General features: G+C 64.3%; 224 protein-coding genes and 1 pseudogene (2 of these 225 only partly in view). 138 read left to right on the top strand and 87 right to left on the bottom strand.

Annotated elements, in window-relative coordinates:
• Positions 1-1,177 carry the 5' portion of an NAD(P)/FAD-dependent oxidoreductase gene (locus FJ490_RS15800; protein WP_140728376.1) on the bottom strand. The gene continues 293 nt to the left of window position 1, outside the view, so only the first 1,177 of its 1,470 coding nucleotides appear in the window; it begins with the start codon at positions 1,175-1,177; its stop codon lies off the left edge, out of view.
• Entirely contained in the window at positions 1,174-2,145 is a 972-nt protein-coding gene (locus FJ490_RS15795) for a LysR family transcriptional regulator (protein WP_140499328.1), read from the bottom strand. Before FJ490_RS15795 ends, FJ490_RS15800 begins: the two co-directional genes overlap by 4 nt.
• Before the next feature lie 242 nt (positions 2,146-2,387).
• On the opposite strand from FJ490_RS15795, the gene FJ490_RS15790 reads away from it, so the two are divergent.
• From FJ490_RS15790 to FJ490_RS15780, 3 genes are all read left to right on the top strand, one after another.
• Positions 2,388-3,458, top strand: a complete 1,071-nt coding sequence (locus FJ490_RS15790) for an NAD/NADP-dependent octopine/nopaline dehydrogenase family protein (RefSeq protein WP_140499326.1) — start codon at positions 2,388-2,390, stop codon at positions 3,456-3,458.
• A 219-nt stretch (positions 3,459-3,677) separates the two neighbouring features.
• Positions 3,678-3,959, top strand: a complete 282-nt coding sequence (locus FJ490_RS15785) for a metal-sensing transcriptional repressor (protein WP_140499324.1) — start codon at positions 3,678-3,680, stop codon at positions 3,957-3,959.
• Positions 3,960-3,969: 10 nt separating this feature from the next.
• Positions 3,970-5,298: a cation diffusion facilitator family transporter gene (locus tag FJ490_RS15780; protein WP_140565593.1), complete on the top strand. Its 1,329-nt coding sequence runs from the start codon at positions 3,970-3,972 to the stop codon at positions 5,296-5,298.
• A 226-nt stretch (positions 5,299-5,524) separates the two neighbouring features.
• Here the strand turns inward: FJ490_RS15780 and FJ490_RS15775 are convergent, their stop codons facing one another.
• Entirely contained in the window at positions 5,525-5,962 is a 438-nt protein-coding gene (locus tag FJ490_RS15775; protein WP_140499320.1) for an Lrp/AsnC family transcriptional regulator, read from the bottom strand.
• 126 nt (positions 5,963-6,088) lie between these two features.
• Here FJ490_RS15775 and rocF point away from each other — a divergent pair, with 126 nt between their 5' ends.
• Positions 6,089-7,009, top strand: coding sequence for an arginase (rocF, locus tag FJ490_RS15770; protein ID WP_140559896.1), 921 nt, complete (start codon positions 6,089-6,091; stop codon positions 7,007-7,009).
• A 3-nt stretch (positions 7,010-7,012) separates the two neighbouring features.
• Positions 7,013-8,080: an ornithine cyclodeaminase gene (locus FJ490_RS15765; protein WP_140559895.1), complete on the top strand. Its 1,068-nt coding sequence runs from the start codon at positions 7,013-7,015 to the stop codon at positions 8,078-8,080.
• A gap of 131 nt (positions 8,081-8,211) precedes the next feature.
• Here FJ490_RS15765 and FJ490_RS15760 read toward each other — a convergent pair whose 3' ends face one another.
• From FJ490_RS15760 to FJ490_RS15750, 3 genes are read right to left on the bottom strand one after another with little or no spacing between them, the layout of a single operon-like run.
• A complete protein-coding gene (locus tag FJ490_RS15760; protein ID WP_140622775.1) occupies positions 8,212-9,027 on the bottom strand; it encodes an alpha/beta hydrolase in 816 nt (271 codons plus the stop codon).
• 11 nt (positions 9,028-9,038) lie between these two features.
• Entirely contained in the window at positions 9,039-10,526 is a 1,488-nt protein-coding gene (locus FJ490_RS15755; RefSeq protein ID WP_140622777.1) for an NAD-dependent succinate-semialdehyde dehydrogenase, read from the bottom strand.
• Between the two features lie 14 nt (positions 10,527-10,540).
• Positions 10,541-11,764: an iron-containing alcohol dehydrogenase gene (locus FJ490_RS15750; protein ID WP_140499298.1), complete on the bottom strand. Its 1,224-nt coding sequence runs from the start codon at positions 11,762-11,764 to the stop codon at positions 10,541-10,543.
• Positions 11,765-11,973: 209 nt separating this feature from the next.
• On the opposite strand from FJ490_RS15750, the gene FJ490_RS15745 reads away from it, so the two are divergent.
• The 5 genes from FJ490_RS15745 (at position 11,974) to FJ490_RS15725 (ending at position 16,914) form a co-directional block, all read left to right on the top strand.
• Positions 11,974-12,672, top strand: coding sequence for a GntR family transcriptional regulator (locus FJ490_RS15745; protein ID WP_140517369.1), 699 nt, complete (start codon positions 11,974-11,976; stop codon positions 12,670-12,672).
• 6 nt (positions 12,673-12,678) lie between these two features.
• Positions 12,679-14,256 carry a sugar ABC transporter ATP-binding protein gene (locus FJ490_RS15740; protein ID WP_140728377.1) on the top strand — a complete coding sequence of 526 codons (1,578 nt, stop codon included), beginning with the start codon at positions 12,679-12,681 and terminating at the stop codon, positions 14,254-14,256.
• A gap of 17 nt (positions 14,257-14,273) precedes the next feature.
• Complete coding sequence (locus FJ490_RS15735; RefSeq protein WP_140728499.1) at positions 14,274-15,245, top strand: ABC transporter permease; 972 nt, start codon at positions 14,274-14,276, stop codon at positions 15,243-15,245.
• A 57-nt stretch (positions 15,246-15,302) separates the two neighbouring features.
• Entirely contained in the window at positions 15,303-16,253 is a 951-nt protein-coding gene (locus FJ490_RS15730) for a substrate-binding domain-containing protein (protein WP_140630426.1), read from the top strand.
• Between the two features lie 67 nt (positions 16,254-16,320).
• Complete coding sequence (locus FJ490_RS15725) at positions 16,321-16,914, top strand: DJ-1/PfpI family protein (protein WP_140499290.1); 594 nt, start codon at positions 16,321-16,323, stop codon at positions 16,912-16,914.
• Positions 16,915-17,130: 216 nt separating this feature from the next.
• Here the strand turns inward: FJ490_RS15725 and FJ490_RS15720 are convergent, their stop codons facing one another.
• Genes FJ490_RS15720 through FJ490_RS15700 form a run of 5 tightly spaced genes read right to left on the bottom strand, consistent with a single transcriptional unit; the run spans position 17,131 to position 23,268 of the window.
• The gene (locus tag FJ490_RS15720; protein ID WP_224655845.1) at positions 17,131-17,637 is read right to left on the bottom strand and encodes a sarcosine oxidase subunit gamma family protein; all 507 of its coding nucleotides are present in this window, start codon (positions 17,635-17,637) and stop codon (positions 17,131-17,133) included.
• Entirely contained in the window at positions 17,630-20,578 is a 2,949-nt protein-coding gene (locus FJ490_RS15715; protein ID WP_348640078.1) for a sarcosine oxidase subunit alpha family protein, read from the bottom strand. Before FJ490_RS15715 ends, FJ490_RS15720 begins: the two co-directional genes overlap by 8 nt.
• The gene (locus tag FJ490_RS15710) at positions 20,575-20,841 is read right to left on the bottom strand and encodes a sarcosine oxidase subunit delta (RefSeq protein WP_140499288.1); all 267 of its coding nucleotides are present in this window, start codon (positions 20,839-20,841) and stop codon (positions 20,575-20,577) included. The genes FJ490_RS15715 and FJ490_RS15710 overlap by 4 nt, the downstream gene beginning before the upstream one ends.
• Before the next feature lie 12 nt (positions 20,842-20,853).
• Positions 20,854-22,110, bottom strand: a complete 1,257-nt coding sequence (locus FJ490_RS15705; RefSeq protein WP_140499286.1) for a sarcosine oxidase subunit beta family protein — start codon at positions 22,108-22,110, stop codon at positions 20,854-20,856.
• Positions 22,111-22,119: 9 nt separating this feature from the next.
• Positions 22,120-23,268 (bottom strand): Xaa-Pro peptidase family protein, encoded by a 1,149-nt coding sequence (locus FJ490_RS15700; RefSeq protein ID WP_140728378.1) that lies wholly within the window; start codon positions 23,266-23,268, stop codon positions 22,120-22,122.
• Positions 23,269-23,722: 454 nt separating this feature from the next.
• On the opposite strand from FJ490_RS15700, the gene ehuB (FJ490_RS15695) reads away from it, so the two are divergent.
• Genes ehuB (FJ490_RS15695) through FJ490_RS15675 form a run of 5 tightly spaced genes read left to right on the top strand, consistent with a single transcriptional unit; the run spans position 23,723 to position 27,532 of the window.
• Entirely contained in the window at positions 23,723-24,592 is an 870-nt protein-coding gene (gene ehuB / locus FJ490_RS15695; RefSeq protein WP_140499283.1) for an ectoine/hydroxyectoine ABC transporter substrate-binding protein EhuB, read from the top strand.
• 57 nt (positions 24,593-24,649) lie between these two features.
• Positions 24,650-25,378 carry an ectoine/hydroxyectoine ABC transporter permease subunit EhuC gene (gene ehuC / locus FJ490_RS15690; protein ID WP_140499282.1) on the top strand — a complete coding sequence of 243 codons (729 nt, stop codon included), beginning with the start codon at positions 24,650-24,652 and terminating at the stop codon, positions 25,376-25,378.
• On the top strand, positions 25,375-26,034 hold the full coding sequence (gene ehuD, locus FJ490_RS15685) for an ectoine/hydroxyectoine ABC transporter permease subunit EhuD (protein WP_140499281.1): 660 nt from the start codon (positions 25,375-25,377) through the stop codon (positions 26,032-26,034). The genes ehuC (FJ490_RS15690) and ehuD (FJ490_RS15685) overlap by 4 nt, the downstream gene beginning before the upstream one ends.
• Positions 26,031-26,810, top strand: a complete 780-nt coding sequence (ehuA, locus tag FJ490_RS15680) for an ectoine/hydroxyectoine ABC transporter ATP-binding protein EhuA (protein ID WP_140499280.1) — start codon at positions 26,031-26,033, stop codon at positions 26,808-26,810. The genes ehuD (FJ490_RS15685) and ehuA (FJ490_RS15680) overlap by 4 nt, the downstream gene beginning before the upstream one ends.
• Positions 26,807-27,532 carry a GntR family transcriptional regulator gene (locus tag FJ490_RS15675; protein WP_140499279.1) on the top strand — a complete coding sequence of 242 codons (726 nt, stop codon included), beginning with the start codon at positions 26,807-26,809 and terminating at the stop codon, positions 27,530-27,532. Before ehuA (FJ490_RS15680) ends, FJ490_RS15675 begins: the two co-directional genes overlap by 4 nt.
• Before the next feature lie 62 nt (positions 27,533-27,594).
• On the opposite strand, the gene FJ490_RS15670 is transcribed toward FJ490_RS15675, so the two are convergent.
• The 4 genes from FJ490_RS15670 to FJ490_RS15655 all read right to left on the bottom strand — a co-directional run bounded on the left by FJ490_RS15670 (position 27,595) and on the right by FJ490_RS15655 (position 32,411).
• Positions 27,595-28,701, bottom strand: a complete 1,107-nt coding sequence (locus FJ490_RS15670; protein ID WP_224655844.1) for an alcohol dehydrogenase family protein — start codon at positions 28,699-28,701, stop codon at positions 27,595-27,597.
• A 113-nt stretch (positions 28,702-28,814) separates the two neighbouring features.
• Positions 28,815-30,194: an aspartate aminotransferase family protein gene (locus tag FJ490_RS15665; protein WP_140499277.1), complete on the bottom strand. Its 1,380-nt coding sequence runs from the start codon at positions 30,192-30,194 to the stop codon at positions 28,815-28,817.
• 32 nt (positions 30,195-30,226) lie between these two features.
• Positions 30,227-31,720, bottom strand: a complete 1,494-nt coding sequence (locus FJ490_RS15660) for an NAD-dependent succinate-semialdehyde dehydrogenase (protein ID WP_140521583.1) — start codon at positions 31,718-31,720, stop codon at positions 30,227-30,229.
• Between the two features lie 199 nt (positions 31,721-31,919).
• Positions 31,920-32,411, bottom strand: a complete 492-nt coding sequence (locus tag FJ490_RS15655) for an Lrp/AsnC family transcriptional regulator (protein ID WP_140517347.1) — start codon at positions 32,409-32,411, stop codon at positions 31,920-31,922.
• Positions 32,412-32,495: 84 nt separating this feature from the next.
• Between FJ490_RS15655 and FJ490_RS15650 the strand changes: the two genes are divergently transcribed.
• From FJ490_RS15650 to FJ490_RS15580, 15 genes are all read left to right on the top strand, one after another.
• On the top strand, positions 32,496-33,881 hold the full coding sequence (locus FJ490_RS15650) for a PLP-dependent aminotransferase family protein (protein ID WP_140499275.1): 1,386 nt from the start codon (positions 32,496-32,498) through the stop codon (positions 33,879-33,881).
• Between the two features lie 221 nt (positions 33,882-34,102).
• Positions 34,103-34,894 (top strand): ectoine/hydroxyectoine ABC transporter ATP-binding protein EhuA, encoded by a 792-nt coding sequence (gene ehuA / locus FJ490_RS15645; RefSeq protein WP_140499274.1) that lies wholly within the window; start codon positions 34,103-34,105, stop codon positions 34,892-34,894.
• 93 nt (positions 34,895-34,987) lie between these two features.
• Entirely contained in the window at positions 34,988-35,839 is an 852-nt protein-coding gene (gene ehuB, locus FJ490_RS15640) for an ectoine/hydroxyectoine ABC transporter substrate-binding protein EhuB (RefSeq protein WP_140499273.1), read from the top strand.
• 208 nt (positions 35,840-36,047) lie between these two features.
• Complete coding sequence (gene ehuC / locus FJ490_RS15635; protein WP_140499272.1) at positions 36,048-36,707, top strand: ectoine/hydroxyectoine ABC transporter permease subunit EhuC; 660 nt, start codon at positions 36,048-36,050, stop codon at positions 36,705-36,707.
• 16 nt (positions 36,708-36,723) lie between these two features.
• The gene (gene ehuD / locus FJ490_RS15630; RefSeq protein ID WP_140521357.1) at positions 36,724-37,383 is read left to right on the top strand and encodes an ectoine/hydroxyectoine ABC transporter permease subunit EhuD; all 660 of its coding nucleotides are present in this window, start codon (positions 36,724-36,726) and stop codon (positions 37,381-37,383) included.
• A 5-nt stretch (positions 37,384-37,388) separates the two neighbouring features.
• Positions 37,389-38,165, top strand: coding sequence for an ectoine utilization protein EutA (gene eutA, locus FJ490_RS15625; RefSeq protein ID WP_140521358.1), 777 nt, complete (start codon positions 37,389-37,391; stop codon positions 38,163-38,165).
• Between the two features lie 28 nt (positions 38,166-38,193).
• Complete coding sequence (gene eutB, locus FJ490_RS15620; protein WP_140521359.1) at positions 38,194-39,180, top strand: hydroxyectoine utilization dehydratase EutB; 987 nt, start codon at positions 38,194-38,196, stop codon at positions 39,178-39,180.
• A complete protein-coding gene (gene eutC, locus FJ490_RS15615; RefSeq protein WP_140728379.1) occupies positions 39,180-40,172 on the top strand; it encodes an ectoine utilization protein EutC in 993 nt (330 codons plus the stop codon). The genes eutB and eutC overlap by 1 nt, the downstream gene beginning before the upstream one ends.
• Positions 40,173-40,308: 136 nt before the next feature.
• Positions 40,309-41,487, top strand: a complete 1,179-nt coding sequence (gene doeA / locus FJ490_RS15610; protein WP_140556274.1) for an ectoine hydrolase DoeA — start codon at positions 40,309-40,311, stop codon at positions 41,485-41,487.
• A gap of 5 nt (positions 41,488-41,492) precedes the next feature.
• The gene (doeB, locus tag FJ490_RS15605; RefSeq protein WP_140499259.1) at positions 41,493-42,494 is read left to right on the top strand and encodes a N(2)-acetyl-L-2,4-diaminobutanoate deacetylase DoeB; all 1,002 of its coding nucleotides are present in this window, start codon (positions 41,493-41,495) and stop codon (positions 42,492-42,494) included.
• 263 nt (positions 42,495-42,757) lie between these two features.
• Positions 42,758-46,567: a hydantoinase B/oxoprolinase family protein gene (locus FJ490_RS15600; protein WP_140728380.1), complete on the top strand. Its 3,810-nt coding sequence runs from the start codon at positions 42,758-42,760 to the stop codon at positions 46,565-46,567.
• Positions 46,568-46,639: 72 nt separating this feature from the next.
• Positions 46,640-47,635, top strand: coding sequence for a sugar kinase (locus FJ490_RS15595; protein WP_140728381.1), 996 nt, complete (start codon positions 46,640-46,642; stop codon positions 47,633-47,635).
• Positions 47,632-48,894: a D-tagatose-bisphosphate aldolase, class II, non-catalytic subunit gene (locus tag FJ490_RS15590; protein WP_140517327.1), complete on the top strand. Its 1,263-nt coding sequence runs from the start codon at positions 47,632-47,634 to the stop codon at positions 48,892-48,894. Before FJ490_RS15595 ends, FJ490_RS15590 begins: the two co-directional genes overlap by 4 nt.
• Before the next feature lie 113 nt (positions 48,895-49,007).
• On the top strand, positions 49,008-50,504 hold the full coding sequence (locus FJ490_RS15585; protein ID WP_140521364.1) for an aldehyde dehydrogenase family protein: 1,497 nt from the start codon (positions 49,008-49,010) through the stop codon (positions 50,502-50,504).
• Positions 50,505-50,668: 164 nt separating this feature from the next.
• Positions 50,669-50,944, top strand: coding sequence for a hypothetical protein (locus FJ490_RS15580; RefSeq protein WP_140728382.1), 276 nt, complete (start codon positions 50,669-50,671; stop codon positions 50,942-50,944).
• A 25-nt stretch (positions 50,945-50,969) separates the two neighbouring features.
• Here the strand turns inward: FJ490_RS15580 and FJ490_RS15575 are convergent, their stop codons facing one another.
• Together FJ490_RS15575 and FJ490_RS15570 are read right to left on the bottom strand one after the other, a co-directional pair.
• Complete coding sequence (locus tag FJ490_RS15575) at positions 50,970-52,196, bottom strand: FAD-dependent oxidoreductase (protein WP_140630459.1); 1,227 nt, start codon at positions 52,194-52,196, stop codon at positions 50,970-50,972.
• Between the two features lie 163 nt (positions 52,197-52,359).
• On the bottom strand, positions 52,360-53,457 hold the full coding sequence (locus tag FJ490_RS15570; protein ID WP_140728383.1) for a CaiB/BaiF CoA-transferase family protein: 1,098 nt from the start codon (positions 53,455-53,457) through the stop codon (positions 52,360-52,362).
• A 122-nt stretch (positions 53,458-53,579) separates the two neighbouring features.
• On the opposite strand from FJ490_RS15570, the gene FJ490_RS15565 reads away from it, so the two are divergent.
• The gene (locus FJ490_RS15565; protein ID WP_140728384.1) at positions 53,580-54,602 is read left to right on the top strand and encodes an LLM class flavin-dependent oxidoreductase; all 1,023 of its coding nucleotides are present in this window, start codon (positions 53,580-53,582) and stop codon (positions 54,600-54,602) included.
• 52 nt (positions 54,603-54,654) lie between these two features.
• On the top strand, positions 54,655-55,302 hold the full coding sequence (locus tag FJ490_RS15560) for a ThuA domain-containing protein (RefSeq protein ID WP_140728385.1): 648 nt from the start codon (positions 54,655-54,657) through the stop codon (positions 55,300-55,302).
• A 23-nt stretch (positions 55,303-55,325) separates the two neighbouring features.
• Here the strand turns inward: FJ490_RS15560 and FJ490_RS15555 are convergent, their stop codons facing one another.
• On the bottom strand, positions 55,326-55,745 hold the full coding sequence (locus tag FJ490_RS15555) for a VOC family protein (RefSeq protein ID WP_140728386.1): 420 nt from the start codon (positions 55,743-55,745) through the stop codon (positions 55,326-55,328).
• Positions 55,746-55,812: 67 nt separating this feature from the next.
• On the bottom strand, positions 55,813-57,840 hold the full coding sequence (locus FJ490_RS15550; protein WP_140728387.1) for an amidase: 2,028 nt from the start codon (positions 57,838-57,840) through the stop codon (positions 55,813-55,815).
• 375 nt (positions 57,841-58,215) lie between these two features.
• Between FJ490_RS15550 and FJ490_RS15545 the strand changes: the two genes are divergently transcribed.
• Positions 58,216-58,416, top strand: a complete 201-nt coding sequence (locus tag FJ490_RS15545) for a hypothetical protein (protein ID WP_140728388.1) — start codon at positions 58,216-58,218, stop codon at positions 58,414-58,416.
• A gap of 65 nt (positions 58,417-58,481) precedes the next feature.
• On the opposite strand, the gene FJ490_RS15540 is transcribed toward FJ490_RS15545, so the two are convergent.
• Together FJ490_RS15540 and FJ490_RS15535 are read right to left on the bottom strand one after the other, a co-directional pair.
• Positions 58,482-59,630, bottom strand: coding sequence for an amidohydrolase (locus tag FJ490_RS15540; RefSeq protein ID WP_140728389.1), 1,149 nt, complete (start codon positions 59,628-59,630; stop codon positions 58,482-58,484).
• Between the two features lie 98 nt (positions 59,631-59,728).
• Positions 59,729-60,172, bottom strand: coding sequence for an SRPBCC family protein (locus FJ490_RS15535; RefSeq protein ID WP_140499234.1), 444 nt, complete (start codon positions 60,170-60,172; stop codon positions 59,729-59,731).
• Positions 60,173-60,420: 248 nt separating this feature from the next.
• On the opposite strand from FJ490_RS15535, the gene FJ490_RS15530 reads away from it, so the two are divergent.
• The 6 genes from FJ490_RS15530 (at position 60,421) to FJ490_RS15505 (ending at position 68,537) form a co-directional block, all read left to right on the top strand.
• Entirely contained in the window at positions 60,421-61,281 is an 861-nt protein-coding gene (locus FJ490_RS15530; RefSeq protein ID WP_140499232.1) for a xanthine dehydrogenase family protein subunit M, read from the top strand.
• Positions 61,281-61,757, top strand: a complete 477-nt coding sequence (locus FJ490_RS15525; RefSeq protein WP_140556297.1) for a (2Fe-2S)-binding protein — start codon at positions 61,281-61,283, stop codon at positions 61,755-61,757. The genes FJ490_RS15530 and FJ490_RS15525 overlap by 1 nt, the downstream gene beginning before the upstream one ends.
• Before the next feature lie 2 nt (positions 61,758-61,759).
• Positions 61,760-64,024, top strand: a complete 2,265-nt coding sequence (locus FJ490_RS15520; RefSeq protein WP_140728390.1) for a xanthine dehydrogenase family protein molybdopterin-binding subunit — start codon at positions 61,760-61,762, stop codon at positions 64,022-64,024.
• A complete protein-coding gene (locus FJ490_RS15515; RefSeq protein ID WP_140728391.1) occupies positions 64,024-64,269 on the top strand; it encodes a MoaD/ThiS family protein in 246 nt (81 codons plus the stop codon). The genes FJ490_RS15520 and FJ490_RS15515 overlap by 1 nt, the downstream gene beginning before the upstream one ends.
• A 349-nt stretch (positions 64,270-64,618) precedes the next feature.
• On the top strand, positions 64,619-65,431 hold the full coding sequence (locus tag FJ490_RS15510) for a Hachiman antiphage defense system protein HamA (RefSeq protein ID WP_140728392.1): 813 nt from the start codon (positions 64,619-64,621) through the stop codon (positions 65,429-65,431).
• Between the two features lie 16 nt (positions 65,432-65,447).
• A complete protein-coding gene (locus FJ490_RS15505) occupies positions 65,448-68,537 on the top strand; it encodes a DEAD/DEAH box helicase (protein WP_181165258.1) in 3,090 nt (1,029 codons plus the stop codon).
• A gap of 270 nt (positions 68,538-68,807) precedes the next feature.
• Here the strand turns inward: FJ490_RS15505 and FJ490_RS15500 are convergent, their stop codons facing one another.
• Positions 68,808-69,068, bottom strand: coding sequence for a hypothetical protein (locus FJ490_RS15500; RefSeq protein ID WP_140728394.1), 261 nt, complete (start codon positions 69,066-69,068; stop codon positions 68,808-68,810).
• 85 nt (positions 69,069-69,153) lie between these two features.
• Here FJ490_RS15500 and FJ490_RS15495 point away from each other — a divergent pair, with 85 nt between their 5' ends.
• On the top strand, positions 69,154-69,987 hold the full coding sequence (locus FJ490_RS15495) for a class I SAM-dependent methyltransferase (protein WP_246672652.1): 834 nt from the start codon (positions 69,154-69,156) through the stop codon (positions 69,985-69,987).
• Positions 69,988-70,188: 201 nt separating this feature from the next.
• On the top strand, positions 70,189-70,332 hold the full coding sequence (locus tag FJ490_RS32695; RefSeq protein WP_181165259.1) for a hypothetical protein: 144 nt from the start codon (positions 70,189-70,191) through the stop codon (positions 70,330-70,332).
• Positions 70,333-70,341: 9 nt separating this feature from the next.
• On the opposite strand, the gene FJ490_RS15490 is transcribed toward FJ490_RS32695, so the two are convergent.
• From FJ490_RS15490 to FJ490_RS15480, 3 genes are all read right to left on the bottom strand, one after another.
• The gene (locus tag FJ490_RS15490; RefSeq protein ID WP_140728501.1) at positions 70,342-72,549 is read right to left on the bottom strand and encodes a cation:proton antiporter; all 2,208 of its coding nucleotides are present in this window, start codon (positions 72,547-72,549) and stop codon (positions 70,342-70,344) included.
• Positions 72,550-73,017: 468 nt separating this feature from the next.
• Positions 73,018-74,292, bottom strand: a complete 1,275-nt coding sequence (locus tag FJ490_RS15485; RefSeq protein ID WP_140728395.1) for a DUF763 domain-containing protein — start codon at positions 74,290-74,292, stop codon at positions 73,018-73,020.
• Positions 74,293-74,454: 162 nt separating this feature from the next.
• Positions 74,455-75,147 (bottom strand): DUF2270 domain-containing protein, encoded by a 693-nt coding sequence (locus FJ490_RS15480; RefSeq protein WP_140499219.1) that lies wholly within the window; start codon positions 75,145-75,147, stop codon positions 74,455-74,457.
• A gap of 228 nt (positions 75,148-75,375) precedes the next feature.
• On the opposite strand from FJ490_RS15480, the gene FJ490_RS15475 reads away from it, so the two are divergent.
• The 7 genes from FJ490_RS15475 (at position 75,376) to FJ490_RS15445 (ending at position 78,676) form a co-directional block, all read left to right on the top strand.
• Positions 75,376-76,107, top strand: a complete 732-nt coding sequence (locus tag FJ490_RS15475; protein WP_140516273.1) for a gamma-glutamylcyclotransferase — start codon at positions 75,376-75,378, stop codon at positions 76,105-76,107.
• A 130-nt stretch (positions 76,108-76,237) separates the two neighbouring features.
• Positions 76,238-76,561: a metalloregulator ArsR/SmtB family transcription factor gene (locus FJ490_RS15470; protein ID WP_140499215.1), complete on the top strand. Its 324-nt coding sequence runs from the start codon at positions 76,238-76,240 to the stop codon at positions 76,559-76,561.
• Positions 76,558-76,989, top strand: a complete 432-nt coding sequence (locus FJ490_RS15465; protein ID WP_140728396.1) for an SRPBCC domain-containing protein — start codon at positions 76,558-76,560, stop codon at positions 76,987-76,989. Before FJ490_RS15470 ends, FJ490_RS15465 begins: the two co-directional genes overlap by 4 nt.
• A gap of 72 nt (positions 76,990-77,061) precedes the next feature.
• Positions 77,062-77,454: a VOC family protein gene (locus tag FJ490_RS15460; RefSeq protein ID WP_140622832.1), complete on the top strand. Its 393-nt coding sequence runs from the start codon at positions 77,062-77,064 to the stop codon at positions 77,452-77,454.
• Positions 77,455-77,488: 34 nt separating this feature from the next.
• Positions 77,489-77,713, top strand: coding sequence for a hypothetical protein (locus FJ490_RS15455; RefSeq protein ID WP_140516265.1), 225 nt, complete (start codon positions 77,489-77,491; stop codon positions 77,711-77,713).
• Positions 77,714-77,724: 11 nt separating this feature from the next.
• Positions 77,725-78,180, top strand: a complete 456-nt coding sequence (locus tag FJ490_RS15450; protein WP_140516263.1) for a DUF1801 domain-containing protein — start codon at positions 77,725-77,727, stop codon at positions 78,178-78,180.
• A 97-nt stretch (positions 78,181-78,277) separates the two neighbouring features.
• Positions 78,278-78,676 carry a DUF1801 domain-containing protein gene (locus FJ490_RS15445; protein ID WP_140516262.1) on the top strand — a complete coding sequence of 133 codons (399 nt, stop codon included), beginning with the start codon at positions 78,278-78,280 and terminating at the stop codon, positions 78,674-78,676.
• A gap of 73 nt (positions 78,677-78,749) precedes the next feature.
• Here the strand turns inward: FJ490_RS15445 and FJ490_RS15440 are convergent, their stop codons facing one another.
• The 5 genes from FJ490_RS15440 to FJ490_RS15420 all read right to left on the bottom strand — a co-directional run bounded on the left by FJ490_RS15440 (position 78,750) and on the right by FJ490_RS15420 (position 85,272).
• Complete coding sequence (locus tag FJ490_RS15440; protein ID WP_140516260.1) at positions 78,750-80,732, bottom strand: glycoside hydrolase family 127 protein; 1,983 nt, start codon at positions 80,730-80,732, stop codon at positions 78,750-78,752.
• Between the two features lie 21 nt (positions 80,733-80,753).
• Positions 80,754-81,611, bottom strand: a complete 858-nt coding sequence (locus FJ490_RS15435) for a carbohydrate ABC transporter permease (protein WP_140556322.1) — start codon at positions 81,609-81,611, stop codon at positions 80,754-80,756.
• On the bottom strand, positions 81,611-82,537 hold the full coding sequence (locus FJ490_RS15430) for a sugar ABC transporter permease (protein ID WP_140622837.1): 927 nt from the start codon (positions 82,535-82,537) through the stop codon (positions 81,611-81,613). The genes FJ490_RS15435 and FJ490_RS15430 overlap by 1 nt, the downstream gene beginning before the upstream one ends.
• A 374-nt stretch (positions 82,538-82,911) precedes the next feature.
• Positions 82,912-84,159: a sugar ABC transporter substrate-binding protein gene (locus tag FJ490_RS15425; RefSeq protein ID WP_140516254.1), complete on the bottom strand. Its 1,248-nt coding sequence runs from the start codon at positions 84,157-84,159 to the stop codon at positions 82,912-82,914.
• Positions 84,160-84,222: 63 nt separating this feature from the next.
• The gene (locus FJ490_RS15420) at positions 84,223-85,272 is read right to left on the bottom strand and encodes a LacI family DNA-binding transcriptional regulator (RefSeq protein ID WP_140556327.1); all 1,050 of its coding nucleotides are present in this window, start codon (positions 85,270-85,272) and stop codon (positions 84,223-84,225) included.
• 718 nt (positions 85,273-85,990) lie between these two features.
• Between FJ490_RS15420 and FJ490_RS15415 the strand changes: the two genes are divergently transcribed.
• Together FJ490_RS15415 and FJ490_RS15410 are read left to right on the top strand one after the other, a co-directional pair.
• Positions 85,991-86,197, top strand: a complete 207-nt coding sequence (locus tag FJ490_RS15415; protein ID WP_140521390.1) for a hypothetical protein — start codon at positions 85,991-85,993, stop codon at positions 86,195-86,197.
• A gap of 5 nt (positions 86,198-86,202) precedes the next feature.
• Positions 86,203-86,394 (top strand): hypothetical protein, encoded by a 192-nt coding sequence (locus FJ490_RS15410; RefSeq protein ID WP_140521391.1) that lies wholly within the window; start codon positions 86,203-86,205, stop codon positions 86,392-86,394.
• 23 nt (positions 86,395-86,417) lie between these two features.
• On the opposite strand, the gene FJ490_RS15405 is transcribed toward FJ490_RS15410, so the two are convergent.
• On the bottom strand, positions 86,418-86,684 hold the full coding sequence (locus tag FJ490_RS15405) for a DUF1488 domain-containing protein (RefSeq protein WP_140499190.1): 267 nt from the start codon (positions 86,682-86,684) through the stop codon (positions 86,418-86,420).
• Complete coding sequence (locus FJ490_RS15400) at positions 86,681-86,929, bottom strand: hypothetical protein (RefSeq protein ID WP_140499188.1); 249 nt, start codon at positions 86,927-86,929, stop codon at positions 86,681-86,683. Before FJ490_RS15400 ends, FJ490_RS15405 begins: the two co-directional genes overlap by 4 nt.
• A gap of 245 nt (positions 86,930-87,174) precedes the next feature.
• On the opposite strand from FJ490_RS15400, the gene FJ490_RS15395 reads away from it, so the two are divergent.
• The 3 genes from FJ490_RS15395 to FJ490_RS32690 all read left to right on the top strand — a co-directional run bounded on the left by FJ490_RS15395 (position 87,175) and on the right by FJ490_RS32690 (position 89,486).
• Positions 87,175-87,489: a co-chaperone GroES gene (locus tag FJ490_RS15395; protein ID WP_140516246.1), complete on the top strand. Its 315-nt coding sequence runs from the start codon at positions 87,175-87,177 to the stop codon at positions 87,487-87,489.
• A gap of 60 nt (positions 87,490-87,549) precedes the next feature.
• Positions 87,550-89,178, top strand: coding sequence for a chaperonin GroEL (gene groL / locus FJ490_RS15390; protein ID WP_140728397.1), 1,629 nt, complete (start codon positions 87,550-87,552; stop codon positions 89,176-89,178).
• Positions 89,179-89,327: 149 nt separating this feature from the next.
• Positions 89,328-89,486 carry a hypothetical protein gene (locus FJ490_RS32690; RefSeq protein WP_181165260.1) on the top strand — a complete coding sequence of 53 codons (159 nt, stop codon included), beginning with the start codon at positions 89,328-89,330 and terminating at the stop codon, positions 89,484-89,486.
• Positions 89,487-89,503: 17 nt separating this feature from the next.
• Here FJ490_RS32690 and FJ490_RS15385 read toward each other — a convergent pair whose 3' ends face one another.
• Positions 89,504-89,908: an NUDIX domain-containing protein gene (locus tag FJ490_RS15385; protein ID WP_246671052.1), complete on the bottom strand. Its 405-nt coding sequence runs from the start codon at positions 89,906-89,908 to the stop codon at positions 89,504-89,506.
• A 76-nt stretch (positions 89,909-89,984) separates the two neighbouring features.
• On the opposite strand from FJ490_RS15385, the gene FJ490_RS15380 reads away from it, so the two are divergent.
• Positions 89,985-90,482, top strand: a complete 498-nt coding sequence (locus FJ490_RS15380) for a GAF domain-containing protein (protein WP_140499180.1) — start codon at positions 89,985-89,987, stop codon at positions 90,480-90,482.
• A 51-nt stretch (positions 90,483-90,533) separates the two neighbouring features.
• On the opposite strand, the gene FJ490_RS15375 is transcribed toward FJ490_RS15380, so the two are convergent.
• Complete coding sequence (locus tag FJ490_RS15375; protein WP_140556332.1) at positions 90,534-91,598, bottom strand: YeiH family protein; 1,065 nt, start codon at positions 91,596-91,598, stop codon at positions 90,534-90,536.
• 105 nt (positions 91,599-91,703) lie between these two features.
• Entirely contained in the window at positions 91,704-92,024 is a 321-nt protein-coding gene (locus FJ490_RS15370; protein ID WP_140565471.1) for a hypothetical protein, read from the bottom strand.
• Here FJ490_RS15370 and FJ490_RS15365 point away from each other — a divergent pair.
• From FJ490_RS15365 to FJ490_RS15345, 5 genes are all read left to right on the top strand, one after another.
• Positions 92,017-92,484 carry a GNAT family N-acetyltransferase gene (locus FJ490_RS15365; protein ID WP_140499176.1) on the top strand — a complete coding sequence of 156 codons (468 nt, stop codon included), beginning with the start codon at positions 92,017-92,019 and terminating at the stop codon, positions 92,482-92,484. The two genes, FJ490_RS15370 and FJ490_RS15365, sit on opposite strands and share 8 nt — an antisense overlap.
• 20 nt (positions 92,485-92,504) lie before the next feature.
• On the top strand, positions 92,505-92,888 hold the full coding sequence (locus FJ490_RS15360; protein WP_140499174.1) for an ACT domain-containing protein: 384 nt from the start codon (positions 92,505-92,507) through the stop codon (positions 92,886-92,888).
• A 153-nt stretch (positions 92,889-93,041) separates the two neighbouring features.
• Positions 93,042-94,475 (top strand): aldehyde dehydrogenase family protein, encoded by a 1,434-nt coding sequence (locus FJ490_RS15355; protein ID WP_140499172.1) that lies wholly within the window; start codon positions 93,042-93,044, stop codon positions 94,473-94,475.
• A gap of 297 nt (positions 94,476-94,772) precedes the next feature.
• Entirely contained in the window at positions 94,773-95,183 is a 411-nt protein-coding gene (locus FJ490_RS15350; RefSeq protein WP_140499170.1) for an MbcA/ParS/Xre antitoxin family protein, read from the top strand.
• Entirely contained in the window at positions 95,177-95,875 is a 699-nt protein-coding gene (locus FJ490_RS15345; RefSeq protein WP_140516231.1) for an RES family NAD+ phosphorylase, read from the top strand. Before FJ490_RS15350 ends, FJ490_RS15345 begins: the two co-directional genes overlap by 7 nt.
• A gap of 15 nt (positions 95,876-95,890) precedes the next feature.
• Here FJ490_RS15345 and FJ490_RS15340 read toward each other — a convergent pair whose 3' ends face one another.
• From FJ490_RS15340 to FJ490_RS15315, 7 genes are all read right to left on the bottom strand, one after another.
• On the bottom strand, positions 95,891-96,634 hold the full coding sequence (locus FJ490_RS15340; RefSeq protein ID WP_140499166.1) for an amino acid ABC transporter ATP-binding protein: 744 nt from the start codon (positions 96,632-96,634) through the stop codon (positions 95,891-95,893).
• 25 nt (positions 96,635-96,659) lie between these two features.
• Positions 96,660-97,334: an amino acid ABC transporter permease gene (locus tag FJ490_RS15335; RefSeq protein ID WP_140499164.1), complete on the bottom strand. Its 675-nt coding sequence runs from the start codon at positions 97,332-97,334 to the stop codon at positions 96,660-96,662.
• Positions 97,331-98,002: an amino acid ABC transporter permease gene (locus FJ490_RS15330; RefSeq protein WP_140499162.1), complete on the bottom strand. Its 672-nt coding sequence runs from the start codon at positions 98,000-98,002 to the stop codon at positions 97,331-97,333. The genes FJ490_RS15335 and FJ490_RS15330 overlap by 4 nt, the downstream gene beginning before the upstream one ends.
• Before the next feature lie 121 nt (positions 98,003-98,123).
• Positions 98,124-98,912 (bottom strand): ABC transporter substrate-binding protein, encoded by a 789-nt coding sequence (locus tag FJ490_RS15325; protein WP_140516312.1) that lies wholly within the window; start codon positions 98,910-98,912, stop codon positions 98,124-98,126.
• 110 nt (positions 98,913-99,022) lie between these two features.
• Positions 99,023-99,148 (bottom strand): hypothetical protein, encoded by a 126-nt coding sequence (locus tag FJ490_RS33550; RefSeq protein WP_263486469.1) that lies wholly within the window; start codon positions 99,146-99,148, stop codon positions 99,023-99,025.
• Entirely contained in the window at positions 99,145-99,651 is a 507-nt protein-coding gene (locus FJ490_RS15320; protein WP_140499160.1) for an Lrp/AsnC family transcriptional regulator, read from the bottom strand. The genes FJ490_RS33550 and FJ490_RS15320 overlap by 4 nt, the downstream gene beginning before the upstream one ends.
• 126 nt (positions 99,652-99,777) lie before the next feature.
• Complete coding sequence (locus tag FJ490_RS15315) at positions 99,778-100,650, bottom strand: LysR substrate-binding domain-containing protein (protein ID WP_140728398.1); 873 nt, start codon at positions 100,648-100,650, stop codon at positions 99,778-99,780.
• A gap of 171 nt (positions 100,651-100,821) precedes the next feature.
• Between FJ490_RS15315 and FJ490_RS15310 the strand changes: the two genes are divergently transcribed.
• Together FJ490_RS15310 and FJ490_RS15305 are read left to right on the top strand one after the other, a co-directional pair.
• Positions 100,822-101,031, top strand: coding sequence for a hypothetical protein (locus FJ490_RS15310; protein WP_140499156.1), 210 nt, complete (start codon positions 100,822-100,824; stop codon positions 101,029-101,031).
• Positions 101,024-101,782 (top strand): sulfite exporter TauE/SafE family protein, encoded by a 759-nt coding sequence (locus FJ490_RS15305; RefSeq protein ID WP_140728399.1) that lies wholly within the window; start codon positions 101,024-101,026, stop codon positions 101,780-101,782. The genes FJ490_RS15310 and FJ490_RS15305 overlap by 8 nt, the downstream gene beginning before the upstream one ends.
• 36 nt (positions 101,783-101,818) lie before the next feature.
• Here FJ490_RS15305 and FJ490_RS15300 read toward each other — a convergent pair whose 3' ends face one another.
• On the bottom strand, positions 101,819-102,268 hold the full coding sequence (locus tag FJ490_RS15300; RefSeq protein ID WP_140622858.1) for a universal stress protein: 450 nt from the start codon (positions 102,266-102,268) through the stop codon (positions 101,819-101,821).
• Positions 102,269-102,487: 219 nt separating this feature from the next.
• Here FJ490_RS15300 and FJ490_RS15295 point away from each other — a divergent pair, with 219 nt between their 5' ends.
• Positions 102,488-103,069: a histidine phosphatase family protein gene (locus FJ490_RS15295; protein WP_140674367.1), complete on the top strand. Its 582-nt coding sequence runs from the start codon at positions 102,488-102,490 to the stop codon at positions 103,067-103,069.
• Positions 103,070-103,075: 6 nt separating this feature from the next.
• On the opposite strand, the gene FJ490_RS15290 is transcribed toward FJ490_RS15295, so the two are convergent.
• The 3 genes from FJ490_RS15290 to FJ490_RS15280 all read right to left on the bottom strand — a co-directional run bounded on the left by FJ490_RS15290 (position 103,076) and on the right by FJ490_RS15280 (position 105,362).
• The gene (locus FJ490_RS15290) at positions 103,076-103,477 is read right to left on the bottom strand and encodes a VOC family protein (RefSeq protein WP_140674365.1); all 402 of its coding nucleotides are present in this window, start codon (positions 103,475-103,477) and stop codon (positions 103,076-103,078) included.
• Positions 103,478-103,620: 143 nt separating this feature from the next.
• Positions 103,621-104,352: a pseudouridine synthase gene (locus tag FJ490_RS15285; RefSeq protein WP_140516215.1), complete on the bottom strand. Its 732-nt coding sequence runs from the start codon at positions 104,350-104,352 to the stop codon at positions 103,621-103,623.
• A 125-nt stretch (positions 104,353-104,477) separates the two neighbouring features.
• Entirely contained in the window at positions 104,478-105,362 is an 885-nt protein-coding gene (locus FJ490_RS15280; RefSeq protein ID WP_140728400.1) for an aldo/keto reductase family oxidoreductase, read from the bottom strand.
• A gap of 94 nt (positions 105,363-105,456) precedes the next feature.
• On the opposite strand from FJ490_RS15280, the gene FJ490_RS15275 reads away from it, so the two are divergent.
• Positions 105,457-106,356: a LysR family transcriptional regulator gene (locus FJ490_RS15275; protein ID WP_140516211.1), complete on the top strand. Its 900-nt coding sequence runs from the start codon at positions 105,457-105,459 to the stop codon at positions 106,354-106,356.
• Positions 106,357-106,440: 84 nt separating this feature from the next.
• Here FJ490_RS15275 and FJ490_RS15270 read toward each other — a convergent pair whose 3' ends face one another.
• Positions 106,441-107,286 (bottom strand): helix-turn-helix transcriptional regulator, encoded by an 846-nt coding sequence (locus tag FJ490_RS15270; RefSeq protein ID WP_181165261.1) that lies wholly within the window; start codon positions 107,284-107,286, stop codon positions 106,441-106,443.
• Between the two features lie 89 nt (positions 107,287-107,375).
• Here FJ490_RS15270 and FJ490_RS15265 point away from each other — a divergent pair, with 89 nt between their 5' ends.
• Complete coding sequence (locus tag FJ490_RS15265; RefSeq protein ID WP_140728401.1) at positions 107,376-108,266, top strand: SDR family oxidoreductase; 891 nt, start codon at positions 107,376-107,378, stop codon at positions 108,264-108,266.
• Positions 108,267-108,284: 18 nt separating this feature from the next.
• Here FJ490_RS15265 and FJ490_RS15260 read toward each other — a convergent pair whose 3' ends face one another.
• Positions 108,285-108,977, bottom strand: a complete 693-nt coding sequence (locus FJ490_RS15260) for a RibD family protein (RefSeq protein WP_140728402.1) — start codon at positions 108,975-108,977, stop codon at positions 108,285-108,287.
• 318 nt (positions 108,978-109,295) lie between these two features.
• Between FJ490_RS15260 and FJ490_RS15255 the strand changes: the two genes are divergently transcribed.
• From FJ490_RS15255 to FJ490_RS15230, 5 genes are all read left to right on the top strand, one after another.
• Entirely contained in the window at positions 109,296-110,243 is a 948-nt protein-coding gene (locus tag FJ490_RS15255) for a substrate-binding domain-containing protein (RefSeq protein WP_140499137.1), read from the top strand.
• Positions 110,244-110,475: 232 nt separating this feature from the next.
• Positions 110,476-112,041, top strand: a complete 1,566-nt coding sequence (locus tag FJ490_RS15245) for a sugar ABC transporter ATP-binding protein (protein WP_140556349.1) — start codon at positions 110,476-110,478, stop codon at positions 112,039-112,041.
• Positions 112,038-113,054 carry an ABC transporter permease gene (locus FJ490_RS15240; protein ID WP_140516199.1) on the top strand — a complete coding sequence of 339 codons (1,017 nt, stop codon included), beginning with the start codon at positions 112,038-112,040 and terminating at the stop codon, positions 113,052-113,054. The genes FJ490_RS15245 and FJ490_RS15240 overlap by 4 nt, the downstream gene beginning before the upstream one ends.
• A gap of 126 nt (positions 113,055-113,180) precedes the next feature.
• Complete coding sequence (locus FJ490_RS15235; protein ID WP_140728403.1) at positions 113,181-114,464, top strand: hypothetical protein; 1,284 nt, start codon at positions 113,181-113,183, stop codon at positions 114,462-114,464.
• A gap of 127 nt (positions 114,465-114,591) precedes the next feature.
• A complete protein-coding gene (locus tag FJ490_RS15230) occupies positions 114,592-115,710 on the top strand; it encodes an ionic transporter (protein WP_140499130.1) in 1,119 nt (372 codons plus the stop codon).
• Positions 115,711-115,732: 22 nt separating this feature from the next.
• Here FJ490_RS15230 and FJ490_RS15225 read toward each other — a convergent pair whose 3' ends face one another.
• From FJ490_RS15225 to FJ490_RS15210, 4 genes are all read right to left on the bottom strand, one after another.
• Complete coding sequence (locus FJ490_RS15225; protein ID WP_140516193.1) at positions 115,733-116,308, bottom strand: hypothetical protein; 576 nt, start codon at positions 116,306-116,308, stop codon at positions 115,733-115,735.
• Complete coding sequence (locus FJ490_RS15220) at positions 116,305-116,919, bottom strand: hypothetical protein (protein ID WP_246676710.1); 615 nt, start codon at positions 116,917-116,919, stop codon at positions 116,305-116,307. The genes FJ490_RS15225 and FJ490_RS15220 overlap by 4 nt, the downstream gene beginning before the upstream one ends.
• A 2-nt stretch (positions 116,920-116,921) precedes the next feature.
• Positions 116,922-117,482, bottom strand: coding sequence for a hypothetical protein (locus tag FJ490_RS15215; protein WP_246672655.1), 561 nt, complete (start codon positions 117,480-117,482; stop codon positions 116,922-116,924).
• A gap of 191 nt (positions 117,483-117,673) precedes the next feature.
• Positions 117,674-118,042, bottom strand: a complete 369-nt coding sequence (locus FJ490_RS15210; RefSeq protein WP_140516189.1) for a hypothetical protein — start codon at positions 118,040-118,042, stop codon at positions 117,674-117,676.
• Between the two features lie 173 nt (positions 118,043-118,215).
• Between FJ490_RS15210 and FJ490_RS15205 the strand changes: the two genes are divergently transcribed.
• Positions 118,216-118,518: a hypothetical protein gene (locus tag FJ490_RS15205; RefSeq protein WP_140516187.1), complete on the top strand. Its 303-nt coding sequence runs from the start codon at positions 118,216-118,218 to the stop codon at positions 118,516-118,518.
• 63 nt (positions 118,519-118,581) lie between these two features.
• On the opposite strand, the gene FJ490_RS15200 is transcribed toward FJ490_RS15205, so the two are convergent.
• Positions 118,582-119,286, bottom strand: coding sequence for a helix-turn-helix transcriptional regulator (locus tag FJ490_RS15200; RefSeq protein WP_140582698.1), 705 nt, complete (start codon positions 119,284-119,286; stop codon positions 118,582-118,584).
• Positions 119,287-119,585: 299 nt separating this feature from the next.
• On the opposite strand from FJ490_RS15200, the gene FJ490_RS33090 reads away from it, so the two are divergent.
• Both FJ490_RS33090 and FJ490_RS15190 read left to right on the top strand, forming a co-directional pair.
• Positions 119,586-119,732 (top strand): hypothetical protein, encoded by a 147-nt coding sequence (locus tag FJ490_RS33090; RefSeq protein WP_246671744.1) that lies wholly within the window; start codon positions 119,586-119,588, stop codon positions 119,730-119,732.
• Between the two features lie 42 nt (positions 119,733-119,774).
• The gene (locus FJ490_RS15190) at positions 119,775-120,440 is read left to right on the top strand and encodes a GcrA cell cycle regulator (RefSeq protein ID WP_348640079.1); all 666 of its coding nucleotides are present in this window, start codon (positions 119,775-119,777) and stop codon (positions 120,438-120,440) included.
• A 240-nt stretch (positions 120,441-120,680) separates the two neighbouring features.
• Here the strand turns inward: FJ490_RS15190 and FJ490_RS15185 are convergent, their stop codons facing one another.
• A complete protein-coding gene (locus FJ490_RS15185) occupies positions 120,681-120,983 on the bottom strand; it encodes a DUF982 domain-containing protein (protein ID WP_181165274.1) in 303 nt (100 codons plus the stop codon).
• Between the two features lie 98 nt (positions 120,984-121,081).
• Positions 121,082-121,363, bottom strand: coding sequence for a DUF982 domain-containing protein (locus FJ490_RS15180; RefSeq protein ID WP_140499114.1), 282 nt, complete (start codon positions 121,361-121,363; stop codon positions 121,082-121,084).
• A gap of 134 nt (positions 121,364-121,497) precedes the next feature.
• On the opposite strand from FJ490_RS15180, the gene FJ490_RS15175 reads away from it, so the two are divergent.
• Positions 121,498-122,094 (top strand): DUF6456 domain-containing protein, encoded by a 597-nt coding sequence (locus FJ490_RS15175; RefSeq protein ID WP_140728404.1) that lies wholly within the window; start codon positions 121,498-121,500, stop codon positions 122,092-122,094.
• A gap of 104 nt (positions 122,095-122,198) precedes the next feature.
• On the opposite strand, the gene FJ490_RS15170 is transcribed toward FJ490_RS15175, so the two are convergent.
• Both FJ490_RS15170 and FJ490_RS15165 read right to left on the bottom strand, forming a co-directional pair.
• Positions 122,199-122,504: a hypothetical protein gene (locus FJ490_RS15170; RefSeq protein ID WP_140728405.1), complete on the bottom strand. Its 306-nt coding sequence runs from the start codon at positions 122,502-122,504 to the stop codon at positions 122,199-122,201.
• Positions 122,505-122,654: 150 nt separating this feature from the next.
• The gene (locus tag FJ490_RS15165) at positions 122,655-124,616 is read right to left on the bottom strand and encodes an acyltransferase family protein (protein ID WP_140728406.1); all 1,962 of its coding nucleotides are present in this window, start codon (positions 124,614-124,616) and stop codon (positions 122,655-122,657) included.
• A gap of 260 nt (positions 124,617-124,876) precedes the next feature.
• Here FJ490_RS15165 and FJ490_RS15160 point away from each other — a divergent pair, with 260 nt between their 5' ends.
• From FJ490_RS15160 to ugpC, 6 genes are all read left to right on the top strand, one after another.
• Positions 124,877-125,761 carry a dihydrodipicolinate synthase family protein gene (locus FJ490_RS15160; RefSeq protein WP_140728407.1) on the top strand — a complete coding sequence of 295 codons (885 nt, stop codon included), beginning with the start codon at positions 124,877-124,879 and terminating at the stop codon, positions 125,759-125,761.
• A gap of 19 nt (positions 125,762-125,780) precedes the next feature.
• Positions 125,781-126,440 carry a GntR family transcriptional regulator gene (locus FJ490_RS15155; protein WP_140499104.1) on the top strand — a complete coding sequence of 220 codons (660 nt, stop codon included), beginning with the start codon at positions 125,781-125,783 and terminating at the stop codon, positions 126,438-126,440.
• A 63-nt stretch (positions 126,441-126,503) separates the two neighbouring features.
• Positions 126,504-127,841 carry a sugar ABC transporter substrate-binding protein gene (locus FJ490_RS15150; RefSeq protein ID WP_140728408.1) on the top strand — a complete coding sequence of 446 codons (1,338 nt, stop codon included), beginning with the start codon at positions 126,504-126,506 and terminating at the stop codon, positions 127,839-127,841.
• The gene (locus FJ490_RS15145) at positions 127,841-128,842 is read left to right on the top strand and encodes a sugar ABC transporter permease (RefSeq protein WP_246672657.1); all 1,002 of its coding nucleotides are present in this window, start codon (positions 127,841-127,843) and stop codon (positions 128,840-128,842) included. Before FJ490_RS15150 ends, FJ490_RS15145 begins: the two co-directional genes overlap by 1 nt.
• The gene (locus tag FJ490_RS15140; protein WP_140521426.1) at positions 128,843-129,664 is read left to right on the top strand and encodes a carbohydrate ABC transporter permease; all 822 of its coding nucleotides are present in this window, start codon (positions 128,843-128,845) and stop codon (positions 129,662-129,664) included.
• Between the two features lie 34 nt (positions 129,665-129,698).
• Complete coding sequence (gene ugpC / locus FJ490_RS15135) at positions 129,699-130,763, top strand: sn-glycerol-3-phosphate ABC transporter ATP-binding protein UgpC (protein ID WP_140516175.1); 1,065 nt, start codon at positions 129,699-129,701, stop codon at positions 130,761-130,763.
• A 64-nt stretch (positions 130,764-130,827) separates the two neighbouring features.
• Here the strand turns inward: ugpC and FJ490_RS15130 are convergent, their stop codons facing one another.
• On the bottom strand, positions 130,828-131,133 hold the full coding sequence (locus FJ490_RS15130; RefSeq protein ID WP_140499097.1) for a hypothetical protein: 306 nt from the start codon (positions 131,131-131,133) through the stop codon (positions 130,828-130,830).
• 220 nt (positions 131,134-131,353) lie between these two features.
• Positions 131,354-131,923 (bottom strand): TetR/AcrR family transcriptional regulator, encoded by a 570-nt coding sequence (locus tag FJ490_RS15125; protein WP_140559838.1) that lies wholly within the window; start codon positions 131,921-131,923, stop codon positions 131,354-131,356.
• Positions 131,924-132,027: 104 nt separating this feature from the next.
• On the opposite strand from FJ490_RS15125, the gene FJ490_RS15120 reads away from it, so the two are divergent.
• Entirely contained in the window at positions 132,028-132,843 is an 816-nt protein-coding gene (locus tag FJ490_RS15120) for an oxidoreductase (RefSeq protein ID WP_140516171.1), read from the top strand.
• A gap of 96 nt (positions 132,844-132,939) precedes the next feature.
• Complete coding sequence (locus FJ490_RS15115) at positions 132,940-133,941, top strand: NADP-dependent oxidoreductase (RefSeq protein ID WP_140728503.1); 1,002 nt, start codon at positions 132,940-132,942, stop codon at positions 133,939-133,941.
• 57 nt (positions 133,942-133,998) lie between these two features.
• Here FJ490_RS15115 and FJ490_RS15110 read toward each other — a convergent pair whose 3' ends face one another.
• The 3 genes from FJ490_RS15110 to FJ490_RS15100 all read right to left on the bottom strand — a co-directional run bounded on the left by FJ490_RS15110 (position 133,999) and on the right by FJ490_RS15100 (position 137,728).
• On the bottom strand, positions 133,999-134,655 hold the full coding sequence (locus FJ490_RS15110; protein ID WP_140499090.1) for a GntR family transcriptional regulator: 657 nt from the start codon (positions 134,653-134,655) through the stop codon (positions 133,999-134,001).
• 215 nt (positions 134,656-134,870) lie between these two features.
• Positions 134,871-135,902: a hydroxyacid dehydrogenase gene (locus FJ490_RS15105; RefSeq protein ID WP_140499087.1), complete on the bottom strand. Its 1,032-nt coding sequence runs from the start codon at positions 135,900-135,902 to the stop codon at positions 134,871-134,873.
• A 320-nt stretch (positions 135,903-136,222) separates the two neighbouring features.
• Positions 136,223-137,728 carry a formyl transferase gene (locus tag FJ490_RS15100; protein ID WP_140671045.1) on the bottom strand — a complete coding sequence of 502 codons (1,506 nt, stop codon included), beginning with the start codon at positions 137,726-137,728 and terminating at the stop codon, positions 136,223-136,225.
• Positions 137,729-137,987: 259 nt separating this feature from the next.
• On the opposite strand from FJ490_RS15100, the gene FJ490_RS15095 reads away from it, so the two are divergent.
• Both FJ490_RS15095 and FJ490_RS15090 read left to right on the top strand, forming a co-directional pair.
• Positions 137,988-140,120, top strand: a complete 2,133-nt coding sequence (locus tag FJ490_RS15095; RefSeq protein WP_140728409.1) for an exopolysaccharide transport family protein — start codon at positions 137,988-137,990, stop codon at positions 140,118-140,120.
• A 1-nt stretch (position 140,121) separates the two neighbouring features.
• On the top strand, positions 140,122-141,492 hold the full coding sequence (locus FJ490_RS15090; RefSeq protein ID WP_210239461.1) for a VpsF family polysaccharide biosynthesis protein: 1,371 nt from the start codon (positions 140,122-140,124) through the stop codon (positions 141,490-141,492).
• Positions 141,493-141,603: 111 nt separating this feature from the next.
• Here FJ490_RS15090 and FJ490_RS15085 read toward each other — a convergent pair whose 3' ends face one another.
• A complete protein-coding gene (locus FJ490_RS15085) occupies positions 141,604-142,494 on the bottom strand; it encodes a LysR family transcriptional regulator (RefSeq protein ID WP_140630565.1) in 891 nt (296 codons plus the stop codon).
• A gap of 103 nt (positions 142,495-142,597) precedes the next feature.
• Here FJ490_RS15085 and FJ490_RS15080 point away from each other — a divergent pair, with 103 nt between their 5' ends.
• Complete coding sequence (locus tag FJ490_RS15080; RefSeq protein ID WP_140499077.1) at positions 142,598-143,467, top strand: NmrA/HSCARG family protein; 870 nt, start codon at positions 142,598-142,600, stop codon at positions 143,465-143,467.
• A 33-nt stretch (positions 143,468-143,500) separates the two neighbouring features.
• Here the strand turns inward: FJ490_RS15080 and FJ490_RS15075 are convergent, their stop codons facing one another.
• Both FJ490_RS15075 and FJ490_RS15070 read right to left on the bottom strand, forming a co-directional pair.
• Positions 143,501-144,760, bottom strand: a complete 1,260-nt coding sequence (locus tag FJ490_RS15075) for a cellulase family glycosylhydrolase (protein WP_140728410.1) — start codon at positions 144,758-144,760, stop codon at positions 143,501-143,503.
• Complete coding sequence (locus FJ490_RS15070) at positions 144,757-145,917, bottom strand: DUF1972 domain-containing protein (protein ID WP_140728411.1); 1,161 nt, start codon at positions 145,915-145,917, stop codon at positions 144,757-144,759. Before FJ490_RS15070 ends, FJ490_RS15075 begins: the two co-directional genes overlap by 4 nt.
• Before the next feature lie 294 nt (positions 145,918-146,211).
• Between FJ490_RS15070 and FJ490_RS15065 the strand changes: the two genes are divergently transcribed.
• From FJ490_RS15065 to FJ490_RS15050, 4 genes are all read left to right on the top strand, one after another.
• Positions 146,212-147,381 carry a glycosyltransferase gene (locus tag FJ490_RS15065; RefSeq protein WP_140728412.1) on the top strand — a complete coding sequence of 390 codons (1,170 nt, stop codon included), beginning with the start codon at positions 146,212-146,214 and terminating at the stop codon, positions 147,379-147,381.
• Positions 147,378-148,679, top strand: coding sequence for a hypothetical protein (locus FJ490_RS15060; RefSeq protein WP_181165262.1), 1,302 nt, complete (start codon positions 147,378-147,380; stop codon positions 148,677-148,679). The genes FJ490_RS15065 and FJ490_RS15060 overlap by 4 nt, the downstream gene beginning before the upstream one ends.
• 480 nt (positions 148,680-149,159) lie before the next feature.
• The gene (locus FJ490_RS15055; RefSeq protein ID WP_140728413.1) at positions 149,160-150,371 is read left to right on the top strand and encodes a GNAT family N-acetyltransferase; all 1,212 of its coding nucleotides are present in this window, start codon (positions 149,160-149,162) and stop codon (positions 150,369-150,371) included.
• Between the two features lie 22 nt (positions 150,372-150,393).
• A complete protein-coding gene (locus tag FJ490_RS15050; protein WP_140728414.1) occupies positions 150,394-151,212 on the top strand; it encodes a class I SAM-dependent methyltransferase in 819 nt (272 codons plus the stop codon).
• A 12-nt stretch (positions 151,213-151,224) separates the two neighbouring features.
• Here the strand turns inward: FJ490_RS15050 and FJ490_RS15045 are convergent, their stop codons facing one another.
• Positions 151,225-152,412, bottom strand: coding sequence for an ATP-grasp domain-containing protein (locus FJ490_RS15045; RefSeq protein ID WP_140728415.1), 1,188 nt, complete (start codon positions 152,410-152,412; stop codon positions 151,225-151,227).
• A 107-nt stretch (positions 152,413-152,519) separates the two neighbouring features.
• Positions 152,520-153,785 (bottom strand): NAD(P)/FAD-dependent oxidoreductase, encoded by a 1,266-nt coding sequence (locus FJ490_RS15040; RefSeq protein WP_140728416.1) that lies wholly within the window; start codon positions 153,783-153,785, stop codon positions 152,520-152,522.
• A gap of 342 nt (positions 153,786-154,127) precedes the next feature.
• On the opposite strand from FJ490_RS15040, the gene FJ490_RS15035 reads away from it, so the two are divergent.
• From FJ490_RS15035 to FJ490_RS14985, 10 genes are all read left to right on the top strand, one after another.
• Positions 154,128-154,352 (top strand): hypothetical protein, encoded by a 225-nt coding sequence (locus FJ490_RS15035; protein ID WP_140499061.1) that lies wholly within the window; start codon positions 154,128-154,130, stop codon positions 154,350-154,352.
• A 120-nt stretch (positions 154,353-154,472) separates the two neighbouring features.
• Complete coding sequence (gene ligD, locus FJ490_RS15030; RefSeq protein ID WP_140728417.1) at positions 154,473-156,959, top strand: DNA ligase D; 2,487 nt, start codon at positions 154,473-154,475, stop codon at positions 156,957-156,959.
• A gap of 222 nt (positions 156,960-157,181) precedes the next feature.
• Entirely contained in the window at positions 157,182-158,090 is a 909-nt protein-coding gene (locus FJ490_RS15025) for a Ku protein (protein ID WP_140499057.1), read from the top strand.
• The gene (locus tag FJ490_RS15020; protein WP_140728418.1) at positions 158,087-159,208 is read left to right on the top strand and encodes a tetratricopeptide repeat protein; all 1,122 of its coding nucleotides are present in this window, start codon (positions 158,087-158,089) and stop codon (positions 159,206-159,208) included. The genes FJ490_RS15025 and FJ490_RS15020 overlap by 4 nt, the downstream gene beginning before the upstream one ends.
• Before the next feature lie 222 nt (positions 159,209-159,430).
• Positions 159,431-160,075, top strand: a complete 645-nt coding sequence (locus FJ490_RS15015; protein WP_140728419.1) for an alpha/beta family hydrolase — start codon at positions 159,431-159,433, stop codon at positions 160,073-160,075.
• Between the two features lie 7 nt (positions 160,076-160,082).
• Positions 160,083-160,853, top strand: a complete 771-nt coding sequence (locus tag FJ490_RS15010) for an exodeoxyribonuclease III (protein WP_140565350.1) — start codon at positions 160,083-160,085, stop codon at positions 160,851-160,853.
• A gap of 354 nt (positions 160,854-161,207) precedes the next feature.
• A complete protein-coding gene (locus FJ490_RS32685) occupies positions 161,208-162,518 on the top strand; it encodes a hypothetical protein (RefSeq protein ID WP_140728420.1) in 1,311 nt (436 codons plus the stop codon).
• Positions 162,515-163,336: a hypothetical protein gene (locus FJ490_RS14995; protein WP_140499048.1), complete on the top strand. Its 822-nt coding sequence runs from the start codon at positions 162,515-162,517 to the stop codon at positions 163,334-163,336. The genes FJ490_RS32685 and FJ490_RS14995 overlap by 4 nt, the downstream gene beginning before the upstream one ends.
• Positions 163,333-164,364 carry a hypothetical protein gene (locus FJ490_RS14990; protein WP_140565344.1) on the top strand — a complete coding sequence of 344 codons (1,032 nt, stop codon included), beginning with the start codon at positions 163,333-163,335 and terminating at the stop codon, positions 164,362-164,364. The genes FJ490_RS14995 and FJ490_RS14990 overlap by 4 nt, the downstream gene beginning before the upstream one ends.
• A gap of 33 nt (positions 164,365-164,397) precedes the next feature.
• Complete coding sequence (locus tag FJ490_RS14985) at positions 164,398-165,360, top strand: OmpA family protein (RefSeq protein ID WP_181165263.1); 963 nt, start codon at positions 164,398-164,400, stop codon at positions 165,358-165,360.
• A gap of 153 nt (positions 165,361-165,513) precedes the next feature.
• Here FJ490_RS14985 and FJ490_RS14980 read toward each other — a convergent pair whose 3' ends face one another.
• Both FJ490_RS14980 and yghU read right to left on the bottom strand, forming a co-directional pair.
• Positions 165,514-166,254, bottom strand: coding sequence for a sulfotransferase family protein (locus FJ490_RS14980; protein ID WP_140499042.1), 741 nt, complete (start codon positions 166,252-166,254; stop codon positions 165,514-165,516).
• A 355-nt stretch (positions 166,255-166,609) separates the two neighbouring features.
• The gene (gene yghU / locus FJ490_RS14975; protein ID WP_140728421.1) at positions 166,610-167,476 is read right to left on the bottom strand and encodes a glutathione-dependent disulfide-bond oxidoreductase; all 867 of its coding nucleotides are present in this window, start codon (positions 167,474-167,476) and stop codon (positions 166,610-166,612) included.
• 235 nt (positions 167,477-167,711) lie between these two features.
• On the opposite strand from yghU, the gene FJ490_RS14970 reads away from it, so the two are divergent.
• Entirely contained in the window at positions 167,712-168,617 is a 906-nt protein-coding gene (locus tag FJ490_RS14970; RefSeq protein WP_140728422.1) for a S1C family serine protease, read from the top strand.
• A gap of 164 nt (positions 168,618-168,781) precedes the next feature.
• Here the strand turns inward: FJ490_RS14970 and FJ490_RS14965 are convergent, their stop codons facing one another.
• Both FJ490_RS14965 and FJ490_RS14960 read right to left on the bottom strand, forming a co-directional pair.
• Complete coding sequence (locus FJ490_RS14965; protein WP_140728423.1) at positions 168,782-169,051, bottom strand: hypothetical protein; 270 nt, start codon at positions 169,049-169,051, stop codon at positions 168,782-168,784.
• Positions 169,052-169,087: 36 nt separating this feature from the next.
• Positions 169,088-169,399 (bottom strand): hypothetical protein, encoded by a 312-nt coding sequence (locus FJ490_RS14960; protein ID WP_246672659.1) that lies wholly within the window; start codon positions 169,397-169,399, stop codon positions 169,088-169,090.
• A 267-nt stretch (positions 169,400-169,666) separates the two neighbouring features.
• On the opposite strand from FJ490_RS14960, the gene FJ490_RS14955 reads away from it, so the two are divergent.
• Positions 169,667-171,289: an ABC-F family ATP-binding cassette domain-containing protein gene (locus tag FJ490_RS14955; protein ID WP_140499032.1), complete on the top strand. Its 1,623-nt coding sequence runs from the start codon at positions 169,667-169,669 to the stop codon at positions 171,287-171,289.
• A gap of 36 nt (positions 171,290-171,325) precedes the next feature.
• Here the strand turns inward: FJ490_RS14955 and gcvA are convergent, their stop codons facing one another.
• Positions 171,326-172,210: a transcriptional regulator GcvA gene (gcvA, locus tag FJ490_RS14950; RefSeq protein WP_140499030.1), complete on the bottom strand. Its 885-nt coding sequence runs from the start codon at positions 172,208-172,210 to the stop codon at positions 171,326-171,328.
• Positions 172,211-172,321: 111 nt separating this feature from the next.
• Between gcvA and FJ490_RS14945 the strand changes: the two genes are divergently transcribed.
• Together FJ490_RS14945 and FJ490_RS14940 are read left to right on the top strand one after the other, a co-directional pair.
• Complete coding sequence (locus FJ490_RS14945) at positions 172,322-172,807, top strand: VOC family protein (RefSeq protein ID WP_140728424.1); 486 nt, start codon at positions 172,322-172,324, stop codon at positions 172,805-172,807.
• A gap of 32 nt (positions 172,808-172,839) precedes the next feature.
• The gene (locus FJ490_RS14940; protein ID WP_140728425.1) at positions 172,840-173,571 is read left to right on the top strand and encodes an SDR family oxidoreductase; all 732 of its coding nucleotides are present in this window, start codon (positions 172,840-172,842) and stop codon (positions 173,569-173,571) included.
• Positions 173,572-173,595: 24 nt separating this feature from the next.
• On the opposite strand, the gene FJ490_RS14935 is transcribed toward FJ490_RS14940, so the two are convergent.
• The gene (locus FJ490_RS14935; protein WP_140565323.1) at positions 173,596-174,126 is read right to left on the bottom strand and encodes a DUF1629 domain-containing protein; all 531 of its coding nucleotides are present in this window, start codon (positions 174,124-174,126) and stop codon (positions 173,596-173,598) included.
• Between the two features lie 87 nt (positions 174,127-174,213).
• Positions 174,214-174,567 (bottom strand): hypothetical protein, encoded by a 354-nt coding sequence (locus FJ490_RS14930; protein WP_140556406.1) that lies wholly within the window; start codon positions 174,565-174,567, stop codon positions 174,214-174,216.
• A gap of 126 nt (positions 174,568-174,693) precedes the next feature.
• Between FJ490_RS14930 and FJ490_RS14925 the strand changes: the two genes are divergently transcribed.
• The 14 genes and pseudogenes from FJ490_RS14925 to FJ490_RS14855 all read left to right on the top strand — a co-directional run bounded on the left by FJ490_RS14925 (position 174,694) and on the right by FJ490_RS14855 (position 185,892).
• Positions 174,694-175,821 carry a KamA family radical SAM protein gene (locus tag FJ490_RS14925; protein ID WP_140728426.1) on the top strand — a complete coding sequence of 376 codons (1,128 nt, stop codon included), beginning with the start codon at positions 174,694-174,696 and terminating at the stop codon, positions 175,819-175,821.
• A 124-nt stretch (positions 175,822-175,945) separates the two neighbouring features.
• Positions 175,946-176,983: a helix-turn-helix domain-containing protein gene (locus tag FJ490_RS14920; protein WP_181165264.1), complete on the top strand. Its 1,038-nt coding sequence runs from the start codon at positions 175,946-175,948 to the stop codon at positions 176,981-176,983.
• Positions 176,984-177,310: 327 nt separating this feature from the next.
• Positions 177,311-178,273, top strand: a complete 963-nt coding sequence (locus FJ490_RS14915; protein WP_140499017.1) for an AraC family transcriptional regulator — start codon at positions 177,311-177,313, stop codon at positions 178,271-178,273.
• Positions 178,274-178,472: 199 nt separating this feature from the next.
• Complete coding sequence (locus FJ490_RS14910; RefSeq protein ID WP_140499015.1) at positions 178,473-178,778, top strand: hypothetical protein; 306 nt, start codon at positions 178,473-178,475, stop codon at positions 178,776-178,778.
• A 283-nt stretch (positions 178,779-179,061) separates the two neighbouring features.
• Positions 179,062-179,307, top strand: a complete 246-nt coding sequence (locus FJ490_RS14905) for a DUF680 domain-containing protein (protein ID WP_140499012.1) — start codon at positions 179,062-179,064, stop codon at positions 179,305-179,307.
• Positions 179,308-179,414: 107 nt separating this feature from the next.
• Positions 179,415-180,386: an MBL fold metallo-hydrolase gene (locus tag FJ490_RS14900; protein ID WP_140674323.1), complete on the top strand. Its 972-nt coding sequence runs from the start codon at positions 179,415-179,417 to the stop codon at positions 180,384-180,386.
• 31 nt (positions 180,387-180,417) lie between these two features.
• Positions 180,418-180,915, top strand: a complete 498-nt coding sequence (locus tag FJ490_RS14895) for a tetratricopeptide repeat protein (protein WP_140582480.1) — start codon at positions 180,418-180,420, stop codon at positions 180,913-180,915.
• Between the two features lie 198 nt (positions 180,916-181,113).
• Positions 181,114-181,635, top strand: a complete 522-nt coding sequence (locus FJ490_RS14890) for a DoxX family protein (protein ID WP_140728428.1) — start codon at positions 181,114-181,116, stop codon at positions 181,633-181,635.
• A gap of 112 nt (positions 181,636-181,747) precedes the next feature.
• Positions 181,748-182,344 (top strand): BA14K family protein, encoded by a 597-nt coding sequence (locus tag FJ490_RS14885; protein ID WP_140728429.1) that lies wholly within the window; start codon positions 181,748-181,750, stop codon positions 182,342-182,344.
• A 277-nt stretch (positions 182,345-182,621) separates the two neighbouring features.
• A complete protein-coding gene (locus FJ490_RS14880; RefSeq protein WP_140499001.1) occupies positions 182,622-182,873 on the top strand; it encodes a hypothetical protein in 252 nt (83 codons plus the stop codon).
• Between the two features lie 199 nt (positions 182,874-183,072).
• Positions 183,073-183,405 carry a DUF2934 domain-containing protein gene (locus FJ490_RS14875; protein WP_140498999.1) on the top strand — a complete coding sequence of 111 codons (333 nt, stop codon included), beginning with the start codon at positions 183,073-183,075 and terminating at the stop codon, positions 183,403-183,405.
• A 511-nt stretch (positions 183,406-183,916) separates the two neighbouring features.
• The gene (locus tag FJ490_RS14865) at positions 183,917-185,074 is read left to right on the top strand and encodes a sulfite oxidase (RefSeq protein ID WP_140728430.1); all 1,158 of its coding nucleotides are present in this window, start codon (positions 183,917-183,919) and stop codon (positions 185,072-185,074) included.
• Between the two features lie 210 nt (positions 185,075-185,284).
• Positions 185,285-185,388: pseudogene (locus tag FJ490_RS33085) on the top strand (PRC-barrel domain containing protein); the annotation flags it as partial.
• 156 nt (positions 185,389-185,544) lie between these two features.
• Positions 185,545-185,892 (top strand): hypothetical protein, encoded by a 348-nt coding sequence (locus tag FJ490_RS14855; protein ID WP_140500147.1) that lies wholly within the window; start codon positions 185,545-185,547, stop codon positions 185,890-185,892.
• 189 nt (positions 185,893-186,081) lie between these two features.
• On the opposite strand, the gene FJ490_RS14850 is transcribed toward FJ490_RS14855, so the two are convergent.
• Both FJ490_RS14850 and FJ490_RS14845 read right to left on the bottom strand, forming a co-directional pair.
• Positions 186,082-188,139: a TRAP transporter permease gene (locus FJ490_RS14850; RefSeq protein WP_140728431.1), complete on the bottom strand. Its 2,058-nt coding sequence runs from the start codon at positions 188,137-188,139 to the stop codon at positions 186,082-186,084.
• Positions 188,140-188,224: 85 nt separating this feature from the next.
• Positions 188,225-189,214, bottom strand: coding sequence for a TAXI family TRAP transporter solute-binding subunit (locus FJ490_RS14845; protein WP_140728432.1), 990 nt, complete (start codon positions 189,212-189,214; stop codon positions 188,225-188,227).
• A gap of 337 nt (positions 189,215-189,551) precedes the next feature.
• Between FJ490_RS14845 and minC the strand changes: the two genes are divergently transcribed.
• The 4 genes from minC (at position 189,552) to FJ490_RS14825 (ending at position 193,461) form a co-directional block, all read left to right on the top strand.
• The gene (minC, locus tag FJ490_RS14840) at positions 189,552-190,406 is read left to right on the top strand and encodes a septum site-determining protein MinC (RefSeq protein ID WP_140728433.1); all 855 of its coding nucleotides are present in this window, start codon (positions 189,552-189,554) and stop codon (positions 190,404-190,406) included.
• 173 nt (positions 190,407-190,579) lie between these two features.
• Positions 190,580-191,395: a septum site-determining protein MinD gene (gene minD / locus FJ490_RS14835; protein WP_140500139.1), complete on the top strand. Its 816-nt coding sequence runs from the start codon at positions 190,580-190,582 to the stop codon at positions 191,393-191,395.
• Entirely contained in the window at positions 191,392-191,664 is a 273-nt protein-coding gene (minE, locus tag FJ490_RS14830; RefSeq protein WP_140500137.1) for a cell division topological specificity factor MinE, read from the top strand. The genes minD and minE overlap by 4 nt, the downstream gene beginning before the upstream one ends.
• A 339-nt stretch (positions 191,665-192,003) precedes the next feature.
• Positions 192,004-193,461, top strand: coding sequence for a hypothetical protein (locus tag FJ490_RS14825; RefSeq protein ID WP_140500135.1), 1,458 nt, complete (start codon positions 192,004-192,006; stop codon positions 193,459-193,461).
• A 162-nt stretch (positions 193,462-193,623) separates the two neighbouring features.
• On the opposite strand, the gene FJ490_RS14820 is transcribed toward FJ490_RS14825, so the two are convergent.
• Positions 193,624-194,160 carry a DUF6428 family protein gene (locus FJ490_RS14820; protein ID WP_140565315.1) on the bottom strand — a complete coding sequence of 179 codons (537 nt, stop codon included), beginning with the start codon at positions 194,158-194,160 and terminating at the stop codon, positions 193,624-193,626.
• A gap of 42 nt (positions 194,161-194,202) precedes the next feature.
• On the opposite strand from FJ490_RS14820, the gene FJ490_RS14815 reads away from it, so the two are divergent.
• The 4 genes from FJ490_RS14815 (at position 194,203) to FJ490_RS14800 (ending at position 197,285) form a co-directional block, all read left to right on the top strand.
• Positions 194,203-194,556: a metalloregulator ArsR/SmtB family transcription factor gene (locus FJ490_RS14815; RefSeq protein ID WP_140500133.1), complete on the top strand. Its 354-nt coding sequence runs from the start codon at positions 194,203-194,205 to the stop codon at positions 194,554-194,556.
• A gap of 85 nt (positions 194,557-194,641) precedes the next feature.
• The gene (arsC, locus tag FJ490_RS14810; protein WP_140500131.1) at positions 194,642-195,055 is read left to right on the top strand and encodes an arsenate reductase (glutaredoxin); all 414 of its coding nucleotides are present in this window, start codon (positions 194,642-194,644) and stop codon (positions 195,053-195,055) included.
• Positions 195,036-196,274, top strand: a complete 1,239-nt coding sequence (gene arsK / locus FJ490_RS14805) for an arsenite efflux MFS transporter ArsK (RefSeq protein WP_140565312.1) — start codon at positions 195,036-195,038, stop codon at positions 196,272-196,274. The genes arsC and arsK overlap by 20 nt, the downstream gene beginning before the upstream one ends.
• Before the next feature lie 129 nt (positions 196,275-196,403).
• Positions 196,404-197,285 carry a DMT family transporter gene (locus FJ490_RS14800; protein WP_140500127.1) on the top strand — a complete coding sequence of 294 codons (882 nt, stop codon included), beginning with the start codon at positions 196,404-196,406 and terminating at the stop codon, positions 197,283-197,285.
• A gap of 51 nt (positions 197,286-197,336) precedes the next feature.
• Here FJ490_RS14800 and FJ490_RS14795 read toward each other — a convergent pair whose 3' ends face one another.
• Together FJ490_RS14795 and FJ490_RS14790 are read right to left on the bottom strand one after the other, a co-directional pair.
• Positions 197,337-201,425, bottom strand: a complete 4,089-nt coding sequence (locus FJ490_RS14795; RefSeq protein WP_281405939.1) for an autotransporter domain-containing protein — start codon at positions 201,423-201,425, stop codon at positions 197,337-197,339.
• A gap of 225 nt (positions 201,426-201,650) precedes the next feature.
• Positions 201,651-202,610: an AraC family transcriptional regulator gene (locus tag FJ490_RS14790; protein ID WP_140728434.1), complete on the bottom strand. Its 960-nt coding sequence runs from the start codon at positions 202,608-202,610 to the stop codon at positions 201,651-201,653.
• A gap of 199 nt (positions 202,611-202,809) precedes the next feature.
• Between FJ490_RS14790 and FJ490_RS14785 the strand changes: the two genes are divergently transcribed.
• Complete coding sequence (locus FJ490_RS14785) at positions 202,810-203,946, top strand: helix-turn-helix transcriptional regulator (RefSeq protein WP_140500122.1); 1,137 nt, start codon at positions 202,810-202,812, stop codon at positions 203,944-203,946.
• Positions 203,947-204,099: 153 nt separating this feature from the next.
• On the opposite strand, the gene FJ490_RS14780 is transcribed toward FJ490_RS14785, so the two are convergent.
• From FJ490_RS14780 to FJ490_RS14770, 3 genes are read right to left on the bottom strand one after another with little or no spacing between them, the layout of a single operon-like run.
• Positions 204,100-206,397 (bottom strand): xanthine dehydrogenase family protein molybdopterin-binding subunit, encoded by a 2,298-nt coding sequence (locus FJ490_RS14780; protein ID WP_140728435.1) that lies wholly within the window; start codon positions 206,395-206,397, stop codon positions 204,100-204,102.
• Complete coding sequence (locus tag FJ490_RS14775; protein WP_140728436.1) at positions 206,394-207,377, bottom strand: xanthine dehydrogenase family protein subunit M; 984 nt, start codon at positions 207,375-207,377, stop codon at positions 206,394-206,396. Before FJ490_RS14775 ends, FJ490_RS14780 begins: the two co-directional genes overlap by 4 nt.
• Positions 207,374-207,853: a (2Fe-2S)-binding protein gene (locus FJ490_RS14770; protein ID WP_140728437.1), complete on the bottom strand. Its 480-nt coding sequence runs from the start codon at positions 207,851-207,853 to the stop codon at positions 207,374-207,376. The genes FJ490_RS14775 and FJ490_RS14770 overlap by 4 nt, the downstream gene beginning before the upstream one ends.
• Before the next feature lie 302 nt (positions 207,854-208,155).
• On the opposite strand from FJ490_RS14770, the gene FJ490_RS14765 reads away from it, so the two are divergent.
• Complete coding sequence (locus tag FJ490_RS14765) at positions 208,156-208,770, top strand: TetR/AcrR family transcriptional regulator (RefSeq protein ID WP_140500115.1); 615 nt, start codon at positions 208,156-208,158, stop codon at positions 208,768-208,770.
• 57 nt (positions 208,771-208,827) lie between these two features.
• The gene (locus FJ490_RS14760) at positions 208,828-209,826 is read left to right on the top strand and encodes a bestrophin family ion channel (protein WP_140500113.1); all 999 of its coding nucleotides are present in this window, start codon (positions 208,828-208,830) and stop codon (positions 209,824-209,826) included.
• Between the two features lie 93 nt (positions 209,827-209,919).
• On the opposite strand, the gene FJ490_RS33545 is transcribed toward FJ490_RS14760, so the two are convergent.
• The 3 genes from FJ490_RS33545 to FJ490_RS14750 all read right to left on the bottom strand — a co-directional run bounded on the left by FJ490_RS33545 (position 209,920) and on the right by FJ490_RS14750 (position 211,274).
• Positions 209,920-210,048: a hypothetical protein gene (locus FJ490_RS33545; RefSeq protein ID WP_263483591.1), complete on the bottom strand. Its 129-nt coding sequence runs from the start codon at positions 210,046-210,048 to the stop codon at positions 209,920-209,922.
• Between the two features lie 32 nt (positions 210,049-210,080).
• Positions 210,081-210,401, bottom strand: a complete 321-nt coding sequence (locus tag FJ490_RS14755) for a hypothetical protein (RefSeq protein ID WP_140728438.1) — start codon at positions 210,399-210,401, stop codon at positions 210,081-210,083.
• 120 nt (positions 210,402-210,521) lie between these two features.
• A complete protein-coding gene (locus tag FJ490_RS14750) occupies positions 210,522-211,274 on the bottom strand; it encodes a DUF899 domain-containing protein (RefSeq protein ID WP_140671010.1) in 753 nt (250 codons plus the stop codon).
• A gap of 107 nt (positions 211,275-211,381) precedes the next feature.
• Here FJ490_RS14750 and FJ490_RS14745 point away from each other — a divergent pair, with 107 nt between their 5' ends.
• The 3 genes from FJ490_RS14745 to FJ490_RS14735 all read left to right on the top strand — a co-directional run bounded on the left by FJ490_RS14745 (position 211,382) and on the right by FJ490_RS14735 (position 214,262).
• Positions 211,382-212,602: a helix-turn-helix domain-containing protein gene (locus FJ490_RS14745; RefSeq protein ID WP_140728439.1), complete on the top strand. Its 1,221-nt coding sequence runs from the start codon at positions 211,382-211,384 to the stop codon at positions 212,600-212,602.
• A 36-nt stretch (positions 212,603-212,638) separates the two neighbouring features.
• Positions 212,639-213,271 carry a glutamine cyclotransferase gene (locus tag FJ490_RS14740; protein WP_140521471.1) on the top strand — a complete coding sequence of 211 codons (633 nt, stop codon included), beginning with the start codon at positions 212,639-212,641 and terminating at the stop codon, positions 213,269-213,271.
• A gap of 160 nt (positions 213,272-213,431) precedes the next feature.
• Positions 213,432-214,262 (top strand): aldo/keto reductase, encoded by an 831-nt coding sequence (locus FJ490_RS14735; RefSeq protein ID WP_140657670.1) that lies wholly within the window; start codon positions 213,432-213,434, stop codon positions 214,260-214,262.
• 200 nt (positions 214,263-214,462) lie between these two features.
• Here the strand turns inward: FJ490_RS14735 and FJ490_RS14725 are convergent, their stop codons facing one another.
• Positions 214,463-214,834, bottom strand: coding sequence for an endonuclease domain-containing protein (locus tag FJ490_RS14725; protein WP_140521473.1), 372 nt, complete (start codon positions 214,832-214,834; stop codon positions 214,463-214,465).
• A 248-nt stretch (positions 214,835-215,082) separates the two neighbouring features.
• Positions 215,083-215,388, bottom strand: coding sequence for a hypothetical protein (locus FJ490_RS14720; protein ID WP_140500102.1), 306 nt, complete (start codon positions 215,386-215,388; stop codon positions 215,083-215,085).
• 220 nt (positions 215,389-215,608) lie between these two features.
• On the opposite strand from FJ490_RS14720, the gene FJ490_RS14715 reads away from it, so the two are divergent.
• The 8 genes from FJ490_RS14715 to FJ490_RS14680 all read left to right on the top strand — a co-directional run.
• Positions 215,609-216,250 (top strand): glutathione S-transferase family protein, encoded by a 642-nt coding sequence (locus FJ490_RS14715; RefSeq protein WP_140500178.1) that lies wholly within the window; start codon positions 215,609-215,611, stop codon positions 216,248-216,250.
• A 253-nt stretch (positions 216,251-216,503) separates the two neighbouring features.
• Complete coding sequence (locus FJ490_RS14710) at positions 216,504-218,048, top strand: ATP-binding protein (protein WP_246672663.1); 1,545 nt, start codon at positions 216,504-216,506, stop codon at positions 218,046-218,048.
• 131 nt (positions 218,049-218,179) lie between these two features.
• Positions 218,180-219,952: an N-6 DNA methylase gene (locus FJ490_RS14705; protein WP_246672664.1), complete on the top strand. Its 1,773-nt coding sequence runs from the start codon at positions 218,180-218,182 to the stop codon at positions 219,950-219,952.
• On the top strand, positions 219,949-221,040 hold the full coding sequence (locus FJ490_RS14700) for a BsuBI/PstI family type II restriction endonuclease (protein WP_140622960.1): 1,092 nt from the start codon (positions 219,949-219,951) through the stop codon (positions 221,038-221,040). The genes FJ490_RS14705 and FJ490_RS14700 overlap by 4 nt, the downstream gene beginning before the upstream one ends.
• Before the next feature lie 187 nt (positions 221,041-221,227).
• Positions 221,228-221,428 carry a hypothetical protein gene (locus FJ490_RS14695; RefSeq protein ID WP_140500096.1) on the top strand — a complete coding sequence of 67 codons (201 nt, stop codon included), beginning with the start codon at positions 221,228-221,230 and terminating at the stop codon, positions 221,426-221,428.
• A 107-nt stretch (positions 221,429-221,535) separates the two neighbouring features.
• Complete coding sequence (locus FJ490_RS14690; RefSeq protein ID WP_224655996.1) at positions 221,536-222,726, top strand: AraC family transcriptional regulator; 1,191 nt, start codon at positions 221,536-221,538, stop codon at positions 222,724-222,726.
• Positions 222,727-222,900: 174 nt separating this feature from the next.
• Positions 222,901-223,419, top strand: a complete 519-nt coding sequence (locus FJ490_RS14685) for an AraC family transcriptional regulator (protein ID WP_140500094.1) — start codon at positions 222,901-222,903, stop codon at positions 223,417-223,419.
• Between the two features lie 196 nt (positions 223,420-223,615).
• A protein-coding gene (locus tag FJ490_RS14680) for a YadA-like family protein (protein WP_140728441.1) crosses the window boundary here: on the top strand, positions 223,616-224,213 show its 5' portion. The gene runs 3,806 nt beyond the window's last position; only the first 598 of its 4,404 coding nucleotides appear in the window; its start codon is at positions 223,616-223,618; the stop codon falls past the right edge of the window.

Here is a 224,213-nt window from a genome sequence, read left to right as displayed (position 1 = left end):
GTGCCTCCAACATGCCTGCGCGCGGCGGCCCCATGTCCGGCGTATATCGACCATCCGACCAGGTGCGAATGTGTGGGGCGAGGGCAGCGAATTCCGGGCGACCACTGAAGTCATTTGAAAAGCCGGTCGCAGCGATCATGAAATCGTAGCGCATCGGTCCTTGCGTGGTTTCGACCAGAAGGCCTCCGGCATCTTCCTTTACCGCGACCACGCCGCAGTCGAGAAAGAAGCGGGCATTCGCATGACGAGACACGCGAAGCGTCGATGAACGCGGCGGCGGCGTCTGGGTCGAGGCGGTGTAGTCGAAGAATCTCCACTTCCAGGCGTCAGGCAAATGATACATGCCGAGGATGACACCCTGGCTGCCGATCCCGGTCAGCTTGTTGATGCGCGGCATTTCCTTGCGCCGGATCAACATGTCGACTGAACCGGCGCCCGCCTCGAGCGCCGTCGCGGCATTGTCCATCGAAGAGGCACCGGCGCCGATAACCGCCACACGCTTGCCCTTCAGTGCATCGAAATCGATATCGTCGGCAGAATGGGCCCAATAGGAGCGATCGATGCCCCTGAGGAAATCGGGCACGGCAAAACCGCCGAGACCGGACCGACCGGTGGCTAGAACGAGACGACGGGTGAGAACCCGGCCGGTTTCCGCGCCCTCGACATCGATCGCAATCAGATCGCCAACGGCTGCAACGCCTGTCATGCGCACGCTGTTGCGCACTGGCAGACCAAGCACGTTCCGGTACCAGACCAGGTAGTCCATCCACTGGCCCTTGGGGATTTTGTCCAGCGACCGCCATGCCTCGACGCCCCATTGTGCCGTGAACCAGGCGCGGAATGTCAGTTGCGGCAGACCGAGCGACGGACCGTGCAGCGTTTTCGGCGACCGGAGCGTTTGCATGCGGGCAAACGTTATCCATGGCCCTTCGAAGCCGGCCGGAGCCGCGTCATAGGCGACGACATTGGTTATCCCCGTCAGCACCAGCTTTGCGGTGGCAGCAAGTCCGCACATGCCGGCGCCGATCACCACGACGTCACGGACCGGCACCCCATCGCGCGAGCGCGCGGGGACCCATGGCTTGGCGGGTAGTTCGAGGACATCGAGATCCTGAGCAAGTTGTGCTTCGAGCGCGGCAAGACCTCTCGGGGGGAGCGAACTGGGGGTGTGCTTCATATTCCCGTTCCGTGATTTGTGCCGGAGGCGGGGTCGGCCACCAATTGCCCGGCCAGGGTCGGATCGAGTTTCTTGAAGCCGACGATCGACCGTTCAGCCACCGCCTCGACCGCATCCACCAACGCCTGCGCGACTGGACGAAGGGGGCGTTTTTCGCCAGCCACAACACCCCAATAAAAGAGGACGGTTACATCGATCGGGCGAATGACGACCCCAGGCAAGCCCACGCCATAGGCGGTGAGGGGATCGATGACAGCCGCAACACCGGTCCGGCGTACGATCTGCAACGCGCCATAGGCGGTATTCGTGCGGATTACTGGCCCGGTGTCGATGCCCCTGGCCGCCAGTGCCTTGGAGACATGCAACTGGAAACGCAGCGGGTTGAGCAACGTGGCGACGCGGCGGCCGGCAAAAGCGGAAAGCGGTATGACATCTAGTTCGGCCAGCGGATCATCCTCCCGCACGGCAGCAACATCAGGCGCCGAATAGAGCCGCAGGACATCCAGACCGGGCGTATCGAGCGGCAGGCTTGAAAACCCGACCTCGGCACGTCCGCTGCGCACTTCCTGAGCGACGGTCGAGGGAAGGAACTGCCCGAGATGCGTCTCGTGCGGAAGCTCGGCACCTTGGAGTTCAGCCAAGGCCGTGGGGATCAAGCCGGTGCCGATCGCGGAGGTGGTGACGATCTGCAGGATTCGCCCTCTGCCGGCGGCGATCATCTTGGCCCGCGCTGCGAGTTCGGTGAAGGACATCAGCAGGCGTCGTGCTTCCTCCTCGAACGCGACTCCTTCTTCAGACAACTGCACCCGTCGACCGATCCGATGCAGCAATTCGAAGCCAAGTTCGGCCTCGAGCTCCTGAATGGTGCGCGTCACCGCAGGCTGGGAACGCCCGAGCATGTCAGCCGCCCTGGTGATACTGCCGCTGGCAGCAACCGCAAGGAAGGTCTGAAGGTCCCGGGTTTCCATGTTTCTCCTACATGCGTAATCCGTATGATTGACATCGTCTCATTCGTTTTTGATATATGTCAAGTGGAAACGAATGTTCGTTACGGGCTTTGTGCATATGCCGGCCTCAGCGCCAGAATCCGGGTCGGAGGCGGACAGGGACGTCAGACGCGGCTCCAGCTTGCGAAGCCTCCTGAAGAAAAGAATTCAGGTGACGGCGGCAAGGATTCTCGAACCACAAAGCCTGCGACAGGAGGAATATTATGCGCGTGAGTATTCTGGGCGCCGGAGCAATTGCTTATGGCCTTGCCGCCTATTTGGCAGGATCGGGGCATTCGCCAATGCTTTGGTCACCGTCGGGGCAGCGCACCAAGGGGTTGGCTACCGGCGAATTGTTGAAAGCGACGGGGGACATCGCGGCGACGGTACCGGTGCGCATCGCCAAGGATTGCAAGGATGCCATCGCCAACGCGGACGTGGTGGTGATTGCACTTCCGGCTTACGGCCACAGGATGGTGATGGATGCTGCCGCCCCCCATCTGATCGATGGAATCCCGGTCATCATCAGTTCGCATTGTTCGTTCGGGGCACTGTATCTCTCCAGGCGGTTGGCGGAGCGCAAGGTCAGCTTGCCGATCGTCCTGTGGGGCACAACACTGTTGACCGGGCGGCAACTCGGGCCAACCGAGGTCCATGTCACCACCATTCGCCAGAAGCTTGATGTCGCGACGCTGCCTTTCAAAGCTCAGGATGAAGGATACGGATTTTGCACGAGCCTATTTGGTGATCGTTTTGTCAAGCGCGACGGCATGCTTGCGATCGCGCTCAGCAACCTCAATCCGCAAAACCACTTGGGAATTGCCCTCCTCAACTTGACACGCATGGAAAAAGCCGAGCAATGGAGCCAGGGGGGAAACGTCACCCCTGCCGCTGGCCGCCTTATCGAGGCTCTGGATGCCGAACGGCTAGCCATCGCGGCCCATTTTGGTATCGCGGTTCGCACCGTCCAGGAGCATTTTTCATTGTCGTTTCATGTTCCGAAGGGAACCGTTTCGGAGATGAACCAGGAGATGGATCGTCAAGGCCGTGGCGGCTTTGGTCCGACAACAATCGAAAGCCGCTACATTCTCGAGGATGTTCCGTTTGGACTGCTGCCGACCGTATTGTTGGGTAAGATCACCGAGAAACCGGCGACGCTCCACGAGTCTGGAGTTTCGATATTATCGGCGGCTTACGGTCGCGATCTCAAGGGAGATAACGATATTCTTCCCGCGCTCGGCCTCGAGGGAATAGCAAAGGCGGATCTTGAAAACCTTTGCCGCACGGGGTTTTGAGTGCGCCCGCAGCCGATACGGCATGATCACATTTAGGGGCGCCGCGCTACGTCATCGCGTCGGTGCATTTTAACAGTGGTGCGCAGCGTCAGGGCGATGTCGCTGGCGCCGCGATCGCCAGAACCAGCCATGCAACCGTCGAAAGTAGCGTTCGGGACGCCGCGGGGAATCGAGCATCCTGAATTGACAATATCCCCTCCGGGGGGATAGCACTTCAGAATGAAAGAGCGTCCCCACATTCACGAGACCCATCCCGACATCGTCAAACGGCTGAAGCGGGCCGACGGTCATCTGAGGGGCGTTATTGAGATGATCGAAGCAGGCCGGCCTTGCCTTGACATTGCCCAGCAGCTTCATGCCGTCGAAAGGGCTGTTTCCCAGGCCAAGAAGACGCTCATCCAGGATCACCTAAACCACTGCCTGGAAGATGTCGTGGGGCCGCTGCCGCGTGAGCAGCGCCGCTCGATCGATGAATTCAAGGACATCACCAAATACTTGTGAGACACGCTCCATGATGGACGGCATTCGCGGCTGGTTCGGCTTCGGCCCGGCAGCTCAAGGCTTCGGCGGGCATGGCCATGACCATGGCGAGGGCGGACACGGCCACACGCATGGCGTGGTCGATCCCACAATCGCGACGACCACACGCGGCATCTGGGCGATCAAATGGTCGTTCGTGCTGCTAGCCCTCACAGCGGTGCTGCAACTGGTCATCGTATTCCTCTCGGGCAGCGTGGCGCTGCTTGCCGACACCATCCACAATGTCGGCGACGCGGTCACCGCCATCCCGCTGTGGATCGCCTTCATGCTGGCGCGGCGCAAGCCCAGCAAGACCTTCACCTACGGCCTTGGCCGGGTCGAGGACCTGGCCGGCATCATCATCGTCCTGATTATCCTCTTCAGTGCCATCGTCGCCGGCTATGAGGCGATCGACAGGTTGATCCATCCCCAAGCCATCAGCTTCCTCGGCTGGGTTGCCGCCGCCGGCCTCGTCGGTTTCCTGGGCAATGAGGCTGTCGCGGTATTCCGCATCCGCGTCGGCCGCGAGATAAACAGCGCGGCCCTGATCGCCGACGGCTATCACGCCCGCACCGATGGCTTCACCAGCCTTGCGGTGGTGCTTGGCGCGGCCGGCGTCTGGCTAGGCTTCCCGCTCGCGGACCCGATCATCGGCCTTTTGATCACTGTGGCTGTCCTCGCCATCGTCTGGCAGTCCTCAAAGGCGGTGCTGACACGCATGCTGGATGGCGTCGAGCCGGGCATCGTCGAGGAAATCCATCATGCGGCTGAACATGTGAGGGGCATCCAACGGGTCGCCCAGGTGCGGGCGCGCTGGATCGGCCACAGGCTGCATGCGGATATCGCCATCAAGGTGGCCGAGACAGCGAGCGCAAAGGATGTGGTCGGCATCGCGGAGGCTTTGAGAGGGGAGCTGTTCGACCACCTGCCGGCGCTCTCGGAGGCGAACATCCGTCTGGAAGGCGAAGGCGGATCCGTGGCGGGCGGTTCGGCCCACGCCGATCATGCGCCGGAGCCTTTCAAGGTCGTCAGCGACCTGGCAACGGGAACGCTCGAAATCGTCGATACGCCCGCTGGCGAGCGCTTGCGTCTCACCATCGACAGCCATGCCGACGATCTGGGGGCGACCGTGATCATCGACCGGTCCGAAGGTCCCGAGACGCTTTCGCTCGGGCCTGTCGCCGGCAATCACCACCGCCGTGAAAGCAGCGTCGCCCCCGCCGAGCCGCACGAGTTCGAGGCGAGGCTGATCCTGACCTCTAAGGGCAAGCAACAGGTCCTGCCGTTCAAGATGGTTGAGCCGGAAGGCCACCAACACTAGGACGGGGCAGACTTGCGCGACTTGACGCGTTCGCTCAATCGGTGTCGCGTGACGCGGGTCGATGACAGATCTCGCCGCTCACGCAGCTCTGTTCTTCTCAGCAAGGTCCGCCCCCGCTGGAGGTTGCCACAGGTTGGCCAAGTCCGAGCTCATTTAGGGTTGCGCCGCACAACGGTGCAGGAGCAGCACTGCCGGTTTGGCCAGCTAGGCTATTCGCAGACAGCGATCAAAGCCGCGCCTTGGTGCTCCGGGGTGTCGCCAACAACAGGCTGGTCTCGCTGCCGGTGATGCCGGGGATCAGGCGGATGCGCCGCAGCACGGCGTCGAATTCGGTCAGTGTCTGTGTCCCCAGTTCTATCACCAGGTCCCAGCGGCCGTTGGTGGTATGGATCGTCGAAACCTCCGAGAAGCCGCCAAGAGCGCGGATCACACGATCGGCGGCATGCCCTTCGATTTCCACCATCATGATGCCGCGTACACGCTGGTCGACGGCATCGGCTCGCAGGATGACGGTATAACCGATGATCGCACCGGCTTTTTCAAGGCGCTCTATGCGAGACCTGACCGTTGCCCGCGAGACGCTGACATCCATGGCAAGGTCCGAGATGCTGCGCCGCGCGTCATGCCGCAAAAGCGTGATGAGCTGTTCGTCAAGCTGATCCATGGCTCAGAATGCAATCGAATCATTCCATTTTGATAGCCCATTTCGACAAATTTGCCAATTTGATATGTTCATCCTGCCAGTTATCCGCGCTCCAATGAGGCCTAGAAAACGCGCGGGGAAATACGGATGCATTGTACGATCGTCGGGGCACCGATCCAGGTCGGCTCGGGCCGGATGGGTTGCGAGATGGGGCCTAGTGCGCTGCGTACCGCAGGCCTGGCGGCAGCGCTCACTGAACTCGGGCATACGCTGGCCGACCTTGGCACCGTCGCCTCTGCCGATCTGCGCCCGATCAGCCACGGCAATGCCGCCTTGAAGGCGCTGCCGGAAATCGTCGCATGGACGGCGGCGATTACCGAGGCGGCCTATGCAGCCAGCGCCGGCGCCATGCCGATCTTCCTTGGTGGCGACCACAGCATTTCCGCCGGCACGCTGGCCGGTATCGCCCGCCGGGCGGCGGAAGCCGGCCGCCCGCTGTTCGTGCTGTGGCTCGACGCACATCCTGATTTTCACACGCTCGACACCACGACCAGCGGGAATTTGCATGGCGTGCCGCTGGCTTATGCCAGCGGGCAACCCGGCTTCGAAGGCTACTTCCCCAGCCTGGCGGCTTGCGTGGATCCGGCCCGTATCTGCACACTGGGCATCCGCAGCGTCGATCCGGCGGAGCGCGAAGCGCTACGTAAGGCGGGCGTCACCGTGCACGACATGCGCATGATTGACGAATACGGCATGGCCCCGCTGCTTCGCGCCTTTCTCGAGCGGGTCAGTGCCGAAAACGGCATGCTGCATGTCAGCCTCGATGTCGATTTTCTCGACCCTTCGATCGCGCCTGCCGTGGGCACCACCGTGCCGGGCGGCGCCACCTTCCGCGAGGCTCATCTGGTGATGGAGATGTTGCACGACAGCCGTCTCGTCACCAGCCTCGACCTGGTCGAGCTCAATCCCGCACTCGACGAACGCAACCGCACCGCAACCCTTCTCGTGGACCTGACCGCGAGCCTGATGGGCCGGCGGATCATGGACCGTCCCACACGGAGTTATTGAACTGTGACCCCCCATCTCAACATCGTGCCCTTCGTCAGCGTCGATCACATGATGAAGCTGGTTCTTGCCGTCGGCATCGATCGCTTTCTCATCGATCTCGCTGCCTATATCGAAGAGGATTTCCGACGCTGGGAATTGTTCGACAAGACCCCGCGCATCGCTTCGCACAGCATCGACGGCGTCATCGAACTGATGCCTACGAGCGACGGACAGCTCTACGGCTTCAAGTATGTCAACGGTCATCCAAAAAACACGCGCGACGGGCGCCAGACCGTGACGGCGTTCGGCGTGATGGCCGATGTCGGCAATGGCTATCCGATGCTGCTTTCGGAAATGACCATCCTGACCGCGTTGCGCACGGCGGCGACGTCGGCCGTCGCGGCCAAATACCTTGCTCCCAATGCGGCGGACTGCATGGCAATCATCGGCAATGGCGCCCAGTCGGAATTCCAGGCCATCGCCTTCAAGGCCCTGCTCGGCATCGACAGGCTTCGCCTCTATGACATCGATCGGTCGGCATCCTTGAAGTGCGCGAAAAACCTTGCGGGGTTCGGTTTCGACATCGCGATCTGCGCTTCGGCGCAGGAGGCGGTGGAAGGGGCTCACATCATCACGACGGTCACCGCCGACAAACGCTCCGCGACCATCCTGACGGACAACATGGTCGGATCGGGCGTGCACATAAATGCCGTCGGCGGCGATTGCCCCGGCAAGACGGAATTGCATCGCGATATTCTGCTGCGCTCCGACATATTCGTCGAATACCCGCCGCAGTCGCGCATCGAGGGTGAAGTCCAGCAACTCGAGCCGGACCATCCCGTGACGGAGTTGTGGCAAGTGATGACCGGCAAGGCCGCCGGCCGCCGGGATGCCAGCCAGATCACCTTGTTCGATTCCGTCGGCTTTGCGATCGAGGACTTTTCCGCGCTGCGCTACGTCCGCGACCAGCTTCAGCGCACCGGCCTCTACGAGGAGCTCGATCTGCTGGCGGACCCGGATGAGCCACGCGACCTCTTCGGCATGCTGCTGCGCGCCGACAAGGCCGCCCAGATCACGGCCGTATCCGGCTGAGTTTTCGCAGAAAGCCTGCTGCAAAATGCCCGCCCGAGGGCGGAATGTAATCTGCATGGGATCGGAGGGCGGGAGCTGCGCAACGCGCGGCGGCTGAATATCCCTGGCTAAAGTCGCCGACGCCAATGGCCTCAGCCGGAAACCAGGTTTGTCAGCATGGTTGCCGCCTCGGTGCCGGCCAAGCCGAGGTCGAGAACGCTGCTCATGTGATTGGCTCCAGGAAGGGCGGTCTGCGAGACCTGTAGTCCCTGCTCCTTCAGATGCCGCGTAAACGCCTCGGCCTGGCTGTGGAATGGCGGCGTTTCATCGGTGCCGACAGCGATCTCGACCGACACCGACGGATCGAAACGGCGGGTGAGCGGCGAGAACCTGGCTGCGTCCTCGTCCGTTATCGCGATCTCGGCGGCAAGGAAAGAGGTCTGAAGGGGCTTCAGGTCGTAGAGACCGCCAAGCAGCAACGCGCCTTTGATTGTCGAAGTCCGGCCGTCGTCATTGAAAAGCATCGTCGCAAGTTGGGCGCCGGCTGAATGTCCGCTCACGGTCAGGCGCTCGGTATCGCCGCCGTGATCGCCGATATGGTCGAGCACCCAGCTTTTGGCGCGCCGCACCTGGTCGACGATCGTGGCCATCCTCACAGCCGGCATCAGCGCATAATCGACGATGACCGCGATTGCGCCGGCGCGCGTCACCGTCTCGGCGACATAGGAATAGTCGCGCTTGGAGAACATGCGCCAGTAGCCGCCATGGATGAACATATGGACCGGCAGGCGGTCGCGCTTGCCCTCCGGAAAGAACAGGTCGATGGTCTCGGTGGCATCCGCTCCATAGGCGATATCGGCAACCATCGGCATGGTTGCCCGCACCTCCGTGCTGCGACGAACGATCTCGGCGACGATGTCGTCGAACTCGGCGACGTGATCGCGGATGCGGAAAGGATCATTCTGCATGGGGTGCCCGTTCACATGGTCACGGCGATGTACTTCGCCTCCATGAACTCGGCAATGCCGTGCTTCTGTCCGCCTTCGCGGCCAAGGCCGCTCTGCTTGACGCCGCCGAAAGGTGCCGCCGGATCCGACATCAGGCCGCGATTGAGCGCGACCATGCCCGTTTCGATCTTCGATGCCACGTGCATGCCCCTGGCCAGATCACGCGTGTAGATGTAGGCGGCAAGGCCGTATTCCGTGTCGTTGGCGCGCGCGATGACTTCGTCCTCGTTCTCGAAGCGGCTGATCGGGGCCACCGGACCGAATATCTCCTCCTGCGCCATCTCGGCATTCGCGGGCACGTCCCGAAGGACGGTCGGCGGATAGAAATAGCCCTTGTCGTCGGCGACCGCGCCGCCGCACAGGATCCTGGCCCCACGGCCGACCGCGTCCTTGACCAGCCGATCGATCTTCTCGACGGCCTTCCTGGTAATCATCGGACCGCATTCGGTGTCCGGGTCGGTGCCTGAACCGAGCTTGAGCGCGGCCATGCGTTGGCGCAGACCTTCGGCAAACGCGTCATGGATGCCGGCCTGCGCGTAGATGCGGTTGGCTGCCGTGCAGGCCTCGCCGGCGTTTCGCATCTTGGCGACCATCGCGCCGTCGAGGGCCGCGTCCAGGTCGGCGTCATCGAAGACGATGAACGGGGCGTTGCCGCCGAGTTCCATCGAGCATGAGATGACGTGCTTGGCGGCTTCGGCCAGCAGAACACGACCCACGCCGGTCGAACCGGTGAAGGATAGCTTCCGGACGCGCGGGTCGGCGAGCATGGCGGAGGTCACTGGTCCGGGGTTCGAAGTGGTGAGCACATTGACGACGCCGGGAGGCACACCCGCCTCCTCGTACAGCGCGGCGAGCGCGTAGGCGGTCAGGGGCGTCTCGCTGGCGGGCTTCAGAATGACGGTGCAGCCGGCGGCCAGCGCCGGCGCGATCTTGCGTGTCGCCATGGCGGCGGGGAAATTCCAGGGCGTTATGAGCACGCAGATGCCGATCGGATGATAATCGACGACGATCCGGTTGGCGCCTGACGGCGCCAGGCCGAACTCGCCGCTGATGCGCACCGCTTCCTCGGCATTCCAGCGGAAGAATTCAGCCGCATAGGCGACCTCGCCGCGCGCGTCGCGCAGCGCCTTGCCGTTCTCCAGCGAGATCAGCGCCGCCAGCGTATCGGACCGTTCGACCATCAATTCGAAACAACGCCGCAGTATTTCCGAACGCTTGCGCGGCGCGGTTGCGCGCCAGCCTGCCGCCGCCTTCGCAGCCGCCTCGACGGCAGCGGCGGCATCGGCAATCGTGGCGTCCGGGACAGCCGCAATCACGGCCTCCGTGGAAGGATCGATCACCTCAATGAGACGACCGTCGGAAGACGGTCGCCAGTGTCCGTCGATATAGAGGCCGTGCGAGAATGTGGTGTAGTCGAACATGTCCGGATCTTCGTTGAGTTGCCCTTGGGGTACGTTCATCTCATCACCTCTGGTCAGACTGAGCTTGCGGCCATGTCGCCGTCATAGGCGGCCCTCACCAGCCGCCGCATCGCGGCGATGTCGAAAGGACGAGGGTTGTTCTTGATCAGCCGATCGATGCCGAGCGCCTGCTCGGCGGTCCAGTCGATCTTGTCGTGTGGAAGACCCAGATCGGCCAGCGTGCGGGTGATGCCGATCGCCGCGAACAGCCGGGCCACCTCATCGATGGTGGCGCGCGCGGTCGCCTCGGCGCTCTTTGTCTCCGTCACCCCCAGAGCGGCGCCGACCGCCGCTATTTCGTCGGTCGCGGCGGGCAGATTGTAGCTCATCACGTAGGGAAGCATCGTCGCCACGCCCAATCCGTGCGGCGTGTGGGTAAGCGCGCCGACGGGATATTGCACGGCGTGGGCAGCCGCCGTTCCGGCCGTGCCGAAAGCGCAGCCGGCCGCCAGCGCTCCCATCATGACATCGGCGCGTGCGTCTTCGTCCGAGCCGTCCCTGTACGCCTTTTCGAGACTGCGGCCCAGGAGCTGGATGGCCAGCAGCGCGAAATGATCGGTAAGGGCGCTCTTGCCGACGAAGACATGCCGCTGCGGCAAGTGCGGATCGGCGCCGCGTTTGGCGGACGTAAAGGCTTCGATCGCGTGGGTGAGCGCGTCGGCTCCGGCAATTGCCGTGAGGGAGGGCGGGCATGTCGAGGTGAGTTCCGGATCGCAGAGCGCGACCGCGGCAATGAGATGGGGACTGGAAATGCCGACCTTAAGCGTCCGCTCCGGATCGGAGATCACCGCCACCGGCGTCACTTCCGAACCGGTGCCGGCGGTGGTCGGGACCGCGATTACCGGAAGCGTGGGGCCGGGCACCTTGAACTCCCCGTAGTAGTCCTGAAGCGACCCGCCGTGACTGATCAGCAGCGCGGCGCTTTTGGCCATGTCCAGGCAACTGCCGCCACCGATCCCGATCACCATGTCCGGCTTGAAGTCCTTCGCATGGGCGGCACAGACGGCAACGCTGTCACGAGGGACATCCGGGAGGATGCGATCGTACACGAGCGTTTCGATCGAGCCTGCTCTCAGTGCCGCGCTGATCTGCGCGAACATTGGCGTCCCGGCGAAACGCTCATCCGTGCAGATGAATGCGCGCCGGCCATATCTGGCGGCAATATCAGGCAGCGCGTGGCGCTGGCCTTTGCCGAAAAGAATCTCATGCGGCAACCGGGCTGCTGCAAATAGCGTCATGAACTGTGTCCTTCGAATATGGATTGGGGAGCGGGGGATCGGAGATCACCGCTTGCCCAGCGTGCGTGGCGTGGTTCGGGCAAGGCACGGGCCAGAGCCGTCGTCGAGTTTTCCTGCCTCACGAAATATCCTCTATAAAATCGTATAGGATATAGGATTGAATTGCGCGGAGCATCGTGTTAGAGGTCGCCCCTGTCAAGAGGCAAAACATGCAGAATCCAGACCTTACCGTCGACAATGACGCTCGGTTGACAGGCCGCATTCAGCGTGCCAACAGCCTGTCGGGCGACGTCTACGAGGCGATCTTCCAGCAGCTGATGTCGCTGAAAATAGCTCCGGGATCGCGGATCACCGTCGACAACCTTGTCAAGGAGTTCAACGTCTCGCATACGCCGATCCGCGAAGCTCTTGGGCGGCTGGAAGGCGAGGGCCTGGTGGTGAAAACCCATCTGATCGGGTACCGGGCCGCGCCCCAGATCACACGGCGCCGTTTCGACGAACTCTATGAACTGCGCCTGCTGCTCGAACCTGCAGCCGCCGCCAAGGCAGCCGCTGCGCTCGACGAAGCCCGGCTGATGATTTTGCAGGAGGCGGCTGGCGTGATGGCCAGGCGCGTGAGCAAGGACGAACGCCTGCGTTATTCGAACTTCGCCCGCCAGGATGCCATCTTCCACGACAAGGTCATGGAGTTCGCGCAGAACGAGCTCATCCGCGAAACGCTGAACCACCAGCACACCCACTTCCACATTTTCCGCCTGATGTATCACTCGCGGGTCACCGAGGAGGCGCTCGACGAGCACGAAGCCATCCTCGCCGCTTTCGCGGCCAGCGATCCGGTTGCCGCCGAAAAGGCGATGCGCGTGCACATAGAGAATTCGCGGGACAGGCTCCTGCCTGCATTCGAGTAGGCCGCGATGTCAGTTGCCACTCGCATCGACGGAAGCGTCACCGCTTTGCCGCCGGAGCCCACACCGGCTGTGGCTCCGGTGCTGCGCGCGGAAGGGCTTTGCAAACAATACGGCCCGGTGACCGTGTTGTCGGACATCACGCTGGATATTTTCCCTGGCGAGATCCATGCCGTTATCGGCGAGAATGGCGCCGGCAAGTCGACGTTCATGCGCTTGCTTTCCGGTTACATCGAGCCAACCGCCGGCAGCCTGTCCATGGCCGGTGACCGCGTGAGTTTCAGGACACCTCACCAGGCGCAGGCGGCAGGCATCGCGCTGGTGCATCAGGAAATCCTCCTGGCCGAAGCGCTCACGGTGACTGACAATCTCTTTCTCGGCCGCGAGCTCTCCAGGCGCGGAATCGTCGATGATGGCGCCATGCGCCGCATAGCGGCCGCGAAACTGGCCGAGATCGGTTGCGAGGTGTCGCCGACCGCGCTGGTCCGAGACATTTCGCTGGCGGATCGCCAGCTCGTGCAAATCGCCCGCGCGTTGCTCGACGACCACAGGGTCGTCATCTTCGACGAGCCAACAGCGGTGCTGACCGGTGGGGAGGTCGAGCGTTTGCTCGCCATCATCTTCGGGCTCAGGGCGCGGGGCATCGCGGTTCTCTACATCAGCCATCGCCTCGACGAGGTGCAGCGGCTGGCGGACAAGGTCACGGTCCTGCGCGACGGCAAGATGATCGGCACCTATCCCGGCCATGCGTTGAGTCAGGCCGACATGGCGCAGCTTATGGTCGGGCGCGAACTCGCCGCGCTTTATCCTCACAAGCGCGAGGTCCAGACGAGCCGGCCCATGCTGACCGTCAGAAACGCGACTGTTCCAGGTTATGCACGGGACGTGTCCTTTACCGTTCACAAAGGCGAGATTCTTGGCTTCGCCGGCATGATCGGGGCGGGGCGAACCGAGTTGTTCGAAGGCATTGTGGGGCTTAGGCCGGCGACGGCTACGATCGAGCTCAACGGTTCGCCGATGCAGATACGTTCGCAGCGCGAGGCCATAGAGGCGGGCATCGGCTATCTGACGGAAGATCGCAAGGGCAAGGGCCTGCTTTTGCAGGAGCGGCTGGCGCCGAACCTGACTCTCTCGTCGCTTGGCCTTCTGCATCCGGGACTGCTGGTTCTGCGCGGTCGCGAATCCGAGGCGCTCGCCCGGGCCGTCTCCAGCTACGACATCCGGGTGAAGAGCCACAACGCCAGGGCAGGGCAGCTTTCGGGCGGAAACCAGCAGAAACTTCTGCTGGCCAAGGTGCTTCTGACCAATCCTTCGGTCGTGATCATCGATGAGCCGACGCGCGGGATCGACATCGCCAACAAGGCGCAGATCTACGCCTTCATCCAGGAACTCGTGAGCCAAGGCAAAGCCTGCATCGTCATCTCCTCGGAGATGCAGGAGCTGGTCGGCATCTGCGACCGCGTCCTGGTCATGCGCGAAGGCAGGATCAGCGGCGAGGTCTCGGGCGAAACGATGATCGAAAGCAACATCGCGCTGCTGGCGACCAGTGACAAAGGCCATGACACGGCCCAAGGAGGAAGACAGTGACGGCGCTTACCCATTCCATGTCTGCCCGAAGCGACAGGCAGCACCATTTCTCGTGGACGGATGCCGGCCCTTTCCTTGCACTGTTCGCACTACTGGTGGCGGGATTCCTCATCAATCCGGATTTTCTTTCCGCGACAAACCTGGGCAACGTGATCACGCGCAGCGCTTATGTCGCCATCATAGCCGTCGGCGCCACATTCGTGATCTCATCAGGCGGGCTCGACCTTTCGGTCGGCTCGATGGTCGCCTTCATCGCCGGCGTCACGATCATGTTCATGAACATGATGGCCCCCAGCCTCGGCCTTTGGGCCATCCCGGCAGGCATGGTGATAGCAGTCGTCGCGGGGCTTCTATGCGGCCTCGCGAACGGTCTGATCGTCACGGTCGGAAGGATCGAGCCGTTCATCGCCACGCTCGGCACGATGGGTATCTTCCGCGCACTGATCACCTACATGACCGACGGCGGCACGATCCCGATCGATCGCTCGCTGCGGGACGCGTACAGGCCGGTCTATTTCGGCACCGTCGCAGGCATTCCGGTGCCGATCCTTTTGTCGGCGCTCGTTGCGGTGGTCGGCGCATTTGTCCTCTACAAGACCAAATATGGCCGCAAATGCGCGGCGGTGGGCGCAAACGAGGACGTCGCCCGCTATTCGGGCATCTCGGTCGTCAAGACGCGCACCATTGCCTATGTCATCCAGGGTGCATGCGTGGCGGTCGCCGCCATCTGTTACGTGCCTCGTCTGGGAGCCGCCACCCCGACCACCGGACAGCTTTGGGAGCTGCAGGTGATAACGGCCGTTGTCATTGGCGGAACGGCGCTGCGGGGCGGCAAGGGCCGCATCTGGGGCACCATCGCCGGTGCGGTGATCCTGGAACTGATCGCCAACCTGATGGTGTTGTCGGATTTCGTTTCCGAATACCTCGTCGCCGCGGTGCAGGGCGTCATCATCATCATCGCCATGCTCGTGCAAAGATTTTCGAAATAGCCCGTCTTCGGACCGGACGGGCGCCTGTTGTGTGGTCCATATCTCTGGGAGGTATTTATGTTTAGCAGGAAATGGGTTGCCGTAGCGGCAGTCGGCGCACTGATGGTGGCCGGCCAGGCGCTTGCAGCCGACAAGAAGGTGGTCGCGGTGTCGATCCCGGCGGCGGATCATGGCTGGACGGCCGGCATCGTTTATCACGCGCAGGCCGCCGCAAAGGAAATCAACGCGGCCTTCCCGGATGTCGAAGTCGTCGTGAAGACGTCGCCCTCGGCGGCCGACCAGGTAAGCGCGCTGGAGGATCTGTCGGCCAGCCGCAAGCTGGATGCGCTGGTGATACTGCCCTACACCTCCGAGGAACTGACCCAGCCGGTGAAAGCCATCAAGGAGATGGGTACGTTCATCACCGTCGTCGACAGGGGATTGACCGACCCTTCCATCCAGGACCTGTATCTTGCCGGCGACAACATCGCGGTTGGCACCAACACGGCAAAATTCATGATCGACAAACTGGGCGGCAAAGGTGACATCGTCGTGCTGCGCGGCATTCCCACCGTCATCGACGACGAGCGCATCAAGGGCTTCGAGGATACCATCAAGGGCACCGGCCTGAAGGTGCTCGACATGCAGTATGCCCACTGGAACAGCGACGAGGCCTTCAAGCTCATGCAGGATTACCTGGCCAAGCACCCGCACATCGATGCGGTCTGGGCCAATGACGACGACATGCTTCTCGGTGTGCTCGAGGCTGTCAAGCAGTCCGGCCGAACCGACGTCAAGCTGGCGCTTGGCGGCAACGGCATGAAGGACATCGTGAAGAAGGTGATAGACGGGGATGCGATGACACCGGTCGAGACGCCGTATCCGCCGGCGATGATCAAGACCGCTATCTACATGACCGTGGCCAACTTGATCGGCCAGGCTCCGGTTCGCGGTGCCGTCAAACTCGACGCCCCGCTCATAACCCAGGCCAACGCCAAGGAATATTATTTCCCCGACTCCCCGTTCTGAGGCGCGCAATCCGAATGAGGCAAGGCGCGTCACGCGCCTTGCCTGCCAACAACAGAGAGGAAAAGCTATGCCAGGCAAGAAGATACTGATGCTGACCGGTGAGTTCACCGAGGAATACGAGATTTTCGTTTACCAGCAAGCGATGGAAGCCGTTGGTCACACGGTCCATGTCGTCTGCCCCGACAAGAATGCGGGCGACCTGATCAAGACCTCGCTGCACGATTTCGAAGGGGACCAGACCTACACCGAAAAGCTCGGGCACTACGCGCTGATCAACAAGACGTTCTCGGATGCGGAAAAGCAGCTCGACCAGTACCACGCGGTCTACTGCGCGGGCGGACGCGGACCGGAATACATCCGCACCGACAAGCGGGTGCAGACGATCGTTCGACACTTTCACGAGACCAAGAAGCCGATCTTCACGATCTGCCATGGCGTGCAGATCCTGATCGCGGTCGACGGTGTCGTGCGCGGCAAGAAGGTTGGTGCGCTGGGCGCTTGCGAGCCGGAAGTCACTCTCGCGGGCGGAACTTATATCGACCTCTCGCCGACGGAAGCCTATGTCGATGGCACGATGGTGTCGGCCAAGGGATGGACGGCGCTGGCCGCCTTTATCCGTGAGTGCCTGAAGGTGCTCGGCACGGAAATCCGCCACAACTGAGCCACGAACCAGGTGGAGGCCGGCGCGCTGCCGTGGCGTGTCGGCCTCCACAGTGATACCGAGGCCTTCGCCGATGCGGACAACTATATCGACCGTCGTGCAAAAGGTATGCGCGCGGTGCGTCCTGCCGGTTAGCGGCCGCTGCGCCGGACAGGTCCAGCTTTTTCCTTACGCAATCGCGAGCGGAAAACGTTACGCACTTTTCCCGGGATTGCTTTAACGCGCGGCGGCAATCCAGTCGGCAAGGCTGATGGCGAAGCTTCGCGGCACGATCAGGTCGCAGCTGCTCTCGCCCGTTCGCAGATAGAGCGCCGGCACGTGATGGATGGACGTCTGTACGGCACGGCCGGGGGCCGAAGCGGCGGACGACCAGTCGACCGGCATGCAGGCAGAGAGAATGTCCTGAAGACGCGCACCCTCCATCCTGAACCGCACCCGGCCTTCACCAAGCAGAACCGAGCAGCCCAATTCCGGATCGATCGCAATGGCGGGCGGTTCCGCGCCTGTCTCGACGATCAGCCAAAGACGGCGGGGCGCGATCCTGACGATGAGGGCGCCAGCGTGCCGAACCGTCTCGCCGACGCTGGCAGGGAGCCTCGCGCCCAAGGCCTGCGAGACGCTCGTTTCGAATCTTGCCAGTGTTCCGTCCCAGCCCTCGATCTGAATGATCGGGCAATCGGAGGCCCACAGGTTGAAGTCCTTCGACAGCACAGGTTCAACCATGCATGCGCTCTCCCTTGGGGTCTAGGAAGACAGAAGGCACGACGCGGGCGCGAACCGTCTCTGTCCGCATCGGGTAGACCGCGATGACCTCGTCTCCTTCGGCCGCGGCATTGCCCGCGAACAGCGCCAGTCCGACATAGTGGCCGAGTTCCGGGCTGAAGGTAACCGAGGTGATCCGACCGCGCCCGTGGCCGGTGACGGCATCGCCAGGCAGGAACACTATGGCGCCTCCGCGCAGCCGCTTGCCGTCCTCGATGCATTCCAGCCCGATGAGGCGCTGGCGGTCGGGTGCCTGAAAGGCCGGACGACGACGCAGGACGTCGCCGACGAATCCGCCGCGTTTGCCGGCCATGCGCCCGAGGCCGAGATCGTCGAGCGTGGTGCGGCCATCGATCTCGGGCCCGGCGACGTGGCCCTTTTCGACGCGCAGCGCACCAAGCGCCTCGACGCCATAAGGTTTGAGGCCGAACGGCGCGCCTGCTTCGATGAGACGGCTCCAGGCCTGTTCGCCGGCGCTGGCGCCGACATAGATCTCGTAGGCGCGCTCGCCGGAATAGCTGAGGCGGATAACGCGCAGGGCCCGTCCGTCGAACCCGGCTTCGATGACGCCCATATGCGGCAGCGTCTCGTTGGAGACATCGAGCGTGGGAAAGGCGGCGGCAAGGACATCGCGGCTTCGTGGCCCGGCGATCGACATCGCCGCCCACTCGTCGCTTACCGAAGAGACCGCGACACGCAAATCCGGCCAGGCGGTGTCGAGCAGGAATTCCAGCCGCGACAGGACATCGGCGGCCCTGGCGGTAGAGGTGGTCATGAAGAAGCGATTTTGCGACAAGCGCGTGGTGGTGCCGTCGTCGAAGACGACGCCGTCGTCGCGCAGCATGACGCCGTAGCGCGCGCGGCCAACGGGAAGCTTGGCGAAACCGTTGGCGTAGACACGGTCGAGGAATATGGCCGCGTCCGGCCCCTGCACGTCGATCTTGCCGAGGGTGGAAATGTCCATCAGCCCGGCGCCGCCGCGCACGATCCGCATCTCCGCGACATAGGCTTCATTCACGTCGCGTCCGGCATCGCGATAGAAATACGGACGCATCCAGAGACCGACCTCGAGCATCTCGGCACCGTTTGCCAGGTGCCAGTCGTGCATCGGCGTGCGACGGACCGGCTTGAAGTGATGACCGACGGCGCGACCGGCCAGCGCGCCGATCGCGACCGCCGCGTAGGGCGGGCGAAAGGTCGTGGTTCCGGTTTGCGCAATCGTTGCCCGGCGCAGCGCCGCCATGGCCGAAAGTGCTGCGAAATTGCTGGTTTTGCCCTGGTCGGTCCCCATGCCGAGCGTGGTGTAGCGCTTCAGGTGTTCGACCGATTCATAGCCCTCGCGATGGGCGAGCTCGATGTCCTTGGTGGTCACATCCATCTGTAGATCGACGAAGGCCTTGCCGCGCCCCGCGGAAGAGATCGCACGAAAGGGAGCGGCCGGGGCCCCTTCGAGATCGAGTTCATCCGGCGCCGGCATGGCCGCCGGTTTTCCACAGAAGCATGCCGCTTCGACGCCGGCGCGGTGGCCGTCCTCGATCGCGTCGGCGGTCGAGAAGCGCCCCATCATCGCGCCGGCGCCGAACTGGCCTGCCGGAAAGCCGCCCGGAACGAAGCCGTCGATGTCGTCGCGATAGACGGGCCTGACGCCAAGATGCGAGGTGAGATGCACGGTCGGCGACCAGCCGCCGGAGACGCAGACGAAATCGCAGGCGATTTCCGATTTGGCGCTCGGGCCGGCAAGCCGTACGGCCTTCACCGCATGGCTGCCGCGCAGATCGGCGATCCGGGTTCCGGAGCGGATCTCTACGTTCAGGCGTCCGGCTTCCGCCGCCAGACCGGCGGGCGGAGCGCCGCGCTGGTCCGCGACCGTCACTCGCGCGCCGGCGGCGGCGAGGTCGAAAGCAGCGCGATAGGCACCGTCGTTCATCGTGGCCACGAGGATATTCTTCCCCGGCAGCACGGCGAAGCGGTTGAGATAGGTCCGGGCGGCGGACGCCAGCATGATGCCTGGCCGGTCGTTGTTGGAGAACACCAGCGGCCGTTCGATAGCACCGGCCGCAAAGATGATCGAGCCGGCGCGAAGCACGATGAAAATCTGCCGAGCAGCGCCTTGCGCGACCTGGCCGTCATGCCTCTCGATCAGCCCCAGCGTGTTGCCGTCATAGGTGCCGAACGCCATTGTCTTGCGCATCAGGGTGACGTTGGGCTGGCCTGCAAGCTCCGCCTCGATCTTTGTCAGCCAGGCTGCCGCCTTGCCATCGGTGCGCTCGGCAAGAAGTTGGCCACCGAGCAGAAAGTCCTGTTCGACGAGGACGACCCTGGCGCCGCTGGCTGCCGCGGCGCGCGCCGCCGACAGGCCGGCAGGGCCGCCGCCGACGACTGCAACATCGGCAAATGCATGCCGGGTCTCGTAACGGTCGGGATCGGGTTCGGTGCCGGCCCGGCCCAATCCCGCGGCTTTACGGATGAAATGCTCGTAGAACATCCAGGCGCGGCGGGTCGGACCCATGAAGGTCTTGTAGTAGAAGCCGGCAGAAAGAAGGGGCGCAAACAGGCCGTTGACGCTCTGCACGTCGAAGGCAAGGGACGGCCAGCGATTCTGGCTTTCGGCAGTCATACCTTCAGCCAGTTCCAGTGTCGTGGCCGGAAGGTTCGGTTCGCGCCGTCCACCGCTTCCGAGCGTAACCAGCGCGTTGGGTTCTTCCGGGCCGGCCGAGAAGATGCCGCGCGGCCGATGGTATTTGAAGCTGCGGCCTGTCAGCATGAGCCGATTGGCAAGCAGCGCGGAAGCAAGCGTATCGCCTCGATAGCCGCCCAGCTCGCGGCCGTCGAATGTGAAGCGGAGCGGCTGCGTGCGGTCGATGCGGCCGCCGGCGGCCAGACGATTTCCAATCATTTTCATGCTGGCATTTTCCTGGCGAAGCCGACCGATGCGATAGCGTGGTTCCTCGTGTCGCGCTCGATGACCAGCCATTGCCGGCAGCCGGTCACATGCTGCCAGAATTCACGGTGCGGTCCCGCCGGGTTCTTGCGCACGTAGACATAGCGATACCACGCCTCCGGATCGGGATCGTCATGCGCCGGACGCACCGCGGAAGCGTCGCCGCCATAGCGGAACTCGTCATGGTCGCGCAGGCCGCAGCATGGGCAGTCGATGCGAAGCATTTCTCTCGTTCTCTATTGCAGCCAGGCCGAGGGGCCGGCGCCGGCTTCGTCGAGCGTGTGGCCGGTCCGGAAACGGTCGAGCGCGTAGGCGGCGGTCAGCGGATGCGGCTTGCCGGTGGCCAGCATATGGGCAAAGCACCAGCCGGAGGCCGGCGTCGCCTTGAAGCCGCCATAGCACCAGCCGCCATTGAGATAGAGCCCTTCTATCGGGGTCGGGCAGATGATCGGACTGGCGTCCGGCGTCATGTCCATGACGCCGCCCCAATGGCGCAGCAGCCTGACACGCGAGATGCAGGGCATCAGGGCTATCGCCGCCTCCGCCACTTCGCCCACGACGCCGAGATTGCCGCGCTGGGCGTAGGAATTGTAGCCGTCGAGATTGCCACCGAAGACCAGCCCGCCCTTGTCCGACTGGCTGACATAGAAATGGTCTGCGCCATAAGCGACGACGTGATCTACCAGCGGCTTGAGCGGCTCGGTGACGAAAGCCTGGAGCACGTGGCTTTCGATCGGCAGTTCCAGGCCGGCCCTGGCGGCGAGGAGCGAAGTATGGCCTGCGACGGCGAGGCCGACCTTGCCGGCGCCGATGCGGCCCTTGCTGGTCTCGACACCGACGATCCTTTCGCCGTCGCGGACAAAGCCGGTCACCTCGCAATTCTGGATGATGTCGACCCCGTGGCCGTCGGCAACGCGCGCATAGCCCCAGGCGACGGCATCATGGCGGGCGGTGCCTGCGCGGCCTTGCAAGATCGCACCATGGATCGGAAATCGCGCGGTTTCGGAGAAATCGAGATAGGGTACCAGCCGGCGCACAGCGTCGCGGTCGAGTATGTCGGCGTCGATGCCGTTCAGACGCATGATGTTGGCGCGATGGCTGAATGTGTCGAGTTGATCGACCGAATGGGCAGTGACGATCTGGCCGCGCTGCGAAAACATCACGTTGAAGTTCAGCGCCCGCGACAAGCCTTCCCACAGCTTGACCGAGAATTCGTAGAACTGGGTGTTGCCGTCGAGCAGGTAGTTGGAGCGGATGACGGTGGTGTTGCGGCCGACATTGCCGCCGCCGACATAGCCCTTTTCCAGAACGGCGACATTGCGGATGCCGTGGTTCTCGGCGAGGTAGAAAGCCGTCGCAAGGCCATGCCCGCCCCCACCGACGACGATCACGTCATAGGCGGGCTTCGGCTCGGCCGCGCGCCAGGCGCGCCGCCAGTTCTTCTGGCCGGAAAGGGCATTGCGGAAAATCGAAAACGCCGAATAGCGCGCCATGTTCATGGTCTAGCGGACGATCGGGCCGGCCGGGGTGCGGGTCAGCACTTCGGCCCCCGCATCGGTCAGCAGCACGGTGTTGGAGATGAAATGGTCGCCGCGGCCGGTGCCCATCAGCCAGGACAGGATGTGGAAGCTCATCCCGGTCTCGATTTCGAGATCGGAATCGTGCCTGAGGCCCGTCACCGAATTGCCGCCGGTCCATGAGGGCGGCTGGCCGATGCCGACGAGATAGCCGCAATGATGGCGGCGATAATGCGACAGGCCGGCCTCGTCGGCGACGCCTTGCCAGGCGGCGTAGACATCGCGCGCCCTGGCACCTGGCTCGAGCGCCCTGACGACGGCCTCGAATGCCTTGGCCGTGACCTCGGCCATGGCGGCATCTTCGTCCTTGATGTTGCCGATGCGGATCAGCCGGCCAAGCGGCGCGTGATAGCGCGAGACACAGCCCGACAGTTCGACGAAGACCGGCTCGCCGCTGCGATAGATGCCGTCGCCCCAGGTCGTGTGCTCCTCGCCGAGCCGGGCGGCGGGCCGGATGAACGGGCCGAAGCCCGGCGCGTGGCCGCCGGCGCGCACCATCGCCGCCACGCATTGGGCGGCAACCTCCTGCTCGGCGGCGCCGTCGGAGATGGCAGCGATGGCGGCACCTGCCGCAGCATCCGTGACCTTGGCGGCGCGGCGCATCAGCACCTGTTCCTCGGCGCTCTTCACCAACCGCATCTTGTCGACCAGTCCCGAGACGTCGCTCCACTTGGTGTCGGCCTGCGCCTCAAGCTTCAGGGCGAGGCCGTGGCTGAGGCCGGACGTCCAGTTTTCGATGCCGATCCGTTTGCCGGCCAGGCCGAGTTCGGAAATGACGCGCGCGGCGAGGTCGGCCGCGGTCTCGCTGTCGGAGTGACCGCGGAATTCTGCTGCCTTCACCTGATTCTCGATCGTCACCTTCTCCATCGACCGGGTGACCAGGATAGGACGCCGGTCGAGCGTGACGATCAGGAGGTGCGGCGCGAAATAACCCCAATGGTCGAGGCCGGTGAGGTAGAAAACAGTCTCCGGCGAGGCGAAGACGGCGGCGTCGAGCTTGCGCTCTGCCAATGCCGTGCGAACTTTCGACAAGCGGCCGGCGATCTCGGCTTCGGAAAAGGGATTGCGGTCCATTGAGGTGTCCTTGAGTTGCCGGCCCTGGGCTGATGGTCAGTCGATGAAGATGGGATCGCGGGTCACGTCGCAGAGCCGCTCGCCGCCGCCTTCGCTGGCGCTGGGATCCTGGCAGATGATTGAGATCGAAGCCGGCCTTTGCCATGCGTTGCTTCACGTCGGCCAGGCGCCGCGCGTATTCCGCCTTGGTGGGCCCGCCCGACGCGTCCAAAGCCGTTTTCCTTCCTGCCCTCATCCAAAGGCGGTTCGTATCGCATCGAGAAAGCACACCTTAATTGTGCACAACTTGCGCATCACAAAGCCGCACAATCAAGCCCAATGGCGATTTTTCCAGATTCGTACAGTGCGTCTTGCGATATGTCCAGATGAGTTGTATACGTCTTAGTGCGCTTGACGCGATGGTGGAGAAACATCGTTCGAGCCCGATAATTATCGAAGAAGAAAAGGGGAAAGCATGTTCACGTCACAGATATCCCGCCGCGCGCTCGTGAAGGCCGCCGCCTGTCTTGCGCTCGCCGCGACCGCATTCACGTCACTGCCGGCCCATGCCGAAACGACGCTCGAACGCGCCAAGAAGGACGGCTATATCCGCGTCGGCTTCGCCAATGAGGCGCCGTTCGGTTTCGCCACGCCTGACGGCAAATTGACCGGCGAAGCGCCGGAAGTCGCCAAGGCGGTGCTCGCCAAGATGGGCATTGCGCAGGTCGACGGCGTGCTGACCGAATTCGGCTCGCTCATTCCGGGTCTCAAGGCCGGCCGCTTCGACATCATCGCCGCCGGCATGTTCATCAATCCCAAGCGCTGCGCCGAGATCAATTTTTCCGAACCGTCCTATGGCATCGGCCAGGCCATGCTGGTCGCGAAGGGCAATCCGAAAGGCGTGAAGGACTATTCGAGCATCAAGGACAATCCCGATCTCAAGCTCGCCGTGATGGCGGGCGCCGTCGAGGGGGGATATGCGAAGGACGCCGGCGTTGCCCAAGGACAAGTCGTTTCCTTGCCCGACCAATCCAGCCTGGTCGCGGCGGTCCAGTCTGGCCGTGCCGATGCTGCCGCGCTAACCGCGCTCTCGATCGCCGACATGGCCAAGAAGGCCGATGGCGTCGAATCGACCAAGCCCTTCGGTGAAGTTGCCGGCAAGTCGGTGAAGGGCCATGGCGGCTTCGGCTTCCGCAAGGAGGACACCGATCTGCAGGAAGCGTTCAACGCCGAACTGAAGAAGTTCCTCGGTACGCCGGAGCATATCGCGCTGGTCGAGCCGCTCGGCTTCGGCAAGGACTATCTGCCGAACAAGACGACTGCAGAGCTCTGCAAGGGCGAATAAATTCCCAACTGCTGGGCGGCGTGAAAACGCCGCCCTCTTTTTTCCTCGGAGAAGCAGATGGGTATCCGCACGCTCGTTGCCATGCTGGTCGTTTCGCTGGCCGTGATCGCGGTGCTGGCGACGCAGGAAACATACAGGCTGTTCCTACCGGGACTATTGCAGGGTGCCGTCCTGACGATCGAGATCGCCGTCCTCGGCAGCCTGCTGGCGGTCGTGATGGGGGTGCTCGCCGCGCTGGCGCGCATGTATGGTCCAGCGCCCCTCAGATGGCTGGCGACGGTCTATGTCGAAATCTTTCGCGGCACCTCGGCGCTGGTGCAATTGTTCTGGCTGTTTTTCGTGCTGCCGCAATTCGGGGTCACGCTCGACGCGTTTCCCGTCGCGGTGCTGGCGCTTGGCTTGAATGTCGGCGCCTATGGATCCGAATGCGTGCGCGGCGCAATCCAGTCGGTCGCGCGCGGCCAATGGGAGGCGGGAACGGCGCTCAACATGAGCCGCGCGCAAATGCTGCGCCGGATCATCCTGCCCCAAGCCTTCGTAGCCATGATCCCGCCCTGGGGCAATCTGTTCATCGAGCTTTTGAAATCGACGGCGCTGGTTTCGCTGATCACGCTCACGGACCTCGCCTTCAAGGCGCAGCAGATGAACCAGAACACCTTCAAGACCATTCCTATCTTCACGCTGGTGCTTTTGATGTATCTCGCCATGTCGCTCACCGTTTCTATCGGCATGCGGCTTCTCGAAAGGCGGGCCTCGCTCGGTCTGGCGCGGGGGAGGGCGGCGTGATCTGGGATTGGAGTTTTGCCGCCGAGATCCTGCCGGTGCTCGCACGCGCCGCCGTCGTCTCGATCGAGGCGACGCTGCTCGGCTTCGTCATCGCGGCTTTGCTCGGGCTGGTCCTCGCGGTAATCCGTATCGCGGTGCCCTGGACCGGCTGGACGATCTCGGTGCTGGTCGAACTGATCCGCTCGACGCCGCTGCTCATCCAGATCTTCTTCCTCTATTTCGTCTTTCCGAAATTCGGCGTCGTGCTCGACGCATTCACGGCCGGCGTTCTGGCCATCGGCATTCACTACGCCGCCTATTGCTCGGAAGTCTACCGCGCGGGCTTCGACAACATCCATCGCGGCCAGTGGGAAGCCTCGATCGCACTCAACCTCTCCTCCTGGACGACCTTTCGCGACATCATCATCCCGCAGGCGATACCGCCGATCGTGCCGGCGCTCGGCAACTATCTCGTCGCGCTGTTCAAGGAGACGCCGCTGCTGTCGGCCATCGCCGTGCTGGAACTCATGCAGACGGCCAAGATCATCGGCTCCGAGACTTTCCGCTACACCGAACCGATCACGCTGGTCGGCCTGTTCTTCCTGGCCATGAGCCTGGTTTCGGCCGCGCTCATCCGTGCCCTCGAACGCCTGCTCAACCGAAGGACCGCGCGATGACCGAACAACCGATGGTCCGTTTCGACAATGTCTCGAAGCGTTATGGCGCGCTCACCGTGCTCGACGGGCTGAACCTCGAAATCGCGCGCGGCGAGAAGGTTTCCGTCATCGGACCGTCCGGTTCCGGCAAGACCACGGTCTTGCGCATGCTGATGACGCTGGAGACGATCAATGACGGCGTCATCTGGGTCGAAGGCGAGCCACTGACGCATATGAAGCAAGGCGGAAAGCTGGTGCCCGCCAATCTTGCCCACATCCGCCGCATCCGGGCGAAGATCGGCATGGTGTTCCAGTCTTTCAACCTGTTTCCACACATGACGGCGATGGCCAATTGCATCGAGGCGCCGATGACCGTGCTTGGCATGAAGCGGGCCGATGCCGAGGCACGGGCGGCCGAGCTTCTCGACATGGTCGGGCTGTCGCAGAAGAAGGATCATTATCCTTCACAGCTTTCCGGCGGCCAGCAACAGCGCGTCGCCATTGCCAGGGCGCTGGCGATGCGGCCCAAGATAATGCTGTTCGACGAGGTGACGTCCGCGCTCGATCCGGAACTTGTCGGCGAAGTGCTGCAAGTGATAAGGCAAATCGGCCGCGAGCATGATTTGACGATGCTCATGGTCACCCACCAGATGGGCTTCGCCAAGGAATTTTCCGATCGCGTCTGCTTCTTCTATCAGGGCAAAATTTGCGAGCAGGGGCCGCCGGCAGAGCTTTTCGGCGCACCCAAGAATGAGCGGACGCGACAGTTCCTGCACGCTGTCCTGGAGGCTGGATGACGCTTGATACGGATGCCTCGGCCAAGACCGTGCCGCCTTCGCGTCCGCTTTCGGCGCGCGAACGGTTCGAACGCATCTACCTGATCCTGCGCGACCGTATCTGCCTGCTCGATTATCCGCCGGGGAGCCGGCTCTCCGAGGAAGAGCTCGCCCAGGAATTCGAGATCAGCCGCACACCGGTCCGACGCGTGCTGGCGCGGCTCGAGGCCGAAGGGCTTGTGCAATCGGTCCACGGCGTCGGTACGATCGTTACCGACGTCGACATCGAGGAGTTGCAGCAGGTCTATCATCTGCGACTGGAACTCGCGCTGCTTGTCGGCAAGCTTTCGCCAATTCCCCGAACGGCGGTCGACCTCGATCGCATCCGAGCGCTCATCGCGCGCTGCGATTCCGATATGCTCAACCCGGATCAGCGTGCCTTCCTGCAGCTGAACATGGACTTCTTCACTGAACTATCCGGCATGACCGGGAACCAGCCCCTGCGCGAAATAAGCGAAAGACTGTATTTTCAGGTTGCGCGCGTAGTCCTCAAGATGATGCCGCAACTCGGCCTTGTGGAGGAGTTCACGGCCTTCCGGCGCGAAATGGAGGAAGTGCTGGCTGCGGCGGAAATCGGGGATTGGGAATCGATCGGGCACATCAGGCGAGCCCATATCTCGATGAGCTTTCGGCGCATGGTGCGCCATGCCGGCCGACATGATGAATTTGACGGAAAGACCTGACGGTCGTCCTTTGTCATGGTGACGTAGCTTGCGGCGCCGAGAAGCGCTGCTGCTCCGTCCTCTTATTTAGGGTGCCGCCGTTCAGCCACGGCATCAGGCACCACCACCAGCTTGCCGACGAAATCCTTGGCGATGAAATCGGCTTGGGCGCGGTGGAAATCGGAAAGCCTGTAGACGCCGCCGACCAGCGGCCGGATCTTGTCTTCCTCGATATAGCGCACGATACGGCGGAAATCCGCACGTGTGCCCTGGCTCGAGCCGTGGAGCTGAAGCTGCTTGAGATACATGGTCCTGAGATCGAGCTGGACGACCGGGCCGGCGATGGCGCCTGCGGTGGTGTAGCGGCCCTCAGGCCTCAGGATGCGCAACAGATCGTTGAAGATCGCGCCGCCGACAAGGTCGGCCACGACGTCGATGGGCTGGCCGCCGGTCGCCTTGATCACGGCTTGCGGCAGGTCGGCCACGCCACGGGTGATCACGGCTTCGGCGCCGATGTCGAGCACTGCCTGCTCCTTGCCCTTGCCGACGACGGCATAGGGAATGGCTCCGCGCGCCCGCGCCAATTGCACGATGCCGGAGCCGACGCCGCCCGAGGCGCCGGTGACCAGCACGCGTTCGCCGGCCTTGAGCCCTGCACGTTCCAGCATCTGCTCGCCGGTGAGATAGGCGCAGCAGAAGGTGGCGAGTTCGACATCGCTCAAGTCAGTGTCGACGACATGGGCGTTCTCGGCCGGTACAGCCTGGTATTCGGCGTAACCGCCGTCGCGGCCGTGACCCATATAGTCAATGTCGGCGAGCGAATCGTCGTCGCGATTGTAGATCGAGAAATCGACCATCACTCGTTCGCCGATGCGTTCCGGCGAGACCCCTGCGCCAACGGCAGCGACGGTGCCGACCGTGTCGGTGCCCTGGATACGCGGAAAGGTCAGGGTGTTGCCCTGGCGCCGCCATGTCGACACGGCCCCTGCGTCCTCCTCCGTGCCATAGGCGCCCTGGCGAACCCAGACGTCGGTGTTGTTCATGCCGCAGGCGCTGACCTTGACCAGCACTTCGCCGGCGGCGGGCACAGGCACTTTCACGTCGGTGCGGTAGACGAGCTTTTCCGGGCCGCCGTGGCCGGTAAGCTGCACGGCCGCCATGGTGGCGGGGAGGGTGGGATGAGAGGTCATCGCGTTCACTTCCGAATACTTTGTAGGTGGCGCTGCCCCTCACCTTTACCCTCTCTCCGTGAACGACGAGAAGGTGCCGGCAGGCGGATGAGGGGCATCGCCGATCTCGGCAATTAGAGATTGGCGAACACGCTCTTCACGGCATCGGCGGTCTTGGCCACCACGGTGTCAGCCTCCTCGCGCGTCAGGCAAAGCGGCGGGGCGAAGCCCAAAATGTCGCCCTGCGGCATGGCGCGGCCGATGACCCCGCTTGCGGCGAGGGTCGTGGCGATCTGCGGTCCGATCTTCTGCGCCGGATCGAAGAACACACGGTCGTCCTTGTCGGCGACGAACTCGACCGCCGCCAGCATGCCGTCGCCGCGCACCTCGCCGACGTTTTTGTGGCCGCCGACGGCCTTGGTCAATTCGGCGCGGAAATAGGCGCCGGTCTCGCCGGCATTCCTCACCAGATCCATCTCATCGATCAGTTCGAGGTTGGCCACACCCGCGGCGACGCAGATCGGATGCGCCGAATAGGTCCAGCCGTGCCCCAGCGAGCCGAGCTTGTCGGAGCCCTGCACCAGAACCTGCCACATCTTGTCGGCGACGATGACGCCCGACAGCGGCGCGTAGGCGGAGGTCAGGCCCTTGGCAATGGTGATCAGGTCCGGCTTGATGCCGTAATGGTCGGAGCCGAACATGGTGCCCAGCCGGCCGAAGCCCGTCACCACTTCGTCGGCGACCAGGAGCACGTCGTACTTCTTCAGCACCGCCTGGATTTTCTCCCAGTAGCCGGCGGGCGGCGGCACGATGCCGCCAGTGCCGAGGATCGGCTCGCCGATGAAGGCGGCGACGGTCTCGGGGCCTTCGGCCAGGATCATCTCTTCCAGCTTGTCGGCGCAATGCTGCGAGAACTGCTCCTCGCTCATCGAGCGGTCGGCGCGGCGGAAATAGTAGGGCGCCTCTGTGTGCAGGATCGGCGCGCGCGGCAAGTCGAAGGCATTGTGGAAAAGATCGAGCCCGGTCAGCGATCCCGTCATGATGCCGGAGCCGTGATAGCCGCGCCAGCGCGAGATGATCTTCTTCTTCTCCGGGCGGCCAAGCACGTTGTTGTAGTACCAGATCAGCTTGATGTTGGTTTCGTTGGCATCCGAACCGGAGAGGCCGAAATAGACCCTCGACATGCCCTTCGGCGCACGGTCGATGATCATCTTCGACAGCGTGATCGAGGCCTCGGTGCCGTGGCCGACATAGGCGTGGTAATAGGCGAGGTTCGTGGCCTGGGCGGCGATGGCGTCAGCGATCTTCTGGCGGCCATAGCCGACATTGACGCAGTAGAGGCCGGCGAAGGCATCGATACTTTTTCTGCCGTTGCTGTCCCAGACGGTGACGCCTTCACCGCCGGCCATGATGCGCGTCGGCGATTCACCGCGCGCGTGGGTGCCCATATGCGTCGAGGGATGGAAGAAGTGATCACGATCCCAGGCGGCGAGTTCGTTGGACTGGTCGAGCATTCTTTTGACTCCTTGAGGAACGTGGACGCGGCTTAAGCGACGTCCAGGCAAAGATATTTGAGATCGGTGAAAGCTTCGAGCCCCTGACGCGAACCCTCGCGGCCAATGCCGGACTGCTTGACGCCGCCGAACGGGATCGGCGCACCGGTGATCTTGACGCGGTTGATGGCGACCATGCCGTAGTCCAGCGCCCTGCCCAGGCGCTGCTGGCGGGCGCCGTTCTCGGTCACGACATAGGCGACCAGACCATATTCGGAGGCGTTGGCGCGCGCGGTCACCTCGTCCTCGCTGTCGAACGGCGTCACGGCTGCGACCGGACCAAACGTTTCTTCGCGCATGATCAGTGCCTCGTCAGATACGTCAGCCAGCAGCGTCGGCTGGTAAAACAACGGGCCGGCCTGGTGCCTTCTGCCGCCGGCGAGGCAGCGGGCGCCATGGGCGAGCGCGTCGGTGACCTGCTCCTCGACCTTCTTGACGGCGCGCTCATGCATCAGCGGGCCGATGTCGCTTTCGTCGGCAAGGCCATTGCCGGTCCGCAGCGCCTCGATGCGCTTGGCGAAGGCGGCGCAGAAACGATCGTAGATCGGCCGCTGGACATAGATGCGGTTGGCCGCGAGGCAGTCCTGGCCGGACGTGGCGAATTTGGCGTCGACGGCGATGCGCACGGCCTTGTCGAGATCGGCGTCGGCAAAGACGATCAGCGGCGCGTGGCCGCCAAGCTCCATAACCAGCCGCTTCATCGTCGGCGCGCTCTGGGCCGCGATCAGCCTGCCGATCTCGGTCGAACCGGTGAAGCTCATGGCGCGCACGCGCGGGTCCTCGCACATTCGCCCGACTATGATCGACGCCTTGCCAGTGACGACGTTGAAGACGCCGGCGGGCAGGCCGGCGCGCTCGCCGAGTTCGGCCAGCGCCAGCGCCGAGAGCGGCGTTTCCGAAGAGGGGTGCGCGACGATGGTGCAACCGGCGGCAAGGGCCGCAGCCGCCTTGCGGGTCAGCATGGCGGACGGGAAGTTCCACGGCGTCACGACGCCGACGACGCCGAGCGGCTCGCGCCGCACCGTCATTTCCGCCTTCGCCAGATGGCTAGTTACGCTTTCGGCGTTGAGGCGCTTTGCTTCCTCGGCATACCATTCGACGAAAGAGGCGGCATAATCGATCTCACCGAGCGATTCCTTCAAGGGCTTGCCCTGTTCCAGCGTCATCAGCAGAGCGAGATCGTCTTTCGCGGCTATGATGAGGTCGAACCATTTGCGCAGGATTTTCGAGCGCTCCTGCGGCAACAGCGCCCGCCAGGCAGGGAAAGCGCGCGCCGCCGCGTCGATCGCACTTGCCGTCTGGCGGCCATCGAGCGCGGCGACAAAGGCCACCGTGGCGCCGGTCGCCGGGTCGGTGACCTCGAAGCTCTCCGCCGCCTCGCTTGCCGTCCAGTGCCCGTCGACATAGGCAAGCTCGCGCAGCAGCCGGCGGTCGGCGAGGCGGTCGAGCGCCTCATGGCGGTGCGAACGGGCAAAGTGCGCGGACATCATCGATTGCTCCCGATTGGGGTGATGCCGCAAGACTAGGGGCGTCGGCGCGAAGGATGAGGCTGTTTAGGTGCAGCTATATAGAGAGATTCTCTCTATTCGGCTGGGGAGCAGGACGATCTGTCTAGCCGCAGGGGTGGGGCGGGTGCTTTCGCGCATTCTCCGAGCGTACGGTGCCAGATGAACGCTGGTTTCGATCTCAGGACTGCACCGGCAACAGATCGGCAAGCGGTAGCACGGTCTCGTCCTTCACCGTCTTGATGACGATGTAGGTGAAGTAACGATCGATGCCGATTTCGCGTTCGAGCAAGGCATCGACCAGCCGCTGATAGGTATCGATATCGCGCGCCATCACCTTCAGAACGTAGTCGACGCCGCCGCCCACCGACCAGCAGGCTACAATCTCAGGTATGTCGCGGATGACACGCTCGAAGCGGTCGAAATCGGCCTGGCGATGGCTGGCCAGCGTCACCTCCATCAGCACGGTGGCGACGGGTGCGACGACGCGCATGGCAATCGAGGCATGATAGCCGGAGACGATGCCGGCCTTTTCCAGCTTGCGCAGCCGCATCCAGCACGGCGTCGGTGACAGGCCGACCTTGTCGGCCAGCGCCAGCTTGGTGATGCGCCCGTCACGCTGGATCGCGTCGAGGATTCTGAGGTCGATCGGGTCGAGTTTCGCGGCGGCCATCTGTATCCACTTTTTGGTCCCGCCGTACCATGACGGCGCATTATTTCGATTGTCAATTGCACTGATTTCGATCTCTAATAAGTCATGACATTATGGCAACCTGATCCCGCGCTCATCCGGCGGCCCGCCTACCAGTCGCTGGCCGACCAGTTCGCACGCGCCATTCATGATGGGCGGCTCGCCAACGGCGCGCGGCTGCCGACGCATCGCCGGCTGGCCGACGAGTTGAAACTATCGGTGCAGACGGTCAGTCGCGCCTATGAGGAACTGATTCGCCGCGGCCTGATCTCGGGCGAGATCGGCCGCGGCAGCTTCGTCCAGACGCAGCGGCGCGAGCCTGAGCCGCCCTATCTGCCGGAGCGGCTGGGCGAAGTGATCGATCTCTCGATCCTGAAGCCGGTCTGCGAGCCGATGCATCTGGAGCGGCTGAAGCAGGCGCTGGGCTGGCTGGCCGACAACCTGCCGTCGAGTTCGGCGCTGTCGTTCCGGCCCAACATGGTGTTTCCCCGTCACCGCGCCGTGGCGGTCGAGTGGCTGAAGCTGTGCGGTCTCGATGCCTCGCCGCAGAATATCAGCCTGACCAATGGCGCTACCGCCGGCATGACGGTGGCGCTGATGAGCGTGGCGCCGCCCGGCTCGACCGTCGCCACCGAGGCGATCGGCCACCATACGCTGGTGCCGCTCGCCCGCTATCTCGGCTTCAACCTCGAAGGCCTGCCGATAGACGGCAATGGCCTTATCCCGGAAGCGCTGGACGAGGCCTGCCGGATCTCCGACATCCGCGCCGTGTTCGTGCAGCCTTCGGTGATCAACCCGACGGCGACGCTGATGGATGCGGCGCGGCGCGAGCAGATTGCGGCGGTTGCGCGCAGGCACGACATAGCCATCATCGAGAACGATGTGTTGGGGCCGCTGGTCGAGGACCGGCCGCCGCCGGTCGCCGCCTTCGCGCCTGAACGCACGCTCTACGTCACGTCCTTCACCAAGATCGTGGTGCCGGGCCTGCGCATCGGCTATCTCGCCGCCCCCGACCGCTATGTCGCCGCGGTCGCCAACCGGCATCTGGTTTCCAACTGGATGGCGACGCCGCTGGTGGCGGAGATCGCCACCAAATGGGTGACCGACGGCACCGCGATGGAACTGGTGCGCTGGCAGCGCACAGCATTGCGGCGACGCCAGGACATCGTCGCCGAGGTGCTGGCCGGCGTCGACTATCGCACCCGGCGCGACGGACTGCATGTCTGGTTGCAGCTGCCCGCCGACCGTGCCGAGGAGAGCTTCGTCGCCCAGGCGCGCCTGCAAGGCGTGGCGATCGCGCCCGGCGCCTCCTTCCGCATCTCGCAAGCGCCCTGGCAACCGGCGGTGCGCATCTCGCTGGGCTCGACCACCGAGGGGGAACTGCGCGCCGGCCTCGGCGTTGTCACCAAGCTGCTGCTAGGCGACCCCGAGCATCTGCTGCTCGCAATCTAGCGAGATGTGCCGCTATCCAGACGATGCCGACCGCCAAAGGCGTCCCCGGTGCTGTCATTTTCGGTTCGACTTGATTTCGATCTCGGCACATTGCTAGGCACTGAATGTCCAAGAATTGTGCGGGATCAGAATAATTGTCATGATATTATTTTCCCAATTGACATGATTTGGCGGGTTCCGCATCGTTAAGGGCATAGGCTTCTCCAGCACGGGAAATTCGTTTGTCCGCATCCGCGCCTATCATCAAGGTCGATGGCATTTCGAAAAGCTTCGGCACTTTCAAGGTGCTGGACGGCCTGTCCATGCAGGTCATGCCCGGCGAGAAGCTGGCGCTGATTGGCCCGTCCGGCTCGGGCAAGACGACGATCCTGCGCATCCTGATGACGCTGGAGCGCATCGATGGCGGCCACATCCAGATCGACGGCGAGCATCTTTATCACATGGAGCGAAACGGCCAGCTGCTGGCTGCCGACGAGCGGCATCTGGCCAGGATGCGCCAGAAGATCGGCATGGTCTTCCAGCTGTTCAATCTGTTCCCGCACAAATGCGTCATCGACAATGTCACGCTGGCGCCGATGCTGACCAAGGGCACGCCGCGCGCTGCCGCCGAGAAGCGGGCGATGGAATTGCTCGACATGGTCGGCATGGCCGACAAGGCCAAGGCCATGCCGGCACAGCTTTCGGGCGGCCAGAAGCAGCGCGTCGCGATTGCCCGCGCGCTGGCACTGTCGCCCCGGATCATGCTGTTCGACGAGGTCACCTCGGCGCTCGATCCCGAACTGGTCGAGGAGGTGCTCAACGTGATGCGCAAGCTCGCGGCCGAAACCGACATGACGATGCTGCTCGTCACCCATGAAATGGGCTTTGCCCACGACTTCGCCGACCGGGTGCTGTTCTTCGACCGCGGCCGCATCGTCGAGGAGGGCAAACCCGATGAGATTTTCCGCCATCCCAAACAGGAGCGCACGCAAGGTTTCCTGAAGAAGATCATCGCGGCCGGACATCGCGTCTGACCGCCATGCCAGAGGCGGCGACACCGTCCGCAAGGGCGGCATTGCCGTCCTGAAATGACTGCAACCAAGAACACAAACATGGAGTTGGGAACAATGAAAAAACTTGGCATTCTGGCCGGCGTCGCCGGTCTTGCGCTGACCGCGGTGCTCGCGGCCTCGAACATCGGATCGGCCGACGACAGCAAGCTCGAGCAGCTGAAGGCGCAAGGCTTCGCCCGCCTCGCCATCGCCAACGAGCCGCCCTACACGGCGGTCGCCGCCGACGGCAAGGTTTCGGGCGCCGCGCCCGACGTGGCGCGGGAAATCTTCAAGCGGCTGGGCGTCGCCGACGTCGCCGCCTCGATCTCGGAATATGGTGCCATGATCCCCGGCCTGCAGGCCGGCCGCTTCGACGTCGTCACCGCCGGCCTGTTCATGAAGCCGGAGCGTTGTGCGGCGGTTGCCTATTCCGAGCCGGTGCTGTGCGACGCCGAGGCGATGCTGGTGAAGAAGGGCAATCCGAAGGGCTTCAAGAGCTATGAGGATGTCGCCAAGGACACCTCCGCTACCATCGGCGCGCCCGGCGGCGGCACTGAGGAGAAGCTCGCGCTCAACGCCGGCGTGCCGCGTGACCGCGTCATCGTCGTGCCCGACGGCCAGAGCGGGCTGAAGATGGTGCAGGACGGCCGCATCGACGCCTATTCGCTCCCCGTCCTGTCGATCAACGATCTGATGAAGAAGGCCAATGACCCGAGCCTCGAAGTCATAGCACCCGTGCAGGGCGCGCCCGTCTATTGCGACGGCGCCGCTTTCAAGAAGGGTGACGAGGCGCTGCGCGACGCCTTCGACGTCGAGCTCGCCAAGATGAAGAAGTCGGGCGAGTTCGCCAAGATCATCGAGCCCTACGGCTTCTCGGCGGCGGCGGCGATGTCGACGACGCGCGACAAGCTCTGCGCGGCGAAATAAGCGCTTTTCCCTTCTCCCCGTCCACGGAGAGAAGGTGGCTGAAGGGCCGGATGAGGGGCAGCGCGCGTTTTTGCGAGCTTGGAGCCGCGCCTCATCCGCCTGCCCGTCCTTCGCGGCAGCTGCGCTGCAGCTAAGGAGGGTGAACCGGCAACTTCTCCCCGTGAGAGAGGAGAAGTTGCTAAAACCAAACGTTGGAAGCCTCTGATACATGACCCAATGGTCCGGCTATCTCGGCCTGATATTGCAGGGAGCGCTTGTCACCATCGAGCTGACGCTGATGGGGTCGGTGCTGGCCCTCGTGATGGCCTTCCTGGCCGGCATGGGGCGGCTGTCGCGCTTCTTCGCGTTGCGGGCGCTCGCCACCGCTTATATCGAGTTCTTCCGCGGCACATCGATTTTCGTACAGCTGTTCTGGGCCTATTTCGTGTTGCCCCTGGCGGGCGTCGAACTCACTCCGCTGCAAGCCGGCGTGCTGGCGCTGGGCCTCAATGTCGGCGCCTATGCGGCGGAAGTGGTACGCGGTGCCATCCAGTCGGTCGGCGCCGAGCAGTACGAGGCCTGCACGGCTCTCAATCTCGGCCGCTGGCAGGGCATGCGCCATGTCATCCTGCCGCAGGCGCTTCTTGTGATGCTGCCGACCTTCGGCAACAACGCCATCGAACTGCTCAAGGCGACATCCGTCGTCTCGCTGATTTCGCTCGCCGATCTCACCTTCCAGGCGCAGGTGGTGCGCTCGCAGACCGGCAGCACGCTGATGCCGTTCACCACCATCCTGGTGATCTATTTCGCGCTCGCGCTCGTCATCTCCTGGGGCGTGCGGTCGCTGGAGCGGCGCATGGCGCGCGGCCTCGACGGAGTGCGCGTCTGATGGATTGGGCCCTGTAATGGATTGGGACTGGGATTTCGTCCGGCAGATCCTGCCGACGCTGATCGAGGGGGTGAAGATCACCATCCTGGCGACGGTGCTCGGCTCGGTGCTGGCGGCAATCGTCGGGCTGGGCATCGCACTGGCCCGCCGCTCGCCGAACAAGATGATGTCGCGCACGGTCGGCTGGGCGGCCGAATTCATCCGCGGCACGCCGCTGCTGGTGCAGCTCTACTTCATTTTCTACGTGCTGCCCGATTTCGGCATCCTGCTGCCGCCGCTGGTGGCCGGCGTCATCGGTCTTGGGCTGCACTACGGCACCTATACGGCGGAGGTCTATCGCGCCGGCATCGAGAACGTGCCGCGCGGCCAGTGGGAGGCGGCCAAAGCCTGCAATCTCAGCGCTCGCCAGACCTGGACCCACATCGTCATACCGCAGGCAATCCCGCCGATGATCCCGGCGCTGGCCAATTATTTCATCGCCATGTTCAAGGAGACGCCGCTGCTGTCGGCGATCACCGTGCTGGAGCTGATGAACCAGGCCAAGAGCGTCGCCAACACCTATTACCGCTATGTCGAGCCGATGACGCTGGTCGGCGCCTTCTTCCTGATCATCAGCCTTTTCTCGGTTATGCTGCTGCGCTGGCTGGAACATCGCTACGGCAAGATCGAAAGGTAGTTCCCATGAAGCCGCTTCCCGAAATCAGGCTGATGCCGACAAGGCCCGCACTCGAGGTGCGCCCGTTGGAAAAGCGCGTCGGCCTGATCATCCTGGCCACCGACCACACCAGCGAGCCGGACTTCCGTCGCATGGTGGCGAGTGAGAGGATCGGCATCTATGTCGCCCGCATCCCCTATAAGAATCCGACCACACCTCAGAATCTGCGCAAGATGCAGCCCGAACTGACGGCTGGCGCGGCGCTGATCCTGCCGGACGAACCGCTCGATGCCATCTGCTACTCCTGCACGTCGGCCTCCGTGGTGATCGGCGATGCCGAGATCGAGGCGGCGATCCAGGCGGCCAAGCCTGGCGTGCCCGTGGTCACGCCGCCGATGGCGGGCGTGCGCGGACTGAGGGCTCTGGGCGCGAAGAGGATCAGTATTCTCACCCCCTACACCGTCGAGACGAGCCGGCCGATGGCGGCCTATTTCGCCGAACGCGGCTTCGAGATCGCCAGCTTCACCTGTCTCGGCTTCGAGGATGACCGCGAGATGGCGCGCATTGCGCCGGCAGCCCTCGTCGATCTGGCGTGCGAGGCGACTGACCCGCAGGCCGAGGCGTTGTTCGTGTCCTGCACGGCGCTGCGCTCGGCGCTGGCGGTTGCCGCGATGGAACAGGCTATCGGCCGCCCGGTCGTCACCAGCAACCAGGCGAGCGCGTGGAATTGCCTGCGACTGTGTGGCGATGATGTGCCGCGTCCGGAGTTCGGGCGGCTGACGACCTTGCCGCTTGGACAGTAAGGTCATGTCCTGCATGCACGAGCGACCCATGACGCACGCCGTCGCCCTTTCAGACATCCGCGCCGCGCGCCAACGCATCACCAGCAAGGTCGAGCCGACACCGGTCGTGCCATCCGAGAGCCTGTCGGAGCGGCTCGGCCTTCCCGTTCACCTCAAGCTGGAGCACCGCCAGATCACGGGCAGCTTTAAGCTGCGTGGCGCCTCGAACGCCATTGCTTCGCTCAATGCCGAGCAGCGGGCACGCGGTGTTGTCGCGGCTTCGACCGGCAATCACGGCCGCGCACTCGCCCATGCCGCCAGGCTCGAAGGCATGCGCGCGGTTGTCTGCATGTCGCGGCTGGTGCCTCGGAACAAGCTCGATGCCATCCGCTGCCTCGGCGCGGAAATCCGCATTGTCGGCGACAGCCAGGACGACGCGCAGCAGGAGGTCGAGCGGCTGGTGGCGCAAGAGGGTCTCGTGATGCTGCCACCCTTCGACCATCCCGACATCATCGCCGGGCAGGGCACGCTCGGGCTGGAGATCATGGAGCAGGTTCCTGACGCCGCTCTGGTGCTGGTGCAGCTCTCCGGCGGCGGGTTGGCCTCCGGGATTGCCGCAGCGGTCAAGGGCGTCAGGCCGAGCACAAAGGTCGTCGGCATCTCGATGGCGCGCGGCGCGGCGATGAAAGCCAGCCTCGATGCGGGGCGCCCGGTGCAGGTGGAGGAGCTGCCGACGCTGGCGGATTCGCTCGGCGGCGGCATTGGCCTCGACAACCGGCTGACCTTTTCCATGTGCCGAGACCTGCTCGACGACGTCGTGCTGCTTTCCGAGGACGAGATCGCCGCCGGCATCCGCCATGCCTATGAACAGGAGCGCGAGATCGTCGAGGGTGCCGGCGCGGTCGGTATCGCTGCGCTGCTTGCCGGCAAGGTGAAGCCAAACGGACCGGTGGTCGTTCTGCTTTCCGGTCGTAATATCGATATGAGCCTGCACAGAAAGATCGTTTGCGGCGAAGTAGTTGCGGAGCGCGCCTGATGAGCCGGATGACCATCCTTACCGAGAAACAACTACGCGAGATCGTAGCTCTCGATCTCGACGCCGTCGCCTGCGTCGAAAACGCCTTCCGGGCGCTCGCTACCCTGCCGGTGGCGATGCCGCCGATCCTGCGGCTCGACATCCCCGAGCATCGCGGCGAGGTCGACGTGAAGACCGCCTATGTGCCCGGCATCGACGGCTTCGCCCTCAAGATCAGCCCCGGCTTCTTCGACAATCCCAAGCTCGGCCTGCCCAGCGTCAACGGCATGATGGTGCTGCTGTCGGCAAAAACCGGTCTGGTCGAGGCGTTGCTGCTCGACAATGGCTATCTCACCGACGTCCGCACCGCAGCCGCCGGGGCGGTCGCCGCAAAACATCTGTCGCGGCCGGATTCATCCATTGCCGCCATCTTCGGCGCCGGCGTGCAGGCCGGATTGCAGCTCGAGGCGCTGCGCCTGGTGCGGCCGATCGAAGAAGCTCGCATCTGGGCGCGCGACGCGGCCAAGGCGCAAGCCGCGGCCGGCGCCTTGAGCGAAAAACTGGGCATCGTGGTGCGCGCAGAACCGGATGCGGCCAAGGCGGCCGCCGGCGCCGACATCATCGTCACCACCACGCCCTCGACAGAACCATTGATCAAGGCCGGCTTCGTCTCGGCCGGCCAGCACATCACCGCCATGGGCTCGGACGCCGAGCACAAGAACGAGATCGCACCGGCAATCCTGCGCATGGCCGATCTCTATGTCGCCGACAGCGCAAGGCAGACGCGCCGGCTCGGTGAATTGCACCATGCCATCTCCGCCGGCGTGATGGCGGCGGACGCGGAGGTGGCCGAACTCGGCCAGATCATCGCCGGCGAACGGCATGGCCGGCGCGCGGCGGACGACATCACCATCGCCGACCTGACCGGCACCGGCGTGCAGGACACCGCGATCGCCACGCTAGCCCGTGACCGGGCCCGGGTTGCGAAAGCCGGAACCATTTTTGAAAGTTGATGCTGGCCGCAAGAGCATGATCCGGAAAAGTGGAAACCGGTTTTCCGAGGAGATCATGCTCAAACAAAATTACCTGGAGCCAGGTTCAACGGAAGTTGAAGCGGGTTCCAGGGCCCAACAAACGAGGACCAACAAAATGCAACCGAACTTGAAATTCTCGCGAAGCGAGTATGCGGATCGCCTCGCCAAGACGCGGAAAGCCATGGCGGTGAAAGGCGTCGATCTGCTTATTGTCAGCGACCCCTCCAACATGGCCTGGCTCACCGGCTATGACGGCTGGTCCTTCTACGTGCATCAGGCCGTCATCGTGCCGCCGTCGGGCGAGCCGGTCTGGTATGGCCGCGGCCAGGACGCCAACGGCGCCAAGCGCACCGCCTATCTCGCGCATGACAACATCGTCGGCTATGCCGATCACTATGTGCAGTCGACCGAGCGCCATCCGATGGATTTCCTGTCGAGCGTGCTTGCCGATCGCGGCTGGGGCAAGCTGACCGTCGGCGTCGAGATGGACAATTACTGGTTCTCGGCCGCCGCTTTCGCCTCTTTGCAGAAGCACCTGCCCAATGCCCGTTTCGTCGACGCCACCGCGCTGGTCAATTGGCAGCGCGCGGTGAAGAGCCCGACCGAGATCGACTTTATGCGCAAGGCCGCCCGCATCGTCGAGGCGATGCACCAGCGCATCGTCGACAAGATAGAGGTCGGCATGCGCAAATGCGATCTCGTCGCCGAGATCTATGATGCCGGCACGCGTGGCGTCGACGGCATCGGCGGCGACTATCCAGCGATCGTGCCGCTGCTGCCGTCGGGCGCCGACGCCTCGGCGCCGCACCTGACCTGGGATGACAAGCCGATGAAGTCGGGCGAGGGCACGTTTTTCGAAATCGCCGGGTGCTACAACAGGTATCACTGCCCGTTGTCGCGAACAGTGTTCCTCGGCAAGCCGACACAGGAATTCCTCGATGCGGAGAAGGCGACGCTCGAAGGCATGGACGCGGGGCTCGCGGCAGCCAAGCCCGGCAACACGTGCGAAGACATCGCCAACGCCTTCTTCGCGGTGTTGAAGAAATATGGCATCGTCAAGGACAACCGCACCGGCTATCCGATCGGCCTTTCCTATCCGCCGGACTGGGGCGAACGCACGATGAGCCTGCGCCCCGGAGACCGCACCGAGCTGAAGCCCGGCATGACCTTCCATTTCATGACCGGCCTGTGGCTGGAGACGATGGGGCTGGAAATCACCGAATCCATCCTGATCACTGAGACGGGCGTCGAGTGCCTGGCCAATGTGCCGCGCAAGCTGGTGGTGAAGAATTGAAACCGATGTCCGACCTTCGTCCGTCGCCGGTCTCGCCCTCGGTCGATTTCGATCGCGACGGCGCACAGCACGGTTTCCTGCGCCTGCCCTACAGCCGCGACGATTCGGCGTGGGGCTCGGTGATGATCCCGATCTGCGTCCTGCGCAACGGCAAGGGGCCGACGGCCCTTCTGACCGGCGGCAATCATGGCGACGAATATGAAGGGCCGCTGGCGCTCTATGATCTGGCGCGCACGCTCGATCCCGCCCAAGTCAGCGGCACGGTCATCATCGTGCCGGCGATGAACTATCCGGCCTTCCGCGCCGGCACGCGCACCTCGCCGATCGACAAGGGCAACATGAACCGCAGCTTTCCAGGCCGGCCAGACGGTACGGTGACGGAAAAGATCGCCGATTATTTCCAGCGGGAGCTGCTTCCCCGCGCGGATATCGTGTTCGACTTCCATTCCGGCGGCAAGACGCTGGACTTCGTGCCGTTCTGCGCCGCCCATACGCTGCCGAACAAGGCCCTGGAGCAGAGGGCCTTCGCGGCGGTCGAAGCCTTCGCGGCGCCGTTCTCGATGCGCATGATCGAGATCGATGCCGTCGGCATGTACGATACCGCCGCCGAGGACATGGGCAAGGTGTTCGTCACCACCGAGCTCGGCGGTGGAGGCACGTCGAGAGCCGAGACGGTGCGGATCGCCCGGCGCGGCATGCTCAACGTGCTGAGGCATGCCGGCATCGTTGCCGGTGCGGTCGAAAAGACGCCAACCCAATGGCTCGACATGCCGTCCGGCGATTGCTTTGCCTTCGCGGAGGAAGACGGCATGGTCGAGACGATGGTCGATCTCGGCGAGCCTGTCGAGAAGGGCGCGGTGCTGGCGCGCATCCATTCCACCGGCCGAACCGGCATCGCCCCCCAGGAGATCCGGGCAAAAATGTCGGGCATGTTGGCGGCGCGGCATTTCCCCGGCCTGGTCAAGGCCGGGGACTGCGTCTCGGTGGTTGCCGCATTGGTCGACTAACGGAAGGGTGGGCCTGCACGGCGGGCAGGCTTGGACCTATCTCGCATTCTTCCACCCTGGATCCAGATAGCGGCCGGCGAGCCAGCCCGGCCGCGCTCACGGCTCCGGCCGGCGCGTCGCGGCGGCACGTGCCTTGCCATCGCCTCAGACATCCAAAGCCACCGTCATCGAAGAGGCGCCGGCGCGACGACTTGTTCCGGCGCGAACTCGGGTATCAAAGAGTATGACTTTGCTGCCATACTCGCGATAAAGAGGGTGTCGGAATGCAACAAAAATGGGATTTCTGGATCGACCGCGGCGGCACGTTCACCGATGTCATCGGCCGTGATCCCGAGGGCGGCCTGCATCCGCGCAAGCTTCTATCCGAAAATCCCGAGGCCTATGCCGACGCGGCCATCCAGGGCATTCGCGACCTTCTCGGCCTGCGCCCCGGCGAGCCTATACCCGCCGGGCTGATAGGCGACGTAAAGATGGGCACAACGGTCGCCACCAATGCGCTGCTGGAGCGCAAGGGCGACCGCGTGCTTTTGCTCATCACCAAGGGATTTCGCGATGCGCTGAGGATCGCCTATCAGGCGCGGCCCGACATCTTCGCCAAGGAGATCATCCTCCCCGAACAGCTCTACGAGCGCGTCATCGAGGTCAACGAGCGCGTGCTTGCCGACGGCTGTGTCGAACGGCTGCTCGACATCGCTGCCTGTCGCCCGGCGATCGAACAGGCAAAGGCGGACGGCATCGACGCGGTCGCCATTGTCTTCATGCACGCCTGGAAATATCCCGATCACGAAAAGGCAGTCGCAAAGGTCTGCCGCAAGCTCGGTTTCGGCCAGGTTTCGGTCAGCCACGAGGTGTCGCCGCTGATCAAGCTGGTCGGCCGCGGGGACACCACCGTGGTCGACGCCTATCTGTCTCCGATCCTGTCGAGATATGTGCAAAGGGTAGGCCAGGAACTCGGCGTTCTCTCCCCCCTCGAGGGGGAGATGTCGGCGAAGCCGGCAGAGGGGATCGCCGCAGAAGGCACCACCAAGACGTCGAACCCCGTCGATCCGACCCGACCCGGCGGCTTCGCCGCCACCCTCCCCTCGAGGGGAAGGGAAAATCCCCGCCTGATGTTCATGATGTCTTCTGGCGGGCTGACCGCCGCGGACCTGTTCCAGGGCAAGGATGCGCTGCTGTCTGGCCCGGCCGGCGGGGTCGTCGGCATGGTCGAGACGGCAAAGATCGCCGGCTTCGAAAAGGTGATCGGTTTCGACATGGGGGGCACCTCCACCGATGTCGCCCATTATGACGGCGAATATGAGCGCGCCTTCGATACCGAGGTCGCAGGCGTGCGCGTGCGCGCGCCGATGATGCGCATCCACACCGTGGCGGCCGGCGGCGGCTCGGTCCTGCACTACGAAGCAGGCCGCTTTCGCACCGGCCCGGACTCCGCCGGCGCCAATCCAGGCCCCGCCGCCTACAGGCGCGGCGGCCCGCTCGCCGTCACCGACGCCAACGTCATGCTCGGCAAGCTGCAGCCGGATTTTTTCCCGACCATCTTCGGCCCCGGCCAGAACGAGCCGCTCGATGTGGACACCGTTCGCCAGAAATTCACCGCGCTCGCCGCCGAAATCGGCGACGGCCGCTCGGCCGAAGCGGTCGCCGAAGGTTTCGTCACCATCGCGGTCGAAAACATGGCGAACGCCATCAAAAAGATCTCGGTGCAGCGCGGCTACGATGTCACCGAATATCTCCTGAACTGTTTTGGCGGCGCAGGCGGCCAGCACGCCTGCCTGGTCGCCGACGCACTCGGCATAGAGGCGGTGCTGATCCATCCGTTTTCCGGCCTGCTGTCGGCCTACGGCATCGGCCTGTCTTCGGTCTTTGCCTCACGCCAGCAGGCCTTGCTTGCACCGCTGGCGGAAGAATCCAGACGGGCAATCGAAGGCCTGATCGCGGCCTTGCAAACCGCCGTTGTCGCGGAACTCGCCGCACAAGGCATCGCCGAGGACGCGGTGACCGCCAGACCGGCGCTGCAGATCCGTTATGACGGCACCGACACCGCACTTCCGGTGCATTTCGACCATGGCTCGATGTTGCGGGCGAGGGCCGATTTCGAGGCCGCTCACAAGGCGCAATTCGGTTTCGTCTATGAGGACAAGCCGATGATCGTCGAAGCGGTGAGCGTCGAGGGGATGGAGGCGGGCGGCGAGCTGAATGCCGAAGCCTATGCGCCGGCGGGGCAGCCATCAAAAGCCAGGGCCGAGGAGGTCCGGCGGATCTATACGGAAGGAAAATGGCACGAAGCCGACGTCTGTCGGCGCGAGGCCTTGCGGCCGTCCGATCGGGTCGCCGGCCCCGCACTAATCATCGAGCCCAACCAGACGATCGTCGTCGAGCCGGGCTGGCAGGCCGAGATCACGGCCAGGAACCACGTGCTGATGCGGCGCACCAGCAAGAAACGCCGGCAGGCAGCACTTGGCACCGAGGCCGATCCGGTGATGCTGGAAGTGTTCAACAATTTGTTCATGTCGATCGCCGAGCAGATGGGCGTGACGCTGCAGAACACCGCCTATTCCGTCAACATCAAGGAAAGGCTGGATTTCTCCTGCGCCGTTTTCGACCGGAACGGCGCGCTGGTCGCCAATGCGCCGCATATGCCGGTGCATCTGGGCTCGATGGACCGCTCGGTCGAGACCATCATCCGGCTGAATTCCGGCGATATTCATCCCGGCGACGTCTTTGCCCTCAATGCCCCCTACAATGGCGGCACGCATCTGCCCGATATCACGGTGGTAACGCCGGTTTTCGAGGAAGAGCGGCCGATTTCCCCCACAAGAGGGGAGATTAGCCAATCGCCCAAGATCCTCTTCTGGGTGGCCTCGCGCGGCCACCACGCAGACATCGGCGGCACCGCGCCGGGCTCGATGACGCCACTTGCCACCACGGTCGACGAGGAAGGCGTGCTGTTCGACAATTTCCGTATCGTCGATCGCGGAAAGTTCCGCGAGAATGAGCTGCAGACGCTGCTCACCGATCACCGCTATCCGGCCCGCAATCCGCACCAGAATATCGCCGATCTCAAGGCGCAACTCGCTGCCAACGAAAAGGGCGTGGCGGAGCTGCGCAAGATGGTGGCGCATTTCGGGCTCGATGTCGTGGAGGCCTATATGGGCCATGTGCAGGACAATGCGGCCGAGAGCGTGCGGCGCGTGATCGAGCGGCTGCCGGATACATCGGCCTATGAATATCCCACCGACACCGGCCAGGTGATCAAGGTGAAGATATCGGTCGACCGGCAAAAGCGCGAGGCGACGGTCAATTTCACCGGCACGTCGCCGGTGATGAAGAACAATTTCAACGCGCCAGAGCCTGTCGCCCGGGCCGCGGTGCTCTATGCCTTCCGCGTCATGGTCGAGGACATGATCCCGATGAATGCCGGTTGCCTGAGGCCGATCAACATCATCATCCCGGACGGCTCGATGCTGAAACCCGCCTATCCCGCCGCCGTCGTCGCGGGCAACGTCGAGACCTCGCAGCACGTCACCAACGCGCTGTTCGGCGCCATGGGCGCCATGGCCAATGCGCAAGGCACCATGAACAATCTGACCTTCGGCAACAGCAAGTACCAGTATTACGAGACGATCTGTTCCGGTTCGCCCGCCGGCGAGATGAATTCCGGCCGCGGCTTTGCCGGCACGTCGGGCGTTCACACCCATATGACCAATTCGCGCCTTACCGATCCGGAAATACTGGAGCTGCGGTTTCCGGTGATGCTGGAGGATTTCCACATCCGCGAAGGCTCCGGCGGCAAGGGCAGGTGGAATGCCGGCGACGGCACGAAGCGCACCATCCGTTTCCTGGAGAAGATGGAATGCGCCATCCTGTCCTCGCATCGCAACCGGCCGCCGCAAGGGCTTGACGGCGGTGGCGATGGCGAGGCCGGCTCGACCAAGGTGCGCCGCAAGGACGGCAAGGTCGAGGTGCTGAAAGCCTGCGACCAGACGGTGCTTCAGGCCGGCGACGCCGTCATCGTGACGACGCCGACGCCCGGAGCGTTCGGAAGGCCGGAGCCAGGGCCGTCCAACGTTTGATAGAATCGCGGAACCGCTCTATCCATTTTTTGGAATCCGGATTTCCCTTGCCTTTCACACCGGGCCTTCGCCATGCCAAGCAAATCCCCATTGAAGACACTGGCGCCCGATGGACTCGGGCCGACCGTCACCGTCGGCGAGATCCTGGTGGAGATCATGGCCAAAAGCCGTGGCAATGGCTTTCTCGAGCCCATCGAGCTGACCGGACCTTATCCGAGCGGGGCGCCGGCGATCTTCATCGACCAATGCGCCAGGCTTGGCGGGCGGGCCGGCATCATCGCCTGCGTCGGCGACGATGATTTCGGCAGGATCAATGTCGAGCGCCTGCGCCGGGACGGTGCGGATGTCACGGCCATCGCCGTCAGCCCCGACTATCCGACGGGCAGCGCCTTCGTGCGCTACCGCGAGGACGGTTCGCGCGACTTCGTCTACAATATCGGCAAATCGGCCGCGGCGCTGGTCGGCTTGACCCCTGAGGCCAGGGCGCTGCTGGCGCGTTCAGGCCACCTGCACGTCATGGGCACCGCACTCAGCATTCCCGCCATTTGGCAGGTGCTCGACCATGCCATCGATGTGGTCAAGGCGCGTGGCGGAAGCATCTCGCTCGATCCCAATCTTCGCAAGGAACTGCTCGGCCATGGCCAGACGCGCGAGCGCTTCGCGCGGCTTCTCGACATTGCGGATCTGATCCTGCCGTCGGGTGAGGAACTCCACACCGCTTCGGGCAACGACAATGAAGCCGACGCGCTCGCCTCGCTGTTTGCCCGCGGCGCCGGCGAGGTCGTCGTCAAGCGCGGCGCGTTGGGCGCGTCCCTGTTCGGCGCCGACGGCAGCCGCGTCGAGTCGCCCGGCTTCCTGGTCGAGGAGATCGATCCGACCGGCGCGGGCGACTGTTTTGGCGGTGCCTACATCGCCTGCCGCAGGCTCGGCATGCCTGCCGTGACCGCGCTCGATTACGCGAATGCGGCAGGCGCGCGCAACGTCACGCGGCAAGGCCCGATGGAAGGAGCCGGTACGCGCGCCGAACTCGATCTGTTCATTGCCAACACGCCGAGGCGACGCCCGTGACCGATCCATTGCTGAAACTTGCAAATTCCCGGCGGCGGGGCGCGGCGGAAGGCATCACCTCCGTCTGCTCGTCCCATCCGGTCGTGATCCGGGCCGCAGTGCGCGACGCCGCGCTGTTCTCGCGGCCGCTGCTGATCGAGGCGACCTGCAACCAGGTCAACCAGTTCGGCGGCTATACCGGCATGCAGCCCGCTGACTTCGTCGCGGCGGTGACCGCTATTGCAGGCTCCGAAGGCCTTGCGCCCGAGCGGGTCATCTTCGGCGGGGATCATCTCGGTCCCAATCCATGGCGAAAGGAAGATGCCGGCGCGGCCATGGCGAAGGCCGAGGACATGGTGTCCGCCTATGTCCGGGCCGGTTTCCGCAAGATCCATCTCGATGCCTCCATGGGATGCGCGGGCGAGCCGGCGGCGCTGGATGACGCTACGATTGCCAGGCGCGCCGCCCGCCTGGCGCGCAAGGCCGAGGACGCCGCCAGCGGGACCGACCGGCCACTCTACGTGATCGGCACCGAGGTTCCGCCGCCGGGCGGAGCGGATCATCTCATCGGCGAAATCAGCCCCACAAGCCTGTCCGCGGTCCAGCACACACTGGCGGTGCATCGGCAGATCTTCCACGAGAACGGCCTCGCAGACGCCTTCTCGCGGGTCATCGCCGTGGTGGTGCAGCCGGGCGTGGAGTTCGGCAACGAGAACGTGGTCTTCTACGATCGCGCCAAGGCGCTGCATCTGCGCGAATTGCTCGACCAGGAAGCGGGCCTGGTCTACGAAGCCCATTCCACCGACTATCAGACGCAAGCGGCCCTACGCGAACTGGTCGAGGACGGCTTTGCCATCCTCAAGGTGGGGCCGCAGCTGACTTTCGAACTGCGCCAAGCGCTCTATGGGCTGGACCTGATCGCCTCCGATCTGTTGCCCGACTACGGCGCGCGCCCGCTTTATCAGACCATGGAAGCGCTGATGACGGCCGATGCCAAGGACTGGCACAGCCACTACCACGGCTCTGCGGCGCAACAGCGCGTGCAGCGGCACTATTCGCTGTCGGACCGCATACGTTACTACTGGAACCATCAGGAGGCGATGGAAGCTGTCCAGCGATTGACGGCCGCCTTGTCGGGCAAGGCCGTGCCGGTGACGCTGTTCCATCAGCATCTGCCCGCGCTCGACCGCTTTGCCGGGCAGCCGCTCGATCCGGAGGCGGTGTTGGTGGCCGCGGTTCAGCAGGCGCTGGAGGGCTACCGCTTCGCCTCCAGCGGTTGAGCGGCCGATAGCCAGGGGACGCAGTTCGGTCATTTCGACGACTTGTCGGCTTACTTGCTTGAGGTGTGCCTGCACCGGGGTAATAGTCGCGACGGAATGGCGAGGAGGAGGATATGACGCTGAACTTCGACCCAAGGGCGAAGGCCGCGACGCTCTACCATGGCGAATTCCGGCCGATGTTCATCGGCGGCAAATGGGTCGCTGCGCAGTCCGGACAGGAGATGCAGGCGCTCAACCCGGCGACGGGGCAGGTGCTGGCGACGGTGCCGCGCGGAGGCGCCGCCGACATCGACGCGGCGGTGGCGGCTGCGCGCACCGCTTTCGAAGGTCCGTGGTCCGGATTTTCGCCTTACGAACGGCAGTGCGTGCTGCTCAGGATCGCCGATCTCTTCGAGAAGAACTGGGAAGAGCTCTGCGTCTCCGACACCCTCGACATGGGGCTGCCGATCACGCGCACGCTCGCCAACCGGCGCCGGGTCATCGGCATGCTGCGCTTCTATGCCGGGATGGCGACCGCGCTGCATGGCGAATCAATCGACAATTCGATCCCGGGCGAGATCGTCACCTTCACCCGGCGCGAGCCGGTGGGCGTGGTCGGCGCCATCATTCCCTGGAACGCGCCGACCGCCGCGTCGATCTGGAAGATCGCGCCGGCGCTGGCTACTGGCTGCACGATCGTGCTGAAACCTTCCGAGGATGCATCGCTGACGCCGCTTTTGATCGCGCGGCTGATGCAGGAAGCGGGCGTTCCCGACGGCGTTGTCAACATCGTCACCGGAACCGGGGCCGAAGCCGGCGCGCGGCTTGCCGAACATCCCGACGTCAACAAGATCGTCTTCACCGGCTCGACGCTCACCGGCCAGGCGATCGCCCGGGCGGGTGTTGCCAATCTAAAGCGCGTTTCATTAGAACTCGGCGGCAAGTCGCCGCTCATCGTGTGCCGCGACGCCGATATCGACAAGGCCGTTCCGATCGCGGCGATGGCTGTCTTCGTGCATTCGGGCCAGGTCTGCATCGCCGGTTCGCGGCTGTTCGTGGCGCGCGAAATCCATGACGAGTTCGTGCGCCGGCTCGCTGACTTCGCCGGCAGGCTGCGCATCGGCCACGGCATCGAAGCCGAAACCGAAATGGGGCCGCTCATCAATGCGCGGCAGGCCGGCAAGGTTGAGGGCTACATCAAGGCCGGCAGCGAGGAGGGCGCGGAACTGGTCGCCGGCGGATCGCGGCTGACCGGCGGCCTCTATGACGGCGGCAACTTCATCGCGCCGACCGTCTTCGGCGCAGTGTCCGACCAAATGACCATCGCGCGCGAAGAGATCTTCGGGCCGGTTATCTCGGCAATGCCCTTCGATACGCTTGACGAAGCCGTCGCCCGCGCCAATGCGACGCCCTATGGGCTGGCCGCCGGCATCTTCACCACTCATCTCGGCACGGCGCACAAGCTTGCCCGCCGGGTCAAGGCGGGTTCCGTCTGGGTCAACATGTACCACGCCATCGACCCCGCCGTGCCGTTCGGCGGCATGAAAATGTCCGGGTATGGCCGCGAGGGCGGCATCGAACATCTGCACGAGTATCTGGAGACCAAGTCGGTATGGATCCAGACCGACTAAGGCTTTTGTCGGTTGTCAGGCGAGCCGGCCTGCGCCGCCGGTTCCCAGGCTGCCGCTCATGCACGCCGGCTGCAAATCAACCGGCGCCCGTTCTCAGGAACTTTTCTTTATCCGGCGATTTTTGGATATAAGATGAAATCCGGTTGGCCAGGAAGGTGTTGTCGATGACGACGAAACGCTTCGCGATCTGCGCTCTCGCCCTTGTGATGGGCTGCGGCATCGTCTCTTCGGCGTCCGCCGGGGCCAGGCACCGCCACCACCAGGGCGAACCCGAACGCTATGTTCCCGCTGACGGCGATATTATCGACATACTGTTCGGCGGCCCGCGCTACTATGACCGGCAGCTTGTCACGATGGCCGCCGGCGCCTGTTCCTACCACCGGGTGGGGCCGGATGCGAATGCGCTGAACAAGATCAACGATCACCACTGCGGAAAATAGCGGGCCGACCGCTCCGCAAGCAGGCTCATGACGCTTCCCATCCGGGAAAGCGGTCCGGCCGCAGCCATGTCTGGGCTGGGCTGCCATTCCCGGAAAACACGGCGTCAACCAGCCAGCGCGCGGTGGCGGGGGCGGCATGCATGCCGATGGAACCCATGCCGCCATGCACGAACAGGCCCTCGATGGCCGTCCTGCCAGCGACCGGCAAGCCATCGGACAGCATCGGGCGGTTGCCGGGATAGACGTTCCTGACCTGCGGCGCGCCGAGGCCCGGCAGCATGCGCAGCGTGCGGCTGGCGATCCGGCTCGCCATGTCGGTGTTGCGGACGAGATCGCGGAAGGCCGGCTGGACGGAGGCGCCAAGCCTGGCATCGCCGCCGCCCATGGGGTTGAGGCAGATGGCTTCCACCGCCGGCTGGTCGTCGCGCTGCGCGGCGACATCGGCAAGGCTGTCGAGCCTCATGCGCCGGCCGAGCTCTTCCTGATCCGGCCAGGTCAATTCCTCGACGATCCAGGGCAGCTCGAAGTCGAGTTTTCCTAACTGGATCAACCAGCCGCGGCCGGCGGTGAAGGGCAGGCCGGGCAGCGGTCCGTCGCCGACGGTGCGGCGCAGAAGGTCCGACATCCACAATCCGTTGGCGATGAAGACGAGATCGGCGGGAACGATGCCCTGGTCGGTCAAGATACCCTGGACCTTGCCGCCCCTGGAGAAGATCTGGGCGACGCGCAGGCCAGTACGGATCGTCGCGCCGGCCTCACGGGCGGCGTGGGCGAAGGCATGTGTCGCGCCCATGGGTTCCAGCGTCCATGCACGGCCGACGGAATAGGCGCCTGCCACGTTGAAGCCGACACGCGGGTGGTCGCGCGCCAGTTCCTTGCCCGTGATCTTTTCCATTGCCACGCCGACTTCCCTGTAGCGGTCGGCCACGGCGGCAGCCGCCTCGAAACTCGCCTCGTCTTCGGAAATCAGCAGATGTGCGATGGCGGCGAATTCGAAGGGAACGGGTCCGTCGGCAAGCTCGGCATAGATCGCGACGCTGGCGTCCAGCAGTTCGACGACCTCTTTCTGCGGGCCGGTGAGCAAGGTGCCGGTGTTTCGTCCTGAGGACTCGGCGGCGATCATGCTCTGCTCGAGGATCGTCGTCTTGAGACCGTGGCGGGCCAGTTCATAGGCGAGCGTGCAGCCGGCGATGCCGCCGCCGATGACCACGGCATCCATTGGTGTCTGGACGCGAGTCGAGTTGAAGGACATGGAGCGCAGCCTCCTCCCAATGAAAGCATCTCGTATACTCGTATACGAGATGCTTTTCAAGTATGCCGCCCACGACTGCCGCAAGTGCCGCCACGATATCGTCTTCGGTCCGAGCCGGGCGCAGGCCAGTCGGCGATTTCCTCAGCAAAGGCGGGTAGCCTATTCAACGACTTGCGGCTGGATCCGCAAGTTCGGCACGAATCTCCGCACCATGTTCGTCGCGTGCCGGACTTTTCGCCGGTGCCTTTGCCGTCCGTTTGGAAAAACGGGGGGCGGAGACAGCTTGGAGCGCGCCATTCTCGACCAACCAGGAGCCGCGTGCGGCCATGTGCGGATGCAGCGCCGCCTCATGCGGGCTGAGCACAGGCCCGACGCAGGCATCCGTTCCTTCGAACAATTTCATCCACTCGTCTCGGGATTTTTCGGCAAAGATCGCTTCCAGCCGGCTGCCGAGCTCAGGCCAGAGGCCGCGGTCGAACTGAGCGGCGAACTGCGGATCGCCGCCCAGACCAAGCCTGTCGAGGAACAGCGCATAGAATTTCGGCTCGACGCACTGGACGCTGATGAAGCCGCCATCAGACGTGCGGTAGACGCGGCACCAATGCGGTCCGTCCAGAAGGCTCCGGCCACGCTCGGCGGCAAGCCCGCCGGATGGTGCGAGCGACATCAACAGGTTCATCATATGGGCCGAGCCGTCGACGATCGCCGCGTCGACGACCGTGCCTTCACCACCGGCGCGGGCGTTCATGATAGCGGCCAGCATGCCGATCACCAGATAGAGCGCGCCGCCGCCTATGTCGCCGACCAGCGTCGGCGGCGCCATTGGCGGCTCGCCCGGCAGGGAAGCATACCAGAGTGCGCCCGACACGCCGGTATAGTTCATGTCGTGGCCGGCGGTGCGGGCGAGCGGGCCTTCCTGCCCCCAGCCGGTCATGCGGCCATAGGCCAGGCGAGGGTTGGCGGCCAGACACACATCTGGACCAAGCCCGAGACGCTCCATCACGCCCGGCCGGAAGCCCTCGATCAGGCCGTCGGCGGTGGCGATCAGGCGCATCAGCACGGCAACGTCCTCGGCATCCCTGAGGTCGAGCGCGATAGAGCGCTTGCCGCGATCGAGCAGCGAGCGCTCGGGAAGGCCCGGCACGGATGCATGCTTGCGGTGGACGACGATCACGTCGGCGCCGAGATCGGCGAGCAGCATGCCGGCAAAGGGCGCCGGCCCCAACGCCTCGATCTCGACAATGCGGATTCCCCTGAGCATCCCACCCTCCACGGCATTCAAACTTTCGGTAAGGCACACTTTTGGTGTCACGCAGGGGCGACGGTGTGTAACCCTGCTCTTTTGGCATTGAAGCACGTGTCGCCGGTATATACGTCAGGGCCATGAAAAAAATCGGTTTCCTGTCATTCGGGCACTGGACGCCCTCGTCGCAATCGCAGGTGCGCTCGGCGTCGGACGCGCTGTTGCAATCCATTGATCTCGCCGTCGCGGCCGAGCAACTCGGCGCTGACGGCGCGTATTTCCGCGTCCACCATTTTGCCCGACAGCTCGCCTCGCCATTTCCGCTGCTGGCGGCGGTCGGCGCCAAGACCAGCCACATCGAGATCGGCACGGCGGTCATCGACATGCGCTACGAGAATCCGCTCTACATGGCGGAGGACGCGGGTGCCGCCGACATCATCGCAGGCGGGCGCCTGCAGCTCGGCATCAGCCGGGGCTCGCCCGAACAGGTGATCGATGGCTGGCGCTATTTCGGCTACGCGCCGCAGGAAGGCAAAAGCGACGCCGACATGGCGCGGCATCACGCCGAGGTCTTCCTCGACACGCTGCGCGGCGAGGGCTTCGCCCAGCCCAATCCGCGGCCGATGTTTCCCAACCCGCCCGGCTTGCTGCGCCTGGAGCCGCATTCTGAAGGCCTGCGCGAGCGCATCTGGTGGGGTGCCGCCACCAACGCCACTTCGGAGTGGGCGGCGAAGCTGGGCATGAATTTGCAGAGCTCGACCCTCAAATTCGACGAAAGCGGCAAGCCCTTCCATATCCAGCAGGCCGAGCAGATCCGGATCTATCGCAAGGCCTGGAAGGCGGCCGGCCATGAACGCGAACCGCGCGTCTCGGTCAGCCGCAGCATTTTCGCGCTGGTCGACGACCGGGACCGCGCCTATTTCGGGCGCGGCAATGAGGGCCGCGACCAGATCGGCTTCATCGAGGAAAACACGCGGGCGATCTTCGGGCGCAGCTATGCCGCCGAGCCGGACGTGCTGATCAAGGAGTTGGCCGAGGACGAGGCGATCGCCGAGGCCGACACGCTGCTGCTCACCGTGCCCAACCAACTCGGCGTCGACTACAACGCCCATGCCATCGAGGCGATCCTGACCCATGTCGCGCCGGCGCTGGGTTGGCGCTGACAGCCGAGCCGTGTAACCATCGCTGCTGCGGACAGTTCAGGAGGTTCACTGCATGGCGAAAAAGGCCTTGATTGCCTGGGGTGGATGGGAAGGCCATACGCCCCAGCGCAGCGCCGCTGTGGTGCGCGACATGCTGGAGCGCAACGAATACACGGTCACACTCGGCGAGGGCACGGCGATGTTTGCCGATCCGGAGCTGAACTCATTCGATCTCATTGTGCCCGTCATCACCATGTCGAAGATCGAAAAATCCGAGCTGCAGAATCTGACGCGCGCGGTTCGACAGGGAACGGGACTCGGCGGTTTCCACGGCACGATGGGCGACAGTTTCCGCAACGAGCCCGACTATCAGTTCATGACCGGCGGCCAATGGGTCGCGCATCCCGGCGACATTATCGACTATCGCGTGGTCATCATCAAACCGGACGATCCGATCACGAGAGGCATCAGCGACTTCGCCTATCGGTCGGAGCAGTATTACATGCATGTCGACCCGAGCAACGAGGTGCTGGCGACGACCACCTTCACCGACGAGCATTTCCCGGGCATCGGCGGCGTCGACATGCCGGTTGTCTGGAAGCGAAGATATGGCGCAGGCAAGGTCTTCTACAGTTCGCTCGGACACACGGCGGATGAGTTCGCGGTGCCTGAAATGGCTGTCATCGTCGAGCGCGGTTTGCTGTGGGCCGCGCGTGGGTAATGCCCACTGAAACCGCGACAGCCCTACCAATCGGCGACGCGATCGCCGCCTGTGAATTGCGCGCTCTTGCCGGTGTATTCGAACAGTTCGATCTTCACGCCGTCGGGGTCGCGCAGCCAAGCCTGATAGGTGTCGTCGCAGGCGAGTTTTTTCGCGGTGACCTCCACACCCCTGGACGCGATATGCGCGATCGCGGCGTCGATATCCTCCACCTCCAGGCAGAAATGGTTGATCTGGTTCGTCTCGCTGAACCGCGCACCCTCTTTGTGAAAAACCTCGATATGGCTGCGGCCGCCGCAATTAAGGTAGAAACCGAAAATCTTTCCGTCGCGCAGGAAATTGAACTGGATATCAATGCCCAGGACATCCTCGTAGAAGCGCCGTGTCTCGTCCAGATCATTGGCGAAGATGCAGACATGGGCGAGTTGTTTGACCTTGATCATGGCTGGCTCCTCATAATTTCGCAGGTTCACATAGCCCGGCGCGAAATTGGCCCGCGTGGGCTCATCGTCATTCAATCCCGCCGGTGACCACATAGGCGCCCGCGCTGCGTCCATCCCGCAGCCGCATCACCGCCGTGACGATCGAGCCGTAGGGGCCGCGCCAGACGCTGTGGATCCGTTGATGCTCCGCGGCCGGGACAAACGCCCGGCCGGTCAAACGCGCGCCGGCTCGCCGCATCGCTACGGCCTCTCCGTTGACATGCACCTTGATGCAAGCGTGCTCGGTCTCGGTTGCGTCGACGGGGAGGTCGAGCGTGATGACGATCTCGTCCTGATCGCCGCTGTCGCGCGTCTCGGCCGCAAGCTTGATTGCGAGCGCGGGCGCCTCGCCATTGCCGGCTTGAGTGGGCCGGCGCGAAAACACGTCATCGGCCAGTTCGGGCGTGCGCGGCGGGCGTGTGCGGCGCCGCGTGGAGCGCTCGTAATCGCCGGCTATGCGCAACAGCCTTTCATCGTCATAGGCCTTGCCGGCGAAGGTCAGGCCGACCGGCATGCCGATGTCGGCCATGGTGCCCATCGGGACGGTAACGGTCGGGATGCCGAAATGCCGCCACACCAGATTGCCGTTGGCGACCCAGGTGCCGTTGCGCCAGGCAAGCGCGGCGGAGGCCTCAGTGATGTCGGCATCGGCGGGCCCGACATCGGCGACGGCAGGCAGCACGACGGCATCAAGCCTGTTCGCGTCCAGCCAGTCCTCGAAATCGAGCCGCCGCGTCGCTTCCAGCCCTTTCAGCCCGTCCTCCATCGTCGGAATGGCCCGGAACGGCGTGACGCCTGATTTCGCGCGCTCGACATACTGTGCCAAGTCGAAACCGCCTTCATAACGGTCGGGCAGCGTGCCCGGTGGCTGCGGAAAGATTTTCGGGCCGTCGACCGAAACGAGATCGGGGATGTTCAGATCGGCGTTCGCGCGCAAAAAATCATCCCAGGCTGAGATGCAGAGGTCCCAGATCTCGCGATCGGCGAAGTCCGGCGGCACCAGAGCGCGGTCGACCATGGTGCGCGCGCCGGGGCGATCGCGCTCGTAGTTGGAGACGACAGGAAAATCGACCTCCATCACCTCGGCTCCAAGCCGTCTCAGGTCCGCCGCCGCTTGCTCCCAGAGATCAAGCACGGAGGCGCGGGTTTCGATCCGCCGGTCGGCGCCGCTGTCGCGGCCGATATACATTCTGGGTACGCCAAGCCGCATGCCTTTCAGCGACCCCGCTAGCACCAGATCGGTATAGCGCGGCGGTCGGATTTCGGAACTCTTCGGCAGCGCGATCCAGGGCTGCGCGCGCCAGAAATCGCCTCGCGTCTCGGGATCGTCGGCGACGATCACATCCAGCAATTCGAGCATGTCGGGCACGCTGCGCGTGTGCGGCACGACGACATCCATGGTCGGCACCAGGGGCCAGTTGCCGCGCACCGAAATGACACCGCGCGACGGCGTGTAGGCTACCAGCGCGTTGTTGGTGGCCGGCGCACGGCCGGACGACCAGGTTTCTTCGCCAAGCCCGAAAGCGCAGAAGCTCGCCGCTGTCGCGGTGCCCGAGCCATTCGAGGAGCCGGACGCGAAGGCGGCGGTCAGGTAATCGGCATTGTAGGGGCTTTCGGCGCGGCCATAGACTCCGCGCTGCATGCCGCCATTGGCCATGGGCGGCATGTTGGTGAGGCCGATTAGCACCGCGCCGCCGGCGCGCAGCCGGGCGACGGTGAAGGCGTCCTCGTTGGCGATGAGATGCTCGAAGGCCGGCGAGCCGGCGGCAACAGTCAAGCCGGACACCTGGTAACTGTCCTTGGCGGTGTAGGGAATGCCATCGAGCGGGCCGAGCGTCTTGTCCTGGCTGCGGCGCCGATCCGAAGCCGCGGCTTCCTCGAACATATCAGGATTGAGAACCGGCACCGCATTGAGGCTGATGCCGCGCCGGTCGAAATGCGCGATGCGCCTGAGATAAGCACCGACAAGTTCGACGCTGCTCACCGTGCCATCGTCGAGTGCGCGCCGCAACTGTTCGATCGTCGCTTCGACGATGTGAAAGCTGGCATCGGTCATCTTCTGGCCCCTGGCGATCGTTTCCAGGCATGGATGAGCGAGGCCGCCGGCTTCGGCAAGGGCCAATCGCGATTGACGGTGGTCCTGGCGCGGGTCAGGCGCGGTGCCGCGGTTGGATATCCTAGTTGGCAAAAAGCGGCTGACCGATGCAACCTCTAATAGAGACGGCGCGTCAGGTGCCCTCTGGAATGGCGAGGTCCGGATCCGGCAACGAGGAGTTGCGCCTCTGGTGTAGTCCTTGGGCAACTCTTCGCCAAATAGTGAATATCCGTCCCTCAAGGCGACTTGCAAGCTTAAGCTGAAGCTCGCAGAAGTTGCGGCAGAAGCATGCATTGAAGAAAACTCATGCCGCCGCCCCAGCATGAAAGGGGGATCATGCCTGACCAGAATGCCCTGATCCGCGCTGCCATTGGGCGGCTGCTCTCCGAAAAAACCGGGGTTGCCGCCCTTTCAATGGAGGAAAGCATTGACGAATTGCTGGAGCGAACCGGCGAGACGGTGACCGAGGACAGCCTGCAGGACCTGCTGCTCGAGATGGCCGAGGTCCGTGGAATGACGGTTGTTCTCGACGTTTAGCGAGCCATGCCACCACAGCCCGCGCGTGGCGTGCCGGCTCGCCCCGATCGGCCATCCGGCCTATTTCACCCCAGCAAGTTGCGCGCCGTGCGCATGAAGATCTTCGACCCGATCGGGATCAAATCGTCGGGGAAATCATAGTCGGGATTGTGCAGGGCAGGGTGGCGCTCGCCGGCGCCGAGGAAGAACATGGCCGACGTCGCGCTGTGGCCGAACAGGCCGAAATCCTCCGAGGCGCGCATCGGCAGGGCTTCTTGCGTGTGCGCGACGCCCTCTTCGTCGAGGGCGCGTTGCAGATGCTCCACCGCGTCCGGCGCGTTGACGCTGGCGACGAAGATCTCGTGGTAGTCCCAGCTTGCGGACAGGCGATGCTGGCCCGCGATTTTCGTGACCAGCGCTTCCGCGGCGGCGCACAGATCCGCCATGCGCTCGTCGCGCCGGGTGCGCAGCGTCGCCCAGACCTCGGCGTGGGCCGGCGCGATGCCGAACACGGCCTCGCCCATCTCGGCGTGGGTCACGGTGACCATGCCGAAATCGTCGTCGGCGAAAGTTCCGTGCCCGAGCGCGGGCAGGGCAGGCATCAACTCGCTGATCGCCGGCATCGGCGAAATTCCGGTCTCGGGCATGGAGGAATGCGCGGTCTTGCCCTCCAGCACGATGCGCATGCCGCGCGAGGCACAGTTGACCACGCCGGGCTTGAGCCGCACCTCGCCGAACGGCACGCCGGGCAGATTGTGCAGCGAGAAAGCGAAATCGGGCGCGATCTCGCCGAAGCGGGGGTCGGCGACGACGCCGGCGGCGCCATTGCCGGTTTCTTCCGCCGGCTGGAACATCAGCACGACGCGACCGCTTGCAGGCCGCTCGCGCCCGAGCTGGCGGCCGAGCGCCGCCAGGATCGCGGTGTGTCCGTCATGGCCGCACATATGCGACTTGCCCGGCACGCGTGAGGCATGCGGCACGCCGGACAGCTCTTCGATAGGCAGCGCATCGAGTTCCGAACGAAACAGGACGGTTGGTCCGTTTTTGCCGCTGTCGTAGACGGCCGCGACACCATGTCCGCCCAATCCGGTCAGCACCTTGTCGGGATTGGTATCGGCGAGGAAGTCGACGACGGCTTTCGCCGTCTTTTCCTCCTCGTTCGAGATTTCCGGCTGCTGGTGCAGCTTGCGCCGCCACTCGGTCAGCTCGACGATGTCCCGGTTGGTGAGAGTCATGATTTTGGCCTCCGCTGTATCGCTCACGACGCGCCCGATCGACCGGGCGCGTCGGAAGGATAGCTAGCGGCAAATGGCTGAAACCGCCACCGTCTGGCCTATTGATTTATCTCGGGCTCGACGAGCTTTGCCAGGTTCCGCAGCGACTCCTGCCAGCCGAGATAGCAGGCCTCGACCGGGATGACGTCGGGAATGCCGGCCTGGGTGATGTCGATCTCGGTGCCGACAGATACTTTTTTCAGGGTGACGGTCACCTGGATCTCGCCCGGCAGATTGGGGTCGTCGAACCTGTCGGTGTAGCGCAGGCGCTCACCGGGAACGAGTTCGAGATACTCGCCGCCGAAGGCATGGCTGTCGCCGGTGGTGAAGTTGCGGAACGACATCTTGAACGTGCCGCCCACCTTGCCCTCGAAGTGATGAACCGTGCAGGTGAAGCCGTTCGGCGGCAGCCACTTCGCCAGCGCGTCGGCCTCGACGAAGGCGCGATAGACTTTTTCCGGGCTGGTGGTGAGAACACGGTGCAAACGTACGGTGCCGGGCATATCATATCCTTTCATAATGCCTGTTCGATGCCCCAAGGACGAGCGGGGCCCGGCCAGTCCGACACCGGCTCCTGGAATTTTTTCAGAGCCTCGGCCGCGGCCTGCGCGACTGGCTTACGCCAGTTCAGCCTGGGTTGGGACTCGATTTTGCGGCGGCTGGCCCAATCGTCGAAAATGACGAACCGGATAGCCATTATGAGGAGACTGTTTATAACGGTCGCTGAGATCGCTGTGACCAAGGGGAGACGATGCGCTACATACGTCCACTTTCAATCGAAGATGCCGTTGGCCACTTGGCCGGATCGGCCGGAACGGCGGCCATTCTCGCCGGAGGCAGCGACCTGCTGGTGAGGATGAAGGGCGGCTTCATCGAACCCGAACTGATCGTCGACATCAAGGCGATCGCGGCCTTGAGCGAAATCAGGGAAACGGCCGACGGCTTCAGCATCGGTGCGGCGGTGCCCTGCGCGGTGCTGGGAGAGAACGCGGCCCTGAAGAAGGCCTGGCCCGGCGTCGTCGAGGCGGCCAAGCTGATCGGCTCGAAGCAGGTGCAGGGACGCTGCACCATCGTTGGCAATCTGTGCAACGCCTCGCCGGCGGCCGACAGCGTGCCGGCGCTGGTGGCGGCCGGCGCCAGGGCGGTGATCGTCGGGCCCGCGGGCCGGCGCACCATTGCGGTGGAGGCGGTGCCGACCGGACCGGGCAAGACGTCGCTCGCCAAGGGCGAGATCATCGAGGCGATCCTGCTCGACAGCCAAGCGCCGCGCTCGGGCGACGCCTATCTCAGGTTCATTCCCCGCACCGAGATGGATATCGCGGTGGTCAGCGCCGGCGTGAACCTGACGCTCGACGAGCAAGGTGTCGTCAAGGCTGCCCGCGTGGCGCTGGGTGCCGCCGCGCCCACGGTGCTTCTGGTGCAGGAGGCCGCCGAGGCCCTCATCGGCAGGACGCTGGACGAAGCCGCGCTCGAGCGGCTCGCCAAGGTCTGCTCCGGGGCCTGCCGGCCCATCGACGACAAGCGGGGCACGATCGAGTTCAGACGGAAAGTCGCGGGCGTGCTGGCCAGGCGGGCCGCCACGTCAGCCTACAAGCGTGCAGGAGGCAAGTGATGGCCGGTGTAGCAGTTTCAACCACGATCAACGGCGACAGTGTCGAGTATCTCTGCCAGCCCGACGAGACGCTGCTCGACGTGCTGCGCGACCGGCTCGGGCTGACCGGCGCCAAGGAAGGCTGCGGCACCGGCGATTGCGGCGCCTGCAGCATCATCCTCGACGACCGGCTGGTGTGCTCGTGCCTGGTGCTGGGCGCGGAGGCGCAAGGGCGCCGCGTCGAGACCGTCGAGGGCATGGCGCATGGCGACCAGTTGCATCCGCTGCAGCAGAAGTTCCTGGAGCACGCCGCGCTGCAATGCGGCGTCTGCACGCCGGGCTTCCTGATCGCGGCGAAGGATCTTCTGGCCAAGAACCCCGACCCGACCGAGGAGGAGATCCGCTTCGGGCTGGCCGGGAATCTCTGCCGCTGCACCGGCTATGACAAGATCGTGCGCGCCGTCCAGGACGCCGCAAGCGTGATGAAGGGAGCCTGACGATGAATTTCGATCCGCGTTTTTCCAATCGCAATTTCGCTTCGGTCGGCACGCGTCCCATCCGTCCCGACGGCGTCGACAAGGTGACCGGCCGGGCCCGCTACGGCGCCGACTTCAACATGGCCGGCCAACTGGTCGGGCGTGTGCTGCGCAGCCCGCACGCGCACGCCAAAATCAGGAAGATCGATACCTCGAAGGCGGAAAAGCTCGCCGGCGTGAAGGCGGTGATCACCGCGGCCGACCTGCCGGACCTCACCGACGGCGATGCCGCCATGTACGACATCCTCGACAATTGCATGGCGCGCACCAAGGCGCTCTATGACGGCCATGCGGTGGCCGCTGTCGCCGCGATCGACGCCCGCACCGCCAGGCAGGCGCTGAAGCTGATCGAGGTCGACTACGAGGTGCTGCCGCATGTCACCGATGTCGACCAGGCGATGCAGCACCACGCGCCCCTGATCAACGACGCCATCTTCACCGAGGGGCTGGAGGAAAAGCCGGTCAAGCCGTCCAATGTCACCAAGCGCAGCCAGTTCGGCCATGGCGACGTGCATCAGGGTTTTGGCCAGGCCGACTTCATCGTCGAGCGCTCCTTCAAGACCGAGCAGACGCACCAGGGCTATATCGAGCCGCATGCCTGCGTGGCCAACGTCAGCTCCGACGGCACGGCGGACCTGTGGGTGTGCACTCAAGGGCATTTCGTCTACCGCCAGCATTGCGCCCAGCTGCTGGGCATGGAAGCCTCGAAGCTGCGCGTCACATCCTCCGAGATCGGCGGCGGCTTCGGCGGCAAGACCCATGTCTGGGCCGAGCCGGTGGCACTCGCTCTGTCGCGCAAGGCCGGCCGGCCGGTGAAGCTGGTGATGACCCGCGACGAGGTGTTCCGCGCCTCGGGCCCGACCAGCGCCACCTCGATCGACGTCAAGATCGGCGCCCGCAAGGACGGCACGATCACCGCGGCGGAAGCGACGCTGCGCTACACAAGCGGCCCTTATGCCGGCACCTGGGCCGAGATCGGCGCCATGACGGCGTTCGCCTGCTACAGGCTGGAGAACGTCAAGACCGTCGGCTTCGAAGTGCTGGTCAACCGGCCGAAGACCGCGGCTTACCGCGCGCCGTCGGCGCCGATGGCGGCCTTCGCGGTGGAAAGCGCCGTCGACGAGCTCGCCAAGGAGATCGGCATGGACCCGGTCGACTTCCGCATCAGGAACGCGGCGCAGGAAGGCACGCGATCGTCCTACGGCCCGGTCTACGGCCCGATCGGCATCGGCCCGACGCTGGAGGCGGTGAAGAACCATGCGCACATGAAGGCGCCGCTGGGTAAGAACCAGGGCAGGGGCATGGCCTGCGGCTTCTGGTTCAATTTCGGCGGCCAGACCTGCACCGACCTCAACATCGGCATGGACGGCTCGGTTTCGCTTGCCGTCGGCACGGTGGATGTCGGCGGTTCCCGCGCCTCGCTGTCGCTGGTGGCGGCGGAGGAGCTCGGCATCGATTATTCGCAGGTCAAGGCCGTCGTCGCCGACACGTCCAGCCTCGGCTACAACGACATGACCGACGGCAGCCGCGGCACCTTCTCCTCCTCCATGGCGACCATCTCGGCCGCCCGCAACGCCATCAAGGTGCTGCGCGAGCGCGCTGCGCAGATGTGGGACATTTCCGTCGACGACGTGGCCTGGGAACAGGGCCAGGCGGTGGCCAAGGGCGAGAAGCACGGCAATCTCGGCAAGCTGTCGCTGAAGGAGATCGCGGCGCAATCCGGCAAGACCGGCGGGCCGATCGCCGGCCATAGCGAGCTCGTCGCCGACGGCGCCGGCGTCTCCTTCGCCACCCATATATGCGACATCGAGGTCGACCCCGACACCGGCTCGACCAGGGTGATCCGCTACACGGTGGTGCAGGATGCCGGCAAGGCGGTGCATCCGACCTATGTCGAGGGCCAGTACCAGGGCGGTGCCGCGCAAGGCATCGGCTGGGCGCTCAACGAGGAGTATATTTACGGCAAGGACGGGCGGCTGCAGAACGCCGGCTTCCTCGACTACCGCATCCCGGTCTGCTCCGACCTGCCGATGATCGACACGCAGATCCTGGAAATCCCCAACCCCAACCACCCCTATGGCGTGCGCGGCGTCGGCGAAACCTCGATCGTGCCGCCGCTGGCGGCGATCGCCAACGCGGTGTCGAACGCCGCCGGCGTGCGCATGACCCACATCCCGATGTCGCCCCCGCGCATTCTCGCGGCGATCGAGGCGGAACGGGAAGGCTAATGGTCGAAGTGACGCTCTGGGGCGCGCTGGGCACCGCCGCCGGGGGCAAGAGCAAGGTCGAGATCGAGGCCAAGGACATCAGGGAGCTGTTCAGGAAACTGGCTGAACAGTATCCCGGCCTGGAGCCGTTGATCGACCGGGGGATCGCGGTGGCGATCGACGGGGTGATTTATAGGGACACGTGGGGGAAGAAGCTGCCGGAAGGGGCGGAGATTTTTTTGTTGCCGCGGTTGGCTGGGGGGTGATGGGGGAGGCGCCTCGCTGCGATCGCTTAGCATCGAGGGTGAAGACGTCTTGATAGGGGCCGATAATGGACAGTCAGGTCTTGGCGGCAGTCGCGAAGATACCTGCCGTTGTGTAGCCGACCCCATTGCGGTCGTTTCACGATCACTGACGACTTCCCGAAAGCCGCGGTTGCTGGCACGCTGTTGCGCCGAGTATCCGTCACGCCAACAAATGGTAGCTTGGAGCCCATCTTCAGCACCATTGATCGACTGACGGTGTGAAGCTGGGGAAACGCGAACAATTTCATGCAACGTAACTTCACTGGTTCCTCGCTAAAGTGGCATAGTTGCCTCCAATGTTGGAGGAGCTATGACTACGCCTGCTCATGTTGGGTGGCTGGTGAAATCACCGACTGCCATAAAGACCGCAAACGGCAATCTCATTGAAATTTGGACGCTGAATCATTCGAAGGACGACACGACGCTTTCCGACTGGGCGCGGCATTTTCGTCAGCATTACTGCAAGGATGCGGATCTATCGAAGTATGTTTCCGGCACGCCGTGGACAAATGCGCAATATCTAACGTCGGTAAAATTTCCTGACGAGAGACAAGCGACCGGACCCAGCACGCGTTCCGGGGATTTTGGCGAGATACTTCTCGCAGACTACGTAGAGTATATCCTCAATTACTGGTGCCCTCGCGAAGGAAGATACGAGAACCGTGACAACCGAAACGTCCCCTCAAACGGCTGCGACGTGCTGGCGTTTAAGTTTGTTCAGGACGATGCGGTAAACGCCGGCGACGAACTGCTACTACTTGAATCCAAGGCCGGGCTGAAAACCCTGCGGAAAAACCGGCTCCAGCAGGCTGTCGACGACTCCATCAAAGATCTGATGCGAGAAGCAATGTCATTGAACGCAGTTAAGCAGCGGCTGCTTCGGTCCGACCCCGTCGCCGCCGCGCGCGTCGAACGTTTTCAGCACGAGATGGATCGGCCGTTTAAACGAGTCAACGCGGCCGCGGCTGTCCTGGATGATGCCGTCTTCAGCAGCTTGGACCTGACACTTACAGATCCGTCAAAGCATCCCAACCTGGCGAATTTGAAACTGCTGGTCATCAAGGGTACCTCGATGATGGACTTGGTTCACCATCTCTACGAGAGGGCAGCAAATGAGGCCTGAGCGCGGTTCTAATGTGATGCTGGCTTCGATCAGGGCCCGCGCAAAGATGCACGAGCTTCGGGCCGCATCCGAGGACTACAATCAAATCAGCCGCGATCCGGCCGCACTGTTCGCCCTCGCTGTCGGCATACTGGGGGATGCGGCAGCGGCAATTGCTGACAGCTTCCTTGACCCCGAACTCGCTACAGGCCGACCACAGCTCTGGGACGATGGTGACGGCTCAATTGCCGAGATGGTGCGGTTCTCAGCCATATTCTTTGATGCATACCTCGACGCACAACTCGAGCCAGATATCAGCAGTGAGTTCTCGCTCCTGTGCGCGACCTCTTATTATCTAGGTGAGAGCGTTGGGAGCGCGGCCGTTGTCTCGAAACGCTCCGAACTGCCAAACATCGCGCTAGGTCACGGTCTTGCGAGGCTCGCCTATTCGATCCTGCGATCGGACTATCAGCCCATCGAGGAGAGTTTTGTATACCATCAGTTTTCGATTGATCTTCTTGCCGCACTTAGGGATTTTTTCGATCTCACCGGCACCGAACTAGCCATCCGAGTGCTTTGCAAACGTTTGAAAACATGGGTTTACGATGCGGGCTCGGCCCGTGAGCTCTTGTATGCCGACATTGTCATCGCTCTATGCGCCAAGAAATTAGCCAGCGCGTGCCGCACTATTCTCCCACCGTCATCGCTTTTGACTCTAGCCGATTGGGCACCGGCGCTTCGGAAGAGCGATTTTCCGACAGAACTTTGGCCTGCTCAGAAGCTGATTTGTGCAGACGGGCTCCTCGCCGGCCGGTCCGCCGTCGTTCAGATGCCAACGAGCGCCGGCAAGACGCGCTCCACAGAGTTTCTCATAAGGGCGCATTTTCTAGCGAAGCGGTCCTCACTCGTCGTAATCGTCGCGCCGTTTCGTTCGCTTTGTCACGACATTCGGTCCGATATGGTTCGAGCATTTAACGGTGAGAACACACTCATCGACGAAGTATCGGATTCGTACCTTTTCGACGTCGATTTCAAAAAAATCCGGCGCCAGAATTCTGTTTTCATCATGACCCCCGAGAAGCTTCTGTACATGCTGAGGCGGGCGCCTGAGCTGGCCGAGGAAATTGGACTGGCGCTTTTCGATGAAGGCCATCAATTCGATGGCTTCCGGCGGGGACCTTCCTACGAACTGCTCTTATCGTCTATGAGGATTTCTTTGCCATCGACTGCGCAAAAGATCCTCATTTCTGCAGTTATCACCAATGCCCCGCAAATAGCGGACTGGCTTGTCGGTGATGCAAACGCGGTGGTGCACGGCAAATCGCTCTTGCCGACGGCGCGCAACATCGCATTTGCCAGTTGGGAGTTTGAGCGTGCTTGGCTGAAGTATGTAAGTCCCCATGACCCGGAGCAGATGGAATTTTTCGTTCCGAGGGTGGTCGCCTCGACGGTACTTCAGCGGAAGAAGAAGGAGCTTGTCGACCGGCTTTTTCCCGAGAAGAGCACCACGAGGACGCACACGGACATCGGTCTATTTCTAGGCCTGCATCTAGCAGAGAACGGAAGTGTTGCGGTTTTCTGCGGAACCAAGGAAAGCGTCGGAACTGTCTGCAAACGTGCAGTGGATATCTACGAGCGCAAGTTCGAAGTGACGCCGCCGATTAGTTACTCGGATGCTGCGGAGATCAGGCGGATCGCCGCGCTGGCGGGCAAACACCTTGGTGAAACCTCCGAGGTAGCCCGAGCGGCATCGCTAGGTATTCTTTCCCATCATTCGAATTCGCCGCCCGGCCTTCGGCTCTCCATCGAACATGCTATGAAGGCTGGCCTTGCGAAGATGGTTGTGTGCACATCAACGCTCGCACAGGGCGTCAATTTTCCAATCCGCTACCTCATCGTAACGTCCACGCAGCAGGGCCAGGAGGAAATTAAGGTCCGTGACTTTCATAACCTGATGGGCCGTTCCGGCCGCGCCGGGATGTATACAGAAGGGAACGTGATATTCTCTGCGCCTACCTTGATCGACCAGAAGAAGGGGGTGGGCGGTTGGAGGTGGGACAAAGCCAAACGACTGCTCGACCCGTCCCAGTCCGAGCCTGCTTCTTCGAGCATCCTAGAGTTGTTTGCCAACTTCAATCAGCCAATTCCGCTGAAGCAGCCACTTCAGCTCACAATTCCGGACAGCTGGCTTGATCTAACTTTTGCGACGCCGGAACATCTGTCGCAACTGACCAAGGCCGTCACCGACAAATTCCCTATGGTCGATCCACTACGCTACAGGGCCTATCTGGCGGATCGCGCGAGGGCTGTGCAGAGTATCGCGGCCTATTTGGCGAACTACGTCGACTTTTCCAGTGACCTCGCTATCGAGCGGGTGAACGAACTTGCTAGAAACACCCTGGCCTACCACCTCGCGGATGATGCTACTCGGCTTCGATTGCTGAATGTCTTTGCGACAACAGCGAAAGCCGTGGAATTGGCGGGTGACGCAGGACTGATCGAACAGATCAGACGGTCCCCCCTGCCTCCGTTGGACATCAAGCACATCAGCGCGTGGACACTCGCGAACGTGGCGGGGCTCGAGGCGCTCTCCGATTCCGATCTTGCGGAAGCGATCATTGCCAAGGCCATAGAGCACGTTCAAGCCCCAGTCTTGGAAAAGCTCGACGCTAGGCAGATCAGTACATGCTTAGGCGGCTGGATGTCGGGCGCGAGCTACTATGAACTGTGCCTGCCCCTTGCGGCCTCGGGTCTCAGGATTGGCGTGGCCCGGGTGACGCCCAACCATGTCGTCAATATCTGCGAGAACGGCTTTTCCTACGACCTCGCGATGGTCATCTCCTCAATAGCCGATCTAATTGAACCCGTCGCTGCGGCGCTGTATGAGCGGCTGGTAGTCCTCCAAAAGCGTGTGAAATTCGGGCTGGAATCTCCGGCTGCCATCGCGTTCTTCGAAGCCGGCTTCGCGGACCGTGTAGTTGCGCAGTCGCTTGCCGAAAAATTTCCTGGCGTGGTCGATAGAAAGGACGCTGGTAATGCGTGCCGGAAGGAATCCGATCGTGTCGCCGAGGTGCTGCAGTCGTTCCCGTCATTCTTCAAGTACGTGGCCAATGAACTGCGCACCTAGTATTGAGATCGGTGTTCTTCCGCGGTGCATGGCTTCCGACGACGTGGTCAAAAAATGACGCGATACTGGTAGGTATAGATTCACCATCCGCGTTGCGTGCCACCTCATCTGAGTCATTCGCCTCCCCGAAAGCTGTCGTCTACATTCGAAGCAAATTGGCCTGAGTGGTCTTCAGTGGCCGGATAGCGGCGCGGTGCTGCCGGACAACTTAACGTGGCCGCGACACGCAAGGTGAGGTTGGGCGTTCGACGATAGTTGCCTGCGCCTCCGTCACGCGCTGCGCTTGGAAGGTTTCGTGTTGAAATACAGCCAGTTGAGAAATTCGTCGGCGTCGGTGAAATCGGCGCCTCCGATGCGCCTCCGCAGTGCGTCGATGGTAGCGCACAATTGCGTGTATCTTTCGGCTGACAGCGTTGCGACAGTTGGACTTCGAGGCGTGCTAATGCCGATCGCCGCTAGGGCCCCGGAGGTATTGCCGTTGAAGATAGCGTATCGCTTCGGGGCGAAGGTGCAGAGAATCTCCGTGATCATATTCACGCCTACCCAAATTCGCAGGGCATTGCGTGATGCCGCTCGGTGCGCTTCTATCCCTGCCGCGCCATTGGGGGGTAATCAATTGTCTGCCAGGAACGAAACGTCCACCGGCCATGAAGCGAGCGAGGCCGGTTGGCTCGATCTTCATTTCGAATCCTCGCGTCCCGAATATGAGGCGGCCTTGCTCGATGCCGGCATCCGCCCGGGCTGGCGCGTGCTCGATGCCGGTTGCGGCAGCGGCGGCTTCCTGCCGCTCATCGCCAGCGCCGTCGGCCCTTCCGGCTTCATTGCCGCGCTCGACCTCGCGCCCGAAAACATCGCCCGGGTCGAGGCGCTCGCGGGCACGCTGTCCGAGCCGCCGGAAATTGCCACGTATGTCGGCAGCATCCTGTCGCTGCCATTCGCCGACGCATCGTTCGATTGCGTCTGGTCCGGCAATGTCATGCAGTATCTGACGCCGGCCGAGTTCGAGCTTGCCGTCGGCGAGGCCAGGCGCGTGCTGAAGCCGGGCGGCATCTTCGCCGTCAAGGATTTCGATTCGACCATCCTGCAGATCCTGCCCATGGACCGGGCGCTGCTGGCACGCTTCATGGCGGCGAGGCTGCAGGGTTTCCGCGAGCGGGGCGTGCTCGGCACCGATTGCGGTTCGACGCTTCCGGCGCGCCTGCGCCAGGCTGGCCTGGAGGTCGTCAGCCGCAAGGGCTGGCTGGTCGAGCGCTGGGCGCCCGCGCCTCGCTTCACGCGCGACTATGTTGCCGACCTGCTGGCCTATTTTGCCAGCGTCGCGCCGGGCTATGCCTTGCCTGATGCCGACCAGGCCTATTGGCGGGAGCTGAAGCAGCGGCCGGATCGTCTGCTCGACGATCCGGACTTCTGCTACCGCGAGTTCTTCGTCATGGCGGTTTGCCGGACATAGCGCTCCGCCGCGACGGCCGAAGCCGCGGCGCTGCGCGAGGCCCCAGGCAAACCCGGTTCCGAGAACGAGACTGAGCCAAGCCGCATTCGCCAGCCCTCCGCTCAAATGGCCGGCTTTCGAGCGAATTTCTTCGCGAACCGTTAATTCGGCCGTGCTGTTAATAAGCATCTGCTAATGAACTGGTTCGCGCGGGGGTACGCAATGACCAAGAATCTCGGCAATGCACGCTATGTGCCGCCAAAGGAGCAGCAAGGCTCGGTCCTCGGCAAGGTCGCGCCGGCCTTGTTCCCGCTGGCCGTGGTCGCGCTGGGCTATATGATCGGCAGGCAGTTCTTCGGCCTCTAGGCTCCGCCATCAGGCGCCGGTTTCGGCCGCGGCCTCGGGCCTTGCTTCGGCGCGGATGCGGTCGCTTGCCACGAGCACAACCGGGCAGGGGACGGCGGCCAGCACCGCCATGGCGGTGTCGCCGAAGAACAGTTCCTCGCCCGGCCGCTGCGTGACGCCCATCACCACCATCGCCGCCCCCTTGGCCACTTCCCTGGCGATCGCCTTGTCGGGGGTGGCGCGGGCGCGGATGGCGGTATCGACGGCAACGCCGTAGCGGTCGGCGAGATCGACGACGTCCTTGAGCACCGCCTCCTCGCGGCGGTGCGAAACGGTGCCTTGCCGGGCGCCTTTGCGCGCCTGCGAGACATAAAGCACCTTGACCCGCGCCCGGTGCGGCCTTGCCAGCGCCAGGGCGAAATCGGCGGCGCGGCGCGACACTTCCGTGCCGTTGACCGGCACCAGGATGGTGGTGCCCGCGCGTAGCACCGGCATCTTGCCCCCGGCGCCGGCCCCGTTCAGCACCAGGCAGAGCGGACCGTCGAAGCCGCTGGTCATGTCGTTGAGCGCCTCGGTGAAAGATCCCTTCTCGGTCAGCATGGCCTCGAGCCCGACCAGCAGCAGGCCGTAGCCCTTGCGCGCCTCCTCGGCGATCGTCCGTGCGGTCGCCTCGCGTTCGCTGCGGGCGGTCAGATGCACCTTCTCGACCGGCGTGTCCTCGGCCTTGCGAACCGCCCTGGCGCTCCTGGCGGCACCCTTCTTGACCTCCTTCAGGGCGCGCTCCGGGCCCTTGTCGCGGGCCGGGCCGGCAAGCCTGCCGTCCTTGAGGTGGAGAAGCGTGGTCGGCATGCCGCTGCCGCCGCCGACCAGGCCGGCGAGATAGGCGGTGAACTTGCCGACCGGGCTGTCGTCGACCAGCAGCAGCAGCCGCTCCAGCTTGGAGACGAAGCCGCGCTCGTCGAGCAGCTCGCGGTCGACGCGCTGCTTCTCGGCGTCTTCGACGGGCAGCCGGCCGAGCGCCCAGCGCAGCATGGGCGGCATGGCGAGCGTGGTGATGACAGCCATGGTGACGATCATGGTGAACAGATTGTGGGAGAGGATGTTCATCGACAGGCCGATCGAGGCGACGATCACCTCGGTCGAGCCGCGCGCGTTCATGGCGCTACCGACGGCGGTCGCCTCCTTCAGCGTCATGCCGGCGAAGCGGCCGCCGATGAAGGCGCCGCCGAACTTGCCGATACTGGCGATGAGCACCAGCGCCAGCGTCAGCAGCGCCAGCGTCGGGTCGGCGAGTACGGTGAGGTCGGCCGAAAGCCCGGCCATGCCGAAGAAGATCGGCATGAAGAGCGCCGTGATGACGCCGCGCAACTGGCTCTCGATGTGGCTGGACAGGATCGGCGATTCGCCGACCAGTATGCCGGCGACGAAGGCGCCCAGCACGGTATGGACGCCGATCAGATTGGTGATCAGCGCCATCACGCCCATGATGATCAGGATGACCGATATGACGGCGTATTCGCTGCGGAAGGAATCGTTGCTCCAGCGGATCAGCGTGAACACCAGCCGGCGGCCGATGGTGAAGGAGAACACCATGAACAGCGCCACTTCGGCCACCGTTACCACCAGCGGCACGATTTGGAGGCTGCCATTGGTGGCGATGCCGAAGGTGACGGCGATGATCAGCCAGCCGATCGTGTCCTCGATGATGGCCGAGGAGATGATGACCTGGCCGAGATTGCGGCGCATGAAGTTCATCTCGCGCACCACCATGGCGACGATCTTGACCGAGGAGATCGACAGGGCCGTGCCAAGGAAAAGCCCGGCGACGACGCGCTCGCCGGGGTCGGGCAGCAGCGTGTCGGGCAGGAACTGCGCCAGCGCGAAACCGCAGGCAAAGGGCACGACGACGCCGGTGACCGAGATCGAAAAACACGCCGCGCCCACCCGGCGCACCAGGCGCAGGTCCGTCTCCATGCCGGTGAGCAGCAGGAGCAGCAGGACGCCAAGCTGGGAGACCGCCTCGATCATGCTCTTCTGCGCGGGGTCGGTCGAGAAGATCAGCTGCTGTGCGCCGGGCCAGAGCCAGCCGAACAGGGAAGGCCCCAGCAGGATGCCGCCGATCAACTGGCCCATGATCGCCGGCTGGCCGTAGCGCTGGAAGATTTCGCCCAGGCCGCGCCCGACCAGAAGCAGAAGCACGATCTCGGCGACGAAAACGCCCTCCGCCGAGCCGCCCATGCCCGCGGCGTGGCTGCTTGCCTGGGCTGCCCAGGCCGGGCCTGCTAAGGCAAGGACGGCGGAAGGGATGAGAATGGCAGGAAGAAATCTCGTTTGCGGCCAGTGCCTAGTCATCCAACCCCTCAACGCGGATCAAGTCCGCTGCGCATAAACGTGCAATGCCGCGCAAGGTTGCGGGGGGCGGGCCAATCTGTTCGGGGCAATCTGTTGGGGTAAGTGCCGACATAGGAGACAGCGCTCTTCTCCCCGTCGCTATACGGGGAGAAGATGCCGGCAGGCGGATGAGGGCAGCGCCGACATGGGAAAAATACAGGATCCAGATGGTATTTGCCGAAACCTTGGCGCCGCCCCTCATTGTCCTGCCGGACATTTCTCCCCGTATAGTGACGGGGAGAAAGGCCCATACCGGCTGGACGCCGCCCGCGGATTGCTTCGCCAATTGTCGGCGTAGCGGCCGCGATCGGCGATCTAGCCCGACTTCTTGGCGCCGCCCGGCAAAGCACCTTCAGGCGGCGGCTCCGGGCCGAAGACGCTGCGGCCGCCGAGCAGATGCGACTGGTCGAACTCGCCGGCGACGATCTCCTTCAGGCTCGGGCCGGTGACGTAGCGCTCCAGTCGCCGCGCCTGGCCGTCGAGCCGCTGCAAGGCGGCTAGCTCCTCCTCGCGGCCGAGCTTGGCCTTGGCGACTGCCGATTTCATGACGGCGATGGTTTCGTCATAGACCTTCAGCGGCACCGGAAAGGGATGCCGGTCCTTGCCGCCATGCGCCAGCGAGAAGCGCGCCGGGTCGGAAAAGCGGCACGGCGCGCCATGCACCACCTCCGCCACCATGGCCAGCGCCCGCACCGTGCGGGCGCCGACGCCAGGCACCAGCAGCAATTCGGGAAAGTCCGTCGGGCCGCTCTCGATGGCGGCGGAGATGTTGCCGTGCAGCCGGCGCATGACGATGTCGCTTTCGCGCACGTCATGATGCGCCGGCATGACCAGATTGGGCAGCATGGGCTGTGCATTGTCGCGCTTTGCCGAAGCCGTCGCGGGCTCGATGGCGGCGAATTCGCGCACGATCCGGTCGGGACCGAGCTGGCGCAGAAGATCGAGCTGGCCGCTGCGCGAGGCCTCGGCGCGATGGTCGGTGAGGTTGACGATCTCGCCCTGCCGCTCGCCCTCGATGGCCGCGTGCGGCTGGTCGACGAAACTCTTCAGCCCTTCCGACAGCCAGTGGTAACGGCGCGCCTGCCTTCTGTCGCCGTTCATGCCTTGCTGGACGACCACCCAGCGGCTGTCGTCAGTGACGATGAAGCCATGCAGATAGAGATCGAAACCGTCCTGAACGGCGGCGCTGTCGACCTTGGCGACCAGGCGGCTGGCGGTGGCAAGGGCCGCGCCGTCGAAGCCGACACGTTCGCCGATCATCTCCAGCTCATGCGGCGTCTTGCGCGAATGGGCGCCGCGTCCGCCGCAGACATGGATGCCGAGCTCGCCCGACAGCGGCGTCAGCCCGCGCTTCAGCGCGCCGATGACGCTGGTGGTGATGCCGGACGAATGCCAGTCCATGCCCATCACCGCACCGAAGGACTGGAACCAGAAGGGATGCGCCAGCCGGCGCAGCAGCTCGTCGCGGCCGTAATGGTGGATGATCGCCTGACACAGCACCGCGCCGAGCCGCGTCATGCGGTCGCCCAGCCATTTCGGGACCCGTCCGCCATGCAGCGGCAGGTCGGCGCTGCCGCTTCGCTGCGTCACTTGTTTCGATGCTCCGTGGCCGACCCCCCAGAGGCCGGCTCTCTCCCTCTAGATGGCATCCATGCGGCTATTTTCCAAGCCGGCACACAGGCGCTCATTCGCGGTTTGATTCAGGATGGCGCCTCACCCGGTTGTTCGCAAAGCGTTTTTGTCCATCGCGGACTAGACATGCACGTCGCCGAAGGAGAGTTCGCCGTTGTCGTCGGGCGTCAGTAAGGCGACGGCCAGCAGGCCGGCAAAGAGGATGGCGACCAGCGTGACGATGACCAGGCCGGGCACGGGACCCAGGGCGGCGGCGCTGACGGCCTCGCGCAATGTGCCGACGAAACCCACCGGCGCGGCCCGATCGAGCAGGCTCGGCGTCGACAGTTTGAGGATCCAGGCGAGCAGCAGGATCAGCATCATATGGATGTAGTTGCGGCGCAAACGGCGCGCCAGCGCCACCCGCTGCGAGACCAGGAATTTCGGCGTGCGCAGGCTTTCGCCGACGATCAGCAGCCAGTCCGAGGCGAAGTCCGGCTGCGGCGAGAATATCTGCGCGAAATAGTGGCGCTCGAACTGGCGCACGCGGGCGCGGTAGACATCGAAGAAGCGGTAGCGCCGCGCCTCGATCCACAGCAACAGCAGCACCAGCAGCATGGCGAACAACAGCACGCCGTGGTGGGCACTGGCCGTCGACAGCGACACCGACAGCATCGCGGCCACGACGGTGATCGCCCAATTGCTGGTCCTGTCGATACGGTCGCGCCATCCCGCCATGCGCGCAATCTCGGCGCGATGGAAATGCGACATCACGGTGACCATTTCGCTGGGCGAAAGCGTCCTGCCGATGGGCGTTGCCGGCGCATCGTTCATAGTTCCCTCCCAACCCAATGAAACGCGTCGAACGCGATCTCGTTCCGCCGGCGGCGGATGGCGCCGACCCAGGCGGACTTTCGGCCACTTCTGTCGCGACGGCGGTGCGCCGAGGCTTTTCAAACGCTTGAGCAGGTCCGCTCAGCTTCTGAGTCAGCGTCCGAGTGGCCCTGGCTCTTGAGAATCCCTTTGCCTTGGGCAACATGGCGGCAAGGCTGGAGTACGAAGATGAACAGTCCGATATCCGCCGCACGTTCACAGTCCACGTCGCGAACCGCGGCGATGGCGCTGACGGAGGCGCTGGTCGCCCGCACCTTGCGCGCGGTCGAGGATGCCGGGCCGACGCCGGGCATGGTCTACATGACGGACGCCGACTATGCGCGTTTCAGCGACGAAATACTGGCCGATGCGCCGGCCGGGCCACTGAAACTGTTCGCCTATGGCTCGCTGCTGTGGAAGCCGGCGGGCGAGGTGAGGGGCGGTGAGCGCGCGGTGGCGACTGGCTGGCACCGCTCTTTCTGCTTCACCGTGCAGCGGTTTCGCGGCACGATAGAGCAGCCCGGCCTGATGATGGCGCTCGACCGTGGTGGCCAATGCCAGGGCATGGTGTTCGAGATCGCGGAGCCGGTTGCCGACAATCTCGAGGCGCTGCTGCGCCGCGAGATGACCATCCTGCCCGCCGTCAACGTGCCGCGCTGGCTGCGGGTCAGGACCGAGGGCGGCATGTGCCGCGCGCTCGGCTTCGTCGTCGATCCCGCCAATGCGCGCTATGTCGGCAGGCTGGACAAACGGGCGATCGCGGCGACGCTGGCCCGGGCCGCCGGCCATTGGGGCTCGGGCGCGCAATATCTGTTCGAGACCATTCGCCACCTTGACGCCTGCGGCATTCGCGATCGCAACCTGTGGCAGTTGCAGGCGCTGGTGGCCGAGGAGATCAACCGCGTCCACGCCACGGTTTAGCGATCGGCGTTCCCAGCGCAGCGCGACCCGAAAGTTTCCGGACGCTTTCCCGCCCCTCCAAATCTTCCGCTTGACGAATACATATCCCGACAGTTATACGTTAATCAATAGCCAACGGGTTATCGATTAAATGCCGGATGCTCATGATGCGCTCTTCAGGACGCTCGCCGACCCGACACGGCGCGCCATCTTCGAACGGCTGTGCCGCCAGGGAGAGCAGACGGTGGGAGCGCTGACGATCCAGTCGGGGGTCTCGCAGCCGGCCGTGTCGAAGCATCTTGGCGTGCTGAAGCAGGCCGGGCTGGTGCGCGACCGCCATGAAGGCCGCCAGACGCATTACAGCGCGCAGCTCGGCGCACTGGCGCCGCTGATGGACTGGACGCGTGAGATGGCCGGGTTCTGGGAAAGCCGGTTCGACGATCTCGAGGATCTGCTCAAAAGGATGGACCAGTGAACGACACTGCCGCCGAGACCCGCACTGTCGTCGTCGAGCGGCAGATTTCGCATCCGCCGGAAAAACTCTGGCGCGCACTGACGCAACCGCATCTGATTGAGGAGTGGCTGATGAAGAACGATTTAAATCCGGTCGTGGGCCATCGCTTCAACCTCAGCACCGCCTGGGGCGGCGTGCTGGATTGCGAGGTGCTTGCCGTCGAGCCGCACAAGACGCTGTCCTACACCTGGAACCTCGCGCACCAAGACCCGGCCTTCGATCTCAGGAGCGTGGTGACCTTCACGCTCACCCCGACGCCCGCCGGGACCCATCTGCGCATGGAGCAGTCCGGTTTCCGGCCCGAGCAGAGGCGGGCCTACGGCGGCGCCAAGATGGGATGGCCGAAATTCCTGGAGAAGCTGGAAGAGCTCCTGGCACGGACGGACTGAGGTCGGTCGGCACGGTCATAGCAAGACTGTTCGAGGGCAGCCCGGAGCAAACGAACCTATGGAGGATATGCGATGAAGATCAAATTGACCCGCGTCTATGTGGACGACCAGGAGAAGGCACTTGCCTTCTACACCGACGTGTTGGGCTTCACCAAGAAGGCCGATTTCAGCAACGGTCCGTTTCGCTGGCTGACCGTGGCCTCGCCGGACGAGCCTGAGGGAACCGAGCTGCAGCTTGCGCTGAACGACAACCCGGCGAACAAGGCCTACCAGCAGGCCTTGTTCAAGCAGGGCCAGCCGGCGCTGATGCTCTTCACCGACGACATCAAGGCCGATCACGAGCGCATCAAGGCGCGGGGCGCGGCCTTCGCCATGGCGCCGACCGAAGTGACCGGCTCGACCATAGCGCAGCTCAACGACAGCTGCGGCAACCTCATCCAGATCACGCAGCTGGCGCGCTGGTAAGCGGCGTTTCGTTCATTTTCCAGGAGGAGATAGCATGGATTGGAACAAATGGGTCCGGCAAACGCATCGCTGGCTGTCGATCATTTTCACGGGGACCGTCCTCGCCAACTTCGTCGCCATGGGCTTGGGGCAGCCGCCCGCCTGGGTGGTCTATTCGCCGCTGCTGCCGCTGTTCCTGCTGCTGTTCAGCGGCCTCTACATGTTCGTGCTGCCATACGCCGCCAAGCGGCTTGACGGGCGGCAGCGCGCGAGCCAGTAAGGACGGGATGGATGGCGAAGAGGCAGGGGCAATCAGCCAAAGGCGCCGCCAGGCCTGCAACCGCCGGTCCGGTCCTGCTTTCTGGCGGCAATCCGCAGATCGCCAAGGGCGAAGGCAACGCGCCCGTCCAGGCCTATATCGCGGCCATGCCGGGCTGGAAGAGCGAGGCCGGCGGCGGCCTCGACGCGCTCATCGAGCGTGCCGTGCCTGATGTGCGCAAGGCCGTCAAATGGAACTCGCCCTTCTATGGCGTGGAAGGCGAGGGCTGGTTCCTCAGCTTTCATTGCTTCACGAAATACATAAAGGTAGCCTTCTTCCGCGGCATGTCGCTGGACCCGGTGCCGCCTGGCCAGTCCAAAAGCAAGGACACGCGTTACCTTGACATTCATGAGGACGACCAGTTCGACGAGGCCCAGTTCACCGAGTGGGTGAAACAGGCGAGCCGATTGCCCGGCGAACGAATGTGAGATTTGTACGCCGGGCCCGGATTTGCCGCCCGCGACAGAGCGCCTATGATCGGGCGGACGGGGCGGTGACCGCCCCCAAGCCTGAAGGAGAACGGACATGACGAAGAGCGGGTCGCCAGAAGGCAGGTCTCCTTCGCAGCTCATAGACGGCAGGATCGAGGAACTCGGCGACTGGCGGGGCGAGATGCTGAGCCGGCTGCGCGGCCTGATCCGGCAGGCCGACCCCGAGATCGTCGAGGAGTGGAAATGGCGCGGGGTCCCGGTGTGGGAGCATGCCGGAATGATCTGCACCGGCGAGACCTACAAGAACGTCGTCAAGCTGACCTTCGCCAAGGGTGCGGCGCTGCCCGATCCGTCGCGCCTGTTCAACTCCAGCCTGGAAGGAAACACCAGGCGCGCCATCGATTTCCAAGAGGGCGAGGAGGTCGACGAGGAAGCGTTCAAGGCGCTTATCCACGCCGCCGCCGCTCTGAACAAGTCAAAGGCCCGGCGATAGGCTCCGTGTGACTGGCACCGAAGACGCGGCGGGCAGAACGAAACCTGTCGCGCTCCTTCGCGCCCTTCTGGCCTCATCCGTCCCTCAGCCACACCAGCATCTCGCCGGGCTCGCGGTTGTCCCAGGCGAAATAGGGGATGGCGGTCAGCCGCGTCTGTCTGGCAGCGGGCGGGTCGGTGCGGTAAAGCCCGTTTTGCCAGCCCTCATCGGTGTCGGCCAGCGCTGTGGTCGAAAGCGCCACCACGCCGCCCAGCAGGTCCGGCTCGTCATGCGCCTCGATGCTTGCGGTGCGCGGCAATGCGATGCGGTGCAGGCTGCCGTCATTGTCGGTCGCCTCGACGCAGTAGATCAGCGGGCCGCGCGACAGCGCGACGCGGCCGGCGTCCTGGCGCACCTGCGGGTTGGCGTAGAGCCGTTCGATCGGCATTTCGAGATCGAGGCGGACGCTATCGCCCTTCTTCCATGTGCGCCGGATCGCCGCGTAGCCATCGCTGGTGACGTCCTCGAGCTTCACCGTCTCGCCATTGACCTTGAGCGCCGCGCCGGCGCTCCATGCCGGCACGCGCAGATGCAGGGTGAACGCGACCGGCGCCTGCGGCTCGATGGTGATGGCGACCGCGCCGTCCCAGGGGTAGCGGCTCGCCTGCGTCAGTGCCACCGGCACGCCCGCTATGTCGAAACGAGCGGTGGAATCGCCATAGAGATGGACGGCAAGCGCGTCGTCCGCCAGGCTGTAGAAATAGCTGCCGATGGAGGCCACCATGCGCCCGATATTGGGCGGGCAGCACGGGCAGCGGTGCCATTTCCATCTGTTGTGCCGGCCCCGGCTTTCCAGCGGGTTTTCGTAGAAGAACAGCGAGCCGTCGAGCGACAGGCCCGAGATCGAGCCGTTGTAGAGCGCCCGCTCCATGATATCGGCGTAGCGGGCGTTCGGCCCCATGCCGAGCATGCGGCTGGCCCAGAACACCAGGCCGACGGCGGCACAGGTCTCGGCGTAGGCGCTCTCATTGGGCAGGTCGAAATCGCTGGTAAAGCCCTCATTGTGCGCCGACGGCCCGAGCCCGCCGGTGATGTAGAGGTTCTTGCTGGTGAGATCGTCCCACAGCCGGTCGAGCGCCACCCGCAAGCTGTCGTCGCCATATTCGGTGGCGATGTCGGCCATGCCGGAATAGAGATACATCGCCCTGACCGCATGACCGACGACCTTGTCCTGCTCGCGCACCGGAATGTGCGACTGGCTGTATTCATAGGTCTTGAAATGATAGGCCTTGGGATCGGTGCCGCGGGCGCGCGCCTCCTCGTCGAAATAATGCGGTTGCTGGCCGCGCTGGTCGATGAAGTATTTCGCCAGCTCCATGTATCTGTTCTCGCCAGTCACCCGCGCGAGCTTCACTAGCGCCAGCTCGATCTCCTCATGGCCGCAATAGCCTTTCTTCTTGCCCGGCTCGGGCCCGAGCACCGAGGCGATATGGTCGGCATAGCGGCACATGACGTCGAGCAGCTTGCGCTTGCCGGTCGCCTGGTAATAGGCGACGGCGCCCTCGATCAGGTGGCCGGCGCAATAGAGCTCGTGGCAATCGCGCAGATTGGTCCAGCGCAGGCCGGGCTGGATGCGCTGGTACCAGCTTGAGAGATAGCCGTCCGGCTGCTGCAGCTTTTCGTAGAGGTCGATGACGGCGTCGATCTTCTTCTCCAGCTCCGGGTTCTTGGCGCGGTAGAGCGAATAGGCCGCCGTCTCGATCGTCTTGCCCCAGTCGGAGTCCCAGAACATCTGCGTCGTCACCGTCGAGCCGGTGAAGCCGGGGGAGGCCGCCTCGTCGGGCGAAGGGGAATGGAACGGGATGACGACGCCGGGCGAGGGCCGGTCCGGATCGATCTGCTCCAGCATGCCCGCCTCGACGCAGCGGTCGTAGAGGATATCGGCGGTGCGCGCGGCGACGGCGTCGGCACGGTCGCCCCAGAAGCCGTGCACGTCGACCTGGGGCACCGGTAGCGGCCGGAAGGCGAGTTTGGGCCTGGAGGCGCTGGCAGGCCTGGCGGAAGACGATGCGGTCATGAACTTACTCCATTCGATCGATCACTTGACGGCCCCGGCCATCAGGCCGCGGATGTAGAAGCGCTGCAAAGCCAGGAACAGGATCAGGCACGGCACCATCATCACGGTGACGCCCGCCTGCACCGCGCCCCAGTCGATGGCGCCGAAGCGGCCGGACTGGAGTGCGGTCATCATCACCGGCAGCGTGAACTTGGACTGGTCGGTCATCAGCACCAAAGCGGCGAGGAACTCGTTCCAGGCGCCGAGAAAGGCGAACAGCGCGATGGTGACGACGCCCGGCCAGACCAGCGGCAGCATCACCTTCAACAGCATGGTGGGGTTTCCGGCGCCGTCCATGCGCGCGGCCTCCTCGATCTCGCGCGGCACCGCGTCGAAGGCGTTGCGCATCATGAAGATCGAGAACGGCAATTGCAGCGTCACATAGACGCCGACCAGCCCGGTCAGCGTGTTGTGCAGGCCAAGCTTGGTGAGCACCAGGAAGATCGGCGTCAGGATCGACTGGAATGGAATCATGATCGTCGACAGGATGAGGACGAAGAACAGGTCCTTGAGAGGAAATCGGAAGCGCGAGAAACCGTAGCCGGCGAGCACGGAGACAACGACGGAGACCAGCACCGTCATGACAGAGACGTAGATGCTGTTCTGCGCCGAGACCCAGAGCCCGTCGCCGAACGTGTTGAGCGTGGCGTAGTTCTCCAGCGAGAAGCCTGTCGTCGGCCAGGGCGGCAGCGGCGGCTGGCGCGCCTCCTGCGCCGGCTTGAAGGCCGACAGCGCGGCCCACACGATCGGCGCCACGAACAGCACCGAGGCGACGATGCCGGTGGAGTGCCTGACGACGCTGGCGGCGAGCTTGCCTTGAGCGGACATTGCCTGCGCCATCAGTCGAGGCCCTCGGGCTTCCTCAGCAGCCAGAGCTGCACGAGGCTGAGCGCCACCAGGATCACCAGCAGCACCATGGAGAGCGCCGCGCCATAGCCGAGCTTGAACGACACGAAGGACTGGTTGAAAATCCAGTACACCGCCGTCAGCGTCTGGTTGCGCGGGCCGCCGCGCAGGATGATGTAGAACTGGTCGAAGGCGAGGACCGAGCCGGCCACCGACAGGATCAGGGCCAGCGCCAGGGTGCGGCGCATCAGCGGCAAGGTAATGGCCCGGAATCTTGCGAACGGGCCGGCGCCGTCGATGACGGCCGCTTCCTGCAAATCCTGCGGGATCGATTGCAGGCCGGTCATCAGGATGATCATGGTGAAGCCGGCGACCTTCCACACCACCATCGCGATGATCGACCAGAAGGCCGGCTGGAAGGTGGCCAGAAGATTGAATTTCCTGTCGATCAGGCCGAGGTTGTAGGCGGCCGGGCTGAACAGGCCGGAATCGACGTTGAGCAGCCATGACCAGAGCAGGCTCGCCGAGGCGAAACCGACCACCGCCGGCATGAAGAAGGCGGTGCGGTAGAGATTGGTCAGCGGGCGCGGCCGTTCGATGAAGATGGCCAGCGGAAAGGCGACGGCGAAGATCGCGATGGTGACGATCACCGTGTAATAGCCGGTGAATTTCAGCGCATTCCAGAACCTGGTGTCGCGCAGGATCGCGACGTAATTGTCGAGGCCGATGAAGGAGTGCCCGCCCATCAGGGGCCAGTTGTGCAGCGACATCCACGCCGTCATGCCGAGCGGGATGACGAAGAACACCATGACCAGCGCCACGGCCGGCGCGACGTAGATGAGACCGATCCATTGCCGGCGACCGGCACCGACGAGTTTTCGGGGGCGGGGCGGGGCGGTGGTTGCTGTGATGGTGGTCATGGCTGGCCCGCTTTTCCTTCTCCCCTTGTGGGGTGAGCGGCCGGTTCGCCGGAGGCGAATTCATCGTGCCAGTGGCACGATGAAAGGCCGGCGAACACCGGGACGCTGCGAAGCAGCGGGGACCCGGCAGAGTGGATCGGCCACCACCCGGCCCTTCGCAGGCTCAGGGCGTTCGAAGCTCGAAAAGCCAAGCAGTTGGCTTTTCTTCCGCTGCGCGGACCGCTTCTCACCCCACAAGGGGAGAAGGGGAGGCGAAGTGCGCTAGGTCCCAAGCTGTCGATGCTAGTGAGTCTTCTCAACGCGATAGCCCTGTATCTGAACCAAACAGTATCCGGCCACCCGCTCAGGGAGACAGGCGGGCGGCCGGCAGGCGCCTATTTCTGCGGCGCCTGGTCTATGATCGACTGCATGGTCTCCTGCGCATTGGCGATGGCGCCGTCGACGTCGTCGCCGAAGAACACCTCGTTGACCATCTGCGTCCACGGGCCGTTGGCGGAGTTGATCAGGTCGTTGAACACCACCGAATAGGGCGTCTTGCCCTTGGCCATGGCCTCGGCTGCGACCTGGTAGCGCGGGTCGAGGTCCTTCAGCGCGTCCTTGGCGATGTCGCCGCGCACCGGCAGGCTGCCATATTTGGCCAGGATCGTCTGGCCTTCCAGCGAATAGGCGAAGTCGAGGAACTCCTTCACCACATCGATCTTCTTGGTGCCCTTGGTGACGACGAAATTATCGCCGCCGGCAAAGGACGACCAGCCGCCATCCTTGCCCGGCAGGAAGGTGATGCCGTAGTCGATATCGGGATACTGGGTGTTGAGCGCGCCGATAGCGAAGGCACCCGACGGCGAGATGCCGATGTTGCCGCCGGCGAAGGCGGCGAAGAAATTGGCGCCGGTGTCGGTCTGGGCGCCTTCCGGCACCAGGCCCTTCTTGACCATCGAACGATAGAGATCGATGGCGCCGCGCAGCTGCGGGCTGTCCAGCGTCGCCTTGGAGCCGTCCTGCGAGAGGATGTCGCCGCCCGAGGCCCAGACCAGCGGCGTGAAGGTGAAGATGTTGCAGCCGCCGCAATTGCCGGAGAAGTAGAAGCCCTTGATGTTGCCGCCGAGCGCGTTGACTTTTTCGGCGTCGGCTTCGATCTCGGCCCAATTGGCCGGGCCCTTTTCGGGGTCGAGGCCGGCCTGCTTGAACAGCTTCTTGTTCCAGATCAGCACCGAGGCGTCGGCGGAGAAGGGCAGGCCGTAAATGCGGTCCTTGTACGTGCCGGTCTTCACATGAGCCGGCGACAGGCTGGCGAAATAGGGGAGCGACTTGGCCCAGTCGGTGATGTCCTCCAACTGGCCGGCGGCAGCAAAGGAGGGCGTGTAGATCAGGTCGAGCGACAGCGCGTCGGGCGCCGTGCCGCCGGCGGCGGCAGCACCGTATTTCGGAATGATCTCGGCGTTGGGGATGATGTCGAGCTTGATCTGGTTGGTGTGGCCCTTGTTGTAGGCATCGACGATGCGCGGCATGAAGTTCGAGCCGTCGGCGCGCACCCAGATGTTGGCGGTCTCGGCGGCGGCAAATTGCAGCCCGCAGCCGAATACGGCGGCCGTCAAGGCCAGCCTGGCAATCAAAGTCCTCATATTCTCCTCCTCCACGTTTTGGCCGCGACGCGCGGCTTGCCGCCGATTGCGGCGTTTGGTTCTTCAGCCGTCCGGCAGGCGGCCGCAGGACTGACGCACCACCAGCCGGCACGGCAGTTTCCGGATGCCTGGCGCGGCGGGCTTGCCGCCGACCAGGGAAAGCAAGGTCAGCCCCGCTTCGCGGCCGAGCGCAGCCAGGTTCATGTCGACCGAGGTCAGCGGCGGGCGCGTCGCTTCGGCCACGATCTCCCAATTGTCGAAACCGATGACGCCTACATCGCCGGGCACGTCGAGACCGCGTTCGCGCAAGGCATCGATGACGCCGCGCGCGATCTGGTCGTTGCCGCAGAAGACGGCGTCCGGTCTTTCGCTTGCGTCGTCGGCCGCGCCGTCGAACAGCCTCGCCACGGCTTCGTGTCCCCAGGCCTCCGACCACGAGCCGAGCAGCGGCTCGGTGACCGACAGGCCGTTCTCGGTCAGAACATCGCGATAGGCCTGCGCCCTGGCGTGCACCACGGCAAAGCTCGCCGGTCCCGAGACATGGGCGATGCGCCTGCGGCCGAGCCGACAGAAATGCTCCACCGCCAGCCGCGCGCCGCCAGCGTCGTCGGAGACGAAGGCGACGGCGTCGGGATCGGGCTGGGTGAAGGCATAGATCACCGGAATGCGCAGATTAGACAGGTCGACCGGCAGATGACGGTCGATGCGCTTGCCGGTGGCGATGATGCCGTCAACGCGCTTGTCGAGCATGGCCTCGACATGGAGCTGGCCGAGACGCGGATCCTCCTCGACATTGCACAGGAACACCGAGACGCCGGCGTCGACCAGCGCGTCGGAAATGCCCGACATCAGCGGCAGCGAGAAGCGGCCATAGGTATCGTTGGTGAGCAGGCCGACGGTGAAGGAGCGTCGCCGCAGCAGACTCTGCGCCAGGCTGTTTGGCCGAAAGCCGAGGCGCTGCGCGGTCTCGCGAATGCGCTCGCGGGTCTCGGCGGTCATGCGGCCCTGGTCGTTGAGCGCCTTCGAGGCGGTGGCGACGCTGACGCCAGCCTCGGCCGCCACGTCACGCAAGGTGACGGGCTTGGGAAAGGCTGGCTGATCGTCCAATGCCATTGCGGCGAAAATCCCGATTGGGAAAAGGTTTTCTCTTACAGGCCGGAATGACCCGGCCAATGGCCGAGCCCGCTCGGAAATGTTTGGAAAAACCTTTTCTCAACCCAAGCTAGGCCAGATCCAGAGGCTGTTCAAGAGGAAAAGTGGCTGGTCCTCCGGTGGTGCGAAGCGGCCGCCGGAGGGCGGGCTCACGGGCTCGGCGAGTTCATATCAGGCGCCTAATCGGCAGTCGTCAGTGCTGCCATGGCGCGAGCCAACCAAAGCGGCAATCGGCGACATGTCTACAAACGACTCTTCGGTCTTAACGCTTGCGCAAATATTATCGGTTAGTTCGCTAGTCATGGCCTCGTGGCGGAGCGGCTACGCTGGAGACGGCAAATCTCTGAAGCCTCGGTTCGATCCCGAGGCGAGGCCTCCAAAAATCATATGACGTAGAGCCTGCGTCGGACCATCAAGGGCGATGGGTCTTGCCAGCTTGCATTTTGCGGCCTGGGCCGGACAGGTCCTCGTCTTCGTCGTGACACTGACGCGCCGGCAAGAAGACTGCTACCCAGCCGCCTTGCGCGCTTTCAGCATCTGACGATCGGGGTCACGTGGCATGCGGCCGGCGTTAAAGCAGCCTATTTGCATTTGGCATGCAGGGCACTCGCCAAAAGAGTGCTATGGAAGGGCAAGAGCTTGCCCGCTCCGACTTTCCCCGACATTCGAGGCCATTTTCGTGCGTGAACCGTCGCTGTTGCCCGTCTTTGGAAAACTTGGCGCCAAGGGACCCCGTGCCGTTACGGTGGAACCGGTCCCGTCGGCAGGTATCGCCCCGCGGCTGCGGGAGGCGCTGGCCGCCCATGGCGGCATGGTGTTGAAGCTGTCGGTCGTCGCCTGGACGATATCGGTCCTGGGCATGGTCTTCTTCATGTTGCAGGGCTGAGGCAAATGGCCAACCGCTACGCACTGCGCATGGACTTGCCCCAAAGCTGGGCCATCATCGACGTCTTCACCGGCCAGCCCGTCGTCGTCAGGCAAAGGGCGATGGTCGGCATGAGCCCGCGCGACGCCAACGCCATGGTCGATCAGATGAATGTCCGGGACGTCAAGCGCCGGGAGAAGGCGGAGCGTAAATCCTGATCCAGCGCCGTCCGCCTGTCGTCTCAGCGGAAGTCGTCGGCCGTCAGCACATACATGCTCTTGCGCGTGCGGTCATAGGCCTTTGACGCTACGTCGCGGATGACACTGCTCTCGGTGTCGAAGGTGGCGAGATAGCCGGCTTCATTGGCTGCCGTCGCCGGCTGCATCCTCGTCATGGCATCGGCGGCGACCGAGAAGGAAATCTGGAACATGCCGTCATAGCCGACGAACCGGATGCGCTTGCCGGCCTCGTCGTAGCTGCGGCTGCGGTTGGGGAAGGTCAGGCTCATGATTTTGCCTCCGTCGTTTTCTTCACCGCGCGTTTCTTCTTCGGCGTCGGGTTCAGGGCCTCGGCCACGCGGTCGGCTTCTTCCTTGGCCAGCCGCAATTGCCTCAGCCTTGCCGTCTTGATCTCCCTGGCCCTCGCTTCGGACATATATTCGGCGGTTGCCTTGTTGCGCTCCGCCGTCTTCTTCTGCTTGTCGACAAAGCGCGCTTCAGCTTTTTCCATGATCGTCTGGTTGCCGTCGGCCATCGAGGAAATCTCCCTTGCGTCTGAAATCGTGAAAATGAACTTGTCCGATAAATAGGCACTCTGCCGGGAAAATTCAAATTTTTGAAATATTTGGTCGTTTTCCGACCCGATGAAACCGGGCGCCGAAATAATACTATGATTATTCAATATCCGCTCGGAATAAATTTTGGCACTCCTATCTATCGAGTGCCAAAGAGCCTATAGAAGGGGGCGGCCGCCTATGCCGGCCCCAGAAAGAAGTTCTCATGAAATTTCGGCCACTCCACGACCGCGTCGTCATCCGGCGCGCCGAAGGCGATATCAAATCCAAGGGCGGCATCATCATTCCCGACAATGCCAAGGAAAAGCCGCAGGAAGGCGAAGTGATCGCGGTTGGTCCCGGCGCCCGCGACGAAAACGGCGCACTTGTTCCGCTCGACGTCAAGGCCGGCGACTTGATCCTGTTCGGCAAATGGTCGGGCACGGAGGTCAAGATCGACGGCGAGGATCTTCTGATCATGAAGGAAGCCGACATCATGGGCGTTATCGAAAAGAGCGTCGAAGCCAAGAAGGCCGCCTGACTGAAGCGCCGCGCCTCTGCGCGGTGACGGCTCCACTCCAAATGCGAACTGGATAAAATCATGTCTGCCAAGGAAATCAAATTCTCCACCGATGCGCGCGACCGTATGCTGCGCGGCGTCGAGATCCTCACCAATGCGGTCAAGGTCACGCTCGGCCCCAAGGGCCGCAACGTCATCATCGACAAGGCCTATGGGGCGCCGCGCATCACCAAGGACGGCGTCACCGTCGCCAAGGAAATCGAGCTTGCCGACAAGTTCGAGAACATGGGCGCGCAGATGGTGCGCGAAGTGGCCTCGAAGACCAACGACCTCGCCGGCGACGGCACCACCACTGCCACGGTGCTGGCCGCCTCGATCCTGCGCGAAGGCGCCAAGCTGGTTACCGCCGGCATGAACCCGATGGACCTCAAGCGCGGCATCGACCAGGCCGTCGCGGCCGTCGTCGTGGAAATCAAGGCGAAGGCCAAGAAGGTCAAGTCGTCGGCCGAGATCGCGCAGGTCGGCACAATCGCCGCCAATGGCGATGCCAGCGTCGGCGAGATGATCGCCAAGGCGATGGACAAGGTCGGAAATGACGGCGTCATCACCGTCGAGGAAGCCAAGACCGCGAACACCGAACTCGACGTCGTCGAAGGCATGCAGTTCGACCGCGGCTATCTCTCGCCCTATTTCGTCACCAATGCCGACAAGATGCGCGCGGAGCTGGAAGAGCCCTATATTCTCATCCACGAGAAGAAGCTCGGCAATCTGCAGGCAATGCTGCCGATCCTCGAAGCGGTGGTGCAGAGCGGCAGGCCGCTGCTGATCATCTCCGAGGACGTCGAAGGCGAGGCTCTGGCGACGCTGGTCGTCAACAAGCTGCGCGGCGGCCTCAAGGTCGCGGCCGTCAAGGCGCCGGGCTTCGGCGACCGCCGCAAGGCGATGCTGGAAGACATCGCGGTGCTCACATCCGGCCAGATGATCTCCGAGGATCTCGGTATCAAGCTGGAGAACGTCACCATCGAGATGCTCGGCCGCGCCAAGCGCGTGCTGATCGAAAAGGACACCACCACGATCATCGACGGCGCCGGCACCAAGGCGACCATTCAGGCGCGTGTCGCCCAGATCAAGGGCCAGATCGAGGAAACCACTTCCGACTATGACAAGGAGAAGCTGCAGGAGCGGCTGGCCAAGCTCTCCGGCGGCGTTGCCGTCATCCGCGTCGGCGGCGCCACCGAGTCGGAAGTCAAGGAAAAGAAGGACCGCATCGACGACGCGCTGAACGCCACGCGCGCGGCGGTCGAGGAAGGCATCGTGCCGGGCGGCGGCGTGGCCCTGCTGCGTGCCAGGACGGCGCTTGCCGGCCTGAACGGCGCCAATGCCGATGTCACCGCCGGCATCTCGATCGTGCTCAGGGCACTCGAAGCGCCGCTCCGCCAGATCGCCGAGAATTCGGGCGTTGAAGGCTCCGTTGTCGTCGGCAAGCTCTCCGACAGCAAGGATCACAACCAGGGTTTCGATGCCCAGAACGAGGCGTATGTCGACATGATCAAGGCGGGCATCGTCGATCCGGCGAAAGTGGTGCGCACCGCGTTGCAGGATGCCGGCTCGATCGCCGCGCTTTTGATCACCGCCGAAGCGATGATCTCGGACATTCCGGCCAAGGATGCCGCGCCTGCGGGCGGCGGTGGCGGCATGGGCGGCTACTAGGATTCGGCCGGCTCGCGAAGGTGGTTTCATAAAAGCCGTCTTTCAGACCTGATCCGTATCTCGCCGAACCGGCCTTTGCCGCAGGCGAGACGACTATCGCCGGGGGATTCTCCCCCGGCGCGCAGGCCTCTGGCCCAGGAGATCGATCCATGATCGTGTTCGTGCAGAAGCCACAGACGGTCGTCACGACCGAAACGACAGAGGAAAGCCGCTTCGACCGCATCCGCAGGATTGCCGCCGACAAGCACAAGAAATCCGAGCCCGATCCGGCAATGCCACAAAAGGGCGAACCCAAGCGTCCGATGTAATAGCGGCGCCGCCGCCGCTACATTCCGCTCAACCTCAGCACCACATCGCGCGTCAGCGGCGCAAGTTCGACGGAACTGGTCGAGCCGGGCTCCAGCCAGATGATCTCCTCGATCTCGGGGGCGGCTATCGGCTGGCTGTCGATGGAGAGCCCGAACAATTCCGCCTCGACCGTGCTGTCCGGCTCGTTGGCCGAGAACAGGCCGAGCCGGGAGGTGGTGGCGAGGTCGACCGCCAATCCGAGTTCCTCGCGCAATTCACGCACCAGAGCATCGAGCGGGGACTCGCGCGGCTCGATCTTGCCGCCGGGCTGCATGAAGGCGCTGGTGCCGCGCTTGCGCACCAGAAGCAGCCGGCCCGACGCATCCGCGATGAAGCCGGCGGCGACCCTGATCTTGCGGCTTTCGTGGCGGGTAGGATTCACGGTAGACTGTTCCGGTGGTCGTTTGGTGCAGAGCCTGCGGAAAACGGAACCGCGATTCTCAGTTCGGAGACAAGCCATGTTCGCAGCCAAGGCCATCGACACTTCGGACAAGGCCGCGTTCTACCGCGATCTTGCCGCGCAACTGAAGGCGCTGCTCGAGGGCGAGGGCGACTCGATTGCCAATGCCGCCAACACCGCGGCGCTGATCTTCCAGATGGTGCCCGATCTCAACTGGGCGGGCTTCTATTTCCTGGCCTCGGACGAGGAATTGGTGCTGGGTCCGTTCCAGGGCAAGCCGGCCTGCGTGCGCATTGCCGTAGGCAAGGGCGTATGCGGCACGGCGGTCGAACTCGGCACCTCGATGCTTATCAAGGACGTGCACGATTTCCCCGGCCACATCGCCTGCGACGCCGATTCGCGTTCGGAACTGGTCGTGCTTCTCGAAGACGATGAAGGCGTCTTCGGCGTGCTCGATCTCGACAGCCCGCTGCCCGGCCGCTTCGACAAGGCGGACCAGGCCGGCATCGAAACGCTGGCCGCGATCTATGTCGCGGCCAGTTCGTTCGAGGATTAGGCGCTTTCCTGCCGGACAGAAGGGGGCGCCGTAGAGCGCTACCTTTGGGGCCTAGGCCAACTTCACCAGCATCAGGCTGAAGCCGCCGATGAACAGGAAGGCCGAGAAGGCGAGCGCCAGCGGGCGCAGGCCGCGCGAGCGCAGCTGCGAGATATCGGCCTGCAGGCCCATGGCGGCCAGCCCCATGGTCAGCATGATGGTGGTGGCGAGCGCCATCGCCGATTTCACGTCGGCGGGTATCGCGACAAGGCTGTTCAGAGCCACGACGGCGACGAAGGCGGCGACGAACCATGGCATGGGCGGGCGCGCCGCCTGCTGGTCGCTGCTGCTCTTGCGGCGCGCCATCAGGCCCAGCGCGATGACCATCGGCGCCAGCATGGCGACGCGGGTGAGCTTGGCGACGGTGGCGATCTCGCCCGACTGGGTGCCGTTCTGGAAGCCGGCGCCGATGACCTGCGCCACCTCATGGATCGAGGCGCCCGCCCACAGGCCGAAAGCATGCTGGTCGAGGCCGAGCAGCGGCGCCAGCAGCGGGAAGCCGAGCATGGCGACGGTGCCGAACAAGGTGATCGAGGCGACGGCGTAGGTGACGTCCTCGTCGCGCGCGTCGGTGACGATGTTGGTGGCCACGATTGCCGAGGCACCGCAGATCGAGGTGCCGGCGGCGATCAGCTGCGCCAGTTTCGCGTCGACGCCGATCAGCCGGCCGAGCGTGATGGTGAAGACGAAGGTGGCGCCAAGGGTGGCTGCCACGATGCCGACACCGCCGGCGCCGATCGACACCACCTGGCCGAGCGTCAGCTGGAAACCGAGCAGCACTATGGCGAAGCGCAGCAGCCGGCGCTGCGAAAACGCGATGCCGGCCTTGGCGTGCCCCGGCGTGCCGAGCACGTTGGAGTAGATCATGCCGGCGACGACGGCTATTATCATCGGGCTGAACAGGGCAAAGCCGGAGACGTTGCGGGCCGAGAAGGCCACCGCAGTGATCATCGCGACCAATATCATACCGGGCACGGGTCCGGCCTTGGTCGAGTCGAGCGCCTTGCGGCGCTGCGCGGGTTCGGCGGAAATCAGGCTTTTTGGAATATCGTTCGCAATGTGGGATAAGGAAGACAACGTCATGCTCCAGGCGACTTCGCCCGGGGAATGCCATTCCCCGACTAATCTTTCCAATGAATTATTTTCGTTAGAATGATCGATTTTCCAGGACGGTTTTCCGGCTTACGTGACCAAAATGCGGTCGTCGGCCAAGGGCCGATACGGCATGCCTCTAATCAGGGTTGGTGAGGCAGCGCGGTAAAGAGGCTGGGGCACCGCCAGAAGGTGGCTTGGCGTCGGCTTGACGGGCCACTCATGCTGCGCCAGCTTGGCGCCATGTTCGTTCTTCCCCGCGCCAATGTCATGCGACGCCGAACCTGTACACTGCGAGGCGGCATGATTGCGCGACGACGAGGAGTGGCCCGTTAATTCCGGTTCGTTCTTCCCAGCCCCGCCCGCGCAACCGTCGGCGGGCTGTTCATGTCTGGAGCCCTCGATGAGCATCAATCCTTCCATCCAGTTCCGGCAGGCCGGGCCGGCGGACGCCGCAGCCATCCGGGACATCGTGCGCTTGGCCTATGCCAAATGGGTGCCGCTGATCGGCCGCGAACCGCTGCCCATGCGCGCCGACTACGACATAGCGGTTGCAGAGCATGAGTTCGACCTTGCGACCGACCAGGGCGAAATCGTCGGCGCGATCGAAACCATGCCAGCCGACGATCATGTCTGGATCGAGAATGTCTGCGTGGCACCGCATGCGCAGGGAAGGGGGATCGGCCGGCTGTTGCTGGAGCGGGCTGAACGCAAGGCGGCCGAAGCGGGCCGCAACGAACTTCGCCTGCTGACCAATGGCGCCTTCGCGGCCAATGTGTCGCTTTACAAGAGGCACGGCTATAGGATCGACCGGGAGGAGCCGTTCATGAACGGTACGACTGTCTATATGAGCAAGAGGCTCGCTGGATAGACCGCAATCGGAGTTCGACAATGGCTGCCAAAATCAGGCTGAAGCAACTGCCCGGGCTGTACGCGATTTCGCGGCTCGAGCCTGGAGCGAGCGTTCCCGGTTGGGCGGACGGGCCAGGCTTCGTCAGCATCACCAGAACCGAGGATGAACTTTCGATCGTCTGTCTGCAGGATCGCGTTCCAGATGGCGTCAAGCGGGATGACGAGTGGGTCGCCTTCAAGCTCCAAGGACCTTTCGCTTTCGATGAAACCGGCATCGTGTTGTCGATCATCAGGCCACTGTCGGAAAACGAGCTGGGCATTTTCGTGGTGTCGACTTTCGACGGCGATCACCTGCTGGTGAAAGCCGCCGATCGGGTCGCGGCGACACGGCTTCTGGGCGAAGCCGGGCATACTCTGCTTTAACTCGTTCTATTCCAGCTATCGCCCGCCCGGCTGGTTCAACCGCTCGCGGCTCGCTCACCAGTTCGGGGTTGCGTTTGACACCGCCATTCGCGCATCGTTATTTCTAACCAGATATCACGCCGGACGGCTGTGCGGCGCCCCTCAGGAGAAATCATGTCACACAATCTGCAGTTCTACATCGATGGCGCGTGGGTCGATCCTGTCGTGCCCAACACGATCGATGTCATCGATCCGTCGAACGAAGATAGCTTCGCGCAGATTTCGCTTGGTTCCAAGGCCGACGTCGACAAGGCGGTGGTCGCCGCGAAGCGGGCCTTCGGCACATTCGGCTTCACCTCGGTCGAGGAACGGCTCGACATCCTCAACCGCGTCATCGAGGTCTACAAGAAGCGCAGCCAGGACCTTGCGCTCGCCGTGTCACGCGAGATGGGCGCGCCGCGCCGGATGGCGCTCGACAGCCAGGTCGGCATCGGGCTCGCGCATCTGGCCAAGATGGCGGAAGTGCTGAAGAGCTTCCAGTTCCGGCAGGTCAAGGGCTCCTCGCTGATCGTCAAGGAGCCGATCGGCGTCGTCGGCCTGATCACGCCATGGAACTGGCCGCTGAACCAGATCACCTGCAAGGTGGGTCCGGCGCTTGCCGCCGGTTGCACCATGGTGCTGAAGCCATCCGAGATCGCGCCGCTCGACGCCATCATCTTCGCCGAGATCTTCGACGAGGCCGGCGTGCCGAAGGGCGTGTTCAACCTCGTCAATGGCGACGGCCCCGGCGTCGGCCAGGCGCTGTCCAGCCATCCCGATATCGACATGATGTCGTTCACCGGCTCCACCCGGGCCGGCATATTGGTGGCCAAGGCCGCCGCCGACACCGTCAAGCGCGTGCACCAGGAACTTGGCGGCAAGTCGGCCAACATCCTGTTCCCGGATGTCGACCTCGCCACCGCCGTGACCAAGGGCGTCGCCGGCTGCTTCAGCAACAGCGGCCAGTCCTGCAACGCGCCAACCCGTATGTTCGTGCCACGCGACCGTCATGACGAGGCGGCTTCCTACGCCAAGGCGGCGGCGGAAAAGTTCGTGGTCGGTCCGGCCGACGCTCCCGGCACCAAGCTCGGCCCTGTCGTCAGCCAGGCCCAGTTCGACAAGATCCAGGACATGATCCAGAGCGGCATAGACGAGGGCGCCACGCTGGTCGCGGGCGGCCCCGGCCGTCCGGCCGAACTCAACCGTGGCTACTATGTCAGGCCGACCGTGTTCGCCGATGTCACCCACGACATGCGCATCGCGCGCGAGGAGATTTTCGGGCCGGTGCTGGCCATCATGCCCTACGACACGGTCGAGCAGGCGGTCGAGCAGGCCAACGACACCGTCTACGGCCTTGCCTCCTATATCCAGGCCAAGGATATCCAGAAGGCGCGCGACGTCGCGGCGCGCATGCGCTCCGGCAACGTCTACATCAACTATCCCCAATGGGACGCCGGCCTGCCCTTCGGCGGCTACAAGCAATCCGGCAACGGCCGCGAATACGCCGAATACGGGCTGGAGGATTTTCTGGAGATCAAGGGTATCGCGGGGTATGAGGCGGCGGAGTAGGCGGACAAGAGCCGCCCTCACAGAACGTGGGTTCCTCGGCCCCGCAAAGCGGGGGAGAGGTGGCGGCGAAGCGGTCGGAGAGGGGGCTGCGGCGCTGGAAGGTTTTCACGGCATATCCACGCCGCGCCATTCCCCCGCTCCGTCTCGGCTTCGCCGAGCCACCTCTCCCCCACCTTTGTGGGGGCGAGGAACCCTGGTCTGTTATGCCGCGCCACCTTTTTAGGTGGCCGCTCTGGTCCTGTTTCCTTGCCAATTGGCAAATACATGCTATATGTCTGCCAATAGCGGGAGCAGAAAATGCAGCTTCAGTCCATCGTCACCACGCCGGCCGCGGTCGGCAGCGCCATCTCGGATGAAGAGGCGGGCGCCCTGGCGCGCACCACGGTCAACCTGTTCAAGGCGTGGGGCCTCACCGACCTCGAGGCCTGCATCCTGCTCGGCGGCATGTCGGCGCGGACCTGGGCGCGCTGGAAGGAAGGCGGCATCGGTCGGATCGACCGCGATCTGCGCACCCGCATGGCGCATCTGATGGGCATCCATAAGGGCTTGCGCTATCTCTTCACCGAGCCGGCGCGCGGCTATGCCTGGATCCGAAAACCCAACGCCACGTTCGGCGGCCAGTCGGCGCTCGACCTGATGCTGCGCGGCGAAATCTCCGACCTTGCCGCGATGCGCGAATGGCTCGACGCGGAGCGTGGTGCATGGTGAGTGGGCTCGCGGTCCGGCGCCGCGTCCACTGGCCCCAGACCTTCCGCATCATCCGCTCCATCCATCCGCCGATCGACCTCTTCGAGGACATTGCCGACCCACGCGATTGGGAAGCGCTGGCCGCCGTCGAGGAGAAGACCAATCCGCGCATCCGGCTGGAACTCGGCGACCTCGGCAAGGTTCCTGCCGAAAGGCGGGTGTCCGGACCCGGCGCAAGTTTCGTGATGGCGCCCTTCGTGCATTGCTCGACCTTGCGGCCCGGGCGGTTTTCCGATGGCAGCTACGGCATCTACTATGCCGGCGACAGCGAGGAGGTGGCGCTGGCCGAAACCATCCACCACCACCAGAATTTTATGCGCGCCACCAAGGAGGAGCCGGGCTGGACCGCGGATTTCCGCGTGCTGATCGGCAGCGTCGATCGCGACCTCGATGACGTCAACGCGGTGCCCGGCGCGCTCGACCCGGACGACTACACCGCCTCGCAGGCCGAAGGCCGCGCCTTGCGTGCGGCCGGCAGCGACGGGCTGGTGTGGAACAGCGTGCGCATGCCAAGCGGGCAGTGCATCGGCATCTTCTGGCCGGATGCAATCACCGTTCCCGTCCAGGGGAGGCACTACAGCTACCACTGGGACGGCCGCCGCGTGGATTTCGTGCGCCAGCACGATACAGGCAAGGTGCTGGCGGTCACTTGAAGGCGGCGGCGCCGGTCAGTGCCGCAGGATCTTGCTCAGGAATGCGCGGCTGCGATCGGTCCTGGGGTGCGAGAAGAACTCGTCGGGCGTGCCGCTTTCGACGATGGCGCCGGCATCCATGAACACCACGCGCTGGGCGACCTTGCGGGCAAAGCCCATCTCATGCGTCACCACCATCATGGTCATGCCTTCCTCGGCAACCGCGACCATGACGTCGAGCACTTCCGAAATCATCTCGGGGTCGAGCGCGGATGTCGGCTCGTCGAACAGCATGATCTTGGGGCGCATGCCGAGACAGCGGGCGATCGCCACGCGCTGCTGCTGTCCGCCTGAAAGCTGCGCAGGATAGGCGTTGACCTTGTCGGCAAGCCCAACCTTGGCCAGCAGTTCGCGGCCGGCCTGCTCGGCCTCGGCGCGCGGGATCTTGCGGACATGGATCGGCGCCAGCGTGACGTTTTCGAGCGCGGTCTTGTGCGGGTAGAGGTTGAAGGACTGGAAGACGAAGCCGATCTCGGTGCGCAGCTTCGTCATGTTGGTGGCGGGGTCGCCGAGCCGCTGGCCGTCGACGACAAGGTCGCCGTCCTTGATCGTCTCCAGCCCGTTGATGCAGCGGATAAGCGTGCTCTTGCCCGACCCGCTCGGGCCGCAGACGACGACCACTTCGCGCGGCTCGACGCTGAGCGTGATGTCCCTCAGCACGTTGAGCGGGCCGAACCATTTGTTGACGCCGCGAAAATCGATCATGCCCGTTTTGGTCATGTGGTCAGAACCTTTGGGTTCGATGTCATATCTGCACCTCGCCATGGGCGGCACCCATGCGCCGTTCGAGCCGGCGGGCGAGCATGATCAGCGGATAGCAGACGATGAAATAGCCGACGCCGACGAGGAAGAACACCAGCAGGCCGTTCGGCACGCGCTGCACCACCAGCCAGCCGACGCGGGTGAGGTCGGTCAGGCCGATCGCCGACACGACCGAAGAATCTTTGATCAGCAGCACATATTGCCCGACCAGCGGCGGCAGCACGATGCGCATCGCCTGCGGTAGCACCACCTGGCGCATGCGCTGCCAGCGCGACAGGCCGGACGCCAGTGCCGCCTCGACCTGGCCCGTCGGAACCGAACGGATGCCGGCGGCGACGATCTCGCAGATGAAGCAGGCGGCGAGGTTGGTCAGCGCGATGATGCCGGCGGTGAAGGCGTCGAGCTCGATGCCCAGCTCCGGCAAGATGAAGAAGATCAGGAATATCTGCACCAGGAACGGGGTGCCCCGGATGAGGTCTACCCAGGCACCGATCACGCCGGCGATCAACCGGTTGCCGCCAGTCCGCAAGATGCCGAGGCCGAAGCCGAGCAGGGTGCCCAGCACCAGGCTGATCAGCGACAGCACCACGGTCATGCCGAGGCCGCGCAGCGCCAGCGGATAGCTGCCCGCAAGGCTTTGCAACTGCTGCCAGATCATATGCGCGCTCCCGCCGAGCCGAGCCAGCGGCCGGAGAGAACCGCCAGCCCCTTGAGGCCGTAATAGAGCATGAGGTAGAAGGCGGCGATGGTGAGAAATCCTTCCGCCGGCATGAAACGGTCGGAGGCGAGCAACTGGCCGGCGCGCGTCAGCTCGGCAACCGAGATCAGCGACAGGAGCGCCGAATCCTTGACCAGCACGATCGCTTGTCCCAGCAGCGGCGGGATCGTCACCTTGAACGCCTGCGGCAAGACCACCAGGCGCATGCGCTGGACATAGGTCATGCCCGAAGCAACACTGGCCTCAACCTGGCCGCGCGGGATCGACAGGATGCCGGCGCGAATGATTTCAGCGACATAGGCGCCGCTGTTCAGTGACAACGCGAGGATGCCGACGACGAGTTCGGGCAGCACGAAACCGAGGCGCGGCAGGCCGAAATAGAGAAAATAGAGCTGCGCCAGCAAGGGCGTGGCGCGTACGGCGTCGATATAGGCCTTGGCCGGCACCCGAAACAGCCAGCCGCGCTGCAGGTTCATCGCGCACAGCAGGATGCCGACCGCGAGCGCGCCGAAAAAGGACAGCGCCGACAGCCACACGGTCGTGACCAGGCCCTGCCCGAACAGGGGCAGGTATTCGACGATGGTGCGGAAGCTGAAATTCTCGAGCATGGGCGTGAATGGTGGGTAGGGAATAGTGAGTAGTGAGTAGTGAGTAGGCAGGCGGATCCGGAATTCCCTATCCACTACTCACTAATTCGCTACTCACTAATCCCTAATCCCTAATCCCTAATCAGTGATCTTTCTTCCAGTCTTCCGAATTGACCCAGTAGTCGAGGTTCTTCTGCAGGCGGCCGTCGATGGTGACCTGGTTGAGGAACAGGTTCATCCAGATCAGGAGATCCGGCTCGTCATAGCGGGTGGCGAAGGCAAGCGGCTCCTTCGAGAGGAGGTCCGGCATGATTGTGAAGGTCCCGGCCGGATAAGCCGTCGACTGGCCCTTGACCGCCGAGACGTCGTTGACGCCGCAATCGGCCTGGCCGTTGTTGACGGCGTCGAGCAGCAGCGGACCGCCGCCCTTGTAGCTCTTGATGTCGGCATCGGGGAAGGCTGCCTTGGCTTCCTTCTCGCCGGTGGCGCCGAGCAGCACGGCGATCTTGGTGCCCTTGGCCTTGCAGTCGTCGGCGGTCTTGAACTTGCCGTCGGCCTTGGTGAAGACGGTGCTGCCCGTATACATGTAAGGCGTAGTGAAGGCGACCTTCATGCCGCGTGCCAGCGTCGGCGTCATGTCGGCGACCAGAAGGTCGGCCTTGCCCGAAAGCAGCGCCGGGATCAGGCCGTCCCAGTCGAAGTCGAGGAAGGTGATCTTGACGCCCATTTCCTTGGCCATCAGTTCGGCCAGTTCCACCGAGCTGCCGGTGCGTTCGCCATTGGCGCCGACCAGCGAGAAGGGCGGTCCCTGTGTCTGCACGGCGACACGCAGTTCGCCGCGCTTGGTGATGTCGTCGAGCGATCCGGCGCTGGCGGCGGCGGTGAGGCCGGCCAGTGCGAGGCCGGCGATGAAAAGCTTGGCAATGTTCATTGGTTTCATTGGGCATTCCTCCTTTTGTCGTCTTGTTGTCCACCCTACAGGGTGCTTTTTGAGCGGCGGCGCCGTTGCCGGCGGCGGCCACCGTTCGAAAATCCGTCTCCTTAGTGCCGGGCCGCCGTTTCGGCGACCGCGATGCCGCGGCTGGCCAACGCGTCGAAGAAAGGCGCGTCCGGCACATGCAGCAGCGGGTTGAGCAGGCCGAGGCCCCCGAGAACCGCTATCCTCATGCCGGCTCCTTGCGAATGCTGTCGTCCGACCAGCAGCCTTCCGGCAGGCTGACCCATTTGTTGCAGGACGCCATGACGACGAAGGTCTCGCTGCGCACGACCTCGCCCGGCTCGCCGGCGCCCGGGATCAACTCGCTGGTGACGCGGTAGAGATCGGCGACGTCGCCGGCCACCGTCACGTCGACGATGATGTCGAAGCGCCCGGTGACGACCGAGGCCGAGTTGACGAAGGGCAGTTCGGAAATGCGCTGCGCCAGCTCGCGGGCGCGGCCGCGTCCTTGCGCGTTGATGCCGACGATGGCCGAGATCAGTTCGGGCCGCTCCGTCAGGTTCAGGAGCCCGACGATCTTGAGCAGGTTGCGGTCGAGCAGGTTGCGCAGCCGCGTGCGCACCGTCGGCACCGAGATCGCCAGAATCTCGGCGAGGCGGTTGATGCCCGGCTGCGCGTCCTGCGACAGCTGTTTGACCAGCCGTCGATCGGTCAGATCGAGATGTTCCCGCAAGTCCCCCGTCTTTCATAAAACGAAAAAAGCTAGGCGATTTTTTTGCCTATGTGCAAACAAGCTATTTCATGGACTCCTTAAAGGCAAGGCATGATTCCACGCGAATTCAGCATGTGGGCGGCGGCTTCACACCAGTGCGGCCACCAGCAGCTTGGCCTGCGGCGTCAACGTGTCGAAGCGGCGGGCGCAGAGATTGAGCTGGCGGGTTCCCCAGTCGTCCGTCAGCCGCAGGCTGCGCAGGCTGGGCGCCGAGCGGCGCACGATGCTTTCCGGCACGATGGCGACGCCCGCGCCCTGCGCCACCAGCCTGCAGACATTGTCGAGGCCGGGCACGCGGATGCGAAAATGCAGATGACCGCCCAGGCGCGCGGCTTGGCGGGAGATGTGCTCCTGCAAGGGATGGCCGGCGCTCAGGCCGACAAAGGTTTCACCGAGAATGTCGGCGAGGCCGGTCGCGCGGCCTTCGAGGCCGGGGCGGTTGCGCGCGGCGATCACCACCAGCCGGTCAACGAAGAACGGTTTCTGTTCGAGATGGGAAAGGCCGGCCCAGGTCGCGGCAATGCCAAGATCGGCGGCGCCGCTCGCCACCGCCTCGGCGATCTCGTGGCTGGGGCGCTCATCGAGGTCTATGTCGACGCCGGGATGCGCGACCAGAAAGGCCGGCAGCCTGTCGCGCAGAAGCTCGCTGGTGGCGGCCGTGTTGGCGAGCAGGCGGACCCGCGCGCGCAGGCCCGTGGCATAGGCGCCGAGCTCGCCGGCCATCGCCTCGATCTGGTTCTGCACCGCGCGCGCGTGATGCAGCAGCGCCTGGCCGGCGGCGGTCGGCACCACGCCGCGCCGGCGGCGCTCCAGAAGCGGCGCGCCGAGCCTGTCCTCCATGCCCTTGATGCGGGCGCTGGCCGAGGCCAGCGCGAGGCCCGCGAGCTCGGCGCCATGGGTGATGCTGCCGCGCTCGGCGACCAGCAGGAACAGCCGGAGATCGACGAGGTCGAAGCGCATCTTTTTCCTCCCGCAAGACGGCCCGGGCGATGGCCGCTATCACGCGATCGATGGCGCAGCGGGCCGACCGGCTTGCGGTACCAGCCTTCGCCTCAGCCGAAGGCTGGTACCGCGATTTCCACATTGTGGGTGACGGCGAATTTCGTCAAACAGTTTCGGTGGAGGTCCAGGATGAGAAAACCAGCATCGAACCGGCAAGGGCTCGGCATCGCTGAAAGCGCGGCGATGCTGCTGGCGGTTGCCGTCGCCCTTCTGGCCGTGGCGCGCTCGGATTCCGGCATGCCAGGATGCGCCATGACATCCGCCCCTGTCAGCAGTGCCGCCGGACCGGCGGGGCCGGCAGCGGGGATCGACGCCGCCGACATGCTGCTCCATGATTGAGCCGCTGAGCGCCGCCGCCGTCGCCTGGGTCTGCGCCGTCTTCCTTGCCGCCGGCTTCGTCAAGGGCGTGGTCGGGATGGGCCTGCCGACAGTGGCAATGGGCCTGCTGGCGGTGACCATGGCGCCGGCCGAAGCGGCCACGCTTCTGCTGATCCCGTCGCTGGTTACCAACCTGTGGCAATTGTCCACCGGTCCTTCGTTCGGCGGGCTCGTCAGGCGGCTATGGACGATGATGGCCGGCGTGGTGATCGGCACCGTTGCCGGCGCCGGCCTGCTCACCGGCGCGCATACGGCGGCCGCGTCCGGCGCGCTCGGCGTGGCACTGATGCTCTATGCCGTTCTCGGCCTCGCCAAGGCCGGCTTCTCAACGCCGCCACGCCACGAGGCCTTGCTATCGCCGCTGGTCGGGGTGGCGACCGGCCTGGTCACCGGCGCCACCGGCGTCTTCGTCATTCCGGCGGTGCCCTACCTGCAATCGCTGCGGCTGGGCAGGGAAGAGCTGATCCAGGCGCTCGGCCTGTCCTTCACCGTGTCGACGGCGGCGCTGGCCATCGGGCTGTTCAGGGCCGGCGCCCTGGCCTCGCCGACCACCGGGCTGGCGGGTTCGATCGCGGCGCTGGCGCCTGCGCTCGCCGGCATGGCTGTCGGCCAGGCGCTGCGCCGGCGCATGAGCGTCGAGACTTTTCGCAAAGTGTTCTTCGCCGGGCTCTTGGCGCTGGGATTTTATCTGGTGGCCGAGGCGGCATTCTGAGTGCCGCTTGCAGAGCGCCGACTGGCCGGACCCGGCCTACCGCACCACCAGGACCGGGATTTCGCTGTAGGACACGACTTCCGCTGTTTGGCTTCCCAGAAGCAGCCTGCCCAATCCGCGGCGGCCGTGCGAGGCCATGACGATCAGGTCGCAGCGTTCGGTCTGCGACAGTTCCAGGATCGCCTCGGCGGGCCTTCTGTCCTCGATGTGCACGACCTTGGCCGACACGCCCAGCCCCTCGGCGGAAGCCTTGCATTTGTCGAGCACTTCCTTGCCGTATTTGCGGGCTTCTTCCTGATAGGCGGCCAGCCCATCGCCCGCGGCGTAGCCGGCCATGGCGCCGCCCCAGGCGAAGATCGGGAATTGTTCCGAGACGGTGACGAAGGTCACGGCGGCGCCGAGGCCCTTTGCCAGCCCGAGGCCGTGGGCAACGCCCTTGTCGGCCAGTTCCGACCCGTCGGTGGCGATGAGCAGATGTTTGTACATGATGATCGTGACCTATCGTGCTTGGTGAACTATGGACCACACATAGTTATGCCCGGCGCCCAGTCATTGTGCCAATGCGGCGGGGATCAGGGCCAGGGAATGTGGTGGGCATCGCGTGGACCGCACCCAAACGAGCGTTCCACCCCCGGACTTTCGCGCCAGCCGGATTCCCCTTCGCCGCATCGTCCTCTAAGGTGCGGCAACTTCGAAAGGCCCATCATGAGCAGCGCGTTTCCTCAAATCCATCTGGTCCGGCATGGCGAGACGGCGTGGAGCCTTTCGGGCCAGCACACCGGCCGCACCGACATGCCGCTGACGGCGGCCGGCGAGGCCGCCGCGCGGGGTGTGGCGGATCGGCTGAAAGGCCTGCCGTTTTCGGCCGTGTGGTCGAGCCCTTCGCAGCGCGCCTACAACACCAGCGTGCTTGCCGGATTCGGGGCGCAAAGCATCAAGATGGACGACCTGCAGGAATGGGACTACGGCGCCTATGAAGGGAGAACCACCAGGGAGATCCTGGCCGAACGACCGGGCTGGAACGTCTTTCGCGACGGCTGCCCGCAAGGCGAAACGGCGGCCGATGTGGGCGCCCGCGCCGACAGGATCATCGATCGCCTGCGCGAGGCAAATGCCGACATGCTGATCTTTTCCAGCGCGCACTTCCTGCGCGTGCTCACCGCCCGCTGGCTCGGCTTGCCGCCGCAGGACGGCGCGCTGTTCGTGCTTGATACGGCCAGCATCAGCGTGCTCGGCTACGAGCATGACCTCGGCGAGCCGGTGGTGCGCAAATGGAACGGGAAGTAGGACGGCCTAGCTGTCGAACTTCCGGATCGCCTCGGCGGTTACAGGCGTGAAGAAATTCACCAGATTGCAGTCCGGGTCGCGGAACAGCAGCGAGCGGTTGCCCCAAGGCATGGTGGCAGGCTCCTGGACAATTGCGCCCTTGATGGTTTCCGCCAGCCTGGCAAATTCTGCATCGACGTCGCCGACTCGGAATTCGATTATGGCCGTGCGGTTGTCGGCTGGGCGGGCGATGTCGCTGCCGAACAGCATCAGGGTGCGCGTGCTGCCGATCCCCAACGTGCAGGCCGGCGTCGCCAGTTCGGCGAAGTCCTCCGTGTACATCGTCACCGGCATGCCGGTGATCTCGCCATAGAAGCGCACGAGGCGCTGGACATCGGACGTGATGATGCGGACAGAGACGAAATTCATCGCATTGGCTCCTTGATCGTCGAAGCCGCGGCTGGGCTCCCGGCCTTCTATAGGCCGGGGCTCCTGACAGCTTTCCGTCAGGAGACGGAAGTGCCGGCGCGATTTTCAGATATGCCGAACGACAGTGCCAACCCTGCGCCTATTCACCCCGCCAGCAGCGCCAATTCATCGGGCGTCAAATGCCTTGCCGTACCCTTGGCGAGATCGCCGAGCGGCAAGCGGCCAATGGCCACGCGGATCAGGCGCTTGACCTCGATGCCGTGGGCGGCGAGCAGGCGCCGGATGTGGCGATTGCGGCCCTCGTCGAGCACGATCTCCAGCCAGGCGGTGCGGCCGCCGCTGCGCAGCAGCTCGATCGAGTTGGCGCTCAAGGTCTCGCCGTCGATACGCGCGCCGGCGCGCAGCGCTTCCAGCACCGCCGCGTCGGGCACCGTGGCGATCTGAACATGATAGGTCTTGGGCAGGTGCGAGGCCGGGTCCATCAGCCGGTTGGCGAAGCGCGTGTCGTTGGTCATCAGCAGCAGGCCTTCGCTCGCCTTGTCCAGCCGGCCGACCGGCGAGACGAAAGGCAGGTCAAGCCCTTCAAGACAGGCATAGACGGTGTCGCGCTCGAGCGGGTCGTCGCGGGTCGTGACCAGCCCGCGCGGCTTGTTGAGCATGAGATAGACCTTGCGCTCGGCAACGATTTTTTCGCCGTCGACGGCGATGCGGTCGCGATTCATATCGACGCGCAGGGAAGCATCGCGCGCGACCTTGCCACCGACGCGCACGCGGCCCTCGGCGATCAGCCGCTCGGCCTGCGTGCGCGAGCACAGGCCGAGCTTCGACAGCGCGCGGTTGAGGCTGACGCCGGGTCGTGGTGGTCGTGGAGCCATGCTGCTTCGGATCGATCCGTTGTACCGGACCAGATGCCATGGCCGGCGACGGCTGCGCAAGCCGCCGCCGAGGTCGGGATCTTGCCGGACAGCGGTGCCGCCCGGCAAGCGCTAGTCGCGCCGGCTTAGGCTGCTTGCTCGGTCTCGTCCGCGATCCCGTTCAGCACGGAAAGCGCGTCGGCTGGCAGCTCCAGCTCCGCCGCCGCGATGTTTTGCCTGAGATGCGCAATGGACGAGGTGCCGGGGATGAGCAGGATGTTGGGCGCGCGACGCAGGAGCCAGGCGAGCGCCACCTGCATGGGCGTGGCGCCGAGTCTTTGCGCGACATCGGCCAGCGTGCTGGATTGCAGCGGCGTGAAGCCGCCGAGCGGGAAGAACGGCACATAGGCGATGCCGGCCGCGGCAAGCTCGTCGATCAGTGCGTCATCCTCGCGATGCGCGATGTTGTACTGGTTCTGCACGCAAACAATGTCGACGATGCCGCGCCCCTGTGCGATCTGGGTTGATGTGACGTTGCTCAAGCCGATATGGCGCACCAGACCCTGACGCTGCAGTTCGGCGAGCGTATTCAGTTGGGGTTCGAGCGAGCCTTCGGCCGGGCCGTGTATGCCGTGCATGGAGCGCAGGTTGACGACCTCCATCGTGTCGAGTCCCAGATTGCGGAGATTGTCGTGCACGGCCTGCGTCAGTTCCTGCGGCGACATTGCGGGGATCCACGATGCATCGGCGCCGCGCCGGGCACTGACCTTGGTGACGATGGTGAGGTTGGCGGGGTAGGGGTGCAGCGCCTCGCGGATGATCAGGTTGGTGACGTGCGGACCGTAGAAATCGCTGGTGTCGATATGGTCGATACCGCTCGCCACCGCCTCGCGCAGCACGGCGAGTGCACCGTCATGGTCTTTCGGCGGGCCGAACACGCCGGGTCCGGCCAATTGCATGGCGCCGTAGCCCATGCGCTTCACGATGCGGTCGCCAAGCTTGAATGTTCCGGCCTTGCTGATGTCAGTCATGGTCTCAATCTCCTGTGGATCGGCCAGATATAGACAATGCACGCTTGCGCGATAATATGGCGCAATCGGCACAGGCTGTGCGAAAAGGCGAACAATGGCGGATCTGGGCGACCTCCAGGCATTCATGGCGGTGGCGCGCGCCGGCGGCTTTCGCGAGGCGGCCAGGGTCAGCGGCGTCAGCGCCTCCAGCCTCAGCGAAACGGTGCGGCGGCTGGAGGCGGGGCTCGGCGTGCGGCTCCTCAACCGCACCACGCGCAGCGTCGCACCGACCGAGGCCGGCGCACGCCTGCTGGAGCGGCTGGGCCCCGCGCTCGGCGAGGTCGAGGCAGCACTCGATGTCGTCAACGGCTTTCGCGGCCGCCCGGCCGGCACGCTGCGGCTCAACGTGCCTGTCGTGGCGGCGAAACTGGTGCTGCCGCGCCTTCTGCCGCCCTTCCTTGCCGCCTATCCCGACATAAGGCTGGAGGTGACCGCCGAGGACAGTTTCGTCGACATACTGGCGAGCGGCTGCGATGCCGGCATCCGCTATGACGAGCGGCTGGAGCAGGACATGATCGCCGTACCGATCGGCCCGCGCCGGCAGCGCTTCGCCACCGCTGCCGCAACGGTCTATCTCGACCGGCGTGGCCGGCCCGACCATCCGCGCGACCTCCTCGATCACGCATGCCTGCGCGGCCGCTTCGCCAGCGGCCTGACGCCGCCCTGGGAGTTCGAGCGCGACGGCGAGATAGTGAGCGTCGAGCCGACCGGGCCGCTGCTGGTCAGCACCGGCACCGCTATGGCGCTTGCGCTCGATGTGGCGGTCGCCGGCGGCGGCATCGTCTCGCTGTTCGAGGACTGGCTGCGCCCCTATTTCGACGATGGCCGGCTCGAACCGGTACTGGAGCCCTGGTGGCAGGAGTTTTCCGGCCCGTTCCTCTATTACCCGGGCCGCCGGCTCATCCCGGCGCCGCTGCGGGCATTCATCGACTTTGTCGGCGGGATGCGGTGGTAAGGCGCCCCGATGACGGTTTCATGGGACGCATGGCAGGACGCAACCCGCTGCGCATTTCTGGAATGTTCCAGGAACGAGCAGGGATCATCGCGGCGGGTCCAATGACACCTTGGCGCGCTTCGCCAGCTCGCGAATCCGCTCCGCGACCGCGCTGTCGACCGGATTGTAGACGGTCAGGCTCAGATCCGGGCGGCCGTCGACCGCGAATCCCGAATATTCCAGCTCGATGTCGCCGAGCACCGGGTGCTTCAGTCGCTTGGTTCCGTCGCCATGGCTGAGCACGTCGTTCTCGCGCCACAGGGCGGCGAATTCGGGGCTGGCGCTGCACAGTTCGTCGACGAGTTCGCGTACCTCGGACACCGCGCCGGCACGCGCCGCGTCGGCGCGGAAGGCGCCCACCACGAAACGGGCGAGGTTTTCCCAGTCGTGCTGCTTTTCGCGGATGGCCGGGCTGCGGAACATGAAGCGCAAAATGTTGCGCTGGTCTGCGGGCAGGGCGCTGTAATCGGTCAGCACGACCTGGGCGGCGCGGTTCCAGGCAACGACATCCCAGGTAGCGGTCCTGACCAAGGCGGGGCTCGCTTCAAGCGTGTCGAGGAGGCGCTGCAGCCGGGGGCTGATGCCTTCCGCGCCGATATAGCGGACCTCGGGCGGGCGTCCGAGCCCGAGCATGAAAAGGTGCTCGCGCTCGGCCTCGGTCAGCATCAGCCCCTTGGCGATGCGGTTCAGCACATCGGCCGAAGGCGCGCCGCCACGACCCTGCTCCAGCCATGTGTACCAGGTCGGGCTGATGTTGGCGCGCTGGGCCACCTCCTCCCGGCGCAGCCCCGGCGTGCGCCGGCGCCCTGAAAATCCGAACGAGGCCGGATCGAGCCGGGTGCGCCGGTCTCTCAGAAACGCCGCGAGCGAACCGGCGGAATTGGTGGGCATCCTGTTAGCCATTATACCACGATAAGATCACTACTTTAATGGAATAATAGACCGGCGATACTGCGCAGGCAATCGTGCAGGAGAATCGCATGCGTATCTTTTTGACCGGCGCGACCGGTTTCATCGGCTCGGCGCTCGTGGCTGAGCTCATCAAGGCGGGCCATCAGGTGGTCGGCGTCACCCGCTCCGAAGCGGGGGCCCAAGCGCTGACGGCGGCGGGCGCCGAAGTGCATCGGGGAACGCTCGAGGATCCCGAGGGCCTGCGCGACGGCGCGGCAAAGGCGGAAGCGGTGATCCACACGGCGTTCGACCATGATTTTTCGCGGTTTGCCGAGAATTGCGAGAAGGATAGCCGGGTCATCGCGGCACTCGGCCAGGCATTGGCCGGATCCGACCGGCCGCTGGTGATCACTTCCGGCGTCGGCGTGGGCAGCCCCGGACATGGCGAGCTTGCCAGCGAGGACGTCTTCAACGCCAGCCATCCCAATCCGCGCATCGCCTCGGAGCTCGCCGGCAATGCCTTGCTGGAAGCCGGCGTCAACGTCTCGGTGGTGCGGCTGCCGCAGGTTCACAACCCGGTCAGGCAAGGGCTCATCACGCCGCTCATCGAAATCGTGCGCCAGAAAGGCGTTTCGGCCTATGTCGGCGAGGGCCGCAACCGCTATGCGGCGGGCCATCTCCTGGACGCGGCGCGCCTCTACCGGCTGGCGGTGGAAAAGCGGCAGCCCGGCGCGCGCTATAACGCGGTCGGCGAGGAAGGCGTCGAAGTGCGCGCGATCGCCGAGGTGATCGGGCGGGGCCTCAACGTACCGGTGGTTTCGATCGCTCCGGAACAGGCGGCGGAGCATTTCGGCTGGATGGCAATGTTCGCCCCGATGGATCTGCCGGCCTCCAGCGCGCTGACCCGGGCGCGGCTCGGCTGGCATCCGACCGGCCCGACGCTGATCGCCGATCTCGGGGCCATGCGGTACGACGTATGATGCGCCGATAAAGCGTCGTCAGCCGACGGCGTAGCGCAAATGGACGAGCCCGTGGGCGAGGGCTTCGCAGCTTTTGAGCGACAGTTGCATCTTGCCCGCGAGGCCGGTTTCGCCGAATTCGACGAAACCCTGGTTCGCCGCCCGCCCATCAAGAGCGGGAGCGACGAGAAGGCTGAGCTCATCGACAAGGCCGGCCGCGAAGAAGGAGCCGTTGATGCCGGCGCCGCCCTCGAGCAGCAGCCGGCGAATGGCGAATTCGTGGTTGAGAACTTCGAGCATCCGGCCGAGATCCATGTCAGCCGTTTCCGCCACGATATAGGACACGCCGTCGGCAGCGAGCTCGGCCAGGTGGCTGTCGGCGACATCGTGCCCAAGCAGCACCACGACATGGTCGCCGCCAATGTCGGGTTTGGAAAAGTGGAGCTTGCCCGATGGATCGAGCGCCACCGCGTAGCTTCCCGTACCGGTTTGCGCGACATGATAGGGTCGGTCGACCTTGCCCGCATCGGCCGGCGGGTGCGCGCCGGCCTTGCTCATCTCGGCCATGGTGACGCGGCCGACGATCCAGCCGTCGCCCGCAAAATCATTATGGATATACTCGTAGAGGCTCGACCATTCGGCCCGGGTTCCGTCCGGGCTGGCCGTGTAGCGGCTCGGGTGGAGACTGCCGTCCAGCGACGCGATCATATGGCAGATGATGTGCGGTTTCATGCGGGTGTCTCCAGGGAATGGGCTCAGGCGCGGTTCAAACTAGGGCCAGCGCCGGAGAATGGAAGCTGGGCACCCGGCTCATCCAAATTCCGACCATTGCCGACTGGGCCTGTTATATCGATGTTGCACAAATGGTTGAGCCTGGGCTAGCATCCGTTTGCTGGTGCCGACGGGAGGCAGTTTTTGCAACGGCGATCAGCTGGAGCGGCATGCGTTAGCAAACGCAAGGAGGATGCTCCAACACTTTGAACCGACGCATGATCCTTCCTGAAACCGTCCCGGTTTCCGGGGCCGTGCGTTCTTGTGGAGGAGGATCCCATGAACAGACGTGAATTCCTGATGACGTCCGTGGCCGCGGGCGCGATGGTGCTTGCCGCGCCCTCGGTATTTGCGCAGGACAAGCTCACCATTCTCGGCTCGGTGCCCAGTCTCGGCTTTCCGTTCTTCGTGCACATGCTGAACGAGATCAAGGCGGAAGCCGCCACGCAAGGCGTCAACCTGACCGAGAGCGATGGCCAGAACTCGGCCACCAAGCAGACCGCCGACATCGAGGCGGCCCTGGTGCAGAAGGTCAACGCCATCGTGATCTCGCCGCTCGACGTCAACGCGCTGGCGCCGGCCATCGAGGAAGCGGTCAAGGCCGGCGTTCCCGTGGTGACGATCGACCGCCGCGTCGACGGCGTCGAGGGCATCCTCGCCCATGTCGGCGCCGACAACGTCAAGGGCGGCGAGGCGGAAGCGCAGGCCGTGGTGGCGGCGTTCCCCAACGGCGCGAAACTGTTCCACCTCCAGGGCCAACCCGGCGCCGGGCCGGCGATCGACCGCAACAAGGGCGTGCACAATGTGCTCGATCCCTTGAAGGACAAGTACCAGATCGTCTTCGAGCAGACCGCCAATTTCGCCCGCGCCGAGGCGCTGTCGGTGACGGAAGCCGGCCTTGCCGCCAACGGCAAGCCGGACGCGATCGTCTGTGCCAATGACGACATGGCGCTGGGCGCGCTCGAAGCCTGCGCGGCGCGCAACTTCACCGACGTCAAGATCTACGGCTTCGATGCGCTGCCGGAAGCGCTGGTCGCGGTCCGCGACGGCAAGCTCGCCGGCACGGTCGAACAGTTCCCGGGCCAGCAGTCGCGCACCGCCGTGCAGATCGCCGTCGCCTACGCCAGGGACAAGACGGAGCCGAAGGAGAAGCTGGTGCTGTTGACGCCGATCGTCATCGGCAAGGACAATCTCGACAAGGCCGAGAGGCTGAACGAGACGAAGTGAGCTCGCATGGAGAGGTCGGCGGGGCAGCACCCCCTCTGGCCTGCCGGCCATCTCCCCCGCAAGGGGGAGATGGGCAGTGTCGATGTCCGCATTCTCATTGCGGCGTTGAAAATTGGCGAATGCGGAACAGACAGCCAATCTCCCCCCTTGCGGGGGAGATGTCCGGCAGGACAGAGGGGGGTGTTCACGCGCCGACGGGTCCGGAAACTGCATCGAGGGAAGCACCCATTCCATGGCTGAAGCCGCACCCGTCCTGCTCGCCGTCGAAGGCGTCACCAAGCGTTTCGCCGGCGTCACCGCGCTGAACGATGTCTCGCTCGACGTCAGGCCCGGCGAAATCCTCGGCCTGCTCGGCGAAAACGGCGCCGGCAAATCGACGCTGCTGAAAATCCTGTCGGGCGTCATGCCGCCTTCCAGCGGCCATATCATTTTCGACGGCGCCGACTACCGGCCGTCGAGCCCGCAGGATGCCAAGCGGCTAGGTATCGTCACCATCTACCAGGAGCTCAGCCTGATCCCGACGCTGACGGTGGCGGAGAACATCTTCATCGGCCGCGCCCCGACCGGTCCGCTCGGCCTCGTCTCCTGGCGCAAGATGGAGCAGGACTCCCGCACCATCATCGCCCGCGTCGGCCTCACGATCGATCCGATGACGCCGGTCTCGGCGCTTTCGGTGGCCGAGCAGCAGCTCGTCGAGATTGCACGGGCGCTGTCGCTGAAGAGCCGGCTGATCATCATGGACGAGCCGACATCAGCGCTGACCGAGACAGAGGTGCAGCGGCTGCTGTCGATCATGGACAGGCTGCGCAAGGACCATGTCGCCATCATGTTCGTCACCCATCGGCTGGAGGAGGCCGCCGCCATCTGCGACCGCATGACGGTGCTCCGGGACGGCAGGTTGGCCGGCAATCTCGACCGCGAAGGCGGGCCGATCCGATTGCCGCGCATCATCGATAAAATGGTCGGCCGCGCGGCGTCCGAGCTCTATGCGCGGCCGGCGCAGCGCACGGTGGCCGGCGACGTCGTGCTGTCGGTGCGCGGGTTGCGCACGGTGCGCGATCCCGAAGCGCCGCACGCCATCGTGCTCGACGGCGTCGATATCGACCTCAAGGCCGGCGAGATCCTGGGTGTCGCCGGCCTCGTCGGCTCGGGTCGCACGGAGCTGGCGCGCGCCATCTTCGGCGCCGACCGGATCGCGGGCGGCACGATCACGCTCAACGGCAGGCCCATCGCGCCGGCCTCGCCGGCGGATGCCATAGCGCTCGGCATCGGCCTGGTGCCTGAGGATCGCAAGCATCAGGCGATCTTCGCCGCGCTCGGCATCCTGCCGAATTTCTCCGTCGCCTCGCTCGGGCGGTTCAGCAATGGCTTCGGCTTCATGGCCGAGCGGCGCGAGCGCGATGCGCTGGCGGGGTTCCGGAAAATGCTATCGATCCGCATGGCGTCGGCCGAGCAGGCGATCGAGGGCCTGTCAGGCGGCAACCAGCAGAAGGTGATCCTGGCGCGCTGGCTGGCGCGCGACCCCAAGGTGCTGATCGTCGACGAGCCGACGCGCGGCGTTGATGTCGGCGCCAAGGCCGAGGTGCACCAGATCCTGGTGCAATTGGCAGCGCGCGGCATAGCGGTGATGATGATTTCGTCCGAGCTGCCCGAAGTGCTGGCTGTGTCGGACCGGATCGTGACCATGCGCAAGGGGCGCATCACCGGGCAGATGCCAGGCATCGAGGCAAGCGAGGAAAAACTGATGGAACTGATGGCGCTCGACCAGCCGGGAGCGGTTGAGGAGGAGGCACGATGAGCGTGGCCGAGGAGCAGAGCCGGCGTGGCGGCATCAGCATTGCGCGGCTCTTGATGAATTTCGGGCCGCTGCTATTCCTGGCGGCGCTGGTGGTCGTCTTCACCGTGCTGAAGCCGAGCTTCATCGATCCGATCAATCTGTTCAACATCACCCGCCAGATATCGATCACCGGGCTGATCGCGCTCGGCATGACCTTCGTCATCCTCACCGCCGGCATCGATCTTTCGGTCGGCTCGCTGCTCGCCTTCTGCGGCATGGTGGCGGCCGTGGTCGCCAAGGGCGGCACCGCCAACACGCTGTCGCTGTCGACGTCGGGAACGCAGGGCTATGGCTGGTTCGCGGCGCTGCTTGCCGCCGTGGTGGTGGGGGCGGTGGCCGGCGGTGTTCAGGGCTTTGCCATCACCAGGCTGAAAGTGCCGCCCTTCGTCGTCACGCTTGGCGGGCTCACCGTGTTTCGCGGCCTGACGCTGACCATCTCCAATGGCGGCCCGATCTCGGGCTTCGACGCTTCTATGCGCTGGTTCGGCACCGGGCTGATCGGCCCCGTGCCGGTGCCGGCGATCATCTTCGCGGCGGCCGCCATCCTGTGCCACATCGTGCTACGCTACACGCGCTATGGACGCGCCGTCTACGCCGTCGGCGGCAATGCCGAGGCCGCACGGCTGTCGGGCTTGCGCGTCGACCGCATCCTGGTCTCGGTCTATGTCATCGTCGGCTTCTTCGCCGGGCTCGCCGCCTTCGTGCTGTCGGCCAGGCTGAATTCGTCCGAAGCGGTGGCCGGCATCGGCTACGAGCTGACGGTCATTTCGGCCGTCGTCATCGGCGGTACCTCGCTGTTCGGCGGCATCGGCTCGGTGGGCGGCACCGTGGTGGGCGCCGCCCTGATCGGCGTGCTACAGAACGGGCTCCAGTTCAACAACGTCTCGTCCTACACGCAAAGCATCGTCATCGGCCTAATCCTGATCCTGGCGGTGGCGTTCGATCGCTGGCTGAAGTCGCGGGTGAGGCGCTAATTCTTTCTCCCTTGTCGTCGGAGAAGGGGAAATCGCCGCTCTGGCAGGAGAGCTCGCCACCTTTCTTGCAAAACAACCCCCCTTTGCTAGAAGGATTTCGGGCGGGTGGCATTCTGAGAGAACCTCATGTTTGCCGATATCATCAGACCGATCAGCTTGAGTTTTTCGCTGCTGCGGCGGTTCTGGCCGCAGCTCGTCGTGCTGGTGCTGGCCGGTGTTCTGGCCGGCGATCTCTTGCTGCAACTGGCGGCCAAGGTGGCGCTCGCAAACCATTTCGCCGGGCTCGCCATGCTGACGCTAGTGGCGCTGGCGCAACTGGTGGTGACGGTGGCGATGTTCCATGTGCTGCGTCCCGGCTTGCCCCATGTGCTGGCCGCGCAGCGTGGCGCGGAAAAGGCCACGGTCGCCGAGGGGCAGGGAACCGCGGACCGGTGCGGTTCGCGGCTGGTGCGCATGATCACCATCGCGCTGTTGCCCTTCTTCGCCTATTACGCGGCCTGGGGGTTCCTCGGCGACATCGTGCGGCAATATTCGCGCGAAACGCTCGACCAGGCCGGCTTCGGCCAGAGCGCCAATGTTCTGGACGTGCTGGATTCGCGCTGGCTGCTGGTCTCGGTGGCGGTGTCCTGGCTGGTGCGCCGGCTGGCCAAGTTCATGCAGGCGAAAACGGGCGCCGCCTCGTTCTGGCAGATCGTGGTGGTGATCTGCGAGACCAACTGGATCTTCGTCGGCCTCTACGTCATCAGCCGCTGGAAGGACAGCGCGCTGCAATGGCTGATGAGCCGCAATTTCTGGTCGGTTCTGCAGGCGTCGGCCGACGGGCTGGCGAGCCCGGTGCCAGCGGCGACGGCCGCGCCGATGGTGCCGGTCGAGATCACCTCGATCGCGCCCTCGACGATCGCCGTCAACCTGTTCTTCTACATGCTCTTGCCGCTGATCTGGCTGGTGATGGCGGCGCTGATCTATGGCTATGATGTGCGCGACGATACGGCACTGATGCGCGTGCACGGCCGGCTGGAACGCGTCGGCAAGCGCTATGCCGGCCTGCCGAAATTCCTGCGCGATTTCGTCGAGCATTTCGTCGCCGGCTACCGCTCGCGCTATCTGCCGATCGCCAATGGCGTGCGGCTGACGGTGAGTTCCAGCCTCGTATTGCTGTGCACGCTGATCGTCGGCTATCGCCTGCTCGACTGGGGCGCGGCCTGGCTGTGGCTCGGCGCGACGCGGCTGATCGGCCCGCACGAGCTCGACGTCTGGCAGATCCTGTCGCATGGCGTGACGCTGTTGTTCGGCAGCCCGTTCCAGGATTCCTCCACCGGCATCCTGGTCGAGCCGCTGCGCATCTGCTTCCTCGCCGCGGTGCTGGAGACGGCGTTCTCGCTTTCGAAGGGGAGCGGTCGTTCCCGGTAGCGACGGGAATGACCGTAGCGTATCCTTGTCGCGCCTTGCCATGTACGTGTGATGGGGCGAAAGTGCGATCTTTCCTGGTCTCGTAAACAGACCGCCTGTTTGCACTCGCAAGATCGAAGAGAATGCCATGACTTACTTCTTCCGCCGTCGAAGTGAGGCAATGACCTTCGGCCTGCCTGTTGTCTGCTGCGCGCTGGCGTTAATACTGCAATCGAACATAGAGCCGATCGAAGATTACCGGACGGCGATTGTGGTGATCGTTGCCGGCATATCGATCGTTCTTACCTTGGCAACCGTCTTTGCCGTGTTGCGACATGCGGAGGCGATAGCCCGACGTGTCGGACAGCCGTACGGCACCCTAGTTCTTACCTTGGCTGTAACGACCATCGAAGTGTCGATTATCGTTTCGATGATGCGGCATGGCGCCAACAATCCGACCTTGGCGCGAGAGTCCGTGTTCTCCACGGTCATGATCGTTTGCACCGGCATTGTGGGCATGTGCCTGACACTTGGCGGGTGGCGGCACCGCCACCAGGACGTCCGAAGGCAAGGGACAAGTTCCTTTCTCTCGGTGCTGACCGCGATCACGGTGCTGACGATGGTGCTGCCGAACTACACGCTTGCCACCAGCCCCGGGACATTTTCTCCCACGCAACTGGCCTTCGTCGCACTGCTGTCGCTCTTGCTCTACGGCAGTTTCGTTTTCGCCCAGAGCTACAGCCAGAAAGAGGACTTCCTGGAGGTGCAGGTCCGTGAAAGCGCTCCGGAAAGCCATTCTCCGCAGGTTCACGGCGTGCCAACGCATTTCGTCTTCCTGCTTCTGGGACTGGTCGGGATCGTCCTGCTGACCGAACGGGTCGCGGCTGGCGTTGAAGATGGCCTTACCTACCTGCAGATCCCGCAATCGGATGCGATCGTCGGCGCGATGATTGCGTTTGTCGTGCTGCTCCCCGAGGCGATCTCCGCCATCAAGGCATCGTGGGGGAATGAGCTCCAGCGCGCATTGAACGTCGCTTTGGGCTCGGCGTGCGCGACCATCGGACTGACGATCCCGGCAGTGGCGGCGGCCAGCCTCATCACCGGAAAGTCGCTCAACCTCGGTCTCGGTCCGAGCGACGTGATTTTGCTGGTTCTGGCCCTTGCGGTGAGTGTCGTAAGTTTCAGTACCGGACGCACGACGGTTCTCACCGGACTTGCTCACCTCGTCGTCTTTGTTGCCTACGTCCTGTTGATCGCCGTGCCGTGACTCCGGACTGCCGGCGCTGTCGCTACTTCGGCGGCCGTTGAAACCGCAGGTACCACGGCCGCCCGCTTCCCAGCCCAATGGCGGGACGGATGGTCTTGATGGCATCCTCCGGCACGATGAAGGTGTCGCCGATGGTGATGACGTCGCCTGTCTTGGCGCCGGAGAAGATCGCCGAGGTGCAGTTCATCACGCCGTCCGGCAGTCTGACGCCCGAAATCATGTCGGGGAGCCAGCGGCGGCCGGCGGCATCGGTCAGCATCAGCCTGCAGCCCAGCCATTGCTTCTGCAGGTCGGGATCGCCGACGGTGACGGAGAAGGTGGCGATGACGGCGAAGGCCTGATCGGGCAAGCGGCCGGCCTTGCCGCCGCGCAGGTCCGCCAGCTTCCAGTCGCTGCCGCCGAAGTGCGCGGACTGGCCAAACTCGACATCCCTGGCGATGAGGTCTTCGCCGCCCAGCCATTCGCGCAAGCTGTCATGGCTGGTTTCTGCCAGCGCCAGCGGCAGCAAGATGACAAGCGCCGCCAGGCTGCGCCTGCGCCATTTTTTCTCGACCTGCCGCTCGGCGGCCGGCCCCATGTCGGTCGCGACGGCGCTCATGGCTTGCCCTGCGGTGTCTGGCCCGGAGAAGTCTGGCCCGGTGGTGCATCCAGATCGTATTGCGGCAGGATGCCGGCCGGTTGTCCATCGGCGCCGGCAGACAACCCGTCGAAGCTGATGCGGGCCTGCGCGTCGAGCGCGCCGAATTGGCGTTCCGAGACCAGCAGCCTGGCGCCGCCGATCTGGTCGGGCGGTACTTCGAAGACGAACAGGCCGCGTTTTTGCAAGCCGGGATCGACGCCGTGCGGCGGCATGTCCTGGCGATAGCCCAGCCGCTCCGTCTGGCGGTAGCGCAGACCGGTCGGACCTTGCCAGGTGCCGTCCGCGACCGTGATGGAGGCGTCGGTCGCGGTGAGGCTGGTCGTCACCACCGCCCACACGCCGCTCGTCGTCAAAAGCTTTTGCTGCCCGAACTGGTTGGTCTTCAGCGCGCGGGCAAAGACAACCTCGTCAAGCCGCACGTCGAAGCTGCGTGCCCGCACCGTGTCGTGCATGGCGCCGTCGACCGGGATGGGCGCGGTGAGGTCGGCATAATGCGGCTTGGAAAGCTGCATACCGTAGCTCAGCGCCACGGTGGCGGCGAGAATCGCGAGATTGCCGAGGACCCGCATCCTCATGAGCCGGCTCCCAGCGTGTCCGTTGCCGGCATATCGGCGAGCGGCAAGGTCACGGTGCCGAGACGGTAGGGATTGTACCAGCCGGGCGTGCCGTAGAGATTGTCGCGCGGCTTGAAGATCTCCGCGGTGACGCCGAAGGCGAGCGTCGGCGGCACGGCGGCGTCGCCGGCCAGCGGCCAGACATAGGCCAGGCGCTCGGTCATGCCGGGGTGCAGTTCCGGCGCAAGGGTCGAATCGCGTATCAGGGCGATCATCGGCATCGGGTCCGGCAGGGTGATCCCCTCCGGCTTGAAGACAGCGAAATAGGCCTTGTTGGATTCGGCCGTGCGGTTGGTCATGTCGGCCTCCAGCACCAGTGCCTTCTGGCCCGGTTTCAGCGGCACGCCATGGATGTCGGCATGGCTGACATAGGCACGCACCGGTTTGATGCGCCAGCGGCCGGCATCGATGGCGGCATCGGACGGCAGTTGCGGCGGAGGGTGAGCGGGCAGGGCGCCAAAGGCGCCCATGAGGCCGGCCGCCAACAGCGCGGCGATGGTTCCCGCGCCTGCCGTCATCCAGGCCTGGACTCTTGAACGGGCAGTCTTGAACATTCCCTGATATGCACGTCGAACGATCAGCCACCCGCAGGCAATCTAGGAAGAAAACGCGCGGATGGGAACCCGCAAATGGCGGCATTGCCCAGCTCTTCTCGTGGCTGCGTCTCTCTCGTGGCGCAGTGTGGTCGCCGACGGCTTAGCGAGCCCGCCTATGCCGCCTGCAAGGCCCAAATGCGGTGGCCGTAGCGGCGAAAGAAGCGCGCCAGCAGGCGTTGTTGCCTCGCCCTGGCGAGGTCCGCCAGGCGCCGTTCCTGGCGCCAGCGCGGCATGTTGCGCCAGAAGGAGATGAAGCGGGCGGCGTCCTCGATGGCTTCTTGTGCCGATAGCGCCGGGCCGATCGCCGCCAGGAAAAGCGCTTCCGATTGTTTCAGCGCGTCGACGACCACCTTGCGCCTGAAATGGCCGAGGCGCGCCTGGCGGATGCCGTGTTCGCGGATTCTCGCGAAGGCCTCGATGAGAGCGTGACTGTCGCCGCCATAGCCGCAGGCATGAGCGAAATCGGCGGCAAGGGCGTCCATCGTCTCTCCCGGGGTGCTGCACGCGCGCCGACTCGGCTTTGCAAGCGATATAGAAGCATAACTCAAAAATTGGCGAAAGAGAAACTTTTGCGGAGCCCTGAAAGATGCGACTCGACTCTCGTTTCAAAACACAGGAATATGCGAACAAACAAGGAACAAAGAGGCGAGCCGCGATGGCATTGACGGGCAAGGGATCAGTGATTGCGGATGTCGTTTCGATATCGGTCGAATGCGCCGATTGCGGCCGCAACAGGTGGTGGAAGCCCGATCAGCTGCGGCGCTTCGGCGTGACTGGCAATACGCCGCTGGCAGCGCTTTCGGGCCGGCTGGTCTGCTCGGCCTGCCGCGCCGACGGGCTGCCGGGCACGGCGATCCAGATCCGGGCGGCGTTTATCGACGAGCGCCAGCGCGTGCGCAGCGAGGCGCTGATGCTGAGCGAGCGCGAGATGCCGCTGGAGGGATCGGGGCGGGCGTGAGGGTGGCATCGACGCTGGGTTTTGCCTGCTCTCCTTGTGGGAGGAAGAATTGCCCCGTCGCCCTCAATAGCCCAGCAATTCCTTCAACGGAATGACCCGCCAGACCTGCTTGATGGCGTAGCGGTTGAAGGTCAACGTCTTCGGCGGATTGTACTGTTCGACCACCAGTTCGGCGGCGGTGCGCTTGACCAATTTCTTGATGAAGGCCTTGCCGTTGCGTTCGTTCTCTTCCGGGAAGGTTTCGATCACCACGTGATCGCCCGGGACGGCATCGCGGCCGCCGCAATAGATCAGGTCTCCGGGCTCGTAACGGGGTACCATGGAATCCGAGAGCACATGCAGCGCGAACACCTTGGCCAGGTTGCGGATGCCGGGTGGGCGCTGGACGTAGCCGGCGGGCTCGCCGTTGAAGGTGAAATCGCCGTCGTCGCCGCCAACGGCGGCGCCCAGCACCTGGATGTCCATCGGCCCGGCGGGGGGCGGCCCGGCGTCGGTGACGATCTCGGCGTCGTTGACCGGTCCGGCATCGTCGAGGAAAACCACCTCGCCCTTGCCGAGCGCCACCGGGTCGACACGCAGAAAGGCGGCAGTCTTCAGGAGGTTTTCCGTCTTGGGCAGGTTGCGACCGGTTTCCCAATTGCCGACGGCGGCGACGTCGGTGTCGTTGTGCTCGGCGATGTGGCGCATGACCAGGCCGCGCTGCTTGCGCGCCTGGCGGATTGCCGCGCCGACCTTGACCGACAGTTGCGTTTTCACCATGGCGCCCATGTGACCAACAAGCGCTGCTTTCGTCCATGAAAGAATGGCTTGCATAAGCTTTTGAGTTATGCTTATATCCGTTCATGCAAAAGCTCAACCCCTTCCGAGTCGAAAGCGCCCTCAGGCCAGCTTCACGCGAGCCGGCCAGCGCTCATTCCCTTTCGCCCCGGCTGTCCTCCTCCCCGGCCAGGGCGAAGCGCGAGGCTGATTGCCCCGATGCATCAGCCGCACGTCCGGTCCGCCCGTCACCGGCGGCCGGAACGGCCGGAGCCGCCGCTCCCCGCGGCTCCGGCCCCCAATTCAGCGCGGTGCGGATCCGCTCCCTGATCCGCACCGAGGACGGCACCGTGATCCTGCTCGACAGGCTGACGGGCAGGGCGGTTTCCGCACCCGACCGGGTGACGGCAGAGACGCGGCTGGCGCGCCTCGCCGCGCTGGACGGCCGGCCGGGCTGAGGCCGCCAATCCAACGGCCGACAGGCCGGATCGAACCCGACAATGCCCACCGCCTGCGGCGGGCCGACACTCGCCGGCCGCGTCGCGCGCTGCCGCGGCCGCGCAATGGACGGAGACCAGGACATGGCACTTTACGGCGACAAGGAATTGCAGGCGATCGCCGGCTGGCTGACGGACGGACTTTCCGCCTCGCGCATCGCGGCTCGGTTCAGCGCGTCGCGAGGCAGCCCGGTGTCGCGCGACGCCATCATTGGCATCGTTCACCGCAACGCCATGCTGAGTTCTATCGGCTTTGCCAACAGCAAGCGGATCGCGGCAGCCGAGAGGGCGAATGACAAAGCCGCGGACCGCGCCGCCAAGGCCGGACACAAGCGCGTGCCGAAGGGTGAAGGTGCGGAACGCCTCGCAGCGCGCGAGGCCGGCGTGCTGATCGCGGACGGGCAAGCCTACCGCCTCGAGGTACCGGTGCCGCACCGAAGCCCGATCGGCCGCCAGCCGCATGGCGTGGCAATGCGCTTCGTCGACTGCCTGTTCGGCCGCTGCCGCGCTCCGCTCGACCTGGCGCTGGAGCAAAATCCGGAAAACGACGCGCCCGGCGGCCGGCCGGGCGTCCACATGCTGTGCTGCGGTATGCGCACACGGGCGATGAAAAGCTACTGCACCTATCACCAGGCGCGCTTCCACCGGCGTGTCTGCGAGGCGGGGTGAGCTTCTTTCCCCCGTTCTCGGGAGACGATGCCGGCAGGAGGCAACGCCGGTCAGGATTGGGAACACAAGCATGAATTCGGGAGATTGGGTCAGATGCAAGGTATCGAAGCGGTGGCACCGCCCCTCATTGCCCTGCCGGGCATTTCTCCCCGTAAAACGGGGAGAAAGAGACTAGCTGGAACGCTGGCTTTTCTTCTGCAATGGTGGCGATCTGGCGGGAACGGCGGCCACGCAACGCCTTTATTTTGGCAGATCGTGGCCCTGCTTTGGCATTCGCACGCTCATTGCATCAGGCATCGCTGGCCGGCCGTCGTCGCCGGCCAATATACGGGTAACCCGGGCGAAGCCGGTGAACGCTTTCATAGCGTCGGCGTGCGAAATCTGCGCCGCGATGGCTGCGCTGCACGCGTTGAGCGCACTGCGGTAGACGTGACCACGCCGTTCAATCGGCCAGCGCTGCAGGAAGTCGGCTGCCTCAGCGACGCCGTCGATCACCTCGACATGCCCGTCCAGGCATACTTTGAGCGGAGATCCTGTTTTCATGGTGCCCACGGCGGTTACCTTGGCGTTGCGCGCGGCTCGGAAGCCAGCCCCTATCAACGTGCAAGGCGGCGGCGCGGTTGCATCACGTTTCAGCCACCTCACGGGCCCGCGGCGGCGTCGAGCCACTCATGGGCGCGGCTACGCGGCTTCGCCACCAGCAGCCCCTGCTGTCCGGCCGCCTTGGTGAAAGCCTCGAAGGCGACCCGCTGGCGGCAGCTGCCGTCGATGGCGAGCCTGACCAGCCTTGCCGCATCCAGATAGGCGGTGGCCGTCTTGTCAGGCCATTGCCGGCGAAGCGCGGTCGCCGCCTGGGCGATGGAGCCCACCAGCATGGTCTTGTTGTCGCAGAAGCGCAAGGTCACCGGCATGAAGGCGGTCATGGGCATACCTCCTGTTGGTTTGGTGCGGCACAACGCCCAGCCTCGCCGCTGGTTCCGGCGCACGCAGCCAATTTCGCCAGGGATCGCTGCCCCGCCAGCCAGCACCTCAATCCACTCCCCACAAGGACGCAGCCATGAGCAAGAAAGCCGCCAGATCAGCTAAACCGCAGACGCCGAAGCTGCCGAAGGGCGAGGCCGAGCAGGTGCGCATCCGCCGCGAGGTCGGCCATGATTTCGCGTTGCGGGACGACGAGTTCGGCCGCAAGCGGCTCGCAGCCGGCACGTCGGAGGCGCGGCGCGTCTATGAGGTGTCCAATGACGGCCATACCTCCACCGGTGGTATCGTGCGGGTGCGCAGCATCGATCCGCTGCTGGGCATCACCTCGCTGTCGCGCCAGCAGCGCGAAGCCGGTCTGCGCTACCGCGAGGATTTCCGCGCCAGCCAGCAGGCTGATATCAAGCCGATGCGCTGGAGCGAACGCGTCGACGGCGACAGGACAAGCGGCGGCATCACCGACAGCGTGCTCAATGCCGGACGGTCGCACGCCGCAGCGACCCGCGCGCTCGGCCATTGGGAAGTGGTCGACGTGGTGCGGAAGATCGTGTGCCTGGAGCAGTCGGTCAGAGGCGTGGCGGGAGAGATGAGCGAGGGCAGGGACGTGGCGGCAAAGCTGTTGAGAATCGGGCTCGATCTGCTGGCGATGCACTACGGGATGATGATGCGAAAATAGTAGCCGGATGACAGGCGCAGCGCGCACGGCAGTGGCGCCATTCCTGGGCATGGGCTGGGCACGACAATCCGGCCGGCGCGATGCCGGCCGGATTGGTTGTCAGGTCAACGCCTGCAGATGCGGACTCTCTCGATGACCCGATGGTGATGACGCCAGTGCTTGATCACCTCGGTGTGGCAGCGACGATGACCGTAGTAACGCGGACGGTAGCTCTCGTCATACATGCTGTAGCGGCGATAGTAGCCGTCATCGTCGGAATAATCGCGATAATGGTGACGATATCTGGGAACATAGTAATCGTCGTCATAGCCGTTGCCGATGCCAAGCGTGATGCTGGCGGCATTTGCCGGGGCAATCACGGCCACCGCCGAAGCGACGGCAATCACGGATGCGAGCAAGAGTTTCTTCATGGCAACCTCCTCTTTAAGGCTCATCTAATAAACGCTGCCCTCGCGGCCCTGTTCCCATAAAGCCGGTAAACCAATGTTTCGTGCCCGCGCGCGCTGTGAGGGGGCGGCGTCTTGGCAGTGCGCCTTTTGAAGAAGGGACGCTAACCCCTTCTAAAACAGCGCCTTCTCCAGCGGCTTCTCCAGCGTCTCGGCGAAAGCGGTCGCCAGATGGTGGCGGTCGCGGAAGGCGATCTTGCCGCCGATGAAGACATGGCAGGTGGTCTGGTTGCAGAACTGGTCGGTCATATCGACATAGCGAGCGTTCGGAATGCTGCGCACGACGTCGCGCTCCACCGCGGCCATGGCGTCGTTGGCGGCATAGGCGCGCGTCTGATCGCAGAGCGAGGGCGTGTCGCCGCGCCACAGCGCACGCGCCACGCAGGTGTCGACCTGCTCGTCGTTGAAGGGCACGTCGCGGATGAAGGCGACTTTCAGCCCGGCCTTGCTGAACGTCTCCAGCGTCGAACGCAGGCCCGCTTTCCACTCCGCGTCCTGACTGTCGGGCTCATCCTTGCCGGCGGCCATCTTGCGCGAACTGGTCAGGGCTATTTCCGAGATCACCACCAGGGCCGGCCTCAGCGCCAGGATCTCCTTGATCGACTGCTCGCGCCACTGGTCGCATTCGGCGTAGTCGCGCTTCAGCTTGCTCGACCATGTCGACAGCCGGGACGCCCGGCACGAGGATTTGAGCCAGGTAACCACCCGGTAATCGCGCTTTTCGGCCGCCTCGATCAGCGGCGTCGACCAGTGGTCGGCATGTGAATCGCCAAACAGCGCGATCGTGCCTTTCGCATCCTTGGCGCCAAACACGCAGGGCTTCGGAGTGACGGTCTCGTAGTCGAGCACGCAGCCGCCCCTGGCACGCGCGGTGGACGGACGCGCCGCACTTTGGGCGATGACGCGCTGCTCCGGATCGAGTTCGTGAACGGCAAACTTGGCATTGGCGTAGGCCGCGACCACGCCGGCGCCGGTCAGCAGCACCGCAGGCACGAGCGCGCGGGCGGCGCTTGCCATCAGCCAGCCGTTGCGGCGCACGGGGTTTTCGATGACGTGATAGGTGAAGATGGAGAGCATCAGCGTCAGTGCCAGGCAGGCAAACCTGTCCAGCCCGGAAAGCTCCGCGGTGACCATTCCCGCATAGACGATGACCGGCCAGTGCCAGAGATAGAGCGAATAGGAGAGCCTGCCAATCGATTGCATGGGCGGCAGCGACAGGACAGCCGTGGGGCCGCCGGCCAGCTTGCCACCCGCTTGGCGCTCGCCTGCCCCGCTGACCAGCAGCAGCACCGTGCCGACGACCGGCAGCAGCGCCAGCAGGCCGGGGAAGGGCAGCGCCTCGTCCAGCAGCAGATAGGCGGGCACGATCAGCGCCAGGCCGAGCCAGCCTTGCGCGGCGCGCAGCCGCGGGTGGTACTGGAGGAAATTTGCCGGCACCATCGTGGCAAGCCCGCCGGCGGCGAACTCCCAGGCCCTCAGCGGCGAGAAATAGAAAGCCCAGGGCGGCGAAACGCTGGTCAGCCAGGCGCAGGCCATGAACGACACCAGGCCGGTGACGCCGATGACCACGATAGCCGCGCGCCGTCCCGGCCGCAGCCATGCGGCGAGAACGAGCAGCGCCGGCCATGCGAGGTAGAACTGCTCCTCCACCGACAGCGACCAGAAATGGATGAACGGGTTGTTGGCGGCATCGGAGGCGAAATAGTCGAACGACCAGCGGATCAGCCACAGATTGATCATATAGGCCGACGCAAACATCGCGCCCTTCGAATAGAGCGCCTGTTCCTCCGGCGACAGGATGAAGGCGCCGGCCAGCAGCGTGGCGAGGATGACGAACAGCGAGGCCGGCAGCAACCGCCGAGCGCGGCGGGCATAGAAGCGCCACAGGTTCAGCCGACCGCTCTCGCCGATCTCCTGCAAAAGGTGTCTTGTGATGAGATAGCCGGAGATGACGAAGAAGATGTCGACGCCGGCAAAGCCGCCGGGCAGGGCTGTGAGGCCGAAATGATAGGCGACGACACCTGCTACCGCCAGTGCGCGCATTCCCTCGATATCGGGTCGGAACGATGCTGCCACGATAAATCCTTCGTGCAAGCCCAACCCGCGGCCATTGTCGGCCGGGGCGGATCGTATCGCAATGCAACAAATCTTTCGCAACGCAACATGGCAGGAAAAAGGAAAAACGGCACAAACAGCCTGACGGCGAGGCGGGCATGGATAGCGCCTGCACCGGAAGCATCACAACCTGTGTTTTCGCAAATGATATCCGCCCTATTTACGACTAACATGTTAGCGTGATAGCACTACCTGCGAACTGCTCTTTTGGAGACTCGCTGGTGACATCGCGTTTTGGTCTTTCGGTTGCCCTGGCCACGCCTTTCGATGCGTCGGGGCAAATCCTCATTCCACCCATGGTGACGTTGGCCCGGAGCTGCCTGGCGCAGGGCTGCACCAGCGTGACGCTTTTCGGCACCACCGGGGAGGGCGCTTCGGTCGGCACCGAGGAGCGGCGGGCCGTCACCGAGGCGATGCTGGCGGCCGGCATCGCGCCGCATCAGCTTGTCGCAGGCGTGCTGGTCGACGCGGCCGAGGATGCAGCCGAGCAGGCTCGGCATGCCTTGCAGCGCGGCGCCCGCAACATCCTCCTTGCCCCTCCCAGCTATTTCAAGAATATCGGCGACGATGGGCTTTTCGGCTGGTTTTCCGCTGTCTTTGCCGCTCTCGGTCCGCTGGCCCGCGGCGTGCTGCTCTACAACATTCCCTCGGTCACCACGGTGCAGCTTTCGCTGGGGCTGATCGGCCGGCTGCGCCAGGCGTTTCCGGACGTGGTCGCCGGCGTCAAGGATTCCGGCGGCGACTGGACCTACAGCGAGGCGCTGCTCGGCGCCCATGGCGATCTGGTGGTCCTCATCGGCGACGAGCGGCATCTGGCGCGGGCGGTCAGGATCGGTGGCCAGGGCGCGATTTCGGGCATGGCCAATTTCGCCGCCGGCGAGGTCCTCGCCATGGCGCAGACGGGGCATGACGATGCGCGGGTCGAGCGTTTCGTGCTCGAGCTGCTCAAGCACCCGGTCATTCCGGCGGTCAAGGTGATGGTGGCGCGCAAAACCGGCGACGAGCGCTGGCTGGCGGTGCGGCCGCCGCTCGAGCCGATCGCGGCGCCGGGGCGCCAGCAGCTTGGCGCTGCCTACGACACTCTTTTCGCGGCCGCGGCGGCCTGACGGGAAGGGAAGCGCTGAAATGGCCAATGGCGGCGACCAGACAAATCTGCGGGAGCAGGCCTATGCCAGCTTCACGCGGCATTTGCTGGCACGCGACCTCAAGCCGGGCCAGTTCGTGTCGCAGCGCGAACTCGTCGCCTTCACCGGCCTGCCGCTCGGCGCCATCCGCGAGATCGTGCCGCGCCTGGAAGCCGAGGGGCTGCTGACGACGATCCCGCAGCGCGGCATGCAGATTGCGCACATCGACATCAGCCTGATCCGCGAGGCCTTCCAGTTCCGCCTGTTCATGGAGCGCGAGGCGGTGGCGCTGTTCACCGTCAGCGCCTCCGATGACGAACTCGCGCGCTTGCGCCGCGAGCATGAGGACATGCTGGCGCAGGCGCTGGCGCAGACCCCGACGCCGGAGATGGAGGCCAGGGCTCAGACCATCGACTGGGCCATGCATGATACTTTCATCGATGCGCTCGGCAACGAGATCATTGCCAAGGCCTATCTGGTCAATTCGGTGAAGATCCGCCTGATCCACCAGGAACGGTTCCGCATCGACGGGCGCGTGGTGCCGGTGATGCGCGAGCATCTGAGCGTGATCGAAGCCCTCGAAAGCCGCAATCCACAAAAGGCGGTAGAGGCGATCAGCCAGCATATCGACAATGCGCGCCGGCTGGCGCTCCATATCTGAGGAAGCAGGCCGCGCCGTGCCTGTCGCGGCGCAATCGACAACGACAGCAACCGGGAGGAAGAAATGCCGTCCAATCCATTCAACCCAACCAGAAGACAGCTCCTTGCGGGCGCCGCCATGCTCGCCGGCGCCGGCCTTGCCGGTATCCGCCCGAGCCTTGCCGCCGGCGTCGAGTGGAAGCGCTTCGCGGGCACGACGCTCGATGTCAATCTGGTGAAAAGCCCGCGCAGCGACACGCTGATCAAATATCTCGCCGAGTTCGAGGATCTGACGGGCATCAAGGTCAATGCCGAGGCGACGCCCGAGCAGCAGCAGCGCCAGAAGACGGTGATCGAGCTCAGTTCCGGCAAACCCAGCTTCGACGTCGTGCATCTGAGCTACCATGTGCAGAAGCGGCAGTTCGAGAAGGGCGGCTGGCTGGCCGACATATCCGGCTACCTTGCCGACCCGACGCTGACCGATCCGAGCCTGGTCGAAAAGGACTTTGCCGATGCCGGCATGCTGTTCGCCAAGGACGGCCAAGGCGTGCTGCGCTCGCTGCCGTTCTCGGTCGACTATTGGATAATCTACTGGAACAAGGAGCTGTTCGAGGCCAAGGGCCTCAAATACCCCGAAAGCTTCGATCAGCTCGTTGCAGCCGCGGAGGCTCTGACCGACCCGTCGACCAACACCTACGGTTTCGTCGCGCGCGGCCTCAAGAACGCCAACACGCCGGTCTGGACCTCGCTGATGCTCGGCTACGACATGACGCCGCTCGACGACAAGGGCAAGCTGCGCACCACCGCGCCCGAGGCGGTGGAGGCGGCCGCCCTCTACCAGCGGCTGATGACCAAATCCGCGCCGCCCGGCGTCACCGGATTCAACTGGGCCGAAGCGCAATCCGCCTTCCTGCAAGGCAAGATCGGCATGTGGTTCGACGGCGTCGGTTTCGCGCCGCCGATGGAAAATCCGGAGAAGTCGAGGGTCGTCGGCAAGGTCGGCTACGGCGTAATGCCCAAGGGCCCCAAGGCGCATGCCTCGGGTACGTTCGGCGACGGGCTCGGCGTGACCGCGGCCAGCGAGAAGAAGGAAGCCGCCTACCTCTTCTGCCAATGGGCGGTGTCGGCCGGCATGGGCGCGCGGCTGCTGCAGGCAGGTGCCGGCGTGCCGTTCCGCAAATCGGTGCTGGAAGACCCCAAGGTGCGCGAAGGCGTGACCATGCCGGCGAGCTGGCTCGACGCCGTGGTCGGCTCCGGCAATGTCAGCCGGCTGGCGCTGCCGGTCATCATCCCGGTCACCGAATTCCGCGACATCTATGGCGTGGCGCTCAGCAACCTGCTCGCCGGGGCCGACCCGGCGGAGGAACTGAAGAAGGCGACGGAACAGTTCCAGCCGGTCCTCGACAGGAGCGAGCAAGGCTGATGTCCGCAACTGCCCCAGAGCGCGCCGGAGCGACGACGAGTGGCGCCGGGGCGACGACGGATCGCGCCGGCGCGACGATCGATCGCACCGGGGTGACGAAACAGGCAAGCGAGGGGGGCCGGCCCGTCAAGCTGGCTCCCAGCTACTGGCCCTTCGTCGTCCCCGCGCTGGTCGTCGTCGGCGCCGTCATCGTCTTTCCCTGGGCCTTCACGCTGTGGATGAGCGTCAACCGCTGGACGCTTGGCCAGTCGCGAAGCTTCGCGGGGATGGAGAACTATCTGCGACTGGTCGGCGATGGGCGGTTCTGGGAATCGCTCGCGCACACTTTGTCCTATACTTTCCTCTCGGTGGCCGCGCCGATGCTGCTCGGCACGGTCGCGGCGCTGATCTTCGATGCCCGGTTCCCGCTGCGCGGCGTGCTGCGCGGCATTTTCGTGATGCCGATGATGGCCACGCCCGTCGCCGTGGCGCTGGTCTGGACGATGATGTTCCATCCGCAACTCGGCGTGCTCAACTACCTTCTGTCGCTGGTCGGCATTCCGGCGCAGGAATGGATATTCAACGCCAGGACGGTCATCCCCTCGCTGGTTGCGGTCGAGACCTGGCAGTGGACGCCGCTGGTGATGCTGATCGTGCTGGGCGGGCTGGCCTCGGTGCCGCGCGAACCCTTCGAGAGCGCCGAGATCGACGGCGCCAATGCCTGGCAGCAGTTCCGTTACCTGACCTTGCCGATGATCGCGCCGTTCCTGATGATCGCGGTGATCATCCGCACGATCGACGCACTGAAGAGCTTCGACATCATCTATGCGATGACGCAGGGTGGGCCGGGCACGGCCTCCGAGACCATCAACATCTATCTCTACAACATCGCCTTCTCTTATTACGACGTCGGCTACGGCTCGGCCATGGCGGTGGTGTTCTTCGTTCTTATCGTAGCGCTGTCCTTCGTCCTGCTGATGCTGCGCCAGCGCAGCCGCTGGACCGACGCGGAGGGCAAATAGATGCGTTCGCGACTGCTCAACCGGATCGGCCTGTTCTTCGCCGCCCTGGTCTTCGTCTCGCCGGCGATCCTGTTCTTCCTCTGGATGCTCTCGCTGTCCCTGAAATTCGAGATCGACAACGGCGCCTCGCCGCCGGTCTTCATCCCCGAGCACGTGGCCTGGTCGAACTATGCCAAGGTGTTCGAGGAGAACAATTTCCTGCTCTACTTCTGGAACTCGGTGCTGGTGACCGGCACGGCGACGCTCTTGGCGCTGCTGATCGGCGTGCCTGCCGGCTACGGCATAGCGCGGCTCAAGGCCGAACGGTCGGCGGTCGTCATCATGATCGCGCGCATGACGCCGGGGCTGTCCTATCTCATCCCGCTGTTCCTGCTGTTCCAGTGGGCGGGCATATTGGGCACGCTGTGGCCGCAGATCATCATCCATCTCGTGGTCACGGTGCCGATCGTGGTCTGGGTGATGATCGGCTATTTCGAAACCACGCCGATGGAGCTGGAGGAGGCCGCCAGCATGGACGGCGCCTCCTCATGGCAGGTGTTCCGGCTGGTCGCGTTGCCCATCGCCAGGCCAGGCATCGTGGTGGCCTTCATCCTGTCCATCATCTTCTCCTGGAACAATTTCGTCTTTGGCGTGGTGCTGGCCAGCCGCGAGACGCGGACCTTGCCGGTCGCGGTCTACAACATGCTCTCCTACGAGCAGGTGAGCTGGGGGCCGCTGGCCGCCGCCGCACTGGTGGTGACGCTGCCGGTGCTGGTGCTGACCATGTTCGCGCAAAGGCAGATCGTCGCCGGGCTGACCGCCGGCGCGGTCAAGGGCGGCTGAAGCCGACGACACTCTTTCCAGGTGAGGACATGAAATGGCAGCGGTGACCATCAACAATGTGCAGAAGGCATTCGGAGCGACCAGGATCATTCACGACGTCAGCGTCGACATCGCCGATGGCGAGTTCGTGATCCTGGTCGGACCTTCGGGCTGCGGAAAGTCGACGCTGCTGCGCATGATCGCGGGGCTGGAGACGATCTCGGCCGGCAGGATCGCCATCGGCGAGCGGGTCGTCAACGATCTCAGGGCGCGAGACCGCAACATCGCCATGGTGTTCCAGAACTACGCGCTCTACCCGCATATGACGGTGGCCGACAATATGGGTTTCGCGCTCAAGATCAAGAAAGCCGATCCGGCCGATACCGCCGGCCGCGTCAACAGGGCGGCGAGTATCCTCGGCCTGGAAAAGCTGCTCGACCGCTTCCCGCGCCAGCTTTCGGGCGGCCAGCGCCAGCGTGTCGCCATGGGGCGCGCCATCGTGCGCGACCCGCAAGTCTTCCTGTTCGACGAACCGCTCTCCAACCTGGACGCCAAGCTGCGCGTGCAGATGCGAGGCGAGATCAAGGCGCTGCACCAGCGGCTGGGCACCACCACCATCTATGTCACGCATGACCAGATCGAGGCCATGACCATGGCCGACAAGATCGTGGTGCTGCATGACGGCCTGGTCGAGCAGGTCGGCGCGCCGCTCGACCTCTACGACCAGCCGGCCAATCTCTTCGTCGCCGGCTTCATCGGTTCGCCCGCCATGAATTTCATTCGCGGCCGCATCGAGGAAGGCGTCTTCCGCAGCGCAGGCGGGCTGACCTTGCCGCTGCCGGCGCCGCTTCATCCGGCACAGGTCCCGGGCGGGGAGCTGGTCTACGGCATCCGCCCCGAACACATCCGCGCCAGCAGCCAAGGCATACCCGGCAGCGTCACGCTGCTGGAAGCCACCGGCTCGGAGATCTTCGCCAAGGTGGATTGCGGCGGCGAGGAGATAGACTGCCTTTTCCGCGAGCGGCTGGCGCTCAAGCAGGGCCAGCTGGTGCGCATCGAGGTCGACCGCGCCTGCGCGCATCTGTTCGACGCCGAAACCGGCCGGCGCGTCGGCGCATGACAACAGCCCCGCGGGACGGGGCTGTCTTCAGGGTGCGGGCTATAAAAGCCTGCTCTTTGCCGGTCTATTTGCTGCCACCATTCGCCTTGACGCTGCTGCAGAACTCCGGATGGCTGTTGGCGGCGTTGGCGTCCTTGGCCTCGTCGTCGCAGGCCGTCATCATCATCTTCTGGTCTTCCGGAGTGAGCGCTTTCCATGCCTTCGTGAACTCGTCGCTGCTGCGCATCTTCTTCATGCTGGAGTCGGTGTAGAAGGGCTGCATCTTGGCCGGGTCGTCGAGTGCCGACGTGCCCTTGTTAGCGGCGGCGAGGGCCGAGCCCGCGAGCATCGAAAGCGTCATCGCGCCGACGCAGATCATCTTGATGTTCATGATAGGATCCTTCCCTGTTGCTCTTCGACCGTCGAAGCAACGATCTTCAAAGAAACGGAAGGTTTGGAGGAAAGTTCCGGTTCGCCATGCCAGCTGAGGCCCGGTCTGAACAAATATATTGTTCAACGGCGGCGAAACTTTCCGCTTTTTTCTTCGTTTGGCTGCATCGTTAGATTTGCAGCGGGGGCACATCGCACGGGATAGCGCCTTCCTCTTCACCCTAGCGCGGCTGGACCAGAGTCCGCGCCGCCTCCGCTCCCGCCGTCAGCATGCGATCGGACAATTCGGTTCCCTCCACCGCGCGGGACAGTTGAAGGGCGCCGATGAGCGCCGCGAAAACGCCCAATGCAACGCCCTCCGGATCAGGGATTCCAGGCGGCAACTGCGCCGATAGCTGGCGCACCAGAGTCATTAATCGTTCGGTGTAGAGCGCGCGGGTCTCGGATGGCTGACGCGCGATTTCGGGCAACAGCGCCGCCGAAGCACAGCCGGTCTCCGGATGATCCCGGTGCTCGGGCGACAAATACATGGCGAGGGCCAGATCCAGCCCTCCCGAGGCCAACGCCTCCTGCAATTGCTGCGACTGAGCCTCCAGTGCCGCGACCATGCTCTCGCGGACGAGTTCGGCCTTGGATTGAAAGTGTGGATAGAAGGCGCCGTTCGTCATGCCGGCGTCGCTCATGATGCTTGCCAGTCCGGACGCGGCGATGCCGTCACCGCGAAACCGTTCGGCGGCGACCTCCATGATCCGGCTGCGTGATGCGTCCTTCCGGCCTTTTTCGTAGCGCATGGCGCTCCTTCCGCTTCCCTATTGCATTACACCCGTAATGTGATATTACGATCATAATTCAATCATCGCCGAGAGGCAAGACCTCTCGAGTTCGGAGTCACCAGATGAACCGGAATTCAGGAAAGACGGCGATCGTGACCGGCGCCTCCTCCGGCATCGGCCGCGCCAGCGCGGAGGCTTTGGCGCGGGCGGGTTTCACCGTCTTCGGCACCAGCCGCAAAATATCAGGCCAGGGCTCGGACGGGATATCGATGCTGGTTTGTGACGTGACCGATGACGCGTCGGTCGCAGCTCTGGTTTCAGATGTCCTCGCCAGGACCGGCCGGATAGACCTTCTGGTCAACAATGCCGGCGTCGGGCTGCTGGGAGGCGCGGAGGAATCCTCGGTTTCCCAGTCCAAGGCCCTGTTCGATGTCAATCTGTTCGGCGTCATGCGGATGATCAACGCGGTGCTGCCGTCGATGCGGCGGCGCGGCGAGGGGCGCATCGTCAATATCGGCTCGATCCTGGGATTGGTCCCCGCGCCGTACTCGGCCCACTATTCCGCCGTCAAGCACGCGCTCGAAGGCTATTCGGAATCGCTCGACCACGAGGTTCGCGCTTTCAACATCCGGGTTTCGGTCATCGAACCTGCCTTCGTGCGCACCGTGTTCGACCAGAACGGGCTCGAGCCCGATTCCGTCATGAAGGAATACGATCAGGCCCGCGCCGGTATCGACGCATTGCTTCGCGACGTGATGCCGAAAGCAGACCCTCCGGAAGCGGTGGCGAATGTGGTACTCAGGGCCGCCACCGAGAAGCGTCAGCGCCGACGCTACACCGCCGGCAAGACAGCCCGGCTGGTCAGCACGCTGCGGCGGTTCGCGCCCGCCGCGACGTTCGACAAGACCTTGCGCAAGCAGTTCCGCCTGCCTGCCTGAACGGAGCGTGCCAAGTCGGTGCCCGCACAAGCAGTTTCGCTGCCCCGAAAGCCCAGCCTGTCCGATATCGGGATTCATTTCAAGAAAGCGAATATGATGAAAGCCTTTGTCGTCGACAAATATCAGAAGAAGGGCGCCCTGCGGCTTGCAGAGATGCCTGAGCCGGAACCGCGCGACAACGATGTCCTGATCGAGGTCCACGCCGCTGGCGTAAACCTTCTCGATTCCAAACTCCGGGACGGGGAGTTCAAACTCATATTGCCTTACCGCCCGCCATTCATCCTTGGCCATGACGTGGCTGGCATCGTCATTCGCGTCGGGTCGAAAGTACGCAAATTCAAGACCGGCGACGAAGTCTATGCGCGGGCGCGCGACGGACGGATCGGGACATTCGCCGAATTCATCGCCGTCGAAGAAGCCGACGTGGCCTTGAAGCCCGACAGTCTCAGCATGGAGGAGGCGGCCTCCATTCCGCTGGTCGGCCTGACCGCCTGGCAGGTGCTCGTCGACAGGGCAGGGCTGAAGAAAGGGCAGAAGGTGTTCATCCAGGCCGGCTCCGGCGGTGTGGGGACATTCGCCATCCAACTGGCAAAACATCTCGGCGCCACGGTTGCGACGACGGCCAGCGTCGCGAGCGCCGATCTGGTGAGACGTCTCGGAGCCGATGTCGTCATCGACTACAAGAAGGAGGACTTCGAGAAGGTCCTGCATGGCTACGACGTCGTCCTGAACAGCCAGGACGCCAAGACGCTCGAGAAATCCCTGCATGTGCTGAAGCCGGGCGGAAAGCTCATCTCCATCTCCGGTCCACCGGATCCCGAATTTGCCAGGGCCAAAGGCCTCAACATTGTCCTGAAACTGGTCCTGCGCCTGCTGAGCCGCGGCATACGCGGCAGGGCCAGACGCGCCGGGGTCGGATATTCGTTCCTGTTCATGTGGGCGCAGGGCGATCAGATGAACAGGATCACGTCACTTATCCGATCCGGCGTCATACACCCTGTCATGGATCAGGTATTCCCATTCGAAAAGACCAACGAGGCGCTGGCCTATGTCGAGACGGGGCGCGCCAAGGGCAAGGTGGTCGTGAAGGTGAGATAGAAGGCGCCGGCGCCGCTCGGCCTGTTATCAGTCTTGCGCCTTTTAGCCAGGGCGGTCTCAGCCGCTCTCGATCTCCTGGAGATAGAACGCCTTGCTGGGCTGCAAATGGTCGACGCAGAGCTGCGCCAGCACCCAATTGTCCCGGCGCTTCAGCGCCTCGATCATCATCGCGTGGTGCTGGCGCGAGATGTCGAGCTTTTCCCTGTCGGCCAGCGAGTTAGCCCGCACCGGCAGGCTGAGGCGCATGTAATGCTCGATCGAGGCCACCAGATAGGCATTGCCGCAGGCCGAGAACATGGTGAGATGGAAACGATCATTGGCCTCGTGGATGCCGCGCAGGTAGCCGCTCTCGACATGGTCGTTATAGATGCGGAGGATCTGCGTCAGCTCTTCGATCAGCGCATCGCTCGCCGGCAGGCGGATCATCAGCGCCGCCTGGCGCTGCAGCATCTCGCGCACCTCGTAGATCTGCCGTACCTCGTCGGGCGACAGCCGCCGCACCATGGCGCCCTTGTTGCGCTCGCGCGTGACGACGCCTAGCCTTTCGAGCTGATAGAGCGCCTGTCGAATGGTATGGCGCGACACCGGGAAGCGGGCGAGCAGCACGTCCTCGACTAGGCGCGCGCCGGGCGCCAGCCTGCCGAAGATGATGTCTTCCTCCAGCGCGTGGACGATATCGGCTTCCTTGCCGCCATAATCGATCGTGTTGAGCATCGCGCTCCGTCGCGTTTTCGACAGCCTCATGGCGAGGGCCGCTCTTGCCGCCTTGCCATGGCGAAAAAAGAGAACCGGACCGATTGGCCTTGAGCCCGCCAGCTGCGCCATTACCGCCGACGGTCCCTGCCGCTTGCCGAGCCCCCAGATGGGCCGGGCGAGGGTCGTCGCTGGCCATGCTTTTGTCAAGCGACGCGAGGGACGTCGCCGCCCTGTCAGTTCCTGTCCACCGGCTTTGAGCGCATGCGCGAGACCGTTTCGCGCTCGGCGCGCTTGGAGCGCAGCGGCGGCAGGCCGCGGTCGATCAGGTCCATGTCCTCCAGCACCATGTCGCCCATGCGCTTGAAGGCGATGTCGAGCGCCCCGGCGCGGTGGGCCGAGCGCAGGAAGCCGGGCAAGGCGCGCACCGGGTGGTCCCGCGCCAGCGGCTCCTCGGGGAAGACGTCGCTGGCGGCGAGGATGTGGCCGCCCTTCACCGCCGCCATCAAAGCGGGGAAGTCGACCACGCCGGCGCGGCTGAGCAGGATGAAGGCCGCGCCTTTGCGCATCCTGGCGAAGGCGTCGGCGCCGAGGAAGCCCTGGTTCTCGCTGGTCACCGAGGCGACGACGAAGACGAAGTCGCTGGCGGACAGCACCTCGTCCATCGCGGCCGGCTCGACGCCATTGTCGATTAGAATCGACGGCGGCAGCCAGGGATCGAAGACTTTTGTCCTGGTGCGGAAACCCGACAGCAGCCGGTTCAGCGCGCGGCCGAGATCGCCGAAGCCGATGATGCCGACATCGGCGCCTGACAACAGCCGCGCCGTCCGGTTGCCGTCGCCGCCCCACAATTCCTCGCCCTTGCGGAAGGCAAGGTCGGCATCGACGATGCCGCGGGCGAGGTTGAGCGCCATGGCAAGGCCGAGCTCGGCCACCGGCTCGGCGAAGACCAGGCCCGTTGTGACGACATGGATGCCGCGCGCGAACAGCGTTTCATAGGGCATGTTGTCGATGAGGTTGCTCTCGACATTGAAGACGCAGCGCAGCGCCTTCATCTTCTCCAGCGTCTCGGCCGCGATCGGCGGCTGGCCGACGATGTAGCGGGCCTCGGCTAGCACATCGGCCGGCAGTTTCGCCACGCCGTCCGGCGTCGTCTCGACGATGCGATATTTCGCCTTGAAGCGCGCCAGCTGCGGCGGCGTGAAGATGAGGTCGAGCGTGCGCGGTTCGGGCGCGCTGATGACCAGCGGCAGGGCGCTGTCGGACATGGCGAATTCCTCCCGGCGCGATCGTTTTGGCGCCCTTCTGGATGCAATCTATCCCGGATTAAACGACTTACAACATGCATACGGAGGAGGAAAATTTCGCGACAAGAAAGGCGGGATTGCGGCTGGGGCGAGGGGCCGTTCTTGTACAAGGGCCCAAAAAAGGGAAAGGGAATGCGCTTCTGGCGCCGCAACCAACCACCGCTCCATACGTTGATCCATGCCGGACCGATTCCGGCTTACTCCAGAGCCTCACCCCGCCGGCCATGACTGGCGGGGGCTTTTTGCCAGAGGGCCGTATCGACCTTATGCGCAGGCCGTCGTCAGCGCCCGCCGCTCGTTTGCTTCCAGCGCGGCGCGATCGCGGAACCGTCGATGAATTCAAGGCCGCCCGCCTCGTTGAGCGTGTGCAGCTTGCGCCCGCTCCATAACGCGCCAGGCGTCAAGATGGTCTCGACAACCTGGCTCATGCCGTCCAAATCGAGGTGAACAATGCGTGCGATGCCGAGCGCCGCGCCATAGCTCCTGCGGCAGTCCTGCACGGGGCGCAGCAATTGGCCCTCCCGTTCTACCATGCGGCCCGCCGGTCGCGCCGAGGCGATGTCGATCAGGACGGGGTTTTTGGGGTGCGGCGTCCACGGTCCGCGAAAGTCCGGCGCCGACCACAGATGCAGCGCGTCGGAAAAGGCGCCGCCGCCGTCCCTGACGGTGGCGAACAGCCACCATCGTCCGCCATGCTCGACCAGGGTGGCGTCGCTGGCGACGATGTCTGACAGCAGCGTCGCTTCCTTGACCCAGCCGCCAGGGAAGGCGGTGGCGCGGTAGAGGTCGACCGTGCGGTTGGCGCAGCTCTCCGGCACCATCCAGACTTCGCCGTCGCGCTCGAAGACGAACGGATAGGACAGGTGATAGGGCAGGTCGAGCACCGGTTCCGGGCGGCCGATCGGCCCCGACGGGCCGAACGGCACGGCGGAGATGATGGCCCGGCCCAGACGGTGGATATAGTCCTCGACGAACAGGGTCACCTTGCCCTGATACAGGATCGGGAATGGGTCGGCGTAGAAGCGGCTGCCGTCGTCGGGAAGCACCTGCCAGCCCGTTGCCGGATGCGCCCGCAGGTCGAGCAGGTCCTGCCCCTGCGTTTGCCGCCAGCCGACCTTCCAGTGCGGGGCGTTGTAGCAGAGATGGTAGATCTTCTGGACGACGCGCCGCGCCAGCGCCTTGCCGGCCCTGACGCCAAGCTTGGCGGCGGACGGCATGGCGGGCGCGGCATTGCCGTGCGCCGGCTCCGGCAGGACGGGGAGAGCGTGCCGCGCGGCGCCGGTCATCGCCGCCAGGATCAGGCTCGCGGTGCGCGCCAGCATATCCTGGAACGAGGCAAGCGCGATGCCGCCATATTCGGTGCCCAAGCGGCCTTCGGCGAGGTACGTACCGTTTTCCTCTATACGGCCAATCGGCGTTCGCCCATCGAGGATCAGCGCCAGCAGGGCTGCTTCGCCCGCGGCGCCATCATAGGTCACGCGCCAGACGCGGGTTCCTTCGCGCTGCACGTCGCCGCAGAGGTCGATCACCAGATCGGGCGCTGCCGGCGGCCGCGCTTGATAGGGCGCCAGCGCCGAAAGCGGCAGGCGTTTCGCCAGTCCGTTCGCGGACAGGCCATGGATGGCCGTTTCCAGCTGAAACAGCGCCGCGGCGCTGGGTGGTATGCCGCCCTCGGCCGGCCTGAGATCGACGGAGACCTCGACATGCGCCAGCGCCGCCAGGCGCTCCAGTAGCGTCAGGTGAAAGGCACGCGGGCATTCGCTGTCCAGGCGCAGGCTCACCTGCATGTCGCATCCTCGTTGTGTTCGATATTGGGCCAGTGTTTGGACGCGGGAAACGGCCGGACGGATGAAGCGTTGCCCCATTCCATGTCGTCTCCCCGTTGCCCGCGCCGTTCCAACACTCGTGCCTCTTCTAGGCAAACTCCGTGCCAGAAATCACAAGAGCTCTCAATATAATTAACAGTGTTTTAACAGTTGGAAGCATAGCTAAGACAAAGCCGCAATCTTATCTTTGCAGGCGCATGGAGTGTTGTCGGAGCGACCCTTGCAATCATCCCTGCTCTCGTTGCCGCAACAATACGCTCCGGAGGCGATGCAATACGCGCCCGAAGCGGTGCCGTCGGCGCCGTCCTACCCGGCCTCGACCGTCGAGCTGGGCGACGTGAAGCGCATACTGGTGCGCCGCCGTTTCCTCATCTTTGCCATCACCGCGCTGCTGACCCTCGGCGCCCTGCTCTATGGGCTTTTGACGCCGGCGCTCTACAGCTCGGCGGCGGAAATCATCATCGATCCGCAGGACCTGCAGGTGGTCAGCAACGACGTCAATCCGAGCCAGGTGCCGCCCGACGGCGGCATAACCCGTGTGGAAAGCCAGGTCAGCGTCGTCCAATCGACGGGAGTGCTGCTCAGGGCCATCAAGGCGACCAACCTGACCGAGGATCCTGAATTCAACGGGCAGGGCATGCTGGGACGTTTACTCGGCGGATTGCTGGGTTCGGGATCGGGCGAAGCCGACAAAACGGCCAAGACGCTCGATGCGTTGCGCGCACGCCTGGCGGTGCGGCGAGCGGACAAGGTGCTGGTCATCGAGGTGATCATCACCACGAAGAATGCCGAGAAGTCGGCGATGCTGGCCAATGCGATCGCGCAGGCCTATCTGGCAGATCAGGCGAGCTCACGCGCACGGATGGCCAAGGACGCTTCGGACGCCATCGCCGCGCGGCTGGATGAGCAACGCAAGCGCGTCCAGCAGGCCGAGAATGCCGTCGAGGCCTACAGGTCCGCCAACAACATGGTGATGGCGGCGGGCAATCTGGTCAGCGACCAGGAACTGACCGAGCTGAATACGCAGCTTTCGGCGGCGCAAAGCCGCACCGCGGCGCTGAAGGCGCAGGTCGACCAGTTGCGCAGGTCGGGCGGGGCGCCGGACGCGACCTCGGAAGCGATGCGCTCCTCGGTGATTTCGAGCCTCAGGGCGCAGGAGGCGACGCTTGTCGACAAGGTATCGCAGTTCGGCACGGAACTTGGGCCACGCCATCCCTCGATGATCGCGGCGCAGCAGCAGCTGCGCGACACGCGTGCGCTGATCGGGCGAGAGCTCGGCCGCATCGGAGCGGCTGCCGAGACCGACTACGAGCGAGCGCTGGCCAACCAGCAGGCGCTGGAGGCCAAGGTCGCCGGCATGAAAACCAAGTCGCTCGATACGGACCAGGCTTCGGTCAAGCTGCGCGAGTTGCAGCGCGATCTCGAGGCCGTTCGCTCCGTCTATGCCAACTATCTGCAGCGTGTGCAGGAGACGCGCGAGCAGATCAACGTCGACAGCACCAATGCGCGGATCATCTCCAGTGCCATGCCGGCCCTGAAGAAGAGCTGGCCGCCGCTGTCGCTGCTTGTCCTGGGCGCGCTCTTCGGCGGCCTGGGGCTCGGCACCGGCCTGGCGCTGATCGCGGAATATTCCTCGCCGACAGTGCTTTCCAGCGCGCAGATGCAATCGGCCATCGACGCGCCGGTGCTTGGCGTGGTGCCGGCAAAATCGGGCAACACCCGCCGCTGGTGGCCTTTTGGCGGCGCGGCCGCCGCGGCCAGCCAGAAGACGGACGCGGTCGTCGGGCTGGCGCTGAGGCGCATGTTCTCGTCGGGCCGGCGTCCGCCGGACTGGCCGCTGGTGCCGTCCATACTGGTGACGTCGCCGCCCGAGGACGCCGCGCATCGCGGCAGGGTGGCGCGCTTGCTGGCCAATGCCGCGGCCGCCCGAGGCGGCCGTATCCTGTTCATCGATACCAATGCCGGCGGCGGCCAGAAAGATCAGCAGCCGGGCGTGCTCGACGTGCTTCGCGGTGAGTACGGTATCGAGGCGTTGAGCCAGTATACGCCCGGCAGCAATGTCGCGCTTTTGGGGAGGGGCCGGTCAAAGGCCGTCTTCCAGGAGGCGCAGGGCGTCTATTTTGCCCAGCAGATGTTGGTCCAGGCGGGCCGCCACTTCGAACTCGTCGTCATCGATGGCGGTGCGCTGGCCGACAATCTCAATGCCTCGCCGCTGGTAGCGATGGCCGACGAAATCCTGCTCGTCGCCACGCTGAACTCGACGCCGATGCGCGATGTCGCGGCGGCCTCGCAGGCCATTTCCGTCATGGGGCGGTTGCCGACCGGCGCCTTGCTGATCGACGAGGCGGCCTGACATGGCCGCCGTCCGGCCCGCCAGCCCGGCAGCCGGCTGGGCCGCGCCGGGTCAAGCCGCCGCCGCATCCCGCGCCGGCAGTTCCGTCGACTGGGTGACCCGCTTCGGCCTGGTCGTCACGGTGGCGGTGCTGTTCGCCGTTTCCGGCGGCATGCTATGGCTGGTGGGCTACAATTACGACGGCCTGCTCGGCAGTCCGGCCACCAAGATCCATCCGTCGACCTATCTCCTGGTGCTGGTGTTTGCCTGGCGTTCATGCACGTTCGGCAATCCGGTCGGCTATATGGCTGCCGTTGCCGACCGGCGGCCGGCCAGCGCGCTGATGGCGGTCATCTCGGTCGTGCTCCTGGTGGTGGTCGTCGTCAGGCATCGCCCGGGCATGGCGGGCATGGTCGATACGTTCGTGACGGCGGCGCTGCTGGTGCTGATGCTGGCCGAGGACGACGACCGGACCTTCGCGCGGCTGCAGACGGTCGTTCACGCGGTGATGTCGGCGAATGCGGTGCTGGCGCTGTTCGAGTTCGCGACCAAGACGCTGGTGTTTCCCTACCGGCTCGACGGCGAGGTGTTCACGGACCTGCGCTCGACCGCGCTTCAGGGCCATCCGCTGGCCAATGCCACGATCACCGCGGTCTATGTGCTGGCGCTGCTCTCCGGCTCACGGTCGCTGTCGATGCCGCTGCGGCTTTCGCTGATCGGCCTGCAAACCGCGGCGCTGGTCGCCTTCGGCGGACGTTCGGCGATGGTGATCACGCTCGCGCTCGGCGGCATCTATCTGCTTTTCAGGGGCGTGGCCTATCTGCGGCATGGACGCGTCAGCCTGCTGGGCGCGGCCCTTGCGGTCCTGCTCGCCACGCTGCTGCCGGTGGCGGTCGCCCTTCTCTTTTCCTACGGCTTCTTCGACGCGCTGCTGGAGCGCTTCGTTTCCGACAGCGGCAGCGCCAATGCCCGCGTCGAAATGTTCGACCTCTTCAAGAATCTGGGGCTGGGCGACCTGATCGTGGGGCCTGATATCGATCTGATCGAAAGCATGCGCCGCATCAACGGCCTGGAACAAGGCATCGAGAACCCGATCATACGCATGGTGCTCTATCAGGGCGCCTTCTTTACCCTGCTGATGCTGTTCGGCTTCGTGCTGTTCATGCACGAGGTGGCACGCCGCTGCCATCCCGGCATCTGGCTGCCCATGCTGGGCTGGCTGATCCTGCTCAACACCTCCGAGACCCTCGCCTCCAAGACGACGCTGTTGACCAAATTCGTGGTGCTGGCGCTGGTGCTGTACCGGCCGGCGCGGGCCGTGGCGCGGCAAGAGGCGCAAGCAGTGCGCGCAATTGGAGACGACCGGCGAAGAGCGCAGCCTCTCCGCCGTTAGCGGCTGATCCCCTGTGTTTCGCAAAGACGGATCGCATGTGACATGGGGCTCAGCCATGACGCCGGGAAAGCGCTTCTTAGGACTTTCCACGCCCGAAAGCGGGCACGGTCGTCACCTGCCAATATAGGCAGCCAGTTCGTCGGGCGTCCCGTTTGGGAAGGCCTGTTTTAGAAAGTCCATGAACGCCGACACTCGCGCGCTGAGCAGCCGTCGAGAGGGGTAGAGCGTCCATAGAGCGATCTCGGGGCCGTCGATCTCCCCCCAACTTACCAGTGTGCCGTCAGCCAGGTCGTGGCTCACCAACGAAATGGGAAGACGTGCCGCACCGACGCCGGCCCGCACCGCGTCCCGGACCATGATGAGCGTCGACAAGGCGACGACCGGCTCGATCGTGATCGTTGACCGGCCGCCTTGTGTCTTCACGTGCAATGTCTGCAGATCGCCTGCCCCGCGCGCAACGCCAGGAGCGGCGAGTCCACCGGTCGGGCGAGGAAGGTCGGGGCGAGCCACCAGGACCAGGCGATCGCGCAGAAACGCCCGTCCGACCAGGCTTTCGTCGGGATCCGGATTGACCCGGATCACCAGGTCGTAGCCTTCCTCGATCATGTCCACGGCCCGGTCCTCGGTCGTGACCTCCAGCCTCACCTCCGGATATTTGAGGGCAAACCCCGCAGCGATCCTTCCCATTGCGGTCTGAGAAAAATGCAAAGGCGCGCTGATCCGTAGCTTCCCCTTCGGTCTCTGACCGCCCGAGGCAATTGCCGAAGCGGTCTCGTCGAGTTCGGCGAGCAACGCTCCCGTCCGCTCGAAGAGCGCCCGTCCTTCTTCGGTGAGCTTGAGGTTACGCGCACCCCGTTCAAACAGGCGCAGATCAAGACTGCTTTCCAGTTCGCCAACGCGCCGGGACAGGGTTGCCTTGGGCCGGCCGGTCGCCCTTGCCGCTTTGCCGAAGCCGCCATGACGGGCAACGAGATTGAAATCGGCGAGGGCAAGGAGGTCCATGTGTGTTCCACCAGTGAGACGACGTGTCTAAAATTTCCGCCTGTTGGGCTGTTAGTGAGACACACATATTGGAGCTGTCAAGCAATCCAACAGGAGAAATTTCATGACCATTCTCGTTACCGGCGCCACGGGCAACATTGGCCGCCAAGTCGTCGAACATCTCGTCAAGCGCGACGCAGATGTGCGTGCTCTCGTCCGCGATCCGTCGAAAGCCAACTTCCCGGCAGGCGTCTCCGTCGTGCAAGGCGACTTTCTCGATGTCGATTCGCTGCGGAAAGCCATGTCCGGAGTCTCTACTCTGTTCCTCTTGAACGCCGTGGTACCGGACGAATTCACCCAAGCTTTGGTCGCGCTCAACGTCGCCCGATCTGCCGGCATCGAGCGGATCGTCTATCTGTCGGTGGTCCACGCTGACGTCTATGTGAACGTACCCCATTTCGCGGGCAAGTTCGGCGTCGAGCGCATGATCGAGGAGATGGACTTCAAGGCTACGATCTTGCGCCCGGCCTACTTCATCCAGAACGATCTGATGATCGAAGACGTCATCACCGGCTACGGCACCTACCCAATGCCGATCGGCGCCAAAGGGCTCGCCATGATCGACGTGCGTGATATCGCCGAGATCGCCGCCCTCGAGCTGCTGCGCCGCGAACAGTCTGCGGAGCCGCTTGTGCTCGACCGGATCAACCTCGTCGGCCCGGAGACACTGACCGGGACGGATATCGCCGCAATCTGGTCAGAGGTGCTTGGCCGCCCGATCAACTACGGCGGCGACAATACCGAAGGCTTCGAGCAAAATCTCAAGCAACTCTTGCCCGCCTGGATGGCCTACGACATGCGCCTGATGGGCGAGCGGTTCTTGACCAACGGGATGCTGCCTGAGGCCGGCGACGTCGAGCGCCTGACTGCCTTGCTCGGACGCCCACTGCGCCCATATCGCGACTTCGCCTCGGCGATCGCTGCCTCCGCTTGACGGAAGCAAGGACAAGCGACGGGGATAGGCCGTCTAGCCCGGCATCTCCAGCCCAAGCGCCTCGATCATCGCCGGGTCCAGGGCGCGCGTGGTGTCGTCCATCATGCCCATGCCGTCGAAGAGGGCCCAGAAGGCCCAGGCAAAGCCGAACGACTCTGCGCTTTGCCTGACGTCGGCGATGTAGCGGGCGCGGTCGGGATCGGGCGCGGCGACATAGTGGGCGTCGGTGCGCAGCGCGCCGAACTCGCCCATGATGATGCGTTCGGGCGCGATGTCATGGCTACCCGCCCAATCGCGCGCCTGGCTAAGGTATTTGTCGATGAACCAGCGGCCGGGCTGGGCGTCAAAATAGACCTTCAGCACGCGCTCGGTTTCCGCGTAGGCGGCTTTCTTGTCCGCTTCGGAGGTTTCGGCGTCCTCGGCCATGCGCGCCCGCACCGAAGCCAGCGTCGCCTCGAGCGAACCGGCCGAGGCGGGCCACGGCACGTTGTTGAGCGAACGGTAGACGGGTTCGCTCATCCACGGCGCGCCCTGGTGGCTGAACAGGTAGGGCTCATAGAAGTGGAAGGTGAACAGGATCGGTTCGAAGCGCGAGAGCGGCGCCGGATCGAGCGCGGTCAGCCCGCTCACCATAGAGCCGCAGCCACCGGTCACGACCAGCGGCAGGGTAACGGACGATGCCCTGGCTTCGGTCAGGAGCGCGAACTGGACCTGCGACCAGACGTTGGACTCGCAGGATTGCTGCGGCTCGTTGACCGGCTCCAGCGCGACCTTGCCCGATGAAAACCGCGCCAGCCGGCCGGCAAGCTCGCCGATCAGCGTCCGATAGAGATCGAAGGCGGGCGCGGCAGTGCTGGAGACCATGCGGTCCGGATTCCAATAGTGGGTCGCGCTATTGGCCTGCACGTTGACGATGATGCCGAGGTCGGCGTCGAGGGCGGCGTTGACGGCCCGATCGAGCATCGCCAGCAAACGGCCGCGCGTGCCGGCATCGCCGGCCAGGAACGGGCCGGGATCGACCGGCAGGCGGATGAAATCGAGACCCGTCGCGCGCAGCCTGCGCAGATCGGCCGCCGTCGGGACCGGCCGCTGCTGGAATGGAGGCCAGTCGTAGTCGGTACGGGGTGCGGGGAATTCGCGCGTCAGCGAAAACCAGGGGAAGGCGTTGACGCCGCGCCGGAAGCGCCATTCGCCGGTGGCGGCCAGGCTGGACGACACGGGAGAAAGCGGCGCGAACAACGCCGCCGTGGACAGCGCCGCTCCGAGAACCCGCCGGCGCGACCACGTCGTCATGCGTGCGAGGGATGGTCGACCGGAACGGCCTCGCCGGCGACGACGCCGAGCAGCCGGAAGGCTTCATTCTCATAGGCCAGCAGCACGTCTTCCCAGCGGAAGGCTTCGCGGGCGCGCGCCCTGGCGGCCTCACCGCAACTCTCGACCAGGGCGTCGTCTTCGATGGCCCGATCGATCCGGCCGGCGCAAGTGCCGGTATCGGTGAAATAGAGGGCGGCGGCGCCCGCGGTCCACCTGTTGTAGGGATTGTCGTGGGCGATCACCATGTTGCCGGCCGCCAGCGCCTCGACCAATGACGGGTTGGTGCCGCCGACCGTGTGGCCATGCATATAGGCGCGCGCGTGGTACCGCAGCGCCTTCACGGTCGCCTGGTCATAGATGGCCCCGGGCAGAACCACCGAGCCGTTCGCGGCCTTGCGGATGGCGGCGTGATAGGGGATTTCATCTGAGAGCGTTCCAAGCACCACCAGCTTCATGTCGCGCTTTTTGCTGCAAAAGGCTTCGACGATCGGCAGGATGTTGTTGTCGGGCTCGATGCGCGCGATCGAGATCAGGTACTTTCCAGGTTCGAGCCCGAGCGCCCTGACCGGTGCCTCCGGCGCCGTCGTCACCGGATCGCCGCCATAGGGGATGGTGACGATCGCGCTGCGCGGCCGGCGTGTCGCCAGATGATCGGCGATGACAGGATGATCGGCGACGAGGCGATGCGAGGTCCAGGCGCCGATCCATTCGTTGAGCCAGAACCAGCTTCGCGCCGCCGAGCCCCATTTGGGGCGGCGCCATTCGATGCCGTCCATGTTGATCATGATCTTGCGCCGCATCAGCCTGAGCCAGGTCAGGAAAAGCGCGCCATTGTAACCCAGCACGAGGCACACGCCGGGCCGCCGCACGGCATCGCGCACGCATTGCCAGTCGAATTCCAGCGTCGCGCGCGGACCTTTCGAGGCGACCTGGATGTGGATGAGTTCGATGCCGCGCCAGGTTTCGCTGCGCGCCCTGTGCTCGACACGCTCGACTTCGTCCTGGCAGTAAACGCCGACCCTCCAGCCGCGTCCGGCGAGGAAAAGCGCCAGCTTCTCGGCGAAGGTTTCAAAACCGCCATGGGCCGCGGGTATGCCGCGCGTTCCCAGGATCAGGATGGAGGGCTTTGATGTCATGGCCGACGGGACTTTCCGGAATGTTCATTGCACCAGAACCCACCCTGCGACTTCCAGCCGGGCAAGAGTGGGAGCAACTGTCGCAGAACGTCGTAAAAAATTCTTACCAAACGCCGGGGTTGTTTCATTATCGGTCAACTTTCCGGGCGTATCTGTACCGGAACGAGGCGTTGCCGGGGTTCCTCGGCCTAACCGCCTGGGAAAGCGGACCGGGCATGATCCTTGCTCCTGGACTTCTGCAGCCATCCGCCTCGCGCGATGCTGGATGGGGTATGAACCTGGCGGGATATTAAGATGCGGATTGCCTGCGTTCATCAGGGCTACGAACTCTATGGCTCCGACCGAAGCTTCGCGGAAAGCGTCGCAGCCCTGCGCGCCGCGTTTCCGTCCGCCGACATCGAAGTCGTGCTGCCGCGCAGCGGGCCGATCGTGCAGATCCTCGAACCGCATGCCAGCCGGATCGTCTTCGAGCCGCTCTGGGTGTTGCGGCGCCAAGCCATCCTGCGCCTCGCGACCGTCGAGATGGCGCGCCTGCCGCTGGCCCTATGGCGGGCATGGCGACGTCTGAGGCAATGCGATCTGGTCTATGTCAACACCTCGATCGTGGCCGACTATGCGCTGGCCGCCCGCCTGCTGCCTCACAAGGCTGTCCTGCATATCCACGAGATCCCCGAAGGTTTCATGCGCACGATCCTGGTCGCCTTGATGCGCTGGAGCCATGCCGACCTGATCTTCAATTCACGCGCCACGCGCGCCGCTTTCGGCATTGCCGGACGTTCACGCACGCATGTGGTCTATAATGGCGTTGCCGGCCCGCCTGCGGTCGAGCCGATGCGCTATGACGGCAGCCGGCCGTTGCGGGTGCTGCTGCTCGGCCGCATCAACAGGATCAAGGGCCAGGAGGTGCTGCTCGAGGCGGTCGCCTCGATGCCGCCGGAATTGCGCTCGCGCATCGAAGTGCGGCTGGTGGGCGGCGCTTTCGAAAGCACCGAGCGCGAACTGGCCTTGGCCGAGCTGGTGAACACAATGGGATTGGCCGATCGCGTCAGTGTGCTGCCGTTCATACCGGATCCCTCGCAACACTACCGCTGGGCCGACATCGTCACCGTTCCGTCGCGGCGTCCGGAATCGCTGGGCCGCGTCGCCATCGAGGCGATGGCCTATGGTCGGCCGCCACTGGTGTCGGCGATCGGCGGGCTGGTCGAGGTGGTCAGCGATGGAGAGACCGGCTGGCATGTTCCGCCGAACAACGCCGCCGCCCTTGCCGCGAAATTGCAGGCCATCATCCTGCGGCCCGAGGCCTGGCGCGGTTTTGTTGCTGCCGGCCGCGCGCGCTACGAGACAGTCTTCAGCGAACCGGTCGCAGCGGCCGCGATCGCGGCGATCGCCGCCGACAAGCTGAAAGTGACGATGGCGAGGCCGGGCAGGCCGGCAACCGCCCACCAGGCGGAGACCCGGCCGTGAAATTCCCGGTCCATCTGCTGCGACGCCTCGTGCTGATGGTCGGCGGCGAGGCGATGCAGAGCGGCTTTCACTTTGCCCTCAACATCGCGCTGCTGCACATACTGTCGGCGCAAGGTTACGGTCTCTTCGCCATCGGCATGGTGATGGGCGGCGTCGGCCTGTCGTACATCCGCTCGCTCACTGCCGTCCCCGCCTCGATATGGATGGGCAAGAGCACCAACAGTGCCGGCGTCGATGCCCATGACGTGGCCTTCGGAACAGCGGCGCTTGTGGTGTCGCTGCTGATGGCGGGCAGCACGGCGATCCTGATGCATCTGCTGGGCGATCCGAGCGGCATCGCCGCCGGCTGCTTCGTCGGCGCATGGTCGCTGCGCAGCCACATGCGCACGGCACTGTTCGCTCGGCGCCAGCAGGTGATCGTCTCCATCAGCGACGCCGCTTTCACGATTACCGGCATCATCCTGACCGGACTGACCATGTGGTTGGCGAAGGACGCGCTGCAAACCGTGTTTTATGCGCTTGCGGCCGCAAATCTGCTCGGCATCGTCGTTCTGGTTCGGCTGGCGCGCCGCACACCTCGCATCAGCTTCCGCATGCCGACGCGCCGCCGCTATACAAGGCTCTGGCCGCAGCTGCGCTGGTCGGCGTTCAGCGCGACCACCACGAACATCCAGGGTCAATGCCTGGCCCTGCTGGTCGCGGGCATTGCCGGACCCGCCGCTTACGCGCCGCTGGCGGCGGTCCTCGTGCTGTTTGCCCCACTGCGCATCATCAGCCTTGCTCTCTTCAACATGACGCAGCCGGAGCTGGCGAAGCTGATGCGCAACAACGAAACAGGTCGTGTCTGGGCGCAAGCGAAGATCTGGTCGCTGGTCATGGGGATCGGTGGCCTCGTCTATGGATGTGCCATCCTATTCGTCCTGCCGATGATAAAATCCCAGGCCCTCCAGGATGCCTCGGTCGGATTCATCGGACTTTTCGTGATCGCGAATTTCATCCCGGTCATGCTTTATGTCATGCCTCGCATCATCCTTGAGATCCTCGGCGATTTCCGGACCGTCGCCTTCATCACGACCGGTGGCGCAGTCGTGGGGCTGGCGCTGATCGCAATCCTGCTGGCAATCGCGCCTCCGCCGTGGTCGCTGTTGGGTTCCGCGGTCTCCGAAATCTTCGTCCTTGCCGCATCATGGTATTTCGCGCGTCACCGCATATGGAACATCGAGCACCCGGACCAGCGGCGCGACAGCTGGTTGGGCGGGTGGCGGCGGTCGGTCCCGTTCGCCCCGGTAAAACGGTAGCAGAGACCGGTGGCAGGCGAGGCAGTGAGGGTGTAACGGACGCACGCGGCGGGAAGGCCCCGTTTGTCGTCGGCGTGGTCTCACGAATGGCCCCGACGTGGCACGACCGATCGGTGCAATTTCTGATTGTCCATCAACGCACCGTTCATGCTTTGATGCTAGCGATCGACCTGAGCGCAAGTGCCCAACGTCTCACCGGGCCTCATGGCAGGTCGACGAGCTGGGCACGCGGGCAAAGGTTCGACTAGTTCGGCCATCGGCCGGTAGGCGAAAGCAACGAACATAATGGCGCCAAAGGTCTGGTCCTGACCGAACTTTGCCGCGGTTTAGGATGCGTGGGTATCGCAAGCGCTGCCATTGGTCCGCAACCATGGCTTTCGTGCGCTCCAACGCACGGCTGCCCGGGGCGGTCCTGAGTTGGCGGGGTTTACACTGCTTGCGTGGACGATGTTTATGGCCGGCCGGGAGGGCAGGAGAAGCATGTGGCAAGCCACGGGAACGGCTCCCAAGACGGATCTATCCGACGGGTTATTGTCCCCGACTGCCGCCAGCGCCGGTACAGCCGCGCGCTTCAAAGCCCGGCTGCACACCAGCCTCGACACTGTAAAGCCGCTCTGGCTGCGATTTCAGGCCGATGGCGTGTGCACCGCGCATCAGCATTATGCGTGGGTCGAGGGGATCGCCAAACGGCTGATGCCCAAAGGCGCGGAACTGCTTGTCGTCGAGGTCAAGGACGCCGCCACGGGCGCGCCGGTCATGCTTTTGCCGCTGATGCGGCGCCGGGCGCTGGGCCACTCCCTGATCGAATGGTTGAGCTGCGGCGTCTGCGATTATTCGGCACCGCTGCTGGCGGATGACAGGGCATGGACCAGGCAAGGCGCCGACGCCGCATGGGCGGCAGTCCGCGCCGTGCTGCCACCGGCGGATCGCATCCATATCTTGGGAATCCCGCAACAGATCCAACGAGTCGCCAATCCTCTGGCGCTGCTTTCGGCGGCGCACGATTCTCTCCAGATCACCTCCGGCCTTGTCCTGCACGGCGAACCGGAAACGCTCATCAAGCGCATCTGCAGGCCCTCCTTCGCCAAGAGCTTTCACAAGCATTGCCGCCGCCTCGAAAAGCTCGGCGGCCTGAGCCTGGTCGAGGCCGACACGCCGGCGCTGACGGAAACGCTCTTTGACACGCTCCTTGAACTGCGACTGAAGCGGTTTCGCGAGCTCGGCCGTTTCGACCTCTTGACGCAGGAACCCGTCGTCGACTTCTACCGAGTTGCCGCGCTGCATGGCCTTTCCGACGGCTCGGTGCGCATCTTCGGATTGCGCGGAGGGGAAGCCTGGCTCGCCGTCATCTATGTACTGGTCAGGAAAGGCACGCTGCATACCCTGTTGCTCGGGATCGACCAGAATGCCGTTGCCCCGCCGGGACTGACTACATTTGGCAAGCTGATGATGTGGGGGCGCGGGCAAGGGTTCGACTATTTCGACCTTTCGGTTGGCAGCCAGGGCTATAAGGAGCATATCGGCGCCACCAGTTCGGTCCTGGCCGAACTGTGCCAGTCGATGACGCTGCGGGGATGGGGCGCCACCGCCTATATTTCGCTGCGCTGCCGGATCGAGCTTTTCATTCGCTCCAAACCGCGGCTGCTCAAGGCCGGCCAAGGCCTGGTACGCGGCCTGCGCCGCTTGCGCTGACAGGCAACCGAGCCGATCCGCAATGAACCGTGAAACGCACAGCATCGATTTGCAGGACCGCTCGAGGGGACGCATCGCAAGGGCGCTGCGGTTCGTCCGGCAGCAAGGAATCCTCGAACCGCTCCGGCTCGTGCGGCGGCATGGCCTTGGTGACAGCGGCCGCTTCGTCGCACGCAACATCCGCCATCTCGTTGCCGACCGGCTGGCGCGCCGGTGGGATCGCGACAATGGCGTCGATACGGCGGGTTCGATCCGGCTCGACGCGCTCGATGTCGTCGGACCGCACCGGGACCAGGGCAATGAATGCGTCTGCACGTCGCCCAGATCCTTCGCCTTCATCATGGACAGGCTGACGGACGATCTCGCAGACTACACCTTCATCGATATCGGTTCGGGCAAGTCGCGCACGCTCCTGCTGGCCTCGCACTACCCGTTCGCCGCGATTGTCGGTGTGGAGTTCGCGCGGGAGCTCGTCGCAATCGCCCGGCGCAACATCGAGCGATACAAGAGCCCGGCCCAGAAATGCCGCCAGATTGCAGTTATCGAAGCGGATGCCGCGACGTATGAGTTCCCGCCGACGCCGCTGCTGGTCTATTTCTACAATCCCTTTTCCAGGGACGTGTTCGAAATCGTGCTGGGCAATCTCATGTCGTCGCTGGAACGGCACCCGCGGCCCTGCCTCGTCGTTTACGGCAGTTCGAGCCACAGGGCCATCGAATGGGCGAAGCCCGCCATCCGCGATGCCGGGTCTTTCCAGCAACGCGTGACGCCGCCCATGCCGCGTTTCCTCGACGCGGTGCGGACCATCGATTACGCGATCTTCGACTACCGGCCATCATAAAGGGCGATTTTGTCAGGGCCGGCGGCCGGCCGGGTTCAGCAGCCGTTTCGTCAGCACCCGCCATGCCGTCAGCGGCAGTTCGATCAGCCCCGGCAGCAGATCGTTTGAGGCGAACGCCGCCCAGGATCGAACCGTCGCGAAGGAGTTGACATAGGCCGCGATGCCAAGCCTGCCGCCCAGCATCAGCGTCACGGATGAAACAGCGTCGCGGGCCAGATACATCCATGCCGTTCCCGGGCGAGCGGTAGCGGCTGCGGTGGCCCGGCCGTTCACTGTCTCCCACAGCATCGCGCCCAGGTCGACGCCGGCAGGCGCGCAAAGTCCGAACCACGACCAGGGGCGCGGATTGACGTCGAGAAGCTTGAGCGTGCCGTCGCGACAATCGTGCTTGAATTCGACCTCGACCAGGCCGCTATGGCCGATCGACAACAGCAATGTGCGCGCGGCAGCGACGGCGCGGGGCTCGTCGACGATCTCGACGAAGGTGCTGGTATAGCCGAAGTCGACCGGATACTGCCGCGAGCGGCGCGCGGTGAACTCCGCGATCGGCTTGCCCTCGTTCCAGAGCGCGGCGTAAGAGAATTGGCTTTCTCCCCCGCCCGGCACGCGCTCCTGCACGACGACGTTTTGGCCGCCGACCTGTTCGGCCGCGTCGCGATAGGCGGCAAGAAACGAGGCCCTGTCGTCGGCCTGGACGACCTTGGCCCTGGCGATGCGGGTGTTGCCGCCGCCCATGTGAGGCTTGAGAACGACCGGAAAAACCATGTCCAGGGATGAGGCCTGCGCCATGGATGCGATGTCATAGGTCCTTGGAATGGACAGCCGCAACTCGGTTGCCCGCCTGTAGAGGAGAGGCTTGTCGCAGACCCACTGCAACGCATCCCAGGAAGGCAGCAAGATCTTATAGATCGCCGACAGGGCGGCGAGGTTTTCCGAGACCAGGCGAACCTCTGGATCGGCGGCCGGGATCAGGAGGCATCCCTCCAGCCGGTGTTTAGGCGCCGCTTCCAGCAGAAACGGCAGTGCCCGCTCATCGTTTGGGCCGGGCCAGCGGATGGTGGCTCCGACAAATCGCGACCAGCCCGGCAGCGGCGAATCATTGGTGATGTAGGTGAGGGGCACTTTTTGCGCGCCGAGGCTGCGCGCCAGGGCAAGCGTGCCGTGCGCGCCCCCAAGAAACACTGCGCCTGACGTCGCCAAGCCTACATCCTCACATGCTGTCCGGCACGGCCGGTTGCCCAGCTCTTCCGCTTTGACAGGCGAGAGCCCCGCCTGATCGCGCTGATACATGGCGGGGCCCGCGATGCTCAACGCGGCTTCGGGCCGGCGGGAACCGAGGCTTCGCCCAGTCTCACGGTGGAGCGCCGTGCGTTCTGCCCCTTGCTTCTGGCAGTGCGTATGAAACGGGTGACGACCTGCGCCGCATACGGGGTGGCGGCGGTGAAACGCATCAACGGGCCAAAACTCGCGACCGCGCTGGCGCCGACAAAATGCAGGCCGGGAATGTTCGATTCCAGTCCCGTGGAAAGGACAGGCGATCCGTCGCGGCAGGCGATCGCATCGAGGAAATCGGGGGCGAAGAGCCCGAGCTTGCCGATGTCTATGCGATAGCCGGTCGCGAGCAGGACGTGATCGTAAGCGGTCGAGCCGTTCTCGAACCGCAAGTCTAGTCCGGAGTTGCTGGCGGAGGCGCCGACGATCACGCGGCCGGCCTTGACCTTGATGCCGCCGAAGTCCGGCCGCAGCCAGCCTGACGCGCCGGCCCTGAGGCCACGCGCATTGACCCAGCGTCGCGCCGCCGCCGGCAAACCATGCACGAGACCCGGCGCCTCGATCAGCCAGGACAGCGGGAACGGGCCGACGCGCGAGGGCGACGCCAGGAGTTCCTCGGCGGCGCCGAGCACATTGCGGCCCCGGTTGCTGGACGGCGCGCCCAGCCAATGGATGTCGCCCCGGCAGACGAGTTCGACGTCGGCTCCCGCCTTTCTCAGCAGGACGGCGGATTCGCAGGCGCTCTGTCCGCGTCCGACAACGGCGACATGCTTGCCGGCAAAGGCTTCGAATCCAATGTGCGCGCTGGTGTGGCTGACCAGTTCGGAGGGCAGGCCGGTGAAGGCGGCGGGCACCAGTTCCTGGTTCTTCAGGCCCATGGCGACGACGACGCGGCCGGCGCGAACCGCATCGCCGTCGGCAAGGATCAGCCGGAATCCCGCATTGGTCCGTTCGACACGGCTCACCATGCGCGTGTCGAGATCCGGAACCGCCTGAGCCTGAACCCACATTCCATAGTCGACGAAATCTTGCCGCAGCAATGGCTCGCGCAATTGGACGCGCTGGCCGCTGGCGTAGGAATCGAGGGAGAGCGGGCCGTTCGGGTTGCCGATAAAGGTTGCGCGCCAGGGCGAGCGAAGCCGCATGCCCCGAGGCATGTTCTCGCGCCAAAAGCCCATCGGGCTGCCAAAGGCAAGCACGTCTACATCAGCTGCCCTGAGCGCCGTGGCGACGCCAAGTCCGAAAGGTCCGGCGCCGACAACAGCCACTTCACAGTCATTGCTTCGCACGGAAGCGGTCATGAACCTTGTTCTCCTGGATGGCCGCGCCATCCCCGCGCCGCTCTGACGCATTGGCGCCGCGGCCGGAGCCCGCCCTATTCCTAGGCGCGCCGAGGTTAACAATGCGGAAAGCAGAAGCGCCGAGCCGCCTCGGCGCATATGCCAAACAAGATGTCATATTGTTCCAGCCCACAGGTTCGCGGACATAATCGAGCCAATGCCGTCGGCTATGCTTGCGTCTTGCAGGGAAGCCGCCGCGGCGAAGAAATTGACACCCGCGCCGCTCTCCGCCATCCTTGGGGCCAGTCGCCGGACCGCGAAGAGCGGTCGAGTTCCGTGTCAGGGCGACCGAGGGCGAAGCGCATGTCCAGTGCCGTGAACAGCCAGAACTCCAAGCGTGCCGCGGTGCGCAAGGCGCTCGACCGCCACAAGGTCTACATCACCGCGCAGAGTTTTTCAGGCGGCACCTATAGGGCGCGCGTGCTGGTCGATGGCGAGGCCTACTGGGTCGACGAATTCCGCTTGAGCCAGCTGCGACAGGGCCTGTCGCCCGCTGAGCTCGAACTGACGCCGGCGGCCGACGATTGAGCGTGGTGACTGGTTGGCAGCGACGTTTCGGCTAGTCACCCTGATACATGCCGCATCGGACCGTTCGAGCAGGCATGGCGCTCTGTTGTTGCAATTGGCTGGCTTGCGACGGTCGATGCCATGACGACGCCCTCCAAGCTCAAACCTTACCGCGCCAAGCGCGAATTCTCGAAGACGCCGGAACCGGCGGGTGGGTTGATCGCCGAGGAGGGCAACCGCTTCGTCGTCCACAAGCACCATGCCACGGCGGATCACTACGACCTGCGCCTTGAGGTCGGCGGCGTGCTGAAGAGCTGGGCGGTGCCGCGCGGACCTTCGCTCAATCCGGCCGACAAAAGGCTGGCGGTCGAGACCGAGGACCATCCGCTCGAATATATCGACTTCGAGGGCGTCATTCCCGAAGGCGAGTATGGCGGCGGGCCGATGATCGTCTGGGACACGGGCAGCTGGGCGCCGATGGAGGATGTCGAGAAGAGCTTGCGCACCGGCGCCTTCAAGTTCCGGCTGGCCGGGAAAAAGCTCAATGGCGGCTGGATGTTGACCAGGCTGAAGCCGAAGCCCGGCGAAGAGGAGGGCAAGAAGAATTGGCTTCTGTTCAAGGAGCGCGATCTCGCTTCCAATCCCACGCTCGACATCCTCGAAGAGCGGCCGGAGAGCGTGAAATCCGGCCGCCGTATCGAGGAGCTGGTGGCGCCGCCGCCGGCCAAGGCTGCGCCAAGGCCCGGCACGCTGAAGCCCGGCGCCTTGTCCGGCGCGGTCAAGGCCTCTCCCGCCGCCCGCATAGAGCCGCAGCTGGCGACACAGGTGCCGAAACCGCCGGGCGGTGACGATCCTTGCGACCGCACCGGCGAGTCCTGGCTGCATGAGATCAAGTTCGACGGCTACCGCACCATGGCGCATCTGACAGGTGGCGAGGTCAGGCTGATCACCCGCGGCGGCATCGACTGGACCAAGCGTTATGGCGATCTGCCGCATGCCTTCGCCAAGCTGCCGTGCCGGGAGGCCATCATCGACGGCGAGATCGTCGTGCTCGACGGCAAGGGCATTTCCCGCTTCGCGCTTCTGCAGGACGCGCTGGCGGAGGGCGCCGGCAGCAAGCTGCATTTCTACGCCTTCGATCTCCTGCATCTCGACGGCTGGGATTTGCGCAAGGCGCCGCTGGAAAGGCGCAAGGCGCTGCTGGCCGAACTGCTCGCCGGCCTGCGCGCCAACTCCGCGATCCAGTACAGCGATCACGTGGGCGGCGACGGGCAGGGGCTTTACGACCAGGCCTCGGAGCTTGGCCTGGAAGGCGTCGTCTCCAAGCGCGCAACCGCGGCCTACCAGAGCGGCCGCACGAAGAGCTGGACCAAGACCAAGGCGCTGCAAACCGGCGATTTCGTCATCGCCGGCTACACGGTTTCGGATGCAGCCGAGGGGCTGGCGGCGCTTGGCCTTGCCGAATTCGAGGACGGCGAGCTTCACTATCGCGGCAAGGTCGGCACCGGCTTCGACGCCGAGACCGCGGCCGATCTTCTGGCCCGGCTGGAGCCGCTCACATCAGGCGCCATGGCGCCCGAAGGCGCGCCGCGCGAAATCATGCGCGAGATGCATTGGGTGAAGCCGCTGTTTTCAGCCCATATCCATTACGCCAACCGCACGGCGGACAATGCTCCGCGCCATGCGGTGTTTCGCGGCCTCAGGGATGTCGGCCTGTCGACGCCGGTTTCGGCCAAGCGCAAGCGGCTGATCGCGGAGGCTGACCTCGCCACGATCTGGGTAACCAACCCGACCAGGCGCCTGTTCGGCAAGACCGGGCCCACCAAGCTCGACATCGCCGTCTACTACGCGCTGGTCGGGGATTTCATGCTGCCGCATATTCTAGGGCGTCCAGTGTCGCTGGTGCGCTGCCCGACCGGCCTGCCGAAGGACTGCTTCTTCCAGCGCCATGCCTTCACCGGCATACCGCCTTCGGTTGCCACCTTCGAGGCGACCAATTCCGAGGGTGAGACCAAATCCTACCTCTCGGTCGAGGGCGCGAAGGGCTATCTGGCGCTGGCGCAGTTCGGCGTGGTCGAGTTCCACACCTGGGGCACGCATCGCACCAGCCTCGACAGGCCCGACCAGATTGTCTTCGATCTCGATCCGGGCGAAGGGATCTCCTGGCGCGAAGTGGTGGAGGCCGCCGTGCACATCAAGGGCGAACTGGAGGAGCTGGGGCTGGTGCCCTTCGCCAAAACCTCGGGCGGCAAGGGCATCCATATCACCGTGCCGGTGACGGCCAGGCAAAACTGGAAGACGCTGCACCAGGCGACCAGCGCTATTTCCGCGCATCTGGCGGCAAGCGCGCCGGACACCTTCACCACCACAATGGGCAAGGACAACCGCAAGAAGCGCATCTTCATCGACTATCACCGCAACGCGCGCGGCCACACCTCCGCCGCACCCTATTCGCTGCGCGCCCGCACCAACCTGCCGGCCTCGACACCGGTGAGCTGGGCGGATCTGGAGACGATCGACGCGCCGCAGGACCTGAACTATGCGTCGCTGCCGGGACTCTTGGAAACGTCGGGCGATCCGTGGGCTGAGATCGACGAGTTTGCTCGGGATTTGCCTACGTTCAAATAGATTGGTTTCCTCCCCGCTTCGCGAGGGCGAAGAAACCCAAGTCCATCGACGCTTTTGACAATTTGAATTATTCTCTACTCGCGGCCCTTCCGGCGTCCTAAAACATTTCGTCAGGATTTGCCGGTAAGGTGCGGGGTCGGTGTAGGATTTACGCAGCCTTGTTCGTCCTTCGGACGAAAGCGCTGCGAAAAGTTTCAGTGCATGGCCGCGTAGGAGTTCATCATGGCGCCCAGGGCAAGTTGGAAAGGTTACCTCAAGCTCAGTCTGGTGAGCTGTCCGGTGCGGCTATACCCCGCCACCAGCGCCAGCGAGCGCATCTCGTTCAACCAGTTGCACAAGAAGACCCACAACCGCATCAACATGAAGCCGGTCGATCCGGAACTCGGACTGGTCGAGCGTTCGGACCTGGTCAAGGGCTACGAGTACGAGGACAAGCAGTACATCATCATCGACGATAGCGACCTCGACGCGGTGCGCATCGAATCCAACCACACGATGAACATCGAGGCCTTCGTCGACGAGGACGAGGTCGACGTCATCTACCAGGACGCGCCCTATTACATGGCGCCGGACGGTGCGATGGCGGAGGAGACTTTCGCCGTGCTGCGCGAAGCGATGCGCAAATCCGGCAAGCTGGCGATCGCCCGGCTGGTCCTGTCCAGCCGCGAGCGCGTGGTGACGATCGGCGCGCGCGAAAACGGCATGTTCGTGTGTACGTTGAGGAACCCGAACGAAGTGCGCGGCACGGCTGAATATTTCGGCAACATCCCTGCGGGCAACCCGGATCCTGAAATGCTGCAACTGGCCGAAGCGCTGATCAAGCAGAAGGAAACCACCTTCGATCCGAAGAACTACGAGGATCGCTACGAGATCGCGCTGATGGCGATGATCCGCGAGAAGCTGAAGGGCCACAAGCCTATCATCGCGGCGGCACCCGAGCGCGGCAACGTCATCAATTTGATGGATGCGCTGAAGGCGAGCCTGTCGCAGTCGCAGTCGAAGCCGCCGGCCAAGTCGAAGAGCAAGGCCGACGAGAAGCCCGCCGCCAAGGCCAAGGCGGCCGCGGGCGGCGCTGCTGAGAATCCGCTGAAAGCCAACCTGCTGAAGGCGGTCGGCAAGAGCAAGAAGTGACGGCACCAGCCGGCGCCATATTCGGCACGATCGGCGCGCTGGCGGCGTTTCCGCTCAGGCTGGCGGCGCGCGAGGTCGCGCGCCAGCATGGCGAACTCAGGCGCGGTGTCATCCGGCGCACCACGCATGTCGTGTTCGGTCGCGGTCTGCTGGTCAAGGCCGGTCTGGTCAAAGCCGGGCTCACGAAGACCGGCGATGCCGACATCGAACGCCGCGTCGCCGCCGAGCGTGGCGCCGGGCGTGCATTGCTCAGCGAGAACGGTTTTCTGCGCCTGCTCGGACTGATGAAGGCGCCTGAGGCCTCCTCCCTGTCGCGGCAATCGCTGATCGATCAGTCGCGACTGTCCGGCGCCGACCTCGATCTCCTGTCGCTGTTCGATGCCTTCGAACATGACGCGGAACCCTATTCCTTCCGCGACCTGATCCTGGCGCGCAAATATGCCGGGCTGGTCGCCGGTGGCGCGACATGGGGCGCCATCGCGCGCTCGGTGCATCGTTCCGGCCCGGTGGCTTCGCTCACCGCCAAGTCGCTCGCGGTCGGCTCGGCATCCGGACGGCCCGATACGATCTATCTGGATGGCGGCGAGAGCGAGCTCGACGGGCAATTGCTGTTCGATCTCGGCGCCTCCGACGACGATCCGCTGGAAGAGCTGTTCGCCGAGGCCGAAGCGGCGGAGGAGGGCGGCGACCATGATGGTGCCGCCGCGCTCTACCAGCGCTGCCTTGCCATCGATCCAGGCGACGCGATCGCCGCCTTCAACCGCGCCAACTGCCTGCGCGCCGGCGGCCACGCGGCGGAAGCGGCCCACGACTATGCCCGCGCGATCAAACTCGATCCGGCTTTCGTCGAGGCCTGGTTCAATCTCGCCGGGCTGATGAGCGAGGAGGGCAAGACGGCGTCGGCGCGAAGGCACTTGCGAAAGGCGATCGCACTCGACGGCAATTACGCCGATCCGGTTTTCAATCTCGCCCGGCTCGAATTCGACGCCGGCGAACTGCTCGAGGCGCGGCGGCTCTGGGCGCGCTATCTGGAACTCGATGCCGAGTCCGAATGGGCCGGCGTTGCGGCCAGGGGCGTGCAGTTCGTGGACATGCAGCTGGCGAAATCGGCGGGGTAAAGCTCTTTCCTTCTCCCGTTTTGGGAGAAGGTGGATCGGCGCGCAGCGCCGAGACGGTTGAGGGGTGCGTGTTGGAATGAGGCGTTTGCGTTTCCTGGAACACCCGTCATCCGGCCGAGCTTCGCGAGACCACCCCCGGGGCGAGCCAACGGTCTCGCCCGCCCTTCGGGTCCCACAAGGGGAGAAGGGGTCACCAACGCCGAGCCACGGGAGCCCTATTCCATGACCACCTTCCTCTTCGACGGCGACGACACAGCTCCCGTCACCATCCTGCTCGCGCATGGCGCCGGCGCGTCGATGGATTCTCCTTCGATGACCGCCACCGCCAAGGCGGTGGCGGCAGTAGGCTTTCAGGTCGCGCGGTTCGAGTTCCACTATATGGCGTCCCGCCGCTATGGCCACCGCAAGCCGCCGCCGCGCGCCGAGACAGTGAACCCGGAATACATCAAGGCGATCGCCGACCTCAGGGCGAGGGGCGTGACCGGGACGTTGATCATCGGCGGCAAATCGATGGGCGGTCGCGTCGCCTCGATGGTGGCGGACGAGATGTTTGCCAGGGGCGAAATCTCGGGCCTGCTTTGCCTCGGCTATCCCTTCCACCCGCCCGGCAAGCCCGAGCAGTTGCGGACCAAGCATCTGGCCGGGTTGACGATACCGACGCTGATCTTCCAGGGCACGCGCGACGAGTTCGGCACGCCCGACGAGGTTGCCGGCTATGGGCTCTCCGACAGCATCGAGATCGTATGGTTGGAGGATGGCGATCACGATCTGAAGCCGCGCAAGAGCATCTCGGGGTTTTCGACCGCCGATCATCTGAAGACGCTGGCCGAAACGGTGAAGGCTTGGACGGGCAAGCTCGTCTCTTGACCCGCCGATGAAAATCGCCTCCTTCAACATCAATAACGTCAACAGCCGACTGAAGAATCTGCTGACCTGGCTGGCGGCGGCAAGACCCGATGTCGTCTGCCTGCAGGAGTTGAAGGCGCGCGATATGCATTTTCCGCGCAGTGCCCTGGCCGATGCCGGCTACGGCGCGGTGTGGAAGGGGGAGCCGACCTGGAACGGCGTCGCCATACTGGCGCGGGGCGCCGAGCCGGTGCTGACGCGCGGTGTGCTGCCCGGCGACGATGCCGACAGGCAGAGCCGCTACATCGAGGCGGCGGTGAACGGAATCGTCATCGGCTGCCTGTACGCGCCGAACGGCAATCCGCGACCGGGACCGAAATTCCAGTACAAGCTCGCCTGGCATGACAGGTTCGCCGCGCATGCGGCACAACTGCTCGACACCGGTCTGCCGGTGGTGCTGGCGGGCGACTACAACATCGTGCCCGAGCCGCGCGATATCTATGCCACGCGCTCCTACGACGATAACGCGCTGGTACAGCCGGAAAGCCGGGCAGCCTTTGCGGCGCTCATCGAGCAAGGCTGGACGGACGCACTGCGCAAGGTGTACCCCAAAGAGACGCTCTACACCTTCTGGGATTACCGGCGGAACCGCTGGCCGCGCGATGCGGGCTTGCGGCTCGACCATATCCTCCTGTCGAAGAAGCTCGCCCGCAAGCTCAAGGCTGCCGGCATCGACCGCGACGTGCGCGGTGAGGACGGCGCCAGCGACCACGCGCCGGTGTGGGTGGAGTTGCGGTGAGGGGCGGCGTTTGGCGAAGCAGAATGCCCGCTCTCTTTTTCTCCGCCCTTCGGCGACAGCGACCATACAGTATACGGCGCAGAGTAAAATACGGCTCCCTAGCAGTAGACAGTCATTCTGATGGAATTGCCGTGCTTTTGCGTCCGCAAAAGCTCCACTTTCGATTGGGCGAAACTCGTTGAAGAATCCGGAGCTTACCGCTAGCCTCGATCCGGGTGGTCGGAAGAGTGTACGTGGGGTGGAATGTTCGGGTCACTGGAAAAGCTCAAGCAACGGCTGTTGCGGCCGCCGCATGCCTATAGGCCGACGACAGAGTCATTCCCCGACATCGACGTCCAGCGCATTGCAACGGATATGCGGCTTGCGGAGAAAGGCGAGAAGCGGGGCAGGGAGAATCTGCCTCAAAGCGATGACCTACCTTACGATGCCGTTGAAAACGATATCGTCGAATTGGTCGGAGCCGCCCAGAAACAATCCCACGATCATCTGGAGAACCAACTTGCGGGGTTCAGGCAGCGTCTCATCGACCTCGACTTTGAATCGCGCTTTGCCAACATAAAAGCGGCATCCACGGCTGGTCTCTCCGACTTGAAAGCCGAATTGCAGATGGGAATCGATGATCTGCATGGGCTGCGTCGCGATCTGAAGGAGGCAGAGTCCTGGCATCGTGATTTCAAGGATCAGAACGGGCTTCGCCGGCCCTGCAAGAAGACCACCGCCATCGGTACGACGTTGAAATGGCTCTTTGTGGTGGCGCTGGTGATGGCAGAGCTCGTCATCAATGGCGAACTGCTTGCAAAGCGAAACGAGCTCGGGCTGGTCGGCGGCATCGTCGAGGCGCTGATCTTCGCGATTCTCAATGTCGGCGTCGCGCTGATGTTCGCCCTCTATGGCGTGCGCGAGATCGCGCATCGCTCGATTTTCCGTAAGTTTGTCGGCATTCTCGCCATCGCGGCCTATATCGGCGCAGCGATTGCCATCAATCTTGGTCTGGCGCATTACCGCGAGGTTGCCGGAACGATCGCGACCAATGGCGACGAGGTGATGCGACGCTTGCTAAGCGCGCCATTCGCGCTGAACGAATTTCGCTCCTGGATACTCTTCTTCCTCGGTGTGATGTTTTCACTCTTTGCCCTGATCGATGGGCTCAGCATGCGTGACACTTATCCAGGCTACGCCACGGTTGATCACCGGCTTGACGAGGCGCGGGCAAATTATCGAAACAAGCGGCAAGGCCTGATCGGCGAGCTTTCCGATGTTCGCAGTGGTTATGAGGACGAACTCGCCGATGCGCGCGCCGACCTCAGCAAGCAGCGGACAGAACACGATGCGATCGTGGCCCATCGCTCTCGGTTGGTTGGGCTGTTCGACGCCCACCAAGCTCAGCTTGAACGTGCGGCAAACAGCCTGTTCCGAATCTACAGGGACGCCAATATCGCTGTACGCACGACACCCGCGCCGGAGCGCTTTTCGCGGCCATACCAACTCGGCCGCATCGGCGTCCAGTATTTCCGCGACGGGGAATGGAACAGCGACGAATTGCAAGCTTCCATCAAGGATGCGCAAGGCGACCTCGACAAGATGCTGGTCGTCCTGGGTGAACAGTTCGAGGCTGCGTTGAAGCAGTATCGCGAACTGGATGTGCTGGTGCCTGAAGCCCAATGAGCGGTCGACGGTCCCGGCGCTCGCCTTCCAACCTTGTCAACTGGGGCTGGATTATTCTATTCGCGCTCGGCCTCATTGCCGCCGCGATAGGCTTTACCTACGTCTATGTCTCTGCGCGCTCGCAACTCGTCGAACTTGACGATCGGCTTTGCCCGGTCGTCGGAGCTGCGTCGCAAACCATCATCCTGATCGATACCACGGATGCAATCGCTGACGTCACCAAACTGAACATCCAGACCCTGCTGCGCGATACCGCCTCCGGCATCCAGCGCGGTGGCTTGCTCGAGATCAGGGCCCTTACATCAGCGGTACCCTATACGAAAGAACTCTTCTCGCTGTGCAACCCCGGCAATGGCGGCGACCTCAGTGCTTTCACCGGCAATGCGGCGCTGGCGCGAGAGCGTTGGCAAGCGGGATTCGGCCAGCCGCTGCTGGTTGCGCTTGAGAAAGCGGTCGAGGCAAACAAGGCCGACAGCTCGCCGATCATGGCCGGCATTCAGTCGATAGCCGTCAGCCATCTGGTCGCCCAGAAAACGCGTGCGGTCCCCTCGCGGCTGATTGTCGTTTCGGACATGTTCGAGAATACCGAATTCTTCTCTCACTACCGCGGCGCCACAGATTTCGATGCCTTCAAAAAGTCGCCCGCGGCAAACCGCTTCGCTACGGATCTCGCTGGCAGCGATGTGTCGATCTGGCTCATACGCCGGGCGAAGTCGCCCGTCGACAGCGTCGCGTTGATGGCATTCTGGCAGCAGTGGATTGATTACAATCACGGCGTTTTCAGCTCTGCCAAGTCGTTGCAAGGAGTTGAAGGGTGAGGCGGCCGCGCGTGGCCAGCCGGCAGTTGGACGCTGCGGCGCCACTGGTCTTTATCGTTTTTACCGGCCTGGGCGCCGCCTACATAGTCGTGGCCAAATCGCTTTCCGTGTCGGCATTCGTCGTTACCTTCGTGCCGATCGCGCTGATGATGGGCTACGCGGCGATGATCATGATCGCGCGCGGGCTCCGGCTGCGCGACGACCAAACCGGGGACAACTTCTACTATATGGGCTTCATCTTCACGCTCACCAGCCTCGCCGTTTCGCTTTACCAGTATGGAGGCGGTGGCGCAGTCGACGAGATCGTGCGCAATTTCGGCATCGCGGTTGCCTCCACCATCGCCGGCATTGCATTTCGCATCGTCTTCAATCAGCTCCGACGCGACCCCATGGAAGTGGAACGCGTGTCACGTCTCGAGCTCGCAGAAACATCCCGCAAGGTGCGCCGGGAACTCGATGGCATCCTGAGCGAGATGAACCATTTCCAACGCTCCAACCAGCAGATGCTGCAAGAGGGCTATCACGAGATACGAACGCAAGTGGAAACCTCGGCGAAATCCCTGGTCCAGTCTCTGGACCTGCTCGCCAAGGAAGCTTCCGAGCACATCAGGGCATCCTCGCTGGCGATGCAGAGCGGAATAGACACCAAGGAGCTGCGGGGCGGCATCGACCAGACAGCCAAGGCAGTTCACGATATCAACGCCATCCTGACCAGCGCCAGCACGCAGATTGCGACCGCGACACAGATGATGGCCGACAAGCTCGCTGGCATGTCGACACCCGACAAGGTCATCGAGGTTCGGCTGGAGCCGGTCGTGGCCGGTTTGCAGCGGGCGATCGAAACCGCCATGAGCGATTTCTCTTCCCGTCTTGGCGATGTGGCGGAGCTTCGGCGCGGGCTGGAACAGTCCACGGCGGAAGCGCTTCGGGCCAGCGATGTGCTCGACAAACTTGCGGCGACATTTGAGGGTTATGATCGAGCGCCGACGCGGCAGGGTCTATTCAGACGGCTCTGGCGTGGCGGCTAAAGCGCGTTGCATGGTCAGTGTGGGACGATGTCGATGAAGATGCCTTCCTCGCTTATCGCCGAAGGGGAACGCGGCCATCGCCGAGGCGTGGTGCTTGGGCTCACAATGGCCGAGCTTCTCCTCCTTCTGCTTTTCTGCCTCCTTCTGGTCTCGGCCAGCATCGCACAGCGAAAAGATGAGAGGATCGCCGAGCTGCAGGCCTCCGCGAACCTGGACATCACGGTGGGCCAGCTTGCCGACATGCGTGCCGAACTGGCGCGCCTGCAGGCGCTGTTTCCAAAAGCGGCGCTTCCTTTGCCGCCAGCCAACTGGACCGAGCTCGTTGCGGCCAAAGCGGTGATCGACGGGCTTACGGAAAAGGGCATCGATGCCGCGCCGACGTCAGACCCGACGCTGCGGAAATTGCTGCTCGAAATCAGCGAAGCCAAAGCCGCCGACCCCCGTCTGCTGGACCGACTTGAAAAGACGCTCTCGGCCTCCAACGACAGGAGCGCGGACGCTGAATCGTCGATGCAGTGGCCGCCGATGATAACGTTGAGCGACGACGGCTATACATTTGAACGTGGCAGCGCTGCTCTCACCGACGCGTTCCGGGCTCGTTTGCAGACCAAGGTCACGGACGACGTTCTGTCTTTGCTGACACGCTACAAAGTCGATGTCGTCGAGATCGTCGGTCACACGGATGAGCAGAAAATCAATCCGGCCAAGCCGTCCAACCTCGATGCGGTTGCGATCTCGGCGATGAACGGAGCCAGCGCTATCAGCGATTTGACCCCGGCCGACAATGCGGGGCTGGGGCTCTCGCGCGCTATCGCGGTAGCGAACGCGCTGATCCAGACGGGACGGCTGGGCAGTGTGAAGATCATTCCGTTGTCAGCGGCACAGCTCGTAATGCCGGGAGACATTATCGCCGACGGCAGCCGCGTTGGCGATGTTCGGGAACGCCGGCGTATCGAGATTCGGGTACGACGGTCCTCGGACGGCGGCACCAATTAACGCGGTGATCGCGCGATTCAGCCTGCTTGGCGGTATCGACAACGACGCCCTTGTTTTGACCGTAGCGCTTTTTCGCAATCGCGTGGCCTGGATCGCAAAGCCTTCGCGTCGCTTCGCTCCCGCTGCACCGAGGGATCGACGAACGGCGCCCAACTACCCCAGCCACCACCATAGCGCCGCGATCACCGCGATAACGGCCGCCACGCTTAGCGCCAGCATGATGTAGGAGCCCTTGATGATGTCGGCGATGATCTTCTTGATGGCCTCGCGGTCGTTGAGATTGGGGAAGGGCTCGTTCGGTTGCGCCACGTCGAGGAAGTGGCAGAGCGGGGCCCAGCCTTCGCTGACCTTGAACACCAGCAGCTTTTCCGGCGGCACCGCCGCCTTCACTTCCTCGACATATGCGTTGTAGCGCTCCACGGCCTTGGCGCGGTTGCCCATGACGCCGGCTAGCGTGCGGCCCCAGATCAGCCTGCGTGACATGTCGCCGAATTTCCGGCCGAACGGCGTCAGCCATTCCAGGATCTTGAACTGCCAGACATTCTCGGTGAAGTAGATCGTGTCGATGGTGCTCTCGTACCAGGCTTCCGCGCCGCGCGGGTGCAAGGTGAGCAGCACCTTGGCGTCGGGATAGGCGGCCATCAGTTCGCGCCACACGCAGCAGCCGGGATTGTCGACCGTCGCCTTGTAATTGCCGAACACCCGGCTCCAGTCCTGCTGCGTGCCGGGCGGGCTGTTGGCCACCTTGCGCCAGAAATCGAGATGGCCCTTGTTGGCCTTGTTCAGGATCACTTCCTGCATGTGGTAGCAGGGCAGGCCGAGCCTGTTCAGCGCGACGAAGGTCGACCATGTACCGGTGCGGCCAAAGCCGGCCCCGATCAGCGTGAGCGTCATTTGTTCCCCCGACCAAACCAAGGCCGCGTGCTCGCGCCCAAAAAGGACGCCGCGGCAACCCTAGGCATGCCCTGCGCGACAAGGACGCCGCGCTGCAGGATCGATTTGCTCGCTTGCATCGATCTGCTGGCAACACGTTGCGCCCCGGCCGGCATTTGCGCAACAGATTTCTATGGGGCCTGTGTGAGAGGACCGCTGTTGACGTCGGACGATGATAGAAGAAGACGCATTGCCTTCTTGGACGGCGCGGAGCGGATCGGCGCGATATCCACGCCTCCAGGTGAGACGTTGCCGTCATCGACGCTTTCGCAAAATCAAACGGAGGGCGGGCAGCGCCGCTGCCCGCCCTCGCAGCTCACTCAGCCGCGAGCTTGTCCTGCGTGTTCGTGTCGAAATCGCTGGCGTCGTGGCGTTCGTGCAGCTGCATCGCGGGTTCGCCGAAGGCGCGGTTGACCATGCGTCCGCGCTTGACCGCGGGGCGCTCGTCGATCGCCTTCGCCCACCGCTGCACGCTCTTGTAATCCTGCACCGAAAGGAACTCGCCGGAATCATTGTACATGCGGCCGAGCGCCAGTCCGCCATACCAGGGCCAGACCGCCATGTCGGCGATCGAGTAGCCGGCGCCGGAAAGATATTCGGTTTCGGCCAGGCGGCGATCGAGCACGTCGAGCTGGCGCTTGGTTTCCATGGCAAAGCGGTCGATGGCGTATTCGATCTTGGTCGGCGCGTACGCATAGAAATGACCGAAGCCGCCGCCGAGATAAGGGGCAGAGCCCATCTGCCAGAACAGCCAGGACAGGGTCTCGGCGCGCGCCGGCTGGTCGGTCGGCAGGAACTCGCCGAACTTTTCGGCGAGATAGGTGAGGATCGAACCGGACTCGAAGACGCGGATGGGCGTGGCGCCGCTGCGGTCCATCAGTGCGGGGATCTTGGAGTTCGGATTGACCTCGACGAAGCCGCTGCCGAACTGGTCGCCATCGTTGATCCTGACCAGCCAGGCGTCGTATTCGGCGCCCTTGTGGCCAAGCGCCAGCAGTTCCTCCAGCATGATCGTCACCTTGACGCCGTTCGGCGTCGCCAGCGAATAGAGCTGCAACGGGTGCTTGCCCACCGGCAGCACCTTGTCATGCGTCGGGCCGGCGATCGGGCGGTTGATGCTGGCGAAGGCGCCGCCGCTCGGCTTGTTCCAGGTCCATACTTTCGGCGGAGTGTATTCGGTCATCGCGGGGCCTCGTATTGTGGGGAGAGACAGGTTGGAAGCGGGACTGGCAGTTGCACCTACAGCTAGGGCTGCAAACGGGAAAGTTCAACTTGCGTTGAACTATTGTCAATGACCATCCCTCTCATCTTCCCTTCGGGCTTCGAAAGGATGGAGGGGATGCCCCCAACCCCTTGCGCCTTGGTTCGCGTGCCATACCTATAGGAACGTGACCCCCAAGCCCGTCCAGGACAAGAGTATGCCCATCAATCCCAACAGACGCTCCGTCGTGGCGGTGCGCGCCACCATTCCAGACGATGCCTTCACTGCCGGGGCATTGGGCACGCTGCGCGAAGGCAGCGGCGTCGTTATCCGCGACAATGGGCTGGTGCTGACCATCGGCTATCTCATCACCGAGGCGGAAGAGGTGTGGCTTACGACCCATGACGGCCGCATCGTGCCGGCGCATGCGCTGGCCTACGACCAGGAATCGGGCTTTGGCCTGGTCCAGGCGCTGGCGCCGCTTGGCCTGCCTGCGGTGGCGCTGGGCGACGCCGGCAGGGCCAGGATCGGGGATAGCGTGGTGCTCGCCGATGGCATCGGCCAGTCGGTTCAGGCCAGGATCGTCACCAAGCAGGAATTCGCCGGCTATTGGGAATACCTGCTCGAGGAAGCGATCTTCATCGCGCCGGCGCATCCTTCCTGGGGCGGCGCGGCGCTGTTCGATGCAAAGGGCGCGCTGCTCGGCGTCGGGTCGCTGCGCCTGCAGATGAGCCGCGACGGCGAGGTCGCCGATATCAACATGGTGGTGCCGATCGACCTGTTGCCGCCCATCCTCGACGATCTCCTGACGCGCGGCCAGGTGGCGCGGCCGCCACGGCCATGGCTCGGCGCCCTCTCGGCCGAAAGCGACGGCCGGGTGGTGGTGATGAGCGTGACCGAAGGCGGTCCGGCCGCCAAGGCGGGCCTGCGCGAGGGCGACGTCATCTCCGACATACGAGACGGCGCGGTCGACGGGCTGGCCGATTTCTATCGCAAACTATGGGAGAGCGGTTCGGCCGGGGCCGAGATCCCGATGCGGGTCCTGCGCGACGGCCGTGAAACCTGGCTGCGCGTCAAATCCGCCGATCGCGACAGTTTCCTGAAGAAGCCGCAGTTGCAGTGAGCGCGTTACCTTCTCGGCAGCAGAGAAGGAAAGCCTTCAGCCCAGTCCGAAAAGAAAAGCCGCCGTCGCTTGCGCGAGGGCGGCTTTTCCCTGGGACGACGTCAGGAAAAAACGATCAAGGGATTCAAGATACCGTTCTATCTCCTTGTTCGGGCTTGAGAAGATCAAGCCGCGGCCTTGTGCTTCCTGACGGCGTGCTTGTGGCTGTGCTTGCGTACAGGCTTCTTCACATGCCTGCTGGCGTGCTTGGGATGCTTGACATGCTTGTGCGCGGCCGCCTTGACCGGCTTCTTCACGGCAGCGGCAGCGAGCGGAGCCGCGGTCGAGGCTGCCGCGGTGGTGGCGGCCGCGTTGGCGGTGCTGGCGCCGAGAACCGGCATTGCGAGACCGAGTGCAATGGCCAGGCCGAGCGCGGAGAGGAGAGGCTTGTTCATGAAAGGCTTCCTTGTTTCAGAGATAGATGGTGGACGTCACTGGTTCAGATCGACCGGTGTCACGCCCAGAAGTTTCAAGGCGTTGGCGAAGGTACGGATGCCCTGCGCCTCCTTGCGTTCGGCACAAAAACGGCTGGCCTTGTTCTGGAGCGCGGTTGCCTCGGCCAGATGGATCGCACTGGCACCGAGGTCGTTTTTCGTCTCGATGGCTCCGTCGAGTTGAAGACCGAGCCGGCTGCAGGACTCGCTGCGGGTAACCGCCGCTTCCGCACCCGACGGTGCGACCGCATTGATGGCAAACGAAATGCCAAGCAGGGCACCCATCCATCCGGTCGAACGTGGTTTCATTTTCGGGACCGTCCCTTTGCGTTGCGCCGCGACCGGTTCCGGCCGCCGCGGGGGTGGTTATCGCAGCACCGCTTTTCTCCAGTTTTTCCCGGATGTTGAATCTTGTTTCTGAAGTGTGTCTGGAGGGCACTTCTTCTCCCTCCTCCGCCGTGGGAAGCGTAAGAGCGCCGCGCCCGCTGCGGCGCTTCTGCCTCTTTCCTCGCCGCTGTCATTCGCGTATGGGCCGGGGCAACTCCCGCACCCTCACATCAGCCTCCCGGACCACTCATGATCAGACTGGAAAACATCGGCAAGCAGAACGGTCGTCAGCTTGTCTTCATCGAGGCGTCGGCCGCCTTGCAGAAAGGCGAGAAGGTCGGGCTCGTCGGCCCCAACGGCGCCGGCAAGACGACGCTGTTTCGCATGATCACCGGGCAGGAGCAGCCCGACGAGGGCCAGGTGCAGGTCGATCGCGGCGTCACCATCGGCTATTTCAGCCAGGATGTCGGCGATATGGACGGCCGCAGCGCGGTGGCCGAAGTGATGAACGGCGCCGGGCCGGTGAGCGAAGTGGCGGCCGAGATGGCGGCGCTGGAGGCGGCTATGGCTGATCCCGACCAGGCGGACCGGATGGACGAGATCATCGAACGCTATGGCGAGGCGCAGCACCGCTTCGAGGAACTCGACGGCTATGCGCTCGACGGCCGGGCGCGGGAAGTGCTCGACGGTCTCGGTTTCTCGCAGGAGATGATGGACGGCGACGTCGGAAAACTCTCCGGCGGCTGGAAGATGCGCGTGGCGCTGGCACGCATTCTGCTGATGCGGCCCGACGCCATGCTGCTCGACGAGCCGAGCAACCATCTCGACCTGGAAAGCCTGATCTGGCTCGAGCAGTTCCTGAAGAATTATGACGGCGCGCTCCTGATGACCTCGCACGACCGCGAGTTCATGAACCGCATCGTCAACAAGGTGGTGGAGATCGACGGCGGGTCGCTCACCGCCTATTCCGGCAATTACGAATTCTACCAGCAGCAGCGCGCGATCGCGGACAAGCAGCAGCAGGCGCAGTTCGAGCGCCAGCAGGCGATGCTGGCCAAGGAGATCGCCTTTATCGAACGTTTCAAGGCGCGCGCCTCGCATGCGGCCCAGGTACAGAGCCGGGTGAAGAAGCTCGACAAGATCGATCGCGTCGAGCCGCCCAAGCGCCGCCAGACGGTGAATTTCGAGTTCCAGCCGGCGCCGCGCTGCGGCGAGGACGTCGTGACGTTGAAGAACGTCCACAAGGCCTATGGCAGCCGTTCGATCTACGAAGGGCTCGACTTCCAGGTCCGCCGCCGCGAGCGCTGGTGCATCATGGGCGTCAATGGCGCGGGCAAGTCGACGTTGTTGAAGTTGGTGGCCGGAGCCTCAGATCCCGACCAGGGTTCGGTGGCGCGCGGGCCTAGCGTGAAAATGGGCTATTTCGCCCAGCATGCCATGGAACTGCTCGACGGCGAGCGCACCGTGTTCCAGACGCTGGAGGACAATTTTCCGCAGGCCGGCCAGGCGCCGCTTCGGGCGCTTGCCGGCTGCTTCGGTTTTTCCGGCGACGAGATCGAGAAGAAGTGCCGGGTGCTTTCGGGCGGCGAAAAGGCGCGGCTGGTGATGGCGCTGATGCTGTTCGACCCGCCCAACCTCCTGGTGCTGGACGAGCCGACCAACCATCTCGACATCGTCACCAAGCAGATGCTGATCGAGGCGCTGTCGCAGTATGAGGGCACCATGTTGTTCGTCTCGCACGACCGCCATTTCCTCGCGGCGCTGTCCAATCGCGTGCTGGAACTGACGCCGGATGGCATCCACACCTATGGCGGCGGCTACACCGAATATGTCGAGCGCACCGGGCAGGAGGCACCGGGGCTGAGGGGATAAGCACAGAGGCTACTCTCCGGAAGCGGCCGTGGAACGCTACGCCGTCATTTCCGAAAAGAGCCAATCGCGAAAAGCCTTCACCTTGCGCCGTCGGACCGCGTCCGGAGGGTAGACCAGGTAGAAGCTGGAAACCGATTTCAGCGCGTGGCCGAAAGGGCGGACAAGCCTTCCGGTGGCGAGGTCGGCCGCCACGAGCATGGTCCGGCCAAGTACCACGCCTTCACCTTGCACGGCCGATTCGACGGCGAAAGTGGCGGAATCGAAGGTAATCCCGCTCCGCGGATCCACGCCTTCCACTCCCGCGCTGGACAGCCAGGCCGCCCAGCCGATCGGGAAACCATCATGGATCAGCGTGTGGTGCCTGAGATCGTCGGGCTTCTCCAGCGGCCAGGCGCCCTGCATGAGCCTCGGGCTACACACTGGAAACACCTCCTCGCCAGTGAGGAATTCCGATGTGAGACCCGGATAGTTTCCGGCGCCATAGCGGATGGCGACGTCGATGCCGTCGCCAAGGAAATTGGTCAACCTGCCCGTCGTCGAAATCCTGACGTCGATGTCGCCATGCGCGCGATGAAAGCGATAGAGCCGCGGCACCAGCCATTTTCCCGCGAAGCCGTCGGAGGTGGAGACGTTCAATGTCGAGCCCGAATGGGCGGCCGTCGCCGATTGGGTGGCGGCCGCAAGCTGGTCGAGCATCTCGTGGACCGCCCTCGCATAGGGCTCGCCCACGGCGGTGAGGCGCACCGAGCGCGTCGCGCGCTCGAACAGAAGCACGCCGAGCTGTTCCTCAAGGTGCTTGATCGCCCGGCTGACGGCGCCGTGCGTGACGTTGAGCTCGTCGGCTGCCCTGGAGAAATTCAAATGCCGCGCGGCGGCCTCGAAGGCCGGCAGCGCGTTGAGTGGGGGAAGTCTGCGGATCATGGCCAATCTGTGAGATTTGATCACAAATCCTTGCCAAAGTTTGGATTGTCTGTCCAGCGCATGCTGGACAGAATGCTCGCAGGATTTGTGATCAAACGTCACGAGAGCAGCATGGCTACCGTTCACCCCTTCCTCTGGTTCAATCTCAACGCCGAAGAGGCGCGCGACTTCTATCTGTCTGTGTTCAAGAATGGCCGGGCGCTTGAGGCGATCGAATTCACCGATTTCGTCGGCGGCACGAATAAAACGGTGCCGCACGCGATTTTCGACTTCGAGCTCGAGGGCCAGCGCTTCACCGCGCTCAATGCCGGCTCGATGCCGCCGTTCAACGAGCGGATCTCGCTCTACATCGAGACCAAGGACCAGGCCGAGACAGATTATTACTGGAACGCGCTGACGGCGGGCGGCGGCGCAGAAAAGCCTTGCGGCTGGCTGAGGGACAAATTCGGCGTCTACTGGCAGGTGATCCCCGAAGCGGCGCTGCGCCTGATGAACGACCCGGACCGCGACAAGGCGGGCCGGGCGCGGCAGGCGATGTACAAGATGAGCAAGATCATTGTCGCCCACATTGAGGCGGCCCACGCCGGCAAGGCGTAATCCAGCAGTCCATCCTGAAGACGGAGGTTCCCATGGCATCGCTCAAGGGCAAGAGAATTATTGTCGTCGGAGGCAGTTCCGGCATAGGGCTCGGCGTAGCGGCAGCCGCGCTGGAGCGCGGCGCGGAGCTGGTGATCGTCGGCCGCTCGGGCGAAAAGCTCAAGGCCGCGGAACGGACGCTCGGCCCGGGCGGTCGCGTGCGAAGCCTTTCCGCTGATATGACGAAAGAGGCGGATATTGCCCGGATGTTCGACGAAACCGGTGCCTTCGACCACCTCGTCTCGACAGCCGGCACGCCGCCGCCCAACGACCCGATCGGCCAGACCGACATGGACTACGTGCGGCGCTTCGTCGACAACAAGCTGATCGGCGCCGTGATGCTCGCCAAACATGGTGGGCGCACGCTGAAAGCCGGAGGGTCCATGACCTTCACATCAGGCATCAACAAGGACCGCCCGCCGGTTCCCGGAGGCTCGGTTGTTTCCGCGATCGCCGGTTCATTCGGCTATTTCGCCCGGGCGCTGGCGCTGGAGCTGGCCCCGACGCGCGTCAACATCGTGTCGCCGGGATGGGTCGACACGCCGATGTGGGACGAACTCGTCGGTGAGGCCAAATCCGGTTTTTTCGCCGGCATGGCCGCCCGCCTGCCCGCGAGGAAGGTCGCTACGCCCGCCGACGTCGCCCCCGCCTATCTCTACCTCATGGAAAGCGAATTCACGACCGGCGAGACGATCCGCATCGATGGCGGACAGAACCTGATCTAGTTGGCATCGCGGGGTCGTCAAACGTCACGCTTCGATGCGACGCCACCTGGGTTTGAACGATACCGTCCGCAGTCCGGCGTCGCGCACGCGATTGACGAATGCGTCGTTGACGAACACCGGGGACGCGCGCATCGGCAGCTTGAAAATTTCGGCGGTGCCGATCTTGTCCGCATCGAATTCGTATCGCTCGATCGCGAGAATGGCGCCGTCATCAAAATAGACGATTCCAGACCGCTCCTCGTCCAGCGCATCGATCACGGTGGTCACGTTGAAAAGCCAGACCTCTTCCCCGCGCAACGGGATCAGCTGGCCATAGGGCAGCAGATATGCCTTCAGCGCGTCGACGGCAGGCTTGCGCAAAAGCGGCGCATGCTCGCCTAGCCAAGGGAAGTCCGAATAGAGGGGGTCGCCCTCCGACACGCGGCGCATGACCGGTGGATCCCAGTTCTCGAGGGGTGTTCCGTCAAGGGAGGAGAAGACCTCGTAGTAGGCCTCGTCGACCGGAAGCACCCATTCCTGGCCCTCGACAACCGCGAATTCGTAAATGGTCGTCATCGCCGGCGTTCCCAAGTTCAGGCCTGCTTCCGCTTCTGCGATCCCATCAAACGCTGGCCTGCCTTCAGAAGCATCAAAGCATATCATCTATGGATATTTTGTCGTGGCCGGGGGGCTCGGCTCGCCCGCGAGTTCGTTCGGCAGCGGCAAACTCGAGCACTGCAAATGTATCCTGCGGGCGAATATCTTGCGCTCCTTTTGCTCGTGCTCCTTGATGGCTGCCGCGAGACCCAATCCGTAAGGGCCAAGGAAGACACCGGTCCCCCAACCGGGATGCTCTTTTTCACGCGCATCATAGTTCGAGGCCTCGACCCGGGCCTGTTGGCATTCCGGCGATATCCATTTCGGGTCTTGCGTCGAAAGCGAGGCCCCATAATCCACCGGAGAGCTCACACATCCAGTTGCCACCGTGGCTAGCACCACCAACACCACAAGTCTCATCCCGGGTCTTCTCCGCGGCATTTTCGAGAGCACAGACCCTCCTTGCTACACGGGGAAGGCCGGCGCAAGGCGGTTGACCCGGCAGGCCATCCGGCCGATAGGTCCGCTAAAAACCTCGAGAACCCCATGACCACACAGCTCCACGATGAGACGACGGCCGCAGCTGAGCCCGTTTCCGATGCCGACGCCGCCTGGCAGGACGACATCCGCGCCGGCGTGCGCCATGTGCGCGACCTGGCCCTGCTGCCGCTGTCGCCGGGCGAACGCGCGGCGGCCCAGGAAGCAGCCTCCCGCCACAAGGTGCGTATCCCCAAATCCTATCTCGACCTGATCGACTGGGAAGACCCCGCCGATCCTATCCGGGCGCAAGTCATCCCGTCTCCCGACGAGCTGGTGACCGGCGAAGGCGAGCTCGACGACCCAATCGGCGATCACGCCTTCAGTCCGGTGCCCAGGCTGACGCATCGCCATGCCGACCGGGTGCTGCTGTTTCCCACCTATCAATGCGCGGTCTATTGCCGCTTCTGCTTCCGCAAGGAGTCCCTGACCTCGATCGGACGCGGCTATACGCGCGAAGCCCTGGAGCCGGCGCTCGCCTATATCGCTTCCCACCCCGAGATCCGCGAGGTGATCCTGACTGGCGGCGACCCGCTCTCGCTGCCCGACAAGGCGCTCAGCGAAATCCGCGCCCGCATCGAGGCGATCGCGCATGTGCGGCTGATGCGCATCCACACCCGCGTACCGGTCGCGCTGCCTTCACGCATCACGCCAGGGCTGGTCGCTGCCTTGCAAGGCCGGCTGATGATCACGGTCGTCACTCATTTCAACCATCCGCGCGAGATCACCGATGCGACCGAGGCGGCCTGCCGTGGCTTGCGGCAGGCGGGTTTCGTGCTGCTCAACCAGAGCGTCCTGCTCAAGGGCGTCAACGACACTGTCGAGGTGCAGGAAGAACTCTGCCGCGAGCTGATGTACCGCCTGGGGGTAAAACCCTATTACCTCCACCACGGCGACCTTGCGCGCGGCATGGCGCACCGCCGCACCACGATCGCCGAAGGCCAGGCGCTGGTGGCCGCGCTGCGCGCGCGCCTGTCCGGCATCTGCAATCCCATCTACGTGCTCGACCTGCCCGACGGTGGCGGCAAGGTGCCGATCGGGCCGGGTTACGTGGAAGACCGCGACGGCGGCAACTGGCGCATTCGTGGGCAGGATGGAAAAGTGAGGGAATATACCGAAGTGGTGAGCCAGCTCTGAGTCCACATTCCCGGCGGCGTCCGTGCGATCAGGCGTTGTCGCGCCCCGGCATAAATGCATATTGTGAGCGGTTCGCGGTTGCGGAGCATGGGCGGTGGCAGCGGCAGGCAGCAGTCAAGGCGTTGTGTCCCAACGGCAATTCGTCGACACCGGGGTTCAGCGCTGCGTGCTGGACACGGCAGGCCTGGCGCCTCGGCAAGCCCTTGCGTTGTGGCAGGAGAATATCGGCCTGCTCTACGACGTTCGCCTGCGCAACGCCGGCGATGACCGGTTTCATTTCCACGCCGATGCCTTTCACTTCGGCGAGATCGTCCTCACCTCGTATGGGTGCATCGCGCAAAGCTTCGACCGCGCGCGCGCCCGGATCAGCCGCGACGGCCTCGATCACATCACTGTGCAGGTCTGCCTGCGCGGAAGCCATGGACGGCGCGATGGCGCATCGGATGAAAAGGCCTCGTCGGGGGACCTGATCGTGGCCGACCTGGCACAGGCCCAGTCGACGGGTACGTCCGATTTCGACAGCCTCAACCTGACCATGCCGCGCCGCCTGCTGGCGCCATTCCTAAAGGCGCCGGACGAGCACAATATGCGCGTCATTTCCGGCAACGCGCCGTTGGCGGCGCTGTTGCGTGGGCATCTTGTGGGCCTCTACGGGGCCGCGCCCGCAATGAGCCGTCAGGACGCCGAGGCGGTGATCGGGCCGACGCTGGAACTCGCCGCCGCGGCCGTAAATTCGGCTGTGGCGGAAGAGAACGCCGCTTCGGTCCACCTGGCGCTTACCGGCGAGATCCGTCGCCACATCGACGCGCATATCCGCAGCCGGCACCTCACCGCCGAGGCCATCGCCGCCATGTTCGGCATGTCCATGCGCAAGCTCTATTACCTCTTCGAACCTCATGGCGGTCTTTCCAGATATATCCAGGAGGAGAGGCTGCGCCGCTGCCGCGCCGAGCTCGCCGATCCCGGCCGCCGGCACGAAAGCATTGCCGAGATCGCCGGTCGCTATGGTTTCGGTCACCGCAAGAGCTTCGTGCGCGCCTTCCGCCGCTCTTTCGACATGACCCCGCGGGAGATGCGGGCACATGCCGCCCATGGGCGCAGCCAGTCCCTCGGCCATGGCGAGAACCGCACCATGTGGCACTGGATCCGCGAACTGCGATAGAGGCGGCGTGCCAGCCGAAAGGCAAATGAATCAATGGACAAGCGGTGTCCGATCAGCAGGCATGTGAAGAGCCTTCCCGTGCTTTCCGAGGCGATTTCCCCGATCGGTTGCACCAGCGGCCACATTCCCTGCGCCTCATGCCACATTTGCGCGGAGCCCTCACATAGGTCTTGAAATTCTGCCGCAGCCCGCGCGAAAAGCGGCCGAAGGCTCACACCACGTCGAGGGCACTGGAGGGGTTCATGGCACTGTCTAGAGCGGAGAGGCAGCAAACGGCGCCCGCCATCGGCGGCACCCCGTGAGGTTCTGAGCGGGGATCGAACGCAGGTGGCCGACCAGGACACCATCATAGTTCTGTCCACGGACGCGATCGCGGCCCGAGAGCGCGAAGCTGCCGTGCGCGAGTTCTATGGCCGCATCTGCATGCGGCTGGACCTTGCGCCGCTTGAACGCGGCGAGTTGCGGCTAAGCGCCTCCACCACCATCCTGCCAGGGGTGAGCGTGGCCCACGGGCAGGTCGCGCCCATGGCTTGGGAACGCACGGCCGCGCTCCAGCAGGACGCCAATGACGACCTGGTGGTGTCCTGGATCGCGGGCGGGTGGCGTTTCGATACGGCACGGCACGAGGCGGTTGAGACCTCGCCCGGTGCGCCCTGCATCATGCCGATGGACCGGAGCTGGCGAGCGAGGGCGCAGAACGGCGATTGGACGATCTGCGCGCGATTTGCCCGATCGACGCTCACTCCTCTCCTTCGCCATGTCGGCGATCTCAGGCCGGATGCCATCAATCCCGGCACGCCTGAAGCGCGGCTTCTGCTGGCCTATGTCGAGGCGGTGGCGGGTGGGGCGATCGGCCCCGGTCTGGCGCCGCTGGCCGCCCAGCACATTGCCGATCTGTTCGCCGCGGCGGTCGGCGCCAACCGCGAGGTTGACCAGGTGGTCGCCGGCCGCGGCGTTCGTACCGCCCGCATGCATGCCATCAAGCGTTATATCGAGGAGAACCTGCACCGAGCGCGCCTCTCGGCAGAGACGGCGGGCCGGGGGCTGGGGCTCAGCCCGCGCTACATCAGGCGCCTTTTCGCCGAAGAGGGGCAGGGGTTTTCCGACTATGTCATGCAAAGACGGCTGGAGCGGGTCCACCGGCAGCTCGCCAGCCCGCTTTTTTCAGCAAGGCCGATCGCCGACCTCGCTTTCGAGGCGGGGCTGGTCGAACCCTCGACCTTCTACCGGCAGTTCCGGTCCCGCTATGGCATGACCCCATCGGAGGTGCGCGCCGGCCGCGCGCCGTGAGACGCATGCGGCCGCTCACGCATGGCAAACCCGGTCACCTGTTCCGTCAGTGCCACTTGCCTGTGCCGCCAGTGCGATACGCCTTTATCCCCGGTGCGGGCATGGTCGCGCCGGCGGACGCGGGTGCAACGGCATGCGCGGGAGCGGGGGCGAGCGGCCAGGCCTCCGTGACATCGGAAAGCTGGCCCTGGAGATAAAAATGCGTGCGGCGAGAAGCTTGATACTGGGCATTACGGTTTTCTGCGCAATTCTTCCGACCGAGGTCTTCGCGGCCTACAAATGCATGAATCCGGCAATCTGCAGGGCGGTCTGCGGCAGCGAAACATGCGGCAAGATCGCCGCGCGCGATCCCGACATGAAGGCGCTGGACCTGTCCAAAGGCGCGTCCGGGCAGATCGCCGCTTCCAGCAGCGGGTCTTCGTCCGGGACCAGCTCGAGAAAAACCTACACCTGTTCGAACCCGGCGATCTGCATCGCGGTCTGCGGCAAGAAGACCTGTCCGTAACCAGAACGGACTCGGCGTATCATCAGAGGCGCCGGCGCGCTGCGCCGGCGCCTTTCGTGCGTGCACGCGGTCGGCGTGCCGGAACGCGGCGGCATTCCCAGCCTGGTTCCTCTCGCTAATATTCGTGGGCGAGGACTTCAGTCCTGGCCGCCGAGCCCCTGATTTTTCTCCTTCAAAAGAATCTCATCGCGCCCGGGAATAAAGCGCGGGGCTGCAGGGTCTTCACTGTAGCGGGCCAATCTGACGGCCCGCGCCGAGGAAACGAAACAAGGACCTAGCCAAAATGACCAAGCTCGCTCTCAGCGTGGCTGCCATGATGCTTGCCTCGAGCGCTGCCTTCGCCGGCAGCGATCATGGCGCCAACAACGCCAACCAGCCGGTCGCTCCGGTCGACACCAATGCCACCGGCTCGATCGCCTACACCGCACGCCCCAATGGCGCCGACACCAAGATAAAGACGGGGCCGAGCCAGGGGTCGGTGCAGGACATCATCACCAGGCACAACAACGACAGCCTCTGGGGTCGCTGAATTCATGGGCCGGGCCGGCTCCCGACGGGTACCGGCCTCTCTTCGTCACTCCTTCCAGGACTTTGGCCATTCGCGACTTTAGCCACCACCTCGAACAGGAGATCACCATGTTCACCATGACACGCCGCACAGTGCTTGGCACCGCCGCCGCTGCTGCCGCCTTCGGCCTTGCCGGCAAGCTTGAATTCATCCGTCCGGCCTTCGCGCAAGCTCCGGTCGAGCCCACCGTCGGCTTCTACAGATACAAGGTAGGCGATATCGAGATCACCGCCATCTATGACGGCATCTGGCGCAAGCCGCACGATCCGGCCTTCATCAAGGATGTCTCAGTCGAGGACACCAAGGCAGCACTCGCCAAAGCGGGGCTGACCACCGACTTCATGCCCATCCCGCTCACTGTCGTCGTGCTCAAGATGGGCGGTAGGCTGATCATGATGGATGCCGGCTCGGGTGTCGGCCAGTGGCAGGCCAATGCCACGCATCTGCCGGCCAACATGGCCGCGGCCGGCATCGACTACAAGGCGATCGACACCGTCATGATCTCGCATTTCCACCCCGACCATGTCTGGGGCCTGATGGAAAAGGGCACCAACGCGCCGGTGTTCCCCAATGCCGAGCTCATCGTCAACGCCATCGAATACAAATGGTGGATCGACCCGAGCCGGCTGGCCAAGCTGCCCGAGGGACGCAAGCCGGCGGGCAAGCGCATCGCCGAGAACTTTCCGAAATGGAAGAACTGGAAGCTGGTCGAGGACGGTGCCGAGGTCACGCCCGGCATCCAGATCATCGCCGCGCCCGGCCACACACCAGGCCATTCTGTCTACCTGGCCAACTCCGGCAAGGAGCAGATCATGATCTCGGCCGACACCATGTATGTGCCGGCGCTGCTGGCGCCGCATCCGGAGTGGCAGGGCGCTTACGACCAGGACGGACCGACGGCAATCGCCACGCGCCACAAGATCATCGACCGGGTGATATCGGACAATATCCGCATTTCCGGGTCGCACTTCCCGTTCCCGGGCACCGGCACCTTCGTCAAGGACGGCAAGGCGTACGGATTTACTCCGGTCCAGATCTGAGCACGAGCTTCCAACGCAAGCGAGAAAGACAATGAAACGATCCCTTTTGAGCAGAAACGCCCTGTCGGGCAGACATGCCCTGTTCGGCCTGCTCGGCGCCATTGCCGTGCTCACGGTGCTTCCGGTCGCGACAATCATGCCGGCCTATGCGGTCGACGACATCGAAGGCGCCGACGCGCCGGATCTCACCGCCATCAAGGCCAAGATCGATGCCAAGGACTATTCCGGCGCATTGGCTGAGCTGCGCGATCTGGCGCAGGACACGCAGCAGGCGGACGTCTACAACCTGCTCGGCTTCACGCTGCGCAAGACCGGCGACTTCAAGACCGCGCTCACCTACTACACCAAGGCGCTGGAGCTGAAGCCCGACCACAAGGCCGCCCGCGAATATCTGGGCGAGCTCTATGTCGAGACCGGCGATATGGACAAGGCCAAGGAGCAGCTGGCCTCCCTGGAGAAGCTGTGCCCGGCCGGGTGCGACGAGCTTTCCGACCTGCGGCAGGCCATCGACACCAGGGTGACGAAGTAAGACCTTTCCTCCCCCTCCACGGCGAAGCCGAGACGGAAGGGGGCGTTGGCCCCGAGCTCGCCCCTTCGTCCACCACGGCTGGGCGCTCGTGGCTGGCGCGCTTTGCCGGAGCCGGCATCCTCTCCCTCGCGCCGGCTCCGGCCTTTTCAACATCAGGCGCTTGGCGCCTGCCCGTGCCAAAAAGATCGGAGGCTGACCATGACATTGACCGAACGCTCCGCGAAGCTGCAGGGTCTTGCCGCTAAATACCACCTCGGGGACGTGGGCCTGCTTGCCGGCCGCCTGCTTCTGTCTCTCATCTTTTTGCATGAGGGCGCCACGCTGGCCGCCCATTTCAATGCCGCCGCCAGGGCCATGGCAGCGCTTGGTGTCAACCTGCCGCTGTTTGTCGCCACCGTCGCGTTGCAACTGGGCGCAGGGCTCTCCCTCGCGTCAGGCCTGCTGACGCGGCTTGGCGCCATCGCACTCGGCCTGTTCTGTTTGGCAACGGCCATGCTGTTCCACACCGATTTCGGCAGCCAGAACGAACTGCTGCATTTCGAAAAGGACCTGGCGATATCGGGCGGCATGTTCGTGCTGGCCGTTGCGGGCGCCGGCAGGGTCTCGCTGGACCGGCTGTTGGCGCTCCATTTGCGGCAGCGCCAGCGCGGCGAGGACATGCCGGCCGCGTTACCCACAGCGGAGAACCAATTGCCAGTGGACGTGAAGCAGCTGGTTTGAACGGCGCCGCCTTCGCATTCGCCCAGCGGAGCGCCGCGCCTATTTCCCGCGCTTTGCTGGAACCAGCCTTGACCCCCCCGCATTGCTTTAGCAGGGGCTCAAGGAGCGCGGCGTGAAAGCATTGTTGGGACTGGTCTGCGGTTTCGTTTTGACCCTTGCGGTGTTCGGTAGCGGTCTAGCCTTCGCCGTCTGGCTAATCACCGCGAACCCACCGCGCCAGGCACCGGCCACCGTCAGTATGGCGGAGCTTTGGACCAAAACGGCGCAGCCGGTGGACAGAACGGCGCAGAATCTCGATCGCCTGCCGGCCGAGCAGCCCGCGCCCTCCAATATCGAGCCCAAGCGCCAGGCCGGGGATACCGACCCCACCGCCACCGGCGCCATCGCGCCCGCCACGGCCGAACTGCCGCAGCCGCATGTCGCCTGGTGCGCGAGCCGCTACCGCTCCTACCGGCCGCAGGACAACAGCTACATGTCCTATAGCGGGCAGCAGCGCCCCTGCATCTCGCCCTATCTCGACGCCGACCGTGCCGCGCCACCCGCCGCCGAGGCCAGCTACGTCGAGGACAACGGCACTGGGCCGGGCGCCTATGCCGCCGCTGGCGATGATGACCATGTCGCCTCCTGCTTCAGCCGCTACCGCTCCTACCGCCCGGAAGACAACAGCTACCAGCCCTATTCCGGCGGGCCGAGGCGGCAATGCCAATAGCGGGCGCTGCGCTTTCCGGCTGCATTCCACGCAAAATTCCACTCCGGCAAGGGTTTTTACCACGCCGCCTACCACGCCCGCACAAACACCACGCCCCTATCAAGCCGCCAACAGCGCAACAACGGACCGAGACGGTCGTGCGCTGAACGACCTGTCGCTGCAAGATCCAGTGGGATCGCGGTTGGCCGGTTTCGCCTGAAACAACAAACACGGTCCCATGAACGCGGGCGGGCGGCGCGTTGGGGCCAAATGTCAACTTCAAAAGATGGAAACCGAAATGAAGAAGATCGTATTGACCGTTGCCTCGTTGTTGTTCGCCTCCGGCATGGCTTTTGCCGGCAGCGACCACTTTGGCTCCGACTTCATCCCTGCCGCAAGCAGCTATCCAACCACACATGCGATGATGTCGGGCGGCGCCAAGACGGCTGTCCCGAGCGTCACAAACAGCATCGCTGACAGCGCAATGGGGGCAAACTCGAACTCCGACATGCCTGCACAGGGCTATGGTCAGGGCATCTGGGGACGCTGACAACAAAGCCGGCCGCCATGGCCGGCATCCAGGCGGCGGGCGGACCCGCCGCCTGGATCATTTCGCGCCATGACCGGCTCTGCCCGGCGCGCCTCGTACCATCCCAATCTCCAACGACCCAGCCCGGCGATCACGCAAATTCTTTGGATCGTTCGGAGGCGGGCGGCGTTCAGATGCTACCCAATGGAGGATTTGAGAAATGGGCGACGACCAACGGCATGGGAAAATCCAGGAGCGCGCCTATCGGATCTGGGAGCGCGAAGGCGGCGGCGACCCCGAGCAGCACTGGCACCGGGCCGAGGCAGAGATCGACAGGGAGCTGTCGATGGCGGCAGGCAACGCGCCGCCGCGCGAGATCGCCAGCACCGACGTGCTTACGGTCGAGGAATTGGCCATGCGCACCGGCATATCAGGCAAGCAGGCACAGGACCTGATCGACAGGCTGGGCAACGACCGCGCCGCGATCGAACAGGCAGCACTCGGGCTGAAGGGCAAGCGGCGGCGAAATCCCGGTCAGGAAGAGGCCAAATGATCTGCAAACTCAAGGACGGAAAATACCGGCTCTATTCGCGCAAGAAGGATGAGAAGACGGGCAAGCGACGGAACCTGGGGCTTTCGATAGCCGCGAGGCGGCGGAGAAGCATGAGCGCGAGGTGCAGTATTTCAAGCGCCATTGAGGAAATCGACTCGTTGGTCCTTTATTCTCGGCGTTGTCCCTGCCGTTCACAAAATCCGACCCACCAATTGTAGGCTGCATTGGATTTTGGAACACGAGGCAGATGCCAATCGTGATGCGAAGATGCGGCCCTTGCCCTCGCCACGAGGACAGATAGGGCATATAGTTGAAGATCGCCGGCTCGGACCTGACAAGCTGGCGATTGAGAGCGGAGACGTCGCTTTAACTACGGCGCGCTTCTAACTCGGGTTGTTTCACACGCTCTCATAATTGCCCGCCGCGGCCGGCCTCTGCTTTGCGCGATCCCGGTCGCTATTGCATCTATCACTGAAGGAGAACTGAGCTTTTCACTGGAGGAGAAGTCGTCATGCATTACCTTCCCAGACGTGAATTCATCGTTCAAGGCGGGGCAGCCCTCGCAGCGTTGGCGTCCTTTCAATCGCGGATTGCCTCTGCCTTTCCAAGCCGGGCCGGCGAGGAAGTCATCAAATGGTTGGATCAGCTGCCGCCGAACCCGGTTCCGAAAGTCATCAAAAATCAGCTGGTGTGGGAGGATCTCGATTCCTGGGTGACGCCCAACGACAAGTTCTTTTCAATCGCGCATTTCGACCGGCCGGTGATCGACGAAAGCACCTGGAAACTCGAAATCGGCGGCTCCGTTAAAAAGCCGACAACCCTGACGCTCGCCGACATCAAGGCTCGACCGCGCCAGGAAGTCACCTTCACGGTCGAATGTTCGGGCAATACCGGTCTGCCGTTTTTCAATGGCGGCATTGGCAATGCGCGCTGGGCGGGCACGCCGCTCGCGCCGATCCTCAAGGAGGCCGGAGTCCTCGACACTGGTATCGAGGTCGTCTTCTGGGGCACCGATAAAGGGGAAATCAAGCGGGCCGACGACGTCAAGTTCACGCAGAATTTTGCGCGCAGCATGTCACTTGCCGACGCCATGGATACCAAAAACATCCTTTGCTACGAGATGAATGGGTCCCCCTTGCCTTCTGACAACGGCTTCCCGCTGCGGCTGATTGCGCCGGGATGGTACGGGATCGCGAACGTCAAATGGATCAAGCGCATAGACGTGAACGATCAGCGCTTCGAGAACCGGTTCATGGGACGCGATTATGTCACGCTGCGCGAGGAAAACCACAACGGCGAGACAGTATGGGTGGAAACTTCGGTCGGGCGGGCGAGGCTGAAATCGGCACCGGCCCGGGTCACTCATATCGGCGATGACTACCGGATCGTCGGGGCCGCCTGGGGCGCACCGGTCGACCGGGTCGAGGTGAAGATCGATGACGGGCCATGGATGCCGGCGGCCATCGACGAAACCGACAAGGCGGACTTTGCCTGGAAACTATGGTCCGTCGACTGGCCCAAGCCTTCCGCCGGAGAGCACGCCGTCACCTCGCGCGCGGTTGGTACGGGAGGGCAGGTCCAACCCGCAATGGACGATCCCATCATTGCCAAGAAGCATACCTATTGGGAAAGCAACGGTCAGGTGACGCGACGTATCAACATTCACTGACTGGCGGGCAGTCGTATCAAAGTGTCTGAGAGCGATGTGCCCCCATGTCTTTGGCATGGGGTCACCCACATCCGACCAGGCGCCGGCCTGAAGCTGGCCAGAGACGATGCGATGACGACTCCATCGCAGCGCCAAGAGCGGTGTTTAGTGACCTGCGCGGACGCGGAGAAAACTTGAACGGCTGGCGTTCCTCGCCCTTCGCCGAGCCCGGTGGCCGTCACCGAGCTTGACTTCATGCGCGACGAGGACGGCGCCACGCCGTGACCCAATGGACCAAGGACCAGCTGAAAGGAGTGCCGGAGCACCGCGACTGAAGGGCCCGACCGTGGCCCTTTTCGAAAGGAGAGTGAGATGATCCGAAAGTGCCCGGACAAGGGCAATTCGCCGTGCCTGAGGGTGGTAGTGCTTAGTGACTTCGGCCAACCGAGAGTCTAGGCTGGCATCGGTTCTGTCAGCGCGAAGACCGTCACATGCCCCGCTTTCTTGCCGTCTACACCATGAAGCCTGAAGACCTTGCCCGCTTTCGCAGCCTGCCCAAGCCCGAGCAAGATGCGATTGATAGCGTCGGCCTACAGCAGTGGACGGACTGGGAGGAGAGAAATGCCGCATCTTTCCCCGATCGCGGCGGCATGGTCGGGAGGACGACGCGCGTTACCAAGGATGGGGTCGCAGACGCCGTGAACCCTTTCTGCGGCTACATTGTCGTCGAGGCCGATACAATCGATGCCGCCGCCCGCCTGTTCGAAAGCCATCCGCATTTCACCGTCTTCCCGGGAGACGGCGTGGACATCATGCCTTTCGTCACTGACCCTCAATGACTTGAAACTCCGGCTGTCGCTTTCTGATGTCGAAGGCTGTCTGTCAGCTCTCGGGGAACTTTTCCCCCGCGGAACCGATCCTGGCGGTTCGCGTCAGATTCAGGTTGAGAGCACGCTGACTTCCTGAAGTCCCCAAAACGTTTCCTGCCCCTTTGAGTTCTCGGGGAGGGATCGTTGGGGCGGCGCTGATCAAGCCGGTCGCGCCTCTTCGACGTTGCGCGCGCTCCAATGGCGCCAGATGACGGGAATGGTCAGAACCAGGCCGAGTAGGGACGAATAGAGTTCGGGCGCCACCAGAAGCAGGGCGGCCAAGACCAGCAACACGTTTTCCCATGGCCGGGTGCGCACGAGCAGGTAGCGCGAGAGGGCGGCCCCCAGGCAGGTGATGCCGAGCACGCAGCCAAAGAAAGCCAGGAAGAAGTTCGGCCAGGTGAAATCTTTCGTCACCAGCAGAAGCGACGGCGAGAAGACAAAGACAAAGGGCACCAGCGCCTTGCCGAGCCCGAGCCGAAAGGCAGTGTTGCCGGTCTTGAATGGATCAGCTCCCGCCATGCCGGCGGCAGCGTAGGCAGCCAGCGCAACCGGCGGCGTGATGTCAGCCAGCAGGCCATAATAGAAGACGAAGAAGTGGGCGACGATCGGCTCGGTGCCGAGCATCACCAGTGCCGGCGCGGCAATCGTCACCATGATGATGTAGTTCGCTGTCGTCGGGATGCCGCAACCCATCAGGATGCAGACCACGCCGGTCATGATCAGCGTGAACAAAAGGGTCAGCCCGTGCGTCGAGAAGATCGCTTCGGGGATAAAGGTGCCGAACAGCAGCGACAGATGGCCTGCCGTCGAAGTGACGATGTAGGACAGCTTGAAGCCGACGCCGGTCAGGGTGACAACGCCGACGACGATGCCGACCGTGGCGGCGGCAGCGCCGACGGCGAGCGCATACTTGGCGCCGTCGCGCAGGCACACCACGATGTCGGCGACAGACATGCGCCGGCGCGGGTTAAACAGGCCGACCAGGATGCACAGGGTAATGCCCCAGAAGGCAGCCATGTAGGGCGTATAACCCGCAAGAAGCACGCCGATCAGGACGACGAGTGGGATGATGGTCGGCCAGTCCCGTTTCAATGCCTCGACCACGTCGGGCATCTCGTCCGGCCGCAGGCCGCGCAAGCCGGTGCGCTTGGCCTCGAAATGCACCTGCATGAACACGCCGAAGAAGTGCATGAAGGCCGGCACTATCGCTGCCAGGATGATGGTCGTGTAGGGCAGTTCGAGGAACTCGATCATCAGGAAGGCGGCGGCTCCCATGATCGGCGGCGTCACCTGCCCGCCGGTGGAGGAAGCCGCCTCCACCGCGGCGGCGAAATGCTTCTTGTAGCCGAGCCGGATCATCGCCGGGATGGTAAGCGAGCCGACGGTGACGGTGTTGGCGACCGACGAGCCAGAGATCATGCCAAACAGGGCCGAGCCGAAGATCGATACCTTGGCCGGACCGCCGGCGTAGCGGCCGGCGACCCATGCCGCGCAGTCGAGAAAGAGCTGGCCGAGACCGATGCGGGTGGCGAAGACGCCAAACAGGACGAAGTGGAAAACGTAGGTGGCGACGACGCCGAGCGCGATGCCGTAGATGCCTTGCGTCGTCAGGTAGAGGTGGTCGACGAGCTGGGAGACGGACGCGCCGGGATGCACCAGGATGCTCGGCATATAGGGGCCGAACAGCGCATAAACCATGAAGAGGACGGCGATGATGGGCAGCGGGATGCCGACGGACCGGCGCGTCGCCTCCAGCAGGAGCAGAATGAGGGTCAGCCCGAGCACCACGTCCGTCGTCGTGGGGTTACCGACGCGGAAGGCAAGATCGTCGAGCGGGATCATCGGCACGTGCAGGACCGCTACCACCGCGGCAAGCGCCAGCAGCCAGTCGAAAACCGGTATGCCGAGCGGCCGCAGAAAGCTGGATTGGGCGGGCTGGTCGTAGCCCTTCTTCACCAGAGGGAAGACGAGGAAGATCAGCGACAGCACCATCGACAGGTGGATGCCCCGGTGCAGCATCTCCTGCAGCAAGCCGAATCCAGCCGTGTAATAGTGAAACAGCGACAAGGCCACCAGGAGGAAGCCGACCAGCCAGCCGGCGGCCCGGGTCAGCGGCCGGAACCGGATCTCGGAATCGAATTTCTCCTCCAGTTCGCGAGCCTTTTCCTCGTCGAACTCCATGCCGGAAAGCCTGATCTTGTCGTCGTCGCTCATAGTCGGTTCCGTATCCTGAATCCCCAGACAAACGAGGCGGAAAGCACGCCTTCCGCCTCGTTGTCGCCAGTTTGTTGATGGCCTCTTATTTCAGGGCGCCGACTTCCTTGTAGAATTTCTCCGCGCCCGGATGGAACGGAATGCCGGCGCTGGTGACCGCGTTCTGGAGCGTGATCAGCTTGCCCTTGGCATGACCAGCCTGCAGCGCCTTCTGGGTCTCGTCGCTGTAGAGCGACTTGACGATCTTGTAGATGAGGTCATCGGTCTGCTTGGCGCTGGTCACCCATTGCGCGGCGACCGAAATGGTCTTGGTCTCGCCGACATTCTTGTAGGTGCCCGCGGGCACGATGTCGGTCGAGAAGAACTTCTGTTCGGACAGGAGCTTGTCGGCCTCGGGGCCGGTGATCGGCACCAGCGTGATGTTGTTGGTGCTGGCAAGCTCGACGATGGCACCGGTCGGATAGCCGCCAACGAAGAAATAGGCGTCCATGGCGCTGTCTTGCAGGCGCTCGCCGGCCGGGCCGGGCTTGAGATATTCGGGCTTTACGTCCTTCTCCGTTAGACCGTAGGCGCCGAGCACCAGGCGCGCATCAACGATGGTGCCGGAACCCGGCTCGTCGAGGGAGACGCGCTTGCCCTTCAGATCCGCCACCGTCTTGATGCCGGCGTCGGCGCGCGCGACCAGATGGATGGTTTCAGGATAGAGCGTCGCAATGAGGCGCAGATCCTCTACCTTGGGCTTGCCCTCGTAGAGGCCGGTGCCCGAATGCGCCCAGTAGGCGACATCGGATTGCGTGAAGCCCGATTCGGAAGCGCCCGACTGGATGGCGCTGATGTTGGCCACCGAACCGTTGGAGGACGTGGCGCTGGCAACCAGGCCCTCGACGCCGGCCGGCCCCGTCGCCGAGATCGCGTTGGCGATCAGCCCGCCCACCGGATAGTAGGTGCCGGACGTGCCGCCGGTGCCGATACGGAAAAAAGCCTGCTGCGCGCGCGCCGGCGAAAACCCTGCCGCGGCCAGCGCCAAAGTGCCCGCGCCGACGGAAAAGACGCGACGGTTGATCGAAACAGTCATACTACCTCCCGGTCAAAGATCGGCAGGATGTTGCATCAACCCAAGGATTGTCAACCTGCGCGCGCCTTTCGGGAGGGGATCTGTCGTCGCTGGCGGTGCCCCCTCCCTGTTGCCGTCATGGCGCATTTTGAGATCTAGCTTGTCGATTGAACGGCGGTAATCCGCTTGCTGACGCGGCGCTATCAACACATTCCGCGTGTTGTCAGCCGGCATCCGCAACTGGCGGTTAGCCGACCCTCCAATTTCTGGCGGCTTCCAAGGTGCCAGCCGTCTTTATTAACCATTTGTTAACCATTCGGCCGGCACCCTTTAACCATTGAGTAAGGATTCGCCAGCCGTGACCTTTGCCGCTCCCCTGGAGACCAAATCCATTCGCTTTCGCGCCCGTTCGTTCGTCGCTTTCACGCTGACGCCGGAGGCGCCGATCGGTGCTTGGCTGGAGGGGCTGGATCATTGGATCGGCAATTCGCCGGGCTATTTCTCAGGGCGGCCGGTGGTGCTCGATCTCAATGCGCTGAAGCCTGCGGCCGACGAGATCGCGGCGCTGGTCGCTTCGCTCGGCACGCGTGGCATCCGGGTCTATGCCATCGAGCTCGAAGGGGCCTCGCTCGGGCCCGAGCTGCCGCCGCTGCTGGCCGGCGCCAAGGAGGCCACTTCAGATGGCCTGCTGGCGCAGCCCGGCCGCAACGGCAAGGCAGGCCTGGCGGAAGAGGCCGGCAAGACGGAAGCGGTGTCTTCGGAACGCGGCAAGGAAACGGGCAAGCCCGACGAGGGCAGGGCCGAGGCTGGAAGGGTCAAGGCGGCCAAGGCGGCCAAGGCGGCCAAGACAGAACAGCAAGCCGGCGCGGCGGAGCCGGCCCTGGCCGGAACGCTGATGGTCAAGTCGCCCCTTCGCTCGGGCCAGTCGATCTTTCATCCGCATGGCGATGTCATCGTGCTTGGATCGGTCGCTTCCGGTTCCGAGATCATTGCGGCGGGCTCGATCCATGTCTACGGCACGCTGCGCGGCCGCGCTATTGCGGGCTCGGAAGGCAATATTTCGGCGCGCATCTTCTGCCGCAGGAACGAGGCCGAGCTGCTCGCCATCGACGGCTGGTACACCACGGCGGAGGACATGGAAGGCGCCTCGCGCGGCAAGCCGGTGCAGGCCTTCCTCGAAGACGGCGTGCTGCGCGTCGTGCCGCTGAACTAGGGCGCCGGGATGAAAACGCCGAACCAGTTCTTGTCTTGTGCGACCGCGAACAGGACGCTCAGGTCCGCAAGGTTGGGACCGGTTTCGCGTGGGATGATGGCAGGTTCCAACAATAGCCGTGCGACGCACGGAGCAATAACAAACGACAACATCAGGCGACGGAGGCTTTTTTCATGGGCAAGGTAGTGGTGGTCACCTCAGGCAAGGGAGGTGTCGGCAAGACGACCTCGACGGCCGCATTGGGGGCCGCGGTCGCCAGGACCGGCAAGAAAGTGGCGCTGGTCGATTTCGACGTCGGCCTGCGCAATCTCGACCTGATCATGGGCGCCGAACGGCGCGTGGTGTTCGACCTCGTCAATGTCATCCAGGGCACGGCCAAGCTGTCGCAGGCGCTGATCCGCGACAAGCGCGTCGACACGCTGTTCCTGCTGCCGGCCTCGCAGACGCGCGACAAGGACGCGCTGACCGAAGAAGGCGTCGGCGAGGTGATCGAGAAGCTGCGCTCGGTGTTTGACTATGTGTTCTGCGACAGCCCGGCCGGCATCGAGCGCGGCGCGCAGCTCGCCATGCGCTTCGCTGACGAGGCGGTCATCGTCACCAATCCGGAAGTGTCGTCGGTGCGCGATTCCGACCGCATCATCGGCCTGCTCGACGCCCGCACCATGCGTGCCGAACAGGGCGAGCAAATCGCCAAGCACGTGCTGGTGACGCGTTACGATGCCGGCCGCGCGGCTCGCGGCGAGATGCTGTCCATCGACGACGTGCTGGAAATCCTGTCGGTGCCGCTGCTCGGCATCATCCCGGAGAGCCAGGATGTGCTCAGGGCCTCCAATCTCGGTTCGCCGGTGACGCTGAGCGATCCGCTGAACGCCGCCGCCAAAGCCTATATCGAAGCGGCGCGGAGACTGGAAGGCGAAGACCTGCCGGTCGTGGTTCCCTTCGAGCGCAAGGGCTTCCTCGACAGGCTGCTCGGAAGGAGGGCGGCATGAACATTCTCGACCTCTTCAAGCGGCGCTCCAGCGCGCCCGTGGCGCGTGAGCGGCTGCAGGTGCTGCTCGCCTACGAACGCCGCAGCCGTGGCCAGCCCGATCTCGTCTCCGTGCTGCGCGAGGAGATCATGGCCGTCATCGCCAAGCACGTGCAGATCGACCAGGACTATCTGCAAATCTCGATGGACCGCGGCGAGACCATGTCGACGCTGGAAATCGACATCCAGATCCCCAACAAAAGCGCCGTGCCGCTGGCCATGGCGGGCTGACTTTTACCCTCCCCTTGTGGGGAGGGTCGCTGCAAGCAGCGGGCGGAGTTGGCGCGGCGCTACAGGACGAGCATCCTTCAGCGCCAGCGCCTCAGTCCTACCTTCCACGAGGGGAAGGTAGGATCCAGGATTTTCCGCATCAGATTCCACCCAGAAATCGGGTGCGTCAATTCTGCAAAAAGACGGCCGCGGCACTGGTCGCCCGCCGCATCCCAACCCCAAATGTCCAACTTTACGCTCCCCCTAATGGGGGGCTTCCCCTGCGCAATCAGTGGATGTAAGCATACATATTAGCCAATTATTAAATACTGAATGGGGTATGCGTAAAGGGCATTCGTTATGAATTTCAAGGGTCTGATCAAGCGTGCCGAAGACGTAGATGATGCACTCCAGGAGCTGCAGGCCGATCTGGCGGACGCTCTGGATGCCAGCCTCGATACCGAATACGACGCGCCGCCGGACAGCGGCTATATCCCAGATTCCGCGCCAGGAGCCGAGGCCTCGGCACCCGAGGCCAATGCGGATGATGCGGATAATCCGGACGGCGCGGGCAACGCCGACGATACCGAAACCGCACCACGACTGACGCCCCATACCCAGACCCGGATGGCGGCATTGAGTGCCTTCGAAGGGATGTTCCATGACGCCAGGAACTATATGGACGAGATCAACGGCAAATTGTCGGAGATCGCTACCTCACACCATTTGACGCGCGAGTTCCTCAACATCCTCCACACCGATATTCTTCGCGCCAACGAGCTGGAGCTCGCAAATGGCGACCTGGTCGCGGAACAAAGAACGCTGTCGGAAAAGCTGCACGACACGGCAAGAAAGCTGCGCGAGCGTGAAAGCGCCTGCGAATTGCTGCAACAGCGCGAGACAAGCCTGGTCCAGGACAGGGAGGCGCTTCGCGCAGCGCTCGCAGCGGCCAGGCTGGAACTTGCCGAAACGGCCAATGCGGGCGCAAAACGCGACGCGGAGTTCGGTGACATCGCCAAGCGGCTGACGGCCAGGGCGGTCGAGGCCAACAGGCGCCTGCGCGAGAGCAAGATGCTGCGGGAAAAACATGTCAGCCTGTCGATCGAGCTCGACAAGGCGCTGAAGCGAGAAACCCAGACGCGCCACAGGCTCGACGAGCTCTCGACGATCCATGCCAGCGAAGCAGCGCGGCTTGCCGAACTGCTGGCCGCGCTCGGCAAGAGCGAGAAGGAGGAGATAAGGCTCCAGAAGTCACTCGAGACTGCCCAGGCAAAGCTGTCGGAAATGACCGAAGCGGCCAGCATGATGGAAGGCGACAGGCAAGCTGAACTCGCGCGCAGCCAGATGGAAATGCGCGGATTGCGTTCCGAGATCCAGGACCTGCAATCACGGCTGGAGCGGGCCTCGCACGAGAACAGCGAGGCCACAGCCGAGATCGCCAGGCTCAAGACCGACTTGAACGACACCCTGGCCGAAAAGAAAATCGCCGATCAAAAGTTGTCCTCGCTCACCGACGAGAACGAAAACGACAAGACGAGCCTTTCGAAAGCGAACGCCAATCTTTCGCAGCTTGCGCTGCAACAAGCATCGGAACAGATACAGCTGGATGTCCAGAGGCAGGAATGCGAGGACCTCAAAGCTGAAATCGCGTCGCTCAATGCCCGGATCAAGGAATTGCTGCCTTACGAACGGCTCCACAAGGCCACCAACGGCAGATCGCGCGAGGCCGACGTGGTCGACATCGCCGCCGTGGTGGCGGAGAAAGCCCGTGGAACGGGCAGGCGGCGCATCCGCAGGAACCTCCGCGCCACGCCGTAGCTCATTTCGCCGGCATGGCCGCAGGTCCCGCTGCGGGGCAGCGTTCCGCGCCCGCTGCCTCAACGCGATCGCACGCCGCCGCCGCGGCGCAAATCGCTGAACTGAGGGAGCGGAAGGCCGTCCGTCAAGACGGCGCCAAGCCATCTGCTTGGCTGCGAAACGTCAGCCGCAGCAAGGTTCCGGTCCGGCCGAAGGTCCGCAACAGGCCTTGGCTTTCCTCTCTTCCTCCAGCCAGCGGTCACGCGGCTTGCAGCTTGCCGGCCGCGGCGAAAGCTCGACATGCACCGCATCACCGGCGAGCCGGGGAAGCGCGGCGCGGTAGAGCTGCATCGGGCGCACGCCGTCGCTGACTTCGAAAGTAAGCTTGGCGGAATGGTCGAGGCCGACATGCTCCGTCACCTTGCGGATGATCGCCGAGAATTTCCCGGCCGGCATATGCGTGCGGTCCTCCTCGACGTCCCAGAGCTGCACGAAGATCTCGGCCCAGGATTCCGGGTTTGCACCGCAGTCCAGCGCAGCGAACTGGCCGGCCTTCACCTCGGTGACGTGGTAACCAGGCCTCACCGGCCGGCCGTCGTAGAAGAACACCAGGCGCCGGTCCTCGTAGCCCGCCAGAAACTCCAGCAAGCCAGCGATGGTGATGTCGTCGGGATCAACGACGTCAGCGGGTTCAAATTCCCGATTGTCAGAAACGAGCATGTGGGGTAATCCTTGTTTCAACATTTTTAGGATTGTTGAAATATGGATGAACGTCAAGCCCTTTCCGCCTTTGCGGCTCTTTCGCAAGAAACGCGCCTGCGCATCCTGCGGCATCTGGTGATCGCCGGTCCGGACGGGATTGCCGCGGGCGCCATCGCCGAAAAAGTCGAGGTCTCGGCCTCGAATGTGAGCTTCCACCTGAAGGAGCTCGAGCGGGCAGGGCTGATCAGCGTGCGGCGCGCTTCGCGCTCCATGGTCTACAGCGCCGAATATGACACGTTGAGCGGCCTCATCCGTTTCCTGATGGAGGATTGCTGCTCCGGCCGGCTGGAGATCCGCGCTTCGGCGTTGGCTCCAGACTGCTGCGCCGCCGATGTGAAGGGACCGGTTCAGTGATCGTCGCGCCGACAGCCCGGGCGATCGTCCCGACCGCGCCGCATCAGCAATCCGAAATCCAACCTCTTGCCGTCGAGGCCAAGCCATGACCGCTACGATCTACCACAATCCCGACTGCGGCACCTCGCGCAACACGCTTGCCATGATCCAGGCGAGCGGCGAGAAGCCTGACATCATCGAGTATCTGAAACATCCGCCCAGCCGGGACCGCTTGCGCCAGCTTGTCGCCGCCATGGGAATTCCGGCGCGCGCTCTGCTGCGCGAAAAGGGTACGCCCTATGCCGAACTCGGCCTGGGTGACGCCAAATGGACCGATGAACAGCTGATCGACGCCATGCTGAGGCATCCGATCCTGATCAACCGGCCGATCGTCGAGACGCCCAAGGGGACGCGGCTGTGCCGTCCGTCCGAGCTCGTGCTCGATCTGCTCGACCATCCGGTGGTCCGCTTCACCAAGGAAGATGGCGAGGTAGTGAACCATGACCGTGGCATCAAGTGATCGAAGCCTTTCCGATCTCGAAGTCCCGGAGCGCTCGCCGCTGGCCGCCATTGCCGCCCTCGGCGTCACCCAGATCATCGGCTACGGCACGCTGTACTACAGTTTCAGCATTCTCGCCGCCGATATGGCCAGCGATCTGGGCTGGCCGACCGAATGGATTTTCGGCGCGCTCTCGGCGGCTCTGCTGGTTGGCGGGCTGACGGCGCCCTGGCTCGGAAACTGGATCGACCGCTTCGGCGCCGGCAAGATCATGACCGTCGGCTCGATCCTTGCCGCGGCTGCGCTCGCCGCCTGTGCCTACGCGCCGGCGGCCGGGGCCTTCGTGGCGGCGCTGATCGTGCTGGAAGTGGCATCGAACCTGGTCCAGTACGGCGCCGCTTTCGCGCTCCTTGTGCAGATAAGGCCGCGTGCAGCGCAACGCAGCATCACCTATCTCACCCTCATCGCCGGCTTCGCATCGACCGTGTTCTGGCCGATCACCTCGGCCCTGCACGCGCAGATGTCATGGCGAACCGTCTATCTCGTCTTCGCGGGGCTGAACCTGCTCGTCTGCCTGCCGCTGCACGCCTGGCTCTCGCACGGGCTGGCCAAGAGCAGGCGCTCGGCGACCGAGCCGCCACGGCATGTCCAGGGATCGCTTCCGGCCTCGGCGCGGCCGCTCGGCTTCGCGTTGATGGTCATCGCCTTCTCGCTGCAGAACCTGCTTGGCGCCGCTGTCCTGGTGCATATGGTGCCGCTGCTTTCCGGACTTGGCCTCGGGGCGACCGCTGCCGTCGTCGGAACGCTGTTCGGGCCGTCACAAGTGTTGAGCCGCTTCATCAACATGATCTTCGGCATCAACCTGCCGCCATTGACGCTGGCCATCATCTCGGCCGGCCTGATGACGAGCGGGGTCGTCGTGCTGAACTGCACGGCGCCTTCCGTTGCAGGCGCGATGGTTTTCGCCGTCGTCTTCGGCATGGGCAACGGGCTTTTCAGCATCGTCATCGGCGCCCTGCCGCTGACATTGTTCGGCAGTGCGGACTATGGCCGTCTGCAGGGGCGCGTCACATCGGCCCGGCTGCTCGTTTCGGCCGTCGCGCCCTTTGCGCTGGCCTTTGCCATCGTCAATGTCGGCATTGCCTGGTCGCTGGGGGCCATGGCGTTTCTGGGCGGCACCGCGCTGCTGGTCCTGACAGCGATCACGAGACTGCCGAACGCGCGCAACGGCCGCGTCTGAGGGCGGCCGGCTCGTCCGGCCCTTTCTTGCCCCATCGAGATGCCGGCCCTGCCTCACGACGAGCGGGCCGGTTCGCCCTATCTCCCATGACGCAGCGTTTGCCTGATGGCGTACGGAGGACGGGATCAAGTGACATCGACGCCGGTTGTCGGTCGCGAAGCGGCGCCTTTGCCTGTGATGGCGCTGTTGGGGGCCATGGTGTCGATCCAGATCGGCGCCACTTTCGCCAAGAGCCTGTTTCCGGTGATCGGCGCGCAGGGCACGACGACGCTGAGGCTGGTCGTCGGCGCGCTGATGCTGATCGCCGTGCTACGGCCCTGGCAGATGCGGCCTTCGCGCGCCACCGTGCCGTGGCTGGTCGCTTATGGGGTAACGCTGTGCGCGCTCAACCTCCTGTTCTACGCCGCGCTCGCCACGATTCCGCTCGGCGTTGCGGTGGCGCTGGAGTTTTCGGGACCGCTGCTGGTGGCGACGCTGACCTCGCGGCGCGCCGGCGACTTTGCCTGGATCGCGTTGGCGGTCGCCGGCATCGTGCTGTTGTCGCCCTTCATCCGTTCGTTCCAGCCGCTCGATCCGACTGGGGTGATGCTGGCGCTGGCGGCTGGCGGTTTCTGGGCGCTCTACATCGTGCTGGCGCAGAAGGCGGGCGCCGAGCTCGGCACCCGCACCACCGCCTACGGCATGGCGATCGCCGCCGTGCTGGTGCTTCCTTTCGGCGTGGCGCAGGCGGGAGCTGGCCTGCTCGCGCCGTCGATCCTGGTCAGTGCCTTGCTCGTCGGCCTGTTCTCGAGCGCGCTGCCGTTCTTTCTGGAGATGGTGGCGCTGACCCGGATGCCGGCCCGCATCTACGGCACGCTGACCTGCCTGGAGCCAGGATTGGGCGCGCTGGCCGGCTTCCTGTTCCTGCATGAGAGCCTGACCGCGCCGCAACTGGCCGGCATCGCCGCCGTCATCGTCGCGGCCGCCGGCACCGCACTGACCTCGAAGCCGCCGGTGCCGTCGCCGGAGTAGGGCGGATCAGCGTGCAGGTTCGTGCTGCAAACCCGGTTTCGCCACCGTCGTTCAGAACTTCACGCCCAGATCGACCTTCGCGCCCTGGTCGACCGTGCCACTGCCGAACTGGCCGGTATAGGACAAGCCGAGCGTCGCATTGGCCGACATGTTGAGATCGAGGCCGGCCTCGATCACCGCGGCATCCCTGGCGATCGGCACGCCGGCGATGGTGAATTGATCGCCGCCGGCGAAGGCGAAAGCGGAGGTCGGCGTGACATCGCCGAAGGCGTGACGCCAGCCGAGCATGCCGCGAGCGGTGGCATCGATGCCGCCAAGCGCGAAGTCGGTCGCGCCGCGAAGGCCGAGCGTGGTGAAGGTGGCGTCGTTGTTTGTGCTGGCGCTGGTCAACGCCGCGGCAGCACCCGTTTCGGTGAAGCCGTCGGTGTGCACGCTGACATAGGCGAGGTTGGCGAAGGGTTCGAAATGGAAGCCACTGGCATCAGCCTTGTAAGCGAGTTCGCCGAACACTTGCGCGGTGCCGGCGTCGTAGTCCGCCGACAGTTGATCGGCAAAGCCGTTGAAAGCAGCCGAGCGCCTGGTCGAGATGCTGCTCCAGCTATAGGCTGCACCGCTGCGGAAGGCGATGGCACCCCAGTTGGTGCCGCCATAGAGACCGAGATGATAGCTATCACCCTTGCCCGATGAATCGCGGTCGTCGGCATCGAAGGAGGAATGGCCGTAGCCGCCGATGAGGCCGACACGCCAGCCGCCGACCAAAGTGTCGGCGCCGGCCAACAGGCCGCCGGTCGAGCGGTCGAAGGCGGCGGCATTGCCGTCGCTGTCGGTGTTGCTCCACGAACCGAACACCTGGCCCCAGACAGCGAAGCGGTCGGTATCGGCCGCCACCATTTCCGGCCCACCCTCGCCATAGGCCATGACCGGCAGCGCCGCCGCGCCGCCATCGCCAAAGGCAGCAGCAATGCGATTGCTGGCGGCGTCGCGGACGAAGCGGCTGTCTTCAAGCAGCATGCCCTTGGCCGAGGCATGGATTTCCCCGGAAAGCTGGTCGAAGGCGTCCTGGGCGGCTGCTTCGCTCGGCAAAGCAAATATCGCATCGAACAGCGGATTACCGCTGCCAAGACTTTCGGCACCACCGCCGGTGGCGATCTGGTTGGGTGTCAGGCCGACCTCGGCGAAGGATTTTGCCTGCGTCGCGTCGAGATAGACATGCGTCGGGTCGTAACTCGCGAAAAGGCCGGTGAACGGGCCTAGGCCGCTGAGCGTGTAGGTGCCGGTGACGCCCATGTCTGCCTGCAGCACGGTGTAATGCGTGCCCGCCACGTAAGGTGCTGCGTTGGTCTTGATCACGTCGAGGACCGCACCGGCGGCGATCGTCGCCGTGCCCGTCGCGTGGATGAGATCGGACTGGCCGGTCGAGGTCAGCTCGACCTGGTAGATCGAGGCCGCCGCCTGGTCGAGATTGCCGGCGACGTGGAGCGTACCGATCGAATTGCCGGGGGCGATGATGCCGCCCGACCGCGCCATGACACCGCCCACCGTGCCGTTGCCGCCCAGCGTGCCACCGAAGATCGTCACCAGCGAATTGGCCAGCGAACCATTTACGGCCAGCCGCCCGCCATCCACATTGGTGGCACCGGTGAAGCCGCTCGAATCGGCGGTGAGGTTCGTCGCGCCGGCGATCTGGTTGATCGTGCCTGCGCCACCGATCGCCGACGCGAAGGCGTAGTTCGTATCGGTGTGGTTGAAGTTGATCGCACCCGCGCCCGGCCCGAACTGGACGCTCGCCGCATTGAGCGTGCCCGCGGCCGCCGCTGGCGATCCGCTCGCCGCACCGATGTTGAGCGTGCCGACGGAGCCCGCCATGGCGGCGATGTTGACCACGCCGCCGCTCGACACCGCGCCGCCATTGGCAATCGTCAGCGTGCCTGTTCCACTAACGCCGACATCAAGATCTCCGCTGCTGGCCCATGTCGAGCCTGTGCCGTCGACCGCTACCGTGCCGACCGAACCTGCGGCGTAGCCAACCAAGCCCAAGCCATTGCTGACCACGCCGCCTTTCGAAACCGTCACCGTGCCCGTGCCAAAGCCTCCGACATAGAGGTCCCCGCTGTTCGTCCACTTCGATCCCGCGCCGTCAACCGCCGCCATGCCGGTCGAACCGGCAACGTAGCCGATATAGCCCCAGCCATTGCTGACCGTGCCGCTGTTCGAGATCGTCAGAGTACCCGTGCTGAAACCGCCTACGAACAGGTCCGAGCTGTTGTTCCAGGCCGACCCCCCGCCGTCGACCGTCACCGTGCCGGTCGAGCCAGAGAATGCGCCCACATAGCCTGTGGTATCGCTAACCTTGCCGCCGTTCGAGATATTCAGCGTGCCAGTACCCTGATCGCCGACGAACAGGTTGGAACTGTTTGTCCAGGTCGATCCCCCGCCGTCGACGGTCACTGTGCCGGCGGAACCCGAACCGAAACCAACGAAGCCCAGGCCACTGTTGACCGCGCCGCCGTTGAGGATGTTCAGTTCGCCCGTGCCGGCGAAACCGACGAAAAGGGCTACGCTGGCCCAGGTCGAGCCTATACCGTCGACCGTTGCCGTGCCGGTGGAGCCCGCAACGTTGGCTAAAATGCCGTTCTGATTGCTGACCGCGCCCTTGTTCGAGACCGCCAGCGTACCCGTGCCCTGATCGCCAACGATGAGGTCCGAACTGTTTGTCCAGGTCGAGCCGGCACCGTCGACGAATACGATGCCGGTCGAGCCCGCCTTCGCGCCAACAGTTGCCCAACTGTTGCTGACCGCGCCGCCTTGCGTGATCTGCAGAGCGCCCTTGCCGAAATCGCCGACGATCAGCGACCCGCTGTTTGTCCAGGTTGAGTCGACGACTATCACGATGCCGGTCGAGCCCGCCGACTTGCCAACATAGGCCTTGTCATTGCTGACAGCGCCGCCGTTGCTGATCGCTAGCGTGCCGGTGCCGAAATCGCCGACAGCCAGGTCGGAACTGTTGGTCCAGGTCGAGCCGGCATTTTCGATGAACACGCTGCCGGTCGAGCCGGCATTCGCGCCAATAGTCCCCCCATTGGAGCTGACGTCGCCGCCATGGCTGATCGCCAGAGTGCCGGTGCCGAAATCGCCGACACTCAGCGATCCGCTGTTTGTCCAGGTCGAGTTGTCGACGAACACCTTGCCGGTCGAACCCGCGGAGGCGCCAATATAACCTGAAGTATTGCTGACCTTTCCGCTGTTCGAGACCATCAACGTACCTGTCCCGTCGACGCCGACGGACAAGTTCCCGCTGTTGAGCCAGGTTGAGCCGATGCCATCGACCATCACCTTACCGGCTGAATCGGTGCTGTAGCCCACCATGGCATCAGCATTGCTAACCACACCGCCGTTGGTGATTATCAACGCGCCGTCGCCATCATGGCCGACATAGAGCGTTCCATTGTTTGTCCAGGTGGCATCATCGATCGTCGCCGAGCCGATCGAATCTGAATATTGGCCAATATAGGCGCTGTCGCTGATGACGTTGCCGCCGTTGGAAACCGTTACCGCACCAACGCCGGAACTGCCGACCGTGAGGCTATCAGTGTTAAGCCACGTTGAGCCGGCGCCATCGATCTTTACGACGCCTTGAACGTTGCTGCCGCCCGCAACAATACCCACAGCATCCGTCACGACACCGCCATTGAGGATATCGAGCGTAGCCAGCCCGAAACTACCAACCACCAAACTGCTGCTGGTCCACGAGGAACCCGCACCTGTTACGGTGACATCAGAAGTGGAGTTATCCCCCCAGGATAAGAATGCTCGGTCGGTCGTCAACGTGCCGTTCGAAATGACAAGGCTGCCGTCCGAAGAAGCTACAAAGCCAAGGTAAATATCGTCGGCAAAAGCGTTGCCAGCGTTGATAACAGTCGGATTCGGTGTCGAATTGCTGATATATACAATATCGGCCGCCGTCGGCACTGACCCAGCGTTCCAGTTTCCGGCGGTAAACCAATCCGTGGAGGTGGTGCCGGTCCAGGCATCGGCCGCCGTCGCGGCGATCGGCTGGCCGAGTCCGACCAGCGCGGTCGACGTCAGCGCCAGATATTTCCATGCGTTAGCCCTGCGGCCACCAAAACCATTCTGCGGCATCCAAACCCCTGACATGATAGTCATTTCACCCTGAGGCTGACATGTCATTGGAGCTCGGGCTTGTCTTGGGCAGGGGCGCACTGGAATTGGACTGGAGCGAAAAGCCCTGCCTTTTGCGCGCACTGTGGCAGTTCTGCGCCACGATCGCGCAGGTGCCGCTCCACCGGCCTCTCAAAGAGAGAATCGGACGCCGCGCCAGGGCCGGCCACAGAAAATGCCGCAACCCTATCTGGCGCTGGTCGGCGTATAGCCGAAACGGCGACGAAAGCAGCGATTGAAATACGATACATCGCTGAACCCGCTCGTCATCGCGATATCGCTGACCCGCATGTCGCTGTGTCTCTGAGAGAGCATCCTGTGGGCGCTCTGCAACCGCAGTTCGAGAACGCGCTCGGAGAAGCTCACTCCGGTTTCCTGAAGGAGATCATGGACGTAGCGCGCCGACAGGCCGAGCTGTTGCGCGACACCTTGGGCGGAGATGCCAGGATCGGCGAAATCCTCGGCAATCGTTGCCAGGATCGCCTCCAGCCTGGCGGCGCGCAGGCCGCGAAGGCCGACCAATTCGGCAGCCCGGCCTTTCGCCCCGGTCACCAGGCCGATCAGGTCCACGATCGTGTCCGTCGCATGGGTTATGAGATCGGCCGAGGCGAGCGGGCTGCCGCTTTCAAAAAGCTCGCAATAGCGCTTGAGAAGATCGAGGGCTTCGTTGTCGGCGCCGATCTTCAACCCCAGCCGGTCGTCGATCTGCGGGAAGGCGCGCATGAGGACCGCGCGTGGGACCACCACATTGGTCCAGATATTGCTGTCGGCACCGGTCATTTTCAGCGCCTCCGAGGCCGTGACGAGGACCGCTTCTCCCCGACCGACGGCATATTCGCGGCCGACCTGCACGCCCGACAAGAGGGTGTCGGCCTTGTTGATCAACAGCAAATAGCCGTCATTGTCGTCCTCGGCGATGTTGCTCGCCTTCCTTGTCGCCTGCTTGATCGTTCCGGACATCTGACCGAGAACCAGTGAACCGACAGCCGTGGCTTCGATCGAGGCCTCGAAGGGCAGGTTTTCCGATATGCCGTATTCCACCGACCATATTTCCGCGACGTGGATGTCCTGCCACAGGGAAAATCGCTCGCGTTCGTCAAGATGCGGTGGCAACTGAGCCGATGAAAACACCGTCTTTCGCGACAATGGAAAACCTCGATAAAGTATCCGCGCTTAAAAAATACCGATCGCCATACTTTCAATCGGCAGAATAACCGGCAACAGTGGCGGCTGGCGTCAAGCAATCGAGTTGAATCCTAATCGAGATCGGCCAGGAGTGGCGTCATCCAAAAGTATGACGCCACAAAATTCTCCGAGGCGAGATCGCAATGTGTCTGGAGGCGTGGTGGAGAGGCTGAGCAGCGAAGTCCTTGGTTCCATTATCGGCGATATTTACGATTGCGTTTTGAACCCGGAAGGCTGGGCCGGCGTCATGACCCGGATCACGACCGCCATGGACGCGGCCTATACAACCATCGCGCTCGCCAGCACCGCCGACAATCATGGCCGCTTCGCCGCTCAATCGCCTTGGGATCCCGTGCAAATGCGCGTGCTCCAGGATTATGACTTTGACGCAATTCCCGGTCTGAAGATGTCGGTCGTCGGCGATGTCGACACGCCTGTCGCGACGCTGTCGCTGATGAGCGAAGCCGAACTCGGGCAGACGGCATTTTTTCAGAACTGGGCCAAACCTCAGGGACTGCGCGAAGCCTGCATCACCAAGTTCGTCCACACATCGGACCGGATCGGGCTCATGGGTTGCACCACATGGGCCGACAGGGGGATCATATCAGCCGAAGACCAACATTTCCTGGCGTTGCTCTCGCCGCATCTGCGCCGTGCTTCCCTGATCGGAGACCTGCTCGACCAGGCTCGCGTTACCGCCAGCCTTTACCGCCAGGCGCTCGACAATCTCGCAGTGCCTGTCGTGCTTGCCGGCGCCAACGGGGCCATCCTCCATGCCAATGGCGCTGCCGAACGGATGTTGTCGGCGCAAGGTCCGATTCTTTCCAGGAACGGCCTACTCCAGGCGCAGAATCCGGCGGTCGCCCGCGCCCTGCTGGAAGCGATCGCCAGCGCCGCGAACGCGGATGCTTCGCTTGGCGCCCGGGGCATAGGACTGCCGGTCTCGGCCCCAGGCCGGCCGCCCGCTGTCGCCTATGTGCTGCCGCTGACCGAAGGAACCGCGCGCGCGGCTTTCCGGCCGGCATGCGCGGCTGTCTTCATATCGACCACAACGTCGGCTTCTCCTCTCCCGGAGGCCGTCCTGACCACGCTGTTCGACCTTACGCCCGCGGAGGCGCGGGTCCTGCTGCGGATCGGCAGCGGATTGTCGGCGTCGAAGAGCGCTTTGTCGCTCGGCATCGGCGAAAACACCTTGAAGACACACCTCAATCGTATCTTCGCCAAAACCGGGACGAGACGCCAAGCCGACCTCGTCAAGCTCGTCTCGGACATAGGCACGCCCCTGGCAGCGCATTGAGGCTGAAGGCGTAGTCCGCAGCGCGAGATCGGCTCACCGCCTCCAGAGCGGCTCCGGCGCGAAGCGCTCGCTCGCCGGGATCGCGCCTGGCCGCCCCCCTCTGGCCTGCCGGCCATCTCCCCCTCAAGGGGGGAGATTACTCGCTTCCACCGCTCAGATCAGCTTCTCCAGCGTGATCGGCAAGTCGCGCACCCTTTTCCCCGTCGCGTGGAACACCGCGTTGGCGATCGCCGGCGCCACGCCGACGATGGGCAGTTCGCCGACGCCCTTGCCGCCGAGCACAGAGGAGTGCGGGTCGGGGATGCCGACCGAAATCACCTCGATGTCGGGAATGTCGGCATTGGTCGGCACCAGATAGTCGGCGAGGTTGTTGTTGACGATGCGGCCGTGGCGGCGGTCGATGATGCCTTCTTCCAGCAACGCCTGGCCGATGCCCATGATGATGCCGCCCTTCCACTGGCTTTCCGCCAGCTTCGGATTGTAGAGCCGTCCCGAATCCAGCGCCGACACGACGCGCGAGACCCGCACGGTGCCGAAATCCTCGTCGACCCGGACCTCGATGAAATGCGCGCACCAGGAGTGGCGGGAATAGTCGCCTTCGGTGTGCGGCAGCGCCATGGCGATGGTGGTGTAGTTCCTGTAGCGGTCCTCGGCACTCGAATTGGCCGGCATGGTATCGCCTGTCGCCTCGATGCGATCGCGGCCGACGCTTTTGAGGAGCTCGGCGATCGACACATCGGGGCCGTCGCCACGCGGTGCGGTGATGCGGCCATTGGCGACGACCAGCGTGTTGGCCTGCAGCGCATGGAAGGGCGAGCGCGGGTCGCTGATCGCCAACCCGACCAACTGGTCGAGCGCCGAGGTCGCGGCCTTGTAGACGGCACCGGTCATGACGCCGGCCAGGCGCGAGCCGCCTGCGACGCCGGCGCGGGGAAAGCGGGAATCGCCCAGCTTCACCACGACGTCGTCGGCCGGCACGCCCACCGTCTCGGCCGCCGTCTGCGCCAGGATGGTGTAGGTGCCCTGGCCCATGTCGATCGAGGAGCTTTCGACCTCCACCGAGCCGTCGGCCAGGATGCGCACGATCGCCTCGCCATAGGCGCGCCGCACCGGATAGGTACCGGCGGCCACGCCCCAGCCGATCAGCTGGTTGCCGTCGCGCATCGAACGCGGCTCCGGTGAGCGCCTGGCCCAGCCGAAGCGCTCGGCGCCCGTGGCAAAAGCCTCGCGCAACTGCCTGGTGGACCAGGCTTTTTTCACTTCCGGGTCCTGCTCGGCATAGTTCCGCAGCCGGATCTCCAGCGGGTCGATGCCAACCTCATAGGCGAGCTCGTCGATGGCGCTTTCGATGCCGAAGGCCGAAGGGTTCTCGCCCGGCGCGCGCATGGCGCCCGGCACCACGGAATTCACCCGCACGACGTTCTGCCGGGACGAAAAGTTCGGCGTCGCGTACATGATCGAGGTAACCGAGGCCAACGGCTCCACCCACATGCCATCGATCGACGTTTCATTGACGCCGCGATGCACGATCGACTGGATTTTTCCTTCCGCATCCGCGCCGAGCGCCACCGTCTGGCGCGTCGCGGCGCGGCCGCCATAGCCGGTGAAGGTCTGCGGGCGCGTCATCACCAGGCGCACCGGCCGGCCGAGCATTTTGGCTGCACTCGCGGCAACCGCGCCGTGGCCGAGCGCCAGCGCCTTGGAGCCGAACCCGCCGCCAATATAGGGCGAGACCAGCCGCACATTCTCGAACGGCACATCGAACCACTCGGCATAGGTGCGCGCCATGCCGTCGAGCCATTGGCTCGGCTCCCACACGGTGAGCCGGTCGCCCTCCCAGCGGGCGATCAGGCCGTGCGGCTCCATCGGCGCCTGGTATTCGCGCGGCGTGTTGTAGGCGGCGCAGATCCGGACCGGGGCGGACGCAAAGGCAGCCTGCGCGTCGCCCCATTCCTTGGTCATGGCCTCGATCGGAATGCCGTCGCCGGCTTTGGCATCGTTGAGGTCGACGATGGCCGGCGTCTCGTCATAGTCGACCTTGACGAGGGCCGCTGCCGCAACCGCCTGCTCGAAGGTTTCGGCGACCACGGCGGCGACATGCTGGCCCGAAAAGCTGATGTCGCGCGCCAGCGGGCAATAAGGCTTGTCGGGCGGGGGCGTGCCGAACCAGTCCGACGCGGTTTTCAGGGCCATGATGGTGTCCGGCGTCAGCACTTGCAGCACGCCGGGCGCCGCCTCAGCCTGCGCCGTATCGATGGCGCGCACCTTGCCGGACGCGACCGTGCTGTCGACCAGCACGGCATAGGCCAGGTCTTCGAGCTGCTGTTCGACGGCGTATTTGGCCGCGCCGGTGATCTTGGCCGGGCCGTCGACGCGCGACAGCCGGCCTCCGACGGCTTGTGCCAGCACGCCGTCGGAGGCGTCGCCATGTCTTGCGATGTGAACGGTCATGCCGCTTCTCCCAGTTTGAGGATCGCTCTGGCCACGACGCGCGGCGCGAGCTCGATCTTGTAGTGGTTGGCGCCATGGTCGACGGCGCCCTCGACGGCGAGCAGGCTGGCCGCGCGGACAGCCGCAGGCTCCAGCACCTTGCCTTTCAGCGCCTCTTCCACGGCGCGCGCCCGCCAGGGCTTCGTGGCAACGCCGCCGAGCGCGACGCGCAGGTCGCGGACGGTGCGCCCGTCGGCCTCGAGTTCGAGGCCGACGGCGGCACTGGCGGCGGCGAACTCGTAAGACTGCCGGTCGCGGACCTTCACGTAGCTCGAGCGGCGGGCGGCGGCGGATCCCGGGATTTCGATGGCGGTGATCATCTCGCCCGGTTCGATCGCGTGTTCCTTCTGAGGCGTGGTGCCGGGCAGCAGGAAAAAGTCGTCGACCAAGACGCGGCGTTCTCCGAGATGGACCACCGCATCGAAGGCGACCAGCGCGGTGGCGAGATCGCCGGGATAGGTGGCGATGCAGGCCTCGCTGGTGCCGAGCACCGCATGGCCCCTGGTGACGCCGCCGATCGCCGAACAGCCGCTGCCGGGCTCGCGCTTGTTGCAGGCGGCAAAATTCGAGGGATCGCGGAAATAGGGGCAGCGTGTGCGCTGCATCAGATTGCCGCCGACGGTCGCCATGTTGCGGAGCTGCGCCGAAGCCGCCTGCCACAGCGCCTCCGAGACAGCGGGAAAGCCGCCCTTGATGCCGGCATGGTCGGCGACATGGCTCATGCTGGCGAGCGCGCCGATGACGGCGCCGCGCTCGTCGATCTCGATGGTGTCCAGCCCCTTGAGATGGGTGATGTCGACCAAGCTGTCGGGCTCGGCGACGCCGCATTTGGCGAGGTCGATCAGCGTCGTGCCGCCGGCCAGCAGCATGGCGCCGGGCAGGGCGGCCGCCTGGCGTGCGGCGTCGACGGAGTTGGCGCGAAGATAGGAAAAATCCCTCATGACGCGGCCTCCAGCGCTGCTTGGCGCACGGCGGCGACGATGTGCGGATAAGCGCCGCAGCGGCAGAGATTGCCGGCCATGTATTCGCGGATCTCGTCATCGGAGCCGGCATGGCCCTCGCGGATGCAGGCGACCGCCGACATGATCTGGCCCGATGTGCAATAGCCGCACTGGAAGGCGTCCCGATCGAGGAAGGCAGCCTGCACGGGATGCAGTTCGCCCTCCCGTGCAAGCCCCTCTATGGTGGTGACGGTGCGGCCTTCGGCCTGTGCCGCGAGCGTCAGGCAAGCCAGCACGCGCTCGCCGTCGACATGCACGGTGCAGGCGCCGCACTGGCCGTGGTCGCAGCCCTTCTTGGTGCCTGTCAGGCCGAGGCGGTCGCGCAAGGCGTCGAGCAGTGTGACGCGCGGTTCGAGGTCCAGCGTATGCGGCTGGCCGTTGATATCGAGATGGACGGGGATTGTGGTGTTCGTCATGGGCGTCTGGCTCCAGTTGCTTGACGCTGAGGGAAATGAAGTGGTGTCGGGGCGGGGAAGGGCAAGGCGCAATGTGGTCAGCTTGGCCGATCTCCCCCCGTGCGGGGGGAGATTACGCTCTTCGGCGCCTTCACCAATCCCTGACGGAAATCGGCTTTGGCTTGCAAGCTTTCAGCACGTGACATACCGGTTCCCCTGATTATATGATAAAGGTGCTCCACTAAAGCGGAGGTGCCTCCGTTTATTACGTGGGGGCTGACCCGATGGGGTTCAAGCCCCATATTTCGACAGTGGAGAAAAAATTGGCCGCAGAGCCGTCCGCCATCCCCGACCAGAAGACCGCAGAGGCCAAGCCGCTGCGCGCCGACGCGCAGCGCAACCGCGACCGGCTGGTCGAGGTGGCGGCGTCGGTCTTCGCCGAGCGCGGGATCGACGCCTCGCTGGAGGAGATCGCGCGCCGCGCGGGCGTCGGCATCGGCACGCTCTACCGGCATTTCCCGACACGCGAGCACCTGGTCGAGGTGGTCTACCGCCGCGAGGTGGAGGGGCTGTGCGCGGCCGCCGGCGAACTGGCGGCAAAGCATCCGTCCGACGTGGCGCTGGAAGAATGGATGCGGCGCTTCGTCGACTATATCGCCACCAAGCGAGGGCTTGCGACCAGCCTGCGGATCCTGTTGACGGCGAATGCCAATCTCTATTCCGACACGTCGGGTCGGGTCTCGGCGGCGTTGCGGCAATTGGTCGAGGCGGCGGTGGCCGAGGGCACCATCCGTGGCGATGTCGACGCGTCCGACGTGCTGCACGCGCTGGGCGGCATCTATTCGGCGCCCGACACCCCGGATTGGCGCGATCGCTCGCGCCGGCTGGTCCGGCTGCTGATGGACGGATTGCGGTTCGGCGCCGCCAAGGCTAGGTGAGGGCGACTGGAGACTGGCCTGCGGCTAGCGGGCACGTCCGCGATTTGGGGGCATCTTATGTATGTGGGCCGTTCCTACAAGGTGATGGATTTCGCGCTCTGGTCGCGGCGCAGCGTCATCTACATGGTGGTGGTGAGCGGACTGGCGGTGGCCGCCTACCGTTTTCCCGGACTTGCCGGGTTCTCGGTGCCGTGGTCTGTCGTGCTGGTGCTCGGCACCACGGTGTCACTGGTTGCGGGCTTCAAGAATTCGCAGGTGTTTACCCGCAGCGGTGAAGCGCTGCAGGCCTTTGCGCAAATCACGGCCAGCAGCCGGTTGTGGTCCAATTTCTGCAGGGACTTCACCGACGCCCCGACAGCGAAGCAACTCATCTATCGCCACATCGCCTGGATGACGGCGCTGCGTTTCGCGCTGCGGCGGCCGATGCCATGGGAATCCATGGCGCGGGCCGCCAATATCGAATACCGGCGGCGTTACCATGTCCAGGAGGATACGGGCTCGATCACCGACGAATTGCGGCCGTTGCTAGCCGAGCAGACCGGGGGCGTCCTGAAATCGCCCCGCCCGGCGATCGCCTTGCTCGAAATGCAATCGGTGCAGGTCAACGGCTTGTTCAAGGACGCCAAAATTCCTCCGCAGATCTATGGCGAACTGACAAAACTCATCCGCGACTTCCACGACCAGCAGGCGCGCTGCGACCGCATCAAGAACAATCCCTATCCCCGCCAATACGCCATCGTCAGTTCCATGTTCGTCATGATCTTCTGCACGCTGTTGCCGTTCGGCGTCGTTCCGGTCTTCGCCGAGATGGGCAAATTCGGCGGCGCGCTGGGCTCGATCGCGATCTGGCTGACGATCCCGTTCAGCACGCTGCTGGGCTGGGCATACATGTCGCTCGACCAGGTCGGCGAGAGCAGCGCCAACCCTTTCGAGGGCAACGCCAACGATGTGCCGATCTCGCAGATCTGCCGCGACATAGAGATCGAAATGCGGACCGGGCTCGGCGAGATCGACCTTCCCGCGCCATTGCTGCCTGTCAACGACATCGCGACGTAAGGCCAGTGCCTTACGGCGATAAGCGCGAACCGCCCGGGCGTCATTGGCGATGTGTTTCGCCCCGGGCGGCGCGTCGGCGCCGCCGTCGAAGCGTCAGGTCTTTTCGGGCGTGCACCAGGGGCAGCCCTTGGCGGGTTGCGACGGCTCGTCGCCGCGCCGTGTCGGCTCCGCCTCGATCGGCTCCCGTGTGTCGGGACCGTGCGTCTCACTCGTCCGTGTCATGGTTCTTCTCCTTGATGGGTTGCATCGGCGATTCAAGCTGCTTGCGCAATGCTCTGTTTTTGCAGAGTTTTCTCCAAGCGCGTTGCTTTCTCCCGGCCCGCCTGCCTGTTGGAAATCACGCGCAGCCAAGGCGCCAGATGGAAGGCGCTCATCAGCAGGTACATGGCCGGCATGCCGGTGAGCGGCGAAGAGGTGCCCATGCACAGCATCGCCGCATCGCCGCCGAAGATGCCGGCCAGCAGCGCCATCAGGGCGAAGATCGGCGCTGCGGCGAGGCCCAGCCAGTCGGCGATGCCGAGGCGGGCCGCGTCCTGATCGGGACAGCGGCGGGCGTCTGTATGGATGTCGCTCATGTCTTTCTCCTCGGTTGCGCATTGGCGCAAGCCCGGAAAGCAGCAGCAGTTCTGGGAAAGCTGCCGCCTTGTGAAGAGCGTCCGGCCGCGCTTGCGTGGAGCCGGCGCTCTAGCCAGGCTCTACTGGACGTCCTTGTTGCGGAACGCCGCCTCGCCGGCAGCAGACACTTCGTCCCATTTCCTGTCCGGCGCGGTGTCTGCGTCGTAATTGTCGCTCCAGTTCCACCATTTGTAGGTCGGGGTCTGCGGATAGCCTTCGGGCGAGTCCTCCCAGACCTCCTGGCGGCCGAGCGGCGTGGCGTCGAGGTAGCTCCAGACGGTGCCCATCGCCTCGTCGCCGCGGTTGTTGATCAGATAGGTGCGGAAGATGCGGTCCCCGTCGCGGATGAAGACGTTGTGGCCGTGCCATTCGTCGACGCCGAAATCTTTGTCGAAGCTGTCGGTGATGGTGTACCAGGGCATTGCCCAGCCCATCCGCTTCTTCAACCGCGCAATGTCGGCCTGCGGCGCGCGCGAGGCGTAGGCTAGCGTGGTGTCGCGGGCGTTGAGATGGGCGAGGTTAGAGACCTGGTCGGCGCCCAGCGAGCAGCCGCGGCAGGCGTGATCGGGCCAGCCATACACACCGGGCTCGAAGAAGGCGCGGTAGACGATCAACTGGCGGCGGCCCTCGAACAGGTCAAGCAGGCTCGCCTTTCCGTTGGGTCCTTCGAACGTGTAGTCCTTCTCGACGGCCATCCACGGCATGCGGCGGCGCTCGGCGGCCAACGCATCCTTGGCGCGGAGCGTCGCCTTCTCCTTTACGAGCAACTGCTGGCGCGCCGCCTCCCATGCTTGCTGGGAAACGATCGGCGGTGTGTGCATTTGCTTGGTCATGGCTTTTGCCTCGCTGTTCCGGTTTGATGTGACGGGACTGACATAGCGCCGGACAGCGGGATGGTGAGAGTTACAAGTATGGCGGGATTCGCCGTGGCGGGATTTTGATGGATTCGCTGATCACGGCCGCGGGGCTGTTGCTGGCGGCGGGTGATCCGCTCGGCGCGCTCGACCGCGTGGCGTTGCGCGAGGACGCGCCGGCGCTGGCGCTGCGCGGCATCGCCATGGCGCAGCTCGGCGATCTCGACCGGGCCAGGGCTCTGCTGCGGCGGGCGGGGCGCACCTTCGGGCCGAGGGAAGCGGTGGCGCGCGCCAGATGCGTCATCGCCGAAGCCGAGATCGCGCTGGTTTCGCGCGACCTCGGCTGGCCGGCCAAGGCGCTCGACGCGGCGCGGGCGACGCTGGAAAAGCAAGGCGACCGGCTGAACGCCGCGCATGCGCGGCACCTGGAAGTGCGATTCCTGTTGCTGATCGGCCGTCTCGACGAGGCCGAGCAGGTGCTGGCCGGGCTCGATGCGACGCCGTTTCCGCCGGCTTCGCGGGCCGCGCACGAGCTGGTCGTCGCCGGCATCGCCATGCGGCGCCTCAGGACGAAGACCGCGCGCGCGGCACTCGAGCGGGCCCGCCACGCCGCATGGCGGGCCGGCATTCCCGGACTGATGGCCGAGGTCGACAGCGCATTCCGGGTGCTGGCAACGCCGGCGGCGCGGCTGATCGCGAACGGCCAGGAGCATCCGCTGCTGCTCGAGGAAGTCGAGACCTTGCAGGCATCGGAAGCGCTGGTGGTCGACGGTCTTCGTTATGCCGTGCGCAGACAGGAGGCGCGGGCCTCTCTGGCGACGCGCCCGGTGCTGTTTGCGCTGGCGCGCGCGTTGGCCGAGGCCTGGCCCGGCGACATGCCGCGTGCGGCGCTCATCGCCAGGGCCTTCGGCGGCAGGCACGCCGATGAATCGCATCGCGCCCGGCTGCGGGTCGAGATCGGCCGGCTGCGCGCCGAGCTGCGCGGGCTGGCCGACATCCAGGCGACGAAGCGCGGTTTTTCGCTGGCGCCGAAACGGGGCGGCGAAGTGGTGGTGCTGGCGCGGCCTCTCGAGGAGCGGCATGCGGCAGTGCTCGCCTTCCTCGCCGACGGCGAAGCCTGGTCGAGCTCGGCACTGGCGCTGGCGCTCGCATCCAGCCAGCGCAGCGTGCAGCGCGCGCTGGAGCAGCTTGCCGAGACCGGCAAGGTGCAATGGTTCGGCCGCGGCCGGGCGCGCCGCTGGATGACGCCGCCGGTGGCGGGTTTCACGACCACCTTGTTACTCCCGGCGCCGTTGCCGAGCGGCTAGGAATGGATCACACGATCAAAAGGTGAGGATGAAGACATGAAACATGCGGCGGCCGAAATCCTGCGTGAATACGGCCCCTTTGCGGGCGTGGACAGCGTGCATGGGGTGAGCTTCGATGGGCAGAACGTCTGGTTTGCCTCGGGCAAGGGGCTCACCGCCTTCGACCCGGAGAGCGGGCAGGCGGTGCGCTCGATCGATGTCGCCGCCCATGCCGGGACGGCCTATGATGGCCAGTACCTCTACCAACTCGCCAAGGACCGGATCCAGAAGATCGATCCCGGCACCGGCGCGGTGCTGTCCACCATTCCGGCGCCCGGCGGCGGCGGCGATTCCGGCCTCACCTGGGCCGAGGGCACGTTGTGGGTGGGGCAGAACCGCCAGCGCAAGATCCACCAGATCGACCCCGAGACCGGGGCGATCCTGCGCGTCATCGAATCCAACCGCTTCGTCACCGGCGTGACCTGGGTCGATGGCGAGCTGTGGCACGGCACCTGGGAAGGCGATCAGAGCGATGTGCGGCGCGTCGACCCGGAGAACGGAGACGTGCTGGAACGGCTCGACATGCCGCCCGGCAAGGGCGTGTCGGGGCTCGAATCCGACGGCGGCGACCGCTTCTTCTGCGGCGGCGGCCCGGGCGGCGTGGTGAGGACCGTGCGCCGACCGAAATGAGGGCTGATCTTTGCGGTGAGCTCACGTGCCGACGCCTGCGGACAAGCGACAGGAGCATCGTCTGTGTCGATCACAGATTCGGCAATTTGTCCGCCGCCGGCTGGCCGTTGCCCGATGCCGGGCCTAGATAGGCTGGACCATCTTCGCAGAGGACCAGACCATGCCTGAACAGATTTCGTTGAACGACGGCTCGACCATTCCCCGGCTCGGCCTTGGCGTGTGGCAAGTCGATCCCGCTATCACCGCCAAGGTGGTGGGTTGGGGGATCAAGGCCGGCTACAGGCTGATCGACACCGCCGAAGGCTACCAGAACGAGAAGGGCGTCGGGGAGGCGATCCGGGGCGCGGGCGTGCCGAGGGGCGAGCTGTTCATCACCTCGAAGCTGCGCAACGGCGCGCACCAGCGCGATGCCGCATTGCGCGCCTTCGAGGATACGATGGACAAGCTCGGTATCGAACAGATCGACCTGTTCCTCATCCACTGGCCGGTGCCCAGCCAGGACAAATATGTCGAGGCCTGGCAGACATTGGTCGAGCTGCAGAAAGCCGGCCGGATCAAATCGGTCGGCGTGTCGAATTTCAACCGGGATCACCTGGAGCGCATCATCGGCGAAACCGGCGTCACGCCAGCCGTCAACCAGATCGAGCTGCATCCGCGTTTCCAGCAGCGCGAGATCAGGGAGTTCCATGCCCGGCACAACATCCACACCGAAAGCTGGAGCCCGCTCGGCAGCGGCAGGCTGCTCGGCGACGCGACCATAGCAGGCATCGCCGCAAAGCACGGCAAGTCCGCGGCGCAGACGATGATCCGCTGGCACCTCCAGGAAGGGCTGATCGTCATCCCGAAATCGGTCCACCAGGACCGCATATCGGCCAATTTCGACGTCTTCGATTTCGAACTGGACGCGCAGGACCTGAAGGCCATCCGCGGCATGGATTCAGCCGATGGCCGCGTCGGGCCGAACCCTGCGACGGCGGCGTTCTTGTTTTGAGGCCACCAACGTTTTTACTCTACGGCGCCCCCCTCTGTCCTGCCGGACATCTCCCCCACGAGGGGGGAGATCGGCTGTCGTGAATGCTTTCGCCAATTTTCAACTTTGAAAAATGTGGCGCTGGAGCCAAAGCTGCCAATCTCCCCCCTTGTGGGGGAGATGCCCGGCAGGGCAGAGGGGGGCGCTGTCCCGCCAGCCTGTCAGGGCGCGTCTGCCAAACCAGCCGCGATAACGATATGCTGGCAGACATTGTCTATGTCGCGGATGACATCGTCATTCCAGAAGCGCAAGACGATCCAGCCATCCTGTTCCAAGCGTTTGGTTCTGGCCTCGTCAGCATTGGCAAGACCCGGGTCGCCATGTTGTGAACCGTCGACCTCTGCAATCAGCTTTTTCTCCGGGCAGGCGAAGTCTACGATGTAGCCGGCGATGGGGAATTGCCTGCGAAAGCCCAGGCCCATCAGCCTATGCGCACGCAGCTCGTTCCAGAGCTTTAGTTCGGCATCGGTCATGATCCTGCGCATCGATTTCGCGTTAGCGCGGTGTCTTGGGGGCAAGGGTGTGTGTGGCATGGTGTGAGAGGCTTGATGCTGAAGTTGGTCACCAACGTTTTTACTCTACGGCGCCCCCCTCTGTCCTGCCGGACATCTCCCCCACAAGGGGGGAGATTGGCAGCTTTGGCTCCGGCGCTACATTCTTCAACGTTGAAGATTGGCGAAAGCATTCGCGACAGCCGATCTCCCCCTTGTGGGGGAGATGCCCGGCAGGGCAGAGGGGGGCTGTCCCGCCGGCGTCTCAGGAGATCAGCAGCTTCAGTGCCTCAAATCCCCGAGCCGTCGAGCTGCTGGGCGTCGTCGCCTTCCCAGGGCGAGGGCATGGAGGCGCGGGCGAGGTTGGCCGAGGGCATCGGCATCCAGCATTTCAGCTCGGGCTCGGCATATTCGACGATGCGGCCGGGCGAGGAGTCCGACGCGCGCCAGCCTTCTTCGCCGAACTGGTCGCCATCCGACCAATAGGCGAGGTCGACTTCCGCCGGCCCCTGCTCGGACGGCCGGACCGTGACGAGGATCCGGCTGCCGTCCTTGGGCGCGCTTGACATGTGGCGCCAGCGGTCGGGCTCATCCATCGCTCATCCTCCTCGAGATCCATTGCCATGCTTCGAGAGGGATAGTCGCCTCGCGTCCGGAAGCGGTCAACCCGGACTTTTCGCAAACCGGTCCTTGCGGTCGCGACCGCATTGTCGGATTCGATCGGCGCTATCCGTCCTTGGCGTGCATGCCGCAACAAGGAGCGAGGCGATGGCGAGTGACAAGGTCGGGCCGAAACCGCACGGGGCGGACGCGGAGATGAAACTGTTCTTCAGCCGCAACCCCAATCCGCGCCTGGGAGTCGCGGTGGCCCGTCACCTCGGGGCGAAGGTCGCGTTCGAATTCGCTTCGCCTATGGCGCCGGGGCAGGCGGAGCGGTTCCGCCCGCTCAATCCCAATCTTTCCCTGCCCTTGCTGGCCTGGCCTGGAGGGAGCCTCTGGGAAGCGGACGCCATAGCCTGCCGGCTTTCGCGCGACATGGGTTCGGATTTCTGGCGCGCGGGCGACGACGAACCCGAGATGATCCGTTGGCTGAGCTGGGGCAAGGAAGAGTTCGTCAGGGCCTGTGACATCGTGCATTTCGAGCGCGGCACCAAGCAGCGCTATGGCATCGGTCCGATCGACGCGGAAAAGGTCGCGGAGGGACTGGAACAGTTCCACAGGACAGCGCTGATCCTCGAGGCGGCACTTGGCCGGCGGCCATGGCTGGCCGGGACTTCGGTTTCGTATGCCGATTTCCGCATGGCGACGTTCCTGCCCTTCAACGACGCCGCCCGCCTGCCGCTCGGCGACTATCCCGAGATCGAGCGCTGGTATCGCCGGCTCGAAGAGATCGAGGCCTGGCGCGATCCGTTCCAGGGGCTGGACGCGCCCGCATTGGCGCCGGTCCCCGGACGGTGATGCCCGCGTGAGACGACGCGGGAGCGGCCGACCAGGCTTCAGGATTTGATTCGCGCTTCCGCTTCAACTGCTTGTTTTCACGTGCATCCGAAACGATTGCGCGCTTGTCATGCGATCGTTCAGCCCGCCGGATGTTCGCATCAGGCAGGCAGTATTCGCACAACTGTGCGCAACGCCCAACTGGCGGCCATCGGCGCTCGACGCTTTGCAATCGGGTTGATAAGTCCTTTGCGAAGGAGCGGCTGAGTCTGACATGACCGTTGCGATCGAGATGGGACAGACGACCGCCGGCGCGCCGGCGGCGCTGGACCTTGAGGAACTGCTGGCGACGCGGCTTTTGGTGCAGGGCAATTCGGGCTCCGGCAAATCCCATTTGTTGCGCCGGCTGCTGGAGCAGAGCGCGCCCTGGGTGCAGCAGACCATCATCGACCCCGAAGGCGACTTCGTGTCGCTGGGCGAACGCTTCGGCCATCTGGTGATCGATGCCGAGGAACATACCGAGCGCGGGTTGCAGAGCGCCGGCGAGCGGGCGCGCATCCACCGCGTCTCCACGGTGCTCAATCTCGAAGGGCTCGACGCCGAGAACCAGATGCGGCGCGCCGCCGCCTTCCTCGGCGGGCTGTTCGAGGTGGCGCGCGACCATTGGTATCCCATGCTGGTGGTGGTGGACGAGGCGCAGCTTTTCGCGCCGGCGGTGGCCGGCGAGGTTTCCGACGAAGCGAGAAAGCTTTCGCTCGGCGCCATGACCAATCTGATGTGCCGCGGCCGCAAGCGCGGGCTTGCCGGCATCATCGCCACGCAGCGCCTTGCCAAGCTTGCCAAGAACGTCGCGGCCGAGGCTTCCAATTTCCTCATGGGCCGCACCTTCCTCGACATCGACATGGCGCGTGCCGCCGATCTGCTCGGCATGGAGCGGCGGCAGGCGGAGGCTTTTCGCGACCTGGAACGCGGGCATTTCATGGCGCTGGGCCCGGCATTGTCGCGCCGCCCGCTCGGCCTGCGCATCGGGCCGACGGATACGAGCCCGCGCAACGGTACGCCGCGGCTGATGCCGTTGCCGGAAGCGGCGTTGGAGGATGCCCGCGCGATCATCCTGGCGGCACCGCCGCCGGAGGCCGTGCGGCCGCAGCGGCGGGTGACATCGCCGGACCTGCTCGACCAGCTGATGGCGGCGAAGTCCGCGGCGCTGGAGATCCGCCCCGAACCGGCCGAGCCGGCGCCCAGCGCCGAGGACCTGGCGGAGCGGCGCGAGCGGATGGACCGCATCCTGCGCGCCATATTGGCGGAGCCCGACGCGGGCTTCCGCGTCATCGGCGTGCTCTACCAGGAGTTCGTGGTGCGCTGCCGCATCGAGGGGCTGGCGTCGGTCGTGCCCGATCTGCAGGAGTTCCGCCGCATGCTGACGCGCGCCCGCGCCGGCGTGGGTTCCGATATGGCCGAGGACGATGCGTGGCGCGACGTCTCCGTGCGCGCCTCGCTGCTGCCCGAGGACATGCAGGGCGTGTTCATGATGATCGCCCGCGCGGCAAAGGAAGGCTGGCCCTGCCCGAGCGACGCCGCGATCGCCCGCGCCTATGGCTCGCACTCCATGCGCCGCGCCCGGCGCCTGCTCACCTACATCGAGGAGCAGGGCCTGATCGTGTGCCAGCTCGACGGCACCGGCCGGCGCACCGTGACGCTGGTGGAACTCGCCTGGGCGACGGCGCCGGGCGACCCCAATGCGGCGCCGGGCGACCGCAACGCGGCGCCGGGCGATCCCAATACCGAGGAGGCGGAGCAGGGCAGCCTGGCGCTGTGATGGCGTGGGCGGGACGGTTGCGGTTGTCCACTGGAACATAACGAGAACATGTGATACTCTATCGCATCGGTGAGTCTTGCGCGGTACGGTCGAGGGCGATGGGAAAAATTTCACAGATTCGTGGGTCGAAATTGCCTGCCGTCTTGCGCTCGGTGGCTGATGCATTGCGAGCGGCGCGCGCGGAGCTGTCGAAGGCTCGCCTTCTGGCACGCGCATGGTGCGAGACGATCGACGAATGCGACCGCGAAACCTATGCGGTTTCGCTGACCCGGCGCGCTCTGGAGGCCTTGTCGGCGGCCCTCGGCATTTCTCCGACGATCTGCCCCTCGCTCGCCTTCGAAACGGAAGCGCTGGACGAGCCGGCCTCCGCGCTTGCGCACAGCATCGGAGAGACCGCCGCGCGGCTGCCGATCCTCGAAGCGCTGCATCTCGTCACCAGCCTCTATCCGGTCCTGCTGCCGACCAGGGAGCGCGGTGAGCGCGGTGCCTTCTACACGCCGCCGGCGCTGGTCAACCGCCTGCTCGACCAGGCCGAGGAAGAGGGCCTGGACTGGCGCAGCGCGCGGGTTCTCGATCCCGCCGCCGGCGGTGGGACGTTTCTGTTTCATGCCGCGCACCGCATGATCGCCGCGCTCGGCGATTGCGAGCCCGCCTTCGCGCTCAGCCATGTCGGCACCAGGCTTGCCGGTTTCGAGCTCGATCCTCTCGCGGCGCGGCTGGCGCAAGGCGCCCTGGAGATCGCGCTCGCCGATATTGCGACCAGGGCCGGGCGCGCCGCCCCGGCCATGGTGACGGCCTGCGACACGCTTGAAGCCGATCCGGAACCCGTCTTCGATCTCGTCGTCGGCAATCCGCCCTATGGGCGGGTCTCGCTGCCGTCGCAATTGCGCGAGCGCTATGCGCGCGGCCTCTACGGGCACGCCAATCTCTACGGCGTTTTCACCGACGCCGCGCTGCGCTGGACCAAGCCTGGCGGCCTCATCGCCTTCCTGACGCCGACAAGCTTTCTCGGCGGCCAATACTACTCGGCGCTGCGCAGCCTTCTGGCCAACGAGGCGCCGCCCGTCGCGATCGACTTCGTGCATGCGCGGCGCGGCGTTTTCGAGGACGTGCTGCAGGAGACGCTGCTTGCCGTCTATGTCAACGGCGCGCAGCCGCGGCGCGCGCAGATCCACTACGTGACCGTCGCCTCCGAGACCGAGGCCGGGATTGCCCGCAACGGCACGATAGGCTTGCCATCCGACCGCGCCATGCCTTGGCTTGCGCCGCGCACGCCGGAGCACAGCCGGCTCATCGCCCGGGCCGAGACGATGACGCATCGCCTCGTCGACTGGGGCTATGGGGTTTCGACCGGCCCGCTGGTCTGGAACCGCTTCAAGGGTCAATTGCGCGATCGCGCCGGCGGCAAGGGCGTGCATCCGTTGATCTGGGCCGAAGCCGTGACCTCCGACGGCCAGTTCGCCTATCGCGCGCGCAAGAAGAACCACGCCCCTTACTTCAAGCTGGAGGCCGGGGACGGTTGGCTGCTTGTCGAGGAGCCCTGCATCCTCGTCCAGCGTACCACCGCCAAGGAACAGGCCCGGCGCCTGATCGCCGCCGAACTTCGCCAGGAATTCATCGATGCGCATGGCGGCGTCGTCGTCGAAAACCATCTCAACATGGTCCGCGCGACCGGCGGCATCAAGGTGCCGGCGGCGGTGGTGGCGGCGCTTTTGAACAGCCGCGTCATCGATGATCTTTTCCGCTGCATCAGCGGCAGCGTCGCCGTTTCCGCCTTCGAGCTGGAAGCGCTGCCGCTGCCGCCGCCCAAGAGCACCAGCACGTTGGCGAAGCTCGTCGCAGCCGGTGCAACGCGCGAAAAAATCGAGGCGGAATGCAGCCGCCTCTACGGTGAGCCTGCATGACGGCACGGCCGCCCTATGCGACGCGCGATCTTGTCGCCGGGCGCTTGCCGCTGATCTTTCCGGAAGGCACGCCGAACCGCATCTATTGCATCCGCGAACTTGCCGCCAGCACCGTGTTCGCCGCTCTCTACATCGGCGCCGTCGAGGGTTCGGGGCGATTCCTGGGCCCTGTCCATGTTTATCGCATGACCCGCGAGCAGGCGGCGCTGGCGGACGATGCAGATCGGGATGCCTACGCCGCAACTGTCCTGCGCAAGAACGGCGCCGTCGCGGGATCACGCTGGTACGCGGACAATACGCGCGAGCCCATCCGCGACGAGACGCTGCGGGACGGGCTGGTGGCGATCGGCTCGGTGCTGCGTCGCGAGGATCTGCCGACGACTTCAGGCCAGCCCCGCTATGCGCTGAGGGCGGCATTTGCAGCCCTGTTCGACCCGGCGCTGGAAGGCGAGGCGCTGGAAACCGCCATCGCGGACTTCCAGGAAACGCATCTCAGCAAGGGCGCGCTGGCCCGCGTGACCATCATGCGCGCCGGCGCTGTCGCCAACACCGCCGGCATCCGCGTCACGTTTCCGAACGGCGACACCAGGCTTTTGGCGCCGGGACCGAGTTCGGTCATCGCGCAAGCCGTCATCGAGGTGTTCGCCAAACGGTTTCTCGCCGCCCCTGCCATGTTGTGGCTGAGCGAGAGCGGCAACAAGGTGGTCCTGCGCGACGACGCCATCGCCAGTGCGATCGGCCTCAAGATCGAGGCCGACAGGAACTTGCCCGACATCATCCTCGCCGATCTCGGCCGCAAGGAGCCGTTGATCCTGTTCGTGGAAGTGGTGGCGACCGATGGCGCGATCACGGATCGCCGGCGCGATGCCCTCCATGCTGTCACGGACGCGGCCGGTTTCGACCGAAAACAGATCGCGTTCCTGACCGCCTATCAGGATCGCCAGTCCGCCGGCTTCAAGAAGACCGTCGCGCAGCTTGCCTGGGGCTCGTTCGCCTGGTTCGTCTCCGAACCCGGCCAACTCCTCGTGCTTCATGACGGCGCGGCCGACGGGCGTCCATTCGGCAGCTTGCCTTGGACAGTGATGTAATAACGCTTCCCCAGCGTCACTAGGACAGCCGGTCGATACACGGATTATCCGGTGTTGCGCTCCGTTGGCGGCCTAGCCTGCTATGTTTAATGTTGGAGTTATTGTATAGGAATAAGGTCTGGCGAATAGCACTTCGTTTGTTGGGAACGAGTAGCATTTCGTTTGATGGCGAGGGGAGCGCCAAACGATGAAGTTCAACTTCGATGGACCTCCAGTGGATGAATCCGAGGCTGACATCCCGCTCGCCTGCCAGCGCCAATTGTTGCCTCTCGTGGGCGAAATCGTCGAGGCGGCTGTCGCGGCCGGCTGGGACAAGGATGATGTGCTTCTGGCTTTTGTGGAACTCGCGTGGGATCTTTACGAAAAAGGTCGCGGGGACCCGCAATAGACGGCCGTGAACGACTGGCTCCGCGCCGCGCCGTTGCGTGCCACTGATGCCGAACAACGCTGTCGAACCACAGGGCCGACACAGCCTCGCATGTGAACTCCTCCTTCGTGACCGATGCGTTGCCGGCTTACGCCCGGGCCGACGAATCCGGAAGCGAAGATCCGTCAAGGCTCTTCGCTATTGACAGAAATGCTGCTGAACTTCCTTCGACGGTCAGTTCTTCTTTCTTATCTCGAATAAAGAATTTTCTTTGCGCGTGGAAGTTCTTTTCAATTCGAGGCGTGTGCGTTACGTTGATTCCGGGTCAGGGGAAGGGGATACCAAGCGGCGGTAAGCCGGCTGAGGCAACACGTATGAAACATGCGGGCGGGGCTCGGGAAAGCGGCGATTCCCAGGGCGTCGATCAAGAGCGGACAGCTCGATACGTCCTGGATATCATTCCGGAAAGTGCTGGTCCCAGAAGAGCCACCGCCCGCGGAAGCGTCATCTATTCCGTCCGCAGTCCGGGATCGCAGAAATTCCTGGCCAGGGAGCATTCCACGGGGATTGTGCTGAGGCCGGCACGCAAGCTGAGAGCCTCGCTCGGCAGTGACAGGATCACGCAGTACGATGCGCCGGTCGGCTGTCTCGTCGTCAATCCGGCGGGCGTCGACAGCACGCTGGCCTGGTCGCAGACCAGGGAGAACGCCGTCGTTTCGATCTCTCCCGAAGCGCTGTCCGAGCTGGCGGCCCATGAGTTCGACCTCCCGGACGTCAAGCTCGAACCGCCCGCGTTCGGCACGGTTGACCTGAGGGCGCTCAACATAGCCCAGATGATCACTGCCGAACTGACCGACAGGCTGCCGCCGAACGAGCTCTATCTGGACTCGCTGCTGACGGTGTTCGGGGTGCATCTGCTGCGCGGTTATACGGGTCGCAAGAGGCAGGCCGCGTCGCCCAAAGGCGGGCTCTCCGCCGTTGGCGCCCGACGCGTGCGAGAGTATCTCGACCAGAACTTCGTGCGGAAAGTCATGGTCGCCGAGCTCGCGTCGGTCGCGGGGGTGTCACCAAATCATTTCATAGCAAGGTTCGCCGGGACATTCGGCATGCCGCCGCATCGGTATCTGATCAACCTGCGCCTCGACCTCGCGGAAAAGCTGCTGGCCGGCGGAGAGTTGCCGATTGCCGAAGTCGCCTACCTTGCCGGATTTTCGGATCAGAGCCACCTGGCCGCGACCATGAAGAGATACAGGGGAAGGACGCCAGGCGGGCTGGTGACGCTTTCCGCAGGAATTGAAAGCCCGACCATGGCAAAGTAGCAACAGCTGCCGGCCAGCGATCCAAGACCGGAATTTCCTACAAGGCTTTCGGAGTTTTTCAAAATACGTCCGTCACCACCTGTGCCCCAAGCTTTGCTGGAGTCATTTGGAATGCCATTCAGTTCGCGCATTGCTTGCCATCCGGCCGGATCGATCACATGAGCGGGGTTGGCGATGCGGGCCCGCTTCGATCAATCACGAATTGTTTTTCAGGGGAACGGGGAGGGAGGCCTCGGGTTGAAGTTCATCTGGGAAATATCGGGAGGCCGAAAAATGCCGGGCGATGATGGTCCCCCCGGATCGGTATCCGGAGCCAATCCGGCCCGGCAGCCGCTGCTCAACGTGAAGGGCGGGCTTTCCGTCCGCAGTGCGCGCAAGGTGCAGGAGTTCCTGAACGAGAACTTCTCGCGCAAGCTGGCGCTTGCCGAAATGGCCGCCGTCTGCGGATTTTCATCGTACCACTTCGTGCGCGCCTTCTCCAAGACGTTCGGCATGCCGCCGCATCAATATGTTCTCGATCTCAGGCTGGACTTCGCGGAAAGACTTCTTGCCGACAGCCGCATGACCATCGCCGACATCGCCCATCTCAGCGGGTTTTCGAGCCAGAGCCACTTCACCACCATGATGAAGAAATACCGGCAGATGACGCCGATGCAGGCACGGGCGGGCAAGTTTAACGCAAAGATTAGATGAAGCCGCGCTCTCGTCATTATTTGATTACTTGATTTTAAAGCAGTTGCTAAGGTAACGAGCCGTTAACCTCCGCGTATATGCTCGTATCTTTTCTCACAAGACAGCAATTTCGTGAAATACCGCGAAGGGGAATCATGTCTTCCTGCTGTGGAGTGGAAGTGTCAGACATTTCGTGCCGGCCAGCGGAGAGGGAACCATGACCGACAATCATATTTCGGGCGGCCATATTTCGGGCGGCTCGCTCCTTGTTCAGCGCCGTGCGGCGCATTTCGCCAGTCACTGGATCGCGAATGGCGATCCTCGGTCCCGTTCGGCCCGGCGCCGCTTGATGGCGGTCCTGCGCATGGCGCATCGTGCGCTGGGCATGGGGCGCAAGCGCTTGGGGCTGGGAACGCTGGGCGTCGGCGGGGCGCTCGGGACCGCCGTGACGCTGGGCGCCTTCGCGATCGGCATGGCCGCGACGCCGGCTCAGGCGCAATATCAGGCCGGCGGCGGTTCGGCGACCGCTCCCGAGGCCATCGCGGTCGGAAACGGCTCAAACGCCAGCCTTAACTGGGCCATAGCGCTCGGCTTCCAGGCCCAATCGACGGCGCAATACGGCGTCGCCATTGGTCGCACCGCGTCGGCCACGGGCACCGGCGGCGCAGTGGCGATCGGCTCCGGTACGATTTCAAACAATATCAACACGGTAGCGATCGGCGTCGCCGCGGGTGCCACTGGTGCCGGGGCCAGCGCGCTGGGCACCAACGCCCAAGCTTCGGGAGGGAACTCCACCGCAGTCGGTGTCAGCGCCA

Origin of the sequence: Mesorhizobium sp. B2-5-11 (assembly GCF_006440835.1) — a bacterium.
Taxonomy (GTDB): domain Bacteria; phylum Pseudomonadota; class Alphaproteobacteria; order Rhizobiales; family Rhizobiaceae; genus Mesorhizobium.
This window is presented reverse-complemented; position numbering and strand designations above follow the sequence as displayed.

Coding starts and splice junctions, on each gene's coding strand:
- FJ490_RS14685 (WP_140500094.1), top strand. CDS start 222,901: ATGCGGGCCCGCTTCGATCAATCACGAATTGTTTTTCAGGGGAACGGG.
- FJ490_RS15325 (WP_140516312.1), bottom strand. CDS start 98,912: ATGAACATTGCCAAGCTTTTCATCGCCGGCCTCGCACTGGCCGGCCTC.
- FJ490_RS15520 (WP_140728390.1), top strand. CDS start 61,760: ATGAATTTCGATCCGCGTTTTTCCAATCGCAATTTCGCTTCGGTCGGC.
- minD (WP_140500139.1), top strand. CDS start 190,580: ATGGGCAAGGTAGTGGTGGTCACCTCAGGCAAGGGAGGTGTCGGCAAG.
- FJ490_RS15200 (WP_140582698.1), bottom strand. CDS start 119,286: ATGGGCGCCATGGTGAAAACGCAACTGTCGGTCAAGGTCGGCGCGGCA.
- FJ490_RS15585 (WP_140521364.1), top strand. CDS start 49,008: ATGACGCTGAACTTCGACCCAAGGGCGAAGGCCGCGACGCTCTACCAT.
- FJ490_RS15035 (WP_140499061.1), top strand. CDS start 154,128: ATGTCCAGTGCCGTGAACAGCCAGAACTCCAAGCGTGCCGCGGTGCGC.
- FJ490_RS15110 (WP_140499090.1), bottom strand. CDS start 134,655: ATGCTCAACACGATCGATTATGGCGGCAAGGAAGCCGATATCGTCCAC.
- ehuA (WP_140499280.1), top strand. CDS start 26,031: ATGACCGAACAACCGATGGTCCGTTTCGACAATGTCTCGAAGCGTTAT.
- ehuC (WP_140499282.1), top strand. CDS start 24,650: ATGGGTATCCGCACGCTCGTTGCCATGCTGGTCGTTTCGCTGGCCGTG.
- FJ490_RS15105 (WP_140499087.1), bottom strand. CDS start 135,902: ATGTCCGACAGCGCCCTGCCGCTGGTCATCAGCGCGCCCGAACCGCGC.
- FJ490_RS15175 (WP_140728404.1), top strand. CDS start 121,498: ATGAGCAAGAAAGCCGCCAGATCAGCTAAACCGCAGACGCCGAAGCTG.
- FJ490_RS15055 (WP_140728413.1), top strand. CDS start 149,160: ATGTGGCAAGCCACGGGAACGGCTCCCAAGACGGATCTATCCGACGGG.
- ehuC (WP_140499272.1), top strand. CDS start 36,048: ATGACCCAATGGTCCGGCTATCTCGGCCTGATATTGCAGGGAGCGCTT.
- minE (WP_140500137.1), top strand. CDS start 191,392: ATGAACATTCTCGACCTCTTCAAGCGGCGCTCCAGCGCGCCCGTGGCG.
- FJ490_RS14905 (WP_140499012.1), top strand. CDS start 179,062: ATGACCAAGCTCGCTCTCAGCGTGGCTGCCATGATGCTTGCCTCGAGC.
- FJ490_RS15715 (WP_348640078.1), bottom strand. CDS start 20,578: ATGAAAATGATTGGAAATCGTCTGGCCGCCGGCGGCCGCATCGACCGC.
- FJ490_RS15470 (WP_140499215.1), top strand. CDS start 76,238: ATGCCGGATGCTCATGATGCGCTCTTCAGGACGCTCGCCGACCCGACA.
- FJ490_RS15780 (WP_140565593.1), top strand. CDS start 3,970: ATGATGGACGGCATTCGCGGCTGGTTCGGCTTCGGCCCGGCAGCTCAA.
- FJ490_RS15755 (WP_140622777.1), bottom strand. CDS start 10,526: ATGAACGTACCCCAAGGGCAACTCAACGAAGATCCGGACATGTTCGAC.
- FJ490_RS15255 (WP_140499137.1), top strand. CDS start 109,296: ATGAACAGACGTGAATTCCTGATGACGTCCGTGGCCGCGGGCGCGATG.
- FJ490_RS32685 (WP_140728420.1), top strand. CDS start 161,208: ATGCGGCTTGCGGAGAAAGGCGAGAAGCGGGGCAGGGAGAATCTGCCT.
- eutA (WP_140521358.1), top strand. CDS start 37,389: ATGAAGCCGCTTCCCGAAATCAGGCTGATGCCGACAAGGCCCGCACTC.
- FJ490_RS15405 (WP_140499190.1), bottom strand. CDS start 86,684: ATGAGCCTGACCTTCCCCAACCGCAGCCGCAGCTACGACGAGGCCGGC.
- FJ490_RS15290 (WP_140674365.1), bottom strand. CDS start 103,477: ATGAATTTCGTCTCTGTCCGCATCATCACGTCCGATGTCCAGCGCCTC.
- rocF (WP_140559896.1), top strand. CDS start 6,089: ATGCATTGTACGATCGTCGGGGCACCGATCCAGGTCGGCTCGGGCCGG.
- FJ490_RS15420 (WP_140556327.1), bottom strand. CDS start 85,272: ATGGCATTGGACGATCAGCCAGCCTTTCCCAAGCCCGTCACCTTGCGT.
- ugpC (WP_140516175.1), top strand. CDS start 129,699: ATGGCAGCGGTGACCATCAACAATGTGCAGAAGGCATTCGGAGCGACC.
- FJ490_RS14735 (WP_140657670.1), top strand. CDS start 213,432: ATGCCTGAACAGATTTCGTTGAACGACGGCTCGACCATTCCCCGGCTC.
- FJ490_RS15350 (WP_140499170.1), top strand. CDS start 94,773: ATGCAGCTTCAGTCCATCGTCACCACGCCGGCCGCGGTCGGCAGCGCC.
- FJ490_RS14750 (WP_140671010.1), bottom strand. CDS start 211,274: ATGACCAAGCAAATGCACACACCGCCGATCGTTTCCCAGCAAGCATGG.
- FJ490_RS15475 (WP_140516273.1), top strand. CDS start 75,376: ATGAACAGTCCGATATCCGCCGCACGTTCACAGTCCACGTCGCGAACC.
- FJ490_RS14695 (WP_140500096.1), top strand. CDS start 221,228: ATGAAGTTCAACTTCGATGGACCTCCAGTGGATGAATCCGAGGCTGAC.
- FJ490_RS15395 (WP_140516246.1), top strand. CDS start 87,175: ATGAAATTTCGGCCACTCCACGACCGCGTCGTCATCCGGCGCGCCGAA.
- FJ490_RS15315 (WP_140728398.1), bottom strand. CDS start 100,650: ATGCGCTTCGACCTCGTCGATCTCCGGCTGTTCCTGCTGGTCGCCGAG.
- FJ490_RS15660 (WP_140521583.1), bottom strand. CDS start 31,720: ATGTCCGCGCACTTTGCCCGTTCGCACCGCCATGAGGCGCTCGACCGC.
- ehuD (WP_140521357.1), top strand. CDS start 36,724: ATGGATTGGGACTGGGATTTCGTCCGGCAGATCCTGCCGACGCTGATC.
- FJ490_RS14780 (WP_140728435.1), bottom strand. CDS start 206,397: ATGACCGTTCACATCGCAAGACATGGCGACGCCTCCGACGGCGTGCTG.
- FJ490_RS15050 (WP_140728414.1), top strand. CDS start 150,394: ATGAACCGTGAAACGCACAGCATCGATTTGCAGGACCGCTCGAGGGGA.
- FJ490_RS15380 (WP_140499180.1), top strand. CDS start 89,985: ATGTTCGCAGCCAAGGCCATCGACACTTCGGACAAGGCCGCGTTCTAC.
- FJ490_RS15540 (WP_140728389.1), bottom strand. CDS start 59,630: ATGACTCTCACCAACCGGGACATCGTCGAGCTGACCGAGTGGCGGCGC.
- FJ490_RS15155 (WP_140499104.1), top strand. CDS start 125,781: ATGGCCAATGGCGGCGACCAGACAAATCTGCGGGAGCAGGCCTATGCC.
- FJ490_RS15560 (WP_140728385.1), top strand. CDS start 54,655: ATGGCGAAAAAGGCCTTGATTGCCTGGGGTGGATGGGAAGGCCATACG.
- FJ490_RS15270 (WP_181165261.1), bottom strand. CDS start 107,286: ATGCCCACCAATTCCGCCGGTTCGCTCGCGGCGTTTCTGAGAGACCGG.
- FJ490_RS15085 (WP_140630565.1), bottom strand. CDS start 142,494: ATGGACCTCCTTGCCCTCGCCGATTTCAATCTCGTTGCCCGTCATGGC.
- FJ490_RS15430 (WP_140622837.1), bottom strand. CDS start 82,537: ATGACCACCATCACAGCAACCACCGCCCCGCCCCGCCCCCGAAAACTC.
- eutB (WP_140521359.1), top strand. CDS start 38,194: ATGACGCACGCCGTCGCCCTTTCAGACATCCGCGCCGCGCGCCAACGC.
- FJ490_RS15215 (WP_246672655.1), bottom strand. CDS start 117,482: ATGACGGCAGGCGCGGGAACCATCGCCGCGCTGTTGGCGGCCGGCCTC.
- FJ490_RS15510 (WP_140728392.1), top strand. CDS start 64,619: ATGACTACGCCTGCTCATGTTGGGTGGCTGGTGAAATCACCGACTGCC.
- FJ490_RS15425 (WP_140516254.1), bottom strand. CDS start 84,159: ATGAGGACTTTGATTGCCAGGCTGGCCTTGACGGCCGCCGTATTCGGC.
- FJ490_RS15235 (WP_140728403.1), top strand. CDS start 113,181: ATGTTTGCCGATATCATCAGACCGATCAGCTTGAGTTTTTCGCTGCTG.
- FJ490_RS15745 (WP_140517369.1), top strand. CDS start 11,974: ATGCAGAATCCAGACCTTACCGTCGACAATGACGCTCGGTTGACAGGC.
- FJ490_RS15790 (WP_140499326.1), top strand. CDS start 2,388: ATGCGCGTGAGTATTCTGGGCGCCGGAGCAATTGCTTATGGCCTTGCC.
- FJ490_RS15705 (WP_140499286.1), bottom strand. CDS start 22,110: ATGGCGCGCTATTCGGCGTTTTCGATTTTCCGCAATGCCCTTTCCGGC.
- FJ490_RS15065 (WP_140728412.1), top strand. CDS start 146,212: ATGCGGATTGCCTGCGTTCATCAGGGCTACGAACTCTATGGCTCCGAC.
- FJ490_RS15370 (WP_140565471.1), bottom strand. CDS start 92,024: ATGCTCATCGAGGGCTCCAGACATGAACAGCCCGCCGACGGTTGCGCG.
- FJ490_RS15280 (WP_140728400.1), bottom strand. CDS start 105,362: ATGACTGACATCAGCAAGGCCGGAACATTCAAGCTTGGCGACCGCATC.
- FJ490_RS15720 (WP_224655845.1), bottom strand. CDS start 17,637: ATGGTTGAACCTGTGCTGTCGAAGGACTTCAACCTGTGGGCCTCCGAT.
- FJ490_RS15090 (WP_210239461.1), top strand. CDS start 140,122: ATGGCCGCCGTCCGGCCCGCCAGCCCGGCAGCCGGCTGGGCCGCGCCG.
- yghU (WP_140728421.1), bottom strand. CDS start 167,476: ATGACCGAATACACTCCGCCGAAAGTATGGACCTGGAACAAGCCGAGC.
- FJ490_RS15130 (WP_140499097.1), bottom strand. CDS start 131,133: ATGAACATCAAGATGATCTGCGTCGGCGCGATGACGCTTTCGATGCTC.
- FJ490_RS15450 (WP_140516263.1), top strand. CDS start 77,725: ATGGCGAAGAGGCAGGGGCAATCAGCCAAAGGCGCCGCCAGGCCTGCA.
- FJ490_RS14745 (WP_140728439.1), top strand. CDS start 211,382: ATGGATTCGCTGATCACGGCCGCGGGGCTGTTGCTGGCGGCGGGTGAT.
- FJ490_RS15515 (WP_140728391.1), top strand. CDS start 64,024: ATGGTCGAAGTGACGCTCTGGGGCGCGCTGGGCACCGCCGCCGGGGGC.
- FJ490_RS15300 (WP_140622858.1), bottom strand. CDS start 102,268: ATGTACAAACATCTGCTCATCGCCACCGACGGGTCGGAACTGGCCGAC.
- FJ490_RS15335 (WP_140499164.1), bottom strand. CDS start 97,334: ATGATCTGGCAGCAGTTGCAAAGCCTTGCGGGCAGCTATCCGCTGGCG.
- FJ490_RS15275 (WP_140516211.1), top strand. CDS start 105,457: ATGGCGGATCTGGGCGACCTCCAGGCATTCATGGCGGTGGCGCGCGCC.
- FJ490_RS15025 (WP_140499057.1), top strand. CDS start 157,182: ATGGCGCCCAGGGCAAGTTGGAAAGGTTACCTCAAGCTCAGTCTGGTG.
- FJ490_RS14850 (WP_140728431.1), bottom strand. CDS start 188,139: ATGAGCGACGACGACAAGATCAGGCTTTCCGGCATGGAGTTCGACGAG.
- arsC (WP_140500131.1), top strand. CDS start 194,642: ATGACCGCTACGATCTACCACAATCCCGACTGCGGCACCTCGCGCAAC.
- FJ490_RS15795 (WP_140499328.1), bottom strand. CDS start 2,145: ATGGAAACCCGGGACCTTCAGACCTTCCTTGCGGTTGCTGCCAGCGGC.
- FJ490_RS14770 (WP_140728437.1), bottom strand. CDS start 207,853: ATGACGAACACCACAATCCCCGTCCATCTCGATATCAACGGCCAGCCG.
- FJ490_RS15650 (WP_140499275.1), top strand. CDS start 32,496: ATGACATTATGGCAACCTGATCCCGCGCTCATCCGGCGGCCCGCCTAC.
- FJ490_RS14855 (WP_140500147.1), top strand. CDS start 185,545: ATGCCCCGCTTTCTTGCCGTCTACACCATGAAGCCTGAAGACCTTGCC.
- FJ490_RS15445 (WP_140516262.1), top strand. CDS start 78,278: ATGACGAAGAGCGGGTCGCCAGAAGGCAGGTCTCCTTCGCAGCTCATA.
- ligD (WP_140728417.1), top strand. CDS start 154,473: ATGACGACGCCCTCCAAGCTCAAACCTTACCGCGCCAAGCGCGAATTC.
- FJ490_RS15655 (WP_140517347.1), bottom strand. CDS start 32,411: ATGGCCGCCGCGAAACTCGACCCGATCGACCTCAGAATCCTCGACGCG.
- FJ490_RS14980 (WP_140499042.1), bottom strand. CDS start 166,254: ATGACGCTCACGCTGATCGGGGCCGGCTTTGGCCGCACCGGTACATGG.
- FJ490_RS15545 (WP_140728388.1), top strand. CDS start 58,216: ATGCCTGACCAGAATGCCCTGATCCGCGCTGCCATTGGGCGGCTGCTC.
- FJ490_RS15150 (WP_140728408.1), top strand. CDS start 126,504: ATGCCGTCCAATCCATTCAACCCAACCAGAAGACAGCTCCTTGCGGGC.
- FJ490_RS14935 (WP_140565323.1), bottom strand. CDS start 174,126: ATGACGACCATTTACGAATTCGCGGTTGTCGAGGGCCAGGAATGGGTG.
- FJ490_RS14940 (WP_140728425.1), top strand. CDS start 172,840: ATGGCATCGCTCAAGGGCAAGAGAATTATTGTCGTCGGAGGCAGTTCC.
- FJ490_RS15480 (WP_140499219.1), bottom strand. CDS start 75,147: ATGAACGATGCGCCGGCAACGCCCATCGGCAGGACGCTTTCGCCCAGC.
- FJ490_RS15225 (WP_140516193.1), bottom strand. CDS start 116,308: ATGAGCGCCGTCGCGACCGACATGGGGCCGGCCGCCGAGCGGCAGGTC.
- FJ490_RS14700 (WP_140622960.1), top strand. CDS start 219,949: ATGACGGCACGGCCGCCCTATGCGACGCGCGATCTTGTCGCCGGGCGC.
- FJ490_RS15580 (WP_140728382.1), top strand. CDS start 50,669: ATGACGACGAAACGCTTCGCGATCTGCGCTCTCGCCCTTGTGATGGGC.
- FJ490_RS14755 (WP_140728438.1), bottom strand. CDS start 210,401: ATGAGCGACATCCATACAGACGCCCGCCGCTGTCCCGATCAGGACGCG.
- FJ490_RS14925 (WP_140728426.1), top strand. CDS start 174,694: ATGACCACACAGCTCCACGATGAGACGACGGCCGCAGCTGAGCCCGTT.
- FJ490_RS15210 (WP_140516189.1), bottom strand. CDS start 118,042: ATGGACGCCCTTGCCGCCGATTTCGCTCATGCCTGCGGCTATGGCGGC.
- FJ490_RS15535 (WP_140499234.1), bottom strand. CDS start 60,172: ATGCCCGGCACCGTACGTTTGCACCGTGTTCTCACCACCAGCCCGGAA.
- FJ490_RS15575 (WP_140630459.1), bottom strand. CDS start 52,196: ATGTCCTTCAACTCGACTCGCGTCCAGACACCAATGGATGCCGTGGTC.
- arsK (WP_140565312.1), top strand. CDS start 195,036: ATGACCGTGGCATCAAGTGATCGAAGCCTTTCCGATCTCGAAGTCCCG.
- doeB (WP_140499259.1), top strand. CDS start 41,493: ATGTCCGACCTTCGTCCGTCGCCGGTCTCGCCCTCGGTCGATTTCGAT.
- FJ490_RS15185 (WP_181165274.1), bottom strand. CDS start 120,983: ATGAAAACAGGATCTCCGCTCAAAGTATGCCTGGACGGGCATGTCGAG.
- FJ490_RS15530 (WP_140499232.1), top strand. CDS start 60,421: ATGCGCTACATACGTCCACTTTCAATCGAAGATGCCGTTGGCCACTTG.
- FJ490_RS14930 (WP_140556406.1), bottom strand. CDS start 174,567: ATGAGACTTGTGGTGTTGGTGGTGCTAGCCACGGTGGCAACTGGATGT.
- FJ490_RS15665 (WP_140499277.1), bottom strand. CDS start 30,194: ATGCTCGACCAGTCCAACGAACTCGCCGCCTGGGATCGTGATCACTTC.
- FJ490_RS14900 (WP_140674323.1), top strand. CDS start 179,415: ATGTTCACCATGACACGCCGCACAGTGCTTGGCACCGCCGCCGCTGCT.
- eutC (WP_140728379.1), top strand. CDS start 39,180: ATGAGCCGGATGACCATCCTTACCGAGAAACAACTACGCGAGATCGTA.
- FJ490_RS15570 (WP_140728383.1), bottom strand. CDS start 53,457: ATGCTCAGGGGAATCCGCATTGTCGAGATCGAGGCGTTGGGGCCGGCG.
- FJ490_RS15205 (WP_140516187.1), top strand. CDS start 118,216: ATGGCATTGACGGGCAAGGGATCAGTGATTGCGGATGTCGTTTCGATA.
- FJ490_RS14995 (WP_140499048.1), top strand. CDS start 162,515: ATGAGCGGTCGACGGTCCCGGCGCTCGCCTTCCAACCTTGTCAACTGG.
- FJ490_RS15260 (WP_140728402.1), bottom strand. CDS start 108,977: ATGAAACCGCACATCATCTGCCATATGATCGCGTCGCTGGACGGCAGT.
- FJ490_RS15735 (WP_140728499.1), top strand. CDS start 14,274: ATGTCTGCCCGAAGCGACAGGCAGCACCATTTCTCGTGGACGGATGCC.
- FJ490_RS15070 (WP_140728411.1), bottom strand. CDS start 145,917: ATGACATCAAAGCCCTCCATCCTGATCCTGGGAACGCGCGGCATACCC.
- FJ490_RS15505 (WP_181165258.1), top strand. CDS start 65,448: ATGCTGGCTTCGATCAGGGCCCGCGCAAAGATGCACGAGCTTCGGGCC.
- FJ490_RS15295 (WP_140674367.1), top strand. CDS start 102,488: ATGAGCAGCGCGTTTCCTCAAATCCATCTGGTCCGGCATGGCGAGACG.
- FJ490_RS14945 (WP_140728424.1), top strand. CDS start 172,322: ATGGCTACCGTTCACCCCTTCCTCTGGTTCAATCTCAACGCCGAAGAG.
- FJ490_RS15040 (WP_140728416.1), bottom strand. CDS start 153,785: ATGACCGCTTCCGTGCGAAGCAATGACTGTGAAGTGGCTGTTGTCGGC.
- FJ490_RS15760 (WP_140622775.1), bottom strand. CDS start 9,027: ATGCAGAATGATCCTTTCCGCATCCGCGATCACGTCGCCGAGTTCGAC.
- FJ490_RS15100 (WP_140671045.1), bottom strand. CDS start 137,728: ATGCAGGTGAGCCTGCGCCTGGACAGCGAATGCCCGCGTGCCTTTCAC.
- FJ490_RS15305 (WP_140728399.1), top strand. CDS start 101,024: ATGATTGAGCCGCTGAGCGCCGCCGCCGTCGCCTGGGTCTGCGCCGTC.
- FJ490_RS15750 (WP_140499298.1), bottom strand. CDS start 11,764: ATGACGCTATTTGCAGCAGCCCGGTTGCCGCATGAGATTCTTTTCGGC.
- doeA (WP_140556274.1), top strand. CDS start 40,309: ATGCAACCGAACTTGAAATTCTCGCGAAGCGAGTATGCGGATCGCCTC.
- gcvA (WP_140499030.1), bottom strand. CDS start 172,210: ATGATCCGCAGACTTCCCCCACTCAACGCGCTGCCGGCCTTCGAGGCC.
- FJ490_RS32690 (WP_181165260.1), top strand. CDS start 89,328: ATGATCGTGTTCGTGCAGAAGCCACAGACGGTCGTCACGACCGAAACG.
- FJ490_RS15565 (WP_140728384.1), top strand. CDS start 53,580: ATGAAAAAAATCGGTTTCCTGTCATTCGGGCACTGGACGCCCTCGTCG.
- FJ490_RS15010 (WP_140565350.1), top strand. CDS start 160,083: ATGAAAATCGCCTCCTTCAACATCAATAACGTCAACAGCCGACTGAAG.
- FJ490_RS14890 (WP_140728428.1), top strand. CDS start 181,114: ATGACATTGACCGAACGCTCCGCGAAGCTGCAGGGTCTTGCCGCTAAA.
- FJ490_RS15525 (WP_140556297.1), top strand. CDS start 61,281: ATGGCCGGTGTAGCAGTTTCAACCACGATCAACGGCGACAGTGTCGAG.
- FJ490_RS14725 (WP_140521473.1), bottom strand. CDS start 214,834: ATGCCACACACACCCTTGCCCCCAAGACACCGCGCTAACGCGAAATCG.
- FJ490_RS32695 (WP_181165259.1), top strand. CDS start 70,189: ATGACCAAGAATCTCGGCAATGCACGCTATGTGCCGCCAAAGGAGCAG.
- FJ490_RS15360 (WP_140499174.1), top strand. CDS start 92,505: ATGGCTGCCAAAATCAGGCTGAAGCAACTGCCCGGGCTGTACGCGATT.
- FJ490_RS14815 (WP_140500133.1), top strand. CDS start 194,203: ATGGATGAACGTCAAGCCCTTTCCGCCTTTGCGGCTCTTTCGCAAGAA.
- FJ490_RS14960 (WP_246672659.1), bottom strand. CDS start 169,399: ATGAAACCACGTTCGACCGGATGGATGGGTGCCCTGCTTGGCATTTCG.
- FJ490_RS15180 (WP_140499114.1), bottom strand. CDS start 121,363: ATGACCGCCTTCATGCCGGTGACCTTGCGCTTCTGCGACAACAAGACC.
- FJ490_RS14710 (WP_246672663.1), top strand. CDS start 216,504: ATGACCGTTGCGATCGAGATGGGACAGACGACCGCCGGCGCGCCGGCG.
- FJ490_RS15170 (WP_140728405.1), bottom strand. CDS start 122,504: ATGAAGAAACTCTTGCTCGCATCCGTGATTGCCGTCGCTTCGGCGGTG.
- FJ490_RS15670 (WP_224655844.1), bottom strand. CDS start 28,701: ATGACCTCTCATCCCACCCTCCCCGCCACCATGGCGGCCGTGCAGCTT.
- FJ490_RS14865 (WP_140728430.1), top strand. CDS start 183,917: ATGCATTACCTTCCCAGACGTGAATTCATCGTTCAAGGCGGGGCAGCC.
- FJ490_RS15785 (WP_140499324.1), top strand. CDS start 3,678: ATGAAAGAGCGTCCCCACATTCACGAGACCCATCCCGACATCGTCAAA.
- FJ490_RS15600 (WP_140728380.1), top strand. CDS start 42,758: ATGCAACAAAAATGGGATTTCTGGATCGACCGCGGCGGCACGTTCACC.
- FJ490_RS14760 (WP_140500113.1), top strand. CDS start 208,828: ATGTATGTGGGCCGTTCCTACAAGGTGATGGATTTCGCGCTCTGGTCG.
- FJ490_RS14715 (WP_140500178.1), top strand. CDS start 215,609: ATGAAACTGTTCTTCAGCCGCAACCCCAATCCGCGCCTGGGAGTCGCG.
- FJ490_RS15550 (WP_140728387.1), bottom strand. CDS start 57,840: ATGACCGATGCCAGCTTTCACATCGTCGAAGCGACGATCGAACAGTTG.
- FJ490_RS14970 (WP_140728422.1), top strand. CDS start 167,712: ATGCCCATCAATCCCAACAGACGCTCCGTCGTGGCGGTGCGCGCCACC.
- FJ490_RS15555 (WP_140728386.1), bottom strand. CDS start 55,745: ATGATCAAGGTCAAACAACTCGCCCATGTCTGCATCTTCGCCAATGAT.
- FJ490_RS15340 (WP_140499166.1), bottom strand. CDS start 96,634: ATGACCAAAACGGGCATGATCGATTTTCGCGGCGTCAACAAATGGTTC.
- FJ490_RS15700 (WP_140728378.1), bottom strand. CDS start 23,268: ATGGACCGCAATCCCTTTTCCGAAGCCGAGATCGCCGGCCGCTTGTCG.
- groL (WP_140728397.1), top strand. CDS start 87,550: ATGTCTGCCAAGGAAATCAAATTCTCCACCGATGCGCGCGACCGTATG.
- ehuB (WP_140499273.1), top strand. CDS start 34,988: ATGAAAAAACTTGGCATTCTGGCCGGCGTCGCCGGTCTTGCGCTGACC.
- FJ490_RS15440 (WP_140516260.1), bottom strand. CDS start 80,732: ATGACCGCATCGTCTTCCGCCAGGCCTGCCAGCGCCTCCAGGCCCAAA.
- FJ490_RS15220 (WP_246676710.1), bottom strand. CDS start 116,919: ATGCGGGTCCTCGGCAATCTCGCGATTCTCGCCGCCACCGTGGCGCTG.
- FJ490_RS14795 (WP_281405939.1), bottom strand. CDS start 201,425: ATGCCGCAGAATGGTTTTGGTGGCCGCAGGGCTAACGCATGGAAATAT.
- FJ490_RS15075 (WP_140728410.1), bottom strand. CDS start 144,760: ATGACGACGTGGTCGCGCCGGCGGGTTCTCGGAGCGGCGCTGTCCACG.
- FJ490_RS15285 (WP_140516215.1), bottom strand. CDS start 104,352: ATGGCTCCACGACCACCACGACCCGGCGTCAGCCTCAACCGCGCGCTG.
- FJ490_RS14875 (WP_140498999.1), top strand. CDS start 183,073: ATGGGCGACGACCAACGGCATGGGAAAATCCAGGAGCGCGCCTATCGG.
- FJ490_RS15330 (WP_140499162.1), bottom strand. CDS start 98,002: ATGCTCGAGAATTTCAGCTTCCGCACCATCGTCGAATACCTGCCCCTG.
- FJ490_RS15460 (WP_140622832.1), top strand. CDS start 77,062: ATGAAGATCAAATTGACCCGCGTCTATGTGGACGACCAGGAGAAGGCA.
- FJ490_RS14895 (WP_140582480.1), top strand. CDS start 180,418: ATGAAACGATCCCTTTTGAGCAGAAACGCCCTGTCGGGCAGACATGCC.
- FJ490_RS15455 (WP_140516265.1), top strand. CDS start 77,489: ATGGATTGGAACAAATGGGTCCGGCAAACGCATCGCTGGCTGTCGATC.
- FJ490_RS15120 (WP_140516171.1), top strand. CDS start 132,028: ATGAACCGGAATTCAGGAAAGACGGCGATCGTGACCGGCGCCTCCTCC.
- FJ490_RS15675 (WP_140499279.1), top strand. CDS start 26,807: ATGACGCTTGATACGGATGCCTCGGCCAAGACCGTGCCGCCTTCGCGT.
- FJ490_RS15355 (WP_140499172.1), top strand. CDS start 93,042: ATGTCACACAATCTGCAGTTCTACATCGATGGCGCGTGGGTCGATCCT.
- FJ490_RS15310 (WP_140499156.1), top strand. CDS start 100,822: ATGAGAAAACCAGCATCGAACCGGCAAGGGCTCGGCATCGCTGAAAGC.
- FJ490_RS14910 (WP_140499015.1), top strand. CDS start 178,473: ATGCGTGCGGCGAGAAGCTTGATACTGGGCATTACGGTTTTCTGCGCA.
- FJ490_RS15775 (WP_140499320.1), bottom strand. CDS start 5,962: ATGGATCAGCTTGACGAACAGCTCATCACGCTTTTGCGGCATGACGCG.
- FJ490_RS14965 (WP_140728423.1), bottom strand. CDS start 169,051: ATGAACAAGCCTCTCCTCTCCGCGCTCGGCCTGGCCATTGCACTCGGT.
- FJ490_RS15400 (WP_140499188.1), bottom strand. CDS start 86,929: ATGGCCGACGGCAACCAGACGATCATGGAAAAAGCTGAAGCGCGCTTT.
- FJ490_RS15345 (WP_140516231.1), top strand. CDS start 95,177: ATGGTGAGTGGGCTCGCGGTCCGGCGCCGCGTCCACTGGCCCCAGACC.
- FJ490_RS15730 (WP_140630426.1), top strand. CDS start 15,303: ATGTTTAGCAGGAAATGGGTTGCCGTAGCGGCAGTCGGCGCACTGATG.
- FJ490_RS15725 (WP_140499290.1), top strand. CDS start 16,321: ATGCCAGGCAAGAAGATACTGATGCTGACCGGTGAGTTCACCGAGGAA.
- FJ490_RS14880 (WP_140499001.1), top strand. CDS start 182,622: ATGAAGAAGATCGTATTGACCGTTGCCTCGTTGTTGTTCGCCTCCGGC.
- FJ490_RS15080 (WP_140499077.1), top strand. CDS start 142,598: ATGACCATTCTCGTTACCGGCGCCACGGGCAACATTGGCCGCCAAGTC.
- FJ490_RS15500 (WP_140728394.1), bottom strand. CDS start 69,068: ATGATCACGGAGATTCTCTGCACCTTCGCCCCGAAGCGATACGCTATC.
- FJ490_RS14720 (WP_140500102.1), bottom strand. CDS start 215,388: ATGGATGAGCCCGACCGCTGGCGCCACATGTCAAGCGCGCCCAAGGAC.
- FJ490_RS15145 (WP_246672657.1), top strand. CDS start 127,841: ATGTCCGCAACTGCCCCAGAGCGCGCCGGAGCGACGACGAGTGGCGCC.
- FJ490_RS15140 (WP_140521426.1), top strand. CDS start 128,843: ATGCGTTCGCGACTGCTCAACCGGATCGGCCTGTTCTTCGCCGCCCTG.
- FJ490_RS15490 (WP_140728501.1), bottom strand. CDS start 72,549: ATGGGCGGCTCGGCGGAGGGCGTTTTCGTCGCCGAGATCGTGCTTCTG.
- FJ490_RS15240 (WP_140516199.1), top strand. CDS start 112,038: ATGAGCGTGGCCGAGGAGCAGAGCCGGCGTGGCGGCATCAGCATTGCG.
- FJ490_RS15230 (WP_140499130.1), top strand. CDS start 114,592: ATGACTTACTTCTTCCGCCGTCGAAGTGAGGCAATGACCTTCGGCCTG.
- FJ490_RS15435 (WP_140556322.1), bottom strand. CDS start 81,611: ATGGCGCAGGCAATGTCCGCTCAAGGCAAGCTCGCCGCCAGCGTCGTC.
- FJ490_RS14825 (WP_140500135.1), top strand. CDS start 192,004: ATGAATTTCAAGGGTCTGATCAAGCGTGCCGAAGACGTAGATGATGCA.
- FJ490_RS33550 (WP_263486469.1), bottom strand. CDS start 99,148: ATGAGGATAGCGGTTCTCGGGGGCCTCGGCCTGCTCAACCCGCTGCTG.
- FJ490_RS15190 (WP_348640079.1), top strand. CDS start 119,775: ATGCCCACCGCCTGCGGCGGGCCGACACTCGCCGGCCGCGTCGCGCGC.
- FJ490_RS15125 (WP_140559838.1), bottom strand. CDS start 131,923: ATGCGCTACGAAAAAGGCCGGAAGGACGCATCACGCAGCCGGATCATG.
- FJ490_RS15410 (WP_140521391.1), top strand. CDS start 86,203: ATGGCCAACCGCTACGCACTGCGCATGGACTTGCCCCAAAGCTGGGCC.
- FJ490_RS15245 (WP_140556349.1), top strand. CDS start 110,476: ATGGCTGAAGCCGCACCCGTCCTGCTCGCCGTCGAAGGCGTCACCAAG.
- FJ490_RS14985 (WP_181165263.1), top strand. CDS start 164,398: ATGAAGATGCCTTCCTCGCTTATCGCCGAAGGGGAACGCGGCCATCGC.
- FJ490_RS15015 (WP_140728419.1), top strand. CDS start 159,431: ATGACCACCTTCCTCTTCGACGGCGACGACACAGCTCCCGTCACCATC.
- FJ490_RS15595 (WP_140728381.1), top strand. CDS start 46,640: ATGCCAAGCAAATCCCCATTGAAGACACTGGCGCCCGATGGACTCGGG.
- FJ490_RS14775 (WP_140728436.1), bottom strand. CDS start 207,377: ATGAGGGATTTTTCCTATCTTCGCGCCAACTCCGTCGACGCCGCACGC.
- FJ490_RS14845 (WP_140728432.1), bottom strand. CDS start 189,214: ATGACTGTTTCGATCAACCGTCGCGTCTTTTCCGTCGGCGCGGGCACT.
- FJ490_RS15365 (WP_140499176.1), top strand. CDS start 92,017: ATGAGCATCAATCCTTCCATCCAGTTCCGGCAGGCCGGGCCGGCGGAC.
- FJ490_RS15115 (WP_140728503.1), top strand. CDS start 132,940: ATGAAAGCCTTTGTCGTCGACAAATATCAGAAGAAGGGCGCCCTGCGG.
- FJ490_RS14740 (WP_140521471.1), top strand. CDS start 212,639: ATGAAACATGCGGCGGCCGAAATCCTGCGTGAATACGGCCCCTTTGCG.
- FJ490_RS15710 (WP_140499288.1), bottom strand. CDS start 20,841: ATGCTTCGCATCGACTGCCCATGCTGCGGCCTGCGCGACCATGACGAG.
- FJ490_RS15740 (WP_140728377.1), top strand. CDS start 12,679: ATGTCAGTTGCCACTCGCATCGACGGAAGCGTCACCGCTTTGCCGCCG.
- FJ490_RS14820 (WP_140565315.1), bottom strand. CDS start 194,160: ATGCTCGTTTCTGACAATCGGGAATTTGAACCCGCTGACGTCGTTGAT.
- FJ490_RS15265 (WP_140728401.1), top strand. CDS start 107,376: ATGCGTATCTTTTTGACCGGCGCGACCGGTTTCATCGGCTCGGCGCTC.
- FJ490_RS33545 (WP_263483591.1), bottom strand. CDS start 210,048: ATGACACGGACGAGTGAGACGCACGGTCCCGACACACGGGAGCCGATC.
- FJ490_RS14955 (WP_140499032.1), top strand. CDS start 169,667: ATGATCAGACTGGAAAACATCGGCAAGCAGAACGGTCGTCAGCTTGTC.
- ehuB (WP_140499283.1), top strand. CDS start 23,723: ATGTTCACGTCACAGATATCCCGCCGCGCGCTCGTGAAGGCCGCCGCC.